This window comes from Negativicoccus succinicivorans (genome assembly GCF_014207605.1).
GTDB classification, from domain to species: Bacteria; Bacillota; Negativicutes; order Veillonellales; family Negativicoccaceae; genus Negativicoccus; species Negativicoccus succinicivorans.
On sequence record NZ_JACHHI010000002.1, the window covers coordinates 130,348 to 311,287 of the forward strand.

A 180,940-nucleotide genomic window follows, 5' to 3' on the forward strand; every position below is an offset into this window, starting at 1 on the left:
TATCAGCGCATCGATATTTTGGTGAATAACGCGGGCGTCGGAGCGAGTGTGCCGGCGGCGGAGCAGTCGACGGAGGATTGGCGCAAAGTGCTCGGCACGAATCTGGACGGCGTATACTATGTGGCGCGCGCGGTGGGCAAACAGATGTTGAAGCAGGAATACGGCAAAATCATCAACCTCGGCTCAATCCATTCGGAAGTAGCGATGAAACCCGCTTATCTTTCCGCGTACAGCGCGGCCAAAGGCGGCGTGAAAATGCTGACCAAAGCGTTGGCGGTGGAATGGGCGAAACACGGCATCACGGTCAATGCGATCGGACCGGGTTATTTTGACACGCATATGACGGAAAAAGCATTTCAAACGCAAACGTTTCAAGATATTCTCGCGACGTATTCGCCGATGGGACGCGGCGGTCGACCGGGTGAACTGGACGGCGCGGTGATTTATTTCGCCTCCGATGCTTCGAGCTTCACTACCGGTCAGCTGCTTTGCATTGACGGCGGTTGGACGGCGATCTAAATAAAAAAGAGACCTTGCGGTCTCTTTTTTTATTGCTTTGATTTACGCCAGCGTATCGTATGTTTCCGGCGCTTTGTCGGCGTTATCCCATTCCACGCTGAGGGTAAAGGGATACTCCTCATTGCATTCTTTAATATGGGGCTCGATATTCGCGTTTATCAGCGGAATATCGGTGGCGGAACGGGCGGTAAGATGCAGCACCGCATGCGTTTCGTCCGGCTGTGAGACGGCAAGCGATGTGACGCTTTCATCGTAGGTCGCGTCAAACGCTTTGACGATCGCGAGCAAGGTGGAAAGCTGCTTGACGACAGTCAGATCCTCCGCGGTCAAGAGTTTCGCGAACTGGGCGAAGCGGCGTAATTTATTGGAAATGCCGTCCTGAAACGCAGCGATGAGCGCGCAGGTCGCCTGCTCGCGATGCGTGAGGCCGTACAACGGCGAGTTCGCAATGATGTAAGCGCTGTGTTGCGCGTGGCTGTAGTAGTTGATCATCATGCCGACATCGTGCAAACGGCAAGTCGTTTCCAGCCATTCCCGATAGCGGGCGGGAAAACCGTGCAAGGGCTGCAGACCGTCATACAGTTTCAACGCCATCTTCGTGATGTATTGCATTGGCTCTTCATTCCCGAGCGGCAGCGTATTGCGGAAATTTTCCACGCTTTGCCGCAGCAGGCTTTCGGGGAAGTGCTGTCCCTGGCGGCGCGTCATGGCGTAGTAATTATAGAACAATCCTTCGCGCAAGCCGTTGCCGCTGATAATGAGTTGTTCCGAGCCCGTAAACTGCAGCAAGGTTTGAATCAAAAATGCGCCGGCGGTGATGATGTCCGCGCGATCGCGACCGAGTCCCGAGATCTGCGCTCGTTCTTTGAAGTTGCGGCTTGCGAGCATTTCTGTCATGTCGTAAATGGCGTCCGGCGCCATCGTGTAGTGATGAAGTTTGGGAATGGGATACGAGACCAGACGTTGATGGATTTTCGCCAAATTACGCACCGTGCCGCCAATGCCGATCAGAGGCAGCTTCGTATTTTCGATACCGGGCAGGCTGCGCAATATTTTCTTAATATAGCTGCCCATCGCTTTGAGTGCTTTGGAACTGACTTCGTCCTGCGTGCCGAATTTTTCCGTCAGCGTGAGCGAACCGAGCGGCAGGCTCATCGTTTCCTTTAACAGTCGGTTGCGCACTAATGATACTTCGGTGCTGGCGCCGCCCAGGTCAAAGAGCACGAAGTCTTCGTACGGCAATGTGTTGATGACGCCTAAATAGCCGAGCCGCGCTTCTTCGCGACCGTTGATGATCGTGAGCGGAATATCGGTTTTGGATTCGATTTCATCGCGAAATAAAATGCCGTTGTCCGCGCTGCGCATGGCCGCGGTGGCGACGGCCAACATCTTCTCGACGCCGAGCAGCTCGGCGGTATGCGAAAAATTTTGCATCGCGGCAAGCGTTCTTGCCATAGCCTCTTCGGTGAGACGGCCCGTTGCCTGCATTCCTTCACTCAAGCGGACCAGCTGCTTATCCTGATAGACAAGTCGGTACGCGTCGTTCGGTTCGATCGACATCACGACCATGCGGGCGGAGTTCGAACCCAGGTCGATTAAGCCGACCTGCTCGGTATGATAGTCTTCATCCCATAACAAAATGCTCAGTCCTTTCCTGTTCTCTTGATTTTATTGTAACGAATTTTAACGACGCATGCAAAAAAAACAAGGCCGTTTTACTATGTAAAAACTTTGTTAAGGCAAGGCGTCGTGCCCGCTTTCCCCCACAAAATAAGCTATAATGAAAGTATCATAGAAAAGAGAGGAACAGGGCATGATCGGCAAACAAAAACGAATGTACGGCGTCATTCATATCGGCTCGGTAGGGCTGTCACTTTTGATCGTCGATTACGGCGGTCCGGACGATGTCACGATCGTACAGGAAGCGAGACGCGCGGCGGGTTTCGGCGAAGAAGTTTTCACGCAAGGAGAGCTGTCCTTTACGTCGATCCGGCAAATGGTGAGGATCATCAACGGCTTTCGCCGGATTATGGCGGATTATGAAGTCGAAGAAGTCATGGTATATGCGACGGCGGTTTTGCGGGAAGCGAAAAACAGCCGCATGATTTTGGATTTGATTCGCGTGCATACGGGGCTTTCTGTGGAAATTCTCGATATGCCGCAGGAGATTTTTTATAAGCATTACGCATTGCACTATGAATTAACGCATAATGCCGATGTCGCCGCGGGGACGACACTGTATGTCGATATTACCTCCAGCGCGGTGGGACTCACGATTTGGCAAAAAGATACCTTGAAATATCAGCAAAACCTTCATATCGGCACGTTGCGCGTGCTGGAATCGTTCCGCCGCGCCCAGCGTGACAGCTATGATTTTCCAAAAGTTCTGGACGAATTTCTCGGGCGCATTCTGGAACCGATTTGGCCGATGTTGGAGCAATACGAGATTGATAATGTCGTTCTGTCCGGTCGGGAATCGCGATTGGTCGCTCGGATGATGGGTTTCACTACGCAGCAAGCGATGCGCATCGTTTCACCGGAGCGCTTTTTCCGCGTGTTTCAGAGTTCGCAGTCGCAAACGTCGACGAGTCTCGAACACGCGTACGGTTTCACCGCCGATGAAACGGAAAAATTATTGCCGACGCTGCACCTTTACGCGCAGATTTTTACGCATGTGCAGCCGCAACGTCTGCTGATGATGTCGACGACCTTTCTCTACGGCGCGATGCTTTACTACGGCGCGCGCACGACCGACGAACCGGCTCTTGCTTTTTTGCGCGAGCAGCATCTCGAGCTTGCCAAGACGATGGCGGCGCGCTACGGCGGCAACATCATGCATGGGGAAACGGTCGCGGAGTATGTCGTCATTTTGATGAAAGCGCTGCGCTCGGTACACGGTTTGGGCGAACGGGACACGTATCTTTTGCGGATGGCGGTATTTCTGCATCAGATCGGGCGTTTCGTCAACTTACGCCAAAACGGCGTGCACACGTACCACATCATCATGGGAACCGATTTATTCGGACTGACCGATCTGGAGAAAGAGATGGTCGCGGTCGTTGCGTACTACAATTACAAAGGCCGTCCGAGTGATGAAGATAAACCGTTCCGGCAATTGCCCGAATGGGTCAAGATGGTGATTTTGAAACTCGTCGCCGTATTGCGATTGGCCAAGGCCATGGACAAAGGCGAACAGCATAAGCTTTACAACGTCGAAGCCTTTTTGCGTCGCGGCAGTTTGGTGATTTATTACGACGCGAAAGCCAATACGAACACCCTTTTGGAAGAATGGACATTTGCCGAAGAAACCAAATTATTTACGGATGTTTTCGGGCTGGATGCGAAATTGGAAAGGAGACCCCAATGATTGACTCTGCACGAACACAAGAGATGCCCGAGTTGGACCACCGTTACTTTTTGAATCGGGAATTGAGCTGGTTGAGTTTCAACGAACGCGTTTTGGAAGAAGCGGTAGATCCGAACAATCCGCTGCTCGAAAAATTGAAATTTATCGCGATTACGGGTTCCAATTTGGATGAGTTTTTCATGATCCGCGTGGCGGGGCTCATGCACCAGCGGGCCGGCGGCATCGAGCGGCGCGACAACGCCAATATGACGCCCGCGGAACAGCTGACGGCGATTTCGCACAAGTGCAAGCAGCATGTGGCGCGGCAGTATCGGTACTTGCATGATGTGTTGGCGGGTCTCTATGAAGAGGGATTGCGTTTGTACACGCCGGAGGAGCTGACTCCCGACCAGGTGTATTGGCTCGATGAATATTTTGACCGCACGATTTATCCGGTGGTCACGCCGCTGGCCGTCGACGCGAGTCACCCGTTTCCGTTTTTGATGAGCCGCACGTTGAATTTGGCGGTTCTGCTGCATCCGAACGGCCATCCGAACGATGTCCGTACCGCGATTTTGCCGGTGCCGAGCGTCTTGCCTCGACTGATTGAAATCCCGGGCGAATACCAAACGGCGAGCGGACGGGAATTCGTCTGGCTGGAGGACGTACTGCGCAAACGCGCGGGCGCGTTTTTCCAGGGACATACCATTATGGATACCCGCGTCTTTCGCATCACGCGCGATGCCGACCTCGATATCGACGAAGAAGGCGCCGAAGACCTGCTCGATGAAGTGGAAAAATCGTTAAAACGCCGCCGTCGCGGCGCCGCCGTGCGAATGGAATTTGAAGCGGGTAAAGCAACGCCGTTGCGCGAATTTTTGCGCGATGAATTGTCGCTCACGGAAGAAGATATCTATGATATCGACGGTAAACTCGATGTCACGCAGTTCTTTTCGCTGGCGGGAATCGCCGGGTTTGATCACCTGCGCTACGTGCCGGTGCGTCCGCGCCGTTCGTATTCGGTGCTCACCACCAAAGGCGAAGATCTGTTTGCCAAAATTCGCAATCATGATCTTTTCATTCATGTGCCGTACGAGTCTTTCGCGACCGTGGAACAGTTTATCAGCGACGCGGCGAAAGATCCGCACGTGCTCGCGATTAAGCAGACGCTGTATCGCGTCAGTTCGGATTCCAAAATCGTGCATGCGCTCGCGACGGCCGCCGAAAACGGCAAGCAGGTGACAGTGCTGATGGAAGTCAAAGCGCGCTTTGATGAAGAAAATAATATTTTGATGGGGCGGCGTCTGGAACAGGCCGGCGCGCATGTTATTTACGGTTTGAAGGGCGTGAAAACGCACTCGAAATGCACGCTCGTCATTCGTCGCGAACCGGACGGGATTCGTCGTTACGTGCATGTCGGCACGGGCAACTATAACGGCAAAACCGCGAAACTGTATACCGACTGCGGTATTTTTACAGCGAGCGATCTCTTCGGTATCGACGCCAGTAATTTTTTCAACCTCTTGTCTGGGTATTCCGATCCGCCGCAATGGCACAAATTCATCGTGGCGCCGATGGATTTACGCCGCCGCTCCCTCGAGCTCATCGAACGCGAGATTAACTTTGCCAAAAAAGGGGAACCGGCGCGGATGATCGTGAAGATGAATTCGCTTTTGGATCGCGAAATCATTTTGAAATTGTACGAAGCTTCCCAGGCCGGGGTGCAGATCGATTGCATCGTACGCGGGATTTGCGTATTGAAACCGGGCATTAAAGGCGTCAGTGAAAACATTCGCGTACGAAGCTTGATCGGACGCTTCCTGGAACACAGTCGCGTCTTTTGGTTTGCCAACGGCGGCCGTCCGGAAGTATACATCAGCTCCGCCGACTGGATGCCGCGCAACCTGAATGACCGTGTGGAATTGATGGTGCCGATCGAATCGGAAACGCATCGGCAGCGCCTGCGTGAACTGTTGCAAATGCAGTTGGACGATAACCAGAAAGCGCATGTGATGCAGCCGGACGGCAGCTACGTCAAAACGATCGCCGCGGAGAATCCGCTGGCGGCGCAACAGAAATTCCAGCAAATCGCCGAAGAGCGGGATGTTCCGGAAAATCTCACGTTACGGCAGCGCCTGGAGCCTTTTTACGCAGACGAACTCCAATAAACACAAAAACCGCGAAAACGGCATGCCGAAGTATGTCGAAATGTGGTAAAGTGGTGAAAAAGACTGTAAAAAATGTCTTTACAAATGATGTATTCCCAAAAAAATCGAGAAAAATTCATCAGAAATGTTGTTGTAATTAAATTCTAATAATAGCCCGTGCATTTTCCCTATTGACAATCCATATTAATGTCCTCTTTGAGAGGACATTCCGGGAGTCCTTGCTATGGGGGAATCACGGGCTCTGTTTTTGTCTGTTCCCATAAACGGAAATGACTGTTTTAAAATTAGAAAAAAGGTCGATCAAGCCCTAATTTCTCATATTGTAAACCTCTAGCTTTTGACAGAAGTGTCCACGCGTGGTAGAATTCCCGTGTTGGAGGTTACTGTATGAGGACAAATTGGAAGAAATGGGGGACCCATCCGGTCCTTTTGCTCTGCGTCTTCGTCATTATGGTAGTGTCGCTGGTCGGCTTTTCAATGCAGCCGCGGACGCTTACCGTTATCGTTGACGGCAGACAGCAGACAATTCGCACAGCAGCGCAATCCACAGCAGGCATTATGCGTGATGCACACATCGTGTTAAATGAATATGACAAAGTGGATCTGAATACGGAGAAACTCGCTGACGGTTCCGTATTAACTGTGCGTCGTGCCGTTCCGATCACCATTCGGGAAGGCGCGGAGATGAAAGCAACGATGTCGGCAGGCAAGACCGCTGCGCAGGCGATCACCGAAGCGGGTTATGACCCGGGGGAATATGTGACGCTGATCCCGGCGGATACTCCGGTCAAGGCCGGCATGGAAATTCCGGTCGGTAAGTACACGACTTCGGAAATGACAGTGGAAGAGGCAGTTCCTTTCAAAGTCGTTCGCGAACCGAATGACCGCATGTTCGCCGGCGCGGAAAATGTGACGCAGGCGGGTGTGAACGGGAAACAGAAAACCAAGTACCGTGTGCTTACGGTAGCCGGTCGTGAAGTCGGCCGCATACCCTTGGAATCGCAACCGTTGCAGCCGGCAGTGGACCAGGTAGTGCAAGTCGGCACACGTGATATCGTCAATACCAGTCGCGGTGATATCCGATTCACGAAAGTGATCAATATGGAAGCGACAGCGTATCATCCGATGGACGGCGACGGCCGCGGGATTACCGCGAGCGGCATGAAAGCCGGTTACGGCGTGGTGGCGGTCGATCCGGATGTGATTCCGATGGGCACGCGCGTGTTTGTACCGGGTTACGGCGAAGCGATCGCTGCGGATACCGGCGGCGCGATTGTCGGCAATCGGATTGATTTATGCATGGAATCGTACGACGAATGTTACCAATACGGACGTCGTAACGTAGAAGTTTACGTACTGGATTAAAAAACGCCCCACGGGGCGTTTTTTTGTACGGGAAATAAAATGGCGATCGGTGGGCGAGACGAGTAGCGTGATGCGCGGGTATGCTATAATAAGCTATTGAAATGTAAATGAAGGAGTTATGCTTGAATGACTTTTTGGGTAGCGTTGGTCGTGATTGTGCTCGACCAGTTGACGAAATATTATGTGCGCGCGACGATGGAGATCGGGGAAAGTATTCCCGTCATTCCGAATATGTGGCATTGGACGTATATAGAAAACCACGGTGCGGCCTTCGGCATTTTGGCGCATCAGCAATGGTTTTTTCTGTTGGTGGTGGCGATTTTATTCGCGCTTTTCTTTTGGTATCGGGAACGCATTCCGCGGGAACCGAAATATTTTTCCATCGCGGTCGGCATGCTGCTGGGGGGCGCGCTCGGCAATGCTTGGGATCGGTTCTATCAGGGCAGCGTGACGGACTTTTTCGACTTGCGCGTGTGGCCGATTTTCAATGTGGCGGATATCGCGATTTGCGTCGCGGTGGTTTGCTTTTGCCTGTTCTTTTGGCGGCGAGGTAACGCGTGATGTATGAATGGGTAACAGATGCGGCGGCGGAAAAAACGCGTCTGGATGTATGGTTGGCGATGGTGCTCGATGTATCACGATCCGCGGCGCAAAAATTGTGCAAGGCGGGCGCGGTAACGGTGGAAGGCGCGCCGGCCAAAGCGAATACCGTTTTGCGCGCGGGCATGTTCGTGACGGCGGAGTATACGCCGAAATTGGAAGCGTTGCCGGAGCCGCAAGATATTCCGCTGGATGTGCGTTACGAAGATGAGGATGTCGTGGTGATCAATAAGGCGCGCGGCATGGTGGTGCATCCGTCGCCGGGACACGCGGACGGGACGCTGGTCAACGCGCTGCTCTTTTACACCAAAGGGCATCTGGCGGAAATGAGTGATCCGATCCGACCGGGCATTGTGCATCGTTTGGATCGGGATACGTCCGGACTGTTGGTGGCGGCGAAAACGCCGCGGGGGCGCGACAGCCTGCAGGCGCAAATCCGCGCGCACTCGGCGGGACGAATTTACTACGCGCTGGTGCACGGTAATCCGTCGAACGAGCGCGGCATCATCAAGCTGTCGCTCGGACGGGACGCGCGTGACCGGTTGCGTCAGGCGGTGCTGCCTGACGGACGTGACGCGACGACGCATTTTACGGTGGTTGAACGCATGCCGCATTACGCGTTGCTGCGTTTGGCGCTTGAAACGGGACGAACGCATCAAATTCGCGTGCATTTATCTTATATCGGGTATCCGATTGTGCAGGATCCGCTCTACGGACGCAAGCGCGATCGGTTCCCGATTGAAGGACAGGCGTTGCACGCCGCCGAACTTTCATTTGACCGACCGGCGGACGGCGAACGGATCACCGTGACCGCGCCGTGGCCGGAAGATTTTGCCGCGTGCCTGACGAAGGCCCGGGAGGAAGCGTAATGTGGAAAAATAAAACCTTACTGCTTGATGCCGAAGCGATCCGACGTGTCGTGCGGCGCATCGGACATGAATGTTTGGAACGTAACCGCGGTTTGGAAGACGCCGTGTTTATCGGCATCGAAACGCGCGGGGAGCCGCTGGCCGAACGCCTGGCGCGTCAGGTGGACGCGATCGAAGGGGTGAAGGTCGAGGTTTACGCGTTGGACGTGACGGCCTTTCGCGATGATGAAAAAGCCGCTCCGGCGCAAAGCAATTTGCCGGCGATTGATGTGGACGGCAAACTCGTGTTGCTGGTGGACGACGTGCTCTACACGGGGCGGACGGTGCGCAGCGCGCTGAACGCCATCATGGCCATGGGGCGGCCGCGCGCCATTCAGCTGGCGGTATTGGTGGATCGCGGGCATCGGGAACTCCCGATTCGCGCGGATTACGTCGGCAAAAACGTGCCGACCGCCGAGCGGGAAGATGTGGCGGTCGAATTGTTGGAAATCGACGGCAACGATCGCGTTTGGCTGCGCGAAAAAGCGGAATAAAAAAAGAACCGGCAACGGTTCTTTTTTTGTGGCGTAAATGGCTGACTTAACGATAGCCGAGCAGCAGCGCGAGCAGTAATCCCAGCAAGAGGAAGTACGCGTTGTTGCGGATGAAATTCGGCCAAAATGCGGGCGGATACGTTTCTTTTTCGCGCTTGTAAAGTCGAAAAACGATGAGGCTCGCGAGACTGGCGACGGGGCTGCCCCAAGCGCCCAGGTTCACACCGAGTAAAAGAAAACGCGGCGGCGCGCCGAACGGTTCGAGTAAAATCGCGGTCGGCACATCGCTGATGCATTGGCTCAAGAGAAACGCGGTGGTAAATGGCCACCGCGCCACCAACGGCACGATGTAGGCGGCGAGCCAATCCATGCGGACGGCGTTGCCGGCGACGATGAAGAAAGCGCACAGCGTGAGTAGCAGACCGTAATCCACGTGACGATGCGTATGCGGATAGACGAGGTACGTCAAAATAAAGAGCACGCCCGCCGTAGGATACAGCGGCAAGACGTTGCCGATCGCGAGCAGGGCGACGATCAATGCGCCGAGATAGAGCGCGATGTTGCGCTTGGATTGCGCCGATAACGGTTTGAATTCCTGAATGGTAATCGGTGTATGCGGCAAGTGCGTGCTGACGCGTCGGTACATGAGCAATGCGGCGAGCAACGCGAACGGACCCGTCGTTTTGACAATCTCCAGCGCGGTCAGCTGGGTCGCGGAAAATAAAAACATATTTTGCGGATTGCCGATCGGCGTCAACATGCTGCCGCAGTTGGCGGCGAGACCGACGAGCACCGCGACGAACGCGCCGTATTGCATCAGCCCAGCGCCGCGTAAGGTGCGCATCGCGAGCGGTAAAGTGATGAAGATCGCGACATCATTCGTGACGAAAGTGGCCATGGCGAAAGCGAAAAACAGCAGCGCGAGCACCACGTGATGGGCTTTGTCGCCAACCTGCAACAAACGACGGGCGAGCCAGCGGAAAAAATGGTTGCGGCGCAAACCGGCGATGACCATCATCAGGAGCCACATGGATACCAGCGTGCGGCCGTTAAAGTACGACAGATACATCGCATCGGGCGTCACGATGAGCATCGACAAAAAAGCGACGACGGACGCGATGATGAGCATTTTATCGTGAATGAAAGTCGTCCATAGTTCCTTCATTGCAGTTCCTTAGTCGGTGTCACGGGGCGGCGATAAAAACGCGCGCCGCCCGCGCGGTATTCCGGGTTGGCGCAGCAAAGCGCCGCCAAGTCGGTGGCGCGTTCATCGTATACGAGCCAGTCGACAGCCTGCGGCGGCAACGTTTTACGCATTTTGCCGTAGCGATCGAGAATGGGCAGTGTGACGTTGCGCAATAAGGCCGCTCCGCGCGGGGTAAAAGCGAGCGGATACACCCAAGCCGGACCGGTCTTTGCGGCATCGTTCAAATCCTGTCGACGCATGCCGAGCAACACCTGTACCAGCAAACGAGAAAGCCGCGTCTGCGGATAGCGTTTGGTTTTGACATCGTTCCAAAGCTCCGCAAGCGTTGCCGCGTTACGCGCCGCGTACCAGCGATCTTCCAAACCTTCGGAAAATTCGCCGAGTTGAGCAAGTGTCGCGGGTGTCAGCAGACGCAGCGCCTGCAGCGCGAGCAGTTCATACCGTTCGGGCTGTGGGAACACGCCCGCTCGCAACGCTTCGCTAAGATCGTCATATGTATACGCGGGCAGCATGTCGCGCGGCACGAGGCCTTCTTGTAATCGCGCGCGCACAGCGCTGCCGGAAATTCCCGCGATACCCTCTGCGCTGTCAGAGCGTTCGCGCAGTAACGGTGCCAAACAAAGTGACGGCGCGTAGCGCTCGATCGCGCGCAGGTAGCCGGCGGCCAAAATATTATTCGGTGTGCGCAAGAGCGGTGCGATGTCCGGATCGGTGGCGGCAAATGCCGCTTCCATCGCGGCGGGGTAGCTTAATCCCTGCGCCAACGCCGTCTGTAACGCAGTCGGATTTGGACCGTCGGCCAGTTTTTTCAGCGCCGCGAGGTCAGGATTTTCCGCGCCGCAGACCAAGGTCGTCACGCCGACCGCGTGCAGCAGTCGCACGCCGCCCGCCGCGAAATGCTCCGCGCTGCGCAGCGCGAATATCGCGGGCAGCTCCACCACCAAGTCCGCGCCGGCGTGCAGCGCCCAACGCGCCCGCGTCCACGGATCGGCGACGGCGGGTTCGCCGCGTTGCACGAATGCGCCCGTGAGCGCGATTACGATCGGCGCATCGCCAAATGCCTTGCGCACGGCCTTGATTTGGGCGACATGCCCCTGATGCAACGGGTTATATTCGGCGACAATGCCTACGACTTCGGTAGCGGCTGACATGCGAACTCCTTTATGAAAAAATGACTGTCCGGCGTCATCCTGTTTGCGCCGGACGGGTGAAACGACTGCGCACGCCCTGAGGGCGGCGCATTTCCTTTCGGTCAGTATACGACGGCAGAGAACACTTGACAAGTTACAGCGATTTTTTTATACTAATTGAACTGAAAAACGATTTCCGATGAAAAGAGCAGTTGACAGAGTCTTTTTTATTTGGTAGCATTAATCAGTAATGATCAAGTAGAAGTCATCCGCTTCTCACCCTACACGACGTGTAGTTACTAGGGTTTCCGCAGATGGAACAGGACGGATGGCATCTTGCCGTCCGTTTTTTATTTTGCTTGATTAGGTTTCCAATGCATTTTCAGGAGGTGAAACCCCATTAGCAAAGAATTACGTATCAACGAACAAATTCGTGCCCGCGAAGTGCGGCTGGTCAGTGAAGATAACGAACAGCTGGGAGTCATGTCGCAACGTGAGGCCTTGGCCATGGCTGAAGAGCATGGTTTGGATTTGGTCGAAGTCGCGCCGCAGGGTCGTCCGCCGGTTTGCCGTTTGATGAATTACGGCAAGTACCGCTACGAACAGCAGAAACGCGAAAAAGAAGCACGTAAGAAGCAGAAAGTCATCACGTTAAAAGAAGTTAAGCTGCGTCCGAATATTGAGGACCACGACTTCTATGTGAAGATGAAAAACGCAATCCGTTTTTTGGAAGACGGAAGCAAAGTCAAAGTCACGATCATGTTCCGCGGCCGTGAACTCAGCCACCCGGAATTGGGCGAAAAGCTTTTAATCCGGTTTGCCGCTGAGCTCAAAGAGTTGGCTGAACAGGAACGCGGCCCGAAACTCGAAGGTCGCAACATGACGATGATGTTAGTACCGAAAAGTAAATGAGGAGGCTTATTATGCCGAAAATTAAAACCAAACGCGCTGCCGCTAAACGTTTCAAGAAAACGGGTACCGGCCAATTTAAACGTTCGAAAGCATACAAAAGTCATATTTTAGAGAAGAAAGCGCCGAAACGCCTGCGTCAGTTGCGCAAAGCCGCAATGATCAACAAGGCGGATCAAAAACGCGTGGAACGTATGTTGCCGAACGGCTAAGACAGGAGGAAATCATTCATGGCACGAGTAAAAAAAGGCGTGACTGCACGCCGTCGTCATAAAAAAATCTTAAAGTTAGCGAAAGGCTATCGTGGTGCTCGTAATCGTCAGTTCAAAAAAGCGAACGAATCCGTTATGCACTCGTTGGCGTATGCACGCCGCGACCGTCGTCAGAAAAAACGCGAATTCCGTCGCCTTTGGATCGCCCGTATCAATGCGGCGGCCCGCCTGAACGGCATGAACTACAGCACCCTGATCGCCGGCTTGAACAAAGCGGGTGTCGGGATCAACCGTAAGATGCTTTCCGACATGGCCATTCAAGATCCGGCCGCGTTCACCAAGCTGACCGAGCTTGCCAAAAACGCGTAAGCAAAAAGCCCTCGCTCGGAGGGCTTTCGCTTTTTCCGTCGCGGCGCTCATACGCCCGCCGGAAAACCCGTTGTTTTATTTATATTTATTACCTTAGTAAAGGCTGTCACGGCAGCTTGGAACGGGGTCATATCCGTTTGACATGATATATGAAATGTGGTAAAGTATATAAGCATGTATCGACGGTAATATCCGATAATTATCACTCGACGCGAGCCGTCGCAGTCAGTTGAAGTAAGTGAGGTGTCACAATGCGCGACGCGGTAACACTGGCTTGCACCGAATGCAAGCAACGCAACTACCAGACGAACAAAAACAAGAAACATACGACGGAACGTCTGGAACTCAACAAGTATTGCAAATTCTGTAAAAAACAAACGTTGCATCGCGAAACCAAATAAGGTTTTGCAAGCAACTCTCGAGGAGCGGAGGAAACGATGGCAAGACAAAACACACAAGTACAGCAGCAAGGCGTAACGTCCTTTTTCCGCGGCGTACGACAGGAAATGAAAAAAGTGGTATGGCCGACGAAAAATGAATTGGTGCGTTACACAATTGTGGTTTTGATCACGGTTGCCTTCATTAGCCTGCTGATCATGGCAGTCGATTTCGTCTTCACGGGATTCTATAAATTGTTCGCCGGTGCTCTTGCCGGAGCGATGTAAGGAGGCAGTATGGCATCCGACATCAAATGGTATGTGATTCACACCTATTCCGGATATGAAAACAAGGTCAAAACGAACTTGGAATTAAAAGTTCAATCCTTGGGCATGACGGATACGATCCGTCAGATCCTGGTACCGATGCAGGAAGAAGTCGATATCAAGGGCGGCAATAAAAAAATCGTTCAGCGCAAAGTCTTTCCGGGCTATGTGCTGGTGGAAATGGAAGTTAATGACCGCAGCTGGTATGTCGTGCGCAACACGCCCGGAGTCACGGGGTTTGTCGGCACGGCGACCAAGCCGATTCCGCTGAGCGACGAAGAAGTCGCCCGCATTTTACACGGTCAGGAAGAGCAAGCGGCGCCGGTAGCGAAGTTGACCGTCAAGGTCGGCGATAAAATTCGCATTACCCAGGGCGCTTTTACGGATCAGATGGCGAACGTCACGGAAGTGCTTCCGGACAAAGGCCGGATCCGCGTGCTGCTGAACATGTTCGGCGGCGCTACCCCGGTAGAGTTGGATGCGACCCAATTTGAGGCCGCGCCTGATATACACTCTAAATGACGCGCATATGCGCGGGTGGGAGAGCGTAAGCTCGTTGGCACCACATCTTACGCAATAAGGAGGTGTAAGACATGGCAAAGAAAGTATCGAAATTCGTCAAACTGCAGGTCGAAGCAGGTAAGGCTACTCCGGCACCGCCGGTAGGCCCGGCCCTCGGTCAGGCAGGTGTGAACATTATGGCGTTCGTGCAGGAATTTAACGCCCGTACCGCCAAACAGCAAGGTCTGATTATTCCGGTAGAAATTACCGTATACGAAGACCGTTCGTTCACGTTCATCACCAAAACGCCGCCGGCCGCTGTTTTATTGAAAAAAGCAGCCGGTTTGGAAAAAGCGTCCGGTGAACCGAACAAAAACAAAGTCGGCAAAGTAACGAAACAGCAAGTTCGTGAAATCGCCGAAACGAAGATGCCGGACCTCAACGCTAACGACGTGGAAGCGGCGATGTTGATGGTCGAAGGCACAGCCCGCAGTATGGGTATTACGGTAGAAGAGTAAGCGGTTCTTACGAACCTTATTAGGAGGAAACATGGCTAAACTGACAAAACGCAGTAAACAGGCCTCCGCTCTCGTCGACCGCAATACGCAGTACGGGTTGGACGAAGCGGTGTCGCTGCTCAAGCAGACGGCAACGGCTAAATTTGATGAAACAATCGAACTCGCATTCAATTTGAATGTCGATCCGAAATATGCGGATCAGCAGATCCGCGGCGCTATCGTATTGCCGCATGGTACCGGTAAATCCAAACGCGTTCTCGTGTTTGCGAAAGGTGCCAAAGTGCAGGAAGCGGAAGCTGCGGGCGCAGACTTTGTAGGCAGCGAAGAACTCGTTGCTAAAATCCAGGGCGGCTGGCTCGACTTTGATGTCGTTGTCGCGACCCCGGACATGATGTCCGTCGTCGGCCGTTTGGGTAAAGTATTGGGTCCGAAAGGCCTCATGCCGAACCCGAAAGTCGGCACTGTCACCATGGACGTTACCAAAGCGGTCCAGGAAGTTAAAGCAGGTAAAGTCGAATACCGTACCGATAAAGCGGGCAACATCCAGCTGTCGGTCGGCAAAGCGTCTTTCAGCGAAGACCAATTGCGTGACAACATTCGCACGATCTTTGATCGTATCGCGAAAGCGCGTCCGGCGTCCGTCAAAGGACAGTATATGAAATCTGTCACTTTGAGCGCGACCATGGGTCCGGGTGTGGCTTTGGATCCGACCAAAGTCGATGCACCGACGGAAGACTGATCTCACTATTTACACTTAGCTTAAGACCGGTGGTTGTATATATAATGGACGTTGTCCGCCACCCGAGGCTGAGTACCGAAGCCGCGAAGCTTCGGTGCGCGACCTCGTCACAAGCGGGGTCGTTTTTTCTTAGCTAACGTGCTAAATATAAAAAATCTTTCACAAAAGGAGGTGTCACCATTGGCAGGAACACCGCAAAAAAAGCAAGTCATTGATGAAATGCGTGGTAAATTGGAAAGCGCGAAAGGCGCTGTTTTGGTCGAATATGTCGGCTTAAACGTAGCGACCGCCATCCAATTACGTCGCAAATTCTTGGAACACGGCGTTCACTATCAGGTTATTAAAAATACCTTGACCGCGATTGCGGCCAGAGACCTGGGCTTGGGCGAATTCGCCGATCATTTGACCGGTCCGAACGCGATTGCGATTTCGGAATCCGACGCGGTTGCGCCGGCAAAAGCACTCAAAGAATTTATCGATGAAACGAAGAGCGAAGCGATTACCGTAAAAGCGGGTCTGCTCGAAGGAGCGGTCATCGGTGTCGACGAAGTACAGCATCTGGCTGACTTGCCGAGCCGTGAAGTGCTCTTGGCCAAAGTGGTCGGCAGCATGCAGGCGCCGATTACCGGCTTTGTACGTTGTCTGCAGGGCAACATTACCAACCTCGTGTATGTACTCGAGGCCATTCGTAAACAAAAAGAAAGCGCTTAATTAGCGGATATATTTAAGGAGGAACTATAATGACTAAAGAAGAACTTATGCAAGCCATTGAAGAGATGTCGGTTCTCGAACTCGCCGATCTCGTAAAAGCTATGGAAGAAAAATTCGGTGTTTCGGCAGCGGCTCCGGTAGCGGTAGCAGCAGCCGGTCCGGCGGCAGCTGGCGCAGCGGCGGAAGAAAAATCCGAATTCAACGTTGTACTCGCTGAAGTCGGCGCGTCCAAACTGAAAGTTATTAAAGTCGTTCGTGAAGCGACCGGCTTGGGCCTGAAAGAAGCGAAAGCTCTCGTTGACGGTGCTCCGGGCAACGTCAAAGAAGGCGTTTCCAAAGAAGACGCGGAAGCTTTGAAAGCACAACTCGAAGAAGCTGGCGCGAAAGTCGAATTGAAATAATCGACCTGCAAAAAAACGTCCCTGCGGGGACGTTTTTTTATTGCGCTAAATGCGGTTGAATATGATACAATGAACGCGTACAGAAAGGGAATCGCAATGACCAAACACAGCCCACAGAAACCGCTGCAGACAAATCCCGCCCAAGTGCCGCTTGCAAAGCAGGCGCCGGTGAGGCGCCGTAAGCCGTCGCTATGGTCGAAAAACATAAAACATTGGGTACTCGGCATGATCATTGTTTTCGTTGTCGTTTTTCTCGGCATCAAGGCCTGGGAATACTACGAGTTGCATCAGGAAATGATTCGTGTCGAACAACAGCAGCAGCAGTTGGAAGCCGAACAGCGCGAGCTGGAGGCGGAAAAAGCAAAATATAACGATCCGAAAGCCGTGGAGCAGGCGGCGCGGGAGCAACTGGGTCTGGTAAAACCCAACGAAGTTCCCTATATCCGTTAACATTGCATGCGATCGGATTATTTCGTATAATGAAGATACTTATTCAGTTGTTATCTAAGGAGGATATTATCAGCGCATGAGCGTAACAGTCGGAAGCATAGTCGAAGGAGTCGTCACGGGCTTGGCGAAGTTCGGGGCATTTGTCGAACTGCCGGACAAAAAAGTAGGATTGGTGCATATTTCAGAGGTGGCGCATGAATACGTCAGCGACATCAATGAGTATTTAGCGGTAGACCAGAAAGTCAAAGTCAAAGTCGTTTCGATGGACGACAACGGCAAAATCGCTCTTTCGATGAAGCAGGCTCAGCCGCGACCGCAGGCAGCAAGTGCGCCGGCACCGCGTTATAATGACGCCGGTAAAGCGCCCTATACCGATCGGCGATCGCCCGCCGCGAAGCGAGGCGGCAACCGTCGTTCCCATGGGCCGAGTTCGTTTGAAGATAAACTCAGCCGCTTTCTGAAAGACAGCGACGAACGCCTGAGTGATTTGAAACGTAACACCGAATCCAAGCGCGGCGGACGCGGCGCGCGACGGTCCGATTAACGGTTAATGACCGGGCATCCTGCAAAGGGTGCTTTTTTTATAGGAGGCAACTATGAAACAGGCGGTACTGGATATCGGTACGAATTCGGTACGTTTACTGGTCGCGGAAACAGTGGCAGATGAAACGACCACATTGCGCAAAGATATTCGAGCGACACGGCTCGGCGACGGCTTGGCAGCGGGCGAACCGCTCAATGAGGCGGCGAAAAATCGTACTCTCACGGGGATTCAAGAACTTGTCGACGAAGCGCGCGAAGCGGGCGTCGAACGGTGGAGCATTGTCGGCACGAATGCGCTGCGTGAGGCGAGCGACGGCGAAGCGTTCGCACAGCAAGTGGCTCAGCTCGTCGGTGCGCCGGTACGTATTATCAGCGGCGTCGACGAAGCGCGTTACGGCTACCTGGGCGCGGTCAAGACGAACAGTCTGGTGACGGCAGTCGTCGATATCGGCGGCGGCAGCACGGAAATCGGCGTCGGCTTCGGCGGCGATCTCGGCGCAGCGGTGAGTATGCCGCTCGGGGCGGTGCGCGGTACACGCGATTTCGATATGATGACGCCGCGTGGCATTGCCGAATTGAAAAAACATTGCTTTGCCGTATTGAAAGAAGCAACTACCGAAGTGCAAGGCGTGAAAAGCTGGATCGGCGTCGGCGGCACGATGACGAGTATCGTCTCGATGCTGTTGGAGCTCGAACCGTATGATGCCGAAAAAGTGCAGGGCTACGTGCTCGCGTATGAGGATCTGCATACATTACGTGAACGTTTGACAGGTATGTCGTACGAAGAGCGTACGAAGTTACCCGGTTTGGCGCGCGAGCGGGTGGATATTATCGTGGCGGGAGCCGTGATTGCGGAAAGTCTACTGGAATATTTTGCGTTGCCGGAAATCACCGTAAGCGATCAGGATTTATTGGAAGGAATCTATCGGGAGGCTTATCTCTTGTGACGGATTTTGTCGCGAAAGTGAATGCTTTCGTGCGGGAACAGGCGTTATTTACGCCGGGCGACGGCGTTTTGATCGGTTGCAGCGGCGGACCGGATTCGCTGGCTCTTGCGCTCTACCTGGCGGCGGTGCAAAAAGAGTTTCGCATCACCGCGGGACTGGCGTATGTCCATCACCATTTACGCGCGGCGGCGGATACGGAAGTCGAATTCGTGCGCGCCTTGGCGAGGGACTTAAGACTGCCGTTTTATCGTTTGGACGCGGACGTTCCGCAGGCGGTGCGGATGACCGGAGAATCGGTCGAAACCGCGGCGCGGGAATTGCGTTACCGAGCGCTTGAAAAGTTGCGCGAGCAAGAGGGATATACTCTGCTTGCCGTGGCGCATCATGCCGATGACCAGGCGGAAACCGTGCTTCATCATGTATTGCGCGGTACGGGTCTGACGGGGCTTGGCGGCATGCGGGCGCGAAACGGCAGTATCGTGCGCCCGTTTCTCGGCGTCACACGGGCGGAAATCGAAACCTATTTGACGCATTTTCCGTACACGCCCTGTCTGGATGAGACGAATACGGATACGACCTATTTGCGAAATGCGTTGCGCCATGAAGTGCTGCCGTATCTTGCGCAATATAATCCGCGCATCCGCGAGCACTTGGTACAGCTCGCGACCACGGCCGCCGCGGATGATGAATATTTGGACCATGTCATTGCCGATGTTCTCACTCGAATCACGCATCGTGAAGCGGAGACTATTGCTGTTTCCCGCGACGCGTTCAACGACTTGCCGAACGCATTGCAACGGCGCGTCGTTCGCAAGTTGTGGCGAGAAGAAAGCGGCACAACGCTTTCGTTCGCGCATACCGAACGTCTTGTCGCTTGGTTCGCGACGGGAGCGACCAGCACCGAACAGACCTTATACGGTTTGACGGCGGTGCTGACCGCGACCGATGCGTGGCTCGCGCCGCAAGCGGCAGACGTTGCGGAAACAGCAGCGGTGACGCAGACGGCGCAAGATCCGCTGACGCTCGGGGACGTGCGGGTGCGGATCCGCACGCTTGCGGAAGGTGAAACGGCGCCATGGGTCATTCCGGCGCGCGTTCTGACCGGTCCCTTGACGCTGCGTTACCGGCGCGCCGGCGATCGGATCCCGTTTCCTTTCGGCACGAAAAAATTGAGCGATTATTTTATTGATAGTAAAGTGCCGCGCCGTTGTCGTGACAGCGTCGTGCTGCTCGCCGATGACAGGCACGTATACGCGGCCTTTGATTATTTTACATTACATGATTTTTCAGGTGTTGCAACGGTCAATGACCGGCCGGAACGGCTGGTGATTGATGTGCAGAGGAGGACAAATAATGCATCCGAATATCGCCAAAATACTGGTGACTGAAGAAGAAATCCGTGATCGTGTCGCGGTGTTGGGACAGGAGATTACCAACGACTACCGCGGCAAAAAATTGCTTTTAGTCGGCATTTTGAAAGGTTCCGCGGTGTTCATGGCCGATTTGATGCGCCAAATCGATTTGGACGTGCAAATTGATTTTATGGTGGTTTCGAGCTACAGCAACAGCACGCAGTCGCAGGGGCATATTCAGATCCGTAAAGACTTGAGCACGGATATTAACGGCCGCGACGTGCTGGTGGTGGAAGATATGATCGACTCGGGCACGACGCTGTACTATCTGAATGAGATCCTGCAAGTGCGCGGCGCCAACTCCGTCGAATTTGTCACTCTTTTGAATAAGCCGTCGCGCCGTGAAAAACCGGTCGACGTACGTTACATCGGTTTTGACGTGCCGAATGAATTCGTCGTCGGCTATGGCTTGGACTTCGCGGAAAATTATCGCAATCTTCCTTTCGTGGGTGTACTCAAACCGGAGTGCTATGAATCATAATTGTAAAAAAATTCTCAGCATGATAAAATGAAATGACATTCTGTTGGGAATTAACCCATGGGAAAGGGGAAGTCATTTGAATCGATTTATTAAAAACGTCAGCTTGTACGTTTTGCTGATTATTATTGCGGTATCGATGTTCACCAACTTTGTGGAACCGCAGGAAAAGAAGTCGGATCTTACCTATTCGAATTTCTTGACGCAAGTCGAACAGAAAAATGTGGAATATGTCACGCTGACCAATAATTCCATTAGCGGCAAGCTTAAAAACGGCACGGAATTTACCACCTACGCACCGGATAATGATGCGCAGCTGTTGCCGATTTTACGCGCCAATAACGTGACTATTCAGGCCAAGCCGCCGGAACAACCGTCCTGGTGGCTGAGTATGTTGACTTCGCTGTTGCCGATTTTGCTTTTGATCGGCGTCTGGTTCTTTATCATGAATCAAACGCAGGGCGGCGGCGGTCGCGTGATGAACTTCGGTAAATCGCGCGCGAAAATGCATGAAGAAGGCAAAGTGCATGTTACCTTTGCCGATGTCGCCGGCGAAGAAGAAGCCAAGCAGGAATTGACGGAAGTCGTTGATTTTCTGAAGCACCCGGGCAAATATAACGCGATCGGCGCGAAAATTCCGAAAGGCATTTTGCTCTTCGGCCCGCCCGGTACCGGTAAAACGCTCCTGGCGAAAGCCGTTGCCGGCGAAGCGAATGTGCCGTTTTTCAGTATCAGCGGTTCGGACTTCGTCGAAATGTTTGTCGGTGTCGGCGCGTCCCGTGTCCGTGATCTGTTTGTCCAGGCGAAGAAGAACGCGCCCTGCATCGTCTTTATTGATGAAATCGATGCGGTCGGTCGCCAGCGCGGCTCCGGCCTCGGCGGCGGTCATGATGAACGTGAACAAACGCTGAACCAGCTCTTAGTCGAGATGGACGGTTTCGGCGCGAACGAAGGCATTATTACGCTCGCGGCGACGAACCGTCCGGATATTTTGGATCCGGCGCTCTTGCGTCCGGGGCGTTTTGACCGTCAGGTCGTAGTCAGCCGTCCGGATTTGCGCGGCCGGGAAGCGATCCTGAAAGTCCACGCGAAAAATAAACCTTTGGAAGGCGATATTGACCTTAAGATTATCGCCAAGAAAACGCCGGGCTTTACCGGCGCGGATCTGGCCAACCTTTTGAACGAAGCGGCGCTGTTGGCGGCGCGGCAAAACAAGAAGACGATCGGCATGGCGGAACTCGAAGAAGCGAGTGAAAAAGTCGCCTACGGTCCGGAACGTCGCAGCCACGTCGTGAGCGAACGTGAACGCAAAATCACCGCCTACCACGAATCGGGGCACGCGATTATCGCCGAACTGATGCCGGAAGCGGATAAAGTTCATAAAGTGACAATCGTACCGCGCGGCCAGGCGGGCGGCTATACCATGACGCTGCCGCAGGAAGAACGCGCGTACATTACCAAATCGCAACTCTTGTCCGAAATCCGCGTCTTGATGGGCGGCCGTGTGGCGGAAGAAATCACATTCAACGAGATCTCTTCCGGCGCCTCCAATGATTTGGAACGTGTCACTCAGATTTTGCGCAATATGATTATGCGCTGGGGCATGAGCACGCGCTTGGGACCGATCACGTTCGGGGAACATCAGGAACAGATTTTCCTCGGCAAGCAACTCGGCTCCGAGCGCAACTACGGCGAAGACATTGCCACCGCGATTGACGAAGAAATGCGTAAATACGCGGAAGAAGCCTACGCGGAAACGAAAAAGCTGTTGCTTGAAAATCGGGATGTATTGGAAGCGATGGCGCAGGCGCTTTTGGAATTCGAAACGATCGACTCCAAGCAGGTCGCCAATCTCTTTAAATACAAATCGATCACGCCGCCGCCGGGAGCCGAGCAGGCGGAGGACCTCGATGACGGAACCACGGTGGAAGCACCGCCGCTTCCGGATCCGACGGCCGAACAGCCGTGGCGTCAACCGCCGCCGGCGCCGCCGGTCACTCCGAAGCCGGGACCGGAAACCCCGCCTTCACCGAGAGGTGATGTGCCGCCGAAAGATCGCTGGCACCGCGAGGATTAAACATACAAAAAACGACTGCATCGCGCGATGCGGTCGTTTTTTTATGTCAACAGCAGCATGCGGATAACTTGACAAATTGTAAACCCGTTTTTATAATAAGAATACATTCATCACGTAAAAAAGGAGTGGCAAAGCATGCGCAATAAGATTTTGGATTACTTTCGAAACGCTCACGGCGAGTACGTTTCCGGGCAACAAATTTCCGATGATCTGCACGTTTCACGAACGGCCATTTGGAAGCATATCAAGGTCCTTAAAGAACGCGGTTACGTATTCGAGTCAAGTACGCGCAAAGGGTATCGGTTGCTGCATGCGCCCAACCTTTTGACGGAACTTGAAATCAATAGTGTTCTTTCTACCGAATCATTCGGGCACAATATTATTTATCGCGAGACGGCGCCTTCCACGAACGCCATCGCCAAAGAAGAAGCGCGACGCGGCGCACCGGCAGGAACGATTGTGGTCGCCGAAGAGCAGACCGGCGGGCGCGGACGTCTGCAGCGCGCCTGGTTTTCCCCCTATGCGAAGGGAATTTGGTTCTCGCTGATTTTGCGGCCGCATTTTTCGCCGCTCGAAGCGTCGAAATGCACGCTGCTGGCCGCCGTTGCGCTGGTACGCGCGTTCCACACAGCGGGGCTCACGGAAGCGGGCATCAAATGGCCGAATGATTTGTTGGTGAACCGTCGTAAAATCGTCGGCATCCTGACGGAAATGGACGCGACGATGGAAGAGATCAATTACATCGTCATGGGGATTGGGATCAATACCGATGTCGCCCGTGTCGATTTGCCGGAAGACCTGCGGGATAAAGCGACCTCGTTTTTGCTGGAAGGCGTACGTATTCCGCGCAAAGAATTGCTCAATTTGATTCTGATGGAGCTCGAAACACTGTATACGGAAGTGGAACATAACGGTTTCGCTAACATTCTCGATGAATGGCGCAAATATTCGGTGACGCTCGGCCGCGATATTAATGTCATCACGCCGGGTTACACCTACAGCGGTAAAGCGATCGATATCGATTCCGACGGCTGCCTTCTGGTGGAAACGGATCATGGTGTCGAACGCGTACTGGCGGGCGAAGTTTCGATTCGCTACAAAGATGAAGCGACGCTGTAAAGGAGAAACATATGCTACTTGTCATGGACGTCGGCAATACGAATATTGTGCTCGGCGTATTTGAAGGTCACGAGCTCAAAGATTCGTGGCGGATTTCTACGGATCGTTTGCGGACGACCGATGAATATGGCGTATTAATCGGCAACTTATTCCACTACAACAAGGTCAAAATGACGGATGTGGAAGCGATTATGGTATCGTCCGTTGTGCCTCCGGTCAATCCGACGTTGGAGCGAATGGCGTTGCGTTACTTTAACGTGCAAGCGACATTTGTCGGTCCGGGCACGAAAACCGGCATGAATATTAAATATGAAAACCCGCGGGAAGTCGGCGCGGACCGTATCGTCAACGCCGTGGCCGCTTACGAACGTTTTGGCGGGCCGCTGGTTGTCATTGATTTCGGTACGGCGACGACCTATTGCGCCATTTCGGGAAAAGGCGATTACTTGGGCGGCGCGATTGCCCCCGGCGTCGGCATTTCGATGGAAGCGCTGTTCCAGCGCGCCGCGAAGTTGCCGCGTATCGAACTGAAGAAAACGGAAGGCGTCATTTGCAAAAATACGATTTCCAGCATGCAGGCCGGCGTTTTCTACGGCTATGTCGGTCAGGTCGACGGCATCGTCAATCGCATGAAGCAAGAGCTGGGTAATGACGCGGCGGTCGTAGCCACCGGCGGTTTGGCGGCGTTGATCGCGGGCGAATCGCAGACGATCGACTATGTCGCTCCGATGTTGACTTTGGAAGGACTTTTACTCTTATATGAACGCAATAAATAACACACCCGCTATCGGCGGCGTGAAGCTGCGCAACTGCGTGGCTCTCGCGCCGATGGCGGGCATTTGCGATCAGACGTACCGACGACTTGCGACGGCGCAGGGCGTCGGTTTCGTTTGTACGGAAATGATCAGCGCTAAAGGGCTTTTATATCACAATGAAAAAACACTGCGCATGTTGGCGCTGGCGGAAGACGAGCATCCGGTCGCGGTGCAGCTCTTCGGACACGTTCCGGAAGAATTGGCGCAAGCGGCGCAAATCGTCGCGCGAGCGGGCGCGGACATCATTGACCTTAACATGGGCTGTCCCGTCGCGAAAGTCGTCAAAAACGGCGACGGTTCGGCGCTCCTGCGCGACGTGCCGCAAGCGGCCGCCTGCATCGCCGCGATGGCGGACGCGGTGGACGTGCCGGTCACGGCGAAAATTCGCCTCGGCTGGGATGATGATTCCCGCAACGCCGTGACGGTGGCGCGCGCGCTGGCCGCCGCCGGCGCCGCCGCGCTCACCGTGCACGGGCGCACGCGCGAACAGGGCTACAGCGGCCAAGCGGACTGGCGGGCGATCGCTGAAGTCGTCGCCGCCGTCGAAATTCCCGTTTGGGGAAACGGCGATGTGGTCGACGGACCGAGCGCGGCCCGTCTGCTTGCGGAAACCAACGCGGCCGGCGTCGCTATCGGTCGCGCCGCCATGGGAAACCCGTTTGTTTTTCATGAAGTCACGACCTATCTGGCGACCGGTGAAAGCGTCGCGCCGCCGACGGCAACGGAACGCTTGACCATGTGTCGCCGGCACTTGCATATGCTCGCCGAAGAAAAAGGCGAAGCGGTCGCCGTTCGGCAAATGCGCACACATGCGATCGGCTACTTGCGCGGCCTGCGTAACTCCGCCGCCTTGCGACGGGAATTAATGCAGGCGGAAACGCTTGCGCGCTGGGATGAACTCCTGGCAGAAGCGCTTGCTGTTGTCACGGCGTAGCACACAAATGTGCATGGACTTAGCCGACGTACTGTGATATAATTCAACTAATATTATTTTTTCTATATGGTATTTATTTATATAAGTTGGGAGTTTTGTACGATATGACGCAGGCAACGGAAGTCAGCGCCGCTTTCTTGGAAGAAATGAAAGAGGAGCTCGCTCAGTTAAAATCAAAGACCCGTTTGGAAGTGGCGGAACGCTTGAAAGAAGCCATCGCGCTCGGGGATTTAAGTGAAAACTCGGAATATGAAGACGCGAAAAACCAGCAGGCGTTTGTCGAAGGACGGATCGCCGAACTGGAAGAACGTATTCGCAACGCGGTGATTATCGCCAATCCGAAAGGTAAGAAAGTATCGCTCGGCTCGGTCGTCACGATCAAAGACCAAAACGGCGAAACGCTGGAATACACGATTGTAGGCTCCGCGGAAGCGGATCCGTTTGAAGATAAAATCTCCAACGAATCCCCCGTCGGCAAAGCGCTGATCGGTAAGAAAGCCAAAGATAAAGTAACGGTGCAGGCGCCGGAGCAGGTACTCGAATACGAGATCGTTAAAGTCGTCAATACTTCCGGCAAAAAGAAAGCGTAACGTTTTCCATGAGAGACGTCAAAGAAGAGGAAAATACAAAAAAATGTAATTTTTCTCTTCTTTTTATGTAAAAAAAGCATGATTTTTGTAAAATATCGGTTAACAAAAATTAAAAATCGCGAAAAATTTGCACATAAAGAAACCCTGCGGCCTCGTGCTCGGGGTTTCTTTTTTTATAAGTGGAAGCTTGACCTATAAGTTTACTGTATTATTCAAAACGCGCCGACCCGCCTATACTGACAGTGAGGACAACAGGCATTGATTAAGCGCGCAGTCGATGCCGTGGTAAAAAATGTACAGGAGGATTGTCTCATGGAACTGTTAAACGTCATCTGCAGCAAAGCAGCATACGAATGCTTTGACTTGCTTTCCGATCGTGAAGTTCTTTTTTTGGAAGATGTCATCGATAATTTCGAGGTGGATTTAACTTCGGCGGCGGTCGTGATCGTCACGGAGGATGAAGCGAATTGTCTGCAACGATTCATCGATTCGGCGTTGAATATTCCGATGTTCGTCATCCGTACGCGTCGGGACACTCAAATTCCGCTGGATCTCCTGGCGGCCGGCGTTCACGTTATGGACGTCAACGAATTTGATCGCGACCTGTTCGGACGTCAGATCGAACAGGCGGCCAAAGATTATGAAAAAGAAATTTTACCCCCGTTCTTCCGTGAAATGACCGAATATGTGGGAACCGGTAACATGACGCTGGCGACGCCGGGGCACCATGGCGGTCAGTTCTTCCGTAAACATCCGGCCGGACGTGCCCTTTACGACTGGTTCGGTGAAAATCTGTTCCGCTCCGATATGAGTTCGTCCGACGTACGCATGGGCGATCTTCTGATTCACGAAGGGGCGCCGGCGGAAGCGGAAAAACACGCGGCGAAAGTATTTAACGCCGACACGACTTACTTCGTCATGAACGGCACGTCGACGGCCAATAAAGTCGTCATCAACGCGCTCTTGCATCCGGGCGATGTCGTACTGTTCGACCGTAACAACCACAAATCCGTGCACCACGGCGCGTTGGTACAGGTCGGCGCGAAACCGGTTTATTTGGAAACCGGACGCAACCCGTTCGGCTTTATCGGCGGCGTGGATGAACATTGCTTTGAAGAAGACTATCTGCGCGCGGAAGTCGCCAAAGTCGATCCGGAAAAAGCCAAGGCGAAACGCCCGTTCCGTTTGGCGTTGATCCAGCTCGGCACCTATGACGGCACGATTTATAACGCGCGTCAGGTCATCGACCGCATCGGTCACCTGTGCGACTACATCCTTTTCGACTCCGCTTGGGTCGGTTATGAACAATTTATTCCGATGCTGCGCGACTGCAGCCCGCTGCTTTTGGAACTCGGACCGGATGATCCGGGCGTCATGGTCACGCAGTCGGTACATAAACAGCTCGCCGGCTTCTCGCAGGCCTCCCAAATTCATAAAAAAGACAGTCACATTAAAGATCAGCCGCGGTACTGCAACGACGACTGCTTCAACAACGCATTTATGTTGCACGCGTCGACCTCGCCGTTCTACGCGATTTTCGCCTCGCTGGACGTCAACGCGAAGATCCACGAAGGCGAAGCGGGCCGCAAATTGTGGGCCGATACCGTTAAGCTCGGCATTGATATCCGCAAAGAAATCATCAAAAACTGTCACTATTTCAAGCCGTTCATTCCGGAAACGATCGACGGCAAAGCGTGGGAAGATTACGACACCAATATCATCGCCAATGATATCCGCTTCTTCCGCATGAACCCGAAAGACAGCTGGCACGGCTTTGCAGCGTACGGTAAAAATCAGTACGTCATTGATCCGTGCAAGTTGCTCCTCTATACGCCGGGCATCAATAAAAAAACGTGGGAATATGAAGACTTCGGTATTCCGGCGGGATTGCTTTCGAACTACCTGCGCGAACACGGCATGACACCGGAAAAGAGCGATCTGAACTCGATTCTCTTCCTGCTTACGCCGGCGGAAACCTACACGAAGATGCAGAACCTGATTTCACTCCTCGTGCGGTTTGAAACCTGTCTGGACGAAGATCTGCCGCTTTCGCAGGTATTGCCGAAGATTTATAAACAAAACGAAGCCCGTTACAAAGGCTACACCATTCGACAACTCTGCCAGGAAATGCACGATTTCTACAAATCGCGCCGCGTCAACATTCTGCAGAAACGTTTGTTCCGCAAAGAATACATGCCGGAAGTCGCGATGAGCGCGAAAGACGCGAACTATGAATTCGTCGCGGGCAACTGGGAAAAAGTCACCCTCGATCAGATCAAAGGCCGCGTAGCTTTGGAAGGCGCGTTGCCGTACCCGCCGGGAATCCTCACGATTGATCCGGGCGAACGCTGGGGCGATACCGTCATCGAATATTTCCGTGCCTTGGAAGATACGATCAATCTGTTACCGGGATTTGCCGGTGAAATTCAGGGCGTTCACTTCGCTGAAATCGACGGTAAAACACGCGCGGTAGCGTATGTTTTGAAAGACGAAAGCGTCATTCAAAACGCGCAGCCGCATCGCGCCGACACCAAAGAGAAAGCGACGAGCTCGGCGACGACGCCGAAAAAAGAAAACGCGGATAGTAAAGCGGCCGCGAAAACGACAAAAAAATAATCGCCCGAGTGGCGGTGGTATCTAAAAGGATGCGATCACTATGTCACAAGCAGCAAAAAAAATGGGCGTCGTTCAGCTGACTATTATTACGGCGGTTAACATGATGGGCTCCGGCATCATCATGTTGCCCGCCAAGCTGGCGTCCGTTGGTACGATGTCGATCCTCTCCTGGCTGGTGACGGCGGTAGGGTCGATGTGTTTGGCTTACTGTTTTGCCCAATGCAGCATGTTCAGCAGAGAACAGGGCGGCATGGGCGGCTACGCCGACAACGCGTTCGGCAAGGCCGGCAATTTTCTTTGCAACTATACATACTCGTTTTCATTGATTATCGCCAATGTCGCGATTGCGATTTCCGCGGTCGGCTACGGCACGGAATTTATGGATATGAAACTGTCGGCCTTGGGTGTCGGGATCGCAACGATCGCGACGCTTTGGGTGACGTCAGTACTGAATTTCGGTGGCGCCGGCATTACCGGCAAAATCGGTTCCGTTACCGTTTGGGGCGTAATTATTCCGGTCGTCGGCATCAGTCTGATCGGCTGGTTCTGGTTTGACCCGACGCTCTATATCAACTCATGGAACCCGCACGGACTGCCTTTTATGGAAGGAGTCAGCGAGTCGATTACGCTAACCCTCTGGTCGTTCTTGGGTTTGGAATCCGCATGCGCCAACAGCGACGCGGTGGAAAATCCGGAAAAGAACGTACCGATTGCGGTGTTGGGCGGCACGCTGGGAGCAGCGATCGTCTACATTGCCTCGACCAACGTCATGGCGGGGATAGTGCCGATTGATCAGTTGGCTGCTTCCAACGCACCGTTCGGCTTTGTCTTTGCGCATATGTTCAGTCCGATCGCCGGCAAGATCGTCATGGGTCTGATGTCGCTCGCCTGCATCGGTTCGCTTTTGGGCTGGCAGTTCACGACCGCGCAGGTATTGAAGTCGTCGGCGGACGTCGGCTACTTCCCGCGCGTTTTCTCGAAAGTCACACGCGCCAATGCGCCGGTCGCCGGCATGATCATCATGACGATTATCGAAACCGTCATCGCCTTCGCCACGATTTCTCCGAGCCTGATGGAACAGTTCAGCGCGATCGTCGATCTCGCGGTCGTCACCAACCTTGTTCCCTATGTGCTTTCGATGGCCGCCTTGCCGATTATCTTGCATAAAGCGGGCGTGTCGAAACAAAAACGGCTGACCACGTACGCGGTCAACCTCATCGCGACCGCGTACAGCTTCTACGCCCTGTATGCCTGCGGCGAATTCGCGCTGGCCTACGGCGGCCTGGTCACCTTCTTAGGCTGGACATTTTATGGCTTTATCGCCAATCAATTCGAAGTTCGTCGGCCCGAAGAAAAGGTGACGACAAGTCAAATTTGATACTTCATATAAGGGTTGTCTTGGGATGCTTCATACCGGTCGTCTTGTGTGAAAGTAATAAATTCGATACAATTACATCGTGAGACAACAAGCCATTTGAGCAGGTGGGGGCAACTCCACCTTGTTCTTGCATTGGGGGATTACGATGAATCTGGATTTTTATCGCAACTTTGTTACTGTGGCGGAATCCTATACCGTAAGTGAAGCCGCGCGACGTTTGAATATCGCGCAGCCGGCCTTGTCAGCGCAAATTAAAAGCCTGGAGTCGTATTACGGCGTTCAACTGATTAAAACGAGACAGGGCAGTCGTCACTTGGAGTTGACGGCCGCCGGTGAACTTTTATATCGGCGGATGCGCCATATTTTGAATGCGACGGATGTACTGCGGACCGACCTGAAAATGGTCGCTTTCAATGAACTGGAAACGGTCGCGATCGGCACGGTGCCGGATCTTTCGATGGCTGTAGGTGAATATGTCGCCGACTTCGCCGAAAAGCATCCGGATCGCCGTTGGCGCATTACTGTCAACGATGTCGCCACGCTCGCCGACCATTTGGAGCGCGGTGAGATTCATTGCATCATTACGCCGTTTGCCGCGTCGCAGGCATTTATGTATACTTTGGAGGGCGCGTTTACAAGACCGATTTACGCGATCGGAAGGAAGGATCACCCGCTATTGAAAGATAAGCAGCATGTACGAATGACATCCCTGACCAAGGAACCGATTTGCTTGGCGACGGAATTGGAAGAAGGATTTTTCCGCAGCTGTCGTGAAGAACATGTCGAAATTCCCGTTGGGATACGCTGCACATCGACGGCGACGGTGGTCGATGTGGCCTTGCGTTGCCATCGGATCGCGGTCATCGCGGGCGACGTGTCGCCGTGGTTGGCTCCCTACATTACGGCGGTGCCGTTACGCAGCAAATACCTGAGGGCGGAGCATTACGTCTATACCCAAAAAGGGGTGGAGCTCCCTAAAGTCATGCGTCAATTTCTTGACCACCTTAAAGACAGGGAGGACTACCGACCCGATTTCCCGCGTTCCGAGATGTCCGCGGAGGTTTGACACTCGAAAAAGGGTTTGCTATAATTTATGAAACATAAGATTGTTAATAAATTAAATTGACAACTAGTGGGAGGTCCGGTATGGAAGGGCAATTCGACGCGGTATACTTACGTTGCGTGCAGCCGTCAGCGCCGGCACGCCGTGTGATCCTGCCGCGTAAGGCGACAGATGCCAAACCGACGTTTCGTCGGTAAAATACTTTTCTGCACATCACAAAGAAAATTCATTACGGCTATGTCGACTTAAAAGGAGAGAATAACATGGATAACGCACAAAACGAACAGGCTAATGTACAGAATGACCACAGTTCCGAATTGGAACAACTGCGCGAAGGCGAATCGGAGCAGATGCAGATCCGCCGTGAAAAGCTGCAGAAGATTTACGATTTAGGAGTGACGCCGTTCGGTCAGAAATTTGACTGGACGCATCATAATCAGCAGATCATTGACGAATTTGCTGAACTGGAAGAGCAGGAAGTCGCGATTGCCGGTCGTATCATGGCGATCCGCGATCACGGCAAAACGGCGTTCCTGAATCTGCGCGACTTCACGGGCGACATTCAAGTCTACTTGCGCCAAGATGAAGTGTCCGAGCTCGAATGCCAACTGTTTCAATTGCTGGATATCGGTGATATCGTCGGAATTAACGGAAAGGTATTCAAAACGCACAAGGGTGAAATCACCGTGCGCGTGGAAAAACTGACCTTGCTTTCGAAGGGCTTGCGTCCGTTGCCGAACAAATGGCAGGGCTTGAAAGATCCGGAAATTCGTTACCGTCAACGTTACGTCGACCTGATCATGAACCCGCAAGTGCGTGACACCTTCAAAAAGCGTTCGCAGATCATTAACTGCATTCGCGAATGGCTCACCGATCACGGCTTCATGGAAGTCGAAACGCCGATGATGCAGACGATCTACGGCGGCGCGGCCGCGCGTCCGTTCATCACGCACCACAACGCGCATAACATGGATGTGTACATGCGGATCTCGCCGGAATTGTACCTGAAGAGATTGGTCGTCGGCGGTTTCGAACGCGTCTTTGAAATCAACCGCAACTTCCGCAATGAAGGTATCGACAACCGTCACAATCCGGAATTCACGATGCTGGAAACGTACCAGGCGTACGGCAACTTTGAAGACGCCATCTACCAGACGGAACAAATCGTCTCCTACTGCGCGCAGAAGGTACTCGGCACGATGAAAATTAATTATCAGGGCACGGAAATCGATCTTACTCCGCCGTGGAACCGCATGACCATGCCGGAAGCGGTCAAGAAATTCTCGGGCGAAGACTTTGATCAGGTAGAAACGATCGAAGAAGCGCGCGCGATCGCGGATCGCCTCGGTGCGGAATACACGGAGCATGACGGCATCGGCAAGATTCTGAACGCCTGCTTTGAAGAAGTGGCGGAAGAAAAACTGATTCAGCCGACCTTTATTTTCGGTCACCCGCTGGAAATTTCGCCGCTCGCCAAACAGAATAAAGAAAATCCGTCGATTACCGACCGCTTTGAAGCATTTATCTTCGGTCGCGAACTCGCCAACGGCTACTCCGAATTGAATGACCCGATCGATCAGCGCGGTCGCTTCGAACAGCAAATGCGCGAATTTGAATTGGGCGATGACGAAGCCCATCAGATGGACGAAGACTTCGTCGCCGCTTTGGAATACGGCTTGCCGCCGACCGGCGGCTTGGGCATCGGGATTGATCGCATGATCATGTTCCTGACGGATGCCGCATCCATTCGTGATGTCATCCTGTTCCCGCTGATGCGTCCGGAAGAAGGACGTGCCGCGCGGTGACAACGCGGAAGAAGCATCGGAAAACGAAGAAAAATAAAAGAGCCATCACCCAAAAGAGACCCCGAGGGGTCTCTTTTTTAGTATTTACATCATTTAAATATAGTAAAAATATATAAGTTAATCATCGCTTTATGAAACTTAAAATTTCAGTATGCATGGAACGCAAGCGTCTCCAAAAGGGAGGATAAAAATAAAATTATAAAAACACGCGAATATATTAAAACTATTTTTTATGATTTCTAATATATGTGCTTGGAATAGCCACTGAGCCTTATAACAAAGGCATTGATAAGATTATAAAATAATCCGGTCATTATTTTATAAAAAATCTCAATTATCAATAAAATTTTTGTTTATTGTCAAAATAAATTAAATACACTGAGTTTCTGAGGTATTTCTATGAAATTTATGAAATTGACAACTTTCAAAGTAAAGTACTATAATGTTGTTGAACGCTGGGTGAAAGCCGCAAACACCCGTGTGGCACGTAGCGATGTTTTTTTGCACCTCAGGTGGTCAGAATTGGATAATGAGCCAGGACAGAATCGGTCGACGATCTGCCGGGCGAATGCAAATCGCCGAGTGGGGAAACCGATTCGGCAGGCTGATGTACATCATCGTTGTGCTAATGCCGTTTTTTTGTGGCTATGACATTTATTGTCTAAGTAAGAAGACTGGGAGGTCTTAATAATGAAGCATCTGAAAGTGGGTTACAGTCCGCTCGCAGAACAATACTTTGACTTGGCGGTCGGCCGGGAAAAAGTATGTCTCGACAATACGGACTTCACCGATGTTGCGGTAGCTGTTATCACAGATCAGGAAATGGACTACCTCGACAACGTGAAAGCAACGGGATTCAACATTCCGGTCATTGCCGTATTGACCGAAGGCAAAGCGCTCGACTTGAAATACATGGGCCAAATTGACCATGTTATCGACGCGGCGAACACGGACACCAAACGCGGTTACTACAGCCGCCAGGTTGAACAGGCTGCAGCGGCGTATGAAGAAGACGTATTACCGCCGTTCTTCCGTTCGTTGGCTGACTATGTGGCAGCCGGCAAATCGCAGTTTGACTGCCCGGGCCATCAGGGTGGTATGTTCTACCGTAAAATGCCCGCAGGCCGTGCTTTCTTTGATTTCTTTGGCGAAAACGTATTCCGCGCCGACCTTTGCAACGCTGACGTTAAGTTGGGCGATCTCTTGATTCATGAAGGTCCGGCTTTGGATGCGCAGCAGCACGCAGCGCAAGTCTACAACGCGGACAAAACGTACTTCGTTTTGAATGGTACGTCGTCCTCCAATAAAGTCGTATTGAACGCTTTGCTCGCCCCCGGCGACTTGGTTCTCTATGACCGCAACAACCACAAATCGATCAACCACGGCGCTTTGGTTCAGGCCGGTGCGACTCCGGTATACCTGGAAACCGCGCGTAACCCGTTCGGTTTCATCGGCGGTATCCTGGAAGGCTGCTTCGATGAGAAGAAACTCCGCGAACTCGCGGCCGAAATGGATCCGAAAAAAGCGAAAGAAAAACGCCCGTTCCGTCTCGCGGTTATCCAGCTCGGTACCTATGACGGCACGATCTACAACGCGAAACAGGTCATTGAAAAGATCGGTCACCTCTGCGACTACATTCTCTTTGACTCCGCTTGGGTAGGTTATGAACAGTTCATTCCGATGATGCGTGACTGCAGTCCGATGCTCTTGGAACTCGGTCCGGATGATCCGGGTATCTTCGTAACCCAATCTGTCCACAAACAACAGGCCGGCTTCTCGCAGACCTCGCAGATCCACAAAAAAGACAGCCATATCAAAGGCCAGGATCGTTACTGCCCGCATAAACGCTTGAACAACGCGTTCATGATGCACGCGTCGACCTCGCCGTTCTACCCGATGTTCGCGTCCTTGGACGTCAACGCGAAAATGGCTGACGGCGAAGCAGGCAAACGCCTCTGGGTTGAAGCCGTTAAACTCGGTATCGAAACCCGTAAAGCGATTTTGCGCAGCTGCAAAATGATCAAACCGTTCGTTCCGCCGACAGTCAACGGCAAACCGTGGGAAGACGGCGACACCGAAGACATGGCGAACAACCTGGACTACTTCCGTTTCGTTCCGGGTGAACGTTGGCACTCCTTCGACGGTTACGGCGAAGGCCAGTACTTCGTCGATCCGATGAAACTGCAGTTGACCACGCCGGGTATCCACGCGGAAGACGGCACCTATGAAGACTTCGGTATTCATGCCAACATTCTCGCGAATTACCTCCGTGAAAACAACATCATTCCGGAAAAATGCGACTTGAACTCGATTCTGTTCCTCTTGACGCCGGCGGAAACGCAGACCAAGATGCAGAACCTCGTAGCGCAAATCGCTCGCTTCGAACGCTTGATCGAAGAAGATGCGCCGATGCAGGACGTATTGCCGACCATCTACTACAACAATATCGACAAATACAAAGGTTACACGATTCGTCGTCTCTGCCAGGAAATGCAGGACTTCTACAAAGAACGCAACGTGAAAGAACTGCAGAAACGTTTGTTCCTGAAAGACTACTTCCCGGAATATGTCAATACGCCGTATAAAGCGAACCTCGAATTCGTTCGCAACCATGGTGAATTGGTACCGGTTGACGAAATCGAAGGCCGCATCGCTCTCGAAGGTGCGTTGCCGTACCCGCCGGGAGTTCTGACGGTAGTTCCGGGTGAACGTTGGAGCGCTACCGCGCAGAAATACTTCCTCGCGCTGAACGAAGGCATCAACCAGTTGCCGGGCTTCGCGCCGGAAATCCAGGGCGTATACCTGGAAACGGAAGACGGTAAGAAACGTGCTTACGGTTATGTATTGAAGAAAGAATACGAAGAAGAATTCGCGAAAGCGTAATTCGATCGTATTTGTAACACCTGCTTTCAGACACGGTGTGCCGGGCGGACTCGGCACACCGTAATGGAAGGCGGGTATTGAGGAGAGTGCTTTTATAATGGCAGATAGCTCACAAAATAAAATGAGCGTTGTCCAGCTGACAATTTTGACAGCGGTCAACATGATGGGGTCCGGTATCATTATGTTACCGACCAAGCTTGCGCAAGTAGGCACCATGTCCATTTTGAGCTGGGTCGTGACAGCGGTCGGTTCGATGTGCTTGGCGTATGCGTTTGCTAAATGCGGTATGTACACCCGCCGTGGCGGCGGTATGGGCGGCTACGCGGAATATACGTTCGGCAAAGCCGGTTCTTTTATGGCGAACTACACTTACGGTGTATCGCTCTTGATCGCCAACATCGCGATTGCGATTTCGGCCGTCGGTTACGCGCAGGAATTTATGGAAGTTGAATTGTCCTCCGTAGCGGTCGGCATGTGGACGATCGCAACACTTTGGTTGGCGACAGTCATGAACTTCGGCGGCGCGAAATACACCGGCCGAGTTTCTTCGGTTACCGTTTGGGGCGTTATTATCCCGGTACTCGGCATTTCCGTTATCGGTTGGTTCTGGTTCAACCCGTCGACCTATACGGAAGCTTGGAACCCGCACAACTTGCAATTCTTTGATGGTTTAACACAGTCGATCGCGATGACATTGTGGGCCTTCCTCGGCATGGAATCGGCAAGCGCCAACTCCGAAGCCGTTGAAAACCCGGAAAAGAACGTGCCGATCGCTTGCTTAGGCGGTACGTTGGGCGCAGCTATCATTTACATCTTGTCCACCAACGTTATGGCCGGTATCGTTCCGAACGCAGAACTCGCGATGTCTTCGGCGCCGTTCGGCTTGGCATTCGCGACGATGTTCACCCCGACAGTAGGTAAAATCGTCATGGGTCTCATGGTAATGTCTTGTTTCGGTTCGCTCTTGGGTTGGCAGTTCACGATCGCTCAGGTATTCAAAACCTCGTCGGACGAAGGCTACTTCCCGAAACTGTTCAGCAAAGTTACTTCCTATGGCGCACCGATCGTCGGCATGATCACGATCACCGTCATTCAGTCGCTCCTGTCGTTAATGACGATCAGCGACGCGCTGTATGAACAGTTTGAAACGCTGGTTAACTTGGCGGTTGTTACGAACATCATCCCGTACCTGCTCTCGATGGCGGCTCTGGTCGTTATTCAGAAAGCGGCGGGTCATTACAGCGGTGCGACCACCTTCATCGCGCTCCTTGGTTCGTTGTACAGCTTCTATGCGCTGTATTCTTCGGGCTTCGACTCGATGACTTACGGTTCGCTCGTTACCTTCTTCGGTTGGACGCTCTACGGTTTCGTTTCGGAACGGTTCGACCTGATGGATTCCATTTACTGGAACCGTGAAGAAGATAAACGCACGGGTCGTGTCGATGAAGAAGCGCAAAAACTCTACGCGGCGCATCAAGCCAAATTGGATAGTGAAGCGCATGTATCGCATGAATATGATCCGGCGATGAAAAGCGAAACTAAATAATGAATAAAGAAAAGAAGTCGCGCGAGCGGCTTCTTTTTTATTGTGTAAAACTTTTGTTTTCCCGGCGTCGCAAAATAAAAAATTATCGACAGTATGGATTCCCGACCGTGTGAAAAGCCGAGCTCGCTCCCGATGTCTTCCGCATTGTTTTAGCTGAGAATTTGTTATAATAAAAACAAAGAGGGAGATCATGCGAGAAGAACGTCAAAATCGTCTCATCAAAAAACGCAATATCGTTTTGATCGGCTCCATGGGCACGGGGAAAAGCCATGTCGGTCGGATGCTGGCGCGGGAGTTGGGCTGGCAGTTCATCGACACGGATCGCTTTTTGGAGCGTGAACGCGGCATGTCGCTGGCGGAACTCGGCGCGACACTCGGCGCGGACGCGTTGCGACAGGCGGAAGCCGAGGTCATTGAGCGCGTGCGCCGCTACCATCATGCGATCATCGCGGTCGGCGGCAACTTCGTGTTGGAAGAGGGCATGTTTGAACGTCTGCGCGAATATGGCGTAGTTGTTTTGTTGTACGCGAAAACATTTCGCATCATTGAGCGCGTAGCTCGCAAGCAGGGCAAACGCCCGACCATTGATTACGATAATTTGGCCGGTTGCGTCGCCGACTTGAATCGCGCCTGGTACGGTTGGCACGAACGCGCCGACTGCTCGGTGAATACCACGTATCGGACACCGACGCGCTTGGCGTATGCGATCCGTCGCTACCTGCATCGGGCGCCGTTTCGTTTCCTGACGCGACGCGGCGAAGAGCGACATAAAACGCGACGAAAGGGGTATAGTTATGGTAAGAAAAGTAGCCGTTTTGACCAGTGGCGGCGACGCGCCCGGCATGAACGCCGCGCTTCGAGCGGTCGTACGGGCGGCGATTTATAGAGATTGGAACGTCGTCGGCATTCGGCGCGGCTATGCGGGGCTGTTGGAAGAGGATTACCTGCCGTTATTTCGTCGTTCCGTCGGCGGCATCATTCACCGCGGCGGCACGATGCTGCGCACCGCGCGCAGTCCCGAATTTAAAGAACCGATCCGCCAAAAACAGGCGCTTGATTTTTTGGAACGCATCAACGTCGACGGCCTGATCGTGATCGGTGGCGACGGCTCGTTACAGGGCGCCGCGTCATTATCGGCGCAGGGCTTGCCGACCGTGACCATACCCGCGACCATTGATAACGACATGGCGGGAACGGAAGACACCATCGGTTTCGATACCGCCGTCAATACGATCGTGCATGCGGTGAACGCCATTCGCGACACCGCTTTTTCGCATGAACGGATCGCCGTCATTGAGGTCATGGGACGTTCCCGTGGCCATTTGGCATTGACGGCCGCGGCGGCGTGCGGCGCGGAAGCGGTACTCGTGCCGGAACTTCCCGTCAGCATGGACGCTCTTGTCGAGCGTTTGCAAACCTGCCGCTACAACGGCAAGCATGACGGCATCGTCATTGTCGCCGAAGGCGCCGCCAAAGGAGCGGATGTGTCGCAAGCGATCAGTGAACGCACCGCCTTTGAACCGTCCGTCACCGTGCTCGGGTATATCCAGCGCGGCGGCGCGCCGAGCGCGCATGACAGCATCTTGGCCAGCCGTTTGGGCGCGGCGGCCGTCACCGCCTTGGAAGGAAACGATACCGCCCATCTGATCGCCAGTCGCGCGCAGAATATCGTGGCCGTTCCCTACGCAGAATTATCACAAACTAAACGGGAGCTGGATATGGAATTGTACCAGCTTGTCCATGAATTGAGTATGTAAAAGAATCGAGAGAACATGAAAAAAATAAACGCTGTTCCCGTCGCGCTCGGTCGCGACTACCCGATCACCATTCATGATCTGGGCAGTCACGGCGAGGGCGTCGGTCGTTATGAAGGATTTACCGTATTCGTTGCCGGCGCTTTGCCCGGCGAAACCGTGCGGGCGACCATCCTCACACTGAAAAAGAAATACGCTGTCGGCGATTTGCGCGAAATCATCACCGCGTCACCCGATCGCGTCACGCCGCCGAAAGGCTACTATCCCGAAGTCGGGATCTATCCGCTGGTCACATGGGATTATGAAGCGCAGCTGCGTTGGAAACGCGAGCGCGTCGCGCATTTATTGACCCATATCGGCGGCATCGATGTCGCCGTCGAACCCGTCATCGGCATGGCGGATCCTTTCCATTATCGGAATAAAATTCAAGTCCCCGTCGGCTTGCGCGACGGCCGTCCGGCGATCGGTTTTTATGAACGCCAAAGCCACGACATTGTCGATATGACCACTTGCCTCTTGCAAGACCCCGCGACCAATCGTCTGCTCGCCGCCGTGCGCAAAATCCGCGCGGAACTTTCGACCGAACCCTATGACGAACGCGCCGGCACCGGCGTACTGCGCCATGTCGTCGGCCGCACCGGCGAAGGCGGCAAAGTAATGGCGATCCTCGTCACCGCCACGCGCGAATTGCCGGACAAGGAACGTTGGATCGAACGCTTGCGCGAAGAAGTGCCCGAACTCGTATCGCTCTACCAAAATATTCAAAAAGAACGCACCAACGTTATTTTAGGCAAAACCATGAAACACTTGTGGGGCCATGGAGTGCTGGCTGCGACCATCGGCGATTTACGTTTCGCCTTGTCGCCGGGCTCCTTCTTTCAAGTGAACCCCGTACAGACGCGCGTGCTCTATGAAACCGCCTTGCAAGCGGCTCGGCTCACCGGGCAAGAAACCGTTATCGACGCCTACTGCGGCACCGGCACCATCTCGCTCTTTCTCGCGCGCCAAGCGCAGCGCGTCATTGGTGTCGAAAAATTCGCTCCCGCCGTCAAAGACGCCCGCAACAACGCCCGCTTAAACGGCTTGGACAACGCTTCATTTATCGCCGGCGATACCGCGGAGGTTTTACCCCAGCTCGCCGCGCAGGGCGTCACACCCGATGTCATCGTCATGGATCCGGCGCGCGCCGGTTGCGATGAAAAAGTGCTCGCGACCGTCGCCGACTGGCAGCCGAGCCGCATCGTTTACGTCTCCTGCAACCCTGCCACCTTGGCGCGTGACGCGTCGTACCTCGCCACCCGCGGCTATGCCGTCACCCACGTGCAGCCCGTCGACATGTTCCCGCACACCACGCATATCGAGACGGTGGCGTTATTGTCTCGCCGTACTGACGAAGCTCATACCGGTTGAAATAACAAAAGAGGAATGTAGTATCCCAGCTGGAAAAGTGGTACAATCACAGACCAGAAGTAGGTGTGGGTTTTACTAGGAAGGAGACAGCCGATGGATTTGGAGCGCTCTGATTTGCGATTGGGAAGACCTTTGTAACAGAGATATATTTTGATAAAAAGAGCAAGGATACATTTCAAGATAAGCTGTTAAAGGTAGTGCAATCGGAACGGAAAGAATGAAAAATAGATTGCTTAGTATTAACATTTTCAATTTTTTCAATATCTAGTTCTATGCAACCCTTAATACGTTTGATGATATGTGTAAAACTATGAGTTGTAAAAGAAAAAATTACTTGAAAAACCATGCAAAATGTTGTAATATTAAGTAAAACTTAAAAAAGATAGGAGATGATGGAATGGGACTGTTTGGTTTATTTGGAGGCAAGAAAACGATTGAGTTAGATAAAGCAAAAAACGATGAAAACAAAAATCGCATGAGAGAAATTTTTGATAATAAAGTAGATAATGGTTCGGAATATAAAATAGTTTACGCTTACTCAGAAGATATAGGCGGAGCAAATTTTGCAGTACTTCGTACTGTTTCCTATAAGTACAGAAGTTTTATACTGGGCTATAAGGAAAATGATTTAAGTTTAGTCTTTCTTGAAGTGAGCCCTGATTTAAATCAGGTTGGAGAAGCACTTTTGTATAAACCACAAGATGTAAAGAAAACCAATTTTACAAAGATGGTAGGTGCATATTATCTACAGTATGGAAGTTCATTCAAGAAAGAATTTTTCAACTTTTTTGTTCCTGAGACTATTGATGATATAGTTAACCATGATTGGTATGATGAAGATACTTTTGTCTACATTGACCAAAGAGAAGTACATGACAGCTGGGTGGATTTTTGGAATAAATTTTGTAAATAAACGGTAATGTATTATGTATATGTTACCAAATTATATTTTGGCTTTTATATTTACAGTATTCCTGATATATAGTTTTGTAAATATTAAAATCAAAAAAGCTAAGGTTAGCAACGGCTGTCTTTATGGCATAGGGGTTTTTGTTGCAATATTATTACTTGGAATGTCTATTTATGGAATAATATTTAATATTCCATTAGGACAAGTGCAACTAATGATAGAAAATAGCTTCAAATAAGGAAATATAGATTTGAGAAACAGTAGATCGAAAGGTTTACTGTTTTTTTGTTGCTTAGAATTTGAAAGGGAGGAAAACAGAAAATGAAAAACATAGACGAAAAAATTTTAATGGCAGAAGAAGAAATTAAGCAGTTACAAAACAAAAGAAAAAAACTCATCAGTCAGCAGAAACAGGAGGAGAGAAAAAAGAGAGATAGACGGCTTTATGAAAATGGTTTGTTCAATATACACCTTATAAAAAACGCCCCGCCACGTATGGCAAGGGCTTGTTCTTTAACTACATTACAATAGAAAGTTCTGTTATTTCAATATCTTGCAGAAATAAAATTTGTATGCGATAAAAAAGCGCTCGCGACCGTCGCCGACTGGCAACCGAGCCGCATCGTCTACGTCTCCTGCAACCCTGCCACCTTGGCGCGTGACGCGGCGTACCTCGCCGCCCGCGGCTATGCCGTCACCTATGTACAACCCGTCGACATGTTCCCGCACACCACGCACATCGAGACGGTAGCACTTTTGTCCAAACTCGATGTCGATAAGCACATAAGTGTTGAAATTGAGCTGGATGAGATGGATTTGACAAGTGCGGAGAGCAAAGCAACATATGCTCAAATCAAAGAATATGTTTGGAATAAATTTCAATTAAAAGTTTCAACATTATATATTGCACAGATAAAAAGGAAATGTGGAATAGAATTACGAGAACATTACAACAAGTCAAAAAAGGAGAAACAAATTATTCCACAGTGTACACCTGAAAAAGAAGAAGCCATCATGGATGCTTTGAGACACTTCAAAATGATTTAATACTAATATAAACAGTCAATTAAGAGTTAGGTTCTCTTGATTGGCGTTTTTTGCATTGACTTTTACATGATTTATACATGTGATATTATCAAAAATGTTGTTTATAAGGTTATTGATAAGGAGTTACCACATGAGTGATGTAATAAGCTGTTAGATGAAGCTATTAAAGAAACCGAAAACTTGTACGAAGGAGAAGTCTTTATTTTTAAGGATTTGTTTAAAGGATATGTATGGAACAGGATACCGAGAAAGGACTGTACTAATATCTTAGTAGATGTTTTTGAGATATTTTAAATAATATAAAAAACACTTGAATAAATGCTCATATAACTATTGACACAAGAGAAAAACAATAACATAATAAATATACAACGTATGAATACTTGTCCAAGTATTCAGATGAAATGATTTAAAAAGAGGTGATAATATGACTAAAAAATTTAATTCAATTGAAAGATGTGACTGCAATGTAATTCATGAGGATATTGTAAATCAAGTTAGAGATAAAATGCCTCAAGAAGAAAGCCTTTATGATCTAGCAGAATTATTTAAAGTATTTGGAGATTCAACACGAATCAGGATATTATGGGTTTTACATGAAGCTGAAATGTGTGTTTGTGATATCGCTGTATTACTTAACATGACACAATCAGCAATTTCCCATCAGCTGAGAGTCTTAAAACAAGCTAATTTAGTGAAAAACAGAAAAGAAGGCAAAGTAGTATATTATTCATTAGTTGATGATCATGTAAGAGAAATATTTGACCAAGGTCTAATTCATATCAACGAGAAGTAGTAATGCGGTAGAATAGAATATTTTTTGAAGATATTTGGGCATATATTTAAGTCTTCTTTTCAAATGAGCAATGCTTCAAGAAAATTTGAAAAAGACTTTTAGTATTCAAAATAAAATTACAAATAATATTTAGGAGGATTTAATAATGAAAAAGAAATTTATACTTGAAGGTTTAGATTGTGCAAATTGCGCGGCAAAAATGGAAAAGGCTATTAATGAGCTTGATGGAGTGAAAGAAGCTACTGTTAACTTTATGACCACAAAACTCGTTATTGATGGTGAGGATGAAAAAATGCCAACAATAATAGCAGAGGCCGAAAAAATAGTTAAAAAAATCGAACCCGATACAACTATGAAAAAGGCTTAAAGGAGGCTATTTAGTATGACAAAACGACTATGGCGAATAATTATTGGTGCAGCCGTGTTAGCTACAGCAGTATTGCTTAGTTTAAATAACGAATGGTTACAGATTGCTCTCTTTATAATAAGTTACATTATTGTAGGTGGAGATGTTGTAAAAAGAGCTGTAAAAAATATTTTTAAAGGTCAAGTTTTCGATGAAAATTTTTTATTGAGTATTGCAACAATTGGTGCATTTTTTATTGGTGAGTATCCTGAAAGTGTTGCAGTTATGCTGTTTTATCAAGTTGGAGAACTGTTTCAAAGCTATGCAGTTGGCAAGTCGAGAAAGTCAATTGCAAGCCTTATGGATATTCGACCAGATTATGCAAATGTTAAAAAAGGTGATGAACTTGTCAAAGTTGACCCAGATGAAGTACAAATTGGAGATATTATTGTAATTAAAGCAGGAGAAAAAATTCCTCTTGATGGCAAGGTAATTGAGGGAAGTTCAATGATTGATACATCGGCACTAACAGGCGAATCTGTTCCTCGTGAAGTAGAAGTTGGAAGTGATATCCTAAGTGGGTGCATCAACATTAATGGGGTTATTACAGCAGAGGTTACCAAGGAATTTGGAGAATCTACTGTAAGTAAAATTCTTGATTTAGTTGAAAATGCAAGTAGTAAAAAATCCAATTCAGAACAATTTATTACGAAGTTTGCGAGATATTATACACCGGTTGTGGTTATAATTGCAGTTTTTCTAGCTATTATACCACCTCTTGTTATAGACGGGGCGACTTTTAGTGATTGGATATATAGAGCACTAGCATTCCTTGTGGTATCCTGTCCGTGTGCTTTAGTTATTTCAATTCCTTTGAGTTTCTTCGGTGGAATAGGTGGAGCCTCAAAAAAAGGTGTTTTAGTCAAGGGTAGTAATTATTTAGAGGCATTAGCAGAAACTGAAATTGTTGTTTTTGATAAAACTGGAACACTAACGAAAGGTGTATTTAATGTACAGGAAATTCATCCAGAAGGAGTTTCCAAAGAAGAGCTACTAGAATTAACTGCACATGCGGAAAGCTATTCCAATCATCCGATTTCACTTTCACTGAAACGTGCATATAGCAAAGAAATAGACAATGGACGTATTTCAGATGTAGAAGAGATATCAGGTCATGGTGTTATTGCAACAGTAGATGGCAAAAAGGTTATGGCAGGAAATATCAAACTTATGAAAATGATGGATATCCCTTATTTCAAGGGAGAGCTGATCGGTACTATTGTACATGTTGCTGTTAATAACAAATATATAGGTTACATTGTAATTGCCGATGAGGTAAAGGAAGATTCAGCACAAGCAATCAAGGAACTTAAGGCAGCTAATATTAAACAAACAGTTATGTTGACAGGTGATAATAAAAGTATTGGTTCAAAAGTTGCTAAAGAGCTTGGTCTTGATAAGGTTTATGCAGAACTGTTGCCAGCAGACAAAGTTGAAAAACTAAAAGAATTATTTTCGCAAAAATCTAAAAAAGGTAAACTTGCCTTTGTTGGTGACGGAATCAATGATGCACCTGTATTAGCTCGTGCAGACATTGGAATAGCAATGGGTGGTTTAGGTTCTGATGCGGCCATTGAAGCTGCTGATGTTGTAATTATGACTGATGAGCCATCGAAAATTGCTACTGCAATGAAGATTTCTAAAAAGACACTAAAAATTGCACATCAAAACATAGTATTTGCAATTGGAATAAAAATAATTGTTCTTATTTTGAGTGCTTTTGGAATAACTACTATGTGGGCAGCTATATTTGCAGATGTAGGTGTAACTATCATCGCAGTATTAAATGCTTTTAGAGCTTTGAATGTAAAGAATCTATAAACTATTTTTCCTATTCACCCCTTGAATGATACCGATAATTGACGATACAATCAAGGGGTATTTTTTAATTTAAAAACTATAAATGAAAATTGGTTGGGATTTACCTTGAATTAAATGGTTTTAAAGATATGGAGGTTATGTAATTGAAAGTTATTGATGAATGTTGTTGTGGATGCAAAACAGAAAAGCCGGATCAAATTAAAGACAATTGTCCTGTATGTAATAATGAAGGGATTTCCGTTAGTAAAGTAACTGTTGAACATCTAGTGGTAGATGATTATCGTAATGCTGTTAACGGAGATCAATATAAGATTTGCATGAACGAGGACTGCGACGTTGTTTACTATAACTTAGATAATGAAATAAAATTCTTGAAAGACCAAGTTAGAGTTCCTATCTGGTTTAAGAAAGATGCAGATCCTAAGTATGCTTGTTATTGTAGCGAAGTCACAGAAAATCAGGTAATTGAAGCAGTTGTAAAGCATGGCGCGAAATCCGTAAAAGAAGTAAATGCCATCACTGGGGCAATGAAAAATTCTAATTGTAAAGAAAACAATCCGTTGGGAGTTTGTTGTCATAAGATTATTCAGGAAGCTATCGATAAAGGCTTGAAAATGAAATAATTACAGTCGATATGTTCCTACAAACGAGAGCCAATCTTTGATATGTTTCCATCTACGAGCGTGGATATGTTCCCCATAACCATAGGGGTTGAAACGGTGGCGTTATTGTCAAGAAAATAGAATAACAAGTTATAAAAGTGTTGAAATAGGTGGCTTTTAGGATTTTAAAAGAAATCAGTTCTATAATAAATTAAAAATCGTGTTGGTAGAAAAATTGTTTACTTCTACCAACACGATTTTACAAAGAGCCAGTACTTACATCTCTTTTTCTCCTGTAAAACTATTGTATCTTGATACTTTAAGGAGTTTCAATCATTCGATCTGTTAAACGTTATTTTTTGGATCTAAACTTAATAAAGTAGCATTAATGGCGACGATGACTGTTGACACAGACATTAGAATTGCTCCTAATGCAGGGCTTAATGTGATACCAATAGGAGCCAAAATTCCTGCAGCTAGAGGGATAGCTATAAAGTTATAGCCGGCTCCCCAAAAGAGATTTTGTTTCATTTTACGAGTTGTTTTGTGTGCTAATTCAATAAATGATTCAATATCTCCTGGATCAGATTGAGTCAAGATGACATCAGCTGAATCCAACGCCACTTGAGTTCCTGCACCGACCGCTATTCCAACATCTGCCAAGGCAAGAGAAGGAGCATCATTGACACCGTCACCTACCATGATAACTTTTTTTCCTTCTTCTTTAAGTGTTTTTACTAACTCATATTTGTCTTGTGGAGATTGATTTGATCTATATTCAATCTCTAAATCTTCTGCCGCGCCTTGAGCTGCTTTTTCATTATCACCTGTTGCCATAATTGGTTGAATATTGTTCTTTTTAAGAACTTTAATTAACTCTTTGCTCGTTGGTTTTAATTCATCCCCTAAAGCTACAGCACCAATAGCATCATCGTTTTCTACTAAGACACTGAGAGTTGCTCCTTTTGGAATATCCATATCCAGATTACGTCCGTAGGCTTTTTGACTGATTAATTGGTAACTATGCCCGCCTGCTTTGCCTTCTACGCCAGCACCGGAAATCACATCAATAGAATCAAAAGATGCTGGACGTATATCTTGCTGCTCGGCGAAACTTATAATTGATTGAGCAATCGGGTGGCTAGATCCTCCTTCAATACCTGCCAGTAAGGCAATGATTTCCTCTTTTGTATATTTGTCATTAAGAAGTTTTACATCTAATACTTTAAACTCACCAGTTGTTAAAGTACCCGTTTTATCTAAAATCATCACATCTGCATCTTGAGCTATTTCTAAGGCTTGGCGGTCTTTCACCAGTAACCCACGACTGGCTCCTAAGCTTGTGCTACGGGCGGTGACCAATGGAATAGCCAGACCCAATGCATGTGGACAAGCGATAACTAATGTCGTGATAGCAAAGGTAACTGCCGTTGGGATATCTCCAATAATCATCCACACTACAAAAGCTATTAGTGCGACAATGATCGCAATATAGAAGAGCCATCCTGCAACCTTTTGAGCAATATTTTCTGCTCTGGAAGGCTGACTTTGAGCTTGGCTGATTAAATTCTGAACTTGAGAGATGAAGGATTGATCACCTGTCTCATTCACTTTAATATAAAGAACCCCTTCTCCATTGGTTGAGCCTCCGATTACTTCATCGCCAGGACCTTTTTTAACTGCTTTTGATTCTCCAGTCAAAAGAGCTTCATTTACACGTGATTCGCCACGCTCGATAGTTCCGTCTGCTGGCACATTTTCTCCGGCTTGAACACGAATTAAATCACCTACCTGTAAGTCAGCAACTGGACGTGTTTCAATGGAATCGTCTTCTAACACAACATGAGCATCTTTCGGCACCAACTTAGCCAATTCTGCTTGTGCATCTCCTGCTTCTCCAATAGCTTTCATCTCAATCCAGTGACCTAATAACATGATTAATAGTAATGAAGCAAATTCAAAGAAAAAGTCCATCACGTGTTCACCCGTTACGTAGGTAATGATCACAGCATAAATACTGTATAAATATGAAACACTTAAACCTAAAGAAACGAGTGCCATCATTCCAGGTTCTTTTTGTTTAAATTCGTCAACTGCACCTTGATAGAATGGACGTCCACCATAAATAATTAATATAGTAGATAAAATAGCTACTACAATATCAGAATATGGAAAAGTAAACTGGAATGGTAGTTCAAATCCATACATAGGGGATAAGAGCATAATAATGATTCCTAGTGGCAATGACTTTAAGAATAGTTCTTTAAAGTTTCCGTGATTATGATGCTCATGCCCTCCGTGTCCGCCGTGATCATGCCCACTGTGCCCGCTGTGGTCATGACCAGCATGATGGTCGTGATGTTGATTCTTATGGTCTCCATGTTCATCTGTGATTCCATGCTCGTGTTTTAACTTATCCATGTCGTCATAATCATGGTGACTATGGGACGAATATCTGTTGTCATTATTCATTTTAAATTCCTCCTTATACTTAATGATGATGTAAATGACACTCGCATTGTCCTTCTGGACACTCGCAATCCACTTCTTCTACTGCGAAAGATTTTTTTATCTCTAATATTTTTTCTAGTCGATCTATATCATCGAAGCTTAAGACATGATCTTCAATGATGCTTCCTATTACATTTCCGACTTTCTTTTTGCAAATACGGTTAAAAATATCTTCTGCATAATCTCTTACGGCTTCTTTCTCTTCAATATTGGCAGTGTAAATAAACTTTCTACCTTCTTGCTCTGTATTTAGTACGCCTTTTTCAACTAATCGACCTAAGATCGTTTTGATAGTAGATTGTGTCCAGTCCATTTTTTCTTGCAATATGGAGATGACTTTTTTACTAGTTACTCGATCATTTGCCCAAACTACACGCATGACTTCCCATTCAGCATCTGTGATATAAGTATTAAGTGCTATTGTGCTCATTTTCCTTTTCTCCTTGTTGTCTACAGATGTAAACGAGTATACTTAAAATAAGTATACTCTTGTAAACGAAATGGGTCAAGTCTTTTTAATAAATGTAAGCAACGATTGTTGCGTTTGTTTTCCAATTTCTTCCCAGTACGATTTATAAGGTTATCATTGATTTACAACCGATTTTTATTTTGTACTTTTATCCAATGGATTTAATGGGCTAAAACTTTGAGATGATGTTAAGAATCAAGGACTAAAATTAAAAAGTGATTTTATGTAAATTGGTTATTGTGCAAGTTTCGAAGGTTATATAGTAATAAATTTAAAATTTGTCTTTATATAAAGGTTATAGGAGAAATCTTCACACAATAACTATAAAGCTTGAAATATCAATGTAAGAAAAGGTGATAGAATCAAGTTTAGTTGATAAGATAAAAGTGAATAGAGGGCTTTGTATTAAATTTACATCCCCATCAATGACAGGAATACAAGATAGGATAATACTTCTGCCAAAAGCAAAGATTGAATTTATTGAAATAAAAAGACCCTAGATTGATTTCTAAGGTCTTTTTTTATCTTATCTTCTTTTTATCATGGAACCCAGGAAGCCTCTTGCGATTTCACGACCAATGGTTCTCGTAATGGTGCCGAGCATGGAGTCGATGCCTTTATCGATATAAGACTTTTGGCTGCGGCCGGACTTTTGTGCTCTTTCAAGTTCTTTTCTTTGCGCTTCAAGTTCTTTCTGTCTTTCGGCTTCTGATTTTTCTTTTTCAGCTTCCCATTTTTCTCTTTCGATTCTTTTTAAAAGAACTTCGTAGGCGGATTCTCTGTCGATGGGTTCCTTGTACTTTGTATAAAGAAGCGAGGAATTAACCAAGGATCTATATTCCTCGTCGGTTAGCGTCGCAAAGGATGAGTGGGGCGGAAGGATCAGCGCCTTGTCTGCCACGGTTGGCGCGCCGCTTTCATCGGCAAATGAAACCAATGCTTCACCGGTCCTAAGATTTATGATTTCTTCTTTGATATCCATGGATTCATCCTGTCGGAATGTGTCGGCAACAGCGTTTATCGCCTTCAGTTCCTTTGGGGAATAAGCCCTCAGTTGATGGACGATTCGGTTGGAAAGTTGTGACGAAACGGATTCCGGCACGTCGAGAGGATTTTGCGTGATGAAGAATACGCCCACTCCTTTACTGCGTACGAGACGAACCACTTGAATAATCTTATCCTGCAAAACTTTTGGCGTGTTGTTAAAGAGTAAATGCGCTTCGTCAAAGAAGAAGACAAGCTTAGGTCTGTCTAAATCTCCAACCTCGGGGAAAGTTTCATAGATTTCCGAAAGCAAGTACAGAAGAAGCATGGAGTAGAGAAGCGGATTTGAAATCAGCTTCGTGGCATTTAAAATATTGACCACACCCTTGCCGCTTGCATCTGTTCTGATAAGGTCGCCGATATCGATCGCAGGCTCGCCGAAGAACAGATCGCCGCCGGCATCTTCAATAAACAAAAGTTTTCTGGAAATGGCAGAGAGACTTTGAGCGGCCACATTGCCGTAGGTCCTGCTGATTTCGTCCTTATTTTCGCCGACGAAATTGATCACCTGTTTAAGATCCTTTAAATCGATAAGCAGAAGACCTTCGCTGTCGGCAACTTTGAAAATAATATTTAAAACCCCGGTCTGCGTATCGTTGAGCTCCAAAATATTTGCGAGCATAAGAGGACCCATCTCAGAAACAGTAACTCTAAGAGGAATACCTTTTTCACCGTAGACATCCCACATATTCACAGGATAACTTTTAAAATCAAAATCAGGAATGCCAAGTTCTTCAAGCCTTGCATTTAATTTGTCATTCATCGCGCCGGGCTTTGAAATATTTGCAAGATCGCCCTTCACATCCGCAAGAATGGTCGGAACACCGGCGTCAGAGAGACCTTCCGTAAGCACCTTTAGAGTGACGGTTTTGCCGGTTCCGGTAGCGCCGCTGATCAGTCCGTGTCGATTGATTTTATTTAAAAGAATATAATTTTCCGTTTTCCCTTTGCCGATCAAAATTTTGTCCATGACAAGCTCCTTTCATATCTAATTTCATTATAGCAAATTAATATATAGGGAAGACCCGGATCATAAAAATATCCTGAAAAAGATGGAGTGGTTTATAATTAAGTAATCAGTAGACCTATTTCCACATACATGGTTTTTGAAAAAATTAGAATTTTATCCATACTGACCACTCAAGCCATATCGAAACGTTGGCGTTATTGGCCAAAAGCCAAGGGAAATCATCATACCGGCCCGACATACGGAATCTTTTAGGTAGCGGATACATTTGTCATCGATTCGATAAAAGGCGGCATGCGGTAACTTATCCATACGGAAATCCGGTCAAGGAACGTTGCGCGCTGCGCGACCGAGTCGGGTGTCGGAGCAGTTGTGCGTCGGAGACAGGTGGCAGAAAAAGTTTCTTTTCATCGACATAGCATCAGCGAAGAAATATTTGAAAAAATGTATCGATATATTGACAAATGTAAATATATTTAATATGATATTTCCATCTCGTAGAGGGGGAAACATGAGACTCAGAGAAGATGTCAAAAGAATGAAAGCGCTCACGGATGAAAACCGCCTTGCCATCATGCTTGCGCTCCAACATGGGGAGAAGTGCGGATGTGATCTGTTGGAAGAGCTCAATATCTCGCAACCGACTCTTTCTCATCATATGAAGATTCTTGCGAACAGCGGTCTTGTTGATTACTATAAAGAGGGCAGATGGATCTATTACTCCATCTCGGCTAAAGGCGTGCAGGCATTCCGGGATATGATCGCATTTTACGCAAGATGCGACTGTGAAACAAACGAAAATATTGCTTGCGGGCGTGAAAACAAGTAGCCAACTCAGATTAAAAATACACAGGCAGTCTCGCGGGACTGCCTATTTGAAAATCAAACACATTGATACACTTAAATGTATCAAACTAACGAAGGTGAATTATGGAAAAACAGGAAAAAGGAATCAACACATTTCAGAGATACCTGTCTGTATGGGTGCTTCTTTGCATGTTCATAGGTGTTTTGATCGGACACTTTTTGCCGATGATACCAAACGCATTGGATCAATGGCAGGTAGACGGCATTTCTATCCCCATCGCCATCCTCATTTGGGTGATGATCTATCCCATGATGATGAAAGTGGACTTCCGGAGTGTAAAACAGGTAGGAAAGAATCCGAAAGGTTTATTCGTTACGTGGATCACAAACTGGCTGATTAAACCGTTTACCATGTATGGGATCGCGTATCTGTTTTTGTTTATTATATTCAAGGCCTTGATCCCCCCTGAACTGGCAACGCAATACCTCGCGGGGGCCGTTCTTCTCGGTGCTGCGCCATGCACCGCGATGGTTTTTGTTTGGAGCACGCTGACAAAGGGTAATCCGGCATATACCGTGGTACAGGTAGCAACCAACGATCTTATCATCCTGGTGGCCTTTGTTCCGATCGTAAAATTTCTTTTAGGCGTTTCCGAAGTAGAAGTTCCCTACAGCACGCTTTTCGTAAGTGTTTTTCTATTTGTGGTCATTCCGCTTTTAGGGGGGATCGCGACAAGACTGGCAGTTATCAGAAACAAAGGGAAAGAATATTTTGAAAAAACCTTTATCCATAAGTTTGACAACGCCACTACAGCGGGCCTGCTGCTCACACTGGTGATTATTTTCAGCTCACAGGCGGAGGTAATCCTCGCAAACCCGATTCATATCGCATTGATTTCGGTACCGCTGATCTTGCAGACTTTCTTGATCTTTTTCATTGCATATGGAGCGAGCAAGCTGTTAAAAATACCGCATGACATTGCGGCGCCGGCAGGGATGATCGGCGCGTCGAATTTCTTTGAATTGGCGGTGGCGGTGGCGATTGCACTGTTTGGAACAACATCGCCGGCGGCGCTTGCGACAACGGTGGGAGTATTGACGGAGGTTCCGGTGATGTTGATGCTTGTTCGCATAGCAAATAAGACGAAGTCAAGGTTCTGGGCTCCGGTGGCAAGTCCTGCCGCGGACAATACGAGAATGCGGTAAACGCGGTCAAAAGTATTGGCTCGGATCTGGAAGTGGAGTATATTACCGATCCGGAGAAGATCATGAGCTGCCATGTCATGAGTATGTCCGCACTCGTGGTCAATGATAAGGTAGTATCGATGGGGAAAGTATTGAAAGCGGAGGAAGTGAAGAAGCTCCTTGTCTAAAAAGAAAATCGCATTTATCTGCGTCCATAACTCTTGCCGCAGCCAGATCGCGGAGGCACTGGGCAAGCATTTCGCAGCCGATGTGTTTGAGAGTTACTCCGCCGGAACGGAAACAAAATCGCAGATCAATCCGGATGCGGTACGGATTATGAAAAATCTGTATGGCATTGATATGGAAAAAACACAGCATGTAAAACGGATCAAAGACATTCCGAATCCGGATGTGGTCATCTCCATGGGATGCGTTGAGGGGTGTCCGTATTTGGGCAGAGCATTTGATGATAATTGGGAGCTTTTGGATCCTACCGACCAACCGGACGAGGTCTTTGAAACGGTCATTAAGAAAATCGAGACAAACATCATGCGCTTAAAAGAACAATTCGCGCAAAGAACGACTTCTCAAGACTGACAAGCACGTTCACGGAGAAGCCTTGCTTACGTTTCCATCACGGCTCGCAAAGTCGGTCCGCGCCGCAAGCACTCTCCCGTCGAACGAGTCGTGAAGCCGCCGGAAATAGGGATTGTACAATAAGCAGGAGCTGAATTTTAACTTGCTTTCGTGAACTCGTAAAGAAAAACGGTAGTTTTCAGGTCCCATACGCTTGGTTAAAAATTCGCAAATGATCGCAACATTCGACACGGATAAGGAGCCGTAGCGTCATATCGAAACGGCGGCTTTACTGTCCAAGCGTGTTGAAGAAGATCATGCCGATGCATAAATAAAAAGACCTTAGATTGATTTCTAAGGTCTTTTTTTGCGCGCGCAAACTCTGCAGAAAACAAAATCAACATGAGCGTATTTTTTTGTTCGAAAAATTCGCCACATTGTATGGTGGATAAACAGAGCCACCAAATAAGGATGTCATCGGCGGCAAAAATATTACGGCTTTTGCGCATGGCGATTTCTTCTTACGAAGCGAATTATATTCTGAAAGAAGATTATCGAAAATATCACGGAACCGGCTTAGTTTCAAGGCTAGGAGAGTAAGCAATGCAAAGACATATTCGCGGCATATTGGCGGTAGTAGTAGCTTGTATTGCGTTTTTTGGAGTAGTTATGGGGATTTGAAAGTATATACATCAGTAGCGGGTAGAGGAATATGAATATTGTAGAAGGATATTATCGGAAATATCACGGAACCGGCTTGGTTTTAAGGATGGGAGAGTGATCGGTATGAGATTACTTACTCGCAGTGCAATTAAGCGGGTATATTTAGGTCTTATTGTTATACTAGTGAGATAAGGATGAGGATTTTTAGTTATAAAAAATTGTTCAAAACTCATTGCTTTAGATATGATAAATAACGAATTAATGGAAAAGCAAAAGTAAATAAAGCACATTATATGTGCAACATATTGGAGAAGGATCTTGTATATATGTTTGTCTCAATACTTATCTAGTTAAACGGATTTGCGAAGAAGCGGAGAAATTTGGGATACCATTTTGTGTTATCTATAGACATAAGTAAGCATGGTGGTAATACTATTATACTGTCTGTAAATTTACTAATTAGTGTTGTGGCAGATCAATGAAAAAAGGTTCTACAATGATTATTCAATCATTGTAGAACCTTTTTTGAATGTGTAGTAGAGAAAAATCTTTATTTACTGTTTAGTAGCAAGCTTTTCTAATAATACGTTAACCTTGGCTTCTAATTCAGCATTACGAGCTTTTAATTCTGTGATTTCGTCTTGCATAACATAGATGGAGCTCATAGGACCATCTTTATAACGATCCGGAATATTCTCCTTAGTATTGGAAGTACCAAATTTTTTAGTAAATCCTACGTTGTACATAGTATCACCAGTACCGATAGAGAAGCCTGCGTGAAGTAATATATCTTCTTTTAAGTAGTGGGACAGGCCTAAAGCAACAGCGTGTTCGCCATGATAACCACCGACTGCCGCCATGAATTGAGTTGGTTCAGCAGGGTCGTATTGAATGGTATGTAATCCGGCAAGGGCGGCAGCATTGGCGCCAGATTTATTGGTACGTTCATCAACTCGGTTGTCAATACCATCGATTCGGTTGTCAATACCATCGATTCGGTTTTCTAATCGATTAACTGCACCGGAAACACCCTTTAATTGAGCTACATTGACAGCATCATTATCATTGGAGCCAGCGGCCATATTTGTGATTTGACGAGTGCTATCTGCAGTACCAACGGATACGGCACCATAGGAACCTTTTACAGTGTTCGCAATAGCGTTCTTTTCACTTTCGTTGGCACCTTGGATACTATACACTGTATTAGTATCAGCACTACTATTGCTGATAACGGAAGAGGATGTAATGGAGGATAAGGCTGTACGATTTGCTACGGAGTTAGAACCTAAAGCAACACCATAATCTGCTGTAACAGAGCTTTTACCGCCAAGAGCAGTACCATAATCAGCGGTCACAGTGCTTTTGCCACCTAAAGAAGTACTATAGTTACCAGTTACCTTCGTATTGCCACCCAATCCAACAACGTGATCGAAAGAGCCATTTAAACTGTGGTTAGCAGCGTTACCAATAAGGATACTGCTGTTATAATTAGCTTCTTTTGCACCTAGTGCAACTTGATTACCAATAAATACACTGACATTAGCAGTGCCTGCATAAGAACCGGCTAATAATCCGCCATAAAAGTTACCATCACCAGTTGTGAATCGACCGGCGTTAGATCCGATAGCTGTATTAGCTCCACCGGTTACATTGCTTAAAGCACCGGTGCCAATTGCTGTGCTGCGACCGGTTCCCCAGAATCCCAACGAAGAATTCGTGCTATTTTTATTGTCTTTTAGAGCGTACATACCAATGGCGATATTTTCGTTGGATTCAATATTTTGTCCTGATCGGAAACCCATAGCTATATTTTCACCACCGGTCATGTTTTGACCAGCCGCACCACCGATGGCAATATTGCGAATCCCGGTTGAATTACTGCCAGCAGTGGTACCAATTGAAATTGCGTCTACATCACTAGCGTCAGATTGTGAACCAATAGCAATAGCGCCACCTATTTTATTATCAGTGGTCGCATCTGCTTTCTGCCCAATAGCGATGTTGCCTTGCCCAGAATTAACAGTAGCATTTCCGCTGTTGGTGGTATGTGCATCGCTAATAACAATTAGTCCATTAGCTGCAGTACCTGCAGTAGCATACGTATTACCACATAGCCCTAAAAGACTTCCTGTAATGATTCCACACATAAGTAATCGTAAATTCTCTTTTTTCATAGTAAGCCTTCTTTCTTCATAATTAAAATGGACTTAGCTTTCCCTGGAATAATTATAACATATATTACATAGGGCGGTGTAAAAATTGAAAATAAATTTAATAGTATTGTAGAAATGAGAAATCAAATAATCTATGGTTTTAGAATACATCTTTTGATAATGAATAGGTTACGGCAACTAAGGTAAAAGAAACAGGCGACCAATTTGTAATTACCGAAGAATATTTGATTAAACTCATTATTAATAATGAATTATCAAGCATGCTATATGAATGTCGTGGATATAAAGGGGGACAACCTGTCTGAGAAAAGCCAAAATCGAGTTGGAGTTATTTTCGGAGAAAGAGCTTTTTCGGTTATTGGCAACAGTAAAAAAGTGAAGCCGTAACGCTCTGCTTTTGGTCTTACGGCTTTTTTGAAAAATAGATAGGGCTTTTACTCACGGAGAAAAAAGAGAATTTGTCATTGCGGCATAATTTCTTGTTATTCGTCGAATTTTCATTCTTTCGACGAATACATTGTTTGCGCGTATAATGAAATAAGGTCATGGGAGAGGCGCTATGATTTTAACGCGTGACGTAAGCGGGCGAAGGATTTTCCGTATTTTTCGACAAGGGAGACCGGCGCGAGCTGCGTACCGGTAGGAGTAAGAACGATAGCAAGCTTTCTATATACGAAAGGTCATAGGAGGAACGATTATGTTGGCCGCTGCAAAGCTGCAAGAGGTACTGGGAAAGTATACGCAGGATTTTATCCCGCAGATGTGGGCGAATGAAAAATATAAGTGGGAAGCGATCCAAACGTTTCAAACGCATTGGGATGTCAATGTCGAAGATTTCGCGGAAATGCTGCATCGTTCCTTGGATACGACGTCGGATTTGCTTTCGTCGCGAAATTTTTACCCGCGCCGGACGATAGAAGATCTTGCCAAGGCCGCTCCGGAAGAAGTACGCGCCATGTTCATCGCGCTCTATGATGAGAGTAAAGATGTGTACGACCGGATCAAGACGTTTAAGGAGCAGGCCGCGATTTTGCTTACCAAGTATGGGAACGGCGCCGCGCAACATTACCAAAATGAAAGCGCGGTCAGTGTGTATTTGTGGCTTCGTTACCCGGATCGGTACTATATCTACCAATATGGTGAAGTGAAAGCCGCGGCGGAGGTGTTGGAGAGCAACTATTCCTTCAAGCTGCGGTCATACGCCTCCAATATTCGCAATGCGATCAAGTTTTATGATGAAATTTGCGACGCGTTGCAGCGTGATACAGAGCTTGTGAATTTGTTTCGCTCGCAGCTGACGGACACATGCTATCCCGATCCGAAGTTGAAGACGCTGACCGCGGATGTCGCTCGTTATATCCGTCGCAACTACGCGCCAATGGCCGGCGCAACACCGGTTTCGATGCGAGACTGGTACCCTACCGATTATGATCCCGGTTTGACGGTGGCAGACTGGGTCGCATTACTTAACGATAAGAAGGTATTTACCGAGAAAAGTCTTGCCGTTATGCGGCGGATAAAAGACTACGGCGGACAGGCGACTTGTAAGCAACTTTCCGTCAAGTACGGCGAAACGCCGTGGTTTTATAATGGCGTCTCGATAGGTCTGGCGAAAAGAGTTGCTAAGAAGACCGGCTGTCCGGTATCAAAGCGCGACACTGAACATTCCCGCTGGTGGACGCTGCTGTATATCGGCAAGCAAGGAGGCAAGGAAGCGGCCGGCAATTTTATATGGAAGTTTCGAGACGAGCTGGCACAAGCGCTGGATCAGGTCGACTTGTCGCGGGTGCCGCTGTATGCCGTCCCGCAAGAGGCGGAAGCGGAGCCTCGCTACTGGTGGCTCAATGCCAATCCGAAAATTTGGAGTTTTTCCGGGATTGCGGTGGGTGAAGCGCAGGCGTACACCCTCTATAACGAGAACGGAAACAAGCGCCGCGTGTTCCAAAATTTTTTGGATGCCAAGGCCGGTGACATGGTGATCGGCTATGAATCCAATCCGGTCAAGCAGGTCGTCGCGCTTGCGAAAATCAGCGCCGCGCAGGACGGCGAAAAACTGTATTTTGAAAAAACGGAAGATCTCGTCTCGCCCATTGATTACCGGACGCTGAAAGAGTGCCCCGAGCTGGCCAAAATGGAGTATTTTGTCAATCCGCAGGGGAGTCTTTTCCAACTGACGAAGGGCGAATTTGATTTCATTATGGATGTCATTCGTGATGAAAACCCACTGCCGTCGGTAACAGTAAAAGACACCTATACAAAGGACGATTTTCTGGCGGAAGTGTATCTGACGAAAGAGCGCTATGATCAGCTTGTAGCGGTTCTCCAAAACAAGAAAAATATCATTCTTCAGGGCGCGCCGGGGGTGGGCAAGACTTTTGCGGCGAAACGTCTGGCCTATTCGATGATGGGGGAAAAGGACGAAAGCCGCATAGAATTTGTTCAGTTCCATCAAAATTACTCGTATGAAGATTTTATGATGGGCTATAAGCCGGTGGAAAATGGTTTCGAGCTCCAGTACGGAATTTTTTATCGCTTTTGCCGACAGGCGGCCAATCAGCCGGACAAGGATTATTTCTTTATCATTGATGAGATCAACCGCGGCAACATGAGCAAAATATTCGGCGAGCTTTTGATGTTGATCGAAAAAGATTATCGCGGCTTCCAGACGACACTTGCCTATAACGGACTGCCGTTTGCGGTACCCAAGAACCTTTATATCATCGGCATGATGAACACGGCTGACCGCAGTCTGGCGATGATTGATTACGCGCTGCGGCGTCGCTTCAGCTTTTTGGAAATGGAACCGGCTTTTGATTCCGAGGGCTTCCTGCAGTATCAGAAACGTTTGAACAATGAGACTTTTAATGCGTTGGTGGAGAAGGTGCAAGAGCTGAACCGGAAGATCGCATCGGACGAGTCACTCGGCAAGGGCTTTTGCATTGGGCATAGTTATTTCTGTGGTCACGATACCTGCACGGAAGAATGGTTGCGTTGCATCGTGGACTTTGATATTTTGCCGATGCTTAGCGAGTACTGGTTTGATGATACCGCTGAGCTGCAACGCTGGGGAAATATCCTGCACGGAGTATTTCAATGAGTAAGGAGCAGAGCATATTCATCAAGAACATTTACTATATGCTCTCGTATGCTTTCACCACTTTGCGGCCGACGGATCATGATAAAATCGCGACAGAACCGTTTGACAATATCCATGATTTGTTCGCGGCGATCCTTGCCAAAGGGATCGGTCGGCAACTGAAGCAGGGACTTTATCGGGAATATATAAACCGCAAAGAAGACCTGCCTTATTTGCGCGGCAAAATTGATCTGCCGGGGACCATTCAAAATAAAATTAGCAGAAAGCAGAGACTGACATGTGAGTTTGACGAGCTCTCGGAAAACAATCTGCTGAACCAAGTACTGAAGACCACGGTGATGATCTTGCTGCGTCATGCCGAGGTAGCAGTGGAGTACAAAAACGACCTGAAAAAAGAGATGCTTTTCTTTTCCCGAGTGGATGAAATTGAGCCTTCGACGATTCCGTGGTCAGCCATTTATTTCCGGCGAAATAATCAAAGTTATCGGGTGCTTCTCAGTATTTGTCAGTTGGTGCTCGAGGGGCTGTTGCTGACCACCGATGATGGGGAATATAAGCTGGCTTCGTTTGTGGACGACCAACGTATGAGCCGGCTATATGAGAAATTTATACTTGCGTATTACACCCGGGAGCATCCGGAGCTCAAGGCGCGCGCGGCACAAATACCGTGGGCGCTGGATGACGGCGTGGGCACATTTTTGCCGGTGATGCAGAGTGATATCATGCTGGAAAGCATGTCGGGGGAAACGGTGCTCATCATTGATGCCAAGTATTACACACATACACTTGCAGCAGGACGCTTCGATACACGTACGCTGTATTCTCCTAACTTGTACCAGATATTTACCTATGTCAAGAATAAGGACAAGGCGATGGGCGAAGGAGCTCATTCCGTGTCGGGTATGCTTCTCTATGCGAAGACCGACGAGGAACTGCAGCCGGACAACAGCTACCTGATGAGCGGGAATAAAATCAGTGTGCGGACGCTGGATTTGAATCGGGAATTTTCCGAGATTGCAAAGCAACTTGACGATATAGCGGCGGAGCATTTTGGTAATGGCGCAGGAAGGTAATGCTACTATTTGGAGCAGGTTTGTCGCGGCGTGTCACGAAGCAAGCTTGCGCGTATAATGAAGGTATAAGGTCATGGGAGATGGCGCTATGACGCAACCTAAAAAATATTTACCGAATGGGATGGGGATCGCGCTCGGCATGGGGCTCGGGTTTATCTTGGGGTACGTACTCGATGAAGTCGTGTGGGGACTCGCGATCGGGATTTTTATCGGCACGTGGGTGGATTATTTCGCGCAGCGGAGGCGATGAGGTATGGCGCAACGCAAACGACCGCGCAGACTGTACCACAATTATCCGTTCGGCGTCGCGCTGGCGGCTTGCATTGGTGCGGGGCTTATTTTGGGCACCTTTTTTGACCAAATCAGCTGGGGCGCGTTCATCGGCGTGGTGATCGGTTCTTCGATCGAATTGTATCTGATGATGACGCGGGCGTAGGAGGTCCTATGAGCGAAGCTAAACAACCGCAGAACGAAACGCCAAATGAACCGCAAAATGAAAAGGGCGCGGGCGCGTATATTGGCACCGGCATGGTGTTCGGTCTGATCATCGGCGCGGGCATGGGCGATTTGTCGCAGGGCATGTTGATCGGTATGGCGCTGGGCGCGGCGGCCGCGTTTCAAGGTAAGTTCGGTAAGCGCATGAAATAAAAAAAACGCGAGAAGCGCGTTGCATTTTGCATGGGCGGTCCATACTACGGCAGGTTTTCGGTGTAGCGCGACAGACGGTCGACAGGCGACGCGAATTTTGCGGCGCGGCAGTATGGAGCTCGTATTTCATATCGGAAAAAAAGCGGCGTGGCCGCTTTTTTTGCGCGCGAAAACAGGTGAAAAGAATACGCGTTTCGTCAAGGGAATAAGAAAAAACTTGACGTTTGCGGCGATTTGTATTAGCATAGCGTCAACATATAAATTTTTTATATAAGTTAAATACATCCGAGGAGGTGGCAAGATGCAAGACAATCATCATGAACACGCGGAACCGATCGTTCATTACGGCTCCGGCTTAACCATGGGACTTTGCGTTGGCGCGGCGGTAGGTGCCGGCCTGAAAGACTTCGCCACCGGAATGGGTATCGGCTTGGCTTTGGGCGTCGTGATCGAAGGGTTCAATTTCATGGATGAACCGCAAGAGAAAACGGTCGATTCCGCGCCCGCGATGCTCCGCAAATAAAAAAGCCGTCGTCCGACGGTCTTTTTTTATGCGTGAAATGGCGCGCGAGCCATTCGCACGATAAATGTATAAAAAGTAAAACTGAAAGGTGAGAAGATGAAAGAGAGATATGTTTGGTTAATTTCCGCCGGCCACGCGTTTACGGATTTAAGTCAGGGGGCGCTGCCGGCGTTGTTGCCGTTTTTGATCGTCGCGCATGATTTGAGTTACGCGGCCGCGGCGGGATTGGTGTTCGCGGCGAATTTTTTGTCGTCGATTTTGCAGCCGCTGTTCGGTTGGATGTCGGACAAATATTCATGGCATTGGATGATGCCCGCGGGCGTGTTGCTTTCGGGCGGCGCGATGGCGCTGATCGGCGTGTTGGATTCGTATTGGTGGATCTTTTTCGCGGTGGCGTTGAGCGGCGTGGGGGTGTCGGCGTTTCACCCGGAGGCGGCGCGCTTGGCGAATTACGCGGCGGGAGAACGCAAGGGCCGCGGGATCGGTATTTTTTCGGTGGGCGGGAATGTCGGCTTCGCGCTCGGTCCGGTGATCGCGACGGCCTCGGTGTTGACCTTCGGTTTGCCGGGCACGTTGGTGATGGCGGTGTTGGGCGTTTTGATGGCGCTCGGCTTGTGGCGCGAGCAGGGGACGTTTCGCATGCTGGCGGCGTTGCCGGCGCATCATGGCGCGGCGCATGAGGAATGGCACGACGATTGGCCTTCCTTCGGTAAGTTGACGCTGGGCATTTTCGCGCGCGCCGTGATGTTTTTCGGTTTGAATACGTTTTTGCCGCTGTACTTTTTACATGTGTTAGGCGAATCGGAGGCGCTGAGCTCGGCGACGCTGACGATTTTCTTCACCGCGGGCGCGGTGGCGACATTGGTCGGCGGGCAAATGGGCGATCGCTACGGGCATTTGAAAATTATCCGCCGGGGATTTTTAGGATTTGTGCCGATTTTATTTATCTTTTTGCAAATGACTTCGACGCCGCTCGCGCTGGCGATGCTGGTGCCGGTCGGTCTGTTCCTGTTCGCGCCGTACAGTCTGATGGTGCTTTTGGGGCAGGAATATTTGCCGCGGCAGATCGGTTTCGCGGCGGGCGTGACGCTCGGTTTGGGTACGACGATCGGCGGTATTATCGTGCCGCTTTTGGGCATGTTGGCGGATCGTTACGGGATTATGCCGCGATGTACGTGATCGCGGCGGTCGGCGTCATGGCGGCGCTGGTCGTGCGTTGGTTGCCTGACCCCGCGGCGCGTCAGCAAGTCTTGCGCGCGCGCAAAAGTGAGACGGCAAGCGACGCGGCATAGCGGGGAATGGTATAATGAAGAAAAGACGTTACGAAGGAAGGAGCTATTATGAAACTTGCCGAAGCGCTGATTACGCGCAAGGAAATGTATCGCAAATTGAGTCAGCTCGCGGAGCGAATTCAAAAAAATATTATTGTTCAGGATGGTGACGAACCGGTCGAAGATCCGAATGCGCTGATGCCGGAGTTGGAGACGCTTTCCCAAGCGATTACCGAGCTGGTGCAGCGCATCAACGCGACCAACGCGTCGACGCGGTTAGAAAACGGCATGACGATCGCGCAGGCGTTGGCGAAACGCGATGAATTGATTCGCTTGGCGGGCTTTTTCCGCTCGTTCGCCGATATGGGCCGCGAAGGTCAGGTGGAACGCTACTCCAAATCGGAAATCAAACGGGTGTGCACGATTGATGTCGCCGCGACGGAACACAAGGCGGACGCGCTCGCGAAAGACGCCAGAGAGTTGGATATGGCGATCCAGGCGCTGAACTGGCAAGTCGAGTTATAATTTTTTCGGTAATTGTCGAAAGGCGAGTTCAACCACTTACATAGCAGACTGATCCCACTGTCATTTCAAAGTAACGGGATTTCATGATGCTGACATGAGTAAAGTGACAACTTACGTTGACTACCGACGAACTGATTTCGACAATGGGTGGGAACGGGGTGACCGCCGCGCGATGCGCGGCGGTCTTTTATTATGCGCGAAAAAAGCAACGCCCGCGGCTGTCATGCTTGCTGTCTGTTGTCCGCGCGGAAAATTCCCCCGTTTTGTCCAAGAAAAAAGCTCCCTTACGGGAGCTTATTTTACTTTCTCATCAATATCCCAACGGTTGGTCGTGGTCCGCCAGTCGAGATCCGCCTGATCGGCTTGCAACTGATACACTTTGACATCCAGCGTGCGCAAGTGTGCGGTGTGATCATTGACGATGAATTCCAAATTGGTAAGGCGCGCGGGCCCTGTTTGCGACAGTTCATTGACGCGCGCGGTGAGCACTTCGATGCGTTCGTTTTGGATGCTCACGATGTAGCCGAGCGCGAGCGCCAACAGCACCAGCCAAGTGACGGGGCGGCGCAACCACGGGCTTGCCTTGTGTCGCCAATCTTGCAGGCGACGGCGTAATGAGTAGGTAGTCATTTTATTTAAGGGACGATTTAACGGTGACCTTTTGAATGTGATCCTGCGCGAAGTCGAGCCACAATTTCGCGGCGTGCGAGAGGTAGTGGCCTTTGCGCCAGATGACGTAAAGACGATGAATGATCGGTCGTCCCGCGAGCACGTGTACGGAAACATTGGGGTTATTATACGGGCAGAGACGTTTCGGCAAAAGCGCGATGCCCAAGCCGGCGCTGACGGTTTGAATCATGAGTTCGCGCTGACTGGTTTCAAAGACGATTTTCGGCGTAAAGTCCGCGGCTTTGCACTTCGCGATGATTTCATCATGCAAGTTGAAGTCATCGCGATAAAGAACGAAACCGTCGCTGGAGAGATCGGCGAGCGGAATATCGCCAGCGTCCGCGAGCGGGTGATCCTTCGGCAACAGCACGCACACCGGATCTTCCAAAAGGAAGAAGGACTCGTAATCTTTTTTCGGTTCGGTGCAGATAATGCCGAGATCGGTCAAGCCTTCCTGCACGGCGATTTCCACTTTTTTGGAGCCGTATTCGTAGAGCTCGATGTCGATTTGCGGGTACATGCGTTTGAACGCGCCCAAAAGATGCGCGAATACCTGCGCATCGGTAATCGGCGGCAAGCCGATATGAATGGAGCCCTGCTCGAGCTTGAATTCGTTTTCAAAGTCGTTTTTCAAATGTTCGAAAATAAAGACGCTGCGTTTGGCATGGTTCAAAAAAATCGCTCCGGCGTCCGTCAACTCGACCGCTTTGGCGTTGCGCAAAAAGAGCACGACGCCGAGCTCTTCTTCCAGCGCTTTGATGGTGCGGCTGATGGCCGATTGCGAAATATGCAGATGCCGCGCGGCCTTGCTGAAGCTTTTCTGATGCGCGACTTCCGTGAAATATTTTAAATGATGAAAATCCATGCTTGCCTCCTGCGGTTGTTGGTTTGAGTAGAATCGTCTATAATTTCAGTAAACAATGGAAATGAAGCGGAAAGCGACATGTTCCAAAGCGCAAAATCAATTATATGTATGCGTTTTACTCATATCGTGACTTAATCTTACACTGTTTCGTCCCGATTGGCAAGATGAGTGGAGAACAGAAGGGTGGCATGGACATGAACTGGAAAACAATGGACGGCAACACGGCGGCGGCGCACGTTTCGTATTGCTTTACGGAAGTCGCGGGGATTTACCCGATCACGCCGAGTTCGCCGATGGCGGAGCTGGTCGATGATTGGGCGGCGAACGGGCGGAAAAACATGTTCGGTCGGCCGGTGAAAGTGGTCGAGATGCAGTCGGAAGGCGGCGCGGCGGGCATGCTGCACGGCTCTTTGCAGGCGGGCGCGCTGACCACGACATACACGGCTTCGCAGGGCCTTTTACTCATGATTCCGAATCTGTATAAAATGGCGGGCGAATTGTTGCCGGCCGTACTGCACGTGGCGGCGCGGTCGCTCGCGGCGCACAGTTTGAGCATCTTCGGCGATCATCAGGACGTGATGGCCGCGCGGGCGACCGGTTGCGCGATGCTTTGCGAAGAAGGCGTGCAGGAAGTCATGGATCTGTCGGCGGTCGCGCATTTATCCGCGCTGGAGGGCAGTCTGCCGTTCATCAATTTCTTTGACGGTTTCCGCACCAGCCATGAAATCCAAAAAATTCAAGTGCTCGATGAGGAAGTGCTGGAGAGTCTGGTCAATCAGGACGCGCTCGCCGCGTTTCGGGCGCGGGCGTTGAGCCCGGATCGGCCGGTGACGCGCGGCACGGCGCAAAATCCGGATATTTATTTCCAAAATCGCGAAGCGTCCAATCGCTACTACCAAGCGATTCCGGAAATCGTCGAGAAATACATGGGCAAGATTAATGAAATCACAGGCCGCGATTACCGACTTTTCAATTACTACGGCGCGCCCGACGCGGAACGTGTCGTGATCGGCATGGGATCCGTCTGCGATGTCGCTAAAGAAGCGGCGGATATGCTCCATGCCCGCGGTGAAAAAGTGGGCGTGGTCACGGTGCATCTCTACCGTCCGTTTTCGATCAAGCATTTGCTGGCGGCGATCCCCGCGTCGGTCAAAAAAATCGCGGTGCTGGATCGCACCAAAGAGCCGGGCGCGTTCGGCGAGCCGCTGTTTTTGGACGTGGCGGCGGCAGTCGCGCACGCGGGTCGCGCGATCCGCGTGGTCGGCGGTCGTTACGGCTTGAGCTCCAAAGACGTGCTGCCGGAAGATATTTTGGCGGCGTACCATAATTTGACGAAAGACGAACCGAAACACGGTTTTACGCTCGGCATCATCGATGACGTGACGGAACTTTCGCTCGCGCGCGTCGCGGTCGAACAGGCGCAGAAAACGGAGCATATCGCCTGCAAATTCTGGGGCTTCGGCTCGGACGGCACGGTCGGCGCGAACAAGAGCGCGATCAAAATCATCGGCGACAACACGGACATGTTCGCGCAGGCTTATTTCGCGTACGATTCCAAAAAATCCGGCGGCGTGACGATTTCCCATTTACGTTTCGGCAACACGCCCTTGCGCAAACCGTACCTCATTCGCAACGCGTCATTTATCGCCTGTCACCGTCAGGCGTATGTCTATGAATACGATTTACTGCGCGGTTTGAAAGAGGGCGGCACCTTCCTTTTGAACTGCACATGGACGCCGGAAGAAATCGAGGCGAAACTGCCGGCGCTCCTGAAACGCAAACTCGCCAAGCAACACGCGAAATTTTACATCATGGACGCGGCGACGATCGCGCGCGAGATCGGTTTGGGCGGTCGCATCAACATGCTGATGCAGGCGGCGTTCTTCGCGCTGACGAAAGTCATTCCGGTGGAGGACGCGGTCCGTCATCTGAAAGATTCCGTCGTGAAAAGTTACGGTCACAAGGGCGATGATATCGTCGCGATGAACTTTGAAGCGATTGACCGCGGCGTCGCCGCGCCGATTGAAATCCCCGTGCCCGACGCGTGGCGGCACGCCGTGGAAGACACGCCCGCGCAAGCCGCCGCGAAACAACAGCGGCCGCGCTTTATCTGCGAGGTTTGCGACGTGATGAACCGACAGGCGGGCGACGACTTGCCGGTGTCGACCTTCATTGATCGCGCCGACGGCACCTTCCCGGTCGGCACGAGCCAATACGAAAAACGCGCGACCGCCACGATGGTGCCGGAGTGGATTCCGGAACGCTGCATCCAATGTAACCAGTGCGCCTTCGTTTGCCCGCACGCGACGATTCGTCCGATTTTAACCACGGAAGAAGAAGCGGAAGCCGCGCCGGAAGGCTTCATCGTGCGTGACGCGGTCGGCGCCAACGGCATGAAGTTCCGCATCGTCATCTCGCAGGAAGACTGCTACGGCTGCGGCAACTGCGTCGACGTTTGCCCCGCCAAAGGCAAAGCGCTCGTCATGAAACCGATCGAAGAAGAAATCGACAAACAACCCTTGTGGGATTACGCGATGAGCTTGCCGCAAAAACCGAACCCGATGAAAAAAGAAACGGTCAAAGGCAGTCAGTTCGAGCCGACGTATTTTGAATTTTCCGGCGCCTGCTCGGGTTGCGGCGAAACGCCGTACATTAAACTCGTCACGCAACTCTTCGGGGATCGCATGCTGATCGCGAACGCCACCGGCTGTTCCAGCATTTACGGCGCCAGCGCGCCGTCGATGCCGTACACGACCAACCAAGACGGCAACGGTCCGGCGTGGGCGAACTCGCTCTTTGAAGACAACGCGGAATTCGGTCTCGGCATGTTCGCCGGCAACGACACCATCCGTGAACGTCTGCGCACGATCGTGGATGATTTCTGTCCGGCGATCAACGATCCGGAACTGTGCGAAGCGCTCGAAGACTGGAGCGCTCATTACATGGAAAGTAAAGGCACGCGCGAACGGGCGGACCGCGTCATCGCGCTCTTGGACGCGCGGGACGACACCAACCCCTATGTGCAAAAATTGCGCTCGTATCGCGACTTCTTCCTCAAACGTTCGCAATGGATTTTCGGCGGCGACGGCTGGGCCTATGATATCGGCTTCGGCGGTTTGGATCACGTGCTCGCGTCGGGCAATGACGTAAATGTGCTCGTGCTCGATACGGAAGTCTACTCCAACACCGGCGGTCAGTCGTCGAAAGCGACGCCGACGGCGGCGATCGCCAAATTCTCCGCGGGCGGCAAGACATCGCGGAAAAAAGATCTCGGCATGATGGCGATGAGCTACGGTTACATTTACGTGGCGCAAATCGCGATGGGCGCGAACCGCAATCAAGCGTTGAAAGCGATCGCGGAGGCGGAAGCCTACCCCGGACCGTCATTGGTCATCGCGTACTCGCCCTGCATCGCGCACGGCTTGAAAGCCGGCATGGGCATGACGCAGGAAGAATCACGGCGCGCGGTGTCGTGCGGCTACTGGTGCAACTACCGTTTCGACCCGAGCCGGATCAAAAAAGGACTGAACCCGATGCAGATCGATTCGCGCGAACCGACCGAAAATTTCTGCGACTTCCTGATGGGCGAAGTGCGTTTCTCGGCGCTGGAAAAACTTTTCCCGGAAAAAGCGCAGGAACTCTTCGCGAAAACCGAACTCGACGCGCGGATTCGTCGGCGCAGCTATTTGCGCTTGAAAGAATCTTGGGCGACCAACCTCGAAGAGGAAAAAGCGCGACTCGCGGACGCCGTGCAGCAGACGCACAAGCCGACGGATGAAATTCAATATGAGGTGGAAAAAAACACTTCCGCTAAAGCACGCGCGGAAAAAGTCAACGCCATCACGGATAAAATTTGAATGCTTACAACAAAAAAGACCGCCGCGGCGCAAGCGTAAGCGAAGGCAACGCAACGGAGCAAAAAAGGAGCTCGTACGAGCTCCTTTTTTGCAGGTTAATTGGTCTGTTACTTTTGCGGCGCGGGATTGAATTTGGCGTTTATCTTCAGGAACGGTTTACGCAAAGTGCAAAATGAGAAGAAAAATATATGTTGCCACCTTTTCGTATCGTTCCATATCGTTTTATAAAAGCGTCTGTGCCGTTTGGGATCCCGCTCGGGGGTATATTTGCGAACGCCCATGCTGTCAATGGTAGAATTGAATTGATCCGAAAATGTAATCCAACTGGTATTCGTTGAGTATAATTTAACGGCGCCTAAATAATAGTAGTATCTCCAAATGTCAATTTCCCAGCGAAGCGGCGTTTGAATTTGCAGTATCGCTTGCGCGGCTTCTTTGGTAATGATGTAGGCGGGCGCACCCAAAGCGTACTGTGTGGAATGGACGGTGATACGACTACTCCATCGTTCCATCAGGCGAATGAATTCGTGTTGTCGATGTAAGTGCAGTACCGCCGCTTTGCCGCGCATATGCTTGCGAATAAAGTGTTCAAACATGGGAAGGTAGTCGAAAAATTCGGGAGTAAGAGCGACATCATCTTCCAGGATAAGCAAGTACGGAATATCCTGCTCCACCATTTCCCGATAGATTTGCAAGTGACTCAGCGCGCAACCGACTTCGCCGACGGTTAGAATATCGGGCTCAATCACTGCCTGTTGCATTTCTTGCGGAGACATTTGAGAGCCGTTGACGCCATAATGAAAACATGGCGTGAAATTGAACTGCGCGGCGTAATTTTTAACGAATGCTTGGCGTTCAGTTGAGTTCGGCAGTGTAAGAATTTTATGGGGTAGCATGGTTTCTCCTTTTATTTATACCAGTATAACAAAAGAAAAAAACTGCGACAATTAAGTCGTACTATCTAACGGAGTATAAACTGGAGTTTGGTCGTATTGTCCGTGAGTAATGGTATAATAAGTAAAATCAAGAAATCAGGGGACTTGGGACAGCATTATGGATCAGACAGGCATTCAAAATAAAATTAAAAACGCGCGACACGCGCTCGTTCTTTTGCCGATGGCGTTGGGTGATTTTACCTATTGGCAGTTGGTCTTGCGCGCATTTGCCGAACAGTATCCGCAGTTGCGGTTGGACTTGATGCCGGACGAGTACTTTATTAATACGCGTTTTCATAGGGGATCCGGCGCGCTCGTCAATCCGATCATCTGCGATTGGGCGGCGCAAACAGGAGTTTTCCATGATGTATACGCGGATCTCTATACGGGAGATTCGGAGGCGGCGTTGGCGCGGGCGAAAAAAGTCGGTTATGATGTCGTTTTCGTCATGTCGAGCCGCGGTCGCTTGCTCGTCGCGGAAGCGGCGCGCGCGTTATTCTCGCAAGCGGCGATTGTCTCATGGTCGCTACGCGAGCGCTGGTTTAAGTTCGGCGCGGATCGGCGACGGTTTGCAAAGGCCGTCGATTTTATCGTGCCGGAAAATCCGCAACGATTCAAAAAAATTATTCAAAATTATAATTACTTTTTCCAAACGGCGGCGCGGATGCCGACGTACGATTGGGCGGAGCGGGCAGAGCTGACCGTGCCGGCGGAAGCGCTGGAACGCGCGCGCCGTTGGCGTGAGGAGCGAGGCATCGCGGAAACGGCGCCGCTTTACTTTATTAACCCGTTCGCGAAAAATAAAAAACGCACGTGGCCTTTGCCGAAAGTGGCGGCGCTGATCCGTGCGCTCAGCGAGCGAACGGAATTTCAACAGGCGGTCTTTCTGATCAACGGTTTGCCGAGCGATCAGGACGCGATTGCGGCGCTGATTCGCGACGAGCAGTTACCGCGCACCTACGGCTTCACGGCGGCCCAAGGTTTTTGGGATTTGCCGGCGATGCTTGCGCACAGTCGTCTGATCATTTCCGTAGAAACGGCGATCATGCATATCGCGTCACTCTTGCACCGTCCGCAAATTATTCTGATGCGCTTGAAAAATCCCGAATGGGTACCGGTCAATGAAAAGGAACTCCGCATTATTTGGAACAGCAAACGGCGTCACCATATCGAAGATATCGAGGTCGCGGAAGTAGTCGATGAAATTATAAATGAGCAATAAAAAATCCCCCTAGGGGGATTTTTTTATCGGGTTTTGGTGACTTACGCTTAATCATAGTAACGACTAATTCATTCGCCGTAGCTAATGGTCTCTTTTGTTTTTACTGAGGATATCTTTTTATTTATTTTATAAGTCGTAATGCCCTTAATACCGCATAATACCGTGGCGCAAGACGGGAATGCAAATAGTCTATGAAGGTATATCCGTGTTGGCGCAAAAACTGCGTTTTGCGGCGTTGGTGGTCTTGCGAATCATTCGCTCGCTTGCCTGCACCCTCAATAGTACTTGGCATTGAGCCGGGGGAAAACAACATTTCGCCGAGGAAATAGGCGTCGATTAATTTCGCGCGGTCAAATAATACCCACATATCCGCTTCAAAACGGACGGGGGTGTTAATTTTAATAAGCGTTTTTGCCGCCGCCAGATTAAGAATATAGGCGTAGGCTCCTGCACCGCGACACGCGTGATATACGGGTATGTCGGCACCTACCGTGCCGACGCGTTCCAACGGTGGCCCTTGGCGATGCAGGGTAATAACAGTAGGACGAGAGCGGGTAAGGATAAAATCACGGCAGCTTGCTAATGCCTCTTTAGTTGCCATTGCCTCCCTATCAATGTCATCCTCGAAAACAAAGGCGTACTCTTCATTGGCTTGTATCATTGCTTTGTATACGCCTTGGTGACTTAATGCACAACCAAGCTCCGTGTCTGACAGATCCATATCGACGCATGCGGCGGATTTTTCCGCGGGAGATAATTCCGCGCCCGCGACCGCGGTAAAAAATCGGATCGGGGGGGGGAACAGCGGCCCCAATACTTCGCGCATATGCTCCCGACGTTTAGCTGATTTAGGTAAGTTGATAACGTAGTAATGTAACGATTTCTCAGTCGTTTCTACTGGTGATCTCATGTTATTACTCCTTTTACGCATGCCGCATGCGATACGTGCTCCTTACGATAGAAAAAAATTATATTTATAGTATTATACCACGCAAAAAAGACCGTCAAGAGACGGCCTTTTCGTTATCGCGATGAGCAGTTGCCGCGCGCTTACGGCTTCACGGCGGACCATGGTTATCGGGTCTTGGTGACTTCCGCCGCGGCTTGATTCAGCAGGGCGGCGAGTTCTTTGCGTTTGGTCGCGTTGAATGTTGTATACAGCATTTTGGGCGTAAACTTGCCGTGCTTTCTGCGTTCCTGTCGCTTGTAGAGACTGTAACGCCAGCGCCGTAAGGCGCGGATGGCGAAATTTCCGGAACGATCATATTCTTTCGTTTCATTCATGACAAAATGGTAATGCGGCTGTTTGAGCGATCCCCAACGCTGCCAGCAGTGGTTGGGTTCACGGCCGAAGACGCCGACGACGGGCGTGCCTTGCGTCCACGCCAAATGGTAAGTGCCGGTGGACGGTCCGAGAAAAAGGTCGCAACGCTGAATGACGGCGGCCGCATGGAAAATCGAGCGATGGTTGGCGAAAATCATCGCCGGTTTTTGCAGACGGTCATTGATCGCTTGGCAAAAAGCGTATTCATCAAAGGGCAAATGCATATCTATTGAAATGTCATGTGGCGCCTGCTTCGGGCGATAGCAGCCGAGTAAAATCGTCCAGTCGGGGTGGGCGTCCTGAAAGTCTTGCAATACCGCCGCCCATGCTTCAATCGGTAAGGTCAGACCGGAACCGCCCATGGCGGGACTGACGAAAAGCGCGGGCGAGGTAAGGGCTTCACGCGCCCAAAACTCCGCCGCCGTTTCTTTTTCCTCCGCCGTCAACGGAAGAATAAAGTCGTCCGTGTGTGCGTTATGGTAACGCTCCGCATCGACATGTTCCAAGATCTCCAGCGTGTATTGCGCTTCCTGTTGTATTTTATCCAAATGATTGTAGTGCATGCGATTTTGGACAAAGCCTTGCGGATATACATCTTGGTTGTGCTGCGAGTTGCGTTGAGTCCCCATTTTGTACGGTATATCGAGTTCCAGAATAATATCGGACGCCGGCTGAAAATCGTGGAACGAAATCAACATGTCGTAATGGCGTTCATTTAATAATTTTACAAGCTCGTCATGCGAATACTCATCGGCGCAAAGAATTTTATCGGCCGAGTGAATGCGTTCGATAGTCGGGCGATTATACGTGTTGGTAAGCGCCGTGATTTCCGCGTCGGGATACATGCGTCGGAGGGTGCGAAACGACGGCACGGTCAACAATGCATCGCCGATTTTATCCATGCGGATGGCAAGAATTTTCATATGTGCTCCTTACGGTGATAAATAACAGATATTTATAGTATTATACCACGCAAAAAAGACCGTCAAGTGACGGTCTTTGCGTTATCGGGAGGATCGTTTGCCGCGAGACGCGCCGCGTTTGCGTTCGTTCTTCGGCGCGGCTTTACGACGTTGGCGAAGGTTGCCGCCGGCATGCTGCTGCTTGTGCTCTTTGTCCTTGGTCGGTTTGTATTGACCGGGCAGGACTACTTTGCGTCGAGCGGCGCGCGGTTTCTTGATTTTCACATTGCCGTCGCGGTCGTATTTGACCAGCGGCTGCTCGATGCGCGCTTCAATGCGACGCAGTTTGCCGATGTCGCGCGAGGTGACATAGCTGATGGCCATGCCGGTGGCGCCGGCGCGACCGGTGCGGCCGATGCGATGAATGTAGTAGTCGGTATCGCCGGGGACATCGTAGTTGAATACATGGGTGACGCCTTCCACGTCAATGCCGCGCGCGGCGATATCAGACGCGACGAGGTAGGCGATGCGGCCTTTGGCGAATTCGCGCAGAATGCGGTTGCGCGCGCTTTGGGGCAGGTTGCCGTGCAATTCTTCGACGGATAAATGCGCCGCCAAAAGTTCGCGCGTCAGTTCCGCGGCGCGATCTTTCGTGTTGCAAAAGATGACGGCTAAAAACGGATTCATTTCACGCAAATGACGGATCAGAAGATCCGTTTTTTCTTCTTCTTTTACCATGTAGACGCGTTGTTCAATCGTGTCCAAGACGAGGCGTCCCGCGCCGGCGGCGAGTTGCGCCGGTTTTTGCATGGCGGTTTTGGCGAGGTTGCGAATTTCTTTCGGCAAGGTGGCGGAAAAGAGCAGCAGTTGCCGCGAGCGCGCCACGGCGTTTAAGATGGTGCGAACGTCTTGCAGAAAGCCCATGGCGAGCATCTGATCGGCTTCGTCCAAAACGATTTGCCGAACCGAAATCAAGGTCAGGGCGTCACGGCGGTAATGGTCGAGAATACGCCCGGGCGTGCCGATGACGAGTTGCGGACGGCGTTTGAGTTTGGCGAGTTGGTTTTCAAGCGTTTGCCCGCCGGTGATGGAGACCATGTCGACGCCGACGGCGTCAGCGAGCGGCCGCGCGACGGCGGCGATTTGCCGCGCGAGTTCGCGCGTCGGGGTGATGATCAGCGCCTGTTCCTTGGCTTCGTCCGGTCGAATGCGTTGCAAAATGGGCAACAAAAAGGCGAGCGTTTTTCCCGTGCCGGTACGGCTTTGGGCGAGTATGTCGCGACCTTTGAATACGGTCGGGATCGCTTGCACTTGAATTTCCGTCGGGGTCGTGATGCCGCGCTTGGTCAATACGTCGGCGAGTTCGGGTGTCACTCCCAAACCGGTAAATGTGGGCATAATTTTCTCCTTCTAAGTCGTCGGGGACGACAATACAATTTTATAACAATGAATTTACTTTTATTATAGCATGCGGCGCCGCCGTTTCGCCCGCGCGTTCGCGGTCGTTCGGCGAAAACGCGAGCGCTTGACAGCGTACGGGAGAAACGTTCTCAGAGAGGTATCATTTTCTTGTCATCGTTTATTAGAAACAAGATAGTATAATGCACGCAAAGGAGTTATGATGAAACGCAACTGGCTGATCCGCACAACTTGGTTTTGGCTGCTGGCGAGTGTTCCCTCGCTGGCGGTATATCTTTGGGATCCCCAAGCGACGGGGTACTTCTTTTTGGTGTTCGCGTTTTGCGGCTGGTTCGGCCCGCTTGCTATCGATCTGCTCGGACGACCGGCGGAGCGTTTGCGGCACGCGGTAGTGTACACGCTGTGGTGGATTTGCCAAATGGCTTTTGTGGCGGGCGCGATGATGGCGGCGGAGGAAAGCATCATTCATGTCGCAAGCGGCGCGGAAATGCTCGGCAAAGCGGGGCTTCTCGCGCTGCTGCAGTTCGCATTGGTGCTGGTGGCGGAAGTGCTGACGCAGCTGGTGTTGGCGGGCTATCAAAAGTTGCGCGGTTTCGCGCGTGATTACGCCGCCTGCGCCTTTTTCCTCGCTTGGATTCCGAATCTGTTGCCGCCGGCGTATTTCGGCGGGTTTGAAATGTTCCATTACTACCGCGCGGCGGAGCCGTACGCGATGACCGTGCTGCTCGGCTTTTTGGCGCTTATCGCCTGGATGCGCATGGGCGAGATTCTGCTGGCGGCGTTCGTTTTTCCGGCGGTCTTTTTCGTCGGTCAAGCGGGGGAACGGACCCGGCGCGCGTTGCTGGCGATGGTCGGCACGGTCGTCTACCTGGGGTTGCGTTGGCTGGCCGATTACTGGCTGCTGGTGCAGTCACCGGAAATGATTCCGTGGCATACCGTTTTCTACGGGTATGCGGCGACCGCGGTTGTCGATTTTATCATCGTCGCCATTGCTGTCGCGGTCGTGCATTGCGTGCTTTATTACCAAACCAAAGAGGCGGGGGATTATCGCTCCGCGTAAAATATCTCACCGACTCGGCTTCGCGCGCGCGAAGCCCTTTTTATTTGCCCTTGTAAGGTTTTTAGTATACAATACATAGATGAATATTTGTCCCCCGCGGCGGGGCTTACATAATAGATTAGGATAAAGAAGGAGGCACATTTATGTGCGGTATTGTCGGCTATGTGGGATTTCAGGATGCGGCGTCGTTTTTAATTGACGGTTTGCGTAAATTGGAATACCGCGGCTATGATTCGGCGGGGATCGCCTGCTATGAAAACGGGAAGATTGAGATTCGTAAAAAAGTAGGCGGCATCGCCAATTTGGAGTCCTACCTCGAATCGCACCCGATTCACGGGCAGATCGGCATCGGCCATACGCGTTGGGCGACGCACGGACGCCCGTCGGATGTCAACGCGCATCCGCACGGCGACGCGGAAAACCGTTTTGTCGTCGTACACAACGGCATTATTGAAAACTTCATGGAACTGAAACGCGACCTCATCGCCAAAGGGCATGTCTTTGTTTCCGAGACGGATACGGAAGTCATCGCGCATTTGCTGGCGGATTTGCATGACGGCGATTTTTTGTCGACGGTGCAAAAAATGTTGGACGTGGTGGACGGTTCCTATTCGCTGGCGGTGATGGACCGCGACGAACCGGACAAGCTGATCTGCACCAAGAAAGATAATCCGCTGATCGTCGGACTCGGCGACGGTGAAAATTTCATCGCGTCGGATATTCCCGCGATCATCAATGAAACGCGCGATATTTACATCTTAAATGACGGCGAAATCGCTACCGTGACGGCGGACAGCGTGCGCGTGATCGATCGGGAAGGCCGTCCGATTGATAAAAAAGTGCACCATGTGGACTGGTCGGCGGAAGCGGCGGAAAAAGGCGGCTACGAACACTTCATGTTGAAAGAAATCAACGAGCAGCCCAAAGCGATCCGCGACACGATGTCGATGCACGTTCATAAAGAGGATCAGTCGGTATATTTTGATGAACTCGGTTGGACGAAAGACGACCTGCAACAGGTCAATAAGATTTTAATTACGGCCTGCGGTACGGCGTACCACGCGGGACTCGTAGCGAAATATTACATCGAGCAGATCGCGCGCATTCCGGTCGAAGTGGATATCGCGTCGGAATACCGGTACCGCGATCCGTTGACGGACGAAAACACGTTCTGCATCGTAATCAGCCAATCGGGCGAAACGAGCGACACGCTGGCGGCGCTGAAAGAAGCGAAACGCCGCGGCGCGAAGAGCCTCGCCGTGACCAATACGGTGGGTTCGTCGATCGCGCGCGAAGCGGACGCGGTGGTGTATACGGTCGCCGGTCCGGAAATTTCGGTCGCGTCCACCAAAGCGTACACGACGCAGCTGGTGGCGTTGCTGTTGCTCGCGGTGTACTTCGGTCGCATCAACGAAAATCTGTCCCGCGAGGAAGAAAAAGCGATTGTTTCCGCGCTCATCGAGGCACCGGAAAAATGCCACGAAATTTTTGAAAATACGGAAATGATCAAGACGTTCGCCAAACATTACGGTTTCGCGGAAGATGTGTTCTTCATCGGCCGTTCGATCGACTACGCGGTCGCCATGGAAGGCGCGCTCAAGCTCAAAGAGATCTCCTACATTCACGCGGAGGCCTATGCCGGCGGCGAACTCAAGCACGGCACGTTAGCGCTGGTCGTGCAGGGCACGCCGATCATCGCGATCGTGACGCAGGATCACGTACGGGAAAAAATGTTCAGCAATATCCAGGAGGTCAGCGCGCGCGAAGCTATCGTGATCGGTATCGGTTATGACGACGACGCCGAACTCGATCATTTCGTGAAACACGCGATTCGCATTCCGCGCACGCATCGTTTCGTCGCGCCGATTTTATCCGTGATACCGTTGCAGTTGTTGGCGTACTACGCGGCCATTACGCGCGGCACGAATGTCGATAAACCGCGCAACCTCGCGAAATCCGTTACCGTCGAATAAGGCAAGCGACAGAAAGGAACGTTATGGATACTATTTTTTCGGGCATTCAGCCCAGCGGTAATCTCACGCTCGGGAACTATCTCGGCGCGTTGAAAAATTTTATTCCGTTTCAGGACACGCATGAATGCTACTATTGCGTTGTCAATCAGCACGCGATCACAGCGCCGCAGGATCCCCAGCTGCTGCACGAGCGCACCAACCAGTTGGCGGCCTTGTACCTGGCGGCGGGGATTGATCCTCATAAAGCGACGCTATTCGTTCAGTCGGAAGTGCCGGAACACGCGCTTTTGGGCTGGATGATGATTACCTTGGCCTATGTCGGCGAGATGGAACGCATGACGCAGTATAAAGACAAGGCGAAAAAACAGGGCGAATCCATTCCGTTCGGTTTGATGGCGTATCCCGCGCTCATGGTGGCGGATATTTTGCTGTACCAGGCGAAACTAGTGCCGGTCGGCGAAGATCAGCGCCAGCACATGGAACTCACGCGCACGATGGCGGAACGCTTCAACCAACGTTACGGCGAAGTGTTCACCATACCGGAAATGTTTACGCCGAAAGGCGGCGCGCGCGTCATGAGCCTGCAGGAACCGACGTCGAAAATGAGCAAATCGGACGACAACCAGACGGCGACGATCTATCTTTTGGACGATGACGACGCGATCGCGCGCAAAATCAAACGGGCGCAGACGGACAGTGAAAACTCGATCCGTTACGATCGGGAAAACAAGCCGGGCGTGTCCAATTTGCTTTCCATTCACGCGGCGATTTCGGGCAAAACCTTTGACGAACTCGAAACCGATTACGCGGGGCAAGGCTACGGCACATTGAAAAAAGATGTGGCGGACCTCGTCGTCGGCGAGTTGCGGCCGTTGCGCGAACGCTATGAAGAGCTTTCGGGCAGCCCCGAACTCGACGCGATTTTGACGGCGGGCGCGGAAAAAGCGCATGCCAAAGCGCATGAAACCTACGAAAAAGCCATTCGGGCGATGGGACTCTATCGCTGATTATCAAAAAAGACGCTGCGGCGTCTTTTTTTGTGCGAAAAAATTTCACATCGGACGTTGCGTTTTCACGTTTACCGCAATGTAGTAGGTGAGCGCGGGAGAAAGGAGGTCCGATGACAAGACAGGAATGGTATCGCTGGTTGATCTGGTTGTTGAGTGAAATTTTACGTCGTTTGTATGCCGAAGCGCATACGGAAAGTGAGTCATGAGTTTTTGGTGGTTGAACCCGGGGCATGCCTTACACGGCGTGCCCGATCCGGGCGCCGTCGCCGCTGACGGTACGCGGGAAGCCGATGTCGTAGCGGTAATCGCGGCGGCGATCGCGGCGGGTTTACGCGCGCGGGGAGAACAAGTCACCGTGCGGCAGGATGACGATCTTGCCGCGGTAGTTGCGGCCGCCAACGCGGCGGGGGCGAATCGTTTTCTCTCCATTCACGCCAATGCCGCCGCGACGCCTGAGGCGCACGGCGCGGAAGTTTTTATCCACCCGCAGGCCGCCGCGCCGACGCGACTTTGGGCGGAACGCATAGTTCGTTGCGGCAGTGAGCGCGGTCGTTATTTTCGCCATGACGACACGTTGTACCGCACCGCCGATTTCGCGGTGTTGCGCGAAACGGTCATGCCCGCGGTGTTGGTGGAAACCGGTTTTCTGACGAACGACGTCGAACGCGCCTGGTTAAAAACCGACGCGGCCGCCTGGTGGACGGACGTTATTTTGGCAAGTTATTGAGCAATCCTCCCGCGCATTATTTCTTATTTTTTCAAAACGAGGTGAAACGAATGGCATTACAGAAAGAAACGGTAGCACGGCGCCTGGCCCTGCGCGTGCAGTACACGGATGATAAGGGCGCGGAAAAATTTCGCAATTTGTCCTTCGCGCATGTCGCGCAGGACGCTACTGACGAACACATTTACGCCGCCGGCAAAGCGCTGGCGGGATTGCAATCCAAGCCGCTCGATCGTGTCGCTAAAATCGAAACGATCGTTTACACGGACGGCGAATAAGGTAACGAAGGAGGATATTCATGAAGACATTGCAAATGATTTTCACGGCGGGAAGTACGACCGGAACGCTCAGTCTGCGTGAGCCGAAAGACGGCTTGACGCTGGCTGCGGTACAGGCGGTCGCGCAAAAAATTGCGACCGACGGCGTATTCGCCGACGTGAACGGAAAGTATTCGGAATTTGTGAAAGCGCAAATGATCGAACGCACGGTGACCGAACTGGCGTAACGGCCACGCAAAAGGACATGCTTACGGGCATGTCCTTTTTTCTATACATTTAAATAGGCATTTGATATGATACAGTACGAAAAGGAGTGACAACGTGACGGAATATCAGACCTACATCGTTCGCTGCGCCGACGGCACATTGTATACGGGCATCGCGCGCGACGTCACCAAGCGTCTTGCCGTGCATAACGCGGGCGACGGCGCGAAGTATACCCGCGCCCGCCGACCGGTCGTTTTGGTGTGGCAAAGCGATGTGACGGACGAACGCACCGCGCGGCGCACGGAATGGTACATTAAGCGATTATCCCGTCGCGAAAAAGACGCGTTGATCGACGGGGATGCGCGCGTGCGGGCGAAAATTGACGCGTGGTTGGCGGCGCGTCCGTAAGCGGAACCGGACCGGTCGCGTGGTATAATAGAGAGAAAGTATAAGAACGGAGTGAACCATGTTACTACAGTTACAAGCGCTGCTTTCCACGATGCGGATTCTCGATATCGTCGATATCCTCGTGGTAGCGGTGATCCTATACCAGTTGTATTATTTGATCCGCGATACCCGCGCCGTCTCCCTCTTAAAAGGGTTGGTGGTGCTCGGCGCGTTTACGATCGTCAGCAACTGGATGGATCTGCACGTCGTGAATTGGTTGTTGGAAAAGTCGATGACGGTATTAATCGTCGCGTTGCCGATCGTGTTCCAGCCGGAATTGCGCAAAGCGCTCGAACGGCTCGGCCGCGGTCGCTTCATCAGCCGCTCGTCCATCGTCGATGATGAAGAACGGATGCGCGTGATCGATGAAGTGGTGCTCGCCTGCGAACGAATGAGTGAACAGAAGATCGGCGCGCTGATCGCTTTTGAACGGGCGGTACGTCTGGCGGAATACGGCGACACGGGCATTTATCTGGACGCGGTCGTGAGCGAGGAGTTGTTGGGCAATATTTTTATTCCCAATACGCCTTTGCATGACGGCGCCGTTTTAATTCGTGAAAATCGCGTGGTCGCGGCGGGTTGCCTGCTGCCGCTGACGCAGGATCAGAATTTATCGAGCGCGCTCGGGACGCGGCACCGCGCCGGCATCGGCCTGACGGAGCAGGGCGACGCGCTGGTCGTGATCGTCAGTGAAGAAACGGGAGCGATTTCCTACGCGTACGGCGGTCATATTTACCGCCATTTGGACGGCGACAATCTGCGCCATATGTTGCGCAATTACCTCCTCAAAGGAAACGACAGCCGCTTGCGTTTCGGCGAATTCTTTAACTGGAGGAAATCATGAGAAAATGGCTGGGCGGTAACTGGACGGCGAAACTCATCTGCTTTTTCGTGGCGGTGTTTCTCTGGGTGTTTATCATGAACGAGCAAAACCCGCTGGTGGAAAGCAGTTACGAACTGCCGGTCGAAGTGACGCATTTGAATACTTCATTGGTGGCGTTGGATGCGCCGCAGAGCGTACATGTCAAATTGCGCATGCAAAGAAACACGATGTTGCAGTTGCGTGAATCCGATATGAAGGCCGTGCTCGATATGACCGATGCGAATATCGGCAAAAATGAAAATATGATGTTACAATTGATACTGCCTCCGGGCGCGGAAGTCATGGAGCAAAAGCCGTTGAATTTCACGGTTAATGTGGATGAAATGGCCTCGAAGACCATCCAGGTGACGGCCAAAGTAACCGGCGATCCGACCGATGATCATGGCGGCGCGGTGACGGCGATCACCCCGAACGTGGTGACGATTACCGGTCCGTCGAGTCTTGTGTCCCAAGTGAAAACCGCGCAGACGGTGATCCATACCACGGGACGCAAAGCCGATTTTGATATCGTGGCGGCGGTCGCCTTATATGACGCGCAGGGCAATAAAGTGGACGGAGTCACTTTGGCGCCGGAAAATGTGCTCGTCAAAATGAAACTTACCCCGTTACGGGTCGAAAAAACATTACCTTTGGCGGTGCAGACCAGCGGCGCGCCGGCGAGCGGCTGGCGGGTAGACGCGATTGAAATCAAGCCGCGGGAAGTGACTCTCGCGGGGGAAAAATCGCAGTTGGACGCTCTTTCCGCCTGGCAGTTGCCGGCGATTTCGGTGAGCGGCGAGGCCGGCGAGGTTATCCGGCAGGTGGAAATTCCCGTGCCGAGCAACGGTACGGCGACACCGGAAACGGCCATGGTACGAGTGATTTTAAAAGAAGAATAAATGGGGAAACAGTAGGAGGAATTTATGGCAAGATTATTTGGTACGGACGGTGTGCGCGGCGTCGTCAATGAGACATTGACACCGGAACTCGCGTTTCATTTGGGACGCGCGGCGGCCGTGTTTTTTGTCCGGGGAGATGACGCTTGCGCGCGCCCGCGTTTTCTGATCGGTTTCGACACCCGCATCTCGGGTACGATGCTTGCCGCGGCATTGGCGGCGGGCGTTTGCTCGGCGGGCGGCGATGTCGATATCGTCGGCGTCATTCCGACGCCGGGGGTCGCGTACCTGACGCGCACCGGCGATTACAAGGCGGGCGTTGTGATTTCCGCCTCGCACAATCCGTATCCCGATAACGGCATCAAATTTTTTGACTGTGACGGATTTAAATTGACGGACGCGGCGGAAGACGAAATTGAAGCTATGCTGCGCGGCGACGCGCTTGATAACAACGCGCGACCGACGGCGGATGCGGTCGGTCGTATTCAACTGATTCCGGAGGCGGCGCAACGCTATGCGGATTACATCGCGGCCTCGGCGCCTTGCCGTTTGGACGGTTTGAAAATCATTGTGGACGCGGCGCATGGCGCGGCCTCCGCGGTGACGCCAGCCGTCTTGCGTAAACTCGGCGCGGAAGTCATCGCGATCGCGTCCGAACCGAACGGCGTCAATATCAACTCGGGCGTCGGCTCGACGCATCCGGAACTTTTGCGCGAACGGGTGCTCGCCGAAGGAGCGGACGCGGGAGTCGCCAATGACGGCGATTCGGATCGTTGCCTTTTGATCGATGAAACCGGCGCGGTGTTGGACGGCGACCATATTTTGCTTTTGGCGGCGCAGCAGTTGAAATCGCAAAATAAGCTGAAAAATGACACGGTCGTCGCGACGGTCATGAGCAATATCGGTTTTAAAAAAGCGCTCGAAAAAATGGGTTTAAAGGCCGTTTTCACATCGGTCGGAGACCGGTACGTGCTGGAAGAAATGCGCGCCCATGATTATGTGCTCGGCGGCGAACAGTCGGGCCATGTCATTTTCCTCGACTACAATACGACCGGTGACGGCGTACTGACGGCGGTGCAGACGTTGGCGATCATGAAGCAGAGCGGCCGCAAACTTTCGGAATTGGCGCAACTGATGACCACGTATCCGCAGATTTTGCGCAATGTGCGCGTGTATGATAAAGAATCGTGGCAAGATAATCCGTTCATCATGGCGGCGATCGGCGAGGCGGAAGACGAACTCGGCGAAAACGGCCGCGTTTTGGTCCGCGCGTCCGGCACCGAACCGTTGTTGCGCGTGATGGCGGAAGGACCGGATCACGACCAACTCGAACGTATCGTGACGGATATCTGCACGATCATTCAACGCGAAATCGGCAGCGAAGAATAATTTTCATAATAAAAAAGAAGCCCGCGGGCTTCTTTTTTTGTTGCGTTGATTTAATTCGTGAGACTGCGCACCGGCGCGGGAATACGACCGCCGCGGGCGATGAATTCCGACGCGTCGAAACGATTCACCGCTATGACGGGCGCGTATCCCAACAGACCGCCGAATTCGACCAGGTCGCCGACTTTTTTACCGGGCACCGGGATCAAACGAGTCGCGGTCGTTTTGTTATTGATCATGCCGATCGCCGCTTCATCCGCCAAAATCGCGGAAAGCGTCGCGGCCGATGTATCGCCGGGGACGGCGATCATATCGAGACCGACCGAGCAGACGCAGGTCATCGCTTCCAATTTTTCCAGCGTCAATGAGCCGCGTTCAACCGCTTCGATCATGCCGAGGTCTTCGCTGACGGGAATGAATGCGCCGGAGAGGCCGCCGACACGACTGGCGGCCATCATGCCGCCTTTTTTCACGGCGTCATTTAAGAGCGCGAGCGCGGCCGTCGTGCCCGGCGCGCCGCAGCTTTCGAGGCCCATTTCTTCCAAGATTTTGGCGACGCTGTCACCGATTTCACTCGTCGGCGCGAGCGACAGGTCGATGATGCCGAACGGCGCGTGCAGACGCTCCGCCGCCACCTGCGCGACGAGTTGACCAACGCGCGTGACCATGAACGCCGTCTCTTTGATCGTTTCCGCAACGACATCAAACGATTCGCCGCGCACTTCTTCGAGCGCCCGTTTGACAACGCCCGGACCGGAGACGCCGACGTGAACGGCGAGATCGCCTTGCGTTACGCCGTGGAACGCGCCCGCCATGAACGGATTATCTTCAACCGGGTTGCAGAACGCCACGAGCTTGGCGCAACCCAAAGCGTCGTTGTCGGCGGTTAAAGCGGCCGTTTTTTTGATGATTTCGCCGATTTGTCGAACGGCATCCATATTAATGCCCGATTTAGTGGAGCCGATGCCGATGGAGGAGCAGACGCGATCGGTGGTCGCCAGCGCTTCCGGAATGGAATCGAGTAAAATTTGATCGCCGCGCGTGATGCCGTTTTGCACCAGCGCGGAAAACCCGCCGAGAAAATCAATGCCGCACGTTTTCGCGGCGCGGTCCAAGGCCTGCGCGACCGGCGCATAGTCGGTCAGGTCGCTGGCTTCCGCGATGAGTGAAATCGGTGTGACGGCGACGCGCTTGTTAATGATCGGCACGCCGTATTCACGGGAAATGGCCTCCGCGGTCGGCACGAGATTTTCCGCGACGCGACAAATGTGATCGTAGATTTTTTGACACATTGTTTCGCCGTTACGGTCGATGCAGCCGAGCAGGGAAACGCCGAGCGTAACGGTGCGCACGTCCAGACGATTTTCCTCAAACATGCGGTGAGTGGCTAAAATATCTTCAATATCCAGCATAGAACCTCCTACACGCGGTGCATTTTATAAAACACATCGGCGAGTTGCGCGCGAATATCCAGCCCCATGCTTTCACCGAGCTCCGCGAACTGTTTTTGCAAGGTTTGCATATCCAATTCCGCATCCGTCATGTCGCCCATCAGTACCATGTTAAAGAAACCGTCCAAAATGGTCTGATTGATCGACAACACATTGATCTTTTGTTCGGCGAGCACTTTGGTGACCGCCGCGATGATGCCGACACGATCCGCGCCGAGCACCGTTATCACTACCCGTTTCATCGCAATCCTCCTCATAAATTTTTGTTTATTATAGCACAGCGCGAGCGCTTTCCGTGGATCGGTTATGTAAAATAAAGGCGCTTATTTTGACAAACGAGCGGCGAGTTTCATACAATAGAACGGACAGTAAAGGAGGATTTCATGCATTACGTATCTTGGAATGTCAACGGTTTACGCGCGGCTATGCGTAAAGGTTTTATGGAACGATTCGATGAATTCGCCGCGGACGCGATTTGTCTGCAGGAAACGAAAATGCAGCCGCACCAATTGGAATTGGATTTGCCGGGCTACTATCAGTTTTGGAACAGCGCCGTCAAAAAAGGTTACAGCGGCACCGCTATTTTCACGAAACATGAACCGCTACATGTAACGTACGGGATCGCGATCGAAGAGCATGATCAGGAGGGGCGTGTGATTACGCTCGAATACCCGGATCATTACCTCGTCACCTGCTATACGCCGAACAGTCAGCGGGAGCTCGCGCGGCTCGACTACCGCATGACGTGGGAAGACGCGTTTCGCGCGTATTTGTTGGCGCTGAATGAGGAAAAGCCGGTCGTGTTATGCGGCGATTTAAATGTGGCGCATAAGGAAATCGATTTGAAAAATCCGAAGACGAATCGTCGCAACGCGGGTTTCACCGATGAAGAACGCGATATGATGACGAAGTTGCTGGATGCCGGCTTTACCGATTCGTTCCGTTACCTGTATCCGGACGCGGTGGACGCGTACACGTGGTGGAGTTATTTTGCGAAATCGCGCGAACGCAATGTCGGGTGGAGAATTGATTATTTCCTGGTGTCGGATCGTCTGGCGCCGAAGATTCAGGAAGCGCGGATTTATCCCGAAGTCATGGGAAGCGACCATTGCCCGGTGGATATCGTGTTGGATTTGGGTCGTTGAGCGGAGCGCTGACTTTGATGAATGGATCATTATGGCGCAAATACGGCGGCCTGTTTCTGCTGGCGCTGATCACGTTGTGCGCGTTTAATTGGAATTTACCGGTGACGGATCCGGTGGAGTCCAACTACGCTCTGACGGCGAAAGAAATGGTGTTGGCGGGAAATTGGATATCGCCGCAGATTTACGGTCATTACTGGTTTGATAAACCGATTTTCGCGTATTGGCTGCTGGAAATTTCCTACGCGCTGTTCGGGTTCGGCGATTTCGCGTCGCGTTTGCCCGGCGCGGTCATGGGGGCGGCGACGGTCGTGATGACGGGCGTTTTGGGTGAATGTTTTTGGCGACGCAAAGACGCGTACTGGTACAGCGGTTTATTTTTGCTGACGACATTTGCGTTTTGGGTGCTCAGTCGCGGCGTGGTCACGGATCCGGCGCTGCTTTTGTGGACGACGGTGACGATGTACGGCGCGTATCGCGGTTTGACGGAAAATTCGTGTCGCTGCATGATGCTCGCGTACGCGGCCGCGGGGTTGGCCGTGCTCACCAAAGGGCCGGTGGGACTCGTGCTGCCGGGTTTGATTTTATTGGTTTGGCTCGCCGTGACGCCCGACGTGCGCCGCTGGAAACGCCTGTTTGATCCGGCGGGCATCGCCGCGTTTTTTCTCGTGGCGGCGCCTTGGTACGTCACGATGTACATGGCGCACGGCGCGGATTTTATTCAGGGCTTCCTGGGGCTGCACAATATTACACGGGCCACGGTTTCCGAACATCCCGAGGATAATCACTGGTATTATTACTTGCTGATTTTGCCGCTTTCAACGCTGCCGTGGACGCCGTTGGCGTTGCGGGAGATCGTTCGCGCGCGTTGGGAAACGTCGGCGGCGTATCGTTTCTGCGTGGTTTGGACTGTGGTCACATTGCTCTTTTACACGGCGATGGCGACCAAGTACATCACGTATACGTACATCGCGATTTTGCCGCTGGTGTTGCTCGCCGTCCGCGCCTGGCTGTACGCGATCGACAGCGGCCGCAACAAATATGACGCGTGGCTCACGGTGCCCGCCTTTTTCATGACGGCCTTGTATCTCGGCGGGATGGCCTATCTTAATCGCATGTTGATCGGCTTGGCCGCCGTGCTTTTGATTTTCTTCGCGTACACGTTGTGGCGCAGTCGTCGCAACGTAACCCGCGCAGGTCTTTTCGCGCGGGTTACGTGGATGCTGGTGATCGCTTCTCTTTTATTGACGGCGGAAGGCTTGCCGTCGGTGTTGCGTGATCGGAGCACGGAAGAACTCGCGTCGGCGTGGGCCGCGGAGCCGGGCGTTCATTACTGCTATCGGGCGTACACGACCTCGTTCCCGTTTTATTCTGGGATCGTGCCGACTTTTGCCGATCGCAACGAAGAAAAAAACCCGGTTTGGGCGGGTAAGTACACGATGCCGCAGATGACGGAGGAAGAGCTCATGGCGGCGCTGGAGCGTCATGAGGAAGTGACGCTGTTGGTGCCGCGTTCGCAGCGCAAACACTTTGTCAATGAACCGTACGCGCCTCTTTTGCAGTTGAAAGAACGTTTTCACTCCGGTGATATTTACGTGAATACGGCTTCGTTACGAAGCCCGACGGAGGGGTAATGGAGACAGATATCGACGCGCTGCTTGAAGATTTGCGCGCGTATACGAGCCAAAATGTCGCGAATCCCTGGCGCGAGCAGAACGAGACAGAACTCGATTTGCCGGGCGCGGCGGCGCGGCGGCGCGACTACCTGCGCCGTTACCTGGCGGTGCGGACCGCGCCGCGCGTGTTGCTGCTGGCGGAGGCGGCGGGCTATCAGGGTTGTCGCTTTTCCGGCATCGCGCTGACCTGTGAACGCATGCTTTTGGGACACCACAAACGCGTCGGTCCGCAGGATATTTTTCTGACGTCGGAGACGGTTGAACGCACGTCGCGCGTGACGGACGAAATGCCGAACACGCGTGCCCAACTCGGTTATAACGAACCGACGGATACCATGGTGTGGCAGGCGGCATTGGACGCGGGATTGCGACCGGAATCATTCTTACTTTGGAATATTTTTCCGTTTCATCCGCATCCGGCGACGAATCCGCTCGCCAATCGCACGCCGCAGGAGGCGGAACTCGACGCGGGACTGATATTCGCGCGACGGATCATCGACATGTATCGGCCGCCGCTGATTTTCGCGATCGGGCGCAAAGCGCAACAGATGCTCGCGCAGGGCGGGATTCCAAGCGTCGCGTTACGCCATCCGGCGAATGGCGGTGCGACTGAATTTCGGCGCGGCTTTCAGCAAGCCATCCAATAAAAAAACACCTCAGCGAGGTGTTTTTTTATTATCTTCATGATCATAGCGGCCGCTTCGGTAACCGTCGGGCGCGAATTGCACAGCCGCGATACCGCATTGACGCACGCATTGCAATAATTTTTGTTTGCGTTTCGCGGAGATGCGCGCCAGTCGCTTCGCATCCGCTTCAATCGTCGCGGCGCGACCGTCATAGCGCAACCGCAGCGGTTCGCCCAACACGGTGCGCAAAAGAGTTTCCATTACCGCGACTTTAGTCAATGTCGGCGCGTCGAGTTCGGTTCCGTACGGAAAGCGGGTGGCGAGACAGGGCACGGCCGGTTTATCCCAAATGGACAGACCGAGATGACGGGCGACATCGCGAATGTCCGCTTTCGTAAAGTTCGCGCCGAGGTAAGGCGAAGTCACGGGCAGTTCCCGCAGCGCCCGCAAGCCCGGCCGGTATTGACCGAGATCGTCGATATTGCTGCCTTCCCAGACCGCCCGGTAACCGTGCGTGCGCGCGTATTCCAGCAAAGCGGCGAAGCGGCGATACTTGCAATGATAGCAGCGATCGGGCGCGTTGTGCGCGACGGCCTCACAGTCGAGATCCGGCGTCGGCCATTCCATGTGACGAATGCCGTGGCTGGCGGCAAAGCGGCGGGCCGCGATGCGTTCCACAGGCGGGAGCAGCGGACTCACGCAGGTGACGGCGAGCAAATGGTCGCCGAGCATTTGGTGACCGAGGTACGCGAGTAGCGAAGAATCGATGCCGCCCGAATAGGCGAGCACGACGCGTTCGTCGGCTTTTAACAGTCGGCGCAGACGCGTCAGTTTAGCGAGCGTTTCCGGCGTGAGCATAGATCGTTTCGACGCCTGCCAAAAAGCGGCGCGTGTTCTGTTTGATATCGGGACTTTCGCGGAACAGCGCTCCGCCGACGAGGTACATAATATCGTCACCGTAGAGTTCCGACAATTCAGCGATCGCGTCGAGCGTCATGCCGCCGCCGATGGCGGGCAACAGCGGTTGGCAATTTCCCCACGCGCAGAGCGCGCCGTCACGGCTCGCCAGACAGGCGTCATTGCGCACGCCGAAACGGCCGCCGCCTCCCACGACGATGACGCTGTCGGCGCCGGCCAAGCGCGGAAACAAACCGTTATAGACGAAGGGGGAAATCACCGGTCGCGGACCGCGCACCATCGGGCCGCTCCATGACGGGTGGCAGACAATGGGCAAGGTGAAGTCGGGATGCTTCGCGAGTTCATGCACGCTGCCCCAACCGGTCAAGGCGGGCGCTACCATGATTCCGTTCGCGCCGAGCTCTTGCGCGCACAGAGCGCGTTCGACTAATTCCGCGCCGGCGCTTGTGATGTTCGGCAAATACGCTGTATGGTGACCGGCTTGCGCGTTGGCGTTCGCGACCGCGTCGACGCAAACCGTCACGCGTTCCCGAAAGGGAGAAAATTTTTGATTATGTAAGCTGTGGTCGTCTTTAATCACGGCCACGCCCGCGCGGGCGAAGGCGCTCGCCATGGCGGCGAATTCGCGGCTGCTGTGACCGATGGGTTTGAGCACCGCCATCACCAACGGTCCGGCGGGTACCTGCCAATAGTCGCGCAAACCGGTAAGACCGTACCGCGGACCGGGGTATTCGGCGGCGAGTTCCGGACTCAATGTGAAATCCAGCAAGCGCGTTTTCATTTGCAACGAAGAATTTCCGTATACCATATTCAAAAGCTGTAAAATTTCACCCTGTACCGCTTCGGCGGGGTAACTGATGGTGACTTTCCATTCCGTTTCATTAAACGGTTCGAGGGCTTCGATACGGCCGGTCATTTCGTCGGCGTACCAGGTGCCTTCCACCAATTCGTAGGGATATTCAATCGTCTGTTCGACGGCGAGATTCTGAGCGAGCTGCTCCGCGGCGGCGCGATCGTTCGCGGTGACGGCGTACGCGGCCTGCCAGCGGGGAAGAGATAAATGCGTCATAAAGACCTCCTTTATTGCCACTATCTTATCACGGATAAAGGGGCACGCGTGATATAATATAAGTGTACCGATTCATTTACATGTTATCTGAGGAGGAAAATATTATGGAAAAACGCACTACCAAATGGGATGGCCAGGTATTGGCTCTCGCCGGTAAGGAAATTAAAGTCGGCGATACCGCGCCGGACGCGACACTGGTCGCACGGGATTTAACGGCCAAGAAATTGTCGGACTGGGACGGCCAAATTAAAGTTCTCTTGCCGGTGCCGTCGATGGATACGCCGGTTTGCCAGAGCCAGGTTCGCCAATTCAACAAAGACGCGGTTGATTTCGCCGATGACGTCGTTGTCATCGCGTTGAGCATGGACTTGCCGTTTGCGCAGGAACGTTTTTGCGCGGCGGAAGGATTGGATCGCGTCGTCACGCTTTCCGACCACAAAACGGCGGAATTCGGTGAAAAATACGGTTACCTCGTTCCGGATCTGCGGCTGCTCTCGCGCGGCGTGGTAGTCGTCGATCGCGACAATGTCGTACGCTACATCGAATACGTGCCGGAAGCCAGCGATCAGGTTGACTTCGCGAGCGCGCTGGAAGCATTGAAAAAACTGTAATAAGAGGACCACGAAAAATAAAAAGTCGCGCCCTGCGGTGCGGCTTTTTATTACATTGAAACATGTGCGCGTCTTTGCTATGATGAAGTGAGATTATATATTTGAAGGAGGACCGCATGGACTGGAAAACAAGAATGGTGCCGCGGGTCGTTTCGATACCGCCGTCGGGCATTCGCAAATTTTTTGATTTGGCGAGCGCCATGGATAATGTGATTTCACTCGGCGTGGGAGAACCTGATTTCAACGCGCCGGATAAAGTCATTAAAGCCTGCATAGCAAGTCTGGAAAAAGGGGAAACGTCTTACACGGGCAATGCCGGTATTTTGCCTTTGCGTGAAGAAATCGCCAAACTGTTCGCCGAACACTACGGCGTCGAATACGACCCCAAAACGGAGATCACGGTGACGATCGGCGTTTCGGAAGCGATCGACATGACTTTGCGCGCGCTGTTGAATCCGGGAGATGAAGTGCTGATCCCCGATCCGGCCTATGTGGCGTATCCGGCTTGCGTGACGTTGGCGGGTGGTACGCCGGTACTCGTGCCGACGCGGCAGGAAGATGGTTTCCGTCTGACGGCGCAAGCATTGGAAAAATATATTACCCCGAAAACAAAAGTATTGCTGATCGGTTTCCCGAACAACCCGACGGGCACGATTATGGATCGCGAATCGCTTATGGAGATCGCCGAAGTGGCGAAACGGCATGACCTCGTCGTCATTTCCGATGAAATCTACGCGGAATTGACGTATGAAGGCACGCACACCTGCATCGCGTCGTTACCGGGCATGCGGGAACGCACCGTCGTTTTCAATGGCTTTTCGAAAGCCTACGCGATGACCGGCATGCGTATCGGTTACGCCTGCGCGCCGCGCGAACTTACGGAAACGATGTTCAAGATCCACCAGTACGCGATTATGTGCGCGCCGACGACCAGTCAAAAAGGAGCGCTCGCCGCTCTGCGCGAATGTGACGCGGACGTTGCCGCGATGAAAGCGGAATACGACCGTCGTCGTCTGTTCGTATACGACGAACTGACGAAAATGGGCTTGCCCTGTGTGAAGCCGCAAGGCGCCTTCTACATCTTCCCGGATATTCGCAGCACGGGACTTACGGATAATGAATTCGCCGAAGGTTTACTCGCCGCCGAACGTATCGCCGTCGTGCCGGGCTCGGCATTCGGCGAACAAGGGAAAGGCCACGTGCGCATTTCCTACGCGTCGAGCATGGAAAATCTCGCCGAAGCCATGAAACGCATCGCGCGTTTTATCGCCTCGAAAAAATAAGGCAATGACCCTCAGACAGCGGACATATGTCCGCTGTTTTTGGTTGGCGAAAGGTTCGCGCCGCCGCGCATATGCTATAATAAAAATTAATGTAAGAACGGGGGAAAACATTGCCGAAAACGCAGTTCAACACACTGGAAGATTTAGCGCGCGAGATTGCGAACGGGCGCGGTCAATATACTGAACAGAATACGATCAAGAGCGCTGCGCAGGACACGCCGAGCATCGCGCCGAGCGAAACCATGGCGGCGATGGAACGGCCGGAACTCGAAATGGTCACGCTGGCCTCTTCGAGCAAGGGCAATGCCACGTTAGTGCGCACGCCGCGGACGCAGGTGCTGGTCGATTGCGGGATCAGCGCGCGCCGCATCACGCAGGCGCTGGCGGAGCTGCATGTCGATCCGGCGCAACTGGCCGGCGTTTTGCTGACGCATGAGCACAGCGATCATGTCAAGGGTCTGGCTTCTTTTTTGAAACGTTATTCGTTGCCGGTGTATACGACACGCGCGACGTTTCAGGCGCTCGGCGAGACCGCGGTGACGCACGCGCGCCGCTTTGTGGAAGTAACGCGGCCGTTTACTCTCGGCGATTTGGATGTGGAACGGTTCGCGATCAGTCATGACGCGGCGGATCCGGGCGGATTCACCTTCGCCGCGACGCGCATGAAAGCCGCGGTATGTACCGACTTGGGCTTTGTGTCATCCGATGTGGAAGCGGCATTGCGGGAAGCCACGCTGCTGGTGCTCGAAGCCAACCACGATCCCGTCATGTTGCGCGAAGGACCGTACAGCGCGTTTTTGAAAGCGCGCATTTTGGGCGCGCGCGGGCACTTGGCGAACGGCGAAGCCGGCCGGTTGCTGGCGCGGCTGTACCGGGGGCGTCGGCTGGATGTCATTTTAGCGCACCGAAGTGAAACGAATAATACTTGCGCGGCGGTTGCCGCGGCCATGGAAACGATGCTCGACGCCACCGGCATTAAAGAGGAGAAGGCGGGCATTCACTGGCAGCACGGCGCCGTTTTGGGAAATGTGCGCTGCGAGTCGAAAACTGTTACGAACGAGGAGAAAGCATGCGAAACAATCGTAAATACATCATTATTATCGCGGTTCTGCTGATCATTATCGGCGTGCTGCTGGGCGTCTTTTTGGGGCGCCACTGGTGGGCGCCGCAAGGCGGTGGCAACGACTTGGAAGCATTGAATACGCCGAAAGAAGAGCGGATTTTATCCAATGTTCGCAATACCGCGATCGTCCAGGCGGTCAAACAGGTAGGACCTGCGGTAGTAGGGGTCAGCACGAAAGTGTATGACCGCGATATGTTTAATCGGCGCGTGCTGGTCGGGGAAAGCGTCGGCAGCGGCGTCATTTTCGATAAAAAAGGTTACATCGTCACCAACTACCACGTGGTCGGCACAAGTGATGATGTCAATGTCATGTTGGCGACGAATGAAACAATCGCCGGCAAAGTGATCGGCCGCGATGAAGCCACCGACCTCGCCGTCATTAAAGTGGAACGGGAAGGTCTGCCGACGGCGGAATTCGGCGACTCGAGTTCGCTTGTCGTCGGCGAACCGGCGATCGCGATCGGTAATCCGTTGGGCTTGGAATTGCGCGGCACGGTGACAGTCGGCGTTATTTCCGCATTAAATCGTACGATCAATCCGCTGGAACAGCATTATTCGTTGATCCAGACCGACGCGGCGATCAACCAGGGCAACAGCGGCGGGGCGCTGGTCAATGCCGAGGGCAAGGTAGTCGGCATTAATAGCGCCAAAATTGCGAGCAACGGCGTGGAAGGCTTGGGATTTGCCATTCCGATCAACGCGGCGCGACCGATTTTAAAAGAGCTGATTGCGCATGGTGAAATCCGCCGCGCGTACTTAGGCGTATGGGCGGTCGATCAAGCCATTGCGGCTCGTTACGGGTACGAGTGGCCGACGGGAGAAACCGGTATTCTCGTTGTGAAAAAAGATCCGCGCGGACCGCTCGGCGCGACCGATATAGCGTCCGGCGATTTTCTGACGGCGGTGAACGGAAACGCGATCACGAGTCTCCAAGAGTTGCGACAGCAGATTGACGCGCAGGCGCCGGGGCAGAAAATTACGCTCGGGTATCGGCATGAAGGCGCGGATCGAACGACCGAAGTGACGTTGTTGGAGGCGCGCTGATGCGTTACCGTCTGCTTTGTGTCGGTAAGTTAAAACAAAATTTTCTCAAAGAGGCTTGCGCGGAATACGCCAAACGGCTGCGTCCGTACGGCGAACTGACGCAGATTGAAGTACCGGAAGCCAAGACGACGACGCGACCGAGCGAAAAAGAACGCGAAGCGCAGTTGGAAGAGGAAGGAAATGCGCTGCTGCAGCAGATTCGTCCGCAGGATTATTTGATCGTGCTTGATTTGCACGGTAAGGAACTGTCGTCGACGGATTTCGCGGCGAAGCTCGCGGATCTCGCGGTCGACGGCATCGGTGAGATTACGCTGGCGATCGGCGGCGCGTACGGGCTCGGCGCGAACTTGCGCAAGCGGGCGCAGTTCCGTTGGGCGCTTTCGCCTTTAACATTTACGCATCAGATGACGCGGTACCTGGTATTGGAACAACTCTACCGCGCCGCTAAAATTAATCATCGGGAACCCTATCATTGGTAAGAGGTGACGGTATGGCAAACGAGCAGGATCAAAACAAGCAGGAAAAAGATTGGGCGCAAATCATCGACAAAAGTCGCAAGGACAACGCCAACATTATGTCGCTGTTCCCCACCGCGCCTCATCAGCAGGCGACATTTACGGAGCGATTTCGCGTACAGACGGCGGCCAGCGGTGAAGAACTGCTGACAATGCAAAATCAGTTGCAAGAGGTGTGCGATGAATGGCTCGCCGCGCGCGCGCAGGCGCTGGCGGCGCAACCGGTTGTGGCAACGCCGGTGATCATTCGCGCGGCGCAAACACGAACGCATCGTCACGGTCATCTCACGCGGCGCACGTTTGCGGTGACGCCTCACTACTATGCGAAAGCGGCGGACGGGGTGCGCGAAGTTAATTTGGCGTACCACTATATGACGGCGCGGCGCGCGCATACGCAGACGGCGCTCAGCGATTTTCGCGAACTGCTGACCAATACGCATCAGCTTTTGGGCGGCATCGACGGTTTGACGGAAGTCATTGACGGCCTCGCGGCGGGCGGACTTACCCAAAATCAGCGCCTTTTATATGAAGAAGAATTGAAAAGTCTCGCGCATCGGGTGAACGACCTGTACCAGCATATCAACAGCGCGGCGTTTCATCTGAACGGCATGTTTAACAAAGAAAAAGAGGTCGCGGTCAATCTGCACACACATTCCGAAGCGCCGGCGGATGTTTTGCGGCATCATCAGGCGGTGCTCTGGGCGTATCGCAAGTATCTCGAATACCGGGCGAGCGGTAACCATACATTGCAGGTGGCGATGGAATCGTTGCAAATTTTCCTGCAGGCGATCCGCAAAGAAGTCATGCGCCGCAAGGTGGAAAGTTTACACCGCAATATGCAGGATATTACCGCGCAACGGCGTGAAATGATGGAGCGTCAGGCGGAGGAGGCGGCCGCGAAAGCGGAACTCGGAGAAGAATACGTACCGGAAGAATTGCCGGAATTACCGCCGGTGCAAGCGCTGGCAGCGGCCGATCAGGCCGCGTCGGCGGAGGAAATGGCGCGGCGGGCGGAACAAATTCGCGCCGATCGTGAAGCAGCTCGCGTCGCCCAAGAGGAAGCGGAGCTGCGTGCTGAAGAGGAAGCCAAAGCGGCCGCTGCCAAAGCGCGGGAAGAGTCTGAATTCGGCGATGACGAAGAAGGCTCGCGCTCGATTGTGCCGTTGATTATTTTAGTTCTTATTTTGGTCGGCGTCGGCGTCTACTACTTTTTAGAAATCAGAGGGTGATTTCCCGTTTATGGCAGGTTATAACGAACCGCGCCGTGATCGTGACGAAGGTCCGGTGACGGACGGTGAATATCGAGTGATCGAAGATCGCGAATGGTCCTCGGAGCGGCCGGCGCAGGAGCCGCCGCGCCAACATTCCGGCAAGGGGTTTCAGAAATCGGCCGGTCTGGGCTTAGGGGCGATGCTGCTGTTCTTATTGAGCAAAGGCAAGAGCCTCCTATTCGCGCTTAAATATACGAAATTTTTAGGCACGGCCGTATCCATGTTCGTGATGATCTGGTCGTACGCGATGTTGTACGGTTGGCGATACGCGGCGGGCATCGTGCTGATGATCGCGATTCATGAGTTCGGTCATTACATCACGGCGAAAGCGGTCGGCATGCCGGTCTCGGCGCCGGTTTTTATTCCGTTCGTGGGCGCGTTGATTACCATGAAAGTGCCGCCGAAAGACGCGTGGCAGGAAGCGATTGTCGCGTTGGGCGGTCCGTTCTTCGGACTTGTGGCGGGACTGTGCGCGCTGTATTGGGGCATCGTCAATCATTCCGGCCTGGTGCAGGCCATCGCCTACTTCAGCTTTTTCATTACGCTCTTTAATATGATTCCGGTGTCGCCGCTTGACGGTGGTCGCATCGTCACAGCCCTTTCGCCGTGGGTGTGGGCGGTCGGCCTGATTGTGATGGCCGTCGCCGCTTGGTATACGTTCAGTCCGCTGATGATCCTGATTTTATTTTTCGGTATCTATCGGGCGCGGCAGACCTGGTCACGGCGTAACGACCTGCGTCAGCAGCAATACTTCACCGTCAGCGCGCCGAAACGCTGGCTGATCGGTATCTCGTACGGTCTGATCACGGCGTTATCCGGCGTGGGCGTGTATCTTTTCACCGGCGCATAAAAGGAAATCGGCGAATGAAAGAGAATATATACGTAAGAGGAGGTAACGACTATGCAAGCAGCTGAAATTATGAGTAAATATGTCTTGACCTGCAGCAAAGACACGACGATTCACGAGTTGATCCGGCTATTTGTCCGCAATAAGGTAACGGCGATTCCCGTTGTCGGCGATGATAACGAATTGCTCGGGATTATTTCCGAAGGGGATCTCCTGTACAAAAAAGTGCGCCCGCACGTACCGCAATACGTCAATGTTCTGGGAGCCAGCCTTTACTACAGCGGCTACGGACAATATGAAGAAACATTTCAAAAATTGTTGGCGACGCGCGCCGAAGAAATCATGACGAAAGAAGTCGAGTACGTCGAGCCGGATGCCGATTCCAATACCGTTACGGACATGATGGTCGAGGACCATTTGAAAAATGTGCCGGTCGTGAAAGATAAACGTCTGGTCGGCATGATTTCACGCGCGGATATTTTAGAGTTAATCGCGCGCGAGAGTGATTTACCGATCGTTTAGAGACAGTAAAAAAGCAGCTCAGCTGAGCTGCTTTTTTTATTGTTTTTATGACATTGTGAGCGGGCGCGCGCAGATCAATGATGATGATGACCGCAGCCGCCGCCTTCTGCATGTTTGTGATGACCGCAACAGCCGCCTTCTGCGTGTTCATGATGACCGCAGCAGCAGCTTTCGCCGCCTTCCGTCGTACCGCACGCGCATTTGCCTTGCGCCATGCCGACGAGGGCTTCTTGGACGCGCGGCAACAAAATCTGTCCCGCGACATCATTTCGCGCGTCTTCGCCTTTGATGATTTCAATCAATTTCAACGCGAAGAAGGGCGCCGTCAAAGGCCCGCGGCTCGTCAGCACGTTTTGATCGAAGAAGACGATTTCTTCATGCGCTTTTTTGAAACCGACAGCTTCTTCCATGCCCGGGTAGCACACGCCTTCGATGTCTTTGGCAATGCCTGCGGCGTGTAACACGATGGGGCTGGCGCAAATGCTCGCGACCAGTTTGCCCGCGTCATGAAAATCTTTGATCGCCTTAGTGACGCGCGAATCGGCGGCCAGCGTTTCCGAACCGATCATGCCGCCCGGCGTAATGATGCCGGCGTAATCGTCGAGATGGATTTCATCCCATTTTTTATCCGCCTTGATCATGATATCGTGATCGCCGAGGGTTTCCAACGTGTCCATTGTCGAAATCGTATCGACCTCGATGCCGGCGCGGCGCAAATACGTTACCACCAGTAACGCTTCCGTTTCTTCATAACCTTTGCTCAATAAAACCATGTATTTGTTCATTGTGTCGCTCCTTTCCGAATCTATCGTAACATCTATACAATAATTATAGCAGACGCGCGCGCGTGCTTGCCAAGGGACAGAGGGCATGGCATACTGAAAAGAAAACGTAAAGGAGTCGTTATGAATCAACCCACGCAAATGACACTGGCGGAATTCACCGCCGCTTTGGCAAGCGCCGCGCCGACACCGGGCGGCGGCGGCGCCAGCGCGCTCGTAGGGGTGCAGGCCGTCGCGTTGGCGCAAATGGTCGCGGAACTGACGCTGAAAAATGAACGTTATGCCGACGCGCATGAGGCGATGCAAGCGGTGCGGGAAGAGGCGGAAGGTTTACGCGCCGAGATTTTGAGTTATATTCAAAAAGACGCCGACGCGTTCGGAGCGCTTGTGGCCGCCTGGCGTTTGCCCAAAGACGATCCTTCCCGCGCGGAGCGAAATGCGGCGGCGACGCGCGCGGCGGCGGAAGTACCGTTGGCCTTGGCCGAGGCGTGCGCGCGGATTTTTCCGCTGGCGGCGCAAGTTTTGGAAAAGGGCGTGGCGAGCGCGCGCTCGGACGGAAAGCTGGCCGTCTTGTTTGCCGCCGCCGCGATACGCGGAGCGCTCTACAATGTGCGCATCAACATTAAAAACATGCCCGAAAATGAGTATACAAAACTTCTAATAACGCGCCAAAAAAAGCTGGAAACGCAAGCGGAGCAGGCAGAGCGGGAGTTACTCGGACGCATGTAGCCGCGCGGCCGACTTGGCAAGCGGTAGCAATTCATGTAAAATATACATAGTTTCTAGGTAGTAACTATGTAGTAACTAAGGAGGAAACACTATGTTTAAAACAAGTATGATGACGGCTGTATTGGCGGCCGGTACGGTATTGAGTGCGTGCGCTGCGGGCACCGGCGTGTTGAATGTTGACATGGCGTTGCAGGCCAGCCCGAAATATCAGCCGATGGTGCAACAGATGCAGAAAGTGGAACAGCAGTATGCGCCGCAGCTGAAAGCTATGGAAGCGGACCTCAACCAAATGAAAACGCAGCAGGAACAGCAGCAGGCGATGCAAGGCAAATACAAAGCCTTGATTCAGTCCTACATGCAGGATCGTGAAAAAGCGACCGCCGCGTTGCAAAAAGATTTGAACAAAGCGACGCAGGAAGTATTGCGCGATCAGAAACTCGATATCATCCTCGCGCAACCGGTTCAGATTGCCGCTAAAGCGAAAGACGAAAAAGTCGTTGACGTAACTCCGGAAGTGGCAGCGAAATTAAAAAAATAAGCAGACTCATTAAACCGGCCTTCGGGCCGGTTTTTTGCGTTTGCAGATACGATTTTTTACGGTTCGGCGAGAACACATAAAAATAAAATTATCGCCGGATATGACACTTATTTTTACCGTACTATTCTCCGCGAACCGGAACGTTCGCCATTCTTTGGGCGCAAAATTATACGAACGTTCGTAATTGTACGAATACTCCGCGAAAAAAATATAAATTCATTCTACTTTTTGATGAAAATTAGTGATGAGTATGCTATTCTATACTTACAGAAGAGAGGTGATCTCATGCCAAAACTTCGACGTGTCGAACGTATGGCGGCGCTGACCAAAATGTTGGCGGACCGTCCGCATGAGCTGATCCCTTTGTCTTTTTTTTGCGATTATTTCGGTATTGCCAAATCGACATTGAGCGACGATCTGTTGTCCGTACGCCGCGCCTTTGACGCGTATCGACTGGGGTCGCTCGAGACCGTTTTCGGCGCGGCCGGCGGGGTGCGTTATATTCCGTATCGGGCAGGTCACGCCGCCAATCAGGTACTACAAACCATGGCGGCGAAACTCGAAAGCGGCGATCGGATTATCGCGGGCGGATTTTTGTACATGTCGGATATTTTATACGACTGGCAGTGGATGTCGGCAGTGGGAGAAATCTTCATGACTCGCTTTGCCGCCGTTCATCCGGACTGTATCATGACAGTGGAGACAAAAGGGATTCTGCCGGCCATGATGGTGGCGCGGGCGTTTAACAAACCGCTGGTGATCGCGCGGCGCGGCAGCCGTGTGACGGAAGGATCAGCGACCAGTATTAACTATGTTTCGGGTTCCACCAAGCGCATTCAGACGATGTCGCTTACCAAGCGGGCGCTCGCGCCGAATCAGCGGGTGTTGATCATCGATGATTTCATGAAGGCCGGCGGCACCGCGAAAGGTATGAAAGAGCTTGTCTACGAATCGGGTTCACAGACCGTCGGTGTCGGCGTATTGGTCGCCACCGCCGAACCGCTGGAAAAAATGACCGGCGACTATATGCCGTTACTGGTGCTGGAAGGCGTCGATGAAGTGAAACGGCATGTCAGGATTCGCCCCCAGTTGGAACCGGAGGAGGAAATAAATGAGTAAACTTGTGGCAACGGTTTTAGCCGCAGGCAAAGGTACGCGCATGAAATCGCGGCAACCGAAAGTGTTGCACGAAGTCGGCGGCGTACCGATGGTATCCCATGTATTGCAGACCGCGAAGGCGGCGGGCGCAGACGACGCGGTCGTGATTGTCGGCTTTGGCGGCGATAAAGTTGCCGAGCGTCTCGGTTCGGCGTATCATTACGTTGAGCAAGCCGAACAGTTGGGAACGGGTCACGCTCTCATGCTCGCGCAAGCGGCGCTACAAGACGCGGACACGGTGCTCGTGATCTGCGGCGATACACCGCTTTTGCGCGCCGAGACCCTGCGAGAACTGATCGCGACGCATACCCGACAGCAGGCGGCGGCGACGATTTTAACAACGACGTTCGCCGATCCGACGGGGTACGGCCGGATTATTCGCGATGCGGCGCAAAACGTGCGTAAAATTGTCGAAGAAAAAGACGCGTCGCCGGCAGAGAAAAAAGTCACGGAAGTCAATACCGGCACGTACTGCTTTGACGCCCGTAAACTGTGGCCGCAGTTACAACGGATTACCAATGACAACGCGCAAGGTGAATACTATTTGACCGATGTCATTGATTTGCTGGTCAGCGCCGGCGAAACGGTGACGACGGCGACCTGCGCGGACAGCGATGAAACGCTCGGCGTGAATTCGCGCGCGCAATTGGCGCAGGCGGAAGCGATTTTGCGGCAGCGTAAAAACGAAGAACTGATGGCGCAGGGCGTGACACTGATCGATCCGGCGCGCACCTATGTGGATGCGGACGTTCGTGTCGGCCAAGACACGATTCTCGAGCCGGGGACGATTTTGCGCCGCGGCACGGTTGTCGGCAGCGGTTGCCATATCGGTCCGGATACGGAACTCGATCGCACGACGGTCGGCGACGACTCGCACTTGCATCGCACGTACGCGCACGAAGCGAGCGTCGGCAGCGGTTGCGAGATCGGCCCGTATGTTCATTTGCGGCCGCATACGCAGATTGCGGATCACGTCAAAGTCGGCAATTTCGTCGAAGTGAAAAACAGCACTGTCGGCGAAGGCACCAAATTGCCGCATTTGAGTTATCTCGGCGACAGCGACATCGGCGGCGGGGTCAACATCGGCTGCGGTACCATTACCGTGAATTACGACGGCCACAAGAAGTATCGCACGACGATTGAAGACGGAGCGTTTGTCGGCTGTAACAGCAACCTCGTGGCGCCGGTCGTCATCGGCCGCAATGCTTATATCGGCGCGGGTTCGACGATTACCAAAGACGTTCCGGCAAAGGCGCTCGCCGTAGCGCGCGCTCGGCAATTTGTCAAAGAAGATTGGGTAAAGCAAGCAAAAGAGACAAAATAAAGGAGATCACACCATGTCAGTCGAAACAGGAAAACAACTGAAGTTATTCACCGGAACGGCACATCCGGAATTGGCCCAGGAGGTTGCAGACTATATCGGCATTCCTGTCGGCAAAGCATTCTGCGGTCGGTTCAATAACGGTGAAATCCAGGTCATGATTGATGAAAGCGTGCGGGGGACGGATGTCTTCCTGATTCAACCGACGGGCACGCCCGCCAATGACAATCTGATGGAACTGTTCATCATGGCGGACGCGTTACGGCGCGCCTCGGCTCGTCACATCACCGCGGTCGTTCCGTACTACGGCTACGCGCGCCAGGATCGCAAAACGCGCGGTCGTGAACCGATCACCGCGAAGCTCGTGGCGGATCTCATGCAGCGTTCCGGCATCACCCGTCTTGTCACGATTGATCTGCACGCGGGTCAAATCCAGGGCTTCTTCGATATCCCCGTGGACCATTTGAAAGCGGCTTCGATTTTAGCGAAGCACATCCGCAAACAGGACATTCCGGATTTGATGATCGTTTCACCCGACTTGGGTGGCGTCACTCGCGCCCGCGATTTGGCGGACCGCGTCGGCGCGCCGATCGCGATCATTGAAAAACGGCGTCCGCGTCCGGGCGTGGCCGAAGTAATGAACCTGATCGGCTCCGTCGAAGGCAAAAACTGTATTATCGTCGATGACATCGTCGATACCGCGGGATCTTTGGTCGAAGGCGCAAAAGCATTGCAGCGTTTCGGCGCGAAATCCGTACGCGCGGCCTGCACGCATCCGGTACTGACCGATCCGGCGACAGAACGTCTGGCGGCATCGAATATTAAAGAACTGATTATTACGAATACGATTCCGATTGCGACGGAAAAACAGCTGCCGAATATTACGCAACTTTCGGTCGCGCCGCTCTTGGGCGAAGCGATCATGCGGATTTTCCACAACGTTTCCGTCAGCAAACTGTTTGATAAATAGGGGTTTGTTTTGCAGCTGATTGTAGGCTTGGGAAATCCCGGCACCAAGTACGCCGGTACGCGTCATAACGCCGGTTTCATGGCGGTCACGGCGATCGCTGAAAAATACGGCGTGACGCGTTGGAAAGAGGAGCATCAGGCGCATACCGCGACGATTAACGTCGACGGTGAAAAGGTGATGCTGGTCATGCCGCAAACGTTCATGAATTTGAGCGGTGACGCGGTCGGTCCGCTCATGCGCTATTACAAGCTTTCACCGGCGGATGTAATTGTGATTTATGATGATATGGATTTGCCCGTCGGCCAGTTGCGCCTGCGGGTCAAAGGTTCCGCCGGCGGACACAACGGGATGAAATCGGTGATCGCGCATTTGGGCACCGATCAATTTCCGCATGTTCGCATCGGCATCGGTCGGCCGCAACCCGGCTGGACCGTCATTGATCATGTGCTGGCGCGTCCGCAGGAAGATGACGCGGCAGCGATGGCGGAAGGGGTTCAACAGGCAGCCGAGGCGGCAGTCGGCATCTGCACGCTCGGCATGGATCTGGCGATGAATCGTTTCAATCCGCTCAAACGCGCGCGCTGAATTGACAATTATTCTTGTTTAGGTTATACTATCTCTACTACATAAAGGAACATATGTAGCGAAAGCATGAAGGAGGTAGGAACATGAGCAAGATTACTACACTGACAAATCAGTTAGCGGTACTTGGCTACACCGGTTTTGAAATCAGCGAGCTCATTCGGTCCGTCACTCATGGTCGAACGTTACATCAACTGAATCACGCAGCTTTGCGTCGCGTTACGAATGTACTCGGACAATATGTGCGACTGGGAACCGATTATGTCGCTAATTATAGCAAGTAGCAGGTAACCTGAAACGTCTATGCCGAATGGCATAGACGTTTTTTTACAAGGAGAATCATGCAGCGAAAACAGCCTCGCCAACGGACGATGGGCATGTCCGTCAAGGCGATCATTTGGCACCGCGGACGAATTTTAATCTTACAAAAAAATGACCGTCCCGGCCGTCATCCGTGGGAATTTCCCGGCGGCGGTTTGGAATTCGGCGAAGATTTCGCGGCAGCGTTACGGCGGGAAGTCCGAGAGGAAACCGGTCTTGCCGTGGAAATTTTAGGGCCGGTCGGACTGTGGAATTTTCGTCGTCACCTGGGGCGGCCGTTGACCGGCGTCATGTTTATTTGCCGTGCCGATACGGAGGAAGTAACCCTTTCCTTTGAACATTTGGCGTATCGCTGGGTGCGCCCGGAAGAACTCGCCGAGTATCCGTTGCACGCGTCATTGCGCAAAGCGCTCGCGCAAATTCGACCGGCGCAGTTGGCGCAGGCGGCGAAACTCGCGCAGCAACTGGTGGGGGAAAACAAATGATTCAAATTATCGGTACGAAAAAAAATCGCGCCACGCAGCACGCGTTACGCTTTTTTAAAGAACGGCGCATCACATTTCAATGGCGGGACCTGACGGAAAAAGGACTCAGCCGCGGCGAACTGGAAAATATTCGCAGTCGCCTGAAAACGTTGCCGCTGGATCGGGAAAGCAAAGCTTTTCGCGCCGCGGTGCGCCCGGGCGAAAGTTTTGATCCGCTGACTTTGGCGTTGCAAGAACCGCTGGTCTTGGAACTTCCCATTGTGCGCACGAAAACGCAGGTCGCGAGCGGCATGGCTCCCGAACGTTGGCAGGAAATGGCGCGGGAGGAAGCGAAATGAAAGGACGTTTGATTGTTTTCGAAGGTGCTGACGGCAGCGGGAAAGCCACGCAGGCGGCGCTGTTAAAAGAAGCGCTTACGGCGCGCGGCGAGCAGGTCAAAAGCGTCACTTTTCCGAACTATGAAAGTCCGGCGGCGGGTCCGGTGCGCATGTACCTGGCCGGTGCATTCGGCGCGCATCCGGACGATGTGAGCCCGTACGCGGCGTCCACCTTGTACGCGGTCGACCGTTACGCGTCGTATAAAAGCGATTGGGGCGCGTTTTATGAAGCGGGCGGCACGGTAGTCGCCGATCGCTACGTGACGTCCAACATGGTGCACCAGATGACCAAGTTGCGCAGCGCGAAAGAAAAACGTGAATTTTTACAGTGGCTGGACGCGTTTGAATACGGCACGCTCGAATTGCCGCGTCCCGATCTCGTCATTTTGCTCGATATTCCGCGTGACGTTTCCGAGAAGTTGTTGGCGGCGCGCACGCAAAATAAAGATCAGGCCGCGCAAGCGACCGATATCCATGAAGCGGATCGTGAATATTTGGCGCGCTGCTATGCCGCCTACGATCTTTTGGCGCCGCACTACGGCTGGGTCCGGATCCGCTGCACGGACGGTGACCGTTTGTTGACGGTGGAAGAAATACACGCCAAGGTACTGGCGTGTGTGACGGGCAATCGTTAAATAAGCACAAAAAAAGAATCCCGAGCGGGATTCTTTTTTATTTTTATTTTTCCGGCGGTTCTTTCGGCACCATGCGGCTCGCTTCCTGGACGTTGGCCGCTTGCGGTGAGATTTGCACCGGATGTTTTTCGGCGGGGAACAGCGTTTTCTTGCGAATCAGTCGACCGAACTCATCATGGTAATACTGCGCTTCCTGCGGAATGGTAGGCGTTTTCGGCGAGGTAAAGCCACGCCCCATGACATCCGCCGTCGGCGTAATGAACATAAACGCGTGCGGATCGATCTCGTCAAGCAGCTTTTTGATTTTCGCGATCTGCGTCAGGTTGATGACGACAAAGATGACTTTGCGCATTCCTTTGGTAAACGCGCCTTCGCCGTAGAGAATTGTCACGCCGCGGCCGACTTCGCGAATGATCGCGTCGGCGATTTCATCGGCGTGCTCGGAAACAATATAGGCGGTTTTGCGTTGGTTCAAACCGATGACCACTTTATTGGTGACGAGCGATTGCGTGTACATGCCCGCCAGCGTCAGCACCGCGAGCTCCAGGTTGAAGATGATCGCGCTCGCCGCCATAATGCAGGCGTTAAGGGCGAAGATAACGCTGCCCATTTCCAGGGAATATTTTTTCTTCACAATGGCCGCGACGACATCCAGTCCGCCGGAGTTGCCGTCGTAGCGATACATCAGACCCGAGCCGACGCCGAGCAGGATGCCGCCGAAGACCGCGGACAACACGGATTCATGAATGTACATCGTTTGCGAGAGCGGCGCGAGCAGATCGACAGCGACCGACATCATGACCGTACCGAAGATCGTAATGCCGGTAAAGCGTTTGCCGAGATACAAAATCGACAGAATAATCATCGGGATATTGATGACCAGGTTGACGATACCGAAGGAAATGCCGGTCAGGTAGTAAATGGTGACCGCCACACCGTTAATCCCGCCCGAAAGTAAATTATGTGGAATATAAAACATATTCAAACCGACTGCGTAAATAAAGCAGCCGATTGTGACCATCAAAAGCGTGTGTAGAAATGAACGCATAAAGCCCCTTTCAGCGCGTTCTCATTGTAAGCGCCGCTAAATTCGAGTATACTGAATAGGAAACGGATTTATCAAAATACTATTCACTTACGGACGATGCCATCTTCCGTAAGCACCTATATCTTATCTGATTCGCTTGATTTTTGCTAGAGGCAGGTGACTGTATGCAAGAAGAATTGGCACCCGCGAAAATTAATTTGGCACTTGCCATTACCGGCCGACGCGTGGACGGCTACCACAATATCGATACCGTGATGCATTCCATCACGTTGAGCGATTCCGTTTTTTTCAGTCCGGCCGATGAACTGATTTTTCGTTGCAATGATTTAGCGTTACCCTTGGGCGCCGGCAATTTGGCATGGGAAGCGGCGCAGTTGGTGCGTCGCTATGTCGGCCAACGTCGAGGCGTGGCGATTCAACTCAATAAACGTATTCCGGCGGGCAGCGGTCTCGGTGGCGGTTCCAGTGACGCGGCCGCCGTGTTGCGCGGTCTGAACCGATTTTGGCAACTCGGTTTGACGGATGCGGAACTGTTATGGTTGGCGGGCCGACTCGGGAGTGACGTGCCGTTTTGCGTTTTCGGCGGTTGCGCCCGCGGGAGAGAAAAGGGCGATGTGCTGACGCCGTTGCCGGAGTTGCCCGAAACGAATTTGGTCATTGTCATGCCGCCGCTCAGCGTGGCGAGCGCGCAGGCGTACGCGCAGTACGATACGACATCCTTCGCGGGGACGGTCGATGTGACCGGCGTGGTTGCGGCGTTGGGACAACGGCCCGAGATGGTATGGCGACGCTTGGGTAATGATTTTTTGGCGTTGCTCGCGCCGCTGGAACCGAAGTTACAGGAACTTTCCAAGTTTTTGCGCGATCTGCGCTACCCGTATTCACTGACGGGCTCCGGCGCGGCCTTTTTCGTGGCGGTGCCGACGGCTCGCGAAGCGCATTTCGTGATGCGGCAAATCGAACGGGAACAGCGCGGTTGGCGCAGTTATCAAGTTAAAACAAGGGGCGGTTATCAATGAAAAAACGAACGCATGAACGGTTGGCGCCGATCCACTTGGACGCGTATCGCCCGTTGCGTGAACTCGTCGCGGAAACATTGCGCACAGCCATTCAAAACGGCACCTTACAGCCCGGCGAGCGCTTAATGGAACTGCAGTTGGCGGATGAACTCGGCGTTTCGCGCACGCCGATTCGAGAAGCGGTGCGCGAACTGGAAGCGGAAGGTTTTGTGGTGATGATTCCGCGGCGCGGCACCTATGTCGCGGACATCTCGCTGAAAGATATTTCCCAAGTATTTGAAATCCGCACGGCGCTCGAAGAACTCGCGGCCGGTTTGGCGGCGGAACGCATCACGGAGGAAGAACTCGAAGAACTCGAACGCCTGCTCGTGGAAATCGGCGATTACATCGAAAACGGGGAAATTGACCGCATTATCGAGACGGATATTAAATTTCATCAAATTCTGTATACGGCCAGCCGCAATAATCGCCTGAGCGAGATTATCAACAACTTGCGGGAAATGTTGACGCGTTTCCGTTCCGTATCGCTGCATTATCCGGGGCGGCTGCAGGATACCTGGCAGGAGCATCGCGATTTGGTCGAAGCCATTGCCGAACACAACGCGACGCGCGCTCGCAAAATCGCGGTACGACATATGGAAAATTCGGAGCGAACATTATTAAAAGGCATCGCGGAAGATAAATCGGTGGCCGCGTTTCTTACGCAGCAGGCTGGGAGCCGTAAGCGATGAAACCGACAACGCTGGTCTTTGTACGGCGCGATGACGGGGCGGTTCTTTTGGGAAAGAAACGTCGCGGTTTCGGCGTCGACAAATGGAACGGTTTCGGCGGTAAAGTGCGCTCGGGAGAAAGTCTGCGCCAAGCGGCGGTGCGTGAACTGCAGGAAGAAGCGGGGCTCATTGCCCAACCGGAACATCTCGTATTGACGGGGCATTTGCAATTTCGTTTTGAAGACCATCCGGAACTCAATCATCCGGCGACGATTTATATCGCGGATCTTTACGAAGGGCTGCCGAAGCCGACGGAAGAAATGGAGCCGAAGTGGTTTTATCCGAACGCCGTACCTTACGAAGAGATGTGGTCGGGTGATCATCTTTGGCTGCCGCAGCTTTTAGCGGGGCATGCGATTAAAGGCATGATTTTATTTGCCGAGGATCAGGAAGAAATCATCGCGTTTGAATTGCGCGAAGTCGAACGGGAGAGTTTACGTGACGACATGGGTTGAAAAACTGCTGGCTTGGTTTAAGGTCAACGGTCGGGAGCTTCCCTGGCGAGAAGAGCGCACGCCATACCGCACCTGGGTATCGGAAATTATGTTGCAGCAGACGCGCGTGGAGGCGGTACGCGCCTACTACACGAACTGGCTGGAGAAATTTCCGACGCCGGAGACGGTGGCGCAGGCTTCTACGGAAGAAGTTTTGCACGCTTGGCAAGGGCTTGGCTATTATCGGCGCGCTCGCCTTTTGCAGCAGGCGATGCAAGAAGTTCAAGCGCAATACGACGGTGAAATTCCGTCAGGGCGTGACGAACTGCTGGCGTTGCCCGGCATCGGTCCGTACGTAATGGGAGCGATCCGATCGCTCGCCTTCAACGAACCGGAACCGGCGGTTGACGGCAATGTCCTGCGAGTATTCGCCCGACTGTACGGCATCGCGGATAACATTTTGGACGCGTCCGCGCATCGCGAAGTGACGAAACTCGTGGCGGAAGTGTTGCCCGCGGATCGGCCGCAGGAATTTAATGAAGCGCTGATGGATTTCGGCGCGTTGATTTGTATTCCGCGCGCGCCGCGATGCAGCCTGTGTCCTTTGCGCGAGGAGTGCGTGGCCTACCGGACCGGGCAAACGGACACCTTGCCCGTACGTCGGAAAAAAACGCAGCAACAAAAATGGTATGCCGCCGTCGCCGTGGTTGCCCGCGACGGGGCGTTTTTATTGGAACGGCGACCGGAAGAAGGCATGCTCGCCGGCATGTGGCAGTTTCCGCAACAGTTGGCGCGGACGTTGACAGCCGCGAAAGAGGAACTGTTCGCGCAGTATCCGCCGCAGGCCAAGCAATGGTTTTGGCGGCATAAGCATGTGTTTTCGCATCGTATTTGGGAATTGCGGGCGTATCGAGCGGCGCCGCCGTCAACATTAGCGGGCGACTTTCGCTGGGTGCGGCCGAACGAATTTGTAACGCTGCCGATGGCAGGTCCGCATGCCAAACTGGCGGCTTATATTTTAGATCAGGATCGGTAATCAAAAAATGGCTCGAGTGAACTTTATTTTACTTGTTTTATTGACAGTTTCCTTTGTGACGGCTTTTGTAAACTCCGCGTGTCTTACGGGCCTGTGGGGGCTGAACTGGTACAGCCTTTTCGGCGGCTTTTTAAGTGTTTCGTGGCTCGCCGCCGTCTACTACTTTTTTTACGCGGATTTGTATTTGACGACTTTCGCCGGCGCGTTCGGTCGCTTTTTGGCATTGCTCAGTGTTTCCTGGCTGATGTGGCAGCTTGCCGTGGCAGTGCCGCTGGTCATCGTGCGCGTGCTTTCTTTGTTCGGCGGCAAAACGGGGCTTTGGTCGACGCTTACCGCGTGCATTTTGGTCGGCGCTGTCGTCATGATCGGCGCGGGTCTCTACGGTAGCGAACATTTGGACTATGAAACGAAAGAATTACGCTACACGAGTTTACCGTATCAATTTGACGGTACCAAAATCGCGCTCATTACCGATTTGCATATCGGACCGTACTACCACGTCAGTGATCTGGCGGAGATTTTGGAACAGGCGGAACGCGATGAGGTGGATTACATCGTTTTAGGCGGCGACTTGATTGATGACGTGCGGGAACTTCCGGCGTTGCAGAAACTGTTGAAAGAAAAAGCGCCGAACTTCCGACTCGGTATCGATTATGTGTGGGGCAATCACGAATATTTCCGCAACCAGCCGCTGATCGCGGACTATCTTGCGCAATCGGATATTCGCGTTTTGAAAAATGAGCACGCCACGCTTTCACGCGATGGCGCTACTATCTATGTGGCCGGTGTGGATTATCCGTTTGAACGCGGCGAGAACTTGAAAGCGCAAGCCAAAGAGTATACGGATCAAGCCATGGCGGGCATTCCGGAACGTGCGTTCGTGATGTTGCTGGCGCACCACCCGCAATTTTTGGAAGAAGGTTTCACGCGTCACGTTGAGCTGACGTTGGCCGGACATACGCACGGCATGCAGTTCGGTCCCGCCGGACAGACCTTTCCGCTGATGTATCCGTACAATCGCGGCCTGTTTACGCGCGGCGCAAGCGTCGGTTATGTCAGTCGCGGCGCGGGCGGCTGGATGCCGCTGCGCGTATTTTGCGATCGCGAAGTGACCTATTTCACATTGAAACGCGGACGTTAAAAAAGATCCTCTACGGAGGATCTTTTTTTATTGCTTACTTGCGTGCTCGGGTCGCGGCGTTCGTTAAAAAACGCGACGTATTCACCAGGACGCGCGTATGTGTGCCTTCGGCGACCACGCCGATCTCATCACGCACCGTCACGGTAAATTCGTATTGTCGTCCGGTGTGCGCCGTTACCTCGGCGCAGGCGGTCAGCGTCATCCCGACCAAGCTGGGAGCGGTGTGCGTGAGAGAAATGCGCGTGCCGACCGTAGTTTCGTCATCGTTCAGGTGCGGCGCGAGCGCGGCGACGGCGGCCGCCTCCATCGCGGCGGCGATGACGGGCGTCGCGCACACGTCGACGGTGCCGCTGCCGACGGCCGCGGCCGTATCGGTGGCGGCAATAACGCGGGTAAAGCTTCCTTTGCTACCGATCATGGACATGGTATACCTCCTCCGTTTTTTATATTGTACCGAAACGCGGTTTTTTTGTCAGGTGCGCCGCGCTTGACGCATCTTCTCGTATGGTATAATAGGTACTAAATTATGCACACAAATCGCGGCTGTGAAGCCGGTTTATGCCGTTGGGGCATGTTAGGATCAGGCGCAAGCCAAAGGAGATGAACACCATGAATTTTGTCAGTACGCGCGGGCGCGCTCCGTCCGTTACCGCCGCGGAAGCTCTTGTTTCAGGTCTGGCACCGGATGGGGGACTGTACGTTCCGGAATATTTACCGGCGCCGCGTGAGGACTGGGAAACAACGGCGGGTCTGACATACGCGGAACTCGCCGCCGAAGTATTGGCGCTGTTTTTTACCGACTGGGAAAAAGAAGAACTGTTGACTTTATGCCGCAAGGCATACAACGGGACATTCAATATGCCGGGGATTATTCGCGTGCGCAAAGTCGGTGAAAAACGCTACTTCACGGAACTGTTCCATGGCCGGACGCTGGCGTTCAAAGACATGGCGTTATCCTTATTTCCTCATTTACTGCAAGCCGCCAAGAAAAAACTCGGGCGCACGGAAACGACGTTGATCCTGACCGCGACCAGCGGCGACACGGGCAAAGCCGCGTTGGCAGGATTCCAAGACGTGCCGGGGACGGAAATCATCGTATTTTATCCGGAACACGGCGTCAGCCCCGTGCAAAAATGGCAGATGCAGACCCAAGCGGGCGAAAACGTGCATGTGTACGGCGTCGAAGGTAACTTTGACGACGCGCAGACATTTGTCAAAGCGGCGTTTGAAGATCCGGACCTGCGCGCTTATGCCAAGGATCACGGCGTGGCGTTTTCCAGCGCCAATTCGATCAATATCGGCCGCTTATTGCCGCAGATCGTGTACTATATTCGCACCTACGCGGAACTCGTCAAAGCGGGCGAGATCAAAAAAGGCGAAGCGTTTGATGTCTGCGTGCCGACCGGTAACTTCGGCAATATTTTGGCGGGTTACCTCGCCAAGCAACTGGGCGTGCCGATCGCGAAACTGATTTGCGCCTCGAATGAAAATCACGTCTTGACGGACTTTTTCCGTACGGGCACTTACGATCGCCGCCGCGAATTTCACGCGACGCATTCGCCCTCCATGGACATTTTGATTTCGTCCAACTTGGAACGCTTTATTTACTACTTGCTGGACGGTGATGCGCAGGCGACCGCGAACTACCTCGAAGAACTTCGCGTAAACGGCCGCTTTACCTTGCCGGAATCCGCTATGGCGCGGGCCGATGATTTCCTGTGCGGTTGGGTGGATGACGAAGAAACGGTTCGCCTCATGGGCCGCATGCACAAAGAGCACGGCTATGTAATGGACCCGCATACGGCGGTGGCGGTCGGCGTGAGCGATCAGTTGCAAGAGGAACGGGACGGACGCCTGTTGGTCATTATTTCCACGGCGAATCCGTATAAATTCCCGGACACCGTCGCGCAGGCGTTGAAACTCGACACGCAAGACGCGACCGATGACTTTGATCGCATGTGGCAAATTGCCAATATTTCCAGCTTGCCGCTGCCGATTCAGTTTTTCCATTTGCGCGAAAAACAACCGCGCTTTCATGAGAGCGTCGAGAAAGAAGACTTGCAGGACGTTGTGCGCAAGACTATTGCCGCAATGACGGAGCATAATGAAAATTGACATGCAACATACGCAGTGGAGCGAAGCGGAAGAGCGTCGTCTCAAATGGGGACTGGTCGTATTTCTGCTCGCGATCCTGGGTGGGATCCATCTTCTGGATCCGACATTTTACGGTACGATCTGGCACCTTTCCATGGTCGGCGACTTTCACGGCACGGTCGAATACTTGCGCGGCTTTGGCGTATGGGCGATGGCCGTCAGCTTCTTTATCGACGTCATCATCAATATCGTCGGCTTTTTGCCTTCCATTTTCCTGTCGGCCGCCAACGGACTCGTGTTCGGCATTTGGCTCGGTATTCTGATTTCCTGGGCCGGTGAAACGGTGGGCGTGCTGATTTCGTTTTGGCTGATGCGCACGATCTTCCGCGACATGGCGAAACGCGTCATCGAGCATAATAAAATGCTCACCAAGCTGGACTCGTACTCGACCATGTGGGCGATGTTGATCGCTCGCGCCGTGCCGTACTCACCGAACGGACTGGTGACGGCGCTCGGCGCGCTTTCCCGCATCAGCTATCGCGATTACCTGATCGGCACGGCTTTGGGCAAATTGCCATCTGTGGCGATTGAAGTCGTCGTCGGACACGACGTCGTTCTCGCCTCGGAAAATCAGACGCGCCTCATGGTGATGATCGCCGGCATCACGATTGTCTACGGCGGTCTGTGGTGGTGGAAACGCAAAAAAGATCAGCGCGACGCCGCGCGCCAAGCGCAAGACAAAAGCGCGCAAGACGAAGCGGAAAAATAAACGCAACAAAAAAGAGAACCGAGCGGTTCTCTTTTTTTATTTACGTATTACAGCTTACTAAACTCGCCGTCTGTATCAAAAAGACGAGCGAGCTCTTCATCCGTCATGATTTTTAAAACTTTTTCACGAACGGCGCCCTTGGACATATCCAGCCTTTTAAATCTCACATTTCCTACAGCATCTTTGCTTTGACGAATAAGCTCAATCCTTCCTACGCCTGTGTTTTGTTTTGCGTATTCCGCGAAGCCTTTTGCTTTCCCGAGATTGTCAGTAAAAGCAGGATTATGAGGTTCCAATATATCAATAATATAGTCATCAGGATCAATAGGATCTTTGCGAACGACAATGAAGTCGGGATAAGTAGCCTTCGTCTCTCCATTCATTTCATACGGAATGCATAAAGACCAAGAGGCTCTTGAAGGATTTCTTAACCAGCAGATAAAGTCCGGTCGCTTTGATTCTTCTTCCAAGACACCCTTTTCCCAGTCATTAAGCCTAATTTTCGCATAGCCGTCATCATTAACAAACAGATGATTATAGTATATTGTACCGTTTGTATCATGAGCGACGGTTATGGTTTCAGGTAAACGGAAGTTATGCTTACTGATGAAATCTCCATCGGAGACAATACGGTCGTATTGCTTGCGATAGCTTTCCGACAGTTTTGTCATATGTCTGCGATACTTATCATTGATTTCATAATAGGTATCTTCGACATATTTATTTAATTTTTTCATGCATTCATCATCTAAGGAAAAAAGAATCACATCGATTTTCAAATCGGCCAATTTATTCGGGTCATAATGCTTCTTGAGATAAGCCTTGCCAATTCCCTCTGAACCGAGACGCGTTTCAGCCATTTCGAATTGACGATCAATATCCGCATCCGTTGAGAAAAATGAATCTTCTTCATATCCGGAGTGAATGCTTTCTCCAAAGACGTCGAAGACTTGTGTAGAAAGTTTGAATTTTTTTGCCTTCTCTACAAGTTCGTCATAGCTTCCTTGTTTTTTTAACTCGCGCACGTAATTAGAAATCAAATCCACAATCTTTTCACGAGCAGTCGAGAGGACGGATCGGTCTGTATTTGTCTGATTTAATAAATGAGCAAGGGCAAACATGGACTTCATGTAGTCGTTTATGCGCACTTTTCTGACATGGTATGTCAGAAGGCCGGAATCATTGATTGCCTTGACGATTTTTTCGCGGTCAATCTCAGGAATAACAGCGCCGGAAGAAGGGGCATTGACGGAGTCGGCACTTTCCTTGGTTGCATTTTCTGCGGCATCATCCGGCTTGCCACTCGAGGTCGTATCAGACTCATTTTTACTAAAAGAAGATGGTGTGATGGATTCTAAATTAAGTTCCTGTTGCCCGGGTATTGGCTTAGAAACAGGGACGTTTCTTCTTGGACGGACGGTCAAGGTTTCCAGCTTTTTATTTTCAATGGATTCTCCAAAGATATCCGTAGGAATAGAGCCGCCTTCTTCCGATTGCAGAGCCTTAATAACATCTTCCACCGTCTCTTTTTCAAAGAAAGGAAGATACAGATGAACATCGTTTAAGGTGTCATCCACTTGAATGCGCATTTGCATAGGCGTTCTTACCATACGACCTAAAAGTTGAGCGATATAGGTCGCATCCTTTGCCCGCCGAAAACTCATCATCGTTTCCGCTCTTGGACAATCCCACCCCGTAGACAGACTTTCTTTAAAGAAGACCACCTTAATATTTTTATTGTCTTGAATACGTGACGGTTCTTCATAAGGAACTTCAAGTCCGGCGATGGTAATAGAAGAATCTGTGTCACCGAAAGTATGAATAACTTCTCCTTTAGAAAACTTGCATCCTGTACGTTCTTCTATTTTTCTGAGGACATCATCAAGGTCTGTTGCCGAGATATCGGACGCTGTTCCATTTTCTACCTGAACGACAAAGATGGGATTTACATAGGCGTAATGTTGCTCATAGCAGTATTGCGTCCAGTGATCCCATTTATTTTTCCAGTCATCCGCAGCGGCTTGTAAAACAGCCATGGCCTTATTGACAGAAGATTCCTCCGAATAGGAAATGACAATGCGGTCTTTTAAGAGTCCGGACGAACGAACTTCTTCCGGTGTTACAACGACTTTGTGAATGGTAGAGGAAGTGCCTTCAACCAGGGTATTAAAACGTTCTGATGTTGCCGACATGCCAATTACGACAGGCATTGGCGGCAGCTTGTCTTCTTCGCTTCCTTTCAGAAACTTTTGCATGATGGTCGTTGCCCGTCCCGCTTCACGCCCCTGCATGCCGCGGTGGGCTTCGTCAATGATGAAATACAGACGGTCCGATTTTTCAAAAGCTGTATTTCGTAGTGTCTCCCAAATGGTGTAGGTACGATTGTCACCCGTTTTGGTGAGATTTTTGTCTCTTCCGATTTTTTGCGTATTCAAAAAATAGATATGACCGTCTTCTAAAAATTCCATATCAAAATTTTCGTCGGCAATAGTAACGCATTGACCAAGTCGGATTTTATCCGCTGTAATGTCGATTTTCAGCTTTGACTGCTCGTTCAGTTCGGGAGAATCGGAAAGCCATACAAAAATGGCGTCCGTTTGCTCCGGATAGTTTTCATCTCCGAAAAGCACGCTTTCAATAAAAGCCGTCATGATAATGGTTTTGCCTGCGCCTGTCGGAGCAGTAAAAGAGATTACCTGCGGAGTATGTGTTCTTTGATAGCTGCCCAAAGCTTCCGCCGTATTCATACGAAGATTTTTTAATGCCATTTCTTGAAATGGAAATAATGATGCTTTCATTTTTACCTCCCCGTATTGATACGGAAGTTATCCAAATAATCACGATAGAGTTGATACGAGGTCTCTGCCTTTAAGTGGGAGGCCATATCTCTATATCCGCTTACGGAATCGGTTACAATGAAAACTTTTTTGATGTTTTCATCGGCATTTGCTTTGTCTTTGAAATCCGAAAAAGCATACTCATCGACAAGCACGGCAAAGCCATTCTCGGGGAAGAGGAGCATGGCCGGGATTTCTTCCGACTGAAGCATGGGGCAAGGGCCAATGCATTCTGTTTTCATCCATAAAATCGGCACGAGTTCTTTCAGCTGTTTTCCTAAAGCCACGGCATTTTTGTCTAAAAATCCAAGCTTGAAAAAAGCGGCGTTGCTTTTAAAACCATCCGACATCGGGAGATCACTGTCGAGATAGTTGCCCTTAAGAGCGTTGCCATTCACGTCGGTTCCTCTGGTGGAGCATACGGTGCGTGGCCAAGTGACGTGGTGGGCAATTCCCAATTCTTCCCACTGCGGATCGCCCGGTTTAAAACCGGCTTTTTTTAGTTTCTTTGATTCTTCATTAGACACTTCATTATTGGTCACCATAATGCAGCGACGATGGCCGCCGTCCTCGGCATTGAGGAGATTGACAGCATGTAAAGTTGTGCCGGATCCTGCGAAAAAATCAAGGATAAGGGCATCAGGTTTGTGAGCTACAAAAAAGCGAATGGCATCGTGGACTGCATAGAGCGATTTTGGAAAATCAAAGCGTTTATCAGGGAAAATTTTATTTAATAAAGACGCACCTTGCTCTCGTGCACTGTGACTTGAAATACGCCATTGTGTCCCTGGAACGAATGGAGCCCCGCTTTCTGATGCATCTCCTAACAATATTGTTCCATATTCATCTTTACCAAGTATAGGGAATAATCCTTTTTTTACTTTTTCTCGCTCACCCTTTGCTAAATATTGTGGGACGTAACCCCATTTTTTGCTATATGTTACACGGATGAAGCCTTGATTTAATAGTTCACGCAAACTATCTTGACTGATTTGCCAGCACCCCTCTGTTCCATCTGTTTTCATTGGCCAAACGGCGATACAATTTGGAGGGATACAAGCAGCTCTAATGTTTTGTGTAAAATCAAGTGTTTCTCCAGCCCCTATAATATGTGTTCCATCAGCACTAATAAAGATAGGATAAAATTGGTTTTTGGCCTCGGCTCTCGTATCATGAGATCCTTGTCGTCTTATTGGTCGCCAACGAACAGAATCTTTGCCTGTTGTTTTTGCTGTAAGCCACTCCTCATTAAGTGGTAATTTTGCAGGAATACATCTACCAAAACGAAGAATATAAATATATTCATCCGTTCGATAAAAATCTCCAGAGCGAGCAACTCCAGTAGGATTAATCACACTGCTCACCATCTGCATTCTTGCTTCCGGAAATAGTTCCTCCAACAAGCACCCCAAATGCAAGTACTCTTTTTCATCAATGGTGCAAATAAGTACGGAGTCTTGTGGATTGAGCAGCTTTTTTGCAAGCTTCAATCTTTTTTCCATCATGGATAGCCACTTGCTGTGGCGATAGGCATCGGAGGAGTCCACGTAGTCATTGTTGTATTTCCAGTCTTTCGCACCGGTATTATAAGGCGGATCAATGTAAATACAATCCACCTGGCCGGCATAAAGATACTCTAAAAGCTGGAGCGCGTGATAGTTATCCGCTTCAATTATCGTATGCCAAAGGTCACTATCCGGCGCGTTTTGAATATGATCGATAGGTTTTAAATAAGGATAAATGGCTTCCCCAAACTCAGCAATCGATACAAGCTCGTCCACTGGGAGCTTAATCATTGCCTGCGTTTTTGTATCAAGGCAATTTGCTTTTTCGGCAGCGATGGATTTCACGATGTAGGTGGTGTTAATTTGTTTATCCTTAATAGCGACCCTGCTTCCGACATGAATCGGCACATCATAAAGCGCCGTGCATTCAGGAACATGGTCTTCAAATACCAGACCGAATTTTTTCTGTTTGGACAGTTTTTCCACTTCAGTTTTGATACGATCTCTTAACTCGGGATCTTCTATTTGGTTGATTAAATCGTTAATGGCCGCCATGTTATCTTTATCCCTCACTTTTTACCGTTATCACAATATGAAAGTGATTCACTTATCTTTCATCTTCATCGTACTACAAGGTTCATTGCATTAGGGTGATTTTATATACATAGGTAGCATAAATAGAGAATAAGTAGATTTTGTATTATTATGTACTAAAATTCAACTCTTATCAATATACATCCGTGTAAACAGTCAATAAGCCGTAGGAAAACAGCATTGATTGAAGCGGGAAGCCGCGCGCCAAACGCAAGAAAGCGAACGGAAGGACGCGGAAAAATAAACGCAATAAAAAAGAGAACCGAGCGGTTCTCTTTTTTTATTTACGTATTACAGCAGGTGGCGAATTTCTTCCGGACTTTTCGCGAGCAGGTAGGCCGGCGGCACATCGAAGATGGTGATGCAACCGTTTTTGCCTTCCGCGGCCATACGCATCAGCGCGCGCGTGTACGCGACGATGACGCTGGAGGTGAAGTTCGGATTGCTCGCCAGGCGCAGGTTGTATTCTATGACTTGCGCTTCCTGCGGCTGTGTTTCGCCGACGCGCAGAACAAAGCCGCCGTGCGGCATCGCGGCGTGGTCGCGGTCGAGTTCTTCCTGCGAGATGAAATGGATTTCCGTTTCATAGCCTTCAAAATAATTTTTGAGGTGGCGGATTTCGTTTTCGACCCGCGCTTGGTCCGCGCCGTCTTCCAAAACGACGTAGCATTCGCGCAAATGCGATTCTTGCGCCGTGAAGTCGCTCATTTCACCGTTGCGCGCGCGTTCGAGGTATTCTTCCTTGGGAACGGTGTATTGTTTGGCATCGGCGACGCCCGCAATGCGGCGGATCGCGTTGGAGTGACCCTGGCTGATGCCGCGACCCCAGAAGGTATAATTTTTACCATGCGGTAAAGCGGCTTCGCCCAAAAGACGCATCAGCGAGAAGAGACCCGGATCCCAGCCCATGGAGATGAGCGCGACTTTGCCCGCCGCTTTGGCGACACGATCCATGCCGGTGAAATGTTCTTCAATTTTGGCGTGCGTGTCGAAGCTGTCGATGACGTGGAAGTAGCGGCCGATTTCCAACCCCTGTTCCATGAGATCGTTGGCGGAGCCGCCGCAGAGGATCATCACATCGATTTTGTCTTGAAACGAGGGGATCTGATCCATGGTGAAGACCGGTGTGCCGCTTGCCGAAGTGATGCCCGAACGGCGGGAAAAAATGGCGACGAGTTCCATGTCGTCGGCCGCCTGCAACGCGATTTCCGCGCCGCGAGCGATGTTGCCGTAGCCGACGATGCCGACGCGAGTAGTGGTTGTTGTCATAATGATTCAATCCTTTCCTATGAAAAGCATGATGTAAATGTAAATTTGTAGTTTTAATTATAACAAATTTTCAAAATAGAAGTCGTGTTTCTTTTCGTCATTTATGCATGCGGATGGAGAATACGCTATAATACAATTGATAGTTGGGGAGGTGACGGGCTTGCATATTGTCAGCATGGAAATTGAAAATTACCGTACTTTTCGCCACGTGCGGATGGTTTTTGACAGCACGCAAAATTATTTGGTGGGCTCGCATAATATCGGCAAAACCAATTTTCTGAAAATACTTGAAACTTTACACGAGAAAACAGGCTTTGACGCGGATGATTTTCGCGATAAAGATAAACCGATTCGCGTGTTTATCGCTTTGCAGATGGAGCATCGTCGCCAGCTGGTGATCAACGGGAAACCGCTTGACGACGCGGACGGACTGTTGCGGCTGGAGGTGTCGCAGGAACCCGGGGCGGAAACGTTCACCATGCGCAATCTCGAACATCATGAGGTGCTTCCCGAAGACTGGAAGCAATCCGTGCGCTATCTGACGCACTTGCCGACGGGCATGCAGCGCAACGAACTCAGTGACGCGGCGCGCGCCGATTTGCGTGATATTTTAGGCCAATTCATCGCCGAAGAGGGCGAGCGTCTGCGTTCGATTCTGCACGATATGGCAAAACATTCCGGCGCGGATGTCGCGGCGGTGGATCGCCTGTCCGATTCGCTGGATACCTGGGTGGATTATCTGACGGAGTCCGACGGTTCGGAACGCGACGCGGACGATACGTTCCGCATGCTGATGCTGACGGGCTTTCAGATGTTGCGCGAATTGATGATGCTCAATGATGACCCGCGGGAACCGTTTCGGGATTATTTGATTGTCGATGACAAAGGCCGCAAGTATCTGCCGCTCATTATCGGCATCGACGAGCCGGAAATTCACCAGCATCCGTATCGCCAGCGCACGTTGATTGAGTTTTACCGCGGCATTTTGGCGAATGAAAGTCCGCTGATGTGTGAACTCTTTCAGCGTTTTCTCGGCATTGACGGTTTGGAAGGACAGCTGTTCATCGTCACCAACTCGACGGATTGCCTGATTGACGATTACCGCTATATTTTACGTCTGTACCGTGATGAGACGGGGGAAGTCCGCGCGGCCAACGGCGCGGAATTCAGCTTCGAGCCGGGGGTGGAAAAACACCTGATCATGCATTTTCCCGAAGTGAAAGAAGCGTTATTCGCCCGCTCGGTGCTGATTGTGGAAGGCGAGACGGAGTACGGCGCGTTCGCCGGTTTCGCCAAAACGTTTGGTTACCATTTTGATTTTCTCGGTGTTTGTCTGGTTAACGCGCGCGGCGAGAGTTCGATTGTCAAGATCGCGCAGCTTTTTGAACGCTTTCATCTCGGCACGGTGTCGCTCTATGACAGAGACGTCAGGATGAAGACGCCGCGCGGTGAAAATATTTTCTTTACGGATGAAATTTGTCTGGAGTTGGATATCGTCGAGCATATCTCGCGGAAAAACAAATGGGAAGTATTGTACCAGGTCGTGCACGAATTAGCGGAAGGCGACGATTTCGTGTACAAGGACATGGTCAAGCGCGCCGTGAGCAAATGGAAACCGGATCCGAAACGCATGTTCCAGTCGCGCAAACTGAAAAGCATCGGAGGACGCGATGAAGAGGGTCGACGGTTTTACTATTTCGCGTGGTTTTACAGCAATAAAGGGGTGTTGGTCGGTCGCTTGCTGGCGCAATACCTGGATGAAGATTTGATCCCGCCCGCGTTTCGATATCCGATCGAACGAGCGGCGGAGTTGGCCAAATAAATGCAATAAAAAAAGCGGCGCGAGCCGCTTTTTTCGTGGGAAATTATTGTACCGTATTTTTCAGCGTGCCGATCCCGTCAATGGTGACTTCGACGGTGTCGCCCGCTTGCAAATAGCGCGGCGGCGTAAAGCCTTTGCCGACGCCGGCGGGCGTGCCCGTTAAAATGATATCGCCCGGGAGCAGGGTGACGCCTTGCGAAAGATCGGCAATCAGCTGCGCGACGGAAAAGAGCATTTCATCGGTTGTCGCCGCCTGACGCAATTCCCCATTGACTTTCGTGGTCAGATGGAACGGCTCGTCCGGCGTGCCAACCAAAATCGCGGGGCCGAGCGGACAACTGCCGTCAAGACTTTTACCCAAGAACCATTGGCCGCGTTCGCTTTGCAGATCGCGCGCGGTAATATCGCAGGCGATCGTGTAACCGAACACGTGATCCAACGCCTGCGCGCTGTCGACCTGTTGCGTCGTCTGACCGATGATGACGGCCAGTTCGCCCTCGTAATCCAGCGCCTTTGTTACGTCGGCATGGCGCGGCAGAGGCGCTAAATGCGGCAACACGGTCGTTGTCGCTTTCGTGAAATACACGGGCGCCGACGGAAGCGGCGAGTCTTGTCCGGAAAATTCGCTGACATGCGCCGCGTAATTTTGGCTGACGCAAAACAGATTGCGGATCGGCAGAAGCGGCACGTCCCAAGTCACCTCGTCAAGGGCGAGCGGCGTCAGCGCGAGCGCTTCATTTTCTTCCTTTTGCGTGAGCGCGCTTTGTAAAATCACGAGACCTTCGGGACCGTTCGCCACCAATTCGGCGACGGTCGCGGGCAAGGGTATGAATAATGCTTCTTCCAATTCGGCGGCGCGCAAGATGTGGGCGCCGTCAGCGGTTATGATGCCCCATTCGGGCAAACCGAGGTAGGAAAAGCTGACAATTCGTAACATAGTATCATCCTTTCTGTACGCTGATTATACCACGGCGCAGATCGGCAAAGAGTGTGGTAAAATAAAAGATACATATAAGAACGTAACAACGGCAAACGGAGCGTTTGTCGGCAGGAGGAGATTATGACGGAGACGAAGACGCCGGAAGTGGCCAGCAGCAATTTTATCGAAACGGAAATCAATGCGGATATCGCGAAAAATGTGTATACCGATAATCGGGTGCATACGCGGTTTCCGCCGGAACCGAACGGATATTTGCATATCGGTCACGCGAAAAGCATTTGCTTGAATTTCGGCTTGGGAGAAAAATATCAGGGTAAAACCAACTTGCGTTTTGACGATACGAATCCGACCAAAGAAGATGTGGAGTACGTCGAATCGATCGAAGAAGACGTGCATTGGCTCGGTTTCCATTGGGACGGTGAAGTGCGTTTCGCCTCGGATTATTTTCCGCAAATGTACGAATACGCCGTGCAGCTGATCCGCGAAGGCAAAGCGTACGTGGACGATCTTTCGGGCGATGAAATCCGCGAGTACCGCGGCGATTTCAATACGCCGGGCAAGGAAAGTCCGTATCGTAACCGCCCGATCGAAGAAAACCTGCGTTTATTTGAGGAAATGAAAGAGGGGCGCTACGCCGACGGCGAAAAAGTATTGCGCGCCAAAATCGACATGGCGTCGCCGAATCTCGTGATGCGGGATCCCGTGCTGTATCGGATTTTGCACGTGCCGCATCATCGCACCGGCGATACCTGGTGCATCTATCCGATGTACGATTTCGCGCATCCGGTATCGGACGCGATTGAACGGATCACGCATTCGGTCTGCACGCTGGAATTTGAAGCGCATCGTCCGCTCTATAACTGGGTCTTGGAAAGCTGGTCGGATCCGGAGCATCCGCGGCAGATTGAATTCGCCCGCCTGAATGTCACCACGATGATTACCAGCAAACGCAAATTGCGTCGGCTGGTGGAAGAACACATCGTCAGCGGCTGGGACGATCCGCGCATGCCGACGATTTCGGGAATTCGCCGCCGCGGTTACACGCCGGAAGCGCTGCGGGATTTCTGCGATCGCATCGGGGTCGCGAAAAACGACAGCTTGGTGGATATCAGTCTGCTTGAATTTTGCATTCGCGAAGATTTGAAAAATAAAGCGCCGCGCCTGATGACGGTGCTCGATCCGTTGAAAATTACGCTCGTCAATTATCCGGAAGGGCAAACAGAAGAACTGCCGATCGCCAATAACCAGGACGCGCCGGACATGGGCGAACGCATGGTTCCGTTTTCACGAGAATTGTATATCGAACGGGCCGATTTTATGGAAGAACCGGTGAAAAAATTCTTCCGTCTGGCGCCGGGCCGCGAAGTGCGTTTGCGCAACGCTTACATTATTCGCTGTGAAGAAGTCGTCAAAGATGAAAACGGCGAAATCATTGAATTGAAATGTACTTATGATCCGGACTCCAAGAGCGGCTCGCCCGGCAGCAACCGCAAGGTGAAAGGCGTCGTGCATTGGGTAGAAAGGCATACGGCGGTACCTGTCGAAGCCCGTTTGTATGATTATCTCTTCCCGGAAGATGATACCGATGACGGACGCGATTTCGTCGAGAAAGCCAATCCGGATTCGTTGGTCGTCAAACAAGCGGTCGCGGAGCCCGCGATTTTGGATTATCCCGTGGGAACGCGTTTCCAATTCATTCGCCAGGGGTACTTTGTCATTGATCCGGATACGACCGAAGAGCATCTCGTCGTGAATCGCATTGTCGGTTTGCGCGATACTTGGGCGAAATTGCAAAAACAAAAAGAAAAAGAAAAGCAGGCCAAGTAAGAAGGGAGACGTCATGAAACAATTATGGATCGCCGCCGCGCTTGCCGTGCTCGTTTCGGGATATACGGCTCTGGCCGCGGACGCGGTTGTGCCGTCGCTGGGGAAATGGACCCTTCCCGCAGACACGACGCAGGTGGCGGGAGAAGTATCGGTGCGCGGGACAAATGGCGCGCCGAAAATCTCCGCTTTTTACCAAGACCAAGGATTTAAAAACGGCCATTACTACCTGCTGGTACGACAGAATCAGGCCGCTTTCGCATATGCGGCGCTCGCGGTGATTCCGCAGGAACGAGCGGTGACGCCGCGGTATGATCGGACGCGTTCGGTGTATCGCCCCGTACAGAAGGAGCGTGGTGCATATTACCAAGTTCCGGAGCAAAAGGATCTGTTGGCGGAGGCGCGCAACCGTGGCGTGTATCATCGCGACGCGAAAAATGATCGCTTGCAACGGCACGCCATGACGTCAAAAATGACGCTCGATGAAGCGGCAGCGTACTGGAACCGCGAAGTCATTCCCGCGATTCCGAACCGCGCTGAAACCGTCGAATTCATGCCGACCAAAGGCAATCGAATCTACACGGCGACATGGACGACCAGTCAAATGGAAAAGGGCATTCTTTACCGCGAGATCACCCATGCCGAACTTTTGAAGAAAAACGGCCAAGTATACGCGGTGTTAGTCAGCGCCGATGATCGTCAAAGAGAATGGCTCACCCGGCTGACGCAGGCGCTTGGCGCGTGGCATTGATTCGGATTGACAAGGGCATGTACTATCGTTATGATAGGCGTAGTAAAGAAACATATATCTGGCATCTTAGAGGAGGCATATTATGGCTAATATAGCAATTGTGTATTGGACAGGATCCGGCAACACCGAAGCGATGGCGAATGCGATCGACGAAGGCGCCAAAGCGGCGGGCGCGGAAACGCAACTTTCTTTCGTGACCGACGTTACCGCGGACGATATTGCCGCATTTGATTATATTGCGCTCGGCTGCCCGGCCATGGGTTCGGAACAGCTCGAAGAATACGATTTTGAACCGTTTTATGAAGAACTTGCCGGACATCTCGCCGGCAAAAAAGTAGCGCTTTTCGGTTCGTATGCATGGAACGACGGCCAGTGGATGGACGACTGGGCCGGTCGTGTTGCCGAAACCGGCGCGGACATTGTCGCGGATCCGGTCAAAGCGTACGCGTACCCCGATGATGACGCGCTTGAAGCTTGCCGCCAACTCGGCGCAGCGTTAGCGAACGCCTAAACCGAACGCCACGTTTACGTGGCGTTTTTCTATCTGAGGAGGGAACGTATGAAAGTCGCTGTCATTTATTGGACGAACACCGGTAATACGGAACAGATGGCGGAAGAGATCGCACTCGGCGCACGGGATGCCAGCGCCGACATTACCCTGACCGCATATGCGGACACCACGCCCGCCGAAGCATTGCAAGCGGATCAGCTGATTTTGGGTTGCCCCGCCATGGGTATCGAGGAATTGGAGGACGGGGAAGTCGTACCGTTCATGCAGGAACTCTATCCGCAACTCGCCGGTAAACGGGTCGCTGTTTTCGGTTCGTGCGGCTGGTCGCACGGGGAATGGTTGACCAAGTGGGTGCAGGAACTCAGCGATGCCGGCGCAGAGGTTGTCGCTCCGCCATTGTCCTGCCAAGGTACGCCGGATGATGAGGCACTGGCCTCTTGTCGCAAGTTGGGACAAGAGCTCGCTCAAAAATAAAACTGAAAAAGTCGCCAACGGCGACTTTTTTAGATAGCCGATATCGCCAACGGATAAATATCGTAAAATTTGTCCGCGCGGCACGGGCAGAAAATGTGAGTAAAGTGCTCTCGGTATGCTATAATAGATAAAATATAGAAGAAAACAAATTAACGATACGGAGGAATCTTATGCCTGTCATTCATGTGCATTTGCTCGCCGGGCGCAAAGTGGAGCAAAAACGCGCCTTTGTGAAAAAAGTAACGGATGCGGCGGTCGCCGAATTGGGCTGTCCGGCCCAAAATGTTAGAATTGTTTTCCATACACTGACGAAAGAAGATCTCGCTGAGGGCGGCGTTTTACGCGCCGACCGCGACTGAAGGAGAGGGAGCGTGCGATGATGGACGAAAAATTTCAAAAAGAAGGTCTGACATTTGACGACGTGCTGCTGATACCGGGGGCATCGGATGTACTGCCGCGCGATGTCAAAGTGGACACCTGGCTGACCAAAGAAATTCATTTGAATATTCCGATTATGAGTGCGGGCATGGATACCGTCACCGAATCGGGCATGGCGATTGCGATGGCGCGCGAAGGCGGCATCGGCGTCATTCATAAAAATATGACGATTGATGAACAGGCGCGGGAAGTGGACAAAGTCAAACGTTCCGAACACGGCATCATTGTCGATCCGATTTACCTCGGACCGGACAACCTGCTGCAGGACGCGGAAGACCTGATGGCGCGCTACCGTATTTCGGGCGTACCGGTTACCGTGGACGGCAAGCTCGTCGGTATTATCACGAACCGAGACATGCGTTTTGAAACCGACATGTCGAAAAAAATCGGCGAAGTGATGACGAAAGAAGGTCTCGTTACCGCGCCGGAAGGAACGTCATTGGAAGATGCGAAACGTCTGTTGTGGGAGCACCGCATCGAAAAATTGCCGCTGGTAGATGGCGCGGGCAATTTGCGCGGTCTGATCACGATTAAAGATATCGAAAAAACAAAAAAATATCCGAACTCCGCGAAAGACGGCAACGGTCGTTTGTTGGCGGCGGCGGCCATCGGCGTTGGCAGTGACATGCTGGAACGCGCGGAAGCATTGGTAGGCGCCAATGTGGATGTGCTCATTGTCGATACGGCGCACGGTCACTCCGCGGGCGTTATTCGCGCGGTCAAAAAACTGCGCGAAGCATTCCCGCACACCAATCTGATCGCGGGCAACGTAGCGACCGGCGAGGCGACCGAAGCATTGATCGAAGCCGGCGCGGATGCGGTTAAAGTCGGTATCGGACCGGGTTCGATTTGCACGACCCGTGTCATCGCCGGTATCGGCGTACCGCAGATTACAGCGGTTTATGACTGCAGTCGGGTGGCGGCGCGTTACCATGTGCCGGTCATCGCCGACGGCGGCATCAAATACTCGGGCGACATGGCTAAAGCCTTAGCGGCCGGCGCCAGCGTCGTCATGCTCGGCAACCTTTTGGCGGGCACGCAGGAAAGCCCGGGCGAAACGGTAATTTACCAGGGCCGTTCGTACAAAGTGTACCGCGGCATGGGCTCGCTCGGCGCGATGAAAGCGGGCAGCAAAGATCGCTACTTCCAGGAAAACATGGACAAATTGGTGCCGGAAGGTATCGAAGGCCGCGTACCGTACAAAGGCACGGTGGCGGATTCGATTTACCAGATGGTCGGCGGTCTGCGCGCCAGCATGGGTTACTGCGGCGCGAAAGATCTGGAAGCCATGCGTTCGGAAACTAAGTTTGTGCGCATTACCAATGCGGGACTGATTGAAAGTCATCCGCATGATATAAATATCACCAAAGAAGCGCCGAACTACAGTATGAATTAAGGTGCCTTCCATGCAGTGGGAACGGCATTCGATTCTGGGCGTTGCCATTGACGCCCTCACACTCGAAACCGCTGTCGCGCAGGTGGACACTTGGCTCGCGCAAAAGGAAACGAAATTTATCGCCACCGCGAATGCGGAAATGGTCATGCGCGCGTATAAAGATCCCGCGTTCGGTCAGGTATTGGCCGCGGCGGATATGGTGCTCGCGGACGGGGCGGGAATTGTTTGGGCCGGTGAACAGCTTCATAAGCATTTTCCGGCACGCGTAGCGGGTATTGATTTTATGACCGCGCTCGTGGAACGTGCGGCGCAAACGGGAACCAAGATGTATTTCTTCGGCGGTGCGCCCGACGTCGCCGCCGAAGCGGCGCAGCGGCTGGAAAGCCGTTTCGGCACGCTGCCGATTGTCGGCGTGCGGGACGGCTATTTTTCCGCGTCGGAAAATGACGCGATTGCCGCCGACATTCGGGAAAGCGGCGCGCAGCTTTTATTTGCGGGCCTCGGCGTTCCGAAGCAGGAGTATTGGCTGACGCGGATGCGGCCGCAATTGCCGGGCATTGTATCGCTCGGTGTGGGCGGTTCTTTTGACGTGCTTTCCGGTCGATTAAAACGGGCGCCGCTTTTCTGGCAAAAAAATCGCTTGGAATGGTTGTATCGTTTGGCTCTTCAACCGTCCCGGTTACGGCGGATGGGAGCGTTGCCGCAATTTATGTGGCAGGTGAAACGTTCCGCCAACCGAAGGAGGAAATAATATTGTCACAGATCACGATCGTGAAAGAAGGCTATCCCTTTATAGGGGGAGCTCTTTTCGTCGCGCTCCTGACAGGGTTGCTGATATCATGGCACTGGGCCTTGTTGCCTTTTCTATTTGCGCTTTTTTTCACCTTCTTCTTTCGTTCGCCCCGGCGGAATGTGCCGCGTGACCCCGACGTGCTTGTGTCACCGGCCGACGGCACCGTGATGCGGGTCGAAGAAGTAGAGGAAGAGTTGTTTTTGGGTGCGCCCTGTTATAAAGTTACGATTTTTTTATCCGTATTTGATGTGCATGTCAATCGCAGTCCGATGGCGGGTGATATTACGTTTCGTCAATACACCTGCGGCGGTTTTCGCCCCGCGTTTCAAAAAAGTGTAGGTTATGAAAACGAACGCCACACGATCGGTCTTGAAAACGAACGAATTTCGATTGTCGTTACGCAGATTGCGGGCCTTTTGGCGCGCCGCATCGTGTCCTGGAAAAAACTGGGCGATCGGTTGGGTAAAGGCGAGTTATACGGAATGATCAAGTTCGGTTCGTGCACGGAAGTGTTTATGCCGAAAAATGTGGCTGTTTGCGTAAAAAAAGGGGATCGTGTGCGCGGCGGCGAAACTGTTATCGGGAGAATAGTAGATGCGTAAAGAATGGATACCGAATCTTTTTACGGCTTTAAATATTGCCATGGGAACACTGTCCTTGATGTTTACCGTGCAGGGAAATTTCGACGCGGCCGCCTGGGCGATTTTGCTCGCGGCGGTGGCGGACGGTTTGGACGGACGGGTGGCTCGCGCGTTTGGCGTGGCCGGAGATTTCGGTAAAGAGTTGGACTCATTATGCGATGTGGTATCGTTCGGTGTAGCGCCGGCGGTTTTGCTCTATACTTGGCAAATGGCGCTCATGCCGCTCGGTTTGGGCGCGATGGCCGCTATGCTTTTAGCGGTCTGCGGCGCGATGCGCTTAGCTCGCTTCAATATTAATACGGATGTGGTGCACGGCTTTTTCATGGGGATGCCGATCCCGACGACGGGATGTTTGGCGGCGACCTATGTGTTGTCGGATGCGCCGTTACCGGTGTATCTTACCTGGGTGCTGACATTGGTATTGGCATGGGTGATGGTCAGCGAAATGCATTACCCGGATTTTAAAGGTAAAGCCGCCGATCCGGTGCAGAAAAAAGCGCTGGCGGCCGTGGTCGTCATCGGCTTGCTCTTGCTGTTCGACGAACCGTCACGCTGGGCGTTTGTATTCTTTTTTATGTACTTCTTATTCGGCATTTTAAATACAATTTGGAATCGATTGGATCGATCCGGCGGAAGGAGAGCGTAGTATGACCTATTACATGGATATCATCATGGTACCCATCCAGATCATCGTGGCGCTGTTCACGGTGTACTACACGGTCTTGGCTATTTCTGGCATGTTCCGCAAAAAAGAGGTCAAGATCCTGACGCCGAAAAATCGTTTCGCCATTATCGTCGCGGCGCATAATGAAGAGCAGGTTTTGGGCGCGCTGATTGATAATCTTTTCATGCTGAGATATCCGCGTGAACTTTACGATGTCTATGTCGTCGCCGACAACTGCACCGACGGTACCGCGCAACTCGCTCGAGATCACGGCGCCATCGTCTATGAACGATTTAATAAGGAAGAGGTCGGCAAAGGCTATGCGATGGACTGGCTGTTTCATAAGGTTTATGAAACAGGTATTGAATACGACGCCTTTTGCGTATTCGACGCGGATAACCTCGTCCATCTGGATTTTCTGACGGAAATGAACAGCCGTTTGGAAAAAGGCGAACAGGTTATTCAAGGTTACCTGAGCGCGAAAAACCCGTCGGATACATGGGTATCCGCGACGTTCGCGATGGCGTTTTGGATCATCAATCATCTGTGGCATCTGGGCAAGTATAATATCGGTCTTTCCACCGCGCTCGGCGGCACGGGCATGTGCATTTCGAGTCGGGTTCTGCGAACCTACGGTTGGGGCTGCAACTGTTTGACGGAAGATATGGAGTTTTCCATGAAAATTCTGTACGAGGGCAATATTCGTACGACATGGGCCGACGACGCTATTGTTTACGATGAAAAACCGCTCCGCTTCATGCAGTCATGGAACCAACGTAAACGCTGGGCGCAGGGACACTTTGACTGTGCCGGACGGTACATTCCCAAATTATTCAAACGCGGTTTTTCGACCGGTAATATTCGCATGCTTGACGGTATTTTACAATTGTCGCAGCCGCATTTTATGCTGCTTTCGACCTTTTATTTATTGATGACTTATGTAAACGCTTCTGTCCCGTTCTTTACAAATGTGTTGTATAATGACCGCGTTATGCCGGTGGAATTTTGGACGACCATCGGTACCTTGCAATTTATTTTGCCGATTATCGTATTGTGGCGGATCAACGTTCCCAAAAAAGTTTGGCTGTACATTCCCATGTATCCGATCTTCATTTATTCTTGGGTGCCGATTACCTTCCTGGGATTCCTGAACCGACATAAAAAAGAGTGGAGCCATACCCAACATACGCGGCAAATTTCGTTTGATGAAGTGCCGTTACATTTGGACAGTAAAGGACCGAATTAATGCATATTTTCATGTCAAATGACGATGGGATTGAAGCGCGTGGCTTGCGCATGCTGGCGCGCGGCTTAGTGGATCTCGGTGAAATTACGCTGATTGCGCCGCATCAGGAGTGCAGTTCGAGTTCGTCGGCGCTGACTTTGCGGGAGCGTTTGTATCTCAAGGAAGAGCATACGGGCGAACCGCGTTTCAAGGCGTTTTCTTTTACCGGGCGACCGGCCGATTGCGCGAAATTCGGCATCTCGTATTGGTTGCAGGACACGCCGCCGGATTTGGTGGTATCCGGGATCAATAACGGTTATAACGTCGGCAGCGACGTGACTTACTCCGGAACGGTGGCGGTCGCGCTGGAAGGGCATTACGAAAAAATTCCGTCGCTTGCGGTTTCGGGGCAGACATTTGATGAAGAATTTTTGGAACGGGCGGTGCCTTTTGTTCGTGACTTTATCCAAAAAGTTTTCGTGAAAGGGAAATATCCGGGATTGCTGAATTTAAATATTCCCAATATTCCCGAAATCAACTGGCAGCATGTCAAAGTCTGTCGTCAGGGCCTGCAGATTTATGAAAACGCGATCACGTCAGCGGTGGATGAAGACGGTCAGATTTACTACCGTGTCAAAGGACGCGCGTTGCCGGATTCGGATCATGAAGACGATGTCTACTTTTTGCATCGCGGCTGGATTACGGTGACGCCGCTGACCTGGTATCAGGGTGCGGATCAGGAGATCGGCGCGGTGGAGGATCTGTTGCATTCGATTGCGCAACGAGAAGTGAAGAAATAAAAAAAGACGAGCTCAGCTCGTCTTTTTTGTTGCGGTGTTAGCGGTTGTGTTCGCCGTTATATTTTGAATTTTCGCCGAGCACTTTGGATACGGCCGTTTTCAGAATTTTTTTGCCGTACGTAAGGGCCTCGGTGTTGAAATGCATATTCGGCTGATGTAACCCGGGCTTGAGGTCGGCGCCCAGACCGTAAAAGCCGACGTGCAGATTCGGTTTGGCGATGACGTAGTAGCAGAAATCTTCGCCGCCCGGTGTGGTCTGCGCCGGCAGCGTGTTTTCGCGGCCGAGCACTTCGGCAATGCTATCTTCCAACAGTTCGCACATGTCGTCGTTATACTCGGCGGCCGGTAAATCGATCAATGTTTTGCAGGTGCAGGTGCAGGAAAAAGCGGCGACTGCGTTTTCCACGGCGATTTTGATTTTTTCATTGAGCTCTGCCATGGTATCGTTATCACCGGCGCGCATATCAAAAGCGAGCAATACTTTGTCAGGGATCGCGTTTGTCGCGCCGGAATCACAGAGGCAGCGGGTGGCTTTGACGCTGAACGAACGCTCCGGATTCGGTTGGATTCCCGTGGCGGCGAGTATCGCCAGTGCCGCCGCGTGCAGAGCGTTGTGACCCAAATGCGGGCGCGCGCCGTGCGCGCGTTGTCCTTTGATTTCGAACTCCACGGTGTGGCTTGCCGAGTAGTAGAGGGCGGCGATCGCCTGTCCCAATTTCGCTTCCTGGATCGGACGGACATGTTGCCCGATCAGATAATCGACATCATCCAACACGCCGCTGTCGACGATCGTGTACGCGCCCTGGCCGATTTCTTCCGCCGGCTGGAAAATCACTTTCAGCTTACCGCGTTTGACGATGCCTTCTTTAATAATTTCTTCTCCGGCCGCCAGAGCCATTGCCGTGTGGCCGTCATGACCGCAGCTGTGGATCGCGACATGCTTACCGTCGACGATATGTCCGAGCGCATCCATGTCGGCGCGTACGGCCATTGTCGGACCGGGTTTGCCGCTGTCGAAGATGCCGACGACACCGGTGTGCCCGCCCAGTCCTTCCGTGACGTCAAAGCCGGCTTCCCGCAGCGTTTTGGCCACGAATTCGGACGTTTTATGCTCCTCCAACCCAAACTCCGGGATGGTATGTAAATATTCTCTGAAATCCTGTTCTCTTGCCATACTATTCCCTCCTTTAGTACCAACAGTATAACACAGTCGCTTACGCCAAACGGACAAATTCTAATTTGTGACTAAAATATGTTGGTAAAGCAAATGATAAATGTTATAATGGACGTAATATTTTTTTTAGGAATACTGTATTCCGCCCGACGCGAGCCTTGGCATCGCGCGGTTTTTTTAACAGGAAGGAAGGGGATGCAGATGGCAGAAGAAAAGCAGAAAACTGTTGCGCCGCAAGGCCAACCTGCCGAATCGACAACAAAGTCGGATCGACGGCAGGAAGCGGAGCGTCTGCTCGGCGGTAAAGTCGGCATCGGCGCTTACATCGCGTTGATTGCGGCCATTATTTTTTTCTCCGGCATTTTGATGAAAGTCGACGGTATGAAGTGGTTGAGCGCGTTTGACTATACGACCTTGATCGGTAAGTACGGTACGATGAAAGTACCGGAAAAAGCGACTTGGCTCGGTATGGGCGGGTTCTCCGCACGGCAAGGCTTTTTATTCGCGCTTTCGTTGGCACCGTCCGTGATGCTTGCATTGGGCGTGATCGAAGTGCTTGCACAATACGGCGCGATTCGCGCGGCGCATAAGTTGATGACGCCGCTGTTGAAACCGATTTTAGGCTTACCGGGGCTGACGGGACTGGCGCTGATTACGGACTTGCAGAGTACGGATGCCGGTGCTGCGCAGACGAAAGAATTGTTTGATGAAGGTCTGATCAGTGACAAGGAACACACGGTTATGACCGCTTGGCAGTACAGCGGCGCGGGCATGATCAGCAATTACTTCGCCACCGGTTCGGCGGTATTTGCGGTATTGACCGTACCGGTTATTTTGCCGTTGGGAATTATTTTTGTCATGAAATTTGTCGGCGGCGCCTTTGTCCGCTTTATGTTAAGTACGGTTTACGGAAAGGATTTTGCCAATGAATAACACAGATACGCAAAGCAAAAATCCTTTTGACGTATTCGTCATCGGGGCTCGCAAAGGTTGGAACATCGCGGTCAACAATATGATCCCGAACGTCTTGATGGCGTTTGCGATCGCGCACATTTTGGATCTTCTGGGTGTGCTCAATTTTATGAGCGTGATTTTCGGACCGGTCATGGGGATCTTCGGCCTGCCGGGACAGGCGGTCATGGCGCTTTTGACAGCGTGGCTTTCTCTTTCCGCTGGCGTCGGCATGGCGGTATCGCTCGCGGGGCAGGGCCTTTTGAACGGCACGCATTTGACGATTTTATTGCCGGCGATGGTTCTGATGGGATCGCAGCTGCAGTACATGGGTCGACTGCTCGCGGTCGCCGATGTCAAAAAGAAATACTGGCCGCTGCTGATGCTGACCAGTATCTTGAATGCTGTAATTGCCATGTTCATCATGCGCATATTGGCGTAATGACAAATAAAAAGCACACCTTTCGGTGTGCTTTTTTTATTGCGTTATTTTGTATGTTTTTCCCGCGCTTCGTCAAGCAGAGCGATCGTTTGATCGGTGGAAAGTACCTGGCAATAAATCAGGTTCATGATTTTCAGCTCCGCGTCGTGGAGTTCCTGCGTCGCGGCCGCGCACGCATCTTCTACGCAAATGACTTGGAAACTGTCGTCCGCTAAGCCGCGCACCGTTCCGGCGACGCACTGATCGGTGACGATGCCGCCGACAACCACCGTTTTAATGCCCATATTGCGTAAAATACGGCAAATATTCGTACCGGTCGTCACACTGTCGGTCGTTTTGTTGAAAACAAGCTCATTGTCTTGCGGGGTGAGTTCTTCCAACATCGCAGCTTCCTGCGAATCGGCATGAATGAAGATGCCGTTCCAGCCGTCCGATTTCTGTACGGTTTCCCGATCTTCTCCGTCAGGCAGCAAACAGGCGATTCGCCCGAATGTAACGCGCAACTGATGCTCGCGGAAATAATCGAGCAGGCGGCGCGAGTTGGGGATGGTCGTCGTTTTCAAACGATCGCGGAAATATTTCCAGCGGTCCCATGTGCCTTCTTTTTTCAATTCCAGCGCTTCGCCCATTTCGTCATGAGCGAATTCGTTTTGCAGATCGACGAGAAGCAAGGCCGTCGTTTTCGGATCCAGATTGAGCTCCGGATAGGTTTCGACGTCCTGGTAGTAAAACGAACGGTACTTCGGATCGACTTGAATTTTCATGAAAGACCTCCTTAAAAATATACACTTCTTTTTTATTACCAATATTACTTCCCAAAGGAAATGACAGCCTGATTGAATTTTTCCGGCTGTTCAAAGAAAAAGAAATGACCGGCCTCGGTAAATTCTTTATAATCGCCGCGCGGCAACAAGGTCGTGATATGCTGACCCTGCGTGACGCCGGCGGGGAAGACGTGATTGTCCGAACTCATGACAAGTGTCGGCACGCTGACGGTCGGCAAGACCGCGGAAAAATCATTTGTCAGGTAATCGTTGTAAATCGCGACCGCGCTCCATGGAGCGGCGGCGCGCATGTCCTCGAGAGCAAACCCCGCATCGGCGGGCGGCTCTCCGTGCCAGCATTTTTTGAAAAACGCTTCGGTAAAACCGTCGCGATCGTTAAGGTATTGGTTGACCTGCGCATTCCATTGATCCGCGTTGAAACCTTTCAGCGCATGACTATTCCAACGCTCGGGACTGTAGGGGAACGGCGTCATATCGATCAGCAGCACGCCCGTGACGCGGCCTTCCGTACCGAATTGGTCCCAGTAGGAAAGCACGGTCGGTCCGCCGAGCGACCAGCCGCCTAAAATCACGTCCTGCAAACCGAAATTTAAGATAATTTCGTGAATATCGGAAGCATATTGACGGATCGTGTGCCCCGCCAATGTTTTTTGGGAGCGGCCGTGACCCCGCAAGTCCCAGGTGATGACCTGAAAGTGGCGATTGAGTTCGTCACGATTTTTTTGCCAGCAGCGCCCGGAACAGAGCCAGCCGTGACACAACATCAGCGGTCGGCCTTTGCCGGAAATCTCCACGTAGAGTGACGTGCCGTCTTTGGTCTTGAAATACAGCGATCCGTTTTTCATACTCCACCTCCGAAATTACTTTAAACTGTCATATGCGGCCTGCCAGCTTTGTGTTCGAATACAGGCTTCGGCCGCGAGGTCATGTTCCATAAAACCGTTGGCCCGATACCAGGCAATTTGCTTGGCGATATCATCGGTTGCAAGTTTACCGTCGCGATCGATGTAGGGAAGACTGCGACTGACATCGGCGGCCGGCGTTTGCGTATACCGGCTGATGATTTCGACCACTTCGCGAAAACGCGCATCCGTTTCCAGACGTTTGGCCGGCGTCATCGCCGGTGCGTCGGCGAACACCGCATCATAGTAGTCTCTGCAGGCGCGGATATACGCTCGCATAAAACGCTTCCCAGCGTCATTATTTTGGGCAAAACGCGGCGCGTAAAAAACGGCTGAGGTCTGATAGGTCAAGCGTTCTCCCACCGGCGTCAGCAATTTTACCTGACCGCTTTCCAACAGCTGGGAGGCAAAGGGCTCATTGACAATCGCGCCGTCAATTTGTCCGGATGTCAGCGCCGCTAAAACGGCGCTCACTTTGCCGAGGTTCGCATAATTTACCGCGGTGCGATCCAAGCCTGCCTGCTCAAGCAAATGGCCTGCCATGTACTGGTAAGTGGAACCCGCCTGCGTATTTCCCAGCGTTTTCCCCGCCAGATCTTTCACCTCGTGCACACCCGCCGCATACGCTTGCGGCGTCACGACAAGAAAGCTGCCGGAGTGTTCGGGAACTTCCCGACCTTTATCGGCGACAAGATAGGGAACCTGCCCGGCCGCCGCCAAATTGTAAAGACCCGCCGTCAAACCGGTAGCGCCCACGTCAATGGCGTTCGATGCCGTCGCGACAGCGATCGGTTGCGCCGCGTCAAACCAGACCGGTTCCGGCGCAATGCCCTCCTCCGCAAAATATCCTTTTTCGATGCCGATAAAAAGCGGCGCGGAACTGGCCAGCCGCAACATCCCCACTTTAACGGGGATTGGTGCTGCGGAAGGGGACGCGGACTCTTGACCGCAACCGGCCAGCATCAATATTCCTAAACAAAGCGCCAGCAGGCGCCACAGGATTTCTTTCATAATACCCCCTTACTTTACATTTATTATACCATTCTTGACTCGTCAGTGCGTGTGAAAAGCATATTTACTATAAGCGCAGACCAAATACGATTCGTTTGGCCGTAAAACGATATTGATATTATGCGAAAGTATCATAAATAGGCAGTCAGCGTGCGCGTTTTTCGGTCGGCGAATCGACTAGTCGGCGAATCGACTACAAGAAAATATATAAATAAAATCTGCCAAGCAAAAATATTATGTTTGCATCGCGTCCGCACCAAATATTGTATTCTACTCAAAATTGATTCAGCCCCAAAGACGAGTATTTAAAAATTTTACAGAATACCGTCAGTCATGCGGCCGGGAGATTTCGGAAGAAGTTTCTTATACAGTTAGTAGTATGCATTTCTGTGGCGCATCAAAAATAAATTTAAGCCTTGACGTATCGGGCTGTTTTTTTTATAATAAACGAGATGAATTCATAAATTTATCAAATAATGTTAGACTTTTAAGCACCTAATTGAGAATACAAAGTAGAGGAGTTTATTTATGAAATTAAAATCCGCAACATTATTGCTCGCGTTGGCGGGTATGGTAAGCGCGCAGGCCGCGCAACCGTTCAGTGATGTAACGCCGCAGGATTGGGCGTACCAAGCGGTGCAGCAGCTGGCTGCCGAAGGGATCATCGAAGGGTATCCCGATCGGACGTTTCGGGGAGAAAACGCGATCACCCGTTACGAAATGGCGCAATTGGTCGCCCGTGCGATGGTCAGAGAAGACTGGATGAATGCTGAACAGCAGCAACAGTTACAACAACTCGAAGCGGAATTTGCGAAAGAACTCAGCAGTCTGGGCGTTCGTGTCAGCGCACTGGAAGACCGTGTCGGCAATGTGAAAGTCAGCGGCGCGGTTCGTTTATCCTACCAGACCGGCGATTCGGATATTCGTGACGGTTACGGCAGCGGTGATGATCGTGTCGAAGCGAAAGCCGATATTAAATTCGCCGCCCAAGTCAGCCCGAAAACCACGGTGACCACGGTTTTGGAATCCACGCTCAACCTCAACGGCGAACCGTACACGGATGCGGGGTATGACGGATTTAAAGGCTACAATAACTATGAGAATTTGGAAGTCAAATATCTTTTTGCGCAGCATCATTTCGACAAAGGCTCGCTTGTTTTCGGTAAATACCGCGCGGACTTGGGCGTAACCGGTATTTTCTACAATGACGCGTTCAGCGGTATCGGTCTGACTTTAGGGGACCCGACGCGGGGCAGCCATGTTAAAGTTTCCTACGGTAATGTACAGAACCTGAATATGCCGTTTGTCCATCCGATGCTCGCTGCCTACGACATTCAGAGTCGTGAAGATCATTCGGCATTTACACCGGAATCGTTATTCCTCGAATACGCCTATCACCAGCAGCGTAAAGTCGATTTCACCGCTTGGCATTTGCTTCCGAGCAGCAAAACCGGCGAAGTCGTTAAAGTGTACGGCGCAGGCCTGTCCGTTTGGCCGCATCCGTTCGTCAACATTCATGGCGACTATATTTTGAATAACGCGAAAAACATAGTGAATAACGAAAAACCGAAACTCTGGACCGCCGGCGCGTCTTTCGGCATCGCGCATCCGGCGTATCCGCGTTCCTTCCAGGTCGGTATTGATTACTTCTCCAGCGATGCCGGTTCGTACTTCGGCGGCAACAAATTAGAAGTACTGCGTCCGTACCTGAGCGGCATGCAACAAGCGGATGCTCACTTCCTGCAAGGTGATTCATGGAAACCGACGGGCAACCCAATCTATGATGGCGCGCAGGCGCAAGTCAAACAGCAGCTGGAAGCCATTTACGGTAACCAATCGACCGCGTCCTACTTCGCCGACATGATGGAGGAATGGACATTCGATCCGAAAAATGCGCCGAGATACTTCCGCCAGAACTACAATCGAAAACACGGCGGCGCGGAAGGCTGGATGGCCAGTCTTAAATATGTACCGGTGAAAAATGTGTACATGGAAGCATTTTACGTCTTCGATGCAAAAAATAAAGCGGGTGCAAAGCTCGACGATACGTTCCGCATCCAGGCGACCTATCTCTTCTAATGATAAAAAAGCGGCTTCGGCCGCTTTTTTGTTGCGTCATTTACAACACCGGTGATTCTTGTCAAAACCTGCTGTAAAAAGGAACGCAAAAGCGCGTTAAAAGACTGTCAAGTAAGGGCAAGAGGAGATGGAACGCGCCGCTCCGTGTTATAATACACTCGAGGTGATAAAGTGAATCCAAATATTCGTATGTTGGCGATCGACATGGACGGCACGCTGTTGCATGACGACACGACGATTTCGCCATACACACATGACATATTGACGCAGGCGTTGGCGGCCGGCGTGCGGGTGGTTGTGGCGACAGGGCGCATGTTTTGCTCGGCGCGACAACTGGCGACCGAACTCGGGCTGGGCGATGTGCCTCTGGTCACGTATTCGGGTGGCTTGATCGCCAAGTGCATTTCCGGTGAAATTTTATATCATGCGCCGATTCCGCTGGCCACCGCGCGCGAAATCGTGGCGACGGCGCGCGAGTTGGACGCGTTCGTACATGCCTATGTGCATGATGAATTGTGGGTGCGCTTTCGCGACCGGCGCGTTGACGATTACGAGAAACGTTGCCGCATCGAAGCGAAAGTGATCGGTGCTGAAATGGATGCATTAGCAGCCGCGCCGACGAAACTTTTGATTAATGAACCCGATCCGCAAAAAATAGCGCGCATAGCCAAAGTATTGCGGGAAAAATTTGCCGGGCGGGTGCACTTTGTACAGTCATCGCCGATGTTCTTTGAAATGGTGGCGCCTCACGTCAGCAAAGGGGTCGCCGTCGAGCAGCTGGGACTTCGGTACGGTATCGGTATGAAACAGACGATGGGATTCGGCAACGCGCAAAATGATTTCGATCTGTTGCGTGCGGTCGGCTGGCCGGTGGCGGTCGCCAATGCCGTGCCGGAACTGAAAGCGGTAGCGGGGTATATTGCGCCGAGCAACAATGAGGACGGCGTCGCGAAAACAGTCGCGAAATATGTATTGGAGGCAAATGATGGCCGGTGATTTTCAGCTGATTATTATGACGGGCATGTCCGGGGCGGGAAAGTCTCGCGCACTCCAAATTTTGGAGGACATGGGGTACTTTTGTGTGGACAATTTACCGCCGGTACTGATTCCGAAATTCGCGGAAATCTGTCGCGAAGGCGGTCCGAAAGTCCAGCACGCGGCGCTGGTTGTCGATATTCGCGGCGGTGAATTTTTCACGTCGCTCGTGGACGCGCTGCAACAATTGGCGGCGGGCGGTTACCATTACCGGCTGCTCTTTTTGGATGCGACGGACAATGTGCTGGTACGCCGCTATAAGGAAACCAGGCGGGCGCACCCGCTGGCGCCGCGCGATCGCATTTTGCAGGGGTTGCAAAAAGAGCGCGCGCTTTTGCGCGGTATCAAGGAGCAGGCGGCCTCGGTAATCGATACGAGCGAACTTTCTTTGCAGGGATTAAAGGGTCTGTTGCAGCAGCAGTTTAAAAATTACAGTACGGCGGAAGGATTCAATATTACGGTGGTGTCATTTGGATTTAAGTTCGGCACGCCGCTGGATTTGGATATGATGCTGGATGTGCGTTTCTTGCCGAATCCTTTTTACCTGGATGAATTGAAACACTCGTCGGGACGGGTACCGGCGGTGAGCGAGTATATCGGCAAGTGGGATGTCACCAAGGAATTCATGCAAAAACTCACGGAATTGGTCGATTTTCTCACGCCGCACTATGAGCAGGAAGGCAAGCAGCAGTGGGTCATCGGCGTCGGCTGCACGGGCGGGATGCATCGTTCCGTTTGGGTAGCCGAAGCACTTTCTCGCCACTTCAAAGAAGCGGGTTACAGTGTATCAACGGAACACCGCGATTTATTTAAAAATGACGTGCACGAGGATTACGCGCCGGCAAAGGAGTAGCTTATGTGGCATTCGGCATGGCGCTGGCTCTATCCGGGGCTGCGCATCAAACGTTGGGTTCTGCTCTTTTCGGTAGGACTTTTGCTCTTGGTCTTAGGTCTGACAACTATTATTAACTACCAGGTTTTCGGTGTGCTGGAAGAATTTTTGTTCCGCGTTCTTTACGAGATGACGGGACGTTACAATTACACGTTGCTCGCCGGCGTCGGGGCGGTCCTGATCATCGTCGGCGCGCTGGTGATGATTTTCTCGTTCCAGCGTTTGATGCAGCGCATTTTGCAGAGCATCGCGCCAGAAGGCTCCGGCAAAGTCAGCCAGATGATGTTGGAACGCGCACGGCGGGATCGGGGACCGGCGATCGTCTCCATCGGCGGCGGTACCGGCCTTTCGAAACTGCTGCGCGGTTTGAAAACGAAAACGTCCCATTTGACAGCGATCGTGACCGTCGCCGACGACGGCGGTTCATCGGGCCGCCTGCGCGAGGAAATGGATATTATCGCGCCGGGCGATCTGCGTAACTGCCTGGTGGCCATGGCCGACAAGGAAAGTCAGATGGAATACATCTTCCAACACCGTTTCGGCGGCACAGGGGAATTGGCCGGACACAGTTTGGGCAATCTTTTCCTGGCGGCATTAATGGAAGAATATAAGGATCCCGTTTTGGCGCTCGAAGCGGCGAGCGAAATTTTAAATGTGCGCGGGGAAGTGGTACCGGCGACGACCGAGCCGGTGCGTTTGCGCGCAGAGATGACTGACGGCGTCTGCGTAATCGGTGAATCCGAAATTCCGGAGTACGGCGGTCGCATTCAGCGGCTGCATATTTTACCGGATATGCCGCAGGCGGTGACGGCGGCCTTGGCGGCGATCGAAGCGGCGGATGTCATCACGCTCGGTCCGGGGAGCCTTTACACGAGTATTTTACCGAATCTTTTGGTGCCGGAAATTGCGACCGCCTTGCGGCGCAGCGATGCCACCAAAATTTATATCTGCAACGCGATGACCCAACCCGGTGAAACGGACGGCTATACGGTGGCGGACCATTTGCGGGCGTTGATCGATCATATCGGGCCGGGAGTGGCGGATTACGTTTTGGTGAACGATTACGCGCCGGCCGGCGAAGTGCTCGAACGTTACGCGGCCATGGGATCCTATCCCGTGGTCTGCGATACCGAAGCGGTGCAGGCGCTGGGCGCCAAAGTCGTGCGCGCGAAACTGATCGCGGACGGCATGACGGTAAGCCATGCGCCGGACCTGGTCGCCGATGCGATTGTGAATATGGTGCACGCGGTGCAGTCGGATCTTCATCCGCAATTATTGGATTACTATTTTGATCGCAGTTTATAAGCGTCAGAAAGGAGGCGGCGATGTCCTTTGCCGAACAAGTAAAAGACGAATTGGCGCGGGTAGTGCCGACGGAAGTCGAAGCCCGTCGCTCGGAACTCACCGCCTTATTGCGCATGGGAGGATCGCTCGTCATGGGGAACGGCGGCGCGGGCATTCGGTTTGTGACGCATCATAATCCGACGGCGCGCAAAATGCTGACCTATGTCAAAGCAACGGGCGGTATCGTGCCGCAGGTGATGGTGCGCCGCGGCAACAAATTGCGCAAGAAAAATGTCTATACATTGACGATTTTACCCGGTCCGATCGGCCAACGCTTCCTGGAAGAATTGGGATTGTTGCCCGTGACCGAGATCCGTGACGATGAAATGTTTCGTGGCCGGGAAGTCCGGCGCGCTTACTTGGCCGGCGCTTTTTTGGGCGGCGGTTCGGTCAATCGTCCGCAAGGCGATTACCATTTGGAGTTCGTCACGGAGTCCATTGCCTTTGCGACGACCTTGGTGAGCATGCTTAAAACGTTTCGTCTGCAAGGGCGCATCGTCGAACGCAAAGACGATTACATCGTTTACCTCAAAACGGGGGAAAGCGTCGCGCGGCTGTTGCAAATTATGGGCGCGGATCAGGCGTTACTGGAATTTGAAAATGTCCGCGTGTTGAAAGATATGCGGAACCAGGTAAATCGCGTGGTCAATTGCGAGACGGCCAATTTGCAAAAAACGGTAGACGCCGCGGTACGACAGCTGCGTGACATCGAACTGATCCGCAGCGTGCAGCCGTTGCACACCTTGCCGCCGCGTTTGAAAGAAGCGGCGGAACTGCGTTTAGCGCATCCCGATGTACCGCTTCGGGAGCTTGCGGGCTATACCGACAAAAAAATGACAAAATCAGGATTGTATCACCGATTCCGGAAATTGTCGGATCTTGCGGACGTCTTGCGGGCCCAAGCTCAGGATAGGGGGGAATCATGAAGCAAACCTGGAAGAATTGGCTCAATATCGTCGGCGGGATGCTGGTCGCATCGCTCGCTAACGGTCACGCGGAAGCGTATCCCGAGGCGGAGCTGTCCGCCTGGCAGGCACCGTATGTGGGGGAAGAACAGACGGCGACACGCAGGGATAACAGTGAGACTTTAGTGTTTTCCGACAGTCCGGAGTATGTCATGGAGGAAGGCCTGCTTTGCCAAGGGACCATTGACGGCCATGGACGGCTGTACTTTTACCATGTCAACGGATCCCCGCGACCGATGCAATTGGTGGTGTATGCGCTTTCTGACACCACCGGAGCGGCGGTCGGCGTGACGCGGGAAGTGATCGGTACGCCGGACAGCTTTTATACTCGCCACGGTCGGGAAGTATCGCGTAAAGAACTTTTTGCGTCGGCGACGCAGCGCGTGTTGCGCCTGACGGAAGGGCGGCCCGAACTGCTGCTCCAAGAAGAACGGATTGTCGTACAGCCGGGCGAATTGATTTCGGGCATTTTGGACTTGGAAACGTCAGCTCCCGTCAATGTGCGGGTCGCTATGCTCGGTACTTCGCGCACCGCCTTGCACCGCTTGGCGTACCTGCCGCCCTTAGAACAGGATGCGTCGCATGACCGCGGCACCTTTCCCGCTACGGCGCGCGAAGTCAAGCTGGCACCGTATCGTCCGGATCGTGACGGCATGCGTGTCATTCATTTGGCCGACGGTACCCGCGATTCCTACCTCAGCGGGCGCGATGAAATCACCGGACGTGAAGTGACCCTATGCGGCAATTACGGCATGACGTATACCATTAAAATTCCTCTCATCGGATTGGGGCCGGTAGATCTTTTTTTCAATCCGCAGGGAGGCGGCTATGCCGGCGATATGGCCATCGAAGTCAACGGTCGTTGGCGGCCGATATCGCTCGCGGGTCATTACCAAAAGCGCGCCATCGGTACCGATACGGTACAGGATACGATCCATCTCGGAACGTTTCCTACCGAAACCACGGTGACTGTCACCTGGACGCCGGCGGGGGCATCTTTTTTGCCCGTACGGATATGGCTGGTACCGCACGCCATGGGCGCTTCCCAAGCTGCCCGCGAGCAGGAAGACGATTGACAAAAGAACCGGCAATGAGTACAATAGTACAGAAAACATTACCGCTTGCGAGCGGTGGTGAGAGCATCTTTTAAACTGGTCCCGTGAGGCTAGTAAGGGTGGTCGTAGCTGTGTTTGCTATGCAACCTCTTTGTCCCGGGACAAAGAGGTTTTTTTATGAGGAGGCAACAGCATGGTCGACTGGCAAGGTCGTTCGCTGATTGATTTGGCGTCACTTACGGCGGCGGAAATCGAAGCGATTTTGACGCAAGCGCTGGCAATGAAAAAATTCATTGCCAGCGGCGCCAAAAAAACGGATTTATTACGAGGCAAAGCGATTGTCAATGTGTTTTCCGAAAATTCGACACGCACGCGCAGTTCCTTTGAGCTCGCAGGGAAATACCTCGGGGCGGATGTTATTAATATCAATAAAAGCACCAGTTCAATGACCAAGGGCGAAAGCCTCCGCGATACGTTATTGACGGTGGCGGCGTTGGCGGCGGACGCGATCGTCATGCGTCATGAAGCATCGGGCGCCGCGGCCTATGCGGTGGAAATCGGTAAACGTTTCCCGCATTTTCCGGTCGTCATCAATGCCGGTGACGGTTTGCACGCGCACCCGTCGCAGGGACTTTTGGACCTCTTCACCGTGCGGGAACAGAAAGGCAGGATTAAAGGACTTAAATATGTTATCGTCGGCGACATTCTGCACTCGCGCGTCGCGCGCAGCGATTTGGCCGGCTTTACCAAACTCGGAGCCGAAGTGCATATGGTCGGTCCGCGGACATTGGTGCCGCGCGAATTCGCCGAGCTCGGCGCGATTCTGCACACGGATCTGAAAGAAGCGCTGCGAGACGCCGATGCGATTCAGATTTTGCGCTTGCAAAACGAACGCGCGGCGGCGGGTTTCATTCCGAATAATCGCGAATATGCGCGGACCTACGGGATCTCGAGCGCGCTGTTGCAAGAGGTGGCGCCGGACGCGATGATCATGCATCCGGGCCCGATTAATCGCGGCGTGGAAATTTCGCATGAATTGGCGTATGCGCAAAACGCCTTTTTACAGACGCAGGTCAAAAACGGCGTGTGCGTACGGATGGCTATTTTAAATGAAGTATTGAATGGGGGTAACGGCATTGAAGCGCTTGCTTAAGAACGGCACGATTATCAATCCCGCCGCAGGCCAAAAGACGGTCGGCGATGTGCTTTTTGAAGACGGTAAGATCCTCAGTGTCGGCGAAACCATTACGGCGACCGACGGCGTCGAAGTGATTGACGTAACCGATTGCTACGTCACGCCGGGTTTGATCGATATGCACGTTCATTTGCGCGAACCGGGGCAGGAAGCGAAAGAATCCATGACAACCGGTACGCAGGCGGCGGCGGCCGGCGGGTTCACGCGCGTCGTCACTATGGCCAATACCACGCCCGTCATTGATGACCTCGTCACCTTTAACGGCGTAAAAGAACGCGCCCGCGCGGAAGGACGCGTGAAAGTGGACATCATCGGCGCGGTTTCCAAAAATTTGGAAGGACGCGTTTTAAGCGACATGGGCGATTTGGCTCTCGCCGGCGCCGTGGCGTTTTCGGATGACGGCCACTATGTGGAAAGCGCGGACTTCATGCGCCGCGCGATGGAATATGCCGACACCTACGGCAAAATGATCATCGACCATGCGGAAGATTGGACGATGGCGGCGCAGGGTTTTATGCATGAAGGCAAAGTTTCGACGGCGCTGGGCGTTGTCGGACGACCGCGCGCGGCGGAAGATATCGCCGTTGCTCGCGACATTTTGCTTGCCGAAATGACGGGCGCGCATATTCATATCGCGCACGTGAGCTCCGCGCATGCCGTGGAACTCATTCGAGCGGCGAAACAACGCGGTGTCCGCGTTACCTGCGAAGTGACGGCGCATCATTTGGCGCTGACCGATGCCGAAATTAAAAATTACGACGCGGCGTTTAAAGTGGCGCCGCCGTTACGCGAAGAAGATGATCGTCAAGCGTTGCTGGCAGCGCTGGCGGACGGCACGATCGATGCGATTGTGACGGACCATTCGCCGCATGCCGATGAAGAAAAAGACGTACCGTTCTGCTGCGCGCCGAACGGCATGAGCGGCTTGGAAACATCGCTCGCCGCTGTCATTACGTACGCGCTTACCCCCGGTCACATCGACTGGGAGCGGCTGGTCGACGCGATGTCCGTGCAGCCGGCGCGACTTTTACAGCAAGAAGCGGGCGTGTTGCAAGCGGGCGCGCCGGCGGATATTACCGTCATCGCGCCGCAGAGCCAATGGACGGTGGAACCGGAAAAATTATATACGAAATCGCTGTTTTCTCCGTTCGCGGGCAAGACCCTGACCGGTCGCGCCGTGCAGACGTGGGTGGACGGTGAACAGGTAATGCGGGAAGGAGCTGTACGATGAAAGAAGGATATCTGTACTTGGCGGACGGCCGGAATTTTCCGGGTTACCTTGTCGGCGGACACAGTAAAGCGGCGGAAGTCGTTTTTAATACGGCGATGACAGGCTATGAGGAGTCCTACACGGATCCTTCCTATACCGACCAGATTTTAACGTTGACCTATCCTCTGATCGGTAACTACGGTGTCAATCACCACATTTGGCAGGGCGAAAGGCCGTCGATTTCGGGCGCTATCGTTTCAGAATTGACACGTTTCCCGAGCAACTGGGAAAGCGAAGATTCGCTGGGCCGATTTTTCAAGGCGAATCAGATTCCGGTGCTGATTGGCGCGGATACCCGGGCGATCACCCGCGCGATTCGTAAAGAAGGCACACCGATCGGGGTGCTTGCGACAGCCGCGGAAGAAAATTATGTGAAAGAAGCGCTTGCGCATCCTTTGCCGCAGGATCAGATCGCGCGGGTGACAACGCCGGTCGCTTATAAAATGGGCGAAGGTCGGTTGCGCGTTACCGTGATCGACTGCGGCATTAAACGGCGCATGCTGGATCATCTCGTGGCGGCGGACTGCCATTTGACGGTCGTGCCGGCGCAAACCAAAGCGGCACAGATCCTCGCGACTCAGCCGGACGGCGTTTTCATCAGCAACGGCCCGGGCAACCCCGCGGATGTGCCCGATACGATCCAAACCTTGCGTGAGCTCGTCGGTAAAGTGCCGATGTTCGGTATTTGCATGGGCCATCAGTTGCTTGCTCAGGCGTTGGGCGCGGTCACTTTTAAATTACCCTTCGGTCATCGCGGCGCGAACCACCCGGTCATCGATCTTGCCACGAAAAAAATCACGATGACGGCGCAAAACCACGGTTACGCCGTCAGTGAAGAAAATTTTCCGGCGGAGCTCGTGGTTACGCACCGCTCGTTGAATGACGGTACGATCGAAGGCTTCCGTCACCGCACACTGCCGATTCAGGGGATTCAGTACCATCCCGAAGCGGCGCCGGGACCGACGGACAACGAATACTTATTTACGGATTGGATGAAAAGCCTGAAAGGAGAACGCGCATGAGTAAAGAAATCAAGAAAGTTCTCGTGATCGGCTCCGGCCCGATCGTCATCGGTCAGGCCGCGGAATTCGACTATGCCGGTACGCAGGCTTGCCTGTCATTAAAAGAAGAGGGCTGTGAAGTCGTTCTGATCAACAGCAACCCGGCGACAATCATGACGGATACGGATATCGCCGATCGCGTGTACATCGAACCGCTGACGCTTGATTTTGTCACATCGGTCATCGCGCAGGAACGTCCGGACGGGATCCTGGCGACACTGGGCGGCCAAACCGGTTTGAATCTCGCGATGGAACTTTTCGACAAAGGCATCTTGGAAAAATACGATGTGGAACTTTTGGGCACGCGCATGGACGCGATCCGGCAGGCGGAAGACCGCGAATTATTTAAGGAAGCGATGCAGCAAATCGGTCAGCCGGTGCCGGAAAGCCGCACTTGCAACACGTTAAACGAAGCGTTGACTTTTGCGGAAACGATCGGCTACCCGCTGATTATTCGTCCGGCGTTTACGTTGGGCGGTACCGGCGGCGGCGTCGTACACAACGAAACGGAAATGCGCGAAATCGGTCAGCGCGGTTTGGTGCTGAGCCCGATTCACCAAATTTTGGTGGAACGCTCGGTCGCCGGCTGGAAAGAATTGGAATATGAAGTCATGCGCGACAGCGATGACAACTGCATCATTATTTGTAATATGGAAAATATCGATCCTGTCGGGGTTCACACCGGCGACAGCATCGTCATTGCGCCGAGCCAGACTCTGACCGATAAGCAGCATCATATGTTGCGCACGGCGTCGCTGGATATTATTCGCTATTTGGAAATTGAAGGCGGCTGCAACGTGCAGTACGCGCTCGATCCGCATTCGAATCAGTACTATGTCATCGAAGTCAATCCGCGCATGAGCCGCTCGTCCGCGCTTGCGTCCAAAGCGACCGGTTACCCGATTGCGAAAGTGGCGGCGAAGGTGGCGCTCGGCAAATCGCTCGGCGAAATCGAAAACGCCGTTACCGGCAAAACGAAAGCGGCGTTTGAACCGACACTTGACTACATCGTCATTAAAATTCCGCGTTGGCCGTTTGAAAAATTCAATCTGGCGGATCGCGAACTCGGTACGCAGATGAAAGCGACCGGCGAAGTCATGGCATTGGCGACGAATGTCCCCGCCGGCTTGCAGAAAGCGGTGAGATCGCTCGAAACCGGCACAGATTCGCTCTATTTGCCGAAGTTGGAACACTTATCCCACTACGATATCAAAATGCTTTTACGGCGCGTGGACGATGAACGGCTTTTCGTCATTGCCGAAGCGTTGCGGCGCGGGTTTGATGTGCAGGAAATTCATCACACGACCAAGATTGACCCGTTCTTTATCACGCAGATCCAGCGCATCGTCAACTGCGAACGCAAGCTGATGAACGAAGGTTTGCTGCAGGAACATGTGGAATTGGCGAAGTACCTCGGCTTTTCGGATCACCGCATCGCGCAACTGACGCATGTGGAAGAAAGCGAAGTAGCCGCATTGCGCAAACAGAAACATATTACCGCCTCGTATCGCATGGTCGATACCTGCGCGGCGGAATTCGATGCCGCATCGCCGTACTACTACTCGGCGTACGGTGTGGCTGATGAAGTCACTCCGCAGGAAAACAGCGTCATGGTCCTCGGTTCGGGGCCTATCCGCATCGGCCAGGGCGTGGAATTCGACTACTGCTCCGTGCAGGCGATTCGCGCGTTGAAACGTTACGGTTATCATTCCATCATGGTCAATAATAACCCGGAAACGGTTTCCACCGACTTTGATATGTCCGACGCGCTGTATTTTGAACCGCTGGTGCCGGAAGACGTTTGCCAGATTATTGAAAAAGAACAGCCGCAAGGCGTTATTACTCAGTTCGGCGGGCAGACCGCGATTAATTTGGCGGGGCAACTCGCGGCGCACAACGCGCCTTTGTTGGGGACCGATGTCGACGGCGTGGATCTGGCGGAAGACCGCAAACGCTTCGACGCATTGCTTGAATCGCTCCACATCGAACGTCCGCGCGGGTGCATGGTGACATCGCTTGCGGAAGCGCATGAAGCTACCAAAAAGTTGAAATATCCGTTGATCGTACGGCCGAGCTATGTGCTCGGCGGACGCGCGATGCAGATCGTTTACCAACCGCGCGAACTCGATACCTACCTGCGGGAAGCCGTAGTCGCATCGTCCGAGCATCCGGTTTTGATTGATGAATACCTCGTCGGCCGCGAACTCGAAGTCGATGCGCTGTGCGACGGTGAAAACGTCTTTATCCCGGGCATCATGGAACAGATCGAACGCGCGGGCGTTCACTCGGGCGACAGTATCGCCGTATTCCCGCCGCAACATATTGATCAGGCCAAAATCGATGAAGTGGTCGAACACACGGAACGCATTGCGCGCGCGTTGGAGATTCGCGGCATTGTCAATATCCAATACATCATCGCCGGCGGTCAACTGTACGTGATCGAAGTCAATCCGCGTTCGAGTCGCACGGTGCCTTTCATGAGTAAAGTGACGGGTTACAACCTGATCGCGCTTGCGACCGGTATTTGTGTCGGCAAGACCTTGCCTGAACTCGGCATCACGCCGGGGCTGGCGCCGACGCCTGATTATGTAGCGGCCAAAGCGCCGGTATTCTCGTTCGCTAAACTCGGTCTGGTAGAAATCGCGCTCGGACCGGAAATGAAATCGACCGGTGAAGTCATGGGAATCGGCAAAACGTATTCCGACTCGTTGTATCGCGCGATCGTCGGCGCGTACATGGGCATTCCCGACGGCGGCAATGTGCTGATTACGGTTAGCGACCGCGATAAAGAGGAAACCGCGCAACTCGCTGCGGAGTTTGTCGAACACGGGTACCACATCATGGCGACGCACGGCACGGGCAGCTACTTGGAAGAAAAAGGCATTCCCGTACAAATCGTCAATAAAATGCATGAAGGCGGCGACGTCACTTGCGCGACATTATTGCGCGACGGTTCCGTCGACATGGTGGTCAATACAATCACGTACGGCAAACGTCCGGAACGCGAAGGTTTCCGTCTGCGTCGCATGGCCGTCGAACTCGGTATTCCCTGCGTGACCTCGCTCGACACGATGCGCGAAGTAGTGCGCGTGTTGCGCGAACGGAAAAACAATGATTTGCCGAGCGTCAAAGCCATTCAGGACTACCAAAAGGAGCGGCGTCATGAACGCGCTTGAAGTCGGACCGATTCGGACGAATGAACGCGTTTCTGCCGATATGTATCGGCTGGTGGCGGAGCTGCCGCGTTTGGCGCAAACGACACGGCCGGGTCAGTTTTTACACGTGCGCACGGCACGCGGCTGGGATCCGTTGCTGCGGCGTCCATTTTCGCCGTCGCGCGTCGATCGCGAAAACGGATTGGTAGAAATGGTCTATCGCGTTGTCGGCCGCGGCACGGAACTGATGACGCAGATGCGCGCGGACGACGAAATCGATGTGCTCGGTCCGCGCGGCACGACATTTACGCTGGACGGAAAAATGTTAATGGTCGGCGGCGGAGTGGGGATCGCCCCGATCCTTTTCGCCGCGCAACAGGCGGCGGCGGGAACCGCTACCGTCATCATCGGCGGTCGCAGTCGGGAAGAACTGTTTTGGCGGGACTATTTTCCCGACACGATCAACGATTTGTTGTTGACTACGGACGACGGTTCGGTCGGTCATCACGGCTATGCGGTGGATCTTGTGCCGGCGCTGCTCGCATCCGGCGAGTTTGATCGGGTGCTTTGCTGCGGGCCGACTATTTTGATGAGTAAAGTCGCCGCCGCGGCCTATGCGGCCGGTGTGCCCTGCGAAGTTTCGTTCGAACGGCGGATGGGTTGCGGCACCGGCGGTTGCTACGCCTGCGTGTGCGATCGTAAGGATGGAACGCATGCGAAAGTATGTCAGGAAGGTCCTGTTTTTGACAGCCGGGAGGTGATCCTGTGAGCGCGAATATAGCCGTCAATTTTTGCGGGGTCACGATGGCGACGCCGATTATCGCCGCCTCGGGCACGTTCGGATTCGGACTCGAATACGCACCCTATCTTGACTTGGATCAGGTCGGCGCCGTATCGGTCAAGGGACTGACACGGGAACCGCGACGCGGCAATGCGGGTGTGCGGATTGCCGAAACGCCGGCCGGAATTTTAAACTGCATCGGTTTGGAAAATCCCGGCGTAGAAGCGTTTTGCACGGATATTTTGCCGCAGATTCACGCCGCGTCGTCCATTCGCGTGATGGCGAATATTTCCGGCAATACGGTGGCGGATTACGCGTACATGGCGGAACGTCTGAACGATGAGCCGGTCGATTTTCTGGAAGTAAATATTTCCTGCCCGAATGTGAAAAAAGGCGGGATGAGTTTCGGTGTCGATCCGCACGCGGCGGCGGAAGTGACGCGCGCGGTGAAAGATCACACGCGGCTTCCCGTCGTCGTGAAATTGAGTCCGAACGTGACGGATATCCGCGTCATCGCGAGCGCCGTGGAAGAAGCGGGCGCGGATGCGGTATCACTTGTCAATACCTTTATGGGACTGGCGATTGATGCGAAAACGCGGCGGCCGCTGCTGGGCAACGTCACCGGCGGACTTTCCGGCCCGTGCGTTAAGCCGATGGCCTTGCGTTTGGTCTGGGAAGTCGCGCAAACGGTCCATATTCCGATTTGCGGTTTGGGCGGTATCATGACAGGGTTGGACGCCATCGAATTCATGATGGTCGGCGCCGACTGCGTCTCCGTCGGCACGGCGACAATGCGCGATCCGGCCGCCTGCGTAAAAATCGCGGGCGAAATGGCCGCCTGGTGCGATGCGGAAGGTGTCAAAGATATTTCGGAAATCGTCGGCACGTTGCGTATTCCGGGTGAAAACTGAAAAATCCCGTCATTCGACGGGATTTTTTCGTGGAAAGGAAACAGTGCGGTAAAAAGTCGCAATACGTGTCGTACACGTTTAATTTTTCCGCGCGCTATGCTACACTTTTATTATGAAAATCAAAGAAGTCATTATTGTTGAAGGAAAATCGGATATTGTCCGCGTGCGTCAGGCGGTAGATGCGGAAATCATTCCGACATACGGATTTGGCCTGAGCCCGGAAACGCTTTCGGATATTGAAGCGGCGTACCGGCGGTGCGGAATTATTATTCTCACCGATCCGGACGGCGCGGGGGAGCGTATTCGTCGCTATTTGACGCAGCGCTTTCCGGAGGCCAAGCATGCGTTCGTGCCGAAAGAGGACGCGATTGCCAACGATGATTTGGGCATCGAACAGGCGAGCCCTGAGGCCATTCGCAGCGCTCTCAGCAAAGTGCGCAGCATCGCGCCGACGAACGAGGCGCATTTTACGGTGGCGGATTTGTGGCAGGCGGGCGCGGCGGGTACGCATGATGCGGCCGCACTTCGGGCGCGTCTCGGCGCGCGGCTCGGCATCGGTTACGCGAATGCCAAACGTTTTTTGGTGCGTCTGAATCATTACGGCGTCACCCGTGAAGAATGGGCGCAAGCTCTTCGGGAGGAGCAGACCGATGGAATATGAACTCGCACGCAAAGGAACGATTCGTCGCCTGACCGAGCATTTCGGTTTACGCATGCAAAAAAAATGGGGACAGAATTTTCTGATTCGTCCCGAGGTTGTTGAAGACATTGTCGACGCGGCGGAACTCGGACCCGATGACCGTGTTTTGGAGATCGGTCCCGGCATTGGCACGCTGACGCAGGGATTGGCGCGCACGGGAGCGCAGGTCACGGCGGTGGAATTGGATCCGAAACTGCCGGAAATTTTGGCGGAAACGCTCGCGGCGTATCCGAATGTGCGAATTGTCCCGGGAGATATTTTGAAAACGGACGTGCGCGCGCTGATGGGGGATACACCTTTTACCGTCGCGGCCAACTTGCCGTACTATATTACGACGCCGATTCTGATGTACCTTTTGGAGCAGAAGTTGCCGCTGGTGCGTCTGGTGCTGATGATGCAGCGCGAAGTGGCGGAACGTTTGGCGGCAAGCCCCGGTACGAAAGCGTACGGCGCGATCACGCTCGCGGTGCAGTACTACACGGAAGCGCACGTGCTTTTCGATGTCGAACCGGAATCGTTTTGGCCCGCGCCGAATGTCGTCTCAAGCGTCGTGGAATTTATTCCGCGTAAGCAACCGCCGGTGGACGTGCGGGATGAAAAACTGCTTTTCCGTCTGGTGAAAATCGCCTTCGCGCAACGCCGCAAAACGTTTCGTAATAATATAAAAGCCGCCGGCTATGAGTCAGCGACGGCGGATGCGTTGTTGGCGCGGACGGAGATCGACGGCGGTCGACGCGGCGAAACATTCAGTTTGGAGGAATTCGCGCGCCTGGCCAACGTGCTTTACGAGTTGGAAGAGGCAAAATAAGTTTGCGCGTGCTTCGCCATTTTGGCGTAGCCGTAGATATTCGGATGGACTCCGTCATCGTATTCGTTGGAGGCGAGAAGACGGCGAAAATCGAGCGTCGCCTGCGGAAATGCGCGCACGAGCGCGTCACCGTATTCTTGGAACGCGGCGACCGCGTAAGGAAAGGCGGGCGCGCTTTGCCAGCCGGTGTAGATCGCCTCTTTTGTAATCTCCGGCGGAATGCCGATGACGATGGGCAATGCGGCATGAGCGGATGCGAAGGCGGTAATTTTTCGGACGAGCGGTCGGATATCCACCGGCTGCTCGTTTTCTGCGTCTTGCATGATATCGTTGCTGCCCGCCATTAAAAACAACAGATCGTACGCGACGGGTTCGCGCAACGTTCGTTCGGTGCGTTGCAGCACCTGATCCAGTCCCGCGCCGCACATGCCCAAATTGGTAACCTGCAGGTCCGGTAATGCCGCGGCCAATTTGCTCAGCCAGCGGGAAGGCATCGGCACGTCAAATCCGTAAGTTAAGCTGTCGCCTGCTGCGAGTAAATGCATGGTTTCACCTCGCGTTCATTGTAGCGGGCGTACAACTCGGTTTCAAGTCGGCGGCGCGCTTCGTTTCGTGCTACAATGAGGATAACAAACCAACCGTACGGTCAAGGAGGCGATTTCTATGCGGTTGATCTTATTTCTGATCGGCATGGCATTCTTGATGCCGGTAGTTTTCATTACGGTTTTGACGGCTTTCTTTTGGAAATATCTGTCGGGCCGAAAAAATGCTCGCAGGAGAACTGTGACAAAGCGTAATGATGTCGTTTGTGCTACAATAAATATCGATTGTGATGAAGGGTGAACGGAATGAAATTTTTTATTGATACGGCGATTGTGGATGAAATTCGCGCGGCGCACCGTCTGGGAGTGGTGGCCGGCGTAACGACGAATCCGTCGCTGATGGCAAAAGCGGGTCAGGACCCCAAAAAAGTTATTCAGGAAATAGCTTCTTTTGTGGACGGTCCGATCAGCGCGGAAGTATTGGCGGAAGATGCGGACGGTATGGTGCGCGAAGGTCGCGAATGGGCGAAAGTGGCGCCGCAAGTAACGGTCAAGGTACCGCTTACAGCGGAAGGTTTGGCGGCTACGCGTGTACTGGCTGATGAAGGCATCAAAGTCAATGTCACGTTGATTTTTAACGCGAGCCAGGCGCTTTTAGCGGCGCGTGCGGGCGCTGCGTTTGTCAGTCCCTTCATCGGACGGCTGGATGACATCGGCGCGAACGGGTCTGAGCTCGTGCGCACGATTGCGACTATTTTCAAAGAACATCATATTGCAACGGAAATTATCGCAGCGAGCATCCGACGTCCGCTCGATATTACCGAAGCCGCTCTGGCGGGAGCGCACATTGCGACGGTCCCGTATAAAGTGCTTTTGGCGGCGCTTGAACACCCGTTGACGAAAGCGGGGATCGAGCGTTTTGCGGAAGACTGGCGGCAAGTGACACAAAAGACAAAGTAGGAGGCGCAAGTAATGGACAGGATTTTGACACTGGAATTTGTACGAGTCACCGAAGCGGCGGCGATCAAATGCGGACGCCTGGTCGGTCGCGGCGATAAGATCGGCGCCGATCAGCTCGCTGTTGATGGTATGCGCAGCGAATTTGAAAAAGTGCACATCGACGGTGAAGTCGTCATCGGCGAAGGAGAAATGGACGAAGCACCGATGCTTTACATCGGTGAAAAGGTAGGTCTCGGCGGTGACTCGGTGGATATCGCGGTCGATCCGCTCGAAGGTACCAACCTGGTCGCCAAAGGACAAAACGGCGCCATTGCGGTACTTGCGATTGCCCCGCGCGGTTGCCTTTTGCACGCTCCGGATATGTACATGGAAAAAATCGCGGTCGGACCGCGTGCGGCCGGACGCATTGATATCAACGCGCCGGTCAAAGAAAATCTGCGCCGGGTTGCGGAAGCGATGGAACGCTCGGTCGATGACTTGAGCGTCGTCATCTTGGATCGGGAACGACATGCCGATATTATTCGTGATTGCCGTGAAGCGGGCGCGCGAATCCGTTTGATCACGGACGGCGATGTCACGCCGGCGATCGAAGTCGGCATTGAAGGTTCGGGTGTGCATATGCTCATCGGTACCGGCGGCGCGCCGGAAGGCGTTTTGGCCGCGGCCGCTTTGAAATGCCTCGGCGGCGACATGCAGGGACGTTTGGTGCCGCACAGCGATGAAGAAGTACGTCGCGCCAAAGAAATGGGCGTAGCGGATATTCATCAGGTGTTTACCATTGACGATCTTGTGAAAGGCGACGACTGCATCTTCTCCGCCACTGCGATTACCCCGGGCAATACATTGCGCGGTATTCAGTATTTCGGCGGCGGCGCGCGTACACAGACCGTCGTGATGCGCTACAAGACGGGCACCGTTCGTTTTGTCGACACCATTCACAAATTCGGTAACCGCGGCATGAGCATTAAACTGTAAAAAGCAGTCGGTAAATCATAAACAATATCCGGTTTTACCGGAGCATAAAAAGGAGCGGCGGCGACCGCTCCTTTTTCGTGTCTGTTTTGTGTTTGCCGGAAATGCGTGGTATAGTGATGAAAAACGGAAGGGGAGTGTTGCAATGAAACCGACACGGGAACAGGCGAAACAACTTTTACTGGAATACACGGACTCCCAGGCACTTATTCGCCACGCGCTGCAAGTGGAAGCGGCGATGTTGCATTTTGCCGATTATTTCGGTGCGGAGGATCGGGAAAAATGGGGCGTGATCGGTCTTTGCCATGATTTGGATTATGATCGCTATCCGGATCAGCATTGCGCGGTGACGAAGCAGATTCTGGAAAAAGAAGGTTGGGACGAAACCTACATTCGCGCTATTATGTCGCACGGTTACGGCATGGTGACGGATGTCAAACCGGAAACGACGCTGGAAAAAACGCTCTATGCGGTGGACGAACTTACGGGCATTATCAATGCCGCCTGTCTGTTGCGGCCGAGCAAATCGGTATTGGATCTGACGGTGAAATCGCTCACGAAAAAATTTAAGGATAAACATTTCGCCGCCGGTTGCAATCGTGATGTGATCACACAGGGTTGTGAAATGCTCGGTATGGAGCGCCAGGAATTTTTTGCGGAAACAATCAAAGGTTTACAGAAACGCGCGGAAATCGTCGGCCTGAAAGGAAACATATAATTTGAAAAAAGCGGTGCATACCGCTTTTTTGTGCGTAGGCAATGGCGCGTGTTGACATTCACGAGGCTTTGTGATACGCTTTGGCTAATTAAAAAAGCAATGCCACGAAGGAGAATATCCGTAACCGAAGGCACAGAGAGCAGGCGGTGGTGCAAGCCTGTCCGTACGTTACGAGGTTCCGCTCCGGAGCAACAGGTGAAGAGCCTGGCGGGCACGCCCGATACAGCGTAACAAAGTTGGCCGTAGGCAATTTGGGTGGCACCGCGAGATCTCTCGTCCCAGTGAGGATGGGAGCTTTTTTATTACCGAAAATATTGGTCACATGCCGCTCGTTATTCACGACATGGTGCGCGCTATGAAGAGTGCGAGCGGGGGAGGATTTATATGACGGAACGCGTATTTAATTTTCATGCCGGAACGGGCGCGCTGCCGGCAGAAGTGCTTCAACAGGCCGCCGCGGAAATGATGAACTACCGTGACACCGGCATGGGTGTCATGGAGCTTTCGCACCGCAGCGATGCCTATCAGCGTTTGCATCAGGACGCGCGGGAACGCTTGCGTAAACTGCTCGCGATACCCGCGACGCATGATGTTCTTTTTCTGCAAGGCGGCGCCAGTCATCAATTCGTGATGATTCCGGCGAATTTCGCCAAAGGCGGTCGGCTCGGCTATGCCGATACCGGCATCTGGGCCAACAATGCGATGCAGCAGGCGAGTTTGTACGGCGCGACTTACAAAGTGACGGCTGTGAGCGCGGGCGGGTACCGCACGATTCCCATGGATTTCCATGTGAAAGAAGACACGTCCTACGTGCATATTACGTCGAATAATACGATTTACGGCACGGCGTACCGGGTCTTTCCACAACTCGGCGTGCCGTTGGTCGCCGATATGAGTTCGGATTTGCTGTCGCGACCGCTTGATGTCGGACAGTTCGGCTTGATTTATGCGGGCGCGCAAAAAAATATCGGCATCGCCGGCGTGACGATCGTCATTATTGATCGCGACTGGATGGCCAAAGGCAATGAACGCTTGCCGAAAATTTTACAATACCGCACGCATGCGGAGGCGGACTCGATTTTCAATACGCCGCCGACGTACGCGATATATGTTTTGGGACTCGCGTTGCAATGGGTCGAAGCGCAGGGTGGTGTGGCGGAAATGGACCGCCGCGCGCAGGCGAAGTCCGGGCGGATTTATGAAGTACTCGATCGCTATCCCGAAGTCTATCGACCGCACGCCGAACACACATACCGATCGCGGATGAACGCGGTGTTTACATTGTGTGACGAAGCCAAGACAGAAGGTTTTGTGCGGGCAGCGGCCGCAGCCGGCTTTGTCGGCATCCAAGGGCATCGTCGCGTCGGCGGGTTGCGCATCTCGCTCTACAATGCCGTACCCCGGGAAGGGGTCGAAAAACTGGCCGACTGGATGGACGATTATGCGCAACGCCATCGGTAACGAAACGTATATTTCATGCGCAACGGCGCGGCCGATGAGCGCCGGAACGGCAAAAAGAGACGGGAGGGATGCCGATGTTACGACTGCTGTTGGCGCGGCATGGCGAGACGAAATGGAATCTTGAAGGACGCTACCAGGGACAGGTTGATACCGAACTTTCCGATCTCGGGCACACGCAGGGCCAAAAGCTTGGCGAGAGTTTACGCGCGGTGCCGATCGACGCGGTATTGGCGAGTCCGTTGCGCCGCGCGCGGGAGACGGCGGAGTATTGCGCCAAGTGGCATGGACTTCCCGTCGTTGCCGACGCGGATCTGACGGAGATCGCTCACGGCGCCTGGGAAGGGAAATTGGTGGCGGAAGTAGCGCACGCCGACGGTGATCGTCTCACCGCCTGGCGCATAAAGCCGCAGACGGTGACGATGCCGCAAGGCGAATCGCTGCATGATGTCGCACGGCGTGTCGAGCGCGCGTTGGTGCGCTACCGTACGCAGTATGACGGTAAAACGCTGCTGGTGGTGGCGCATGACGCGGTGAACAAGGTGGCGCTTTGCCGGATTCTCGGGCTCGATCTCAGCCATTTTTGGCAGATTCAACAGGATAACGGTTGCGTCAATGTGCTGACTTACGACGGCGGCTGGCGAGTGCTCGCGGTCAATGTCAATACGCACCTCGGTTATTTGTACAGTCAAACGGAGCAAAAAAGCCTTTAATACTGTCTTTACAAAGACGTGAGATAAAGTTGTTTAGAAATAAAAAGGAGCGATATTATGCTGGATATTAAATGGATTCGAGAAAATGCCGATCGGGTACGGGAAAATTTGAAAAATCGTCATCATGACGCCGATGTGGATGAAATTATCCGCTTGGACGAAGAACGCCGCACGCTGCTTGTAGAAGTGGAGCAATGGAAAGCCGATCGCAACGCGGCGAGCAAGGAAATCGCCAAATGCAAAAAAGAGGGCGGCGACGCATCCGAGATCATCGCCCGCATGAAAAAAGTCAGCGATGCGATCACGGGCCATGATCAACGGTTGCGTGATGTGGAGGAAAAACTCCATCAACAGATGCTTGAAATTCCGAATATTTGCGATGCCAGCGTACCGGTGGGCGAAGATGAAAACGATAATGTCGAAGTACGTCGCTACGGCACGCCGCGCGAATTCGGCTTTGAAGTGAAAGCTCATTGGGATATCGGCGCGGGTCTGGGCATTTTGGATCCGGAAACGGCCGCGAAAGTTACGGGCACGCGCTTCCACTACTACCTCGGCGCGGGCGCGCAACTGGAACGCGCGGTGTACAGTTTCATGCTGGGTATGCACACGCAGGAATTCGGTTTTACCGAAGTCATTCCGCCGTACATCATCAATGAAGACAGCATGATCGGTACCGGCCAGCTGCCGAAGTTTGCGGAAGACATGTTCAAATTGGAAGGTCTGCCGTACTACCTGACACCGACGGCGGAAGTACCGCTGACGAACTTCCATCGCGATGAAATTATCAACGGCGAAGTTTTGCCGCAGCGTCTCTGCGCTCTTACGCCGTGCTTCCGCGCGGAGGCGGGATCGGCGGGACGTGATACGCGCGGTCTGATTCGCCAGCACCAGTTCCACAAGGTGGAAATGGTCAAATTCGCGAAGCCGGAAGAATCCTACGAGGAGCTTGAATCCATGACGCTCGAAGCGGAACAGATCTTGCGCCGACTGGCGTTGCCGTATCGCGTCATCACTCTTTGCACCGGTGATATCGGTTTCTCCGCCGCGAAGACATATGATATCGAAGTGTGGATGCCTGCCCAGGAAACCTATCGCGAAATTTCTTCCTGCTCGAACTGTGAAGCATTCCAGGCGCGTCGCGCCAACATCAAATTCCGTCGCAGCGCCAAAGATAAACCCGAGTACGTACATACTTTGAACGGTTCGGGTCTTGCCGTCGGGCGCACGGTCGCGGCGATTTTGGAAAACAATCAGCAGCAGGACGGCTCGGTCATCGTACCGAAAGCCCTGCGTCCGTACATGCATGGTTTGGAAGTTATCACGCCGGTTAAGCCGCTGCGCTAATCGTACTGTCGTATCTCTTACTGACAACCGCTCCGCGCGAGGGGCGGTTGTCATTTTGATGGTTATATGGTAATATTTATTTTATGAGTATATGAAAATGAGATTGCTATGACTGCATTTAAAGGAGGACATATTTAGATGAAAGTAGAAGTTAAACCGGTAGATCAGCACCAGGTATCTTTGTTGATTGAAGTACCGGCGGATGCTGTTAACCAGGGTATCCAATCGGCAGTACAACGTATCAGCAACCAGGTAACCATTCCGGGGTTCCGTAAAGGTAAAACGCCGCGCAAAATTTTGGAAGCGCATTTCGGTAAAGACGCGATCATGGCGGAAGCCAGCGATCTGATCGTCAATAAATATTACGACGAAGCGTTGCGCGAACAGAATTTGGTACCGGTTACCCGCGCCGACGTGGACGTGGAACAGTTTGAAGAAGGCAAGGACATGAAATTCAAAGTCACCTTCATCAAAAAACCGGAAGTCAAATTGGGCGACTACAAAGAATTGAACGTCGAACATAAACATCAGAAAGTCACCGATAAAATGGTCGACGAACAGCTGGAAGCCATTGCCAAACAGCATGCCAAACTGACCGTTGCCGAAGGCGCGGAATTAGCGAACGGCGATCTGGCGATGATCGACTTCAAAGGCTCGATCGACGGCAAACCGTTTGACGGCGGTGAAGGCAAATCCTATCCGCTCGAAATCGGTTCCGGCAGCTTCATTCCGGGCTTTGAAGAACAGCTGATCGGCCACAAAGCGGGCGATGAAGTGACGGTCAAAGTACAGTTCCCGAAAGAATATTTCGTGCAGGAACTCGCCGGCAAAGACGCGGAATTTGCGGTCAATGTGTTGGACGTAAAACGCCGTGAAATGCCGGAATTGAACGATGAATTTGCGAAAACCGCAAGCTCGTTCGAAACGCTTGCTGAACTGAAAGCAATGGTTCGTCAGCAGATGCAGGAAAATATCGACAACCATGACCGCGAAGAATTCCAGAACAAATTGATCAAAACGGCGGTCGATAACGCGGAAACGGATATTCCGAATGCGATGGTGGAAAGCCGCATCGATCAGATGGTCGAAGAGCTCAAACTGAATTTGGAAAGCCGCAACATGAAATTTGAAGACTACCTGGAACAGTCGAAAAACTCGCTGGAAAAATTGCGTGAAAACTATCGCGAAGCGGCTCTTGTCAATGTCAAAACGGACTTGGTATTGGAAGCTATTTGCCAAGCGGAAGACATTCATGTAACGCCGGAAGATATGAACATGGAAGTGTACCAGATGGCGCAGAATTTCGGCGCGGATCCGAAAGATGTCTGGGGCATCATCCAAAAAGAAGGACGCATTTCGATGCTCGCGGGTACCGTAGCGCGTCGTAAAGCGGCTGCCTTCATCATCAACAACGCGAAACATGATCATGAAGAAGTAGCGGAAAAAGAAGAAAAACCGGCGAAAAAAGCCGGCGCTAAAAAAGCAGCGACCAAAAAAGCTGCTAAAGATGCAGACAACGAAGAAAAAGACGCTGAAAAAGCGGAAAAATAAGACCGTCGTTTTCTTCTGTAAAGAATAACGAGGTGGATTCATTGAATTATGTACCGATTGTGGTAGAGCAAACGGCGCGGGGCGAACGTTCCTATGACATTTACTCCCGTCTGCTCAAAGACCGCATTGTCTTTTTAGGGGGTCCGATTGACGACAATGTCGCCAACATCGTGATCGCTCAACTGTTATTTTTGGAAGCGGAAAGTCCGGACAAAGACATTCACATCTATGTGAACAGTCCCGGCGGCGTCGTTACCGCAGGACTTGCGATTTACGACACCATGCAATACATCAAGCCCGACGTCTCGACGATTTGCGTCGGTTCGGCTGCCAGCATGGGAGCCGTTCTCTTGGCGTCCGGCGCGACCGGAAAACGCTACGCGTTGCCGCATTCGCGCGTCATGATTCACCAGCCGCTCGGCGGCGTGCAGGGACAGGCGACGGAGATTGAAATTCATGCCCGCGAAATCCTGCGCATGCGCGAAGAATTGAACAACATTTTGGCACGCCACACGGGGCGTACGCTCGATGAAATCAATAATGATACCGAACGCGACCATTTCCTTTCAGCGGCAGAAGCGCTGAAATACGGCCTGGTTGACGAAGTTCTCGATCGTCCGTTGCCCCCGCCGGGTGCCGCGACGAAATAAGGAGGACATGTGCGCAATACTACTGCTACACCACCGGTCTGCAGTTTTTGCGGCCGGTCCAACGATGAAGTCAAAAAATTAATTGCCGGTCCCGGGGTCTATATCTGCGATGAATGTATCGGCGTGTGCGAACACATTTTGCAAGAAGAATTGCGCGCCGAACACAAGGCGAGCGCGGAAGAACTGGTAGTACCGTTACCGCGCGAAATTAAAGACCAACTGGACCAATACGTCATCGGTCAGGAGGACGCCAAGAAAAGTTTGGCGGTCGCCGTGTACAACCATTACAAACGGTTGCAGAGCGATGTCGACTCCGATGATGTCGAATTGCAAAAATCCAATATCGTGTTGATCGGTCCGACCGGCAGCGGTAAAACGCTGCTCGCGCAAACGCTGGCGCGGTTTCTGAATGTGCCGTTCGCGATTGCCGACGCGACCAGTTTGACGCAGGCGGGCTATGTCGGCGACGACGTGGAAAATATTTTGCTGCGACTGATTCAGGCGGCGGATTATGATATTGAACGCGCGCAACGCGGGATTATCTATATCGACGAGATCGATAAAATCGCGAAACGCACGGAAAACACATCGATCACGCGTGACGTTTCCGGGGAAGGCGTGCAACAGGCGCTGCTCAAGATTTTGGAGGGGACGGTCGCAAGTGTTCCTCCACAGGGCGGGCGCAAGCACCCCAACCAGGAAATGATCATGATCGATACGACGAACATTCTCTTCATTTGCGGCGGCGCGTTTGACGGGATCGACCGTTACATTTCGCGACGCATGGCGAAAAAGACGATCGGTTTCGGCGCGGATATCGTCCGCAAAGAGGAACAGAATGTGGCGGAGATCCTGACGCATGTGCAGCCGGAAGATCTGCTGAATTTCGGTTTGATTCCGGAATTCATCGGCCGTTTGCCCGTGCTTGTCACGCTCGATCCGTTGGATAAAAAAGCCTTGCTCAGAATTTTGACGGAGCCGAAGAATGCGCTTGTCAAGCAATACCGTAAATTGTTGGAAATGGACGGCGTGGAGCTGACGTTTACGCCGGACGCGCTTTCCGCTATTGCCGATGAAGCGCTCGCTCGCAACACCGGCGCGCGCGGTTTGCGAGCCATCATTGAGAAAGTGATGCGCAACGTGATGTTTGAGGTGCCGACGCTGAAAAACGTGAAGCAGGCGACGGTGACAAAAGAAACCATTCAGGACGGAGCGGAGCCGGAACTGGTATATCGCTCGCAGGTTGAGTAAAAACGGGTTCCTCCGGGAGCCCGTTTGTTTTATAGTAATCAGATAAGGAGGGAATATGGCGCAAAATAAAATCGAGGGCAGCATGAAATTTCCGTTGTTGCCTTTACGTGATGTGACGCTTTTCCCCCAGATGGTGACCGGTATCGAAGTCGGTCGGCCGCAATCGGTAGCCGCCGTGCGCGAGGCGATGCAGGGCGACGGCTATGTGGCCTGCGTGATGCAGCGTCATATGGATACGGACAACCCGGGTATTGACGATTTGTATACCATGGGCACCATCGGTAAAGTAAAACAAATCTTGCAGCTGCCGGACGGCGTGCTGCGGGTACTTTTAGAAGGGGTTACGCGGGTTCATCTGCTAGATATCGAAGCGACGGGTGCGTGGCAAACGGCGGAAGTGATCGACTGCGTGCTTGAAGAAAGCGATTCACCTCTGTTGGAAACTTATCGCCGCGATGTGGTTAAGCGGTTCGGCGAGTGGTTGGAGCACGCCCAAATCACGATGGAAAACGATGCGCTTGCGCAATTTGAAGCATTGACGGACCCGGGTGAAGTGGCTGACTTCGTCACGATGTACTTGCCGCTTGCACCGGCCGTACGGCAGCGTATTCTCGCGGAACTTTCCGTAGAGCGTAGGCTGGTGGCCGTACGCAAATTTCTCTTGGCGGAGCAGGAAATCGCCGCGCTGGAGAAAAAGCTGAACGCGGAAGTTCGCCAAGGCATGGATAAAAATCAGCGCGAATACTATTTGCGTGAAAAATTGCGCGTTATTCGTGACGAGCTCGGCGATCACATGGAGATTGACGAGGAAGTTGACGAGTACCGTAAAAAGTTGGCGGCGATCGAGCTGCCCGCCGCGTCCGCGGAAAAAATTGAAAAAGAAATCAAACGTCTGGAAAAAACGCCGCCTTTGACACCGGATGCGGCCGTTTTGCGCAACTATCTGGACTGGATCTTTGACTTGCCGTGGAACACGGAAAGCACGTTCGCGACCGATCTGAAAGAAGCGCAGGCGGTACTGGACGCGGACCATTTCGGTTTGACGAAAATCAAAGAGCGGATCTTGGAACATTTGGCGGTGCGGCAGTTGACGCAATCGCAAAAAGGACCGATTCTTTGCTTTGTCGGGCCGCCGGGCACCGGTAAAACCAGTTTGGCGCAATCGATTGCGCGTGCGCTCGGCGCGGAATTTACCCGTGTTTCGCTCGGCGGCGTGCACGACGAATCGGAAATCCGCGGCCATCGCCGTACGTATATCGGCGCGTTACCCGGACGACTGATTCAGGGTATTGCGCGCGCGAAGACGAAAAATCCGGTATTTTTGCTGGATGAAATTGACAAGCTCGGTAACGATTTTCGCGGTGATCCCGCCTCGGCTTTACTGGAGGCGCTCGACCCGCAGCAAAACGGCACGTTCAGCGATCATTTCATCGAATTGCCGTTCGATTTTTCCAATGTCTTTTTCATTACCACGGCCAACACGACCAATTCGATTCCGGAGCCGCTGTTGGATCGTATGGAAGTCATTACGCTTTCGGGTTATACCGAAGAAGAAAAAGTGGAAATCGCCAAACGTTACCTTTTGCCGCGGCAAATCAAGGAAAACGGTCTGGCGAAAAGCGACGTGCGCCTCAGTCAGGCGGTGCTGCGCCGCTTGATTCGCGATTACACGCGCGAAGCGGGCGTACGTCACCTGGAACAGGTGATCGGCAGCGTTTGCCGAAAATTGGCGAAACGTAAAGTGATGCGGGAAGAAGCGCTCACTGTCACCGTCAAAAATCTCGAAACCTTGTTGGGACCGGCGCGGTACCTGACTCCGCCGCAAGATCGTCGCGACGAAGTGGGACGCGTGACGGGACTCGCCTGGACGCAGGTCGGCGGGGAAGTTTTGAACACGGAAGTGACGGCGTTTAGCGGGTCTGGTAAAATGATCTTGACAGGCCAGCTCGGCGACGTGATGAAAGAATCCGCGCAGGCGGCGTACACCTATGTGCGCAGTCGGGCGGAAGAGTTGCATCTGGCAGCTGATTTTTATCGCACGATCGATATTCACATCCATTTACCCGAAGGCGCGATCCCGAAAGACGGACCGTCGGCGGGCATCACGATGGCGACCGCTATCGCCTCGGCCGTGACGAAATGTCCGGTACGAGCCGATACCGCGATGACGGGTGAAATCACCTTGCGTGGACAGGTGCTTGCCGTCGGCGGCATCAAAGAAAAGGTGCTGGCGGCGCATCGGGCCGGTATTCGCCGGATTCTTTTACCGAAAGAAAACCGCCGCGATCTGGCGGATATTCCGCAGAGCGTGCGTGACGATTTGGTTTTCCATTTCGTTTCCCATATGGATGAAGTGCTGCAGCAGGCTATGTCTGAACCGGTAAAACAGAAACGGGGTGAGGCGTAACGATGGCAGAGGAATCATTTCGTATTGTAGAATCATCCTACTTGTTATCCGCGGTGAAATTATCGCAATGCAAGAAAGATGATTTGAAAGAGATCGCCTTTATCGGCCGATCCAATGTCGGAAAATCATCACTCATTAACTCGTTGTGCAATCACCGGGGACTGGCGATGGTCAGTCGCGAACCCGGTAAAACGCGCACAATTAATTATTTTTCCATTCGCTCGAAACAAGCTGTCGACGGCGCGGGCGATGCAGGCGAAAGCGAACAGAATTGGTACCTGGTAGACTTGCCGGGGTACGGATTTGCGAAGACCGGTCACGAGAATCGTGATGCGTGGTCGGGTTTTATTGCCGATTATGCGGCGAACTCGCGACACTTGGCATTGATGTGTCTGTTGATCGATTTGCGGCATCCCCAGTTGCCGATTGATAAAAAAGCGTACCAGTGGCTGCGCGGCTTGGGTATGCCCCTGCAAGTCATCGGCACGAAAGCCGATAAACTCGGGCAAAGCGATCGCCAGAAAAATATTCGGACGATCGCGCATGAATATCCGGGTGACTATCCGCCGCTGATGTATTCATCGAAAAATCATCTGAATCGTCAGGCTTTATTGCAGGTGATTCAGAGTTTTGTGGTCGATCCGCAGGAGGCGCCGCATGCATAAAAGAGTCGCCGCGCTGTTGCTCGGCATCGGTATCGGCATGATGCCGTGGACAACGTTTGCGTATAATCACTACGCGCCGAACTCGTTTGATGAAGTGGAACGCTACACCGCGGGGTATCAGGCGGCGGCGACGCTGATTGAAGCGGGAGCGGCTCCCGGTTACGACGCGACGTTGCTCGAACGTCCGCATTTGACGCGCTTTGAATTGGCGCGCGCCGTGGCGGCGATGCTGCGCGACGGTTATTTGACTCCGGCGCAGCGGGAAGCATTGACACCGACGCAAAAGGAATACGCGCGCGAACTGCAGGCGTTAGGCGTCGGGACCGAGTCAAAACCGCGTGGTAACATTGAAATCAGCGGCGATTTACGTTTGCGCCACACCGAAGGAACGGAATCCGAAAATGATGCGCGGGTACGCATTGGCGCCGTCTATACGACGAACTAAAAAGTAACAACGGCTGAATAATGGATTTTCGGACAATAAAAAAACGGCTCGGATGAGCCGTTTTTTGTTTACCAAAGTTTCCATGAAGTCGGCACGTACAGCAAGTCGGTAATGCCGTGCGGCGCCGGTTGCACCAGGAAAAGGCACAACACCGCGAGAACGACAAGGCCGAGCGCAATCGGGTTGGCTTCGCCGCGTTCGCTGACCTGATAGTAGCCGAAGAGCCGAATGGCGATCGTCGCCGCCAGCGCCGTGATCAAACCGGAAAGGCTGATGATGCCGTAGACGATATTGGCCGCGACAAAAGTGAGAAACACGACCGGAACAGTGACTATCGCCAAGTAGCGGGCAAGTGTCGAGACGCGTTGACGTTTGAGATCGCGCAGCCAATCGCTCCATTCGAGACCGCAGAAACCGAGCAGGAACCAGGCCGCATAAATCACCGCATCCCAAGTGGTCTGCAAGCGTTTACGATTTTTGCCGAGCCAGAAAATGAGACCCGTGGCGATCAGGATCAGGACCCCGCAAATCAAGTAATAGTACGGCGCGGGAATCACGGACAGCGCCAACAGACCGAGCAGCGCCGGAATGAAACCGCAGACGGAATATTTTACGAGCGTCATGCGTGTCGGGCGCTGATCAATCGGTAACTCCAGATAGAGCATCGCCAGGACCTCCATCAGGAAGAAACCGACGAAGGACGCGATCGCGTAAAACGGATTGGCGACGAGCGTGAAAGCGACAAACAGCACCGGAATTAAAATTCGCCAGCCCTTAAAAATTCGTAACGTTTTGAAGCTTAAGCGTTCTCCCTGCGTATGAATAGTCAACTGCATAAACGCGAGGAAGGTCAGCATCATGCCGATCGTTTGCATCGGCGTAGCGCCTAAATACAGAAAACAGCAAAGCACCAAAGCCGACAGGTTGGCGCCGGTGAAACGCGCGAGTAACGCGCAAAAAAAGCCGATGTTCAAATACGGCAACGTGGCGAACAAGAAATCCATAATTAACTCCTTTAATCTCTATTAATATTCTTTAAGTATAACGGAGTGGCTGTCGACTTTCAAGTAATGAATGACAAATCAACGCATGGAATTAATTATTTGCAGGAGCGCGCATTCTTGCTACAATAAAGGCAGAGCATTTACTGACAGAGATCCTGGAGGGGATAGTATGGCGCAAACAATTATGGTGACCTATGCGTCGCAAACAGGCAATACCAAACAGGTAGCGGAAGCCATTGCGGATGAATTGGGCGTTTCGGCCGTACCGATGGAAGCTGCGGATCCGTCCCAAGCGGAGTGCATCGCGGTAGGATTTTGGGTGCACGCCGGTAAGCCTTGTGAAGAAGCAACACGCTTTCTGGAAAGTCTTGCAGGGAAAAAAGTGTTTTTGTTCGGCACGATGGGAGCGAAACCATCGGAAGAGCATGCGATTCTGAGCGCGCGGGCGGCGCGTGACATGATCGCGGAACGCAACTTGCTCTTGGGACAATTCATCTGCCAGGGTAAATTGGCGGATACGATTCAAAAAGAAGTGACCACGTTGGTTCGCTTTCCGTACGGTGAGCCCGTGACATTGACGCGAGACATGATGGCGGACTCGGCGTCGCATCCGGATGCGGCGGATCTTGAGGCGGCTCGTCAAGAGGCCCGCAAGGCATTTGCCAAAGTACGCCGGTAAGTTTCGCTTGTCGCCGCGACAAGCACTCTGTAAAGCGAGGCCATAATGAATCAAAAACGGAAACGAAAATGGATGATCGTCGTCGGCGTGATCGTTGTGCTGGCCGCGGTCGTATTGTTGTTGCGCGGATTCGGTGAGAAAACGCCGAAGACGGTGAAAACGACGCAGCAGCTGACATATACGGACAGTTTGGAACGGGAAGTGACTTTTAACGCGCCGACGCAGCGCGTGATTGCGCTGGATAATATCGAAGCCAAAATTGTGGACGCGTTAGGCGTGACGCCGTTGGCGGTTACGACGCATGCGAGTTTACCGCAACGTCTGGCGGACAAGTGGAAGGCGTTGCCGCAATTGAGCGCGAGTCCCAATCCGGCGGAAATCGCCGCCCTTTCACCCGATATCGTTGTGGGTCCGGCCACGCATGTATCGCCGGAGTGGATCACTGATTTGGCGGAAGATAAGGTGCCGGTGCTTTTTTGGAAAACGGAATCATTGGCGGATATTGAAAATCGGATTTATTTCTGGGGCGCTGTTTTGGGACGAGAACCTGCCGCGGAAAAAATTATCCACAATATGGAAACGAGCATTGAAAAAACATGCAATGCATTCGCATCGGTGCCCCCGAAACATGTGTTGATTCTTGATGTGAACGACAACGGTGTAGGCGCCTGTGACAGTCATACGCTGATCGGAAACTTGGCGCAGCTGATTCCGATGGTCAACCTGGCCGATGAATTGGCGGATGCGCCGCGTGACAAGGAAGGCCTGATCCCGATCGAAAACGTGATGGAGGCCAACCTGCAACCGCAAGCCGTGATCGTTCTGCGCGAACAGGATGCGGCATCGACGGGAGCCGCGGCTTGGGAAGAGTTGGAATCGTCCGCTTATTGGCAAACATTGCCGGCGCTGGCATCCGGCAATGTAACGATGTTTACCGATGACGAGATCTCCGCTACGGTAAGCGTGCGAGCGGCGGATGCTGTTGCACTGCTTGCGAAAACTTTATACGGACCGCGTGATTCGTAACAAACACGCTGATCAAAGAGAGGCGCTCGCCTCTCTTTTTTTGTATCGCCATTTCGGGAGAGTAATTAAAGCATTATGTTATAATGATTTTATCTGAATCGGGAAAGTTTGGGGTGAATTGATGGGGATATTCGGCGAAAAGTTAAAAGAAGTGAGCCAGTCGGTGTTGCCGATTGTAGTATTGATTTTTTTACTCCATTTTTTTCTGGCGCCGCTGTCATTTGATATTTTGCTGCGTTGCGTGGTAGGTACGGCGTTGATTATCTTGGGATTGGCCGTGTTTCACGTCGGCGTGGAAATCGGCGTCAGTCCGATCGGGATGCATTTAGGTCATGCCGTAACGAAGTACGGCAAGATGATTATGGTCGTTATGAGCGGTCTTGTCCTCGGCTTTGCCATATCGATGGCGGAGCCAGATCTGCGAATCTATGGACAGCAGGTAGAACTCTTTACATCGGGTTACATGACGGAAATGATGCTGGTGTACGCGGTGTCGGCGGGGATTGCCGTCACTCTGGCATTCGGACTGTGGCGTATCGTTCGTTCCTTAGCGTTGAAACATGTCTTTTTTCTGTTTTACGCAATGATCGGTCTGCTTTGCCTTTTGGTGCCGCGCGAATTTATTGCGCTTTCATTTGATGCCTCCGGCACCACGACAGGGGCGATGACGGTACCTTTTTTCCTCGCGTTGGCCGCCGGCGTTTCCAGTATTAAATCATCGGACGCGGTAGCCGCCGAAGAAGACAGTTTCGGTTTGGTCGGGATCGCCTCCGCGGGCGCTATCCTGGGTGTATTGCTGATGGCGTTCGGTACGGCGCAGCAACCGTTTGCGGCGAATGTGACGGTGCCGGATCAGGCGGCGTTGGAACCGTTTTGGCAAAGTCTCGGTCATTTGGTTCCACATATGCTCTTGGAAGTCTTTTTAAGTATTTTGCCGGTCACACTGCTTTTTTATTTAGCGCATTTTTTTATAGAAAAAGTGCGTGGCGCGGAATTTTTCCGAATTAACGCGGGTGTCGTCTATACCTATCTCGGTCTTGTGATCTTTATGACCGGTGTTAATTTCGGTTTTAACCGCGCGGGGTATGAGCTCGGTATGGAGATTGCACGGCTGGAAGGATCGGCCGTTTTGGTATTCGTCGGTTTGGTCATCGGCCTCGTCGTTATTTTGGCGGAGCCGGCCGTGTTTCCGCTTGTCAATCAGATCGAGGATATCACCAGCGGCTATGTACCGCGCAAACTGGTCTTAATCGCCTTATCGCTCGCCGTCGGCAGCGCGGTGGCGCTTTCGATGCTGCGCATTGTGTTGCCGGGTTTGGAATTGTGGCATATGCTGTTGCCCGGTTACTTGATTGCGATTGCGTTGTCGTATTTCGTACCGAATCTGTTCGTCGGCATGGCGTTTGACTCGGGCGGTGTCGCCTCCGGACCGATGGCGGCCACATTCGTATTGAGCTTTGCCAGCGGTGCGGCACGACACTTTCCGGGCGCGGATGTGTTTTTGGACGGATTCGGTGTCGTGGCGTTGATTGCGATGATGCCGATTGTCGCCTTGCAACTTCTGGGCATGGTCTTTCAATGGAAACAGAAACGGAGGAACGAGGCATGAGGGAAAGCTGCTATTGGATAATGGTCTTTGTGTTGAATCACGGCGAGGGCGCGGATCTGAGCGCGGCGTTTCATCATGAACACGTCAGCGGCGTCACCGTGATGCCGGCCAAAGGATCGATCTCGAACTCCTTTCTGGCGAAGCTCGGAATGCGCGAGATTCGCAAAGACTTGGTGTTCGCCATTGAAGAACGCGAGCGGGCGCGTGTGCTCCTGCCGCAAATGGTCGAACGTTTTAAGTTGGTGAAGAAAAATCGCGGAATCGCCTACGCGCTTCCCATTACCGGTATCTACGGATCGCATGCGCTGAACGAATGCAAAGTTGAAAAGGAGGAAGGGGAAGACATTATGTGGCAGGTCATCTATACGGTCGTCGATAAAGGGGGCGCCAACGCCGTCATTGAATCGGCAGGGGCCGCCGGCGCGCGCGGCGGCACGATTTTGCGCGGCCGCGGTTCGGCGTCGCGCAATACCACGATGATTTTCGACTTCCCGATTGAACCGGAAAAAGAAGTCGTTATGGTTTTAGCGCCGCAAGAGAAAGTGCAAAGCATCGTCGGTGCCATTTCCAACAAATTACACATCGATGAGCCGGGGCATGGAATTATTTTTGTACAGGATGTGGCCGCGGCTTACGGCTTGGTCGAACAAAAATAAAACTTGACTTGCCGGTATCGATTCTATATAATTGAAAAGTCATAGTGTGTGACTATGACACAACCGCTCGAAGAGGTTTTCAAAGCGAACGCTACCATATTCGGCGAGTCTGGTTATAGAGGAGGTGCAACTATGTACGCAATTATTCAAACTGGTGGTAAACAGTACCGTGTCGAAGAAGGCAAAGTCATTACGGTCGAAAAACTCGCGCAGTCAGCGGATGAAGCGATCGAATTTGCCGAGGTGTTGTCCGTTGTAGATGGTGACAGCATGCAGTTCGGCGCTCCTTTCGTTAAAGGGGCCACGGTCAAAGGCAAAGTGCTTACACAGGGGCGCGGTAAAAAGATCCGTGTCTTCAAGTACAAATCGAAATCGAATTATCGTCGTCGCCAAGGTCACCGTCAGCCTTTCACCAAAGTCCTGATCGAATCGATCGCTTTGGCGTAAGCCATGATCCTGGTAGAAACACAGGTAACGGACGGGTTTTGCACAGGGTTTTCCGTTAACGGACATGCGGATTATGCCGAACACGGCTCCGACATTGTCTGCGCGGCGGTCTCTGCCGTGACATTAACAACGGCCGGCGGTCTTAAAGAGGTAGCGAAATTTCGCGGACATTATGAGACGCAGTCGGGAATGCTCACGGTTCAACTTACAGATGCACCCGATGCCCGTTCCCAATTACTGATTGAAACTATGCTGAACGGATTGCGCCAAATTCAGGCGCAGTATCCTGAACGGCTCACCATTAGAGAAAGACGGAGGTGAAACCATGTTTACATTTGATTTACAGTTATTTGCTCATAAAAAAGGGCAAAGTAGTACGCGTAACGGTCGTGATTCCCAAAGCAAACGCCTCGGTGTCAAAGTTCACGACGGTCAGATGGCTAAAGCCGGTGCGATTATTGTTCGTCAACGCGGCACGAAGTTCCATCCGGGTACCAATGTGGGTATCGGTAAAGATGACACGTTGTTTGCGAAAACGCCCGGCGTGGTCTCCTTTGAACGTCTGGGACGCCACCATCGTCAGGTCGTAGTTCGTCCGGTCGAAGCGTAACCAAAACGAAAAAGACGCCCGCAAGGGCGTTTTTTTATTGCGAAAAAGAGTTAGAATTTCGCTTCTGCGGCGCATTGTGGTAAAATGAAAAAATATTAGGGTAAAGGAAGTGGAGTCATTGGCAACGAACTGGCATGTCATCAGCGCCTTCGCCATTTATTTGGGCGTTATGGTCTATATCGGCGTGTACTATTACCGCCGTTCAAACCAGCTGAGTGATTATATTTTGGGTGGGCGGAGCTTGGGCCCGTGGATTACCAGCATGGGTGCGGAAGCATCCGATATGAGCGGTTGGATGCTGATGGGACTGCCGGGGCTTGCGTATTTGTCGGGGCTGCCCGCGATGTGGATCGCCGTCGGTCTGGCGCTCGGCACATGGGCGAACTGGGTGTTTATCTCGAAGCGCTTGCGTAACTATACCGAAATTGCCAATGACAGCTTGACGATTCCCGACTTCTTGAATAATCGCTTTCATGATCACAGCAACATGCTGAACCTGGTTTCGGCGATTTTTACCTTTATTTTCTTTTTAATTTATACGTCGTCCGGTTTTGTCGCCGGCGGCAAATTGTTTGAAACGGTGTTCGGACTGCCGTATGTCTGGTCGTTGTTGATTACCGCGGGAGTGGTTATTTCCTATACGTTTCTAGGCGGCTTCATGGCGGTCAGCTGGACCGATTTCATTCAAGGGATCATGATGTTCTTCGCCATTCTCCTGGTGCCGATGACGGGGATGTTCGCACTGGGGGGCTTCGAAGAGACCATGGCTCGTTTGCAGGCGACGGTGCCCGGCCATTTTGCTCTTTTTGATCCGGCGATCGGTACGGGCGCGACGATCATCATGCTGATTTCATCGCTGGGCTGGGGACTCGGATACTTTGGCCAACCGCACATCCTGGTGCGTTTTATGGCGATTCAGAATGCGGACGAATTGCATAAAGCTACCCGCATTGCCATGACTTGGGTCATTATTTCGCTTGCGGCGGCAGTCTCGGTCGGTTTTGTCGGTCGCGTTTACTGGCCGACGCTCTTGGAAGGCGCGGATGCGGAACGTATTTTCCTGCTGATGAGTAGCTCGTTGTTCACTCCCTTCGTCGGCGGTTTTATTTTGTCGGCGGTTTTGGCGGCGATTATGAGCACATCCTCGGCGCAGCTTTTAGTGACGTCGGCGACGATCTCGAAAGATCTTTATAAAAACTTCGTGCATCGCGGCGCCGGTGAGCGTGAATTGGTCTATGTCAGTCGAGTGACGGTACTGTTGGTGGCTGCTTGCGCGATTTTGCTCGCGCTCAATCCGAACAGCTACATTTTGAATATCGTTGCCTATGCCTGGGCGGGTTTCGGTTCCGTTTTCGGACCGGTGGTGTTGTTGGCGCTCTTTTGGCGGAGGATGACGCGCAACGGCGCGTTGGCCGGCATGCTTGTCGGCGGTATTACCGTACTCGTGTGGAAACAATTTGAGTGGTTCGGTTTATATGAAATCGTTCCGGGCTTCTTATTCGCGTCGCTGGCGATTATCGTGGTGAGCTTGTTGGATGCGCCGCCGCATAAAGGGATCACGGATGATTTTGATGAAGCCAATCGTCGCCATATTCTCGGCTGACTGGTTTTTTTCGTCGCATTCTCTTATACTGTAAGTAAAGGGGAGGGGAGCGTATGGAAACGATCGATTGGAGCAAATTGACGCCGGAAGAACGTGTCGAGCAGTACGCTATTGAAAATTATAAGCACGGCTTAAACTGCGCGGAATGTGTGCTTTCTGCATTGCAGCGCGAGGGAGCACTGGATATCCCCAAAGAAGCAGTCGGTATGGGGGTCGGTTTTGGTGGCGGAATCGGTCTTTCGGGATTAACTTGCGGTGCGCTATCGGCCGCCGTCTTGGCGAACGGCCTACGTTACGGTCGTAAGGATCCGTATACCGTTCCGGCAGAGGAACGGGGTAAGGAAGTCGCCGGTAAATACTACCGACGGTACCATGCGCTCGTGCGCGAGTTTGTCGCGGAAAACGGTTCACCAACTTGCGCCGAAATTTCGGCACCGCACGGTGCATGGGAATCACGGGAACGTCGTATTCATTGCTTGCAACTGATCGGCCGTGCCGCACGACTTGCCTATCGGTACTTGCAGATGCCGCAGGACGAAGCATTTGCACTGCCGTACGAAGGCAAGACAATGAAGCAGTTCGACGGCGCGAAACCGGAAACATTACCGTATCCCACACCGCATTTAGTGATCAGGAAATAAATAATGAAATTCTAATCTGAGCACAGAAATGTCACTTTGGCAATAAAAAAGGACACAGCGCATCGGCTCTGTGTCTTTTTTTGCGGAGGGGTTTTAAACACCCGGTAACGTGTGATAGATAAATGCGATAAACAGGAGCTTTATGAATAAAAATTATTGACATGTTCGATTTGCAATGATATACTATTTGAGTGTCTGTGATGAAGTAAGTTTTATTACTTGCGCACTAAACAACGGAAAGGATGAGACAGATGAGCTTGGAAGAATTGGCCCAACAGCCGTTTGCTGTCGGGGCGAAGGAAGCCGGCCGTGCTGTCCGCGACGGTCGCGCCAAAGAAGTGTGGCTAGCCCGTGATGCACAAGAGCGGATTACCCAACCCTTGCTGCTTTTGTGTCAGGAACAGGGCGTGCCGGTAGTCGCGACATACAGTCGCGCCGAACTTGGCGAGGCGTGTAAGTTGCCGGTTAAGGCGGCGGCAGTCGCAGTCCTTTGCAGCTAGTCTGATTTTGGTAATATTTTTTGCCGTCATCCGGCGGCGGGAAATCAATTATAAATCTTCATGATTGAGAAAGGAGGGAATTCCATGCCGACAATTAACCAGTTGGTTCGCAAAGGTCGTGAGACTTTGCAGGAAAAATCCAAAACTCCGGCGCTGAAAAACAGCCCGCAAAAACGTGGTGTTTGCACTCGTGTGTACACAGCTACACCGAAGAAGCCGAACTCCGCGTTGCGTAAAGTAGCACGTGTACGTTTGACAAATGGCATCGAAGTATCCGCTTACATCCCGGGGATCGGTCACAACTTGCAGGAACACAGCGTTGTCTTGATCCGCGGCGGTCGTGTCAAGGACTTGCCGGGTGTTCGTTATCATATTGTTCGCGGTGCTCTGGACACAGCAGGTGTACAGGGACGTATGCAATCGCGCTCGAAATATGGCGCTAAATCCGCTCAGAAATAATAAGATAACAAATACCATTATATAAGGAGGAACTGACATGCCGAGAAAAGGCCCAGTAACGAAACGTGACGTTCTGCCGGATCCCGTGTATGGATCTAAAGTAGTTACACGTTTCATCAATAAAGTAATGCTGGATGGCAAAAAAGGCATTGCGGAAAGCATTGTCTATGATGCATTCGATATTATTCGTTCAAAAACGGGCAAAGACCCGTTGGAAGTTTTTGAACAGGCGTTGGAAAATGTTATGCCTGTCTTGGAAGTACGTGCTCGCCGCGTCGGCGGTGCGAACTACCAGGTGCCGGTTGAAGTCCGTTCGGATCGCCGCTTAACTTTGGGCATCCGCTGGATGGTCGGCTATGCTCGCCAGCGCAGCGAACGCACGATGCGTGAACGCGTTGCCGGCGAATTGATGGATGCGGCCAACAACACGGGCGCAGCCATTAAGAAGAAAGAAGATACACATAAGATGGCGGAAGCAAACAAAGCGTTTGCCCACTATCGTTGGTAATTACGAAAGGAATCTATCGTGGCTAGAGAATTTACGTTACAAAATACTCGCAACATCGGCATCATGGCACACATTGATGCCGGCAAGACCACGACCACGGAACGTATTCTGTTTTACACGGGACGCGTGCACAAAATCGGTGAAACACACGAAGGTGCCGCTACCATGGACTGGATGGACCAGGAACAGGAACGCGGGATTACGATCACGTCCGCGGCGACGACTTGCCACTGGAAAGGCAATCGTATCAATATTATCGACACGCCCGGTCACGTGGATTTTACGGTCGAAGTTGAGCGCTCCTTGCGCGTGCTCGACGGCGCGGTCGCGGTGTTTGACGCGAAAAGCGGTGTAGAACCGCAATCGGAAACGGTTTGGCGTCAGGCAGATCACTACGGTGTACCGCGTATCGCATTCATCAACAAGATGGATACGACGGGTGCGGATTTCTACGCAGCCGTTGAATCGATGAAAGAGCGCTTAGGCGCTAACGCTGTGCCGATCTCATTGCCGATCGGTGCGGAACAGGATTTTGAAGGCATCATCGACTTGATCAAGATGAAAGCTTGCCATTATGAAGGCGATCACGGTATCGATATCGTCGAAAGCGAAATCCCGGCGGATATGTTGGATAAAGCTAAAGAATATCGCGCGAAGCTGATTGAAGCGGTAGCGGAAACCGATGACGAACTTATGATGAAATACTTGGAAGGCGAAGAGCTCACTACCGAAGAAATTCAGGCGGGCATTCGTAAAGCGACGATTGCCACCACAATGAACCCGGTAGCCTGCGGTTCCGCTTACAAGAACAAAGGTGTTCAGGAATTATTGGATGCCGTAGTCGCGTACATGCCGGCTCCGACGGATGTACCGGCGATCAAAGGCGTCAACCCGGATACGGGAGAAGCGGACAGCCGTCCTTCAGACGACAACGCACCGTTCTCGGCCTTGGCGTTTAAGATCATGACCGACCCCTATGTCGGTAAACTTTCCTTCTTCCGCGTGTACTCCGGTACGCTCGAAGCGGGCTCGTACGTTTACAACTCGACGAAGGGTAAACGCGAACGTGTCGGCCGTATCTTGATGATGCACGCCAACCATCGTAGCGAAATTGACAAAGTATACAGCGGCGATATTGCGGCGGCCATCGGTTTCAAGGATGTCACCACCGGCGATTCGCTCTGTGATGAAAAGAACCCGATCATTTTGGAAAAAATGGAATTCCCGGATCCGGTTATCTCCGTTGCGGTAGAACCGAAGACGAAAGCCGACCAGGAAAAAATGGGGATTGCACTGCAGAAACTGGCGGAAGAAGATCCGACGTTCAAGGTTCATACCGATGCCGAGACCGGTCAGACGATCATTGCCGGCATGGGCGAACTTCACTTGGACGTATTGGTTACCCGTATGTCGCGCGAATTTAAAGTCGAAAGCAACATCGGTAAACCGCAGGTTGCTTACCGTGAAACGATCCGCAAAGAAGTCGAGTCGGAAGGTAAGTTTGTACGTCAGTCCGGCGGTCGCGGTCAGTATGGTCACTGCTGGTTGAAACTCGAACCGATGGAACCGGGCTCCGGTTTCACCTTCGAAAACAAAATCGTCGGCGGTGTCATTCCGAAGGAATACATTGGACCGGTACAGGCCGGTGTCGAAGAAGCGATGCAGACCGGCGTTGTTGCCGGTTACCCGATGGTAGACATCAAAGTTACCGTTTTCGACGGTTCGTACCATGATGTCGACTCCTCGGAAATGGCCTTTAAGATTGCCGGTTCCATGGGCTTCAAAGCCGGTGCGCAGAAAGCGCAGCCGGTGCTCCTCGAGCCGTACATGCGTGTCGACGTTGTCGTACCGGATGAATACATGGGCGACGTTATCGGTGACTTGAACTCCCGCCGCGGTAAAGTGGAAGGCATGGAACCGCGCCGCGGTGCGACAAACATCAAATCGTTCGTACCGTTGTCCGAAATGTTCGGTTACGCGACCGACTTGCGTTCGAAGACGCAGGGCCGCGGTAACTACACCATGACGTTTGATCATTACGAAGAAGTGCCGAAAGCGGTCGCGGAAGAAATCGTCGCGCAGCGCAGCGGCAAAAAAGCATAATCATCATCTATTAGGAGGAAATTCAAATGGCAAAAGCACATTTTGAACGCAGCAAACCGCACGTTAATATTGGTACCATCGGTCACGTTGACCATGGTAAAACGACCCTGACCGCCGCGATTACAAAAGTTCTCGCAGAAAGCGGCAAAGCGGAATTCCAGGACTACAACCAGATCGATAAAGCACCGGAAGAACGCGAACGCGGTATTACCATCAACACCTCGCACGTAGAATACGAAACCGACAACCGTCACTACGCTCACGTAGACTGCCCGGGCCACGCCGACTATGTTAAAAACATGATCACCGGCGCCGCGCAGATGGACGGTGCGATCCT

Annotated in this window: 182 protein-coding genes, 1 pseudogene and 1 other annotated feature (1 of these 184 cut by a window edge); of the genes and pseudogenes, 153 read left to right on the forward strand and 30 right to left on the reverse strand. The window is 52.2% G+C overall.

What is annotated here, in order from left to right; genetic code table 11:
* Window positions 1-519, forward strand: partial view of an SDR family NAD(P)-dependent oxidoreductase gene (locus tag HNR45_RS02360; RefSeq protein ID WP_159823116.1) — the 3' portion only. It extends 249 nt beyond the left edge of the window; the window shows 519 of its 768 coding nt (coding positions 250-768); the start codon falls outside the window, past its left edge; it ends in the stop codon at window positions 517-519.
* Between the two features lie 42 nt (window positions 520-561).
* Here HNR45_RS02360 and HNR45_RS02365 read toward each other — a convergent pair whose 3' ends face one another.
* Window positions 562-2,157: a Ppx/GppA phosphatase family protein gene (locus HNR45_RS02365; RefSeq protein WP_159823115.1), complete on the reverse strand. Its 1,596-nt coding sequence runs from the start codon at window positions 2,155-2,157 to the stop codon at window positions 562-564.
* A 175-nt stretch (window positions 2,158-2,332) separates the two neighbouring features.
* Here HNR45_RS02365 and HNR45_RS02370 point away from each other — a divergent pair, with 175 nt between their 5' ends.
* From HNR45_RS02370 to pyrR, 6 genes are all read left to right on the forward strand, one after another.
* The gene (locus HNR45_RS02370) at window positions 2,333-3,886 is read left to right on the forward strand and encodes a Ppx/GppA phosphatase family protein (protein ID WP_159823114.1); all 1,554 of its coding nucleotides are present in this window, start codon (window positions 2,333-2,335) and stop codon (window positions 3,884-3,886) included.
* Window positions 3,883-6,033, forward strand: a complete 2,151-nt coding sequence (gene ppk1 / locus HNR45_RS02375) for a polyphosphate kinase 1 (protein WP_159823113.1) — start codon at window positions 3,883-3,885, stop codon at window positions 6,031-6,033. Before HNR45_RS02370 ends, ppk1 begins: the two co-directional genes overlap by 4 nt.
* Window positions 6,034-6,420: 387 nt before the next feature.
* Entirely contained in the window at window positions 6,421-7,398 is a 978-nt protein-coding gene (locus HNR45_RS02380) for a 3D domain-containing protein (protein WP_159823112.1), read from the forward strand.
* A gap of 126 nt (window positions 7,399-7,524) precedes the next feature.
* Window positions 7,525-7,959 carry a signal peptidase II gene (gene lspA, locus HNR45_RS02385; protein WP_159823111.1) on the forward strand — a complete coding sequence of 145 codons (435 nt, stop codon included), beginning with the start codon at window positions 7,525-7,527 and terminating at the stop codon, window positions 7,957-7,959.
* Window positions 7,959-8,867, forward strand: a complete 909-nt coding sequence (locus HNR45_RS02390) for an RluA family pseudouridine synthase (RefSeq protein ID WP_159823197.1) — start codon at window positions 7,959-7,961, stop codon at window positions 8,865-8,867. Before lspA ends, HNR45_RS02390 begins: the two co-directional genes overlap by 1 nt.
* Window positions 8,867-9,400 carry a bifunctional pyr operon transcriptional regulator/uracil phosphoribosyltransferase PyrR gene (pyrR, locus tag HNR45_RS02395; RefSeq protein WP_034437407.1) on the forward strand — a complete coding sequence of 178 codons (534 nt, stop codon included), beginning with the start codon at window positions 8,867-8,869 and terminating at the stop codon, window positions 9,398-9,400. The genes HNR45_RS02390 and pyrR overlap by 1 nt, the downstream gene beginning before the upstream one ends.
* 46 nt (window positions 9,401-9,446) lie before the next feature.
* Here the strand turns inward: pyrR and HNR45_RS02400 are convergent, their stop codons facing one another.
* Complete coding sequence (locus HNR45_RS02400; RefSeq protein WP_159823110.1) at window positions 9,447-10,565, reverse strand: SLC13 family permease; 1,119 nt, start codon at window positions 10,563-10,565, stop codon at window positions 9,447-9,449.
* The gene (locus tag HNR45_RS02405; RefSeq protein WP_184327517.1) at window positions 10,562-11,758 is read right to left on the reverse strand and encodes a nucleotidyltransferase family protein; all 1,197 of its coding nucleotides are present in this window, start codon (window positions 11,756-11,758) and stop codon (window positions 10,562-10,564) included. The genes HNR45_RS02400 and HNR45_RS02405 overlap by 4 nt, the downstream gene beginning before the upstream one ends.
* A gap of 378 nt (window positions 11,759-12,136) precedes the next feature.
* Here HNR45_RS02405 and infC point away from each other — a divergent pair, with 378 nt between their 5' ends.
* The 39 genes and pseudogenes from infC (at window position 12,137) to HNR45_RS02595 (ending at window position 46,224) form a co-directional block, all read left to right on the forward strand.
* A complete protein-coding gene (infC, locus tag HNR45_RS02410) occupies window positions 12,137-12,649 on the forward strand; it encodes a translation initiation factor IF-3 (RefSeq protein ID WP_081944128.1) in 513 nt (170 codons plus the stop codon).
* An 11-nt stretch (window positions 12,650-12,660) separates the two neighbouring features.
* Window positions 12,661-12,858 carry a 50S ribosomal protein L35 gene (gene rpmI, locus HNR45_RS02415; RefSeq protein ID WP_024048585.1) on the forward strand — a complete coding sequence of 66 codons (198 nt, stop codon included), beginning with the start codon at window positions 12,661-12,663 and terminating at the stop codon, window positions 12,856-12,858.
* Between the two features lie 18 nt (window positions 12,859-12,876).
* Window positions 12,877-13,227, forward strand: coding sequence for a 50S ribosomal protein L20 (gene rplT / locus HNR45_RS02420; RefSeq protein ID WP_024048584.1), 351 nt, complete (start codon window positions 12,877-12,879; stop codon window positions 13,225-13,227).
* Between the two features lie 251 nt (window positions 13,228-13,478).
* Window positions 13,479-13,628, forward strand: coding sequence for a 50S ribosomal protein L33 (gene rpmG, locus HNR45_RS02425; RefSeq protein ID WP_024048583.1), 150 nt, complete (start codon window positions 13,479-13,481; stop codon window positions 13,626-13,628).
* Window positions 13,629-13,664: 36 nt separating this feature from the next.
* The gene (gene secE, locus HNR45_RS02430) at window positions 13,665-13,892 is read left to right on the forward strand and encodes a preprotein translocase subunit SecE (RefSeq protein WP_024048582.1); all 228 of its coding nucleotides are present in this window, start codon (window positions 13,665-13,667) and stop codon (window positions 13,890-13,892) included.
* A 9-nt stretch (window positions 13,893-13,901) separates the two neighbouring features.
* Entirely contained in the window at window positions 13,902-14,453 is a 552-nt protein-coding gene (gene nusG, locus HNR45_RS02435; RefSeq protein WP_024048581.1) for a transcription termination/antitermination protein NusG, read from the forward strand.
* Window positions 14,454-14,524: 71 nt separating this feature from the next.
* Entirely contained in the window at window positions 14,525-14,950 is a 426-nt protein-coding gene (gene rplK, locus HNR45_RS02440) for a 50S ribosomal protein L11 (RefSeq protein ID WP_024048580.1), read from the forward strand.
* A 31-nt stretch (window positions 14,951-14,981) separates the two neighbouring features.
* Complete coding sequence (rplA, locus tag HNR45_RS02445; RefSeq protein ID WP_024048579.1) at window positions 14,982-15,689, forward strand: 50S ribosomal protein L1; 708 nt, start codon at window positions 14,982-14,984, stop codon at window positions 15,687-15,689.
* A 180-nt stretch (window positions 15,690-15,869) separates the two neighbouring features.
* Entirely contained in the window at window positions 15,870-16,400 is a 531-nt protein-coding gene (rplJ, locus tag HNR45_RS02450; RefSeq protein WP_024048578.1) for a 50S ribosomal protein L10, read from the forward strand.
* A 29-nt stretch (window positions 16,401-16,429) separates the two neighbouring features.
* Window positions 16,430-16,801: a 50S ribosomal protein L7/L12 gene (gene rplL, locus HNR45_RS02455; protein WP_034437400.1), complete on the forward strand. Its 372-nt coding sequence runs from the start codon at window positions 16,430-16,432 to the stop codon at window positions 16,799-16,801.
* 96 nt (window positions 16,802-16,897) lie between these two features.
* A complete protein-coding gene (locus HNR45_RS02460; protein ID WP_159823108.1) occupies window positions 16,898-17,251 on the forward strand; it encodes an FtsB family cell division protein in 354 nt (117 codons plus the stop codon).
* A gap of 76 nt (window positions 17,252-17,327) precedes the next feature.
* Window positions 17,328-17,795 (forward strand): S1 domain-containing RNA-binding protein, encoded by a 468-nt coding sequence (locus HNR45_RS02465; RefSeq protein WP_159823107.1) that lies wholly within the window; start codon window positions 17,328-17,330, stop codon window positions 17,793-17,795.
* A gap of 52 nt (window positions 17,796-17,847) precedes the next feature.
* Window positions 17,848-18,741 carry a Ppx/GppA phosphatase family protein gene (locus HNR45_RS02470; protein ID WP_159823106.1) on the forward strand — a complete coding sequence of 298 codons (894 nt, stop codon included), beginning with the start codon at window positions 17,848-17,850 and terminating at the stop codon, window positions 18,739-18,741.
* The gene (tilS, locus tag HNR45_RS02475; RefSeq protein WP_159823105.1) at window positions 18,738-20,129 is read left to right on the forward strand and encodes a tRNA lysidine(34) synthetase TilS; all 1,392 of its coding nucleotides are present in this window, start codon (window positions 18,738-18,740) and stop codon (window positions 20,127-20,129) included. Before HNR45_RS02470 ends, tilS begins: the two co-directional genes overlap by 4 nt.
* Window positions 20,095-20,634, forward strand: a complete 540-nt coding sequence (hpt, locus tag HNR45_RS02480) for a hypoxanthine phosphoribosyltransferase (protein WP_159823104.1) — start codon at window positions 20,095-20,097, stop codon at window positions 20,632-20,634. The genes tilS and hpt overlap by 35 nt, the downstream gene beginning before the upstream one ends.
* A gap of 76 nt (window positions 20,635-20,710) precedes the next feature.
* Window positions 20,711-22,708: an ATP-dependent zinc metalloprotease FtsH gene (ftsH, locus tag HNR45_RS02485; protein WP_159823103.1), complete on the forward strand. Its 1,998-nt coding sequence runs from the start codon at window positions 20,711-20,713 to the stop codon at window positions 22,706-22,708.
* A gap of 135 nt (window positions 22,709-22,843) precedes the next feature.
* Complete coding sequence (locus tag HNR45_RS02490) at window positions 22,844-23,827, forward strand: biotin--[acetyl-CoA-carboxylase] ligase (RefSeq protein WP_159823102.1); 984 nt, start codon at window positions 22,844-22,846, stop codon at window positions 23,825-23,827.
* Window positions 23,828-23,838: 11 nt separating this feature from the next.
* Window positions 23,839-24,603 carry a type III pantothenate kinase gene (locus tag HNR45_RS02495; protein ID WP_159823101.1) on the forward strand — a complete coding sequence of 255 codons (765 nt, stop codon included), beginning with the start codon at window positions 23,839-23,841 and terminating at the stop codon, window positions 24,601-24,603.
* Window positions 24,587-25,576 carry a tRNA dihydrouridine synthase DusB gene (gene dusB / locus HNR45_RS02500; protein WP_159823100.1) on the forward strand — a complete coding sequence of 330 codons (990 nt, stop codon included), beginning with the start codon at window positions 24,587-24,589 and terminating at the stop codon, window positions 25,574-25,576. Before HNR45_RS02495 ends, dusB begins: the two co-directional genes overlap by 17 nt.
* 104 nt (window positions 25,577-25,680) lie before the next feature.
* Window positions 25,681-26,166, forward strand: coding sequence for a transcription elongation factor GreA (gene greA / locus HNR45_RS02505; protein WP_034437392.1), 486 nt, complete (start codon window positions 25,681-25,683; stop codon window positions 26,164-26,166).
* Window positions 26,167-26,478: 312 nt separating this feature from the next.
* Window positions 26,479-28,782, forward strand: coding sequence for an ornithine decarboxylase (speC, locus tag HNR45_RS02510; RefSeq protein WP_159823099.1), 2,304 nt, complete (start codon window positions 26,479-26,481; stop codon window positions 28,780-28,782).
* 40 nt (window positions 28,783-28,822) lie between these two features.
* Window positions 28,823-30,160 (forward strand): putrescine-ornithine antiporter, encoded by a 1,338-nt coding sequence (gene potE / locus HNR45_RS02515; RefSeq protein WP_159823098.1) that lies wholly within the window; start codon window positions 28,823-28,825, stop codon window positions 30,158-30,160.
* A 145-nt stretch (window positions 30,161-30,305) separates the two neighbouring features.
* Window positions 30,306-31,226 (forward strand): LysR family transcriptional regulator, encoded by a 921-nt coding sequence (locus tag HNR45_RS02520; protein WP_159823097.1) that lies wholly within the window; start codon window positions 30,306-30,308, stop codon window positions 31,224-31,226.
* 347 nt (window positions 31,227-31,573) lie between these two features.
* Window positions 31,574-33,028: a lysine--tRNA ligase gene (gene lysS, locus HNR45_RS02525; RefSeq protein ID WP_371712921.1), complete on the forward strand. Its 1,455-nt coding sequence runs from the start codon at window positions 31,574-31,576 to the stop codon at window positions 33,026-33,028.
* A 690-nt stretch (window positions 33,029-33,718) separates the two neighbouring features.
* Window positions 33,719-35,911 carry an ornithine decarboxylase gene (locus HNR45_RS02530; protein ID WP_159823095.1) on the forward strand — a complete coding sequence of 731 codons (2,193 nt, stop codon included), beginning with the start codon at window positions 33,719-33,721 and terminating at the stop codon, window positions 35,909-35,911.
* Window positions 35,912-36,008: 97 nt separating this feature from the next.
* Complete coding sequence (gene potE, locus HNR45_RS02535; protein WP_159823094.1) at window positions 36,009-37,457, forward strand: putrescine-ornithine antiporter; 1,449 nt, start codon at window positions 36,009-36,011, stop codon at window positions 37,455-37,457.
* Between the two features lie 190 nt (window positions 37,458-37,647).
* A complete protein-coding gene (locus HNR45_RS02540; RefSeq protein ID WP_159823093.1) occupies window positions 37,648-38,343 on the forward strand; it encodes a shikimate kinase in 696 nt (231 codons plus the stop codon).
* On the forward strand, window positions 38,252-39,214 hold the full coding sequence (locus HNR45_RS02545) for an ATP-dependent 6-phosphofructokinase (protein WP_159823092.1): 963 nt from the start codon (window positions 38,252-38,254) through the stop codon (window positions 39,212-39,214). The genes HNR45_RS02540 and HNR45_RS02545 overlap by 92 nt, the downstream gene beginning before the upstream one ends.
* A gap of 15 nt (window positions 39,215-39,229) precedes the next feature.
* The gene (gene rlmD, locus HNR45_RS02550; RefSeq protein ID WP_159823091.1) at window positions 39,230-40,621 is read left to right on the forward strand and encodes a 23S rRNA (uracil(1939)-C(5))-methyltransferase RlmD; all 1,392 of its coding nucleotides are present in this window, start codon (window positions 39,230-39,232) and stop codon (window positions 40,619-40,621) included.
* Between the two features lie 119 nt (window positions 40,622-40,740).
* A complete protein-coding gene (locus HNR45_RS07385) occupies window positions 40,741-40,842 on the forward strand; it encodes a hypothetical protein (protein WP_081944132.1) in 102 nt (33 codons plus the stop codon).
* Between the two features lie 176 nt (window positions 40,843-41,018).
* Entirely contained in the window at window positions 41,019-41,534 is a 516-nt protein-coding gene (locus HNR45_RS02560; RefSeq protein WP_034437384.1) for a hypothetical protein, read from the forward strand.
* A gap of 318 nt (window positions 41,535-41,852) precedes the next feature.
* Entirely contained in the window at window positions 41,853-42,062 is a 210-nt protein-coding gene (locus tag HNR45_RS02565) for a hypothetical protein (RefSeq protein ID WP_159823090.1), read from the forward strand.
* 30 nt (window positions 42,063-42,092) lie between these two features.
* Window positions 42,093-42,284, forward strand: a pseudogene (locus tag HNR45_RS07390) (23S rRNA (uracil(1939)-C(5))-methyltransferase RlmD); the annotation flags it as partial.
* Window positions 42,285-42,287: 3 nt separating this feature from the next.
* On the forward strand, window positions 42,288-42,578 hold the full coding sequence (locus HNR45_RS07395) for a 23S rRNA methyltransferase (protein ID WP_196806853.1): 291 nt from the start codon (window positions 42,288-42,290) through the stop codon (window positions 42,576-42,578).
* Between the two features lie 162 nt (window positions 42,579-42,740).
* Window positions 42,741-42,872, forward strand: a complete 132-nt coding sequence (locus HNR45_RS02575) for a DUF1413 domain-containing protein (protein ID WP_462686620.1) — start codon at window positions 42,741-42,743, stop codon at window positions 42,870-42,872.
* 133 nt (window positions 42,873-43,005) lie between these two features.
* Window positions 43,006-43,374 (forward strand): ArsR/SmtB family transcription factor, encoded by a 369-nt coding sequence (locus HNR45_RS02580; protein ID WP_159823089.1) that lies wholly within the window; start codon window positions 43,006-43,008, stop codon window positions 43,372-43,374.
* A 145-nt stretch (window positions 43,375-43,519) separates the two neighbouring features.
* Complete coding sequence (locus HNR45_RS07365) at window positions 43,520-43,741, forward strand: cation transporter (protein ID WP_003145146.1); 222 nt, start codon at window positions 43,520-43,522, stop codon at window positions 43,739-43,741.
* A 15-nt stretch (window positions 43,742-43,756) separates the two neighbouring features.
* Complete coding sequence (locus tag HNR45_RS02590) at window positions 43,757-45,601, forward strand: heavy metal translocating P-type ATPase (RefSeq protein ID WP_184327521.1); 1,845 nt, start codon at window positions 43,757-43,759, stop codon at window positions 45,599-45,601.
* Window positions 45,602-45,744: 143 nt separating this feature from the next.
* The gene (locus tag HNR45_RS02595) at window positions 45,745-46,224 is read left to right on the forward strand and encodes a Csac_0668 family 2Fe-2S cluster-binding (seleno)protein (RefSeq protein ID WP_034437378.1); all 480 of its coding nucleotides are present in this window, start codon (window positions 45,745-45,747) and stop codon (window positions 46,222-46,224) included.
* 324 nt (window positions 46,225-46,548) lie between these two features.
* Here HNR45_RS02595 and HNR45_RS02600 read toward each other — a convergent pair whose 3' ends face one another.
* The 3 genes from HNR45_RS02600 to HNR45_RS02610 form a co-directional block, all read right to left on the reverse strand.
* Complete coding sequence (locus tag HNR45_RS02600) at window positions 46,549-48,675, reverse strand: heavy metal translocating P-type ATPase (protein ID WP_159823088.1); 2,127 nt, start codon at window positions 48,673-48,675, stop codon at window positions 46,549-46,551.
* A 19-nt stretch (window positions 48,676-48,694) separates the two neighbouring features.
* Window positions 48,695-49,144 carry a CopY/TcrY family copper transport repressor gene (locus HNR45_RS02605; protein ID WP_159823087.1) on the reverse strand — a complete coding sequence of 150 codons (450 nt, stop codon included), beginning with the start codon at window positions 49,142-49,144 and terminating at the stop codon, window positions 48,695-48,697.
* 565 nt (window positions 49,145-49,709) lie between these two features.
* Window positions 49,710-51,197 carry a helicase HerA-like domain-containing protein gene (locus tag HNR45_RS02610; RefSeq protein ID WP_159823086.1) on the reverse strand — a complete coding sequence of 496 codons (1,488 nt, stop codon included), beginning with the start codon at window positions 51,195-51,197 and terminating at the stop codon, window positions 49,710-49,712.
* Between the two features lie 508 nt (window positions 51,198-51,705).
* Here HNR45_RS02610 and HNR45_RS02615 point away from each other — a divergent pair.
* From HNR45_RS02615 to HNR45_RS02630, 4 genes are all read left to right on the forward strand, one after another.
* The gene (locus HNR45_RS02615; protein ID WP_159823085.1) at window positions 51,706-52,023 is read left to right on the forward strand and encodes an ArsR/SmtB family transcription factor; all 318 of its coding nucleotides are present in this window, start codon (window positions 51,706-51,708) and stop codon (window positions 52,021-52,023) included.
* Between the two features lie 101 nt (window positions 52,024-52,124).
* Complete coding sequence (arsB, locus tag HNR45_RS02620; protein ID WP_184327523.1) at window positions 52,125-53,207, forward strand: ACR3 family arsenite efflux transporter; 1,083 nt, start codon at window positions 52,125-52,127, stop codon at window positions 53,205-53,207.
* Window positions 53,159-53,374, forward strand: a complete 216-nt coding sequence (locus tag HNR45_RS02625; protein ID WP_159823195.1) for a thioredoxin family protein — start codon at window positions 53,159-53,161, stop codon at window positions 53,372-53,374. The genes arsB and HNR45_RS02625 overlap by 49 nt, the downstream gene beginning before the upstream one ends.
* Window positions 53,367-53,783, forward strand: coding sequence for an arsenate reductase/protein-tyrosine-phosphatase family protein (locus HNR45_RS02630; protein WP_159823084.1), 417 nt, complete (start codon window positions 53,367-53,369; stop codon window positions 53,781-53,783). Before HNR45_RS02625 ends, HNR45_RS02630 begins: the two co-directional genes overlap by 8 nt.
* 1,196 nt (window positions 53,784-54,979) lie before the next feature.
* Here HNR45_RS02630 and HNR45_RS02635 read toward each other — a convergent pair.
* Window positions 54,980-56,599 carry a YadA C-terminal domain-containing protein gene (locus tag HNR45_RS02635; protein ID WP_159823083.1) on the reverse strand — a complete coding sequence of 540 codons (1,620 nt, stop codon included), beginning with the start codon at window positions 56,597-56,599 and terminating at the stop codon, window positions 54,980-54,982.
* A 697-nt stretch (window positions 56,600-57,296) separates the two neighbouring features.
* Between HNR45_RS02635 and HNR45_RS02640 the strand changes: the two genes are divergently transcribed.
* The 9 genes from HNR45_RS02640 to HNR45_RS02675 all read left to right on the forward strand — a co-directional run bounded on the left by HNR45_RS02640 (window position 57,297) and on the right by HNR45_RS02675 (window position 63,736).
* The gene (locus HNR45_RS02640; protein ID WP_159823082.1) at window positions 57,297-59,696 is read left to right on the forward strand and encodes an AAA family ATPase; all 2,400 of its coding nucleotides are present in this window, start codon (window positions 57,297-57,299) and stop codon (window positions 59,694-59,696) included.
* Complete coding sequence (gene mcrC, locus HNR45_RS02645; protein WP_159823081.1) at window positions 59,693-60,769, forward strand: 5-methylcytosine-specific restriction endonuclease system specificity protein McrC; 1,077 nt, start codon at window positions 59,693-59,695, stop codon at window positions 60,767-60,769. Before HNR45_RS02640 ends, mcrC begins: the two co-directional genes overlap by 4 nt.
* Window positions 60,770-60,857: 88 nt before the next feature.
* Entirely contained in the window at window positions 60,858-61,019 is a 162-nt protein-coding gene (locus tag HNR45_RS02650) for a glycine zipper domain-containing protein (RefSeq protein WP_184327525.1), read from the forward strand.
* Window positions 61,020-61,022: 3 nt separating this feature from the next.
* Window positions 61,023-61,205 carry a hypothetical protein gene (locus tag HNR45_RS02655; protein ID WP_159823080.1) on the forward strand — a complete coding sequence of 61 codons (183 nt, stop codon included), beginning with the start codon at window positions 61,023-61,025 and terminating at the stop codon, window positions 61,203-61,205.
* Window positions 61,206-61,213: 8 nt separating this feature from the next.
* The gene (locus HNR45_RS02660; RefSeq protein WP_159823079.1) at window positions 61,214-61,417 is read left to right on the forward strand and encodes a hypothetical protein; all 204 of its coding nucleotides are present in this window, start codon (window positions 61,214-61,216) and stop codon (window positions 61,415-61,417) included.
* A 301-nt stretch (window positions 61,418-61,718) separates the two neighbouring features.
* Window positions 61,719-61,940 (forward strand): glycine zipper domain-containing protein, encoded by a 222-nt coding sequence (locus tag HNR45_RS02665; RefSeq protein WP_075939490.1) that lies wholly within the window; start codon window positions 61,719-61,721, stop codon window positions 61,938-61,940.
* Between the two features lie 96 nt (window positions 61,941-62,036).
* Window positions 62,037-63,119: an MFS transporter gene (locus tag HNR45_RS02670; RefSeq protein ID WP_159823078.1), complete on the forward strand. Its 1,083-nt coding sequence runs from the start codon at window positions 62,037-62,039 to the stop codon at window positions 63,117-63,119.
* The gene (locus HNR45_RS07295; RefSeq protein ID WP_260399113.1) at window positions 63,110-63,232 is read left to right on the forward strand and encodes a hypothetical protein; all 123 of its coding nucleotides are present in this window, start codon (window positions 63,110-63,112) and stop codon (window positions 63,230-63,232) included. The genes HNR45_RS02670 and HNR45_RS07295 overlap by 10 nt, the downstream gene beginning before the upstream one ends.
* Before the next feature lie 48 nt (window positions 63,233-63,280).
* On the forward strand, window positions 63,281-63,736 hold the full coding sequence (locus HNR45_RS02675) for a DIP1984 family protein (RefSeq protein ID WP_159823077.1): 456 nt from the start codon (window positions 63,281-63,283) through the stop codon (window positions 63,734-63,736).
* Window positions 63,737-64,030: 294 nt separating this feature from the next.
* Here the strand turns inward: HNR45_RS02675 and HNR45_RS02680 are convergent, their stop codons facing one another.
* Complete coding sequence (locus HNR45_RS02680; RefSeq protein ID WP_159823076.1) at window positions 64,031-64,366, reverse strand: hypothetical protein; 336 nt, start codon at window positions 64,364-64,366, stop codon at window positions 64,031-64,033.
* Window position 64,367: 1 nt separating this feature from the next.
* The gene (locus HNR45_RS02685) at window positions 64,368-65,270 is read right to left on the reverse strand and encodes a LysR family transcriptional regulator (RefSeq protein WP_159823075.1); all 903 of its coding nucleotides are present in this window, start codon (window positions 65,268-65,270) and stop codon (window positions 64,368-64,370) included.
* Between the two features lie 188 nt (window positions 65,271-65,458).
* On the opposite strand from HNR45_RS02685, the gene nifJ reads away from it, so the two are divergent.
* A complete protein-coding gene (gene nifJ, locus HNR45_RS02690) occupies window positions 65,459-69,127 on the forward strand; it encodes a pyruvate:ferredoxin (flavodoxin) oxidoreductase (RefSeq protein ID WP_184327538.1) in 3,669 nt (1,222 codons plus the stop codon).
* Window positions 69,128-69,234: 107 nt separating this feature from the next.
* On the opposite strand, the gene HNR45_RS02695 is transcribed toward nifJ, so the two are convergent.
* Complete coding sequence (locus HNR45_RS02695; RefSeq protein WP_159823074.1) at window positions 69,235-70,023, reverse strand: glycosyltransferase family 25 protein; 789 nt, start codon at window positions 70,021-70,023, stop codon at window positions 69,235-69,237.
* Window positions 70,024-70,180: 157 nt separating this feature from the next.
* Between HNR45_RS02695 and HNR45_RS02700 the strand changes: the two genes are divergently transcribed.
* Entirely contained in the window at window positions 70,181-71,284 is a 1,104-nt protein-coding gene (locus HNR45_RS02700) for a glycosyltransferase family 9 protein (RefSeq protein WP_159823073.1), read from the forward strand.
* Window positions 71,285-71,405: 121 nt separating this feature from the next.
* Here the strand turns inward: HNR45_RS02700 and HNR45_RS02705 are convergent, their stop codons facing one another.
* The 3 genes from HNR45_RS02705 to HNR45_RS02715 all read right to left on the reverse strand — a co-directional run bounded on the left by HNR45_RS02705 (window position 71,406) and on the right by HNR45_RS02715 (window position 74,908).
* Window positions 71,406-72,194 (reverse strand): glycosyltransferase family 25 protein, encoded by a 789-nt coding sequence (locus HNR45_RS02705; RefSeq protein ID WP_159823072.1) that lies wholly within the window; start codon window positions 72,192-72,194, stop codon window positions 71,406-71,408.
* Window positions 72,195-72,358: 164 nt separating this feature from the next.
* Window positions 72,359-73,531: a glycosyltransferase family 9 protein gene (locus tag HNR45_RS02710; protein ID WP_159823071.1), complete on the reverse strand. Its 1,173-nt coding sequence runs from the start codon at window positions 73,529-73,531 to the stop codon at window positions 72,359-72,361.
* 81 nt (window positions 73,532-73,612) lie between these two features.
* Window positions 73,613-74,908 carry a DEAD/DEAH box helicase gene (locus HNR45_RS02715; protein ID WP_159823070.1) on the reverse strand — a complete coding sequence of 432 codons (1,296 nt, stop codon included), beginning with the start codon at window positions 74,906-74,908 and terminating at the stop codon, window positions 73,613-73,615.
* A 223-nt stretch (window positions 74,909-75,131) separates the two neighbouring features.
* Between HNR45_RS02715 and HNR45_RS02720 the strand changes: the two genes are divergently transcribed.
* The 10 genes from HNR45_RS02720 to glmM all read left to right on the forward strand — a co-directional run bounded on the left by HNR45_RS02720 (window position 75,132) and on the right by glmM (window position 83,775).
* Complete coding sequence (locus HNR45_RS02720; protein ID WP_159823069.1) at window positions 75,132-75,989, forward strand: hypothetical protein; 858 nt, start codon at window positions 75,132-75,134, stop codon at window positions 75,987-75,989.
* 143 nt (window positions 75,990-76,132) lie between these two features.
* Window positions 76,133-77,962 (forward strand): glutamine--fructose-6-phosphate transaminase (isomerizing), encoded by a 1,830-nt coding sequence (glmS, locus tag HNR45_RS02725; protein ID WP_159823068.1) that lies wholly within the window; start codon window positions 76,133-76,135, stop codon window positions 77,960-77,962.
* Between the two features lie 23 nt (window positions 77,963-77,985).
* Entirely contained in the window at window positions 77,986-78,969 is a 984-nt protein-coding gene (gene trpS, locus HNR45_RS02730) for a tryptophan--tRNA ligase (protein ID WP_159823067.1), read from the forward strand.
* 205 nt (window positions 78,970-79,174) lie between these two features.
* Window positions 79,175-79,699, forward strand: a complete 525-nt coding sequence (locus tag HNR45_RS02735) for an N-acetylmuramoyl-L-alanine amidase (RefSeq protein WP_052098690.1) — start codon at window positions 79,175-79,177, stop codon at window positions 79,697-79,699.
* A 50-nt stretch (window positions 79,700-79,749) separates the two neighbouring features.
* Window positions 79,750-79,974: a DUF1659 domain-containing protein gene (locus HNR45_RS02740; protein WP_034437347.1), complete on the forward strand. Its 225-nt coding sequence runs from the start codon at window positions 79,750-79,752 to the stop codon at window positions 79,972-79,974.
* 20 nt (window positions 79,975-79,994) lie between these two features.
* Window positions 79,995-80,201 carry a DUF2922 domain-containing protein gene (locus HNR45_RS02745; protein ID WP_159823066.1) on the forward strand — a complete coding sequence of 69 codons (207 nt, stop codon included), beginning with the start codon at window positions 79,995-79,997 and terminating at the stop codon, window positions 80,199-80,201.
* Window positions 80,202-80,295: 94 nt separating this feature from the next.
* Complete coding sequence (locus tag HNR45_RS02750) at window positions 80,296-80,589, forward strand: GIY-YIG nuclease family protein (protein ID WP_052098688.1); 294 nt, start codon at window positions 80,296-80,298, stop codon at window positions 80,587-80,589.
* 58 nt (window positions 80,590-80,647) lie between these two features.
* Window positions 80,648-81,472: a diadenylate cyclase CdaA gene (gene cdaA / locus HNR45_RS02755; protein ID WP_159823065.1), complete on the forward strand. Its 825-nt coding sequence runs from the start codon at window positions 80,648-80,650 to the stop codon at window positions 81,470-81,472.
* Window positions 81,469-82,389, forward strand: a complete 921-nt coding sequence (locus HNR45_RS02760) for a CdaR family protein (RefSeq protein WP_159823064.1) — start codon at window positions 81,469-81,471, stop codon at window positions 82,387-82,389. Before cdaA ends, HNR45_RS02760 begins: the two co-directional genes overlap by 4 nt.
* Before the next feature lie 24 nt (window positions 82,390-82,413).
* Complete coding sequence (gene glmM / locus HNR45_RS02765) at window positions 82,414-83,775, forward strand: phosphoglucosamine mutase (RefSeq protein WP_159823063.1); 1,362 nt, start codon at window positions 82,414-82,416, stop codon at window positions 83,773-83,775.
* Between the two features lie 50 nt (window positions 83,776-83,825).
* Here the strand turns inward: glmM and HNR45_RS02770 are convergent, their stop codons facing one another.
* Together HNR45_RS02770 and HNR45_RS02775 are read right to left on the reverse strand one after the other, a co-directional pair.
* Window positions 83,826-85,184, reverse strand: coding sequence for a PFL family protein (locus HNR45_RS02770; protein ID WP_159823062.1), 1,359 nt, complete (start codon window positions 85,182-85,184; stop codon window positions 83,826-83,828).
* A gap of 8 nt (window positions 85,185-85,192) precedes the next feature.
* A complete protein-coding gene (locus tag HNR45_RS02775) occupies window positions 85,193-85,465 on the reverse strand; it encodes an ACT domain-containing protein (protein ID WP_024047991.1) in 273 nt (90 codons plus the stop codon).
* Between the two features lie 141 nt (window positions 85,466-85,606).
* On the opposite strand from HNR45_RS02775, the gene HNR45_RS02780 reads away from it, so the two are divergent.
* From HNR45_RS02780 to HNR45_RS02790, 3 genes are read left to right on the forward strand one after another with little or no spacing between them, the layout of a single operon-like run.
* On the forward strand, window positions 85,607-86,368 hold the full coding sequence (locus HNR45_RS02780) for an exodeoxyribonuclease III (protein ID WP_024047992.1): 762 nt from the start codon (window positions 85,607-85,609) through the stop codon (window positions 86,366-86,368).
* A 17-nt stretch (window positions 86,369-86,385) separates the two neighbouring features.
* Complete coding sequence (locus HNR45_RS02785) at window positions 86,386-87,999, forward strand: ArnT family glycosyltransferase (protein WP_159823061.1); 1,614 nt, start codon at window positions 86,386-86,388, stop codon at window positions 87,997-87,999.
* On the forward strand, window positions 87,999-88,688 hold the full coding sequence (locus tag HNR45_RS02790; RefSeq protein ID WP_159823060.1) for a uracil-DNA glycosylase: 690 nt from the start codon (window positions 87,999-88,001) through the stop codon (window positions 88,686-88,688). Before HNR45_RS02785 ends, HNR45_RS02790 begins: the two co-directional genes overlap by 1 nt.
* A gap of 9 nt (window positions 88,689-88,697) precedes the next feature.
* Here the strand turns inward: HNR45_RS02790 and larE are convergent, their stop codons facing one another.
* Window positions 88,698-89,525 (reverse strand): ATP-dependent sacrificial sulfur transferase LarE, encoded by an 828-nt coding sequence (gene larE / locus HNR45_RS02795; RefSeq protein WP_159823059.1) that lies wholly within the window; start codon window positions 89,523-89,525, stop codon window positions 88,698-88,700.
* Entirely contained in the window at window positions 89,500-90,654 is a 1,155-nt protein-coding gene (locus HNR45_RS02800) for a RuBisCO large subunit C-terminal-like domain-containing protein (RefSeq protein ID WP_159823058.1), read from the reverse strand. The genes larE and HNR45_RS02800 overlap by 26 nt, the downstream gene beginning before the upstream one ends.
* Window positions 90,655-90,758: 104 nt before the next feature.
* Between HNR45_RS02800 and tpx the strand changes: the two genes are divergently transcribed.
* The 8 genes from tpx to HNR45_RS02840 all read left to right on the forward strand — a co-directional run bounded on the left by tpx (window position 90,759) and on the right by HNR45_RS02840 (window position 97,870).
* Window positions 90,759-91,265, forward strand: coding sequence for a thiol peroxidase (tpx, locus tag HNR45_RS02805; protein WP_159823057.1), 507 nt, complete (start codon window positions 90,759-90,761; stop codon window positions 91,263-91,265).
* Between the two features lie 116 nt (window positions 91,266-91,381).
* Complete coding sequence (locus HNR45_RS02810; RefSeq protein ID WP_159823056.1) at window positions 91,382-92,548, forward strand: pyridoxal phosphate-dependent aminotransferase; 1,167 nt, start codon at window positions 91,382-91,384, stop codon at window positions 92,546-92,548.
* A 110-nt stretch (window positions 92,549-92,658) separates the two neighbouring features.
* Window positions 92,659-93,663, forward strand: a complete 1,005-nt coding sequence (locus HNR45_RS02815; protein WP_159823054.1) for an MBL fold metallo-hydrolase — start codon at window positions 92,659-92,661, stop codon at window positions 93,661-93,663.
* Window positions 93,618-94,715 carry a S1C family serine protease gene (locus HNR45_RS02820; RefSeq protein WP_159823052.1) on the forward strand — a complete coding sequence of 366 codons (1,098 nt, stop codon included), beginning with the start codon at window positions 93,618-93,620 and terminating at the stop codon, window positions 94,713-94,715. Before HNR45_RS02815 ends, HNR45_RS02820 begins: the two co-directional genes overlap by 46 nt.
* Complete coding sequence (locus HNR45_RS02825) at window positions 94,715-95,194, forward strand: 23S rRNA (pseudouridine(1915)-N(3))-methyltransferase RlmH (protein ID WP_200841507.1); 480 nt, start codon at window positions 94,715-94,717, stop codon at window positions 95,192-95,194. The genes HNR45_RS02820 and HNR45_RS02825 overlap by 1 nt, the downstream gene beginning before the upstream one ends.
* A gap of 11 nt (window positions 95,195-95,205) precedes the next feature.
* Window positions 95,206-96,459, forward strand: a complete 1,254-nt coding sequence (locus HNR45_RS02830; protein WP_159823050.1) for a hypothetical protein — start codon at window positions 95,206-95,208, stop codon at window positions 96,457-96,459.
* A gap of 10 nt (window positions 96,460-96,469) precedes the next feature.
* Window positions 96,470-97,351, forward strand: coding sequence for a site-2 protease family protein (locus HNR45_RS02835; protein ID WP_159823048.1), 882 nt, complete (start codon window positions 96,470-96,472; stop codon window positions 97,349-97,351).
* 51 nt (window positions 97,352-97,402) lie between these two features.
* Complete coding sequence (locus tag HNR45_RS02840) at window positions 97,403-97,870, forward strand: CBS domain-containing protein (protein WP_024048607.1); 468 nt, start codon at window positions 97,403-97,405, stop codon at window positions 97,868-97,870.
* 74 nt (window positions 97,871-97,944) lie between these two features.
* Here HNR45_RS02840 and HNR45_RS02845 read toward each other — a convergent pair whose 3' ends face one another.
* The gene (locus HNR45_RS02845) at window positions 97,945-98,655 is read right to left on the reverse strand and encodes a DJ-1 family glyoxalase III (protein ID WP_159823046.1); all 711 of its coding nucleotides are present in this window, start codon (window positions 98,653-98,655) and stop codon (window positions 97,945-97,947) included.
* A 120-nt stretch (window positions 98,656-98,775) separates the two neighbouring features.
* On the opposite strand from HNR45_RS02845, the gene HNR45_RS02850 reads away from it, so the two are divergent.
* The 10 genes from HNR45_RS02850 (at window position 98,776) to HNR45_RS02895 (ending at window position 105,768) form a co-directional block, all read left to right on the forward strand.
* A complete protein-coding gene (locus tag HNR45_RS02850; protein ID WP_159823044.1) occupies window positions 98,776-99,381 on the forward strand; it encodes a cyclodeaminase/cyclohydrolase family protein in 606 nt (201 codons plus the stop codon).
* A 91-nt stretch (window positions 99,382-99,472) separates the two neighbouring features.
* Complete coding sequence (locus HNR45_RS02855; RefSeq protein ID WP_159823042.1) at window positions 99,473-99,919, forward strand: OmpH family outer membrane protein; 447 nt, start codon at window positions 99,473-99,475, stop codon at window positions 99,917-99,919.
* Between the two features lie 285 nt (window positions 99,920-100,204).
* Window positions 100,205-101,038: a pur operon repressor gene (purR, locus tag HNR45_RS02860; protein ID WP_159823040.1), complete on the forward strand. Its 834-nt coding sequence runs from the start codon at window positions 100,205-100,207 to the stop codon at window positions 101,036-101,038.
* On the forward strand, window positions 101,031-102,401 hold the full coding sequence (glmU, locus tag HNR45_RS02865) for a bifunctional UDP-N-acetylglucosamine diphosphorylase/glucosamine-1-phosphate N-acetyltransferase GlmU (RefSeq protein WP_159823038.1): 1,371 nt from the start codon (window positions 101,031-101,033) through the stop codon (window positions 102,399-102,401). The genes purR and glmU overlap by 8 nt, the downstream gene beginning before the upstream one ends.
* Before the next feature lie 13 nt (window positions 102,402-102,414).
* Window positions 102,415-103,368, forward strand: coding sequence for a ribose-phosphate diphosphokinase (locus tag HNR45_RS02870; RefSeq protein ID WP_024048613.1), 954 nt, complete (start codon window positions 102,415-102,417; stop codon window positions 103,366-103,368).
* Window positions 103,369-103,377: 9 nt separating this feature from the next.
* Window positions 103,378-103,953 carry an aminoacyl-tRNA hydrolase gene (pth, locus tag HNR45_RS02875; RefSeq protein WP_024048614.1) on the forward strand — a complete coding sequence of 192 codons (576 nt, stop codon included), beginning with the start codon at window positions 103,378-103,380 and terminating at the stop codon, window positions 103,951-103,953.
* An 83-nt stretch (window positions 103,954-104,036) separates the two neighbouring features.
* Window positions 104,037-104,234, forward strand: coding sequence for a hypothetical protein (locus tag HNR45_RS02880; RefSeq protein ID WP_159823036.1), 198 nt, complete (start codon window positions 104,037-104,039; stop codon window positions 104,232-104,234).
* A 57-nt stretch (window positions 104,235-104,291) separates the two neighbouring features.
* Complete coding sequence (locus HNR45_RS02885) at window positions 104,292-104,756, forward strand: NUDIX hydrolase (protein ID WP_024048616.1); 465 nt, start codon at window positions 104,292-104,294, stop codon at window positions 104,754-104,756.
* Window positions 104,753-105,094: an arsenate reductase family protein gene (locus tag HNR45_RS02890; RefSeq protein ID WP_159823034.1), complete on the forward strand. Its 342-nt coding sequence runs from the start codon at window positions 104,753-104,755 to the stop codon at window positions 105,092-105,094. The genes HNR45_RS02885 and HNR45_RS02890 overlap by 4 nt, the downstream gene beginning before the upstream one ends.
* The gene (locus HNR45_RS02895) at window positions 105,091-105,768 is read left to right on the forward strand and encodes a dTMP kinase (protein WP_159823032.1); all 678 of its coding nucleotides are present in this window, start codon (window positions 105,091-105,093) and stop codon (window positions 105,766-105,768) included. The genes HNR45_RS02890 and HNR45_RS02895 overlap by 4 nt, the downstream gene beginning before the upstream one ends.
* 43 nt (window positions 105,769-105,811) lie before the next feature.
* On the opposite strand, the gene HNR45_RS02900 is transcribed toward HNR45_RS02895, so the two are convergent.
* Entirely contained in the window at window positions 105,812-106,816 is a 1,005-nt protein-coding gene (locus tag HNR45_RS02900; protein ID WP_024048619.1) for a YitT family protein, read from the reverse strand.
* A 164-nt stretch (window positions 106,817-106,980) separates the two neighbouring features.
* Between HNR45_RS02900 and ispE the strand changes: the two genes are divergently transcribed.
* From ispE to HNR45_RS02925, 5 genes are read left to right on the forward strand one after another with little or no spacing between them, the layout of a single operon-like run.
* Window positions 106,981-107,835 carry a 4-(cytidine 5'-diphospho)-2-C-methyl-D-erythritol kinase gene (gene ispE / locus HNR45_RS02905; RefSeq protein ID WP_159823030.1) on the forward strand — a complete coding sequence of 285 codons (855 nt, stop codon included), beginning with the start codon at window positions 106,981-106,983 and terminating at the stop codon, window positions 107,833-107,835.
* Window positions 107,832-108,566 carry a GntR family transcriptional regulator gene (locus tag HNR45_RS02910; protein ID WP_159823028.1) on the forward strand — a complete coding sequence of 245 codons (735 nt, stop codon included), beginning with the start codon at window positions 107,832-107,834 and terminating at the stop codon, window positions 108,564-108,566. The genes ispE and HNR45_RS02910 overlap by 4 nt, the downstream gene beginning before the upstream one ends.
* A complete protein-coding gene (locus HNR45_RS02915; protein ID WP_159823026.1) occupies window positions 108,563-109,060 on the forward strand; it encodes an 8-oxo-dGTP diphosphatase in 498 nt (165 codons plus the stop codon). Before HNR45_RS02910 ends, HNR45_RS02915 begins: the two co-directional genes overlap by 4 nt.
* Entirely contained in the window at window positions 109,044-110,075 is a 1,032-nt protein-coding gene (gene mutY, locus HNR45_RS02920) for an A/G-specific adenine glycosylase (RefSeq protein WP_159823024.1), read from the forward strand. Before HNR45_RS02915 ends, mutY begins: the two co-directional genes overlap by 17 nt.
* 7 nt (window positions 110,076-110,082) lie before the next feature.
* On the forward strand, window positions 110,083-111,216 hold the full coding sequence (locus HNR45_RS02925) for a metallophosphoesterase (RefSeq protein WP_159823022.1): 1,134 nt from the start codon (window positions 110,083-110,085) through the stop codon (window positions 111,214-111,216).
* A gap of 34 nt (window positions 111,217-111,250) precedes the next feature.
* Here HNR45_RS02925 and HNR45_RS02930 read toward each other — a convergent pair whose 3' ends face one another.
* Entirely contained in the window at window positions 111,251-111,640 is a 390-nt protein-coding gene (locus HNR45_RS02930; RefSeq protein ID WP_159823020.1) for a thioesterase family protein, read from the reverse strand.
* A 185-nt stretch (window positions 111,641-111,825) separates the two neighbouring features.
* On the opposite strand from HNR45_RS02930, the gene thrC reads away from it, so the two are divergent.
* Window positions 111,826-113,331, forward strand: a complete 1,506-nt coding sequence (gene thrC / locus HNR45_RS02935) for a threonine synthase (RefSeq protein WP_159823018.1) — start codon at window positions 111,826-111,828, stop codon at window positions 113,329-113,331.
* A complete protein-coding gene (locus tag HNR45_RS02940; RefSeq protein WP_235020625.1) occupies window positions 113,321-114,079 on the forward strand; it encodes a TVP38/TMEM64 family protein in 759 nt (252 codons plus the stop codon). The genes thrC and HNR45_RS02940 overlap by 11 nt, the downstream gene beginning before the upstream one ends.
* Before the next feature lie 47 nt (window positions 114,080-114,126).
* On the opposite strand, the gene HNR45_RS02945 is transcribed toward HNR45_RS02940, so the two are convergent.
* The 3 genes from HNR45_RS02945 to HNR45_RS02955 all read right to left on the reverse strand — a co-directional run bounded on the left by HNR45_RS02945 (window position 114,127) and on the right by HNR45_RS02955 (window position 120,284).
* The gene (locus HNR45_RS02945; RefSeq protein ID WP_159823016.1) at window positions 114,127-116,877 is read right to left on the reverse strand and encodes a DEAD/DEAH box helicase; all 2,751 of its coding nucleotides are present in this window, start codon (window positions 116,875-116,877) and stop codon (window positions 114,127-114,129) included.
* Window positions 116,878-116,879: 2 nt separating this feature from the next.
* Complete coding sequence (locus tag HNR45_RS02950) at window positions 116,880-118,976, reverse strand: site-specific DNA-methyltransferase (RefSeq protein ID WP_159823014.1); 2,097 nt, start codon at window positions 118,974-118,976, stop codon at window positions 116,880-116,882.
* 330 nt (window positions 118,977-119,306) lie between these two features.
* Entirely contained in the window at window positions 119,307-120,284 is a 978-nt protein-coding gene (locus tag HNR45_RS02955; RefSeq protein ID WP_159823012.1) for a diaminopimelate dehydrogenase, read from the reverse strand.
* Window positions 120,285-120,444: 160 nt separating this feature from the next.
* Here HNR45_RS02955 and HNR45_RS02960 point away from each other — a divergent pair, with 160 nt between their 5' ends.
* Window positions 120,445-122,106 (forward strand): ATP-dependent nuclease, encoded by a 1,662-nt coding sequence (locus HNR45_RS02960; protein ID WP_159823010.1) that lies wholly within the window; start codon window positions 120,445-120,447, stop codon window positions 122,104-122,106.
* A 43-nt stretch (window positions 122,107-122,149) separates the two neighbouring features.
* Here HNR45_RS02960 and HNR45_RS02965 read toward each other — a convergent pair whose 3' ends face one another.
* The gene (locus HNR45_RS02965; protein WP_159823008.1) at window positions 122,150-123,043 is read right to left on the reverse strand and encodes a fumarylacetoacetate hydrolase family protein; all 894 of its coding nucleotides are present in this window, start codon (window positions 123,041-123,043) and stop codon (window positions 122,150-122,152) included.
* 123 nt (window positions 123,044-123,166) lie between these two features.
* On the opposite strand from HNR45_RS02965, the gene HNR45_RS02970 reads away from it, so the two are divergent.
* From HNR45_RS02970 to surE, 11 genes are all read left to right on the forward strand, one after another.
* A complete protein-coding gene (locus tag HNR45_RS02970; RefSeq protein WP_159823006.1) occupies window positions 123,167-124,873 on the forward strand; it encodes a glutamine--tRNA ligase/YqeY domain fusion protein in 1,707 nt (568 codons plus the stop codon).
* 13 nt (window positions 124,874-124,886) lie between these two features.
* The gene (locus HNR45_RS02975; protein ID WP_159823004.1) at window positions 124,887-125,621 is read left to right on the forward strand and encodes a hypothetical protein; all 735 of its coding nucleotides are present in this window, start codon (window positions 124,887-124,889) and stop codon (window positions 125,619-125,621) included.
* 82 nt (window positions 125,622-125,703) lie between these two features.
* Window positions 125,704-126,132 carry a flavodoxin gene (locus HNR45_RS02980; protein ID WP_034437290.1) on the forward strand — a complete coding sequence of 143 codons (429 nt, stop codon included), beginning with the start codon at window positions 125,704-125,706 and terminating at the stop codon, window positions 126,130-126,132.
* A 48-nt stretch (window positions 126,133-126,180) separates the two neighbouring features.
* The gene (locus HNR45_RS02985) at window positions 126,181-126,606 is read left to right on the forward strand and encodes a flavodoxin (RefSeq protein WP_159823002.1); all 426 of its coding nucleotides are present in this window, start codon (window positions 126,181-126,183) and stop codon (window positions 126,604-126,606) included.
* A gap of 170 nt (window positions 126,607-126,776) precedes the next feature.
* The gene (locus HNR45_RS02990; protein ID WP_034437288.1) at window positions 126,777-126,965 is read left to right on the forward strand and encodes a 2-hydroxymuconate tautomerase; all 189 of its coding nucleotides are present in this window, start codon (window positions 126,777-126,779) and stop codon (window positions 126,963-126,965) included.
* A 17-nt stretch (window positions 126,966-126,982) separates the two neighbouring features.
* Window positions 126,983-128,440 (forward strand): IMP dehydrogenase, encoded by a 1,458-nt coding sequence (gene guaB, locus HNR45_RS02995; RefSeq protein WP_159823000.1) that lies wholly within the window; start codon window positions 126,983-126,985, stop codon window positions 128,438-128,440.
* 10 nt (window positions 128,441-128,450) lie between these two features.
* On the forward strand, window positions 128,451-129,191 hold the full coding sequence (locus tag HNR45_RS03000; protein WP_034437286.1) for a WecB/TagA/CpsF family glycosyltransferase: 741 nt from the start codon (window positions 128,451-128,453) through the stop codon (window positions 129,189-129,191).
* A complete protein-coding gene (locus HNR45_RS03005) occupies window positions 129,191-129,835 on the forward strand; it encodes a phosphatidylserine decarboxylase family protein (protein WP_235020632.1) in 645 nt (214 codons plus the stop codon). Before HNR45_RS03000 ends, HNR45_RS03005 begins: the two co-directional genes overlap by 1 nt.
* Window positions 129,828-130,520: a CDP-diacylglycerol--serine O-phosphatidyltransferase gene (gene pssA, locus HNR45_RS03010; RefSeq protein WP_024047971.1), complete on the forward strand. Its 693-nt coding sequence runs from the start codon at window positions 129,828-129,830 to the stop codon at window positions 130,518-130,520. The genes HNR45_RS03005 and pssA overlap by 8 nt, the downstream gene beginning before the upstream one ends.
* 1 nt (window position 130,521) lies before the next feature.
* On the forward strand, window positions 130,522-131,784 hold the full coding sequence (locus HNR45_RS03015) for a glycosyltransferase family 2 protein (protein WP_159822998.1): 1,263 nt from the start codon (window positions 130,522-130,524) through the stop codon (window positions 131,782-131,784).
* 11 nt (window positions 131,785-131,795) lie between these two features.
* Complete coding sequence (gene surE / locus HNR45_RS03020; protein ID WP_184327530.1) at window positions 131,796-132,563, forward strand: 5'/3'-nucleotidase SurE; 768 nt, start codon at window positions 131,796-131,798, stop codon at window positions 132,561-132,563.
* 37 nt (window positions 132,564-132,600) lie between these two features.
* Here surE and HNR45_RS03025 read toward each other — a convergent pair whose 3' ends face one another.
* Window positions 132,601-133,737 carry an amidohydrolase gene (locus HNR45_RS03025; protein ID WP_159822994.1) on the reverse strand — a complete coding sequence of 379 codons (1,137 nt, stop codon included), beginning with the start codon at window positions 133,735-133,737 and terminating at the stop codon, window positions 132,601-132,603.
* 201 nt (window positions 133,738-133,938) lie between these two features.
* Here HNR45_RS03025 and HNR45_RS03030 point away from each other — a divergent pair, with 201 nt between their 5' ends.
* Window positions 133,939-134,670 (forward strand): nucleoside recognition domain-containing protein, encoded by a 732-nt coding sequence (locus HNR45_RS03030; RefSeq protein ID WP_081944121.1) that lies wholly within the window; start codon window positions 133,939-133,941, stop codon window positions 134,668-134,670.
* Entirely contained in the window at window positions 134,663-135,130 is a 468-nt protein-coding gene (locus HNR45_RS03035) for a YjiG family protein (protein WP_034437282.1), read from the forward strand. Before HNR45_RS03030 ends, HNR45_RS03035 begins: the two co-directional genes overlap by 8 nt.
* Before the next feature lie 44 nt (window positions 135,131-135,174).
* Here HNR45_RS03035 and HNR45_RS03040 read toward each other — a convergent pair whose 3' ends face one another.
* From HNR45_RS03040 to HNR45_RS03050, 3 genes are read right to left on the reverse strand one after another with little or no spacing between them, the layout of a single operon-like run.
* On the reverse strand, window positions 135,175-135,894 hold the full coding sequence (locus HNR45_RS03040; RefSeq protein WP_200841504.1) for a cysteine hydrolase family protein: 720 nt from the start codon (window positions 135,892-135,894) through the stop codon (window positions 135,175-135,177).
* 44 nt (window positions 135,895-135,938) lie between these two features.
* Window positions 135,939-136,760: an alpha/beta fold hydrolase gene (locus HNR45_RS03045; protein ID WP_159822992.1), complete on the reverse strand. Its 822-nt coding sequence runs from the start codon at window positions 136,758-136,760 to the stop codon at window positions 135,939-135,941.
* A 15-nt stretch (window positions 136,761-136,775) separates the two neighbouring features.
* Window positions 136,776-137,828 carry an ABC transporter substrate-binding protein gene (locus HNR45_RS03050; protein ID WP_159822990.1) on the reverse strand — a complete coding sequence of 351 codons (1,053 nt, stop codon included), beginning with the start codon at window positions 137,826-137,828 and terminating at the stop codon, window positions 136,776-136,778.
* Between the two features lie 528 nt (window positions 137,829-138,356).
* On the opposite strand from HNR45_RS03050, the gene HNR45_RS03055 reads away from it, so the two are divergent.
* The 14 genes from HNR45_RS03055 to rsmA all read left to right on the forward strand — a co-directional run bounded on the left by HNR45_RS03055 (window position 138,357) and on the right by rsmA (window position 155,079).
* Window positions 138,357-139,907: an S-layer homology domain-containing protein gene (locus HNR45_RS03055; RefSeq protein WP_159822988.1), complete on the forward strand. Its 1,551-nt coding sequence runs from the start codon at window positions 138,357-138,359 to the stop codon at window positions 139,905-139,907.
* 171 nt (window positions 139,908-140,078) lie between these two features.
* Window positions 140,079-140,903: a Cof-type HAD-IIB family hydrolase gene (locus tag HNR45_RS03060; protein WP_159822986.1), complete on the forward strand. Its 825-nt coding sequence runs from the start codon at window positions 140,079-140,081 to the stop codon at window positions 140,901-140,903.
* On the forward strand, window positions 140,893-141,795 hold the full coding sequence (gene rapZ, locus HNR45_RS03065) for an RNase adapter RapZ (RefSeq protein WP_024048933.1): 903 nt from the start codon (window positions 140,893-140,895) through the stop codon (window positions 141,793-141,795). The genes HNR45_RS03060 and rapZ overlap by 11 nt, the downstream gene beginning before the upstream one ends.
* Window positions 141,796-141,798: 3 nt before the next feature.
* Window positions 141,799-143,139, forward strand: a complete 1,341-nt coding sequence (locus HNR45_RS03070; protein WP_024048932.1) for a gluconeogenesis factor YvcK family protein — start codon at window positions 141,799-141,801, stop codon at window positions 143,137-143,139.
* Between the two features lie 20 nt (window positions 143,140-143,159).
* Entirely contained in the window at window positions 143,160-144,104 is a 945-nt protein-coding gene (gene whiA, locus HNR45_RS03075) for a DNA-binding protein WhiA (RefSeq protein WP_159822984.1), read from the forward strand.
* A complete protein-coding gene (locus tag HNR45_RS03080; RefSeq protein WP_159822982.1) occupies window positions 144,101-145,219 on the forward strand; it encodes a hypothetical protein in 1,119 nt (372 codons plus the stop codon). The genes whiA and HNR45_RS03080 overlap by 4 nt, the downstream gene beginning before the upstream one ends.
* 172 nt (window positions 145,220-145,391) lie before the next feature.
* Window positions 145,392-146,351: an aspartate carbamoyltransferase catalytic subunit gene (locus HNR45_RS03085; protein WP_159822980.1), complete on the forward strand. Its 960-nt coding sequence runs from the start codon at window positions 145,392-145,394 to the stop codon at window positions 146,349-146,351.
* On the forward strand, window positions 146,335-147,624 hold the full coding sequence (locus tag HNR45_RS03090) for a dihydroorotase (RefSeq protein ID WP_159822978.1): 1,290 nt from the start codon (window positions 146,335-146,337) through the stop codon (window positions 147,622-147,624). The genes HNR45_RS03085 and HNR45_RS03090 overlap by 17 nt, the downstream gene beginning before the upstream one ends.
* A complete protein-coding gene (gene carA, locus HNR45_RS03095; protein WP_159822976.1) occupies window positions 147,621-148,685 on the forward strand; it encodes a glutamine-hydrolyzing carbamoyl-phosphate synthase small subunit in 1,065 nt (354 codons plus the stop codon). The genes HNR45_RS03090 and carA overlap by 4 nt, the downstream gene beginning before the upstream one ends.
* The gene (gene carB, locus HNR45_RS03100; protein WP_159822974.1) at window positions 148,682-151,900 is read left to right on the forward strand and encodes a carbamoyl-phosphate synthase large subunit; all 3,219 of its coding nucleotides are present in this window, start codon (window positions 148,682-148,684) and stop codon (window positions 151,898-151,900) included. Before carA ends, carB begins: the two co-directional genes overlap by 4 nt.
* Window positions 151,887-152,648 carry a dihydroorotate dehydrogenase electron transfer subunit gene (locus tag HNR45_RS03105; RefSeq protein ID WP_235020624.1) on the forward strand — a complete coding sequence of 254 codons (762 nt, stop codon included), beginning with the start codon at window positions 151,887-151,889 and terminating at the stop codon, window positions 152,646-152,648. The genes carB and HNR45_RS03105 overlap by 14 nt, the downstream gene beginning before the upstream one ends.
* Entirely contained in the window at window positions 152,645-153,571 is a 927-nt protein-coding gene (locus HNR45_RS03110) for a dihydroorotate dehydrogenase (RefSeq protein WP_159822970.1), read from the forward strand. Before HNR45_RS03105 ends, HNR45_RS03110 begins: the two co-directional genes overlap by 4 nt.
* A gap of 112 nt (window positions 153,572-153,683) precedes the next feature.
* On the forward strand, window positions 153,684-154,232 hold the full coding sequence (rnmV, locus tag HNR45_RS03115) for a ribonuclease M5 (RefSeq protein WP_159822968.1): 549 nt from the start codon (window positions 153,684-153,686) through the stop codon (window positions 154,230-154,232).
* Window positions 154,222-155,079, forward strand: a complete 858-nt coding sequence (gene rsmA, locus HNR45_RS03120; RefSeq protein WP_159822966.1) for a 16S rRNA (adenine(1518)-N(6)/adenine(1519)-N(6))-dimethyltransferase RsmA — start codon at window positions 154,222-154,224, stop codon at window positions 155,077-155,079. The genes rnmV and rsmA overlap by 11 nt, the downstream gene beginning before the upstream one ends.
* Here the strand turns inward: rsmA and HNR45_RS03125 are convergent.
* Window positions 155,055-155,624, reverse strand: coding sequence for an SGNH/GDSL hydrolase family protein (locus HNR45_RS03125; RefSeq protein ID WP_159822964.1), 570 nt, complete (start codon window positions 155,622-155,624; stop codon window positions 155,055-155,057). The two genes, rsmA and HNR45_RS03125, sit on opposite strands and share 25 nt — an antisense overlap.
* 303 nt (window positions 155,625-155,927) lie before the next feature.
* On the opposite strand from HNR45_RS03125, the gene fsa reads away from it, so the two are divergent.
* From fsa to HNR45_RS03185, 12 genes are all read left to right on the forward strand, one after another.
* A complete protein-coding gene (gene fsa, locus HNR45_RS03130; protein ID WP_024048723.1) occupies window positions 155,928-156,581 on the forward strand; it encodes a fructose-6-phosphate aldolase in 654 nt (217 codons plus the stop codon).
* Window positions 156,582-156,593: 12 nt separating this feature from the next.
* Entirely contained in the window at window positions 156,594-157,556 is a 963-nt protein-coding gene (gene glpX, locus HNR45_RS03135; RefSeq protein WP_024048722.1) for a class II fructose-bisphosphatase, read from the forward strand.
* A 142-nt stretch (window positions 157,557-157,698) separates the two neighbouring features.
* Window positions 157,699-158,271: an HD domain-containing protein gene (locus HNR45_RS03140; protein ID WP_159822962.1), complete on the forward strand. Its 573-nt coding sequence runs from the start codon at window positions 157,699-157,701 to the stop codon at window positions 158,269-158,271.
* A gap of 384 nt (window positions 158,272-158,655) precedes the next feature.
* Entirely contained in the window at window positions 158,656-159,732 is a 1,077-nt protein-coding gene (gene serC, locus HNR45_RS03145; RefSeq protein WP_159822960.1) for a 3-phosphoserine/phosphohydroxythreonine transaminase, read from the forward strand.
* A 74-nt stretch (window positions 159,733-159,806) separates the two neighbouring features.
* The gene (locus tag HNR45_RS03150; protein ID WP_159822958.1) at window positions 159,807-160,442 is read left to right on the forward strand and encodes a histidine phosphatase family protein; all 636 of its coding nucleotides are present in this window, start codon (window positions 159,807-159,809) and stop codon (window positions 160,440-160,442) included.
* Between the two features lie 57 nt (window positions 160,443-160,499).
* On the forward strand, window positions 160,500-161,789 hold the full coding sequence (serS, locus tag HNR45_RS03155; protein ID WP_159822956.1) for a serine--tRNA ligase: 1,290 nt from the start codon (window positions 160,500-160,502) through the stop codon (window positions 161,787-161,789).
* A gap of 138 nt (window positions 161,790-161,927) precedes the next feature.
* Window positions 161,928-163,340 carry a trigger factor gene (gene tig / locus HNR45_RS03160; RefSeq protein WP_159822954.1) on the forward strand — a complete coding sequence of 471 codons (1,413 nt, stop codon included), beginning with the start codon at window positions 161,928-161,930 and terminating at the stop codon, window positions 163,338-163,340.
* Window positions 163,341-163,381: 41 nt separating this feature from the next.
* A complete protein-coding gene (gene clpP, locus HNR45_RS03165; protein WP_024047950.1) occupies window positions 163,382-163,990 on the forward strand; it encodes an ATP-dependent Clp endopeptidase proteolytic subunit ClpP in 609 nt (202 codons plus the stop codon).
* 9 nt (window positions 163,991-163,999) lie between these two features.
* Window positions 164,000-165,241, forward strand: a complete 1,242-nt coding sequence (gene clpX, locus HNR45_RS03170; RefSeq protein WP_159822952.1) for an ATP-dependent Clp protease ATP-binding subunit ClpX — start codon at window positions 164,000-164,002, stop codon at window positions 165,239-165,241.
* Between the two features lie 55 nt (window positions 165,242-165,296).
* On the forward strand, window positions 165,297-167,648 hold the full coding sequence (gene lon / locus HNR45_RS03175) for an endopeptidase La (RefSeq protein ID WP_159822950.1): 2,352 nt from the start codon (window positions 165,297-165,299) through the stop codon (window positions 167,646-167,648).
* A gap of 2 nt (window positions 167,649-167,650) precedes the next feature.
* Complete coding sequence (yihA, locus tag HNR45_RS03180) at window positions 167,651-168,313, forward strand: ribosome biogenesis GTP-binding protein YihA/YsxC (protein WP_024048299.1); 663 nt, start codon at window positions 167,651-167,653, stop codon at window positions 168,311-168,313.
* Window positions 168,306-168,758, forward strand: coding sequence for a hypothetical protein (locus tag HNR45_RS03185; RefSeq protein ID WP_159822948.1), 453 nt, complete (start codon window positions 168,306-168,308; stop codon window positions 168,756-168,758). The genes yihA and HNR45_RS03185 overlap by 8 nt, the downstream gene beginning before the upstream one ends.
* Before the next feature lie 68 nt (window positions 168,759-168,826).
* On the opposite strand, the gene HNR45_RS03190 is transcribed toward HNR45_RS03185, so the two are convergent.
* Window positions 168,827-169,762, reverse strand: coding sequence for a hypothetical protein (locus tag HNR45_RS03190; protein WP_159822946.1), 936 nt, complete (start codon window positions 169,760-169,762; stop codon window positions 168,827-168,829).
* Between the two features lie 169 nt (window positions 169,763-169,931).
* Between HNR45_RS03190 and HNR45_RS03195 the strand changes: the two genes are divergently transcribed.
* The 14 genes from HNR45_RS03195 to HNR45_RS03260 form a co-directional block, all read left to right on the forward strand.
* A complete protein-coding gene (locus HNR45_RS03195; protein ID WP_159822944.1) occupies window positions 169,932-170,441 on the forward strand; it encodes a flavodoxin family protein in 510 nt (169 codons plus the stop codon).
* A 45-nt stretch (window positions 170,442-170,486) separates the two neighbouring features.
* A complete protein-coding gene (locus tag HNR45_RS03200; protein WP_159822942.1) occupies window positions 170,487-171,467 on the forward strand; it encodes an ABC transporter substrate-binding protein in 981 nt (326 codons plus the stop codon).
* Window positions 171,468-171,588: 121 nt separating this feature from the next.
* Window positions 171,589-173,076, forward strand: coding sequence for a DUF1538 domain-containing protein (locus HNR45_RS03205; RefSeq protein ID WP_159822940.1), 1,488 nt, complete (start codon window positions 171,589-171,591; stop codon window positions 173,074-173,076).
* Window positions 173,073-173,732, forward strand: coding sequence for a P-II family nitrogen regulator (locus tag HNR45_RS03210; RefSeq protein ID WP_159822938.1), 660 nt, complete (start codon window positions 173,073-173,075; stop codon window positions 173,730-173,732). Before HNR45_RS03205 ends, HNR45_RS03210 begins: the two co-directional genes overlap by 4 nt.
* 51 nt (window positions 173,733-173,783) lie before the next feature.
* Window positions 173,784-173,853 (forward strand) — a sequence feature (ribosomal protein L21 leader region).
* A gap of 11 nt (window positions 173,854-173,864) precedes the next feature.
* Window positions 173,865-174,179, forward strand: coding sequence for a 50S ribosomal protein L21 (gene rplU / locus HNR45_RS03215; RefSeq protein ID WP_159822936.1), 315 nt, complete (start codon window positions 173,865-173,867; stop codon window positions 174,177-174,179).
* Between the two features lie 3 nt (window positions 174,180-174,182).
* On the forward strand, window positions 174,183-174,500 hold the full coding sequence (locus tag HNR45_RS03220; protein ID WP_034437244.1) for a ribosomal-processing cysteine protease Prp: 318 nt from the start codon (window positions 174,183-174,185) through the stop codon (window positions 174,498-174,500).
* A 4-nt stretch (window positions 174,501-174,504) separates the two neighbouring features.
* Complete coding sequence (rpmA, locus tag HNR45_RS03225; RefSeq protein WP_159822934.1) at window positions 174,505-174,789, forward strand: 50S ribosomal protein L27; 285 nt, start codon at window positions 174,505-174,507, stop codon at window positions 174,787-174,789.
* Window positions 174,790-174,958: 169 nt separating this feature from the next.
* Complete coding sequence (gene putP / locus HNR45_RS03230) at window positions 174,959-176,392, forward strand: sodium/proline symporter PutP (protein ID WP_235020631.1); 1,434 nt, start codon at window positions 174,959-174,961, stop codon at window positions 176,390-176,392.
* A gap of 53 nt (window positions 176,393-176,445) precedes the next feature.
* The gene (locus tag HNR45_RS03235; protein ID WP_024048629.1) at window positions 176,446-177,033 is read left to right on the forward strand and encodes a C-GCAxxG-C-C family protein; all 588 of its coding nucleotides are present in this window, start codon (window positions 176,446-176,448) and stop codon (window positions 177,031-177,033) included.
* Window positions 177,034-177,284: 251 nt separating this feature from the next.
* Window positions 177,285-177,533, forward strand: coding sequence for a L7Ae/L30e/S12e/Gadd45 family ribosomal protein (locus HNR45_RS03240; RefSeq protein ID WP_159822930.1), 249 nt, complete (start codon window positions 177,285-177,287; stop codon window positions 177,531-177,533).
* Between the two features lie 84 nt (window positions 177,534-177,617).
* Window positions 177,618-177,992, forward strand: a complete 375-nt coding sequence (gene rpsL, locus HNR45_RS03245; RefSeq protein WP_024048631.1) for a 30S ribosomal protein S12 — start codon at window positions 177,618-177,620, stop codon at window positions 177,990-177,992.
* 37 nt (window positions 177,993-178,029) lie between these two features.
* Window positions 178,030-178,500 carry a 30S ribosomal protein S7 gene (rpsG, locus tag HNR45_RS03250; protein ID WP_024048632.1) on the forward strand — a complete coding sequence of 157 codons (471 nt, stop codon included), beginning with the start codon at window positions 178,030-178,032 and terminating at the stop codon, window positions 178,498-178,500.
* 18 nt (window positions 178,501-178,518) lie between these two features.
* On the forward strand, window positions 178,519-180,603 hold the full coding sequence (gene fusA / locus HNR45_RS03255) for an elongation factor G (protein ID WP_159822928.1): 2,085 nt from the start codon (window positions 178,519-178,521) through the stop codon (window positions 180,601-180,603).
* A 26-nt stretch (window positions 180,604-180,629) separates the two neighbouring features.
* A partial coding sequence (locus HNR45_RS03260; RefSeq protein WP_184327534.1) for a GTP-binding protein occupies window positions 180,630-180,940 on the forward strand: 311 nt, incomplete at its 3' end.

Excerpts from the sequence above, each read along its gene's own strand:
- HNR45_RS02635 (WP_159823083.1), bottom strand. The coding sequence starts at position 56,599 with ATGAAAAAAGAGAATTTACGATTACTTATGTGTGGAATCATTACAGGA.
- HNR45_RS02930 (WP_159823020.1), bottom strand. The coding sequence starts at position 111,640 with ATGTCCATGATCGGTAGCAAAGGAAGCTTTACCCGCGTTATTGCCGCC.
- glmU (WP_159823038.1), top strand. The coding sequence starts at position 101,031 with ATGAGTAAACTTGTGGCAACGGTTTTAGCCGCAGGCAAAGGTACGCGC.
- rsmA (WP_159822966.1), top strand. The coding sequence starts at position 154,222 with ATGGAATATGAACTCGCACGCAAAGGAACGATTCGTCGCCTGACCGAG.
- potE (WP_159823098.1), top strand. The coding sequence starts at position 28,823 with ATGTCACAAGCAGCAAAAAAAATGGGCGTCGTTCAGCTGACTATTATT.
- HNR45_RS02680 (WP_159823076.1), bottom strand. The coding sequence starts at position 64,366 with ATGACTACCTACTCATTACGCCGTCGCCTGCAAGATTGGCGACACAAG.
- HNR45_RS02640 (WP_159823082.1), top strand. The coding sequence starts at position 57,297 with ATGTTGGCCGCTGCAAAGCTGCAAGAGGTACTGGGAAAGTATACGCAG.
- HNR45_RS03030 (WP_081944121.1), top strand. The coding sequence starts at position 133,939 with ATGGCAGAAGAAAAGCAGAAAACTGTTGCGCCGCAAGGCCAACCTGCC.
- HNR45_RS03070 (WP_024048932.1), top strand. The coding sequence starts at position 141,799 with ATGTGGCATTCGGCATGGCGCTGGCTCTATCCGGGGCTGCGCATCAAA.
- HNR45_RS02520 (WP_159823097.1), top strand. The coding sequence starts at position 30,306 with ATGAATCTGGATTTTTATCGCAACTTTGTTACTGTGGCGGAATCCTAT.
- HNR45_RS03015 (WP_159822998.1), top strand. The coding sequence starts at position 130,522 with ATGACCTATTACATGGATATCATCATGGTACCCATCCAGATCATCGTG.
- putP (WP_235020631.1), top strand. The coding sequence starts at position 174,959 with ATGGTCTATATCGGCGTGTACTATTACCGCCGTTCAAACCAGCTGAGT.
- glmS (WP_159823068.1), top strand. The coding sequence starts at position 76,133 with ATGTGCGGTATTGTCGGCTATGTGGGATTTCAGGATGCGGCGTCGTTT.
- rplU (WP_159822936.1), top strand. The coding sequence starts at position 173,865 with ATGTACGCAATTATTCAAACTGGTGGTAAACAGTACCGTGTCGAAGAA.
- HNR45_RS07365 (WP_003145146.1), top strand. The coding sequence starts at position 43,520 with ATGAAAAAGAAATTTATACTTGAAGGTTTAGATTGTGCAAATTGCGCG.
- HNR45_RS02370 (WP_159823114.1), top strand. The coding sequence starts at position 2,333 with ATGATCGGCAAACAAAAACGAATGTACGGCGTCATTCATATCGGCTCG.
- carA (WP_159822976.1), top strand. The coding sequence starts at position 147,621 with ATGAAAGAAGGATATCTGTACTTGGCGGACGGCCGGAATTTTCCGGGT.
- tig (WP_159822954.1), top strand. The coding sequence starts at position 161,928 with ATGAAAGTAGAAGTTAAACCGGTAGATCAGCACCAGGTATCTTTGTTG.
- dusB (WP_159823100.1), top strand. The coding sequence starts at position 24,587 with ATGAACGCAATAAATAACACACCCGCTATCGGCGGCGTGAAGCTGCGC.
- yihA (WP_024048299.1), top strand. The coding sequence starts at position 167,651 with ATGGCAGAGGAATCATTTCGTATTGTAGAATCATCCTACTTGTTATCC.
- HNR45_RS02675 (WP_159823077.1), top strand. The coding sequence starts at position 63,281 with ATGAAACTTGCCGAAGCGCTGATTACGCGCAAGGAAATGTATCGCAAA.
- HNR45_RS02820 (WP_159823052.1), top strand. The coding sequence starts at position 93,618 with ATGCGAAACAATCGTAAATACATCATTATTATCGCGGTTCTGCTGATC.
- HNR45_RS03185 (WP_159822948.1), top strand. The coding sequence starts at position 168,306 with ATGCATAAAAGAGTCGCCGCGCTGTTGCTCGGCATCGGTATCGGCATG.
- HNR45_RS02770 (WP_159823062.1), bottom strand. The coding sequence starts at position 85,184 with ATGCTGGATATTGAAGATATTTTAGCCACTCACCGCATGTTTGAGGAA.
- HNR45_RS02825 (WP_200841507.1), top strand. The coding sequence starts at position 94,715 with ATGCGTTACCGTCTGCTTTGTGTCGGTAAGTTAAAACAAAATTTTCTC.
- HNR45_RS02405 (WP_184327517.1), bottom strand. The coding sequence starts at position 11,758 with ATGTCAGCCGCTACCGAAGTCGTAGGCATTGTCGCCGAATATAACCCG.
- HNR45_RS02460 (WP_159823108.1), top strand. The coding sequence starts at position 16,898 with ATGACCAAACACAGCCCACAGAAACCGCTGCAGACAAATCCCGCCCAA.
- HNR45_RS02400 (WP_159823110.1), bottom strand. The coding sequence starts at position 10,565 with ATGAAGGAACTATGGACGACTTTCATTCACGATAAAATGCTCATCATC.
- HNR45_RS02600 (WP_159823088.1), bottom strand. The coding sequence starts at position 48,675 with ATGAATAATGACAACAGATATTCGTCCCATAGTCACCATGATTATGAC.
- HNR45_RS02940 (WP_235020625.1), top strand. The coding sequence starts at position 113,321 with ATGAAAATTGACATGCAACATACGCAGTGGAGCGAAGCGGAAGAGCGT.
- HNR45_RS02695 (WP_159823074.1), bottom strand. The coding sequence starts at position 70,023 with ATGCTACCCCATAAAATTCTTACACTGCCGAACTCAACTGAACGCCAA.
- HNR45_RS02890 (WP_159823034.1), top strand. The coding sequence starts at position 104,753 with ATGATTCAAATTATCGGTACGAAAAAAAATCGCGCCACGCAGCACGCG.
- HNR45_RS02845 (WP_159823046.1), bottom strand. The coding sequence starts at position 98,655 with ATGAACAAATACATGGTTTTATTGAGCAAAGGTTATGAAGAAACGGAA.
- guaB (WP_159823000.1), top strand. The coding sequence starts at position 126,983 with ATGATGGACGAAAAATTTCAAAAAGAAGGTCTGACATTTGACGACGTG.
- serC (WP_159822960.1), top strand. The coding sequence starts at position 158,656 with ATGACGGAACGCGTATTTAATTTTCATGCCGGAACGGGCGCGCTGCCG.
- HNR45_RS03190 (WP_159822946.1), bottom strand. The coding sequence starts at position 169,762 with ATGGATTTCTTGTTCGCCACGTTGCCGTATTTGAACATCGGCTTTTTT.
- HNR45_RS02870 (WP_024048613.1), top strand. The coding sequence starts at position 102,415 with ATGTCAGTCGAAACAGGAAAACAACTGAAGTTATTCACCGGAACGGCA.
- HNR45_RS03080 (WP_159822982.1), top strand. The coding sequence starts at position 144,101 with ATGAAGCAAACCTGGAAGAATTGGCTCAATATCGTCGGCGGGATGCTG.
- larE (WP_159823059.1), bottom strand. The coding sequence starts at position 89,525 with ATGCTCACGCCGGAAACGCTCGCTAAACTGACGCGTCTGCGCCGACTG.
- HNR45_RS02895 (WP_159823032.1), top strand. The coding sequence starts at position 105,091 with ATGAAAGGACGTTTGATTGTTTTCGAAGGTGCTGACGGCAGCGGGAAA.
- rapZ (WP_024048933.1), top strand. The coding sequence starts at position 140,893 with ATGGCCGGTGATTTTCAGCTGATTATTATGACGGGCATGTCCGGGGCG.
- lspA (WP_159823111.1), top strand. The coding sequence starts at position 7,525 with ATGACTTTTTGGGTAGCGTTGGTCGTGATTGTGCTCGACCAGTTGACG.
- HNR45_RS02990 (WP_034437288.1), top strand. The coding sequence starts at position 126,777 with ATGCCTGTCATTCATGTGCATTTGCTCGCCGGGCGCAAAGTGGAGCAA.
- rpsL (WP_024048631.1), top strand. The coding sequence starts at position 177,618 with ATGCCGACAATTAACCAGTTGGTTCGCAAAGGTCGTGAGACTTTGCAG.
- HNR45_RS02760 (WP_159823064.1), top strand. The coding sequence starts at position 81,469 with ATGAGAAAATGGCTGGGCGGTAACTGGACGGCGAAACTCATCTGCTTT.
- HNR45_RS02950 (WP_159823014.1), bottom strand. The coding sequence starts at position 118,976 with ATGGCGGCCATTAACGATTTAATCAACCAAATAGAAGATCCCGAGTTA.
- HNR45_RS02775 (WP_024047991.1), bottom strand. The coding sequence starts at position 85,465 with ATGAAACGGGTAGTGATAACGGTGCTCGGCGCGGATCGTGTCGGCATC.
- HNR45_RS02900 (WP_024048619.1), bottom strand. The coding sequence starts at position 106,816 with ATGCGTTCATTTCTACACACGCTTTTGATGGTCACAATCGGCTGCTTT.
- cdaA (WP_159823065.1), top strand. The coding sequence starts at position 80,648 with ATGTTACTACAGTTACAAGCGCTGCTTTCCACGATGCGGATTCTCGAT.
- carB (WP_159822974.1), top strand. The coding sequence starts at position 148,682 with ATGAGTAAAGAAATCAAGAAAGTTCTCGTGATCGGCTCCGGCCCGATC.
- HNR45_RS03025 (WP_159822994.1), bottom strand. The coding sequence starts at position 133,737 with ATGGCAAGAGAACAGGATTTCAGAGAATATTTACATACCATCCCGGAG.
- thrC (WP_159823018.1), top strand. The coding sequence starts at position 111,826 with ATGAATTTTGTCAGTACGCGCGGGCGCGCTCCGTCCGTTACCGCCGCG.
- HNR45_RS03035 (WP_034437282.1), top strand. The coding sequence starts at position 134,663 with ATGAATAACACAGATACGCAAAGCAAAAATCCTTTTGACGTATTCGTC.
- nusG (WP_024048581.1), top strand. The coding sequence starts at position 13,902 with ATGGCATCCGACATCAAATGGTATGTGATTCACACCTATTCCGGATAT.
- rpmG (WP_024048583.1), top strand. The coding sequence starts at position 13,479 with ATGCGCGACGCGGTAACACTGGCTTGCACCGAATGCAAGCAACGCAAC.
- HNR45_RS02985 (WP_159823002.1), top strand. The coding sequence starts at position 126,181 with ATGAAAGTCGCTGTCATTTATTGGACGAACACCGGTAATACGGAACAG.
- rpsG (WP_024048632.1), top strand. The coding sequence starts at position 178,030 with ATGCCGAGAAAAGGCCCAGTAACGAAACGTGACGTTCTGCCGGATCCC.
- HNR45_RS02710 (WP_159823071.1), bottom strand. The coding sequence starts at position 73,531 with ATGAAAATTCTTGCCATCCGCATGGATAAAATCGGCGATGCATTGTTG.
- HNR45_RS03125 (WP_159822964.1), bottom strand. The coding sequence starts at position 155,624 with ATGCATTTACTCGCAGCAGGCGACAGCTTAACTTACGGATTTGACGTG.
- HNR45_RS02780 (WP_024047992.1), top strand. The coding sequence starts at position 85,607 with ATGCATTACGTATCTTGGAATGTCAACGGTTTACGCGCGGCTATGCGT.
- HNR45_RS02740 (WP_034437347.1), top strand. The coding sequence starts at position 79,750 with ATGGCATTACAGAAAGAAACGGTAGCACGGCGCCTGGCCCTGCGCGTG.
- trpS (WP_159823067.1), top strand. The coding sequence starts at position 77,986 with ATGGATACTATTTTTTCGGGCATTCAGCCCAGCGGTAATCTCACGCTC.
- fsa (WP_024048723.1), top strand. The coding sequence starts at position 155,928 with ATGAAATTTTTTATTGATACGGCGATTGTGGATGAAATTCGCGCGGCG.
- HNR45_RS03085 (WP_159822980.1), top strand. The coding sequence starts at position 145,392 with ATGGTCGACTGGCAAGGTCGTTCGCTGATTGATTTGGCGTCACTTACG.
- serS (WP_159822956.1), top strand. The coding sequence starts at position 160,500 with ATGCTGGATATTAAATGGATTCGAGAAAATGCCGATCGGGTACGGGAA.
- HNR45_RS02955 (WP_159823012.1), bottom strand. The coding sequence starts at position 120,284 with ATGACAACAACCACTACTCGCGTCGGCATCGTCGGCTACGGCAACATC.
- rplA (WP_024048579.1), top strand. The coding sequence starts at position 14,982 with ATGGCTAAACTGACAAAACGCAGTAAACAGGCCTCCGCTCTCGTCGAC.
- HNR45_RS03235 (WP_024048629.1), top strand. The coding sequence starts at position 176,446 with ATGGAAACGATCGATTGGAGCAAATTGACGCCGGAAGAACGTGTCGAG.
- HNR45_RS03240 (WP_159822930.1), top strand. The coding sequence starts at position 177,285 with ATGAGCTTGGAAGAATTGGCCCAACAGCCGTTTGCTGTCGGGGCGAAG.
- HNR45_RS03220 (WP_034437244.1), top strand. The coding sequence starts at position 174,183 with ATGATCCTGGTAGAAACACAGGTAACGGACGGGTTTTGCACAGGGTTT.
- HNR45_RS02790 (WP_159823060.1), top strand. The coding sequence starts at position 87,999 with ATGGAGACAGATATCGACGCGCTGCTTGAAGATTTGCGCGCGTATACG.
- HNR45_RS03050 (WP_159822990.1), bottom strand. The coding sequence starts at position 137,828 with ATGAAAGAAATCCTGTGGCGCCTGCTGGCGCTTTGTTTAGGAATATTG.
- HNR45_RS03105 (WP_235020624.1), top strand. The coding sequence starts at position 151,887 with ATGAACGCGCTTGAAGTCGGACCGATTCGGACGAATGAACGCGTTTCT.
- HNR45_RS03040 (WP_200841504.1), bottom strand. The coding sequence starts at position 135,894 with ATGAAAATTCAAGTCGATCCGAAGTACCGTTCGTTTTACTACCAGGAC.
- HNR45_RS02975 (WP_159823004.1), top strand. The coding sequence starts at position 124,887 with ATGAAACAATTATGGATCGCCGCCGCGCTTGCCGTGCTCGTTTCGGGA.
- HNR45_RS02925 (WP_159823022.1), top strand. The coding sequence starts at position 110,083 with ATGGCTCGAGTGAACTTTATTTTACTTGTTTTATTGACAGTTTCCTTT.
- HNR45_RS02470 (WP_159823106.1), top strand. The coding sequence starts at position 17,848 with ATGAAACAGGCGGTACTGGATATCGGTACGAATTCGGTACGTTTACTG.
- rlmD (WP_159823091.1), top strand. The coding sequence starts at position 39,230 with ATGAAAAAAATAAACGCTGTTCCCGTCGCGCTCGGTCGCGACTACCCG.
- ispE (WP_159823030.1), top strand. The coding sequence starts at position 106,981 with ATGCAAGAAGAATTGGCACCCGCGAAAATTAATTTGGCACTTGCCATT.
- HNR45_RS02965 (WP_159823008.1), bottom strand. The coding sequence starts at position 123,043 with ATGTTACGAATTGTCAGCTTTTCCTACCTCGGTTTGCCCGAATGGGGC.
- HNR45_RS02530 (WP_159823095.1), top strand. The coding sequence starts at position 33,719 with ATGAAGCATCTGAAAGTGGGTTACAGTCCGCTCGCAGAACAATACTTT.
- HNR45_RS02590 (WP_184327521.1), top strand. The coding sequence starts at position 43,757 with ATGACAAAACGACTATGGCGAATAATTATTGGTGCAGCCGTGTTAGCT.
- glmM (WP_159823063.1), top strand. The coding sequence starts at position 82,414 with ATGGCAAGATTATTTGGTACGGACGGTGTGCGCGGCGTCGTCAATGAG.
- rplK (WP_024048580.1), top strand. The coding sequence starts at position 14,525 with ATGGCAAAGAAAGTATCGAAATTCGTCAAACTGCAGGTCGAAGCAGGT.
- HNR45_RS02465 (WP_159823107.1), top strand. The coding sequence starts at position 17,328 with ATGAGCGTAACAGTCGGAAGCATAGTCGAAGGAGTCGTCACGGGCTTG.
- HNR45_RS02655 (WP_159823080.1), top strand. The coding sequence starts at position 61,023 with ATGGCGCAACGCAAACGACCGCGCAGACTGTACCACAATTATCCGTTC.
- HNR45_RS02880 (WP_159823036.1), top strand. The coding sequence starts at position 104,037 with ATGAGCAAGATTACTACACTGACAAATCAGTTAGCGGTACTTGGCTAC.
- HNR45_RS02495 (WP_159823101.1), top strand. The coding sequence starts at position 23,839 with ATGCTACTTGTCATGGACGTCGGCAATACGAATATTGTGCTCGGCGTA.
- HNR45_RS02855 (WP_159823042.1), top strand. The coding sequence starts at position 99,473 with ATGTTTAAAACAAGTATGATGACGGCTGTATTGGCGGCCGGTACGGTA.
- HNR45_RS02660 (WP_159823079.1), top strand. The coding sequence starts at position 61,214 with ATGAGCGAAGCTAAACAACCGCAGAACGAAACGCCAAATGAACCGCAA.
- greA (WP_034437392.1), top strand. The coding sequence starts at position 25,681 with ATGACGCAGGCAACGGAAGTCAGCGCCGCTTTCTTGGAAGAAATGAAA.
- HNR45_RS02945 (WP_159823016.1), bottom strand. The coding sequence starts at position 116,877 with ATGAAAGCATCATTATTTCCATTTCAAGAAATGGCATTAAAAAATCTT.
- HNR45_RS02735 (WP_052098690.1), top strand. The coding sequence starts at position 79,175 with ATGAGTTTTTGGTGGTTGAACCCGGGGCATGCCTTACACGGCGTGCCC.
- lysS (WP_371712921.1), top strand. The coding sequence starts at position 31,574 with ATGCAGATCCGCCGTGAAAAGCTGCAGAAGATTTACGATTTAGGAGTG.
- HNR45_RS02580 (WP_159823089.1), top strand. The coding sequence starts at position 43,006 with ATGACTAAAAAATTTAATTCAATTGAAAGATGTGACTGCAATGTAATT.
- HNR45_RS02835 (WP_159823048.1), top strand. The coding sequence starts at position 96,470 with ATGGCAGGTTATAACGAACCGCGCCGTGATCGTGACGAAGGTCCGGTG.
- HNR45_RS07295 (WP_260399113.1), top strand. The coding sequence starts at position 63,110 with ATGTACGTGATCGCGGCGGTCGGCGTCATGGCGGCGCTGGTCGTGCGT.
- HNR45_RS02605 (WP_159823087.1), bottom strand. The coding sequence starts at position 49,144 with ATGAGCACAATAGCACTTAATACTTATATCACAGATGCTGAATGGGAA.
- surE (WP_184327530.1), top strand. The coding sequence starts at position 131,796 with ATGTCAAATGACGATGGGATTGAAGCGCGTGGCTTGCGCATGCTGGCG.
- HNR45_RS03055 (WP_159822988.1), top strand. The coding sequence starts at position 138,357 with ATGAAATTAAAATCCGCAACATTATTGCTCGCGTTGGCGGGTATGGTA.
- lon (WP_159822950.1), top strand. The coding sequence starts at position 165,297 with ATGGCGCAAAATAAAATCGAGGGCAGCATGAAATTTCCGTTGTTGCCT.
- speC (WP_159823099.1), top strand. The coding sequence starts at position 26,479 with ATGGAACTGTTAAACGTCATCTGCAGCAAAGCAGCATACGAATGCTTT.
- HNR45_RS02610 (WP_159823086.1), bottom strand. The coding sequence starts at position 51,197 with ATGGACAAAATTTTGATCGGCAAAGGGAAAACGGAAAATTATATTCTT.
- HNR45_RS03200 (WP_159822942.1), top strand. The coding sequence starts at position 170,487 with ATGAATCAAAAACGGAAACGAAAATGGATGATCGTCGTCGGCGTGATC.
- HNR45_RS02910 (WP_159823028.1), top strand. The coding sequence starts at position 107,832 with ATGAAAAAACGAACGCATGAACGGTTGGCGCCGATCCACTTGGACGCG.
- HNR45_RS02715 (WP_159823070.1), bottom strand. The coding sequence starts at position 74,908 with ATGCCCACATTTACCGGTTTGGGAGTGACACCCGAACTCGCCGACGTA.
- arsB (WP_184327523.1), top strand. The coding sequence starts at position 52,125 with ATGGAAAAACAGGAAAAAGGAATCAACACATTTCAGAGATACCTGTCT.
- potE (WP_159823094.1), top strand. The coding sequence starts at position 36,009 with ATGGCAGATAGCTCACAAAATAAAATGAGCGTTGTCCAGCTGACAATT.
- HNR45_RS02700 (WP_159823073.1), top strand. The coding sequence starts at position 70,181 with ATGGATCAGACAGGCATTCAAAATAAAATTAAAAACGCGCGACACGCG.
- HNR45_RS03140 (WP_159822962.1), top strand. The coding sequence starts at position 157,699 with ATGAAACCGACACGGGAACAGGCGAAACAACTTTTACTGGAATACACG.
- pssA (WP_024047971.1), top strand. The coding sequence starts at position 129,828 with ATGCGTAAAGAATGGATACCGAATCTTTTTACGGCTTTAAATATTGCC.
- rnmV (WP_159822968.1), top strand. The coding sequence starts at position 153,684 with ATGAAAATCAAAGAAGTCATTATTGTTGAAGGAAAATCGGATATTGTC.
- purR (WP_159823040.1), top strand. The coding sequence starts at position 100,205 with ATGCCAAAACTTCGACGTGTCGAACGTATGGCGGCGCTGACCAAAATG.
- HNR45_RS02915 (WP_159823026.1), top strand. The coding sequence starts at position 108,563 with ATGAAACCGACAACGCTGGTCTTTGTACGGCGCGATGACGGGGCGGTT.
- HNR45_RS02970 (WP_159823006.1), top strand. The coding sequence starts at position 123,167 with ATGACGGAGACGAAGACGCCGGAAGTGGCCAGCAGCAATTTTATCGAA.
- HNR45_RS02380 (WP_159823112.1), top strand. The coding sequence starts at position 6,421 with ATGAGGACAAATTGGAAGAAATGGGGGACCCATCCGGTCCTTTTGCTC.
- mcrC (WP_159823081.1), top strand. The coding sequence starts at position 59,693 with ATGAGTAAGGAGCAGAGCATATTCATCAAGAACATTTACTATATGCTC.
- HNR45_RS03000 (WP_034437286.1), top strand. The coding sequence starts at position 128,451 with ATGCAGTGGGAACGGCATTCGATTCTGGGCGTTGCCATTGACGCCCTC.
- HNR45_RS02980 (WP_034437290.1), top strand. The coding sequence starts at position 125,704 with ATGGCTAATATAGCAATTGTGTATTGGACAGGATCCGGCAACACCGAA.
- HNR45_RS02560 (WP_034437384.1), top strand. The coding sequence starts at position 41,019 with ATGGGACTGTTTGGTTTATTTGGAGGCAAGAAAACGATTGAGTTAGAT.
- HNR45_RS03150 (WP_159822958.1), top strand. The coding sequence starts at position 159,807 with ATGTTACGACTGCTGTTGGCGCGGCATGGCGAGACGAAATGGAATCTT.
- HNR45_RS02850 (WP_159823044.1), top strand. The coding sequence starts at position 98,776 with ATGAATCAACCCACGCAAATGACACTGGCGGAATTCACCGCCGCTTTG.
- HNR45_RS02665 (WP_075939490.1), top strand. The coding sequence starts at position 61,719 with ATGCAAGACAATCATCATGAACACGCGGAACCGATCGTTCATTACGGC.
- hpt (WP_159823104.1), top strand. The coding sequence starts at position 20,095 with ATGCATCCGAATATCGCCAAAATACTGGTGACTGAAGAAGAAATCCGT.
- rpmI (WP_024048585.1), top strand. The coding sequence starts at position 12,661 with ATGCCGAAAATTAAAACCAAACGCGCTGCCGCTAAACGTTTCAAGAAA.
- HNR45_RS03205 (WP_159822940.1), top strand. The coding sequence starts at position 171,589 with ATGGGGATATTCGGCGAAAAGTTAAAAGAAGTGAGCCAGTCGGTGTTG.
- pyrR (WP_034437407.1), top strand. The coding sequence starts at position 8,867 with ATGTGGAAAAATAAAACCTTACTGCTTGATGCCGAAGCGATCCGACGT.
- HNR45_RS02785 (WP_159823061.1), top strand. The coding sequence starts at position 86,386 with ATGAATGGATCATTATGGCGCAAATACGGCGGCCTGTTTCTGCTGGCG.
- nifJ (WP_184327538.1), top strand. The coding sequence starts at position 65,459 with ATGGACATGAACTGGAAAACAATGGACGGCAACACGGCGGCGGCGCAC.
- HNR45_RS02540 (WP_159823093.1), top strand. The coding sequence starts at position 37,648 with ATGCGAGAAGAACGTCAAAATCGTCTCATCAAAAAACGCAATATCGTT.
- HNR45_RS02745 (WP_159823066.1), top strand. The coding sequence starts at position 79,995 with ATGAAGACATTGCAAATGATTTTCACGGCGGGAAGTACGACCGGAACG.
- HNR45_RS03045 (WP_159822992.1), bottom strand. The coding sequence starts at position 136,760 with ATGAAAAACGGATCGCTGTATTTCAAGACCAAAGACGGCACGTCACTC.
- HNR45_RS02830 (WP_159823050.1), top strand. The coding sequence starts at position 95,206 with ATGGCAAACGAGCAGGATCAAAACAAGCAGGAAAAAGATTGGGCGCAA.
- HNR45_RS02720 (WP_159823069.1), top strand. The coding sequence starts at position 75,132 with ATGAAACGCAACTGGCTGATCCGCACAACTTGGTTTTGGCTGCTGGCG.
- HNR45_RS02810 (WP_159823056.1), top strand. The coding sequence starts at position 91,382 with ATGGACTGGAAAACAAGAATGGTGCCGCGGGTCGTTTCGATACCGCCG.
- HNR45_RS02705 (WP_159823072.1), bottom strand. The coding sequence starts at position 72,194 with ATGAGATCACCAGTAGAAACGACTGAGAAATCGTTACATTACTACGTT.
- secE (WP_024048582.1), top strand. The coding sequence starts at position 13,665 with ATGGCAAGACAAAACACACAAGTACAGCAGCAAGGCGTAACGTCCTTT.
- HNR45_RS02490 (WP_159823102.1), top strand. The coding sequence starts at position 22,844 with ATGCGCAATAAGATTTTGGATTACTTTCGAAACGCTCACGGCGAGTAC.
- glpX (WP_024048722.1), top strand. The coding sequence starts at position 156,594 with ATGGACAGGATTTTGACACTGGAATTTGTACGAGTCACCGAAGCGGCG.
- HNR45_RS02885 (WP_024048616.1), top strand. The coding sequence starts at position 104,292 with ATGCAGCGAAAACAGCCTCGCCAACGGACGATGGGCATGTCCGTCAAG.
- tpx (WP_159823057.1), top strand. The coding sequence starts at position 90,759 with ATGGAAAAACGCACTACCAAATGGGATGGCCAGGTATTGGCTCTCGCC.
- rpmA (WP_159822934.1), top strand. The coding sequence starts at position 174,505 with ATGTTTACATTTGATTTACAGTTATTTGCTCATAAAAAAGGGCAAAGT.
- rplL (WP_034437400.1), top strand. The coding sequence starts at position 16,430 with ATGACTAAAGAAGAACTTATGCAAGCCATTGAAGAGATGTCGGTTCTC.
- HNR45_RS03210 (WP_159822938.1), top strand. The coding sequence starts at position 173,073 with ATGAGGGAAAGCTGCTATTGGATAATGGTCTTTGTGTTGAATCACGGC.
- HNR45_RS02800 (WP_159823058.1), bottom strand. The coding sequence starts at position 90,654 with ATGACGCATTTATCTCTTCCCCGCTGGCAGGCCGCGTACGCCGTCACC.
- HNR45_RS02545 (WP_159823092.1), top strand. The coding sequence starts at position 38,252 with ATGGTAAGAAAAGTAGCCGTTTTGACCAGTGGCGGCGACGCGCCCGGC.
- HNR45_RS02840 (WP_024048607.1), top strand. The coding sequence starts at position 97,403 with ATGCAAGCAGCTGAAATTATGAGTAAATATGTCTTGACCTGCAGCAAA.
- HNR45_RS02390 (WP_159823197.1), top strand. The coding sequence starts at position 7,959 with ATGTATGAATGGGTAACAGATGCGGCGGCGGAAAAAACGCGTCTGGAT.
- rplT (WP_024048584.1), top strand. The coding sequence starts at position 12,877 with ATGGCACGAGTAAAAAAAGGCGTGACTGCACGCCGTCGTCATAAAAAA.
- HNR45_RS02670 (WP_159823078.1), top strand. The coding sequence starts at position 62,037 with ATGAAAGAGAGATATGTTTGGTTAATTTCCGCCGGCCACGCGTTTACG.
- HNR45_RS02565 (WP_159823090.1), top strand. The coding sequence starts at position 41,853 with ATGAAAAACATAGACGAAAAAATTTTAATGGCAGAAGAAGAAATTAAG.
- ppk1 (WP_159823113.1), top strand. The coding sequence starts at position 3,883 with ATGATTGACTCTGCACGAACACAAGAGATGCCCGAGTTGGACCACCGT.
- whiA (WP_159822984.1), top strand. The coding sequence starts at position 143,160 with ATGTCCTTTGCCGAACAAGTAAAAGACGAATTGGCGCGGGTAGTGCCG.
- HNR45_RS02650 (WP_184327525.1), top strand. The coding sequence starts at position 60,858 with ATGACGCAACCTAAAAAATATTTACCGAATGGGATGGGGATCGCGCTC.
- HNR45_RS02615 (WP_159823085.1), top strand. The coding sequence starts at position 51,706 with ATGAGACTCAGAGAAGATGTCAAAAGAATGAAAGCGCTCACGGATGAA.
- HNR45_RS02685 (WP_159823075.1), bottom strand. The coding sequence starts at position 65,270 with ATGGATTTTCATCATTTAAAATATTTCACGGAAGTCGCGCATCAGAAA.
- HNR45_RS03195 (WP_159822944.1), top strand. The coding sequence starts at position 169,932 with ATGGCGCAAACAATTATGGTGACCTATGCGTCGCAAACAGGCAATACC.